Origin of the sequence: Herbidospora mongoliensis, assembly GCF_001570545.1 — a bacterium.
GTDB lineage: Bacteria > Actinomycetota > Actinomycetes > Streptosporangiales > Streptosporangiaceae > Herbidospora > Herbidospora mongoliensis.
In genome coordinates, this window is the sequence record NZ_BBXD01000009.1 from 457,864 (window position 1) to 688,549 (window position 230,686).

General features: G+C 70.0%; 204 protein-coding genes, 2 tRNA genes and 1 pseudogene (2 of these 207 running past the window's edge). 91 read left to right on the top strand and 116 right to left on the bottom strand.

Going from position 1 to position 230,686, the window contains the following annotated elements; all coding sequences use genetic code 11:
• Nucleotides 1-2,338 carry the 3' portion of a GH116 family glycosyl hydrolase gene (locus AW272_RS06430; protein ID WP_083958062.1) on the top strand. The gene continues 158 nt to the left of window position 1, outside the view, so the window shows 2,338 of its 2,496 coding nt (coding positions 159-2,496); its start codon lies off the left edge, out of view; it ends in the stop codon at nucleotides 2,336-2,338.
• Nucleotides 2,339-2,550: 212 nt separating this feature from the next.
• On the opposite strand, the gene AW272_RS06435 is transcribed toward AW272_RS06430, so the two are convergent.
• From AW272_RS06435 to AW272_RS06445, 3 genes are read right to left on the bottom strand one after another with little or no spacing between them, the layout of a single operon-like run.
• Nucleotides 2,551-7,653, bottom strand: a complete 5,103-nt coding sequence (locus AW272_RS06435; RefSeq protein WP_066361777.1) for a non-ribosomal peptide synthetase — start codon at nucleotides 7,651-7,653, stop codon at nucleotides 2,551-2,553.
• A 14-nt stretch (nucleotides 7,654-7,667) separates the two neighbouring features.
• Nucleotides 7,668-8,843 carry a cytochrome P450 gene (locus AW272_RS06440; RefSeq protein WP_066361781.1) on the bottom strand — a complete coding sequence of 392 codons (1,176 nt, stop codon included), beginning with the start codon at nucleotides 8,841-8,843 and terminating at the stop codon, nucleotides 7,668-7,670.
• Nucleotides 8,840-10,423, bottom strand: coding sequence for a non-ribosomal peptide synthetase (locus AW272_RS06445; protein WP_218010804.1), 1,584 nt, complete (start codon nucleotides 10,421-10,423; stop codon nucleotides 8,840-8,842). The genes AW272_RS06440 and AW272_RS06445 overlap by 4 nt, the downstream gene beginning before the upstream one ends.
• A 378-nt stretch (nucleotides 10,424-10,801) precedes the next feature.
• Between AW272_RS06445 and AW272_RS06450 the strand changes: the two genes are divergently transcribed.
• From AW272_RS06450 to AW272_RS06525, 16 genes are read left to right on the top strand one after another with little or no spacing between them, the layout of a single operon-like run.
• Nucleotides 10,802-11,899: a 2-ketoarginine methyltransferase gene (locus AW272_RS06450; RefSeq protein WP_083958066.1), complete on the top strand. Its 1,098-nt coding sequence runs from the start codon at nucleotides 10,802-10,804 to the stop codon at nucleotides 11,897-11,899.
• A gap of 48 nt (nucleotides 11,900-11,947) precedes the next feature.
• A complete protein-coding gene (locus AW272_RS06455; protein ID WP_066361787.1) occupies nucleotides 11,948-13,228 on the top strand; it encodes an MFS transporter in 1,281 nt (426 codons plus the stop codon).
• Entirely contained in the window at nucleotides 13,225-14,682 is a 1,458-nt protein-coding gene (locus AW272_RS06460; protein ID WP_066361788.1) for an argininosuccinate lyase, read from the top strand. The genes AW272_RS06455 and AW272_RS06460 overlap by 4 nt, the downstream gene beginning before the upstream one ends.
• On the top strand, nucleotides 14,679-15,569 hold the full coding sequence (locus AW272_RS06465) for a GHMP family kinase ATP-binding protein (protein ID WP_218010807.1): 891 nt from the start codon (nucleotides 14,679-14,681) through the stop codon (nucleotides 15,567-15,569). Before AW272_RS06460 ends, AW272_RS06465 begins: the two co-directional genes overlap by 4 nt.
• Nucleotides 15,559-17,790: a pyridoxal-phosphate dependent enzyme gene (locus AW272_RS06470; RefSeq protein WP_066361790.1), complete on the top strand. Its 2,232-nt coding sequence runs from the start codon at nucleotides 15,559-15,561 to the stop codon at nucleotides 17,788-17,790. The genes AW272_RS06465 and AW272_RS06470 overlap by 11 nt, the downstream gene beginning before the upstream one ends.
• Nucleotides 17,787-18,821: a GntG family PLP-dependent aldolase gene (locus AW272_RS06475; protein WP_066361791.1), complete on the top strand. Its 1,035-nt coding sequence runs from the start codon at nucleotides 17,787-17,789 to the stop codon at nucleotides 18,819-18,821. Before AW272_RS06470 ends, AW272_RS06475 begins: the two co-directional genes overlap by 4 nt.
• Nucleotides 18,818-19,003 carry an MbtH family protein gene (locus AW272_RS06480; protein WP_066361792.1) on the top strand — a complete coding sequence of 62 codons (186 nt, stop codon included), beginning with the start codon at nucleotides 18,818-18,820 and terminating at the stop codon, nucleotides 19,001-19,003. Before AW272_RS06475 ends, AW272_RS06480 begins: the two co-directional genes overlap by 4 nt.
• Nucleotides 19,000-20,115, top strand: coding sequence for a beta-methylarginine biosynthesis bifunctional aminotransferase (locus tag AW272_RS06485; protein ID WP_066361793.1), 1,116 nt, complete (start codon nucleotides 19,000-19,002; stop codon nucleotides 20,113-20,115). The genes AW272_RS06480 and AW272_RS06485 overlap by 4 nt, the downstream gene beginning before the upstream one ends.
• On the top strand, nucleotides 20,112-21,554 hold the full coding sequence (locus AW272_RS06490; protein ID WP_066361795.1) for an amino acid adenylation domain-containing protein: 1,443 nt from the start codon (nucleotides 20,112-20,114) through the stop codon (nucleotides 21,552-21,554). The genes AW272_RS06485 and AW272_RS06490 overlap by 4 nt, the downstream gene beginning before the upstream one ends.
• Nucleotides 21,555-21,559: 5 nt before the next feature.
• Nucleotides 21,560-21,811 carry a hypothetical protein gene (locus AW272_RS06495; RefSeq protein WP_157518404.1) on the top strand — a complete coding sequence of 84 codons (252 nt, stop codon included), beginning with the start codon at nucleotides 21,560-21,562 and terminating at the stop codon, nucleotides 21,809-21,811.
• A complete protein-coding gene (locus AW272_RS06500) occupies nucleotides 21,808-26,847 on the top strand; it encodes a non-ribosomal peptide synthetase (RefSeq protein WP_066361799.1) in 5,040 nt (1,679 codons plus the stop codon). Before AW272_RS06495 ends, AW272_RS06500 begins: the two co-directional genes overlap by 4 nt.
• Nucleotides 26,844-28,298 carry an AMP-binding protein gene (locus AW272_RS06505; protein WP_066361803.1) on the top strand — a complete coding sequence of 485 codons (1,455 nt, stop codon included), beginning with the start codon at nucleotides 26,844-26,846 and terminating at the stop codon, nucleotides 28,296-28,298. The genes AW272_RS06500 and AW272_RS06505 overlap by 4 nt, the downstream gene beginning before the upstream one ends.
• A gap of 3 nt (nucleotides 28,299-28,301) precedes the next feature.
• On the top strand, nucleotides 28,302-31,634 hold the full coding sequence (locus tag AW272_RS06510) for a non-ribosomal peptide synthetase (RefSeq protein ID WP_066361804.1): 3,333 nt from the start codon (nucleotides 28,302-28,304) through the stop codon (nucleotides 31,632-31,634).
• A complete protein-coding gene (locus AW272_RS06515) occupies nucleotides 31,631-32,125 on the top strand; it encodes an FBP domain-containing protein (RefSeq protein WP_066361806.1) in 495 nt (164 codons plus the stop codon). Before AW272_RS06510 ends, AW272_RS06515 begins: the two co-directional genes overlap by 4 nt.
• An 11-nt stretch (nucleotides 32,126-32,136) precedes the next feature.
• Nucleotides 32,137-32,799, top strand: coding sequence for a DUF6875 domain-containing protein (locus AW272_RS06520; RefSeq protein ID WP_157518406.1), 663 nt, complete (start codon nucleotides 32,137-32,139; stop codon nucleotides 32,797-32,799).
• A 4-nt stretch (nucleotides 32,800-32,803) separates the two neighbouring features.
• Nucleotides 32,804-33,592 carry a thioesterase II family protein gene (locus tag AW272_RS06525; protein ID WP_083958068.1) on the top strand — a complete coding sequence of 263 codons (789 nt, stop codon included), beginning with the start codon at nucleotides 32,804-32,806 and terminating at the stop codon, nucleotides 33,590-33,592.
• Here AW272_RS06525 and AW272_RS06530 read toward each other — a convergent pair.
• The gene (locus tag AW272_RS06530; RefSeq protein WP_083958069.1) at nucleotides 33,567-34,196 is read right to left on the bottom strand and encodes a class I SAM-dependent methyltransferase; all 630 of its coding nucleotides are present in this window, start codon (nucleotides 34,194-34,196) and stop codon (nucleotides 33,567-33,569) included. The genes AW272_RS06525 and AW272_RS06530 overlap by 26 nt on opposite strands.
• On the bottom strand, nucleotides 34,193-35,125 hold the full coding sequence (locus AW272_RS06535; RefSeq protein WP_066361809.1) for an NAD(P)/FAD-dependent oxidoreductase: 933 nt from the start codon (nucleotides 35,123-35,125) through the stop codon (nucleotides 34,193-34,195). The genes AW272_RS06530 and AW272_RS06535 overlap by 4 nt, the downstream gene beginning before the upstream one ends.
• A 69-nt stretch (nucleotides 35,126-35,194) precedes the next feature.
• Here AW272_RS06535 and AW272_RS06540 point away from each other — a divergent pair, with 69 nt between their 5' ends.
• Together AW272_RS06540 and AW272_RS06545 are read left to right on the top strand one after the other, a co-directional pair.
• Nucleotides 35,195-35,785: a helix-turn-helix domain-containing protein gene (locus AW272_RS06540; protein WP_066361811.1), complete on the top strand. Its 591-nt coding sequence runs from the start codon at nucleotides 35,195-35,197 to the stop codon at nucleotides 35,783-35,785.
• Nucleotides 35,782-36,243 (top strand): NUDIX domain-containing protein, encoded by a 462-nt coding sequence (locus AW272_RS06545; protein ID WP_066361812.1) that lies wholly within the window; start codon nucleotides 35,782-35,784, stop codon nucleotides 36,241-36,243. The genes AW272_RS06540 and AW272_RS06545 overlap by 4 nt, the downstream gene beginning before the upstream one ends.
• 138 nt (nucleotides 36,244-36,381) lie before the next feature.
• Here AW272_RS06545 and AW272_RS06550 read toward each other — a convergent pair whose 3' ends face one another.
• Together AW272_RS06550 and AW272_RS06555 are read right to left on the bottom strand one after the other, a co-directional pair.
• Complete coding sequence (locus AW272_RS06550) at nucleotides 36,382-36,921, bottom strand: hypothetical protein (protein WP_066361816.1); 540 nt, start codon at nucleotides 36,919-36,921, stop codon at nucleotides 36,382-36,384.
• A complete protein-coding gene (locus AW272_RS06555) occupies nucleotides 36,918-37,307 on the bottom strand; it encodes a hypothetical protein (protein ID WP_066361820.1) in 390 nt (129 codons plus the stop codon). The genes AW272_RS06550 and AW272_RS06555 overlap by 4 nt, the downstream gene beginning before the upstream one ends.
• Nucleotides 37,308-37,496: 189 nt before the next feature.
• Between AW272_RS06555 and AW272_RS06560 the strand changes: the two genes are divergently transcribed.
• Nucleotides 37,497-38,840, top strand: coding sequence for an AfsR/SARP family transcriptional regulator (locus tag AW272_RS06560; protein ID WP_174551797.1), 1,344 nt, complete (start codon nucleotides 37,497-37,499; stop codon nucleotides 38,838-38,840).
• Between the two features lie 20 nt (nucleotides 38,841-38,860).
• Here the strand turns inward: AW272_RS06560 and AW272_RS06565 are convergent, their stop codons facing one another.
• Nucleotides 38,861-39,289, bottom strand: coding sequence for a hypothetical protein (locus AW272_RS06565; RefSeq protein WP_066361821.1), 429 nt, complete (start codon nucleotides 39,287-39,289; stop codon nucleotides 38,861-38,863).
• Between the two features lie 104 nt (nucleotides 39,290-39,393).
• Between AW272_RS06565 and AW272_RS41830 the strand changes: the two genes are divergently transcribed.
• Genes AW272_RS41830 through AW272_RS06580 form a run of 4 tightly spaced genes read left to right on the top strand, consistent with a single transcriptional unit; the run spans nucleotide 39,394 to nucleotide 41,789 of the window.
• Nucleotides 39,394-39,534 (top strand): hypothetical protein, encoded by a 141-nt coding sequence (locus AW272_RS41830; RefSeq protein ID WP_157518408.1) that lies wholly within the window; start codon nucleotides 39,394-39,396, stop codon nucleotides 39,532-39,534.
• Nucleotides 39,531-39,956, top strand: coding sequence for a type II CBASS E2 protein (locus AW272_RS06570; protein ID WP_066361823.1), 426 nt, complete (start codon nucleotides 39,531-39,533; stop codon nucleotides 39,954-39,956). Before AW272_RS41830 ends, AW272_RS06570 begins: the two co-directional genes overlap by 4 nt.
• Before the next feature lies 1 nt (nucleotide 39,957).
• On the top strand, nucleotides 39,958-40,785 hold the full coding sequence (locus AW272_RS06575) for a ThiF family adenylyltransferase (protein ID WP_066361825.1): 828 nt from the start codon (nucleotides 39,958-39,960) through the stop codon (nucleotides 40,783-40,785).
• Complete coding sequence (locus tag AW272_RS06580; RefSeq protein ID WP_066361826.1) at nucleotides 40,782-41,789, top strand: hypothetical protein; 1,008 nt, start codon at nucleotides 40,782-40,784, stop codon at nucleotides 41,787-41,789. The genes AW272_RS06575 and AW272_RS06580 overlap by 4 nt, the downstream gene beginning before the upstream one ends.
• A gap of 31 nt (nucleotides 41,790-41,820) precedes the next feature.
• On the opposite strand, the gene AW272_RS06585 is transcribed toward AW272_RS06580, so the two are convergent.
• The 7 genes from AW272_RS06585 to AW272_RS44000 all read right to left on the bottom strand — a co-directional run bounded on the left by AW272_RS06585 (nucleotide 41,821) and on the right by AW272_RS44000 (nucleotide 51,831).
• Nucleotides 41,821-43,092 (bottom strand): glycosyltransferase, encoded by a 1,272-nt coding sequence (locus AW272_RS06585; RefSeq protein ID WP_066361827.1) that lies wholly within the window; start codon nucleotides 43,090-43,092, stop codon nucleotides 41,821-41,823.
• Nucleotides 43,089-45,329 (bottom strand): glycoside hydrolase domain-containing protein, encoded by a 2,241-nt coding sequence (locus tag AW272_RS06590; protein WP_066361828.1) that lies wholly within the window; start codon nucleotides 45,327-45,329, stop codon nucleotides 43,089-43,091. The genes AW272_RS06585 and AW272_RS06590 overlap by 4 nt, the downstream gene beginning before the upstream one ends.
• 112 nt (nucleotides 45,330-45,441) lie before the next feature.
• Nucleotides 45,442-46,296: an ABC transporter permease gene (locus AW272_RS06595; protein ID WP_066361831.1), complete on the bottom strand. Its 855-nt coding sequence runs from the start codon at nucleotides 46,294-46,296 to the stop codon at nucleotides 45,442-45,444.
• Nucleotides 46,293-47,192 (bottom strand): ABC transporter ATP-binding protein, encoded by a 900-nt coding sequence (locus AW272_RS06600; protein WP_066361832.1) that lies wholly within the window; start codon nucleotides 47,190-47,192, stop codon nucleotides 46,293-46,295. The genes AW272_RS06595 and AW272_RS06600 overlap by 4 nt, the downstream gene beginning before the upstream one ends.
• Nucleotides 47,189-48,214 (bottom strand): hypothetical protein, encoded by a 1,026-nt coding sequence (locus AW272_RS06605; RefSeq protein ID WP_066361834.1) that lies wholly within the window; start codon nucleotides 48,212-48,214, stop codon nucleotides 47,189-47,191. The genes AW272_RS06600 and AW272_RS06605 overlap by 4 nt, the downstream gene beginning before the upstream one ends.
• Nucleotides 48,198-48,749 carry a sigma-70 family RNA polymerase sigma factor gene (locus AW272_RS06610; RefSeq protein ID WP_066361836.1) on the bottom strand — a complete coding sequence of 184 codons (552 nt, stop codon included), beginning with the start codon at nucleotides 48,747-48,749 and terminating at the stop codon, nucleotides 48,198-48,200. Before AW272_RS06610 ends, AW272_RS06605 begins: the two co-directional genes overlap by 17 nt.
• A gap of 109 nt (nucleotides 48,750-48,858) precedes the next feature.
• On the bottom strand, nucleotides 48,859-51,831 hold the full coding sequence (locus AW272_RS44000; protein ID WP_083958070.1) for a lamin tail domain-containing protein: 2,973 nt from the start codon (nucleotides 51,829-51,831) through the stop codon (nucleotides 48,859-48,861).
• 210 nt (nucleotides 51,832-52,041) lie between these two features.
• Here AW272_RS44000 and AW272_RS06620 point away from each other — a divergent pair, with 210 nt between their 5' ends.
• Nucleotides 52,042-53,493, top strand: coding sequence for an FG-GAP repeat domain-containing protein (locus AW272_RS06620; RefSeq protein ID WP_066361838.1), 1,452 nt, complete (start codon nucleotides 52,042-52,044; stop codon nucleotides 53,491-53,493).
• A 62-nt stretch (nucleotides 53,494-53,555) separates the two neighbouring features.
• Here AW272_RS06620 and AW272_RS06625 read toward each other — a convergent pair whose 3' ends face one another.
• Nucleotides 53,556-55,481 carry a CocE/NonD family hydrolase gene (locus AW272_RS06625; protein ID WP_083958071.1) on the bottom strand — a complete coding sequence of 642 codons (1,926 nt, stop codon included), beginning with the start codon at nucleotides 55,479-55,481 and terminating at the stop codon, nucleotides 53,556-53,558.
• A 122-nt stretch (nucleotides 55,482-55,603) separates the two neighbouring features.
• On the bottom strand, nucleotides 55,604-56,341 hold the full coding sequence (locus AW272_RS06630; protein ID WP_066361839.1) for an SDR family oxidoreductase: 738 nt from the start codon (nucleotides 56,339-56,341) through the stop codon (nucleotides 55,604-55,606).
• Nucleotides 56,342-56,405: 64 nt separating this feature from the next.
• Between AW272_RS06630 and AW272_RS06635 the strand changes: the two genes are divergently transcribed.
• Nucleotides 56,406-56,765: a winged helix-turn-helix transcriptional regulator gene (locus AW272_RS06635; protein ID WP_245657215.1), complete on the top strand. Its 360-nt coding sequence runs from the start codon at nucleotides 56,406-56,408 to the stop codon at nucleotides 56,763-56,765.
• Nucleotides 56,766-56,828: 63 nt separating this feature from the next.
• On the opposite strand, the gene AW272_RS06640 is transcribed toward AW272_RS06635, so the two are convergent.
• From AW272_RS06640 to AW272_RS06695, 12 genes are all read right to left on the bottom strand, one after another.
• Complete coding sequence (locus AW272_RS06640; RefSeq protein ID WP_066361841.1) at nucleotides 56,829-57,323, bottom strand: dihydrodipicolinate synthase family protein; 495 nt, start codon at nucleotides 57,321-57,323, stop codon at nucleotides 56,829-56,831.
• 32 nt (nucleotides 57,324-57,355) lie between these two features.
• Nucleotides 57,356-58,531: an L-rhamnose isomerase gene (gene rhaI / locus AW272_RS06645; RefSeq protein WP_245657216.1), complete on the bottom strand. Its 1,176-nt coding sequence runs from the start codon at nucleotides 58,529-58,531 to the stop codon at nucleotides 57,356-57,358.
• Between the two features lie 64 nt (nucleotides 58,532-58,595).
• On the bottom strand, nucleotides 58,596-59,606 hold the full coding sequence (locus AW272_RS06650) for an endonuclease/exonuclease/phosphatase family protein (protein ID WP_066361845.1): 1,011 nt from the start codon (nucleotides 59,604-59,606) through the stop codon (nucleotides 58,596-58,598).
• On the bottom strand, nucleotides 59,603-60,619 hold the full coding sequence (locus tag AW272_RS06655) for a glycosyltransferase family 2 protein (protein ID WP_066361847.1): 1,017 nt from the start codon (nucleotides 60,617-60,619) through the stop codon (nucleotides 59,603-59,605). Before AW272_RS06655 ends, AW272_RS06650 begins: the two co-directional genes overlap by 4 nt.
• A gap of 5 nt (nucleotides 60,620-60,624) precedes the next feature.
• Nucleotides 60,625-61,812, bottom strand: coding sequence for an endonuclease/exonuclease/phosphatase family protein (locus AW272_RS06660; protein ID WP_083958073.1), 1,188 nt, complete (start codon nucleotides 61,810-61,812; stop codon nucleotides 60,625-60,627).
• The gene (locus AW272_RS06665) at nucleotides 61,809-62,774 is read right to left on the bottom strand and encodes a class I SAM-dependent methyltransferase (protein ID WP_218010808.1); all 966 of its coding nucleotides are present in this window, start codon (nucleotides 62,772-62,774) and stop codon (nucleotides 61,809-61,811) included. The genes AW272_RS06660 and AW272_RS06665 overlap by 4 nt, the downstream gene beginning before the upstream one ends.
• A complete protein-coding gene (locus tag AW272_RS06670) occupies nucleotides 62,771-63,706 on the bottom strand; it encodes a lysylphosphatidylglycerol synthase domain-containing protein (protein ID WP_066361849.1) in 936 nt (311 codons plus the stop codon). Before AW272_RS06670 ends, AW272_RS06665 begins: the two co-directional genes overlap by 4 nt.
• Entirely contained in the window at nucleotides 63,703-64,707 is a 1,005-nt protein-coding gene (locus AW272_RS06675; protein WP_066361852.1) for a glycosyltransferase family 2 protein, read from the bottom strand. The genes AW272_RS06670 and AW272_RS06675 overlap by 4 nt, the downstream gene beginning before the upstream one ends.
• A gap of 3 nt (nucleotides 64,708-64,710) precedes the next feature.
• A complete protein-coding gene (locus AW272_RS06680) occupies nucleotides 64,711-65,649 on the bottom strand; it encodes a glycosyltransferase family 2 protein (protein ID WP_157518412.1) in 939 nt (312 codons plus the stop codon).
• Nucleotides 65,646-66,593 (bottom strand): UbiA prenyltransferase family protein, encoded by a 948-nt coding sequence (locus AW272_RS06685; RefSeq protein WP_083958075.1) that lies wholly within the window; start codon nucleotides 66,591-66,593, stop codon nucleotides 65,646-65,648. The genes AW272_RS06680 and AW272_RS06685 overlap by 4 nt, the downstream gene beginning before the upstream one ends.
• Nucleotides 66,594-66,609: 16 nt before the next feature.
• A complete protein-coding gene (locus AW272_RS06690) occupies nucleotides 66,610-67,602 on the bottom strand; it encodes an NAD-dependent epimerase/dehydratase family protein (protein ID WP_066361854.1) in 993 nt (330 codons plus the stop codon).
• Nucleotides 67,590-68,999 carry an aspartate aminotransferase family protein gene (locus AW272_RS06695; protein WP_066361855.1) on the bottom strand — a complete coding sequence of 470 codons (1,410 nt, stop codon included), beginning with the start codon at nucleotides 68,997-68,999 and terminating at the stop codon, nucleotides 67,590-67,592. The genes AW272_RS06690 and AW272_RS06695 overlap by 13 nt, the downstream gene beginning before the upstream one ends.
• 171 nt (nucleotides 69,000-69,170) lie before the next feature.
• Between AW272_RS06695 and AW272_RS06700 the strand changes: the two genes are divergently transcribed.
• From AW272_RS06700 to AW272_RS06710, 5 genes and pseudogenes are all read left to right on the top strand, one after another.
• Complete coding sequence (locus AW272_RS06700) at nucleotides 69,171-71,291, top strand: AfsR/SARP family transcriptional regulator (protein ID WP_066361856.1); 2,121 nt, start codon at nucleotides 69,171-69,173, stop codon at nucleotides 71,289-71,291.
• Nucleotides 71,292-71,900: 609 nt separating this feature from the next.
• Nucleotides 71,901-72,182 (top strand): hypothetical protein, encoded by a 282-nt coding sequence (locus AW272_RS06705; protein WP_066361857.1) that lies wholly within the window; start codon nucleotides 71,901-71,903, stop codon nucleotides 72,180-72,182.
• A gap of 27 nt (nucleotides 72,183-72,209) precedes the next feature.
• Nucleotides 72,210-72,494: a helix-turn-helix domain-containing protein gene (locus AW272_RS40400; protein ID WP_169807501.1), complete on the top strand. Its 285-nt coding sequence runs from the start codon at nucleotides 72,210-72,212 to the stop codon at nucleotides 72,492-72,494.
• A pseudogene (locus tag AW272_RS45960) lies at nucleotides 72,481-72,687 on the top strand (helix-turn-helix domain-containing protein); the annotation flags it as partial. The gene AW272_RS40400 and the pseudogene AW272_RS45960, both read left to right, overlap by 14 nt.
• A gap of 438 nt (nucleotides 72,688-73,125) precedes the next feature.
• Nucleotides 73,126-75,936, top strand: a complete 2,811-nt coding sequence (locus AW272_RS06710; RefSeq protein WP_066361858.1) for a hypothetical protein — start codon at nucleotides 73,126-73,128, stop codon at nucleotides 75,934-75,936.
• A gap of 287 nt (nucleotides 75,937-76,223) precedes the next feature.
• Here AW272_RS06710 and AW272_RS06720 read toward each other — a convergent pair whose 3' ends face one another.
• Complete coding sequence (locus AW272_RS06720; protein ID WP_218010809.1) at nucleotides 76,224-76,514, bottom strand: hypothetical protein; 291 nt, start codon at nucleotides 76,512-76,514, stop codon at nucleotides 76,224-76,226.
• A 59-nt stretch (nucleotides 76,515-76,573) separates the two neighbouring features.
• Nucleotides 76,574-77,713, bottom strand: a complete 1,140-nt coding sequence (locus AW272_RS06725; RefSeq protein WP_066361865.1) for a hypothetical protein — start codon at nucleotides 77,711-77,713, stop codon at nucleotides 76,574-76,576.
• Between the two features lie 474 nt (nucleotides 77,714-78,187).
• Here AW272_RS06725 and AW272_RS06730 point away from each other — a divergent pair, with 474 nt between their 5' ends.
• Entirely contained in the window at nucleotides 78,188-78,895 is a 708-nt protein-coding gene (locus AW272_RS06730) for a GNAT family N-acetyltransferase (protein WP_066361868.1), read from the top strand.
• Nucleotide 78,896: 1 nt separating this feature from the next.
• Complete coding sequence (locus AW272_RS06735; RefSeq protein WP_157518414.1) at nucleotides 78,897-79,868, top strand: ThiF family adenylyltransferase; 972 nt, start codon at nucleotides 78,897-78,899, stop codon at nucleotides 79,866-79,868.
• On the opposite strand, the gene AW272_RS06740 is transcribed toward AW272_RS06735, so the two are convergent.
• From AW272_RS06740 to AW272_RS06760, 5 genes are all read right to left on the bottom strand, one after another.
• Complete coding sequence (locus AW272_RS06740; RefSeq protein WP_066361869.1) at nucleotides 79,840-81,039, bottom strand: exonuclease domain-containing protein; 1,200 nt, start codon at nucleotides 81,037-81,039, stop codon at nucleotides 79,840-79,842. The two genes, AW272_RS06735 and AW272_RS06740, sit on opposite strands and share 29 nt — an antisense overlap.
• Before the next feature lie 129 nt (nucleotides 81,040-81,168).
• Nucleotides 81,169-81,360, bottom strand: a complete 192-nt coding sequence (locus tag AW272_RS06745; protein WP_066361870.1) for a hypothetical protein — start codon at nucleotides 81,358-81,360, stop codon at nucleotides 81,169-81,171.
• A 5-nt stretch (nucleotides 81,361-81,365) separates the two neighbouring features.
• The gene (locus AW272_RS06750; protein ID WP_066361871.1) at nucleotides 81,366-81,923 is read right to left on the bottom strand and encodes a hypothetical protein; all 558 of its coding nucleotides are present in this window, start codon (nucleotides 81,921-81,923) and stop codon (nucleotides 81,366-81,368) included.
• The gene (locus AW272_RS06755) at nucleotides 81,923-82,489 is read right to left on the bottom strand and encodes a hypothetical protein (protein ID WP_066361872.1); all 567 of its coding nucleotides are present in this window, start codon (nucleotides 82,487-82,489) and stop codon (nucleotides 81,923-81,925) included. The genes AW272_RS06750 and AW272_RS06755 overlap by 1 nt, the downstream gene beginning before the upstream one ends.
• Before the next feature lie 75 nt (nucleotides 82,490-82,564).
• Nucleotides 82,565-82,981 (bottom strand): hypothetical protein, encoded by a 417-nt coding sequence (locus AW272_RS06760; protein ID WP_066362544.1) that lies wholly within the window; start codon nucleotides 82,979-82,981, stop codon nucleotides 82,565-82,567.
• 82 nt (nucleotides 82,982-83,063) lie between these two features.
• On the opposite strand from AW272_RS06760, the gene AW272_RS06765 reads away from it, so the two are divergent.
• Nucleotides 83,064-83,137, top strand: a tRNA-Pro gene (locus AW272_RS06765).
• Between the two features lie 377 nt (nucleotides 83,138-83,514).
• Here the strand turns inward: AW272_RS06765 and AW272_RS06770 are convergent.
• A complete protein-coding gene (locus tag AW272_RS06770; protein ID WP_066361873.1) occupies nucleotides 83,515-83,718 on the bottom strand; it encodes a hypothetical protein in 204 nt (67 codons plus the stop codon).
• A 110-nt stretch (nucleotides 83,719-83,828) separates the two neighbouring features.
• On the opposite strand from AW272_RS06770, the gene AW272_RS43715 reads away from it, so the two are divergent.
• Both AW272_RS43715 and AW272_RS06785 read left to right on the top strand, forming a co-directional pair.
• Complete coding sequence (locus AW272_RS43715; protein WP_174551798.1) at nucleotides 83,829-84,446, top strand: hypothetical protein; 618 nt, start codon at nucleotides 83,829-83,831, stop codon at nucleotides 84,444-84,446.
• A gap of 32 nt (nucleotides 84,447-84,478) precedes the next feature.
• Nucleotides 84,479-85,540: a beta propeller repeat protein gene (locus AW272_RS06785; RefSeq protein WP_157518416.1), complete on the top strand. Its 1,062-nt coding sequence runs from the start codon at nucleotides 84,479-84,481 to the stop codon at nucleotides 85,538-85,540.
• Nucleotides 85,541-85,713: 173 nt separating this feature from the next.
• On the opposite strand, the gene AW272_RS06790 is transcribed toward AW272_RS06785, so the two are convergent.
• A complete protein-coding gene (locus AW272_RS06790) occupies nucleotides 85,714-86,700 on the bottom strand; it encodes a helix-turn-helix transcriptional regulator (protein WP_066361878.1) in 987 nt (328 codons plus the stop codon).
• Nucleotides 86,701-86,790: 90 nt separating this feature from the next.
• Here AW272_RS06790 and AW272_RS06795 point away from each other — a divergent pair, with 90 nt between their 5' ends.
• From AW272_RS06795 to AW272_RS06810, 4 genes are all read left to right on the top strand, one after another.
• Complete coding sequence (locus AW272_RS06795; RefSeq protein WP_066361880.1) at nucleotides 86,791-87,411, top strand: TIGR03086 family metal-binding protein; 621 nt, start codon at nucleotides 86,791-86,793, stop codon at nucleotides 87,409-87,411.
• A 174-nt stretch (nucleotides 87,412-87,585) separates the two neighbouring features.
• Nucleotides 87,586-88,500 carry a hypothetical protein gene (locus AW272_RS06800; protein WP_066361881.1) on the top strand — a complete coding sequence of 305 codons (915 nt, stop codon included), beginning with the start codon at nucleotides 87,586-87,588 and terminating at the stop codon, nucleotides 88,498-88,500.
• A 22-nt stretch (nucleotides 88,501-88,522) separates the two neighbouring features.
• Nucleotides 88,523-88,804, top strand: coding sequence for an ArsR/SmtB family transcription factor (locus AW272_RS06805; RefSeq protein WP_066361882.1), 282 nt, complete (start codon nucleotides 88,523-88,525; stop codon nucleotides 88,802-88,804).
• Nucleotides 88,801-89,187: a VOC family protein gene (locus AW272_RS06810; RefSeq protein WP_066361884.1), complete on the top strand. Its 387-nt coding sequence runs from the start codon at nucleotides 88,801-88,803 to the stop codon at nucleotides 89,185-89,187. The genes AW272_RS06805 and AW272_RS06810 overlap by 4 nt, the downstream gene beginning before the upstream one ends.
• Here AW272_RS06810 and AW272_RS06815 read toward each other — a convergent pair.
• Complete coding sequence (locus AW272_RS06815; RefSeq protein ID WP_245657217.1) at nucleotides 89,162-90,889, bottom strand: ABC transporter ATP-binding protein; 1,728 nt, start codon at nucleotides 90,887-90,889, stop codon at nucleotides 89,162-89,164. The two genes, AW272_RS06810 and AW272_RS06815, sit on opposite strands and share 26 nt — an antisense overlap.
• A 240-nt stretch (nucleotides 90,890-91,129) precedes the next feature.
• Here AW272_RS06815 and AW272_RS06820 point away from each other — a divergent pair, with 240 nt between their 5' ends.
• The 3 genes from AW272_RS06820 (at nucleotide 91,130) to AW272_RS06830 (ending at nucleotide 93,287) form a co-directional block, all read left to right on the top strand.
• Complete coding sequence (locus AW272_RS06820) at nucleotides 91,130-91,471, top strand: hypothetical protein (protein ID WP_066361887.1); 342 nt, start codon at nucleotides 91,130-91,132, stop codon at nucleotides 91,469-91,471.
• Nucleotides 91,472-91,593: 122 nt separating this feature from the next.
• A complete protein-coding gene (gene pnuC / locus AW272_RS06825; protein WP_066361889.1) occupies nucleotides 91,594-92,208 on the top strand; it encodes a nicotinamide riboside transporter PnuC in 615 nt (204 codons plus the stop codon).
• On the top strand, nucleotides 92,205-93,287 hold the full coding sequence (locus tag AW272_RS06830) for an AAA family ATPase (RefSeq protein WP_066361890.1): 1,083 nt from the start codon (nucleotides 92,205-92,207) through the stop codon (nucleotides 93,285-93,287). Before pnuC ends, AW272_RS06830 begins: the two co-directional genes overlap by 4 nt.
• On the opposite strand, the gene AW272_RS41835 is transcribed toward AW272_RS06830, so the two are convergent.
• The 4 genes from AW272_RS41835 to AW272_RS06850 are packed head-to-tail and all read right to left on the bottom strand — an operon-like array spanning nucleotide 93,274 to nucleotide 96,554.
• Nucleotides 93,274-93,951 carry a GNAT family N-acetyltransferase gene (locus tag AW272_RS41835; RefSeq protein WP_066361891.1) on the bottom strand — a complete coding sequence of 226 codons (678 nt, stop codon included), beginning with the start codon at nucleotides 93,949-93,951 and terminating at the stop codon, nucleotides 93,274-93,276. The genes AW272_RS06830 and AW272_RS41835 overlap by 14 nt on opposite strands.
• Entirely contained in the window at nucleotides 93,952-94,935 is a 984-nt protein-coding gene (locus AW272_RS41840; RefSeq protein WP_066361892.1) for an ABC transporter substrate-binding protein, read from the bottom strand. It abuts the gene before it with no gap.
• A gap of 15 nt (nucleotides 94,936-94,950) precedes the next feature.
• Nucleotides 94,951-95,703 (bottom strand): amino acid ABC transporter ATP-binding protein, encoded by a 753-nt coding sequence (locus AW272_RS06845; protein ID WP_066361894.1) that lies wholly within the window; start codon nucleotides 95,701-95,703, stop codon nucleotides 94,951-94,953.
• Complete coding sequence (locus AW272_RS06850) at nucleotides 95,700-96,554, bottom strand: amino acid ABC transporter permease (protein WP_066361895.1); 855 nt, start codon at nucleotides 96,552-96,554, stop codon at nucleotides 95,700-95,702. Before AW272_RS06850 ends, AW272_RS06845 begins: the two co-directional genes overlap by 4 nt.
• A 132-nt stretch (nucleotides 96,555-96,686) precedes the next feature.
• Here AW272_RS06850 and AW272_RS06855 point away from each other — a divergent pair, with 132 nt between their 5' ends.
• Nucleotides 96,687-97,523, top strand: a complete 837-nt coding sequence (locus tag AW272_RS06855; RefSeq protein WP_066361897.1) for an LLM class oxidoreductase — start codon at nucleotides 96,687-96,689, stop codon at nucleotides 97,521-97,523.
• Between the two features lie 32 nt (nucleotides 97,524-97,555).
• On the opposite strand, the gene AW272_RS06860 is transcribed toward AW272_RS06855, so the two are convergent.
• Nucleotides 97,556-97,930 (bottom strand): hypothetical protein, encoded by a 375-nt coding sequence (locus AW272_RS06860; protein ID WP_066361898.1) that lies wholly within the window; start codon nucleotides 97,928-97,930, stop codon nucleotides 97,556-97,558.
• A 1-nt stretch (nucleotide 97,931) separates the two neighbouring features.
• The gene (locus tag AW272_RS06865; RefSeq protein ID WP_066361900.1) at nucleotides 97,932-98,426 is read right to left on the bottom strand and encodes a beta-class carbonic anhydrase; all 495 of its coding nucleotides are present in this window, start codon (nucleotides 98,424-98,426) and stop codon (nucleotides 97,932-97,934) included.
• A 177-nt stretch (nucleotides 98,427-98,603) separates the two neighbouring features.
• Between AW272_RS06865 and AW272_RS06870 the strand changes: the two genes are divergently transcribed.
• Nucleotides 98,604-101,303, top strand: a complete 2,700-nt coding sequence (locus AW272_RS06870; RefSeq protein WP_066361903.1) for an alpha/beta hydrolase — start codon at nucleotides 98,604-98,606, stop codon at nucleotides 101,301-101,303.
• Here the strand turns inward: AW272_RS06870 and AW272_RS06875 are convergent.
• Nucleotides 101,264-101,953 (bottom strand): GNAT family N-acetyltransferase, encoded by a 690-nt coding sequence (locus tag AW272_RS06875; protein WP_066361905.1) that lies wholly within the window; start codon nucleotides 101,951-101,953, stop codon nucleotides 101,264-101,266. The two genes, AW272_RS06870 and AW272_RS06875, sit on opposite strands and share 40 nt — an antisense overlap.
• Nucleotides 101,954-101,970: 17 nt before the next feature.
• Between AW272_RS06875 and mtnC the strand changes: the two genes are divergently transcribed.
• A complete protein-coding gene (gene mtnC / locus AW272_RS06880; RefSeq protein WP_066361906.1) occupies nucleotides 101,971-102,615 on the top strand; it encodes an acireductone synthase in 645 nt (214 codons plus the stop codon).
• 60 nt (nucleotides 102,616-102,675) lie between these two features.
• Here the strand turns inward: mtnC and AW272_RS06885 are convergent, their stop codons facing one another.
• Together AW272_RS06885 and AW272_RS06890 are read right to left on the bottom strand one after the other, a co-directional pair.
• Complete coding sequence (locus tag AW272_RS06885) at nucleotides 102,676-103,212, bottom strand: GNAT family N-acetyltransferase (protein WP_083958080.1); 537 nt, start codon at nucleotides 103,210-103,212, stop codon at nucleotides 102,676-102,678.
• Nucleotides 103,209-103,607 (bottom strand): hypothetical protein, encoded by a 399-nt coding sequence (locus AW272_RS06890; RefSeq protein ID WP_066361909.1) that lies wholly within the window; start codon nucleotides 103,605-103,607, stop codon nucleotides 103,209-103,211. Before AW272_RS06890 ends, AW272_RS06885 begins: the two co-directional genes overlap by 4 nt.
• 138 nt (nucleotides 103,608-103,745) lie before the next feature.
• On the opposite strand from AW272_RS06890, the gene AW272_RS06895 reads away from it, so the two are divergent.
• Entirely contained in the window at nucleotides 103,746-104,297 is a 552-nt protein-coding gene (locus AW272_RS06895; RefSeq protein ID WP_066361911.1) for a 1,2-dihydroxy-3-keto-5-methylthiopentene dioxygenase, read from the top strand.
• Here the strand turns inward: AW272_RS06895 and AW272_RS06900 are convergent.
• The 4 genes from AW272_RS06900 to AW272_RS06915 form a co-directional block, all read right to left on the bottom strand.
• Nucleotides 104,294-108,358 (bottom strand): nSTAND1 domain-containing NTPase, encoded by a 4,065-nt coding sequence (locus AW272_RS06900; protein ID WP_066361913.1) that lies wholly within the window; start codon nucleotides 108,356-108,358, stop codon nucleotides 104,294-104,296. The genes AW272_RS06895 and AW272_RS06900 overlap by 4 nt on opposite strands.
• 6 nt (nucleotides 108,359-108,364) lie before the next feature.
• The gene (locus AW272_RS06905) at nucleotides 108,365-109,711 is read right to left on the bottom strand and encodes an NAD(P)/FAD-dependent oxidoreductase (protein WP_066361917.1); all 1,347 of its coding nucleotides are present in this window, start codon (nucleotides 109,709-109,711) and stop codon (nucleotides 108,365-108,367) included.
• A 21-nt stretch (nucleotides 109,712-109,732) separates the two neighbouring features.
• Entirely contained in the window at nucleotides 109,733-110,149 is a 417-nt protein-coding gene (locus AW272_RS06910; RefSeq protein ID WP_066361919.1) for an ATP-binding protein, read from the bottom strand.
• Between the two features lie 101 nt (nucleotides 110,150-110,250).
• The gene (locus AW272_RS06915; RefSeq protein ID WP_066361920.1) at nucleotides 110,251-111,027 is read right to left on the bottom strand and encodes a SigB/SigF/SigG family RNA polymerase sigma factor; all 777 of its coding nucleotides are present in this window, start codon (nucleotides 111,025-111,027) and stop codon (nucleotides 110,251-110,253) included.
• A 188-nt stretch (nucleotides 111,028-111,215) separates the two neighbouring features.
• Here AW272_RS06915 and AW272_RS06920 point away from each other — a divergent pair, with 188 nt between their 5' ends.
• Complete coding sequence (locus AW272_RS06920; protein ID WP_245657218.1) at nucleotides 111,216-111,563, top strand: STAS domain-containing protein; 348 nt, start codon at nucleotides 111,216-111,218, stop codon at nucleotides 111,561-111,563.
• Here AW272_RS06920 and AW272_RS06925 read toward each other — a convergent pair.
• The gene (locus AW272_RS06925) at nucleotides 111,560-112,255 is read right to left on the bottom strand and encodes a GAF and ANTAR domain-containing protein (RefSeq protein ID WP_245657219.1); all 696 of its coding nucleotides are present in this window, start codon (nucleotides 112,253-112,255) and stop codon (nucleotides 111,560-111,562) included. The two genes, AW272_RS06920 and AW272_RS06925, sit on opposite strands and share 4 nt — an antisense overlap.
• A 68-nt stretch (nucleotides 112,256-112,323) precedes the next feature.
• On the opposite strand from AW272_RS06925, the gene AW272_RS06930 reads away from it, so the two are divergent.
• The 3 genes from AW272_RS06930 (at nucleotide 112,324) to AW272_RS06940 (ending at nucleotide 116,062) form a co-directional block, all read left to right on the top strand.
• Nucleotides 112,324-114,099 carry a SpoIIE family protein phosphatase gene (locus AW272_RS06930; RefSeq protein WP_066361924.1) on the top strand — a complete coding sequence of 592 codons (1,776 nt, stop codon included), beginning with the start codon at nucleotides 112,324-112,326 and terminating at the stop codon, nucleotides 114,097-114,099.
• A gap of 9 nt (nucleotides 114,100-114,108) precedes the next feature.
• Nucleotides 114,109-114,903: an MEDS domain-containing protein gene (locus AW272_RS06935; protein WP_066361925.1), complete on the top strand. Its 795-nt coding sequence runs from the start codon at nucleotides 114,109-114,111 to the stop codon at nucleotides 114,901-114,903.
• 115 nt (nucleotides 114,904-115,018) lie between these two features.
• Nucleotides 115,019-116,062 (top strand): glycosyltransferase, encoded by a 1,044-nt coding sequence (locus AW272_RS06940; protein WP_066361926.1) that lies wholly within the window; start codon nucleotides 115,019-115,021, stop codon nucleotides 116,060-116,062.
• A gap of 158 nt (nucleotides 116,063-116,220) precedes the next feature.
• Here the strand turns inward: AW272_RS06940 and AW272_RS06945 are convergent, their stop codons facing one another.
• Entirely contained in the window at nucleotides 116,221-117,234 is a 1,014-nt protein-coding gene (locus AW272_RS06945) for a PucR family transcriptional regulator (protein ID WP_245657220.1), read from the bottom strand.
• An 83-nt stretch (nucleotides 117,235-117,317) separates the two neighbouring features.
• Here AW272_RS06945 and AW272_RS06950 point away from each other — a divergent pair, with 83 nt between their 5' ends.
• From AW272_RS06950 to AW272_RS06970, 5 genes are read left to right on the top strand one after another with little or no spacing between them, the layout of a single operon-like run.
• Complete coding sequence (locus tag AW272_RS06950; protein WP_066361930.1) at nucleotides 117,318-118,229, top strand: proline dehydrogenase family protein; 912 nt, start codon at nucleotides 117,318-117,320, stop codon at nucleotides 118,227-118,229.
• Nucleotides 118,229-119,881: an L-glutamate gamma-semialdehyde dehydrogenase gene (gene pruA / locus AW272_RS06955; protein ID WP_066361932.1), complete on the top strand. Its 1,653-nt coding sequence runs from the start codon at nucleotides 118,229-118,231 to the stop codon at nucleotides 119,879-119,881. Before AW272_RS06950 ends, pruA begins: the two co-directional genes overlap by 1 nt.
• A gap of 39 nt (nucleotides 119,882-119,920) precedes the next feature.
• On the top strand, nucleotides 119,921-120,508 hold the full coding sequence (locus AW272_RS06960) for a MarR family transcriptional regulator (RefSeq protein WP_066361934.1): 588 nt from the start codon (nucleotides 119,921-119,923) through the stop codon (nucleotides 120,506-120,508).
• Nucleotides 120,505-120,705: a hypothetical protein gene (locus AW272_RS06965; RefSeq protein WP_066361935.1), complete on the top strand. Its 201-nt coding sequence runs from the start codon at nucleotides 120,505-120,507 to the stop codon at nucleotides 120,703-120,705. The genes AW272_RS06960 and AW272_RS06965 overlap by 4 nt, the downstream gene beginning before the upstream one ends.
• Before the next feature lie 41 nt (nucleotides 120,706-120,746).
• Complete coding sequence (locus AW272_RS06970) at nucleotides 120,747-121,592, top strand: ROK family protein (protein WP_218010811.1); 846 nt, start codon at nucleotides 120,747-120,749, stop codon at nucleotides 121,590-121,592.
• A 65-nt stretch (nucleotides 121,593-121,657) separates the two neighbouring features.
• Here AW272_RS06970 and AW272_RS06975 read toward each other — a convergent pair whose 3' ends face one another.
• The 6 genes from AW272_RS06975 to AW272_RS07000 form a co-directional block, all read right to left on the bottom strand.
• Entirely contained in the window at nucleotides 121,658-123,109 is a 1,452-nt protein-coding gene (locus AW272_RS06975) for an AAA family ATPase (RefSeq protein WP_245657222.1), read from the bottom strand.
• A 48-nt stretch (nucleotides 123,110-123,157) separates the two neighbouring features.
• The gene (locus AW272_RS06980) at nucleotides 123,158-124,192 is read right to left on the bottom strand and encodes a YihY/virulence factor BrkB family protein (protein WP_066361937.1); all 1,035 of its coding nucleotides are present in this window, start codon (nucleotides 124,190-124,192) and stop codon (nucleotides 123,158-123,160) included.
• A gap of 20 nt (nucleotides 124,193-124,212) precedes the next feature.
• Complete coding sequence (locus AW272_RS06985) at nucleotides 124,213-125,079, bottom strand: LLM class F420-dependent oxidoreductase (RefSeq protein WP_066361938.1); 867 nt, start codon at nucleotides 125,077-125,079, stop codon at nucleotides 124,213-124,215.
• 19 nt (nucleotides 125,080-125,098) lie between these two features.
• Entirely contained in the window at nucleotides 125,099-125,638 is a 540-nt protein-coding gene (locus AW272_RS06990; protein ID WP_066361940.1) for a DUF305 domain-containing protein, read from the bottom strand.
• The gene (locus AW272_RS06995) at nucleotides 125,635-126,915 is read right to left on the bottom strand and encodes a DUF1996 domain-containing protein (protein WP_245657224.1); all 1,281 of its coding nucleotides are present in this window, start codon (nucleotides 126,913-126,915) and stop codon (nucleotides 125,635-125,637) included. Before AW272_RS06995 ends, AW272_RS06990 begins: the two co-directional genes overlap by 4 nt.
• Nucleotides 126,916-126,984: 69 nt before the next feature.
• Nucleotides 126,985-129,207 (bottom strand): discoidin domain-containing protein, encoded by a 2,223-nt coding sequence (locus tag AW272_RS07000; protein ID WP_245657225.1) that lies wholly within the window; start codon nucleotides 129,205-129,207, stop codon nucleotides 126,985-126,987.
• Nucleotides 129,208-129,637: 430 nt separating this feature from the next.
• Here AW272_RS07000 and AW272_RS07005 point away from each other — a divergent pair, with 430 nt between their 5' ends.
• Complete coding sequence (locus AW272_RS07005) at nucleotides 129,638-130,498, top strand: hypothetical protein (protein ID WP_066361946.1); 861 nt, start codon at nucleotides 129,638-129,640, stop codon at nucleotides 130,496-130,498.
• An 89-nt stretch (nucleotides 130,499-130,587) separates the two neighbouring features.
• Nucleotides 130,588-132,126 carry a trypsin-like serine protease gene (locus AW272_RS07010; RefSeq protein ID WP_066361947.1) on the top strand — a complete coding sequence of 513 codons (1,539 nt, stop codon included), beginning with the start codon at nucleotides 130,588-130,590 and terminating at the stop codon, nucleotides 132,124-132,126.
• A gap of 20 nt (nucleotides 132,127-132,146) precedes the next feature.
• Here the strand turns inward: AW272_RS07010 and rox are convergent, their stop codons facing one another.
• The 4 genes from rox to AW272_RS07030 all read right to left on the bottom strand — a co-directional run bounded on the left by rox (nucleotide 132,147) and on the right by AW272_RS07030 (nucleotide 137,012).
• Nucleotides 132,147-133,550 carry a rifampin monooxygenase gene (gene rox, locus AW272_RS07015; RefSeq protein ID WP_066361949.1) on the bottom strand — a complete coding sequence of 468 codons (1,404 nt, stop codon included), beginning with the start codon at nucleotides 133,548-133,550 and terminating at the stop codon, nucleotides 132,147-132,149.
• 168 nt (nucleotides 133,551-133,718) lie between these two features.
• The gene (locus AW272_RS07020; protein ID WP_066361952.1) at nucleotides 133,719-134,468 is read right to left on the bottom strand and encodes a lysophospholipid acyltransferase family protein; all 750 of its coding nucleotides are present in this window, start codon (nucleotides 134,466-134,468) and stop codon (nucleotides 133,719-133,721) included.
• 28 nt (nucleotides 134,469-134,496) lie between these two features.
• Nucleotides 134,497-136,209, bottom strand: a complete 1,713-nt coding sequence (locus AW272_RS07025) for a thiamine pyrophosphate-binding protein (RefSeq protein WP_245657227.1) — start codon at nucleotides 136,207-136,209, stop codon at nucleotides 134,497-134,499.
• A gap of 29 nt (nucleotides 136,210-136,238) precedes the next feature.
• The gene (locus AW272_RS07030) at nucleotides 136,239-137,012 is read right to left on the bottom strand and encodes a cyclase family protein (RefSeq protein ID WP_066361953.1); all 774 of its coding nucleotides are present in this window, start codon (nucleotides 137,010-137,012) and stop codon (nucleotides 136,239-136,241) included.
• Nucleotides 137,013-137,132: 120 nt separating this feature from the next.
• Between AW272_RS07030 and AW272_RS07035 the strand changes: the two genes are divergently transcribed.
• The 10 genes from AW272_RS07035 to AW272_RS07080 all read left to right on the top strand — a co-directional run bounded on the left by AW272_RS07035 (nucleotide 137,133) and on the right by AW272_RS07080 (nucleotide 143,695).
• Nucleotides 137,133-137,420, top strand: coding sequence for a hypothetical protein (locus AW272_RS07035; RefSeq protein WP_066361954.1), 288 nt, complete (start codon nucleotides 137,133-137,135; stop codon nucleotides 137,418-137,420).
• Nucleotides 137,421-137,432: 12 nt separating this feature from the next.
• Nucleotides 137,433-138,809 (top strand): sensor histidine kinase, encoded by a 1,377-nt coding sequence (locus tag AW272_RS07040; protein WP_066361955.1) that lies wholly within the window; start codon nucleotides 137,433-137,435, stop codon nucleotides 138,807-138,809.
• Nucleotides 138,806-139,468: a response regulator transcription factor gene (locus AW272_RS07045; RefSeq protein WP_066361957.1), complete on the top strand. Its 663-nt coding sequence runs from the start codon at nucleotides 138,806-138,808 to the stop codon at nucleotides 139,466-139,468. Before AW272_RS07040 ends, AW272_RS07045 begins: the two co-directional genes overlap by 4 nt.
• A 101-nt stretch (nucleotides 139,469-139,569) precedes the next feature.
• Nucleotides 139,570-140,235, top strand: coding sequence for a hypothetical protein (locus AW272_RS07050; RefSeq protein ID WP_066361959.1), 666 nt, complete (start codon nucleotides 139,570-139,572; stop codon nucleotides 140,233-140,235).
• Nucleotides 140,232-140,798, top strand: coding sequence for a class F sortase (locus tag AW272_RS07055; protein WP_218010812.1), 567 nt, complete (start codon nucleotides 140,232-140,234; stop codon nucleotides 140,796-140,798). The genes AW272_RS07050 and AW272_RS07055 overlap by 4 nt, the downstream gene beginning before the upstream one ends.
• An 80-nt stretch (nucleotides 140,799-140,878) precedes the next feature.
• Complete coding sequence (gene dhaK, locus AW272_RS07060; RefSeq protein WP_066361961.1) at nucleotides 140,879-141,871, top strand: dihydroxyacetone kinase subunit DhaK; 993 nt, start codon at nucleotides 140,879-140,881, stop codon at nucleotides 141,869-141,871.
• Entirely contained in the window at nucleotides 141,871-142,458 is a 588-nt protein-coding gene (gene dhaL, locus AW272_RS07065) for a dihydroxyacetone kinase subunit DhaL (RefSeq protein WP_218010813.1), read from the top strand. The genes dhaK and dhaL overlap by 1 nt, the downstream gene beginning before the upstream one ends.
• 1 nt (nucleotide 142,459) lies before the next feature.
• A complete protein-coding gene (dhaM, locus tag AW272_RS07070; protein WP_066361962.1) occupies nucleotides 142,460-142,840 on the top strand; it encodes a dihydroxyacetone kinase phosphoryl donor subunit DhaM in 381 nt (126 codons plus the stop codon).
• Between the two features lie 11 nt (nucleotides 142,841-142,851).
• Complete coding sequence (locus AW272_RS07075; protein ID WP_066361965.1) at nucleotides 142,852-143,220, top strand: cupin domain-containing protein; 369 nt, start codon at nucleotides 142,852-142,854, stop codon at nucleotides 143,218-143,220.
• A 112-nt stretch (nucleotides 143,221-143,332) separates the two neighbouring features.
• Complete coding sequence (locus tag AW272_RS07080; RefSeq protein WP_066361967.1) at nucleotides 143,333-143,695, top strand: DUF4190 domain-containing protein; 363 nt, start codon at nucleotides 143,333-143,335, stop codon at nucleotides 143,693-143,695.
• Between the two features lie 12 nt (nucleotides 143,696-143,707).
• On the opposite strand, the gene AW272_RS07085 is transcribed toward AW272_RS07080, so the two are convergent.
• Entirely contained in the window at nucleotides 143,708-144,007 is a 300-nt protein-coding gene (locus tag AW272_RS07085; RefSeq protein ID WP_066361968.1) for a VOC family protein, read from the bottom strand.
• Entirely contained in the window at nucleotides 144,007-144,261 is a 255-nt protein-coding gene (locus tag AW272_RS07090) for a Smr/MutS family protein (RefSeq protein ID WP_066361970.1), read from the bottom strand. The genes AW272_RS07085 and AW272_RS07090 overlap by 1 nt, the downstream gene beginning before the upstream one ends.
• A 269-nt stretch (nucleotides 144,262-144,530) precedes the next feature.
• Here AW272_RS07090 and AW272_RS45535 point away from each other — a divergent pair, with 269 nt between their 5' ends.
• Nucleotides 144,531-147,770 (top strand): S8 family serine peptidase, encoded by a 3,240-nt coding sequence (locus tag AW272_RS45535; RefSeq protein WP_275527280.1) that lies wholly within the window; start codon nucleotides 144,531-144,533, stop codon nucleotides 147,768-147,770.
• Between the two features lie 52 nt (nucleotides 147,771-147,822).
• Here the strand turns inward: AW272_RS45535 and AW272_RS07100 are convergent, their stop codons facing one another.
• Nucleotides 147,823-148,251: a CBS domain-containing protein gene (locus AW272_RS07100; protein ID WP_066361974.1), complete on the bottom strand. Its 429-nt coding sequence runs from the start codon at nucleotides 148,249-148,251 to the stop codon at nucleotides 147,823-147,825.
• A gap of 147 nt (nucleotides 148,252-148,398) precedes the next feature.
• Between AW272_RS07100 and AW272_RS07105 the strand changes: the two genes are divergently transcribed.
• Nucleotides 148,399-149,724 (top strand): aminopeptidase P family protein, encoded by a 1,326-nt coding sequence (locus AW272_RS07105; protein ID WP_066361976.1) that lies wholly within the window; start codon nucleotides 148,399-148,401, stop codon nucleotides 149,722-149,724.
• On the opposite strand, the gene AW272_RS07110 is transcribed toward AW272_RS07105, so the two are convergent.
• On the bottom strand, nucleotides 149,718-150,404 hold the full coding sequence (locus tag AW272_RS07110) for a L,D-transpeptidase family protein (protein WP_169807503.1): 687 nt from the start codon (nucleotides 150,402-150,404) through the stop codon (nucleotides 149,718-149,720). The two genes, AW272_RS07105 and AW272_RS07110, sit on opposite strands and share 7 nt — an antisense overlap.
• A gap of 78 nt (nucleotides 150,405-150,482) precedes the next feature.
• Here AW272_RS07110 and AW272_RS07115 point away from each other — a divergent pair, with 78 nt between their 5' ends.
• On the top strand, nucleotides 150,483-151,121 hold the full coding sequence (locus AW272_RS07115; RefSeq protein WP_066361978.1) for a 4'-phosphopantetheinyl transferase family protein: 639 nt from the start codon (nucleotides 150,483-150,485) through the stop codon (nucleotides 151,119-151,121).
• Here the strand turns inward: AW272_RS07115 and AW272_RS07120 are convergent.
• Nucleotides 151,118-152,056, bottom strand: a complete 939-nt coding sequence (locus AW272_RS07120) for a cation diffusion facilitator family transporter (protein WP_066361980.1) — start codon at nucleotides 152,054-152,056, stop codon at nucleotides 151,118-151,120. The two genes, AW272_RS07115 and AW272_RS07120, sit on opposite strands and share 4 nt — an antisense overlap.
• A gap of 60 nt (nucleotides 152,057-152,116) precedes the next feature.
• On the opposite strand from AW272_RS07120, the gene AW272_RS07125 reads away from it, so the two are divergent.
• The 5 genes from AW272_RS07125 (at nucleotide 152,117) to AW272_RS07145 (ending at nucleotide 157,386) form a co-directional block, all read left to right on the top strand.
• Nucleotides 152,117-152,572 (top strand): MarR family winged helix-turn-helix transcriptional regulator, encoded by a 456-nt coding sequence (locus tag AW272_RS07125; RefSeq protein ID WP_066361981.1) that lies wholly within the window; start codon nucleotides 152,117-152,119, stop codon nucleotides 152,570-152,572.
• A 25-nt stretch (nucleotides 152,573-152,597) separates the two neighbouring features.
• Nucleotides 152,598-153,245: an LppX_LprAFG lipoprotein gene (locus tag AW272_RS07130; protein WP_066361983.1), complete on the top strand. Its 648-nt coding sequence runs from the start codon at nucleotides 152,598-152,600 to the stop codon at nucleotides 153,243-153,245.
• Nucleotides 153,246-153,459: 214 nt separating this feature from the next.
• On the top strand, nucleotides 153,460-154,950 hold the full coding sequence (locus AW272_RS07135) for an MFS transporter (RefSeq protein WP_245657229.1): 1,491 nt from the start codon (nucleotides 153,460-153,462) through the stop codon (nucleotides 154,948-154,950).
• 145 nt (nucleotides 154,951-155,095) lie between these two features.
• On the top strand, nucleotides 155,096-155,545 hold the full coding sequence (locus AW272_RS07140; RefSeq protein ID WP_066361987.1) for a DUF6220 domain-containing protein: 450 nt from the start codon (nucleotides 155,096-155,098) through the stop codon (nucleotides 155,543-155,545).
• The gene (locus AW272_RS07145) at nucleotides 155,542-157,386 is read left to right on the top strand and encodes a multicopper oxidase family protein (protein WP_066361988.1); all 1,845 of its coding nucleotides are present in this window, start codon (nucleotides 155,542-155,544) and stop codon (nucleotides 157,384-157,386) included. The genes AW272_RS07140 and AW272_RS07145 overlap by 4 nt, the downstream gene beginning before the upstream one ends.
• 139 nt (nucleotides 157,387-157,525) lie before the next feature.
• On the opposite strand, the gene AW272_RS07150 is transcribed toward AW272_RS07145, so the two are convergent.
• The 13 genes from AW272_RS07150 to pyrG all read right to left on the bottom strand — a co-directional run bounded on the left by AW272_RS07150 (nucleotide 157,526) and on the right by pyrG (nucleotide 171,172).
• Complete coding sequence (locus AW272_RS07150) at nucleotides 157,526-158,173, bottom strand: response regulator (protein WP_066361989.1); 648 nt, start codon at nucleotides 158,171-158,173, stop codon at nucleotides 157,526-157,528.
• Nucleotides 158,164-159,411 (bottom strand): sensor histidine kinase, encoded by a 1,248-nt coding sequence (locus tag AW272_RS07155; protein ID WP_066361990.1) that lies wholly within the window; start codon nucleotides 159,409-159,411, stop codon nucleotides 158,164-158,166. The genes AW272_RS07150 and AW272_RS07155 overlap by 10 nt, the downstream gene beginning before the upstream one ends.
• Before the next feature lie 391 nt (nucleotides 159,412-159,802).
• Nucleotides 159,803-161,206 carry a ribosome biogenesis GTPase Der gene (gene der / locus AW272_RS07160; protein ID WP_083958084.1) on the bottom strand — a complete coding sequence of 468 codons (1,404 nt, stop codon included), beginning with the start codon at nucleotides 161,204-161,206 and terminating at the stop codon, nucleotides 159,803-159,805.
• A 16-nt stretch (nucleotides 161,207-161,222) separates the two neighbouring features.
• Complete coding sequence (gene cmk / locus AW272_RS07165; protein WP_245657230.1) at nucleotides 161,223-161,900, bottom strand: (d)CMP kinase; 678 nt, start codon at nucleotides 161,898-161,900, stop codon at nucleotides 161,223-161,225.
• Between the two features lie 126 nt (nucleotides 161,901-162,026).
• Complete coding sequence (locus tag AW272_RS07170) at nucleotides 162,027-163,115, bottom strand: prephenate dehydrogenase (protein ID WP_066361992.1); 1,089 nt, start codon at nucleotides 163,113-163,115, stop codon at nucleotides 162,027-162,029.
• Between the two features lie 21 nt (nucleotides 163,116-163,136).
• Complete coding sequence (gene aroH, locus AW272_RS07175; protein ID WP_066361994.1) at nucleotides 163,137-163,496, bottom strand: chorismate mutase; 360 nt, start codon at nucleotides 163,494-163,496, stop codon at nucleotides 163,137-163,139.
• A 30-nt stretch (nucleotides 163,497-163,526) separates the two neighbouring features.
• Nucleotides 163,527-165,593 carry a pseudouridine synthase gene (locus tag AW272_RS40410; RefSeq protein WP_083958085.1) on the bottom strand — a complete coding sequence of 689 codons (2,067 nt, stop codon included), beginning with the start codon at nucleotides 165,591-165,593 and terminating at the stop codon, nucleotides 163,527-163,529.
• The gene (scpB, locus tag AW272_RS07185) at nucleotides 165,590-166,132 is read right to left on the bottom strand and encodes an SMC-Scp complex subunit ScpB (RefSeq protein WP_157518418.1); all 543 of its coding nucleotides are present in this window, start codon (nucleotides 166,130-166,132) and stop codon (nucleotides 165,590-165,592) included. Before scpB ends, AW272_RS40410 begins: the two co-directional genes overlap by 4 nt.
• The gene (locus AW272_RS07190; RefSeq protein ID WP_066361997.1) at nucleotides 166,122-166,955 is read right to left on the bottom strand and encodes a segregation and condensation protein A; all 834 of its coding nucleotides are present in this window, start codon (nucleotides 166,953-166,955) and stop codon (nucleotides 166,122-166,124) included. The genes scpB and AW272_RS07190 overlap by 11 nt, the downstream gene beginning before the upstream one ends.
• 21 nt (nucleotides 166,956-166,976) lie before the next feature.
• Nucleotides 166,977-167,867 (bottom strand): ParA family protein, encoded by an 891-nt coding sequence (locus tag AW272_RS07195; RefSeq protein WP_066361998.1) that lies wholly within the window; start codon nucleotides 167,865-167,867, stop codon nucleotides 166,977-166,979.
• A 103-nt stretch (nucleotides 167,868-167,970) separates the two neighbouring features.
• Complete coding sequence (gene xerD, locus AW272_RS07200; protein WP_066362571.1) at nucleotides 167,971-168,888, bottom strand: site-specific tyrosine recombinase XerD; 918 nt, start codon at nucleotides 168,886-168,888, stop codon at nucleotides 167,971-167,973.
• Nucleotides 168,889-168,902: 14 nt separating this feature from the next.
• Nucleotides 168,903-169,514, bottom strand: a complete 612-nt coding sequence (locus tag AW272_RS07205; protein ID WP_439649136.1) for an NUDIX domain-containing protein — start codon at nucleotides 169,512-169,514, stop codon at nucleotides 168,903-168,905.
• Nucleotides 169,511-171,172 carry a CTP synthase gene (pyrG, locus tag AW272_RS07210; RefSeq protein ID WP_066362000.1) on the bottom strand — a complete coding sequence of 554 codons (1,662 nt, stop codon included), beginning with the start codon at nucleotides 171,170-171,172 and terminating at the stop codon, nucleotides 169,511-169,513. Before pyrG ends, AW272_RS07205 begins: the two co-directional genes overlap by 4 nt.
• A gap of 136 nt (nucleotides 171,173-171,308) precedes the next feature.
• On the opposite strand from pyrG, the gene AW272_RS07215 reads away from it, so the two are divergent.
• Both AW272_RS07215 and AW272_RS07220 read left to right on the top strand, forming a co-directional pair.
• Entirely contained in the window at nucleotides 171,309-171,977 is a 669-nt protein-coding gene (locus AW272_RS07215; RefSeq protein ID WP_066362002.1) for an acyltransferase, read from the top strand.
• A gap of 46 nt (nucleotides 171,978-172,023) precedes the next feature.
• A complete protein-coding gene (locus AW272_RS07220; protein WP_066362003.1) occupies nucleotides 172,024-172,629 on the top strand; it encodes a DUF4126 domain-containing protein in 606 nt (201 codons plus the stop codon).
• Nucleotides 172,630-172,765: 136 nt separating this feature from the next.
• Here the strand turns inward: AW272_RS07220 and AW272_RS07225 are convergent, their stop codons facing one another.
• On the bottom strand, nucleotides 172,766-173,107 hold the full coding sequence (locus AW272_RS07225; RefSeq protein ID WP_066362006.1) for a VOC family protein: 342 nt from the start codon (nucleotides 173,105-173,107) through the stop codon (nucleotides 172,766-172,768).
• Nucleotides 173,104-175,215 (bottom strand): excinuclease ABC subunit UvrB, encoded by a 2,112-nt coding sequence (gene uvrB / locus AW272_RS07230; protein WP_066362008.1) that lies wholly within the window; start codon nucleotides 175,213-175,215, stop codon nucleotides 173,104-173,106. Before uvrB ends, AW272_RS07225 begins: the two co-directional genes overlap by 4 nt.
• A 166-nt stretch (nucleotides 175,216-175,381) precedes the next feature.
• Between uvrB and AW272_RS07235 the strand changes: the two genes are divergently transcribed.
• A complete protein-coding gene (locus tag AW272_RS07235; RefSeq protein WP_066362009.1) occupies nucleotides 175,382-176,155 on the top strand; it encodes a sporulation protein in 774 nt (257 codons plus the stop codon).
• A 51-nt stretch (nucleotides 176,156-176,206) separates the two neighbouring features.
• On the opposite strand, the gene AW272_RS07240 is transcribed toward AW272_RS07235, so the two are convergent.
• The 6 genes from AW272_RS07240 to polA form a co-directional block, all read right to left on the bottom strand.
• Nucleotides 176,207-177,331 carry an ArsB/NhaD family transporter gene (locus AW272_RS07240; RefSeq protein ID WP_245657232.1) on the bottom strand — a complete coding sequence of 375 codons (1,125 nt, stop codon included), beginning with the start codon at nucleotides 177,329-177,331 and terminating at the stop codon, nucleotides 176,207-176,209.
• Nucleotides 177,332-177,724: 393 nt separating this feature from the next.
• A complete protein-coding gene (gene coaE, locus AW272_RS07245) occupies nucleotides 177,725-178,306 on the bottom strand; it encodes a dephospho-CoA kinase (RefSeq protein WP_066362575.1) in 582 nt (193 codons plus the stop codon).
• 2 nt (nucleotides 178,307-178,308) lie between these two features.
• The gene (locus AW272_RS07250) at nucleotides 178,309-178,812 is read right to left on the bottom strand and encodes a GNAT family N-acetyltransferase (protein WP_066362011.1); all 504 of its coding nucleotides are present in this window, start codon (nucleotides 178,810-178,812) and stop codon (nucleotides 178,309-178,311) included.
• A gap of 98 nt (nucleotides 178,813-178,910) precedes the next feature.
• A complete protein-coding gene (gene rpsA, locus AW272_RS07255; protein WP_066362012.1) occupies nucleotides 178,911-180,377 on the bottom strand; it encodes a 30S ribosomal protein S1 in 1,467 nt (488 codons plus the stop codon).
• Between the two features lie 187 nt (nucleotides 180,378-180,564).
• The gene (locus AW272_RS07260) at nucleotides 180,565-181,671 is read right to left on the bottom strand and encodes a polysaccharide deacetylase family protein (RefSeq protein WP_245657235.1); all 1,107 of its coding nucleotides are present in this window, start codon (nucleotides 181,669-181,671) and stop codon (nucleotides 180,565-180,567) included.
• Nucleotides 181,672-181,808: 137 nt separating this feature from the next.
• Nucleotides 181,809-184,484: a DNA polymerase I gene (gene polA, locus AW272_RS07265; protein WP_066362015.1), complete on the bottom strand. Its 2,676-nt coding sequence runs from the start codon at nucleotides 184,482-184,484 to the stop codon at nucleotides 181,809-181,811.
• Nucleotides 184,485-184,559: 75 nt separating this feature from the next.
• Between polA and AW272_RS07270 the strand changes: the two genes are divergently transcribed.
• From AW272_RS07270 to AW272_RS43100, 7 genes are all read left to right on the top strand, one after another.
• Entirely contained in the window at nucleotides 184,560-184,949 is a 390-nt protein-coding gene (locus AW272_RS07270; RefSeq protein WP_066362577.1) for a hotdog fold thioesterase, read from the top strand.
• Between the two features lie 466 nt (nucleotides 184,950-185,415).
• Nucleotides 185,416-186,570, top strand: a complete 1,155-nt coding sequence (locus tag AW272_RS07275) for a branched-chain amino acid ABC transporter permease (RefSeq protein WP_245657237.1) — start codon at nucleotides 185,416-185,418, stop codon at nucleotides 186,568-186,570.
• A gap of 9 nt (nucleotides 186,571-186,579) precedes the next feature.
• The gene (locus AW272_RS07280; RefSeq protein WP_066362016.1) at nucleotides 186,580-187,569 is read left to right on the top strand and encodes a branched-chain amino acid ABC transporter permease; all 990 of its coding nucleotides are present in this window, start codon (nucleotides 186,580-186,582) and stop codon (nucleotides 187,567-187,569) included.
• Nucleotides 187,559-188,494, top strand: a complete 936-nt coding sequence (locus AW272_RS07285) for an ABC transporter ATP-binding protein (protein WP_066362017.1) — start codon at nucleotides 187,559-187,561, stop codon at nucleotides 188,492-188,494. The genes AW272_RS07280 and AW272_RS07285 overlap by 11 nt, the downstream gene beginning before the upstream one ends.
• Nucleotides 188,491-189,270, top strand: a complete 780-nt coding sequence (locus AW272_RS07290; protein ID WP_066362018.1) for an ABC transporter ATP-binding protein — start codon at nucleotides 188,491-188,493, stop codon at nucleotides 189,268-189,270. Before AW272_RS07285 ends, AW272_RS07290 begins: the two co-directional genes overlap by 4 nt.
• Before the next feature lie 76 nt (nucleotides 189,271-189,346).
• Entirely contained in the window at nucleotides 189,347-189,775 is a 429-nt protein-coding gene (locus AW272_RS07295; protein ID WP_066362019.1) for a hypothetical protein, read from the top strand.
• A gap of 537 nt (nucleotides 189,776-190,312) precedes the next feature.
• Nucleotides 190,313-192,817 carry a helix-turn-helix domain-containing protein gene (locus AW272_RS43100; protein WP_066362020.1) on the top strand — a complete coding sequence of 835 codons (2,505 nt, stop codon included), beginning with the start codon at nucleotides 190,313-190,315 and terminating at the stop codon, nucleotides 192,815-192,817.
• 107 nt (nucleotides 192,818-192,924) lie between these two features.
• Here AW272_RS43100 and AW272_RS07305 read toward each other — a convergent pair whose 3' ends face one another.
• Both AW272_RS07305 and AW272_RS07310 read right to left on the bottom strand, forming a co-directional pair.
• Nucleotides 192,925-194,214 carry an ABC transporter substrate-binding protein gene (locus AW272_RS07305; RefSeq protein WP_066362022.1) on the bottom strand — a complete coding sequence of 430 codons (1,290 nt, stop codon included), beginning with the start codon at nucleotides 194,212-194,214 and terminating at the stop codon, nucleotides 192,925-192,927.
• A gap of 208 nt (nucleotides 194,215-194,422) precedes the next feature.
• Nucleotides 194,423-195,028, bottom strand: a complete 606-nt coding sequence (locus tag AW272_RS07310) for an ANTAR domain-containing response regulator (protein WP_083958088.1) — start codon at nucleotides 195,026-195,028, stop codon at nucleotides 194,423-194,425.
• 36 nt (nucleotides 195,029-195,064) lie between these two features.
• On the opposite strand from AW272_RS07310, the gene AW272_RS07315 reads away from it, so the two are divergent.
• Nucleotides 195,065-195,137, top strand: a tRNA-Leu gene (locus AW272_RS07315).
• 8 nt (nucleotides 195,138-195,145) lie between these two features.
• Here AW272_RS07315 and AW272_RS07320 read toward each other — a convergent pair.
• Nucleotides 195,146-195,940, bottom strand: a complete 795-nt coding sequence (locus tag AW272_RS07320) for an SDR family NAD(P)-dependent oxidoreductase (protein ID WP_066362027.1) — start codon at nucleotides 195,938-195,940, stop codon at nucleotides 195,146-195,148.
• A 48-nt stretch (nucleotides 195,941-195,988) separates the two neighbouring features.
• Here AW272_RS07320 and AW272_RS07325 point away from each other — a divergent pair, with 48 nt between their 5' ends.
• The gene (locus tag AW272_RS07325; protein WP_066362028.1) at nucleotides 195,989-196,405 is read left to right on the top strand and encodes a winged helix-turn-helix transcriptional regulator; all 417 of its coding nucleotides are present in this window, start codon (nucleotides 195,989-195,991) and stop codon (nucleotides 196,403-196,405) included.
• Nucleotides 196,406-196,424: 19 nt separating this feature from the next.
• Here the strand turns inward: AW272_RS07325 and pyk are convergent, their stop codons facing one another.
• Nucleotides 196,425-197,861: a pyruvate kinase gene (gene pyk, locus AW272_RS07330; protein ID WP_066362029.1), complete on the bottom strand. Its 1,437-nt coding sequence runs from the start codon at nucleotides 197,859-197,861 to the stop codon at nucleotides 196,425-196,427.
• 127 nt (nucleotides 197,862-197,988) lie between these two features.
• Between pyk and AW272_RS07335 the strand changes: the two genes are divergently transcribed.
• Nucleotides 197,989-198,804 (top strand): hypothetical protein, encoded by an 816-nt coding sequence (locus tag AW272_RS07335; protein WP_157518420.1) that lies wholly within the window; start codon nucleotides 197,989-197,991, stop codon nucleotides 198,802-198,804.
• Here AW272_RS07335 and AW272_RS07340 read toward each other — a convergent pair.
• The 4 genes from AW272_RS07340 to gltB form a co-directional block, all read right to left on the bottom strand.
• Entirely contained in the window at nucleotides 198,768-199,157 is a 390-nt protein-coding gene (locus AW272_RS07340) for a DUF2784 domain-containing protein (protein WP_066362031.1), read from the bottom strand. The two genes, AW272_RS07335 and AW272_RS07340, sit on opposite strands and share 37 nt — an antisense overlap.
• A gap of 58 nt (nucleotides 199,158-199,215) precedes the next feature.
• A complete protein-coding gene (locus AW272_RS07345; protein ID WP_066362033.1) occupies nucleotides 199,216-200,796 on the bottom strand; it encodes a S8 family peptidase in 1,581 nt (526 codons plus the stop codon).
• A 166-nt stretch (nucleotides 200,797-200,962) separates the two neighbouring features.
• The gene (locus AW272_RS07350; RefSeq protein WP_066362034.1) at nucleotides 200,963-202,429 is read right to left on the bottom strand and encodes a glutamate synthase subunit beta; all 1,467 of its coding nucleotides are present in this window, start codon (nucleotides 202,427-202,429) and stop codon (nucleotides 200,963-200,965) included.
• A 12-nt stretch (nucleotides 202,430-202,441) separates the two neighbouring features.
• On the bottom strand, nucleotides 202,442-206,938 hold the full coding sequence (gene gltB / locus AW272_RS07355; RefSeq protein ID WP_083958089.1) for a glutamate synthase large subunit: 4,497 nt from the start codon (nucleotides 206,936-206,938) through the stop codon (nucleotides 202,442-202,444).
• Between the two features lie 390 nt (nucleotides 206,939-207,328).
• On the opposite strand from gltB, the gene AW272_RS07360 reads away from it, so the two are divergent.
• Nucleotides 207,329-208,504, top strand: coding sequence for a bis-aminopropyl spermidine synthase family protein (locus AW272_RS07360; RefSeq protein ID WP_245657239.1), 1,176 nt, complete (start codon nucleotides 207,329-207,331; stop codon nucleotides 208,502-208,504).
• A 30-nt stretch (nucleotides 208,505-208,534) separates the two neighbouring features.
• Here AW272_RS07360 and AW272_RS07365 read toward each other — a convergent pair whose 3' ends face one another.
• The 15 genes from AW272_RS07365 to AW272_RS07435 all read right to left on the bottom strand — a co-directional run bounded on the left by AW272_RS07365 (nucleotide 208,535) and on the right by AW272_RS07435 (nucleotide 222,229).
• Nucleotides 208,535-209,104, bottom strand: coding sequence for a hypothetical protein (locus AW272_RS07365; protein WP_157518422.1), 570 nt, complete (start codon nucleotides 209,102-209,104; stop codon nucleotides 208,535-208,537).
• A gap of 180 nt (nucleotides 209,105-209,284) precedes the next feature.
• Entirely contained in the window at nucleotides 209,285-210,091 is an 807-nt protein-coding gene (locus tag AW272_RS07370; RefSeq protein ID WP_066362040.1) for a hypothetical protein, read from the bottom strand.
• A complete protein-coding gene (locus AW272_RS07375) occupies nucleotides 210,088-210,804 on the bottom strand; it encodes a VIT1/CCC1 transporter family protein (RefSeq protein WP_066362042.1) in 717 nt (238 codons plus the stop codon). Before AW272_RS07375 ends, AW272_RS07370 begins: the two co-directional genes overlap by 4 nt.
• On the bottom strand, nucleotides 210,801-211,775 hold the full coding sequence (gene lgt, locus AW272_RS07380) for a prolipoprotein diacylglyceryl transferase (protein ID WP_066362043.1): 975 nt from the start codon (nucleotides 211,773-211,775) through the stop codon (nucleotides 210,801-210,803). Before lgt ends, AW272_RS07375 begins: the two co-directional genes overlap by 4 nt.
• A 145-nt stretch (nucleotides 211,776-211,920) precedes the next feature.
• Entirely contained in the window at nucleotides 211,921-212,679 is a 759-nt protein-coding gene (locus tag AW272_RS07385; protein WP_066362044.1) for a thioredoxin domain-containing protein, read from the bottom strand.
• A complete protein-coding gene (locus tag AW272_RS07390) occupies nucleotides 212,679-213,218 on the bottom strand; it encodes a MauE/DoxX family redox-associated membrane protein (protein ID WP_066362046.1) in 540 nt (179 codons plus the stop codon). Before AW272_RS07390 ends, AW272_RS07385 begins: the two co-directional genes overlap by 1 nt.
• 463 nt (nucleotides 213,219-213,681) lie before the next feature.
• A complete protein-coding gene (gene trpA / locus AW272_RS07395) occupies nucleotides 213,682-214,476 on the bottom strand; it encodes a tryptophan synthase subunit alpha (protein WP_066362047.1) in 795 nt (264 codons plus the stop codon).
• A 13-nt stretch (nucleotides 214,477-214,489) separates the two neighbouring features.
• Entirely contained in the window at nucleotides 214,490-215,731 is a 1,242-nt protein-coding gene (gene trpB / locus AW272_RS07400) for a tryptophan synthase subunit beta (protein WP_066362580.1), read from the bottom strand.
• Between the two features lie 11 nt (nucleotides 215,732-215,742).
• Nucleotides 215,743-216,555 carry an indole-3-glycerol phosphate synthase TrpC gene (trpC, locus tag AW272_RS07405; protein ID WP_066362048.1) on the bottom strand — a complete coding sequence of 271 codons (813 nt, stop codon included), beginning with the start codon at nucleotides 216,553-216,555 and terminating at the stop codon, nucleotides 215,743-215,745.
• A 115-nt stretch (nucleotides 216,556-216,670) separates the two neighbouring features.
• Nucleotides 216,671-217,075 (bottom strand): DUF2752 domain-containing protein, encoded by a 405-nt coding sequence (locus AW272_RS07410; protein WP_066362049.1) that lies wholly within the window; start codon nucleotides 217,073-217,075, stop codon nucleotides 216,671-216,673.
• 9 nt (nucleotides 217,076-217,084) lie between these two features.
• Entirely contained in the window at nucleotides 217,085-217,675 is a 591-nt protein-coding gene (locus tag AW272_RS45540) for a DUF4190 domain-containing protein (RefSeq protein ID WP_066362050.1), read from the bottom strand.
• A 66-nt stretch (nucleotides 217,676-217,741) separates the two neighbouring features.
• The gene (locus AW272_RS07420) at nucleotides 217,742-218,275 is read right to left on the bottom strand and encodes a Trp biosynthesis-associated membrane protein (protein WP_066362051.1); all 534 of its coding nucleotides are present in this window, start codon (nucleotides 218,273-218,275) and stop codon (nucleotides 217,742-217,744) included.
• A complete protein-coding gene (gene hisI / locus AW272_RS07425; protein ID WP_066362053.1) occupies nucleotides 218,272-218,622 on the bottom strand; it encodes a phosphoribosyl-AMP cyclohydrolase in 351 nt (116 codons plus the stop codon). Before hisI ends, AW272_RS07420 begins: the two co-directional genes overlap by 4 nt.
• A gap of 44 nt (nucleotides 218,623-218,666) precedes the next feature.
• Nucleotides 218,667-220,388 (bottom strand): ABC transporter ATP-binding protein, encoded by a 1,722-nt coding sequence (locus AW272_RS07430; RefSeq protein ID WP_083958143.1) that lies wholly within the window; start codon nucleotides 220,386-220,388, stop codon nucleotides 218,667-218,669.
• A gap of 71 nt (nucleotides 220,389-220,459) precedes the next feature.
• Entirely contained in the window at nucleotides 220,460-222,229 is a 1,770-nt protein-coding gene (locus tag AW272_RS07435; protein WP_066362582.1) for an ABC transporter ATP-binding protein, read from the bottom strand.
• Between the two features lie 214 nt (nucleotides 222,230-222,443).
• On the opposite strand from AW272_RS07435, the gene AW272_RS07440 reads away from it, so the two are divergent.
• The gene (locus AW272_RS07440) at nucleotides 222,444-223,079 is read left to right on the top strand and encodes a TIGR03085 family metal-binding protein (RefSeq protein WP_066362054.1); all 636 of its coding nucleotides are present in this window, start codon (nucleotides 222,444-222,446) and stop codon (nucleotides 223,077-223,079) included.
• A 9-nt stretch (nucleotides 223,080-223,088) separates the two neighbouring features.
• Here AW272_RS07440 and AW272_RS07445 read toward each other — a convergent pair whose 3' ends face one another.
• The 3 genes in view from AW272_RS07445 to AW272_RS07455 are tightly spaced (each overlapping or abutting the next) and all read right to left on the bottom strand, a layout consistent with a single transcriptional unit that may run on beyond the window.
• Complete coding sequence (locus AW272_RS07445) at nucleotides 223,089-224,252, bottom strand: hypothetical protein (protein ID WP_066362059.1); 1,164 nt, start codon at nucleotides 224,250-224,252, stop codon at nucleotides 223,089-223,091.
• The gene (locus tag AW272_RS07450) at nucleotides 224,249-229,162 is read right to left on the bottom strand and encodes an ATP-binding protein (protein WP_066362060.1); all 4,914 of its coding nucleotides are present in this window, start codon (nucleotides 229,160-229,162) and stop codon (nucleotides 224,249-224,251) included. The genes AW272_RS07445 and AW272_RS07450 overlap by 4 nt, the downstream gene beginning before the upstream one ends.
• A protein-coding gene (locus tag AW272_RS07455; RefSeq protein WP_066362062.1) for a CHAT domain-containing protein crosses the window boundary here: on the bottom strand, nucleotides 229,159-230,686 show its 3' portion. 254 nt of this gene lie beyond the right edge of the window; 1,528 of the gene's 1,782 nt are visible here — the last part of the coding sequence; its start codon lies beyond the right edge, outside the window; the stop codon is at nucleotides 229,159-229,161. Before AW272_RS07455 ends, AW272_RS07450 begins: the two co-directional genes overlap by 4 nt.

Sequence of the window (230,686 nt, forward strand, 5' to 3'; positions counted from 1 at the left end):
GTTCCTGCCCGACAGCTTCTTCGCCCTGCGGGTGTCGTCGACCGAGCCACCGGACGACGTGGTGCGGCTGCTGCGGAGTGACCCGGTACCGCCCTCCTCCGATCCAGCGCCCAACGTGTCCGACGCCGAGGTGCCCGACCTGGGGAGACTTCCTTCCTGGCCGACCGTGGAAGCCACCGAGTTCCAGGCTGCCTACCCCTTCGCAGAGGTCACCTACCTGGACTCCGCGCTTCCGGTGGCGGTGTCGTTGTCAGGGTTCACGCCTTTCGTGCCGCTTGACGCCGACGCGAGTTCGCTGCCGCTGGTGCGCTATCGGTTCACGTTGACGAACACGAGTGCCGAGTTCCGGCACGGGTTCCTGCTCGGCACGCTGCAGAACGGGGTGGGATGGGACGGAGTGACCCCCATCGACGGGACCCGGGGCGCCGGTTACGGCGGGAACGTGAACCGCCTGCTCAGGAGGCCCGGGCAGACCGGTGTGCTGATGGACAACCCCTCGCTCCGGGAGACCGACGAGGGTTACGGCGAGATGCTGCTCTGGACAGACGCCCCCGCCCTCGCGTTCCCCCGGGGGGTCAGCGCGGACGCGCTGCTGCGTTTCGCGGAGACCGTGAAACTGGTGACGCCGGTACAGCTTGGGGACTTCTCCGACGCCGCGCTCAGGGCGGCGCTGGCAGACGGGGCTTCGCCGATGAGGGCACCCGCCGGGCCGAGCCCGGCCGGGTTCACCTGGGACGCCGGGCTGGCCGCCGCCTTCGCGCTGGCTCCGGGCGAGACGAAGACGATCGACATCGTGCACGCCTGGTGGTTCCCCAACCGGTTCGCCGACTTCGACCGGTTCGGGCCGACTCCTTCGTATGCCGGGAGCCGATTCTGGGTGGGCAACCACTACGCGACCCGGTTCGGAGGCGCGGTCGACGTGCTCGATGCCTATCTGGCCGACCGTGATCGCCTTGATTCGGCGTCCCGTGACTGGGCTTCGGCGGTGGCGGACAGTGACCTTCCTGAGCAGCTGAAAGACGTGATCTCGGCTCAGGGGACGCTCATCAGGTCGCCCTCGCTGTTCCGGACCGCCGACGGGCGGGCCTACGGGTTCGAGGGTGCGCTCGGGGCCTCGACCCGGAACTGGAACGGGGACGTGGGCGGGTCGTGCCCGTTGAACTGCAACCACGTCTTCAACTACGAGCAGGCGCTGGCGCGGCTGTTTCCGGCGCTCGGGCGGGACATGCGGGAGACCGAGTTCGCCGTCCAGGCTCCCGACGGGTCGATTCCGCATCGGGTCGCGCTGCCGCTCTATCTGCCGCAATATCACGACGTCGCCATCGGAGGTCCTGTCCGGCCGGCGTTGGACGGGATGCTGGGGGCGGTGCTCAAGACGTACAGGACGGTTCTGGACGGATCGGGGCTGGACTGGCTCCGCGACCAGTGGCCTTCGCTGCGGCGGTTGATGGAGCACATCACCCGCACCTGGGATCCGGACGGAACCGGCATTCTGCGCGGCGACCAGCCCTGCACCTACGACATCAGCCTGCACGGACCGAACATGTTCGTCGGCGGGCTGTGGCTGGCGGCGCTGCGGGCGATGGAGGAGATGGCGCGGCTCGTCGAACCGGAGGAGGCCGCGGGGTTCGCGCGGCTGTTCGCGCTGGGGCGCGACGGGTATGACGAGCTGCTCTGGACCGGCGAGTACTACGGCCAGCCCGACACCGGCGAGGAGCACGACTTCGGCCAGGGGTGCCTGTCGGACCAGCTTCTCGGCCAGTGGTGGGCCCACCAGCTCGACCTCGGCCACATCCTGCCCGCCGACCGGGTCAGGACCGCGCTGAAATCGATCGTTCGGTACAACCTGCGCACCGGGTTCGAGCCGCACGGCTTCCGCGAGTTCGCCGACGGGTCCGAGACGGGTCTGGTGGTCTGCACCTGGCCGCACGGCGGGCGGCCCGCCGTTCCGCTGCGTTACTGCGACGAGGTCTGGACGGGCGTGGAATACCAGGTCGCGGCCGGTTGCCTGTACGAAGGCCTGACGGACGAGGCGTTCCGGATCCTCGACGGGCTGCGGGAACGCTACGACGGGACCCGGCGGAACCCGTTCAACGAGATCGAGTGCGGGGATCACTACGTGCGCGCGATGGCCGGATGGTCGCTGCTCGACGCCTACACGGGGTTCCACCGCGATCCCGCGACCGGGGAGATCACCGCCGGCCGGCCGGGAAGGTTCCCGTTCGTCGCGGGGACCGGATGGGGGCTGGTGACCGTGTCCCCCGATGCGGAGACCTCGGTGGAGATTCTGGGCGGAGAGCTCCAAGAGGGCGCTTGGGGTGTAGCCGCACGCGGCTGATCCATAGACCGACAAAGCCATGCGCTCCCTGCCGAGGTGCTGAGCGGGATGGTGGAGAGCGACCTCGTGTCGCTCATCCACTCCTGGTCGATCGCGCGGCCGGTCATCACCACGATGAGCCGGCCGTCGGGGTGGACGAATAGGGCCGCTCCTCCGGGCGCGACGGCGACGATCTCCTTGAAGACGTTCCGCATGGCGTTGGGGACGTCCCGTCAAGAAAACAGGGACGCGACCGCCCCCACGATCGGCGGTCGCATCAGCTCGTAGTGGTCCGCGTCGAACCTCTCTGCCAGGAACGAGCCGCTCACCCGGGCCGCCCAGCCGGTCGCGTCCGCCTCCCGGCTCAGCGCGAAGCGCACCTCACCCGCGTAGGGTCCCGGCCGGTAACGGTGGTGGGCCGTCAGGTTCGCCGTATACAGGGCGGGGTTTCCGGCCGGGTCGTCGGTGGCCATCACCTCGGCCACGTCTCCGTCGAAGTCGCCCTGCGGGTAGCCGGAGTCGATCATGCACAGCAGCGTCACCCGACGGCCCGCCGTGCTCAGCCTGCGGGCCAGCTCGTAGGCGAGCACGCCACCGAACGACCAGCCCGCCAACCGGATGTCGCCCTCGGGAAGATGGTCCAGCAACGCCTTCAGGTAGTCGTCGGCCATCAGTTCGAGGTCGGCGGGGGGCGGTGTCAGCTGGGCGAGGCCGTACACGGGGGTGTCGCCGGGCAGCGCCTCGACCAGCGCGCGGTAGGCGAAGACCGAGCCGCTCACCGGGTGGACGAGCCAGAGCGGGACGCCCGTCCCCTCCCGCAGGGTGACCACGGCGACGCCTCCCGTGTCGGGCGGGGGGCCGTCGAGGTGGACGGCCAGGCGCTCCACCGTGTCATGGGTCAGCAGGTCGGCCACCGTCACCGGGCGGCCGAGGTCGTGGGTGATCAGGCCGGCCAGCCGCAGGGCCGACAGCGAGTGACCGCCGAGCTCGAAGAACGCGCGGTCGGCGCCGACCTCGGCGCCGAGGACCTCGGCCCAGAGGGCGGCCAGCCGGCGTTCCGTGGGGGTGCGTGGCGGGCGTACCGGGCGCTCGTCCCTCGGGGCGGGCAGGCGGCTGCGAGCGATCTTCCCGCTGGAGGTGAGCGGCAGTTCCTCCAGTTCCATGAAGACGGACGGCACCATATGGGCGGGCAGCAGCCGGGCGCAGTGTTCGCGCAGCTCCTCGGGCTGTGCCGGGCCCGCGTGGTAGGCGACCAGGCGGGCGCCGTCCAGCACGACGGCCGCGGAGGTGACGGTGGGATGGCCGGCCAGTACGGCTTCGATCTCGCCCGGTTCGACCCGCATGCCGCGGATCTTGACCTGGTCGTCGAGGCGGCCCAGGTATTCGATCGCGCCGTCCGGGCGGTGTCTGGCCAGGTCTCCCGTGCGGTAGAGGCGGCCGAGGCGATGGGTGACGAAGCGCTCGGCGGTCAGTTCCGGCCGTCCGTGGTAGCCCTCGGCCAGGCCCGCGCCGCTGATGTGCAGCTCACCGGGCACGCCGACGGGCACCTCGCGGCCACGGCGGTCGAGCAGGTGGACACCGATGTTGGCGATGGGCCGCCCGATGGGGACCGGGCCCTCCTCGCCGGGGACGCAGCGCCACGACGTGACGTCCACCGCCGCCTCGGTCGGGCCGTAGAGGTTGGCCAGCACGGCCTGCGACTGGGCATGGAAGTCGCGGGCCAGTGGACGCGTCAGCGCCTCGCCGCTGCACACGACCAGTCGCAGCCCGGGACAGCGCCGGGGGCCCGAGGCGTCGAGGAAGGCGCGCAGCATCGACGGGACGAAGTGGACGACCGTCACCTTCTCCCGGTTGACGACCTCGGCCAGGTAGCCGGGGTCCCGGTGGCCGTCGGGTTCGGCGACGACGAGGGTGGCCCCCTCCATCAGCGGCCAGAAGAACTCCCACACCGATACGTCGAACGTGGCGGGCGTCTTCTGCAGGATCCGGTCGCCGGGCGTGAGGGTGAACTCCTGCTGCATCCAGCGCAGCCGGTTGCAGATCGCGCCGTGCGAGACGACGACGCCCTTGGGCCGCCCGGTCGAGCCGGAGGTGAAGATCAGGTAGGCCGGGTCACCTGGTCCCGGGTCGGCGGCGGGGGGTGTGCTCGGGAGAGCCGGGTCGTCGGCCGCCTCGGTGAGCACGAACCGCAGGCCGGCCTCGGCCGCCAGGCCCGTCACCCGGGCCTCCGGGTCGGCCACGTCGATCGGCACGTACGCGCACCCGGCCTTGAGCACCGCCAGCAGCGCCACCACCAGGTCGGCCGACCGCGGCATCCGCACCCCGACGCGGTCGCCGGGCCGCGCGCCGCGCCCGGCCAGGCGGTGGGCGAGCCGGTTGGCCCGCGCGTCCATTTCCGCGTAGGTCAGCGCGGTGTCCCGGAACCGGACGGCGACCGCGTCGGGCATGGCCGCCGCGCGCTGTTCGATGATCCGGTGGAGGACATGCGGTCCGGGATAGGCGGTGGCGGTCCGGTTCCACTCCTCGATCACCCGGATCTCGGCCGGGCCGCGCAGTTCGGTCTCGGTGTGGCGGGCGTGCGGGTCGGCGACCAGGGCGGCGAGGGCTGCCTCGTAGTAGCCGTGGAAGCGGGTCACGTACGGCTCCGGGATGCGCAGCGCGTCGTAGCGCAGGCCCATGCCGATCCGGCCGGTGACGGCGTCGGTGTTGAACTCCACGCCCATCAGGAAGTTGGTCGGCTCGGCGCTCTGGCTGTCGAGGATCTCGATGTCGCCGGCCGGGGCGTCCTTCTCGTTGTGGAAGTGGGTGTAGTTGAAGTACACGTCGAAGACCGGCGCGGTCACCGGGAAGCGCCGGTTCGGCTGGATCGCCAGGTCCTTGCGGGCCACCTCGGCGACCAGGCCGGACCAGCTCTCCTCGCCCAGGGTCAGCCGGAACGGCAGCGTGTTCAGGAACAGGCCGATCACCCGGTCGCCGTCGGGTTCGGGCACCCTGCCGTTGTAGACGACCCCCGTGACGACGTCGTCGCCGCCGCTCAGCGCGGCCAGCACGCGCAGGTGGGCGGCGAGGAGCAGGAGGCGTACGGAGACCTGGAGCTTCTCCGCCAGCACGGTCAGGCCGTCGGACAGTTCACCCGGCAGGTCCCAGATCCGCATCGACGGCCGGGTGTCGGTCTGTGCCGGGAGGGCCGGCACGGTGGTGACCGTCAGCCCGTCGAGTTCCGCCGCCCAGAACGCCGCCTGCTCCTCGTCGCGCGCGGCGGCCAGTTCGAGGGCGACGTAGGCGTCGTAGCGGGCGCGCGGCGGCGGGGGCGGCGGCGGGCCGCCGAGTTCGGCCAGGTAGAGGGTGAACAGGTCGGTGAGCAGGACCTGCTGGCTCCAGCCGTCGACGATCGCGTGGTGGACGACGGTCGACAGCCGCACCTCGGTGTCGCTCAGGCGCTGGAGGTGGAACCCGGCCAGCGGGGCGCGTTCGCGGTCGAGGGTGGTGTCCGGCACGTCCCCGAACGTCACCGGCGGTTCGGCCAGCCGGTCGTGGACGATCTGGAGCGGCGCGCCGAACCCGGCGATGGCGAACGAGGTCCGCAGCGCGTCGTGGCGGTCGGTCAGCGCGGCGACGGCGTCGCGCCAGGCCGCCTCGGAGTGGGCGGGCACGCGCAGGCGCATCGACACCTGCTCGCGGTAGACGGCCGTCGGCCCGGCCAGCTCGGAGTGGTAGAGCATGCCGGTCTGGAGCGCGGTCACCGGGTAGGCGTTGACCGCCGACGGCGGCAGCGCCGCCCGGTCGGCGGGGTCGATGAGGGCGAACGGTTCCAGGACATGCCGCCGCCCGGTGTCCCGGGTGGTCTTCAGAGCCAGTTCCCTGACGGTCTGGTTGCGCAGGACGTCGCGGACGCGGAAGCGCAGCCCGTCTTCCGCGGCCCTGGCCACGAGCTGGACGATGCGCATCGAGTCGCCGCCCAGGGCGAAGAAGTTGTCGTCGATCCCGATCTCCTCGCGGCCGACGACCTCGCTCCACAACCGGACGAGCGCCTGCTCGACCTCGTCGCGGGGACCGGTGTACCCACGCTTCTCGGTCTCGGGCTCTTTCGCCGGGGCCGCCCCGACGCCCGTGAACAGCTCGGCCGAGGGGTCGGCTGCGGCCCGGGACAGCACGTCGTCGTAGCGGCGGGCGAACTCCTCGGCCCAGGACGGGTCGCCCGCCAGGCACTCGATCGTCACGGCGGGCGCGTCCACGTCGACGTGGAGCTGGAGCCGGTATTTGGTGGCGTCGACCTCGGCCTCGATCGGGACCAGAGCCGTGCCCGCCTCGGCCCTGGGCTCCTCGGTGGAGAATCCGGCCTGGAAGATCGGGTTGAGGCCGGGCAGTCTCGGCGGGTTCACCGCTCCGACCACGACCTCGAAGGGCACCTCCTGGTGGTCCTGCGCGCCGAGGGCGGCGGTGCGGACCACGCGGAGCGCCTCGTCGAACGTTCCCACACCGCTGAGGTCGGCCCGGACCGCGATCATGTTGGCGAAGCAGCCGACCGTGCGCTCGAACTCGGCCCGCCCCCGGTTGGCGGCCGGGACGCCGACGACGACGTCGCGGGTCCCGGCGTAGTCGGCCAGCACGATCATGTACGCGGTCAGCAGGGCCATCGGCGTGGTGGCGCGGTGGGCCGTGGCCAGCGCCCGGATCCGGTCGACCGCCGCCTCGGAGAGAGGCCGCCGCAGCACGACGCCCTCACCGGTCTCGCCCGGCAGCCTCAGGACGGGGAGGTCGCCCGCGAGGGTCTGAGTCCAATAGCCGATCTTCGCCTGACCGGCCGGCCCGGCGAGCCACTCGTTGTGCCAGAGGGCGTAGTCGGCGTACTGGTAGGGGTCGGGATCGAGGTCGGTTCCTTCCAGGAGGGCGGCCAGCTCCTCCACCAGGACCCGCAGCGACCAGCCGTCGCAGATGATGTGGTGGAAGCAGAGCATCAGCACCGGATCGGCATCCGGCGCCCGCAGCAGACCGGCCCGGAACAGCGGGCCCGATTCCAGGTCGAACGGCCGGGCGGCCTCCTCGGCCATCGCCCGCCGGCGGGCCGCCGCGTCGTCGTGGTCGTGGCTGACCCACTCGACCGCCGGTTGGTCGTCGATGATCTGGAGCAGCCCGGCCGGGCCGGCTCGGAACCGCGTCCGCAGAGCTTCGTGCCGGTCGGCCAGGGCGAACACGGCACTTCTGAGCGCCTGCTCGTCGCAGGGCGACCGGACCTCCAGGAAGAGGGGGGCGTGGTAGGCCGACGAGTCGCCGACCGCCTGCTGCGCCACGTAGAACTGTTCCTGGACCTTCGATGCGGGGAACCTCTCGCCCACGAATCCTCCCGTGCTCAGGTCAGCCGCAGCGGCAACCGGCGTGGGCCGCCGACGACGAGTGAGTCCAGCCGTTCGACGGGGCCGTCGAGGGTGACGTCCCGGACCTGGGCGAGGACCTCGCGCAGGACGGCGCGGATCTCCAGCTTCGCGAGCTGGGTGCCGACGCAGTAATGGGGCCCGATGCCCAGGGCCAGGTGGCGGTTGGGGCCGCGGGTCACGTCGAAGACCTGGGGGTCGGTGAACTGGGCGGCGTCGCGGTTGGCCGACGGCAGCCAGCAGACCAGCAGGTCGCCTTCGGCGACGGCCCGGCCGCCGAGGTCGACCGGGCGGGTGGCCCGGCGCATGGTGTGGATGCCGGACGACGTGAAGCGCAGAATCTCGTCGACGGCGGTGGCCCAGACCCCGTCGAAGTCGGCGCGGAGCCGCTCCCACTGCGCCGGGTGCTCCAGGAGCGCGAGCATACCGGCGGCCAGGGTCTGCCGGACGTTCTCCGTGCCACCCACGAACAGGCTGTCGCAGTTGAGCACGACGTCGTCGACGGGGAGCGGCTCGCCGTCGACGGTGACCTGGGTGAGCACGCTCACCAGGTCGTCGCCGGGGTTCTCGCGGCGGTCGAGGGCCAGATCGGTGAAGTATTCGAGGATCTGCAGGTGGGCCAGGCTGCGTTCGGTGGCGGTGCCGGCGCAGAACGCGTCCCAGGCCCACTCGACGAGGTCGGGCCGGTCTCCGGCCGGGATGCCGAGGAAGGAGCAGACGACCTCGACCGGCAGCCGGGCGGCCACATCCGCGACGAAGTCGACGCGCCCGGCGGCGAGGCCCTCCTTCACGGCCGTCTGGGCGACGGCGTTCATCGATTCGGTGAGCCGCCGCAGGTTGCGCGGGGCGAACCACCCGGCGACCGCCTCGCGCAGCACCTGGTGGCGGGCCGGGGCGGCCAGTGCGAGCGTCCGCCCGCCGCCGGGGTCGGCGCCCTGCGCCAGGGGGCGCAGCAGGATGCCGGAGGCGGAGCTGAAGACCACTGGGTCGCGCAGCACCTCCCTGACCTCGTCGTGCCGGGTCAGCGACCAGAACCCGGGGAAGTCGCCGGGTTCGTGCCAGTGGACGGGGGCGTGGTCGCGCATCCACGCCCAGACCTCGTGGGCGCGGTCGTCGCGGTGGGTCGCGCCGTCGAGCAGGACGTCGGGGTTCACCGTTCACCCTCCAGGAGTGCGAGCTGCTCGTCGAGGGTGGCGTGGAGGTAGAGCTCCTTCGCGGTGATCCGGCGTCCGGCCAGGGCGCTGAGCGTGCGGGCCAGTTTGAGCACGGACAGGGAGTTGCCCCCCAGCGCGAAGAAGTTGGCGCCCGCCACCGCCTGCCCGGCGCTGACCCCGAGCGCCTCGGCCCAGGCCAGCGCGATCCGCTCGGCCGGCCCGGCGTCTTCTGGGACGCGTAACCGGTCCTTGTCGATCTTGTCGTGGGCGGTGCGCGGCAGCGTCTCGACGACCACGACCTGGTCGGGCACCAGAGCGGGACCCAGCAGCGCGGTCACCGTCGGCCGGACGGACGCGGCGTCGCCGGTCACGAACGCGCGGCAGATCGAGGTCGCCTCGTCGTAGGTCACGGCCGCGGCCAGGACGCCCGGGGCCGAGGCGACCGCGGCCTCGATGGTCTCCAGGTTGACCCGGACGCCACGCATCTTGACCTCGTTGTCGAGCCGCCCGACGAACTCCAGCTCGCCGTCCGGCGTGCGGCGGCCGAGGTCACCGGTCAGGTAGCGGCCGTCGACGAACACGGCCGCCGTCTGGGCGGGGTCGCCGACGTAGCCGGCGGTCACCCCCGGTCCGGAGATCGCGATCTGCCCGACCTCCCCGTCGGGGACGGGCCGCCGCGCGGCGTCCAGCAGGTCGATGGTCGTGCCCGGGATCGGCTTGCCGATGAGGGGAGCCTGCGGCCGGTCGTAGAAGCGGTAGGTGGCCCAGATCGTGCACTCCGTCGGGCCGTACTCGTTGCACAGCGCCACCCCCGGCAGGGACGCGAAGTGCTGGTCGATGACGCCCCGGGTGAGGGCCTCCCCCGCGCAGATCGCGACCTTCAGGGTGTACGGCAGGGTGTGCGGCCGGTCGGCCAGCACGCGGACCAGCTCGCCGTGGAAGCTCGGCACGGTGAGCGTGTGCGTGACGGAGTGGCGCACGACGAGCCCGGCGATGGCGTCGGGGTCGCGGCGCTCGGTGTCGTCGGCGATCACCAGGTGGCCGCCGGTGGTCAGGGCTCCCCAGACGGGCGTCATCGCGCCGTCGAAGTGGAGCGGGAACAGCAGCAGGAAGACCGGCTCACCGTGGGCCGCGTGGACGGTCAGGCGCGCGGCGTTGGCGTAGGCCAGATTGGCCCGCGACACCGAGACGCCCTTGGGCCGGCCGGTGCTGCCGGAGGTGTGCAGGACATAGGCCTCGCCCTCGGCCGGGGCCGGGGCGTACCGGTCGTCGCGGGTCAGCTCACCCGACAGGGGGTCGGCCACCAGGGCGATCCCGGCCGACTCCCTGATGTAGTCGGTCGTGCTCTCCGGATTGTCCGGGTTGAGCAGCACGAACGAGTGGCCTGCCAGGGCGACGCCCAGCAGCTGGACGATGGTCGTGACGGTCCGGTGGGCGGTCACGCCGATCCGCTGCGGCGGCAGGCCCGTCAGATCGGCCGCGAAGGCGCGGGCGAGCCGGACGAGTTCGGCGTAGGCGAGGGTCTGGCCGCCGAGGGTGACGGCCGGGTCTCCCGGACGCCGGCGGGCGGTCTCCACCACCGCTTGATCCACTAATGATTCAGTCGAATAAGAGATGCGTCTGTCCCCCATGGCGGCCGACTGTAACACGCCGGGTAATTGATTCTTCAAATGACTGGTAGCCCCCACACTTCCACCTTGGCGCTTCTCCGTATATCCCGCGTATATTCTCCGTATATGGCACCCCTATCTTCGCGAAGTGTTTCAGCATTCAACTATCCAGGAGCCCACAGAATGTCTCGACTCTGTGACACAACCGGCTCTTAAGCTGGGCTTTTGATCAGGTAGGGCGGCTTTTCCATGATCCGAGCACCCCTATTTCCCGACCCGTCCGGTTGCTTGCCGAATTCTCCGACCGTTTGCTAGCGTGCCGGGCGACGGGGTTCGAGTTTCTTTACGATGTTCACTTCCACGCGGGGGATCCAATTCGTGGGTGCTGATCTCTGCGTGCATTCTCGAAGGAGAGCCGTGACGCACGATTTCGAGTTGCGTCTCATTTCCGCCATTCAACCGGTGCGCCATTTCTTTCTGGCGCAGGTCCTCGAGTTCGCCATGACCAGCGGCCTCATGGACGCCCTCGACGACACCGTGGAGTCCAAGCCCGGCGACCTGGCCGCGCGGTTACGCATGGACGCCGGCCGGCTGACCGGTCTGCTCCGCTACCTGGCGGCCGAGGGGGTGGTCACGGGCCCGGAGGACCGGCCGGCGCTGACCGCGAAGGGCCGCGAGTTCCTGGCGTTCCGCCCCTGGTACGAACTGCTGATCGGCGGTTACGGGGCCACCCTGCTCGAACTGCCGCAGGTGATGGCCGACCGGGGCGTCTTCGCCTCCAGGAACGGCACGATGGTCGGGCGCGGCAGCTGCGGTATCAGCCGATACGACGCGATCCCGCTGGTCCGGCGGCTGCTCGCGACCCTGCCCGCCCCACCCGACGCCGTCGTCGACCTCGGCTGCGGCGACGGCACGTTCCTGCTCGACCTGTGCGCCGACGGCATCCGCGGGGTGGGGGCCGACCCCGACCCGGGCAACATCGAGGGGGCCCGGCTCGCCGCCGCCGGACGCGGCCTCGACCGTACCGTCGAGTTCGTCGTCGCCACCGCCGAGGACTACATGGCCGGGATCTCCGGACAGGACGGCGCGCCCTGCTTCATCACCGCCTTCTCACTCCAGGAGGTGCTGGAGCAGCAGGGGCGAGAGGCCACCGCGGAGGTCGTGCGCAAGGCCATCACCTGCGCGCCCGGCGCGCGCCTGGCGATCGTCGAGGTCGACCACCGGCCGCTCGACCCGGGCGTCACCCGCCACGGGCTGGGCCTGGCCTACTACAACCCGTACTACCTCCTGCACCAGATCACCGAGCAGCGCCTGGAGCGCCGCGCGTTCTGGGAGGGCCTCATCGACGAGGCAGGGGGCGTGGTCGACGAATGCCTCACCACCGACGTCAGCGTCGACTCCACCGGCCTGGAACTGGGGTTCCTCGTCCGTGCCGCGAGCGCCTGAAAGCCGACCGACCATCACCGCATCCTCACGGAGAGAGCCACCGTGTCCATGACATCGACCGGGCTGTGGCGGCAGCCGGACTTCCGCAACCTCTGGCTGGGGCAGACCTCGTCCATGTTCGCCGCGAACATGATCGCGGTGATGCTCCCGCTCCTGGCCACCCAGTTGCTCGACGCCTCGGTGTTCGAGGTCGGCGTGCTGGCGGCCGCGGGGCACTTACCCTATTTGCTGATCAGCCTGTTCGCCGGGGTGTGGCTCGATCGCCGGCCCAAGCGGCCGACCGTGGCCCTCGCCGACGCGCTGCGGGCCGTCCTGCTGGTCGCCATCCCGGTCGGATGGTGGCAGGAGTGGCTGAGCGTGCCGCTGCTGGCGGCGCTGGCGTTCCTCATCGGCGTGTGCAGCGTGGTGTCCGACATCGGCAGCGCCTCCCTGCTCCCGTTCCTGGTCGACCGCGACGACCTGATCGAGGGCAACAGCAAGCTGGAGCTGAGCGCGTCGGCCTCCAGCATCGGCGGGCACGCCATCGCCGGCGCGGCCTTCCAGTTCCTCACCGGGCCGGTCGCCATGGTGGTCAACTCGGTGCTGTTCGCGCTCTCCGCGCTGTTCACCGGGCTGATCAGGAAGAAGGAGGAGCCGGCCGAGGTCGAGGAGGGCCAGTCGATCTGGACGGACATGGCCGAGGGCATCCGGTTCGTGATCGGGCACGTGACGGTCCGCACGCTGATCCTCGCCACCCTGATCGTCAACTTCTTCACCGCGCTGGCCGAGCCCGCGTCCCTCACCTTCGTCACCAAGACGCTCGGCATCGCCCCCGTCTGGGTCGGCGTGATCTTCGCGTCCTCCGGGGCGGGCGCCCTGCTGGGCGCGATGCTGGCCGGGCCGATCAGCGCGCGCCTGCCGCTGGGCCGGCTGCTGATCCTCACCTCGGCGGTCGCCGCCCTCGCCTCGCTGCTCACGCCGCTGGCCACGTTCATGCCGGTGCCGGTCGCGGTCGCCCTGCTGGTCGTCATGTACACGGTCGACGCGGCCGTGATCGTCGTCTACAACATCAACGTCCGCGCCTACCGCGCGGCCATCACCCCCGACGCCTACCAGGGCCGCATGAACGCCGCCGCCCGGATGGCGGTGCTGAGCCTGGTGCCGGTCGGCGTCCTGCTCGGCGGCGGGCTGGGCATGCTCGTCGGGGTTCCGTGGGCGCTGGCCCTGGCCTCCCTCGGCATGTTCCTGTCCACCGTGGTGCTGGCCGCCTCCCACATCCGCCGGGTGGAGCGCATCCCCGACCTGGAGCCCCGGGAGCCCGTGGCCGACGTCGTCAGGGAGGAAGGGTGACCCCGCTGAGCGGCCGGGTCGTCGACGACCCGCACCAGCTCATCCGCGCCGAGGTGCTGGATCCCCAGTTCCGCTACGAGGCCGAGCACCTCCTGCCCTGGTACGTCGCCATCGAGAAGGCCCTGGCCGCCGAGTACGTCCGGATGGGCGTCATCAGTTCAGGCGACGCGAAGGAGATCGCCGCGGCACTCGACGCGATCACGCCCGCGGAGATCGAGTCGTGGCGGCAGCGCAGCCTCTCGGACATCGCCCTGGCCATGGAGCGTTTCGTGGCCGACAGGGTGCCCCGGCCCATTCCGGCCTGGCACGTCGACCGCAGCCGCAACGACCTCCAGGCCTGCGCGCAGCTCCTGGCGGGCAAGCGGTGGCTGTGCGACTTCGCCGCCGAACTGGAGTCGCTGACGGCGGCGATCCGCGCCTCGGCGACGGCCTCGGCGGAGCTGCCCATGCCGGGTTACACCCACTACCAGGCGGCCCAGATCATCACCCCGGGCTTCTACCTGGCGGCGCTGGCCGGCCGCCTGCAGCGCAGGTCCGCCCGGCTGCTGGCGCTGCTCGACGACATCGACGCCTGCCCGCTCGGCGCCGGCGCGATGTCGGGCCAGGAACTGGCCTGGGACCGTGACCGGCTGGCCGCCCTGCTCGGCTTCTCCCGGACCGAACCGGTCGCGCTCGACGCGGTCGCCTCACGCGAGTGGGCGGCCGAGGTCACGGCCGAGCTGAGCCTGGTCGGCGCCCTGCTCAGCCGGCTGTGCACCGACCTGCTGGTGTGGGGCGGCAGCGAACACGGCTTCTTCGACCTGCCGGACGCGCTGTCGGGCATCTCCGCGGCGATGCCGCAGAAGAAGAACCACCCGGTGCTGGAACGGATCCGCGGCCGGACCGCCCACCTGACCGCCTTCCACTTCGACGTGCTGCTCGGCCAGCGCAACACGCCCTACACGAACCTGGTCGAGGTCTCCAAGGAGAGCGGGGCCCATCTGCGCGCCGCGTTCGAGACCGGCTCTTCGGCCCTGCGGCTGCTGACGGTGGTGTTCGACGGGCTGACCTGGCGCGCCGACCGGTTGCGGCGGGCCTGCGAGGCGGAGTTCTTCGGCGGGTTCAGCCTGGCCAACCGGCTGACGCTGACCGCGGGGGTGCCGTGGCGCTCCGCCCAGGTGATCGCCGGAGCCTACGTGAAGCGGATGGTGGAGAAGGGGACCGCCCCCGGCGACGTCGACCCGGCGGCGCTGGCGGAGATCGCCGCCCGCCACGGTCACCCGCCGGCCGATCCCGACGGGCTGCTCGACGGGGTGTTCGACGTCGACGGGGCGCTGGCCCGGCTGAGCTCGGCCGGGTCGGCGCGTCCCGACCGGGTGGCGGAGGTCCTGGCCGTACAGGAGAAGGAGGCGCGGCGGCTCGGCGACGCCTGGCGGTCGCGGGCCCGGACGCTCGCCGGGGTGAGGGCGCGGTGACGCCCCCAGGACGCGGGCACGCGCGCGGCACCTTCGGCGAACTGCTGCAGGGGGTGCTCCCCGACGGCGGCCACTTCCTCGTGACGCTGCCCATCACGGCCGGGGTCACCGCGCACTTCCACCACGTCCCCGATGCCGACGACCTCACCGTCACCCCGGAGCACAAGCGCAAGTCGCTGGTCGTGGCCCGGCGGGCGCTGACCGCACTCGGCCGGCGCGGCGGCGGGCACCTGCGCCTCACCGGCGACCTGCCCGAGGGCAAGGGCATGGCCAGCTCGTCGGCCGACCTGGTGGCCACCGCGCGGGCGGTCGCCGCCTCGGTGAGCGGGGCCTTCGCGCCGGCCGAGGTCGAGGCGCTGCTGCGCGGCATCGAGCCGTCCGACGGCGTGATGTACGACGACGTCGTCGTCTTCCACCACCGGGAGGTGCGGCTGCACAGCAGGCTCGGCCACCTGCCCGACCTGGTGGTCGTCGGCTACGACGAGGGCGGCCAGGTCGACACGGTCGAGTACAACCGCAGGCTGCCGGCCGTCGGCCGGGCCGAACGCGTCGAATACGGGCACCTGCTCGACCGGCTGACCACGGCGGTGCGGGCCGCCGACGGGGCCGAGATCGGCCGGGTCGCGACCCGGAGCGCCGAACTGCACGCCGCGCACCGCGAACGGCGCGCCTTCGCGGCGGTCCGGCGGGCGGCCGACCTGGCCGGCGGCCTCGGCGTCGTCGCCGCGCACAGCGGGACCCTGCTGGGCGTGCTGCTCTCGGGGGACGACCCCGACCTCGACCAGAAGATCGCCGAGATCCGGCGGCAGTGCGCCGCGCTGGGCGGACCGCTCAGCGTGCACCGGGCCGTCACCCATCCCCGAGCGGAGGTCAACGGTGCTGCGTGAGCACATCCACGAGGTCATCGGCGACACCCCGCTGGTCCGGCTCCGCCTCGGCGGGCAGCCGGGACCGGCGGTGTACGCCAAGCTCGAACTGGCCAACCCGTACGGGATGAAGGACCGGGTGGCCAGGAACATCATCCGCTCCGCGCGGCGGGTCGGCGCGCTGGCCGAGGGCGCCCCGATCGTCGAGAGCTCCTCCGGGACCATGGCCCTGGGCGTGGCCCTGGTCGGCCGGTCGATGGGGCATCCGGTGCACATCGTCACCGATCCCCGGGTCGACCGGCTGACCCTGACCAAGCTGCGGTCGCTCGGCTGCGAGGTCCACGTCGTCGACCGGATGACCAGTCACGGCTGGCAGAGCGCCCGGCTGGAGCGGCTGGAGGAGCTGATGGCCGGCCTGCCGGGGGCGTTCTGGCCGCGCCAGTACAGCAACCCCGACAACCCGGGCGCCTACCGCGACCTGGCCGAGGAGATCCTCGCGGACCTCGGGCCGATCGACGTCCTGGTCGGCTCGACCGGGAGCGGGGGCTCCCTGTGCGGCACGGCCCGCCCATTGCGCACGGCGTGCCCGGGGCTGCGGGTGGTGGGCGTCGACTGCGTCGGCAGCGCGCTGTTCGGCCAGACCGACCGGGCCGGACGCCTGCAGAGCGGGCTGGGCAACAGCCTGCGCCCGCAGAACCTCGACCACACGCTGATCGACGAGGTGCACTGGCTCAACGACCACGAGGCGTTCGCCGCCACCCGGGAGCTCGCCGCCGAACAGCAGATCTTCGCGGGCAACACGTCCGGCTCGGTCTACCAGGTGCTCAAGGACGTGGCCGCCCGCGCCGAACCGGGCACCCGCATCGTCGGCATCTTCCCCGACCGGGGCGACCGGTACGTCGAGACCGTCTTCGACGACGACCACTGGGGCGAACACGACGTGGCCGCGCTCCCCCGGGCGGGGCGGGCGGCAGAGGTGGCGTACGGGACCGAGGTCCTCACCTGGTCGCGGGCCGACGCGAGCGCGATCCCGCGCGACCGGCGGCATCTGGTGTTCGTCGAGTCGAACACCACCGGGACCGGTATGCGGGCCCTGGACCTGGCCCGCGAGCTCGACGTCGAACCGGTGCTGCTCACCTCCCGTCCGGAGCGCTACCGGGGGCTGGCGGCCACCGGCGCCGAGGTGATCGTCTGCGACACCACCTCGCTGCCCGCGCTGCGCGAGGTGCTGCAGCGCCGTTTCCACCGCGCCGAGCTGGCGGGGGTGACCACCACCAGCGACTACTCCGTCCCGTTCGCCGCCGACCTGGCCGCCTGGCTGCACCTGCCCGGCAACTGCCCCGACGCCGTGGCGACCTGCCGGGACAAGGGGCGGCTGCGCGCGGCCCTCACCGAACTGGCGCACCCCCGCTGGACCCGCGTCACCGACCCGGGGCAGGTGGCCGCGGCGGTCGCGCACGCCGGGCTGCCGTGCGTGGTCAAGCCCGCCGACGAGTCGGGCTCCCAGGACGTCGTGCTGTGCTCCGGCGTCGAGGAGGCGATCGCGCACGCGGCGACCGTGCTGGCCAGGACCGAGAACGCCCGGGGGCTGCCGACGGCGGGGGCGGTCCTCGTGGAGGAGTACCTCGGCGGTCCCGAATACAGCGTCGAGATGTTCAGTCACGGCGGGCGGCACCACCTGGTCGGCGTCACCGCCAAGACCGTGGCCGGTCTGCCCTGGTTCGTCGAGACGCAGCACCTGTTCCCGGCGGCCGTCCCCGCGTCGGTGGAGCAGGTCGTCCGGGCGGCGCTGGAGGCCACCGGGTTCCGGCTCGGCGCCTCGCACACCGAGGTCAAGCTCACCGCGGGCGGGCCGGTGATCGTCGAGCTCAACGCCCGGCTGGCCGGCGGCATGATCCCCGAGCTGATCCGCCGCGTCACAGGTGTCGACCTGCTGCGCCAGCAGCTGCGCGCGGCCCTCGGCCTCGACCCCGAGCTGACGCCCGAGCGGCAGGAGCGCGGCGGCATCCGGTTCCTGCGGTCGGAGCAGGCGGGCCGACTGGTCCGCGTCGAGGGGGTGGAGCGGGCCGAGGCCGTGCCCGGCGTCGTGCTGGTCACCGTGACGGCCGAGCCCGGTTCCCTGATCGGGCCGCCGAAAGACGCGTACGGACGACTGGGCTACGTCGTCGCCACCGGCGACGAGACGGAGAAGGCCCTGGTCGCGGCTGAGAACGAGATCCGCTTCGTGGTGGAGGCCGAATGATCGAGATGCGAAGTGACACGTTCACCCAGCCGACCCCCGCCATGCGCCGGGCGATGGCGGACGCCGAGGTGGGCGACGACGTCTACGGGGAGGACCCGACCGTCAACGCCCTGGAGGAGCGCACCGCCGCCCTGCTCGGCAAGCAGCGGGCCTGCCTGATGCCCAGCGGGACGATGGCCAATCTGGCGTGCATCCTGGCCCACTGCCCGCGCGGCACGAAGGTCCTCGTGGGCGCGGAGACCGACATCTATCTGTACGAGGCCCACGGCGCCGCCGTCGTGGGAGGCGTCTCCTACGAGCCTCTCCCCAACGGGCCCGACGGCCGGATCGCCCTCGGCGCGCTGGCCGCCGCGTTCCCCGAGGAGGAGGGCGACCCCCAGTTCGCCGAGGTCGGCCTGATCTGCCTGGAGAACACCCACAACCGGTGCGGCGGCGTGGTCCTGCCGCCCGGCTACGCCCGGGAGGTGCGGGCGTTCGCCGACGAGCGGGGGGTGCCCGTGCACCTCGACGGCGCCCGGCTGTTCAACGCCGCCACGGCCATGGGGGTGTCCCCGGCGGCGGTGGCCGAGCACGCCGACTCGGTGCAGTTCTGCCTCTCCAAGGGGCTGGGCGCGCCGATCGGCTCCATGGTCGCCGGGGACGAGGCGTTCGTCGGCCGGGTCCGGCGGCTGCGCAAGATGCTCGGCGGCGGCATGCGGCAGGCGGGGATCGTCGCGGCGGCCGGGCTGGTCGCCCTCGACACGGCGGGGCGGCTGGCCGAAGACCACGAGCACGCCCGGCTGCTGGCCAAGGGCCTGGCCGACGTGCCCGGCGTGGAGATCGACCCGTCGGGCGTCCAGACCAACATCGTGCTGTTCCGGGTGGCCGGGCCCGCGCCGCCGGAGTTCGTCCGGCGCTGCCGGGACGGCGGCCTGGCCATCGGGGAGTTCGGCCACGGCCGGTTACGCGCGGTCACCCATCTGGGGGTCACCCGCCCGGACGTCGACACCGCGCTCGACATCATCCGCACGGCGATCGGGAGAGACAGATGACATACGAGGTCGTGGTGAACGACGAGGAGCAGTATTCGATCTGGCCGCACGAACGCGAGATGCCCGCCGGATGGCGGGCCGCCGGGTTCAGCGGCCCGCGCGAGGAGTGCCTGGACCACATCTCCCGGGTGTGGACCGACATGCGCCCGCTGAGCCTGCGGCGGAAACTGGGCCGGCCGTGATCGCCGAGATCTCCGCGCTGCAGCGACGGCTCGGCCACGCGGACGCCAACCCCGGACACGACTGGCTCAACCTGGTCGAGAACGTGCCCCAGTGGCCCGACCCGCCGGGCCTGCCCGCCGCCCCGGCCGGAACGCCGTTCGGGTACGCCCCCTCGCAGGGCCACCCCGCGCTCATCGAGGCCCTGGTCAAGCGGGAACGCACCGTCAGCGCCGCCGCGCACGTCGACGAGGCGAACGTGCTGGTCACCGCAGGCGGCATCCACGCGATCGGGCTGGTGCTGCGCGAACTGGCCGCCCTCGGCCACCACCGCGCCCTGCACGCCACGCCCGTCTTCATCGGCGTGCACGACCTCATGCGGGCCGCCGGGATGACCCCTCGGGCGCTCCCCCTCACCGGCACACCCGACGACCTGCCGCTGCTGCTCGCGCACGTCGACGGCCCGACCGTCGTCTACCTCAACCTTCCGCACAACCCGACCGGGGCCGTGCTCTCGCCCGGCCTGCTGCCGGTGCTGCGCGAACTGGCCGCCCACCCGGACGTCTTCGTCCTCTACGACGCGGTCTACGACTCCTTCGACTTCCGGTCCGCGCCCTGCCCGGCACCCGTCGACCTCGCCGTGTCCGGCCCGCGCATGGCGGTGGTGAACTCCGCGTCCAAGAGCCTGGGGCGTCCCGGTGAGCGGGTGGGCTGGGTGGTGGCCGCCGAGGGCGTGATCGCCGGGCTGGTGCCCCGGCTGGAGTGGGAGATCGTCTCGGTGAACGGCGCCGCCCAGCACGCGGTCGCCGCCGCGCTGACCGCCGGGAACGCTCCTCTGGTGGACGCGGTGCGCCGGGGGCGCGCGGCGTTCGCGCGGGCCGTGGCGGGCACCCGGCTCGACACGCCCCTGCCGCCCGGCGGCAGCCAGTTGTGGATGGACCTCGGCGTCGGCGACGTGGAGGCGTTCGCCGACTTCGCCCTGCACCGCCACCATCTGGTGCTCACCACCTCCGCCAACTACGCCCCGGCGCTGCCCGGCCACATCCGCTTCCCCACCGGCATGCCGGAGGAGCTGATCCGGCGCTCCCTGGCCGTGCTGGCCGACGCGCTCGACGACTGGGAGCGCCGATCATGAGGGAGTTCACGCCCGCCCACCGGCTGTTCGACGAGGTGGCGCGCCGGCACGCGGACGCCGTCGCGGTCGAGGCCCCGGACGGGGACCTGACCTTCGCCGAACTCGACGCCCGGTCCCGCGATCTGGCCACCCGGCTGCTCCGGCGCGGCGCGGGCGCCGAGACGGTGGTCGCGGTCGGCTGCGGCCGCACCACCGAACTGATCGTCGCGATGCTCGGCGTGCTGCGGGCGGGGGCCGCGTTCCTGCTGCTGGACACCGGCGAACCGGCCGCGCGGACCAAGGAGAAGCTGGCCCTCGCCGACGCCGCGTTCATGGTGGGCGGCGACGACGGCCACGGGCTGCCGTTGATCCCCGTCCAGGCGGCGGCCTCGGATCCCGGTGTGCTGCCCGAGGTGCATCCCCGTCAGCTCGCCTACGTCGTGTTCACCTCCGGCACCACGGGCGTGCCCAAGGGCGTGCTGATCGAACATCTCGGCCTGGCCGAGCACGTGCTGACCCAGCTCGCGCCCGTCTACCGGCGGGTCGGGCCCGACGGCACGCTCAGCGTCGGCGGCGGCGCGCCCGTGACCTTCGACTCCTTCATCGACCAGGTGCTGCCGACGCTGACGCTCGGGCACCGGCTCGTGCTGCTCGGCGAGATGGAGCGGCGCGACCCCGGCAGCTTCCTGTCCAGGAGGACCGACGTGGTCGACTGCTCCCCCTCCCAGCTCTCGCTCCTGGTGGAGTTCGGCCTGCTCGACGGGCCGCTCAGGCTGGCCGTCTTCGGCGGCGAGAAGCCGGGCCCGGAGATGTGGCGGGCCCTGCGCGCGGCTGCCGCCCAGGCGGTCAGCGTGTACGGAGCCACCGAGTGCTCCATCGGCTCGGTCGAGGCCAGCCCGCACGACAGCGACCGCGTCTGCCTGGGGGAAGCGGCCGGTTCGGCCACCCTCCACCTGCTCGGCGACGACCTGCGCCCGGCCGACGAGGGCGAGATCTACTTGGGCGGCCCGGGGGTCGGCCGGGGCTATCTCGGCGATCCACGGCAGACGGCGGAACGGTTCGTTCCCGACCCGTTCGGCGAGCCGGGATCGCGCATGTACCGCACCGGTGACCTGGGCCGCCGAGCCCCCGACGGGCTGCTGGAGTTCCAGGGCCGGGCCGACGACCAGGTCAAGATCAGCGGCTACCGCATCGAGCCAGGTGAGGTCGAGGCCGTGCTCGACACCCTGCCGGGGGTGCGGCGCTCGGCCGTGGTCCCGGCGGCCGTCCAAGGCCGGGTGGCCCATCTGGTCGCCTACGTCGAGACCTCGCCCGACTACGACGAGGCGGCCGTGCGGGCGGAGCTCGGCGCGCGGCTGCCGGGCTATCTGGTGCCCAAGCGGGTGGTGCCGATCGCGGCGCTGCCGCTGACGCCCAACGGAAAAGTCGACAGGAATCGTCTGCGGGGGATGCAGCAGTGAAGCGGATGACGCGACCCGTCCCGGTGATGGTCGGCGGCGACCTGCTCTACCGGGTCGAACGGCTCCACCACGTCCTGGTGACCTTCCCCGGGACCCGGGGCGGCACCACGCTCAGCGTCGCCCTCGACCCCGACCGGACCGTGGTCGCCGGGGGCACGCTCCACCTGGAGGGCTCGCTGACCCTCGACCGCCGGCCGGTCCGGTGCGTGGCCGACGTCGATCTGACCACCGGCACGGGTCTGGGGATGGTCGCATGAGCTCCCGGCAGGACCGGCTGCGGGAGATCATGGCCCGCCGCCGCGCCGAGGCCGCCGCGCCGGACCTCCGGCGGGTGGGGCCAGGCGAGACGGTGCCCGCCTCGTTCGCCCAGCGCCGGTTGATCTTCCTGGACACCCTCGGCGGCCCGTCCGCCGCCTACAACGTGCCACTCGTCTTCCGGCTGACCGGCCCGCTGCGGCCCGATCGGCTGCGCGCCGCGCTGCGCGCCGTCCACGACCGGCACGAGGCGCTGCGCACCCGCTTCACCCAGGCCGGCGACGGCGTGGTCGCCCAGACGCCGGGCCCACCCGGCGACCTGATCGAGGAGTCGGCGCGGTCCTGGGAACAGGCGGAAGAGCGGGCCGCGGAGCTGGCCGCGATCCCGTTCGACCTGGGCGGCGGCGAGCTGACGCGGCAGACCCTGATCAGGGTCGACGCCACGTCGCACCTGCTGGTGCTGGTCCTGCACCACGCCCTGTCCGACGGATGGTCCGAGCGCGTCCTGCTCGGCGAACTGGCCGCCGCCTACGCCGGGGAGTCGCTGCCGGAACCGGGCCCGCAGTACCGCGACCACACGGCGTGGGAGTACGAGACGTCCGCACGTGGCGGGTTCGAAGACGGCCTGGCCTACTGGTCGCGGACCCTCGCGGGGGCGCCCGCCGACCTCAGGCCGCCCGGCGACCGGCCCCGGCCCGCCCGGCCGTCCGGGCGCGGCGGCACCCTGGCGATGGAGCTGCCGGAGGTCGCCGTCGGGAACGCGACGTCGTTCATGGTCGCGCTCGCCGCGCTGGCGGTCCTCCTCCAGCGCTACACGGGCAGCCGTGACCAGGTCATCGGCGTCCCGGTCGCCAACAGGGAGCGGCCGGAGTTCGAGCGGACCGTCGGGCTGTTCGTCAACTCGGTCGCGCTGCGGGTGACGGTGGCCGGGACCGCGCGCTCCCTCACCGGCGAGGTCCGCGACGCGCTCCTGGCCGCCCAGGACCACCAGGCCGTGCCCTTCGACGCGGTGGTCGACCGGGTGAGCGCGGGCCGGGATCCCTCGGTCACGCCGCTGTTCCAGGTGATGGGCAACCTGGAGGCGCACCTGGAGCCGTTCGCGCTGGGCGACGTCGAGGCGGTGCCCGTGCCGGTCGAGACGCCCACCGCCAAGTTCGACCTGTCGCTGCACGTGGGCCCAGGGCGGGCGACCTTCGAATACGCCACCGACCTCTACGACCGGGCCACCGTCACCCGCCTCGCCGGCCACTACGTGTCGATCCTGCGGGCCTTCGCCGCCGGCCCCGACCTGCCGCTGGCCGAGCTGGCCCTCTGTCCGGGCGAGGAGCGGGTGGACCTCGCCGCCGCCCGCTCCTTCGTCCCCGGCGCGACCGGGGAGGAGTGCTTCCTGCTGGACGAGGACGGGCACGCCGTCCCGCCCGGCGTCGCCGGCGAGCTGTGCTTCGACGGCGTCGGCAGCGGTCATCTGGCCAGGCGGCTGACCGGCGGCGGCCTGGAGTACGCCGGGGCACGCGACCGGGCCGTAGTCCTGGACGGAGTCAGAATCGCCCCCGACCTCATCGAACGGGCCCTCACGGAACGGGTGCGCGAGGCCGCCGTCGTCGTCAGGGACGGCCGGTTGATCGCGTTCGTGGTCGGCGACGCCGATGTGGCCGGCTTCCTGGCCGGACGGTTCCCGCGCTCCTGGCTGCCTGCCGCGATCCATGTCGTGCCCGACCTCACCGATCTCACCGAGCCCCGGGCGCCGGAGGAGCCGTGGACGGACGCCGAACGGCGCGTCGCCGCCGTGTTCGCCGACGTCCTCGGCCGTCCCGTCGGGCGGCTCGACGATTTCTTCTCCGTCGGCGGCCACTCCCTGCTGGCCATCAAGGCGGTGGCGCGGCTGGGCGAGGGCGTCCCGCTGCGGCTGCTGTTCGAGGAGCCGACCGTCGCCGGGCTGACCCGGCGGCTGGAGACCCATACGGCGGGGCCCGCCCGGCGGATCGTCCCGTCCGGCCCCGGCGGGCCCGCGCCGCTGTCCATGAACCAGGAGCACATGTGGTTCATGGAGCAGTTACGCCCCGGCGACCCGCTCTACACGATCACCCAGGAGTTCGACCTCGACGGCCCGGTCGACGTGCCCGCCCTGCGCGCCGCGCTCGCCGAGGTCGTGGCCGTCCACGACGTGCTGCGCGGCCGGATCGAGGTGGTCGACGGGGTGCCGGTGCAAGTGCCGGTCGAGGTCACCGAGGCCGACCTGTGGGACTCCGGCCGCCCGATCGACCTGGCCACCGGGCCGATGGTGAAGGCCGAGCTGGCAGGCACGCGGCTGCGCCTGCACGTCCACCACATCGCCTTCGACGAGTGGTCGGCGCCGGTGCTCTACCGCGACCTGGCCCTGGCCTACGAGGGCAAGCGACTGGCCCGGCCCGCCGTGCAGTACGCCGACTTCGCCCGCTGGCAGCGCGAGACCTACACCCCCGAACGGCGGGACGCAGACCTCGGTTACTGGCGTGACCGGCTGGCCGGTGCGCCGACCCTGCTGCACCTGCCCCAGGACCGGGCGCGCCCGGCCGTGCGCTCCTACCGGGGCGGGACGTGGCGGCACGTGATCGGCCCCGGCCTGGCCACGCGGCTGGCCGGGCTCGCGGCGGCCGAGGGCGCGACGCTCTACATGACCCTGCTGGCGGCGTTCTCCGCCGTGCTGCACCGCTACTCGCGCGAACACGACCTGCTCGTGGGCACCGGCGTCACCAACCGCGACTCCACCGAGGTCGAGCAGCAGATCGGCTACTTCCTGAACGTGCTGGTCGCCCGCTCGACGGTCACCGGCTCGACGACGTTCCGCGACCACCTGCGCGCGACCCGCCGCCACGTCCTCGACGGCTACGCCCACCGCGACCTGCCGTTCGCCAAACTGGTCGAGCATCTGGTGCCCGAGCGGTCGGCCACCCACAGCCCGCTCGTCCAGGTCGTCTTCACCATGCAGGACGAGGCCGCCCCCGAGCTGACCCTGCCCGGCACGGTCGTCCGCCCGGTGCCCCCGGGTGACGCGCCGCTCGACATGGACCTGCTGCTGTCGGTGCGCAAGGTCGCCGCCGGGCTGGAGGTGCGGGTCGACTTCAACCACGACGTCTTCGACGCGGAGACGGCCCGGCGGCTGGCCGCCCACCTGGAGACCCTGCTGGCGTCGGCGGCCGACGACCCCGACGGCCTCCTGCTGCGGCTGCCCATGGTCGGCCCGGCCGAGCGGGCCGAGCTGATCGCACTGGCCGAGGGCACCGACCGGGCGCCCCACGACGTCGCGCTCGTCCACCAGTTGTTCGAGCGGCAGGCGGCGCGCACCCCCGACGCCATCGCACTCGTGCACCGCGACGAGCAGCTCACCTACGCGCGGCTGGACGGCGAGGCCAACGCGCTCGCCCACCGCCTGCGCGAACTGGGCGTCGGCGCGGAGCGCGTCGTCGGGATCGTCGCCGAGCGGTCGCCCGAGACCTTCGTCTCGGTGCTCGCCGTGCTCAAGGCGGGCGGCGCGTTCCTGCCGCTCGACCCGGTCCAGCCGCCGCTGCGGCTGCGGCACATGCTGACCGGGAGCGGCGCGGTCGCCGTGCTCTCGGCGACCGAGCTGGACGGCGTCGCCGTCGTCGATCCGCGCGGCCTGGAACCCCGCGCCGACGCGCCGCCGTGCGACGCCCACCCCGAGAGCCTGGCCTACGTCCACTACACCTCGGGCTCCACCGGCCTACCCAAGGGCGTGGCGCACAGCCACGCAGCGATGGCGGCCCTCATGGGGTGGGACGGCGAGGACATCCCGGTCAGGCCGGGCGGGTCGGTCCTCCAGTACAACGCGCTCACGTTCGACCCCTCGTTCCTGGAGATGTTCTCCGCCTGGCAGGCCGGGGCCCGGCTGATCGTGCTGGACTCCGACGAGGCCCGCAAGGACGCGGGGGCCGTGCTCGACCTGCTCGAACGCGAGCAGGTCGAACGGTGGGGCGCCGCCTACTCGGGGGTGCTCAACGTGGTGACCTGGGCGCGGGAGCAGGGGCGGCCCCGGCGGCTCGCGCTGCGGTCGCTGATCTCGGGCGGCGAGACCCTGCGCGTCACCTCCGACCTGGCGACGTGGTTCGCCGGCCTGCCCGGCTGCCGCCTGATCAACCACTACGGCCCGACCGAGGTGAACACCGCGAGCAGCCACGTCATGGACGAGATCAGCGAGGGCCAGGCCCCACCGATCGGCCGGCCCGGCTACCGCACCCGCTTCTACCTCCTCGACGAGCACGGCGACCTCGCGCCCTCGGGCGTGCCCGGCGAGCTGTACATCGGGGGCGCGCACCTCGGCCGGGGGTACGTCGCCCGGCCCGACCTGACCGCCGACCGGTTCCTGCCCGACCCGTTCAGCGACGAGGCGGGGACCCGGCTCTACCGGACCGGCGACGTGGCCCGGCTGCGTACCGACGGGGAGCTGGAGTTCCTCGGCCGGGCCGACGCCCAGCTCAAGCTGCGCGGCTACCGGATCGAGCCGGAGGAGGTGGAGGCGTGCCTGGCCGAGGGGCCGGGCGTGGCCGAGGCCGCCGTCACCGTGGCGGGCCAGGCGCTGGTCGCCTGCCTGGTGGTCGACGACGGCTACGACCTCGACACGCTGCGCGACGCGCTCGCCCGGCACCTGCCCGACTACATGATCCCCGGCCGCTTCACGGTCGTGTCGGCGCTGCCTACGACGTCCAGCGGGAAGCTCGACCGGTCGGCGCTGGCCGAGCTCGCCGGGCCGGGCGACGCCGAGGCGTTCACCGCCCCGAAGGGTGAGCTGGAGCAGCGGATGGCCGGGCTGTGGGAGGGCGTGCTCGGCGCCGGGGCGGTCGGCCGCGACGACGACTTCTTCGCGCTCGGCGGGCACTCGCTGCTGGCCACCCGGCTGGTCGCCCAGGCGCGGTCCGAGTTCGGCCGGGAGGTCTCGGTCGGCGACCTGTTCGACGCGCCCACCGTGGCCCGCTTCGCCGCCGCCGTCGCCGCGGCTCCGGCGGAAGGTCCCGCCGTGGTGCGCAGGAGGGCACGCTCATGACGGTCACGACGATGTACGACTGGTTCGCCCGCTCGGCCGCCCGGTTCCCCGGGGAGACCGCGCTGGAGGTCGCGGACGACCGGCTCACCTACGCCGAGCTGGCCACTCTGTCCGACCGGTGCGCCGCCCGCATCCTGGAAGCGTGCGGCGGCGTGCCGCCCCGCCGGGTAGGGCTGCTGTGCGGCCGGTCGGTGCCCGCCTACGCGGGCTACCTGGCGATTCTTCGGCTGGGGGCGACCCCCGTACCGCTGAACCCGGCTTTCCCCGAGGAGCGCAACCGGACCATCGCCGCGCAGGCGGAACTCGACCTGATCGTGGACGACGACCTGACCAGCGGCCTGGGCGCGGCCGACCTGCCCGACGGGCTGCGGGCCGCCCCCGACGACGTGGCCTACCTGCTGTTCACCTCCGGGTCCACCGGCACGCCGAAGGGGGTGCCGCTGCTGCACCGCAACGTCGTGCCGTTCGTCCACTACCTGATCGGCCGCTACCCGGCCGGGCCGGGGGCCCGGCTCTCCCAGGCGGCGGAGCTGACCTTCGACCCGTCGGTGCACGACATGTTCCTGGCCTGGGGCACGGGCGCGGCGCTGGTCGTGCCGACCCGCGGCGAGCTGCTCGAACCGGTGGAGTTCGTCCGGCGGACGCGGCTCACGCACTGGTATTCGGTGCCCTCGGTCATCTCCTCCGCCGACCGGCTGGGCACGCTCCGGCCCGGGGCCATGCCGACGCTGCGGTTCAGCATGTTCGCCGGGGAGCCGCTGATGCTGGCCCAGGCCCGCGCGTGGCGGAGGGCCGCGCCGGACAGCGAGATCGACAACATCTACGGGCCGACCGAGCTGGCCGCCTGCTGCGACTTCCGGCTCGACCGGGATCCGGAGAAGTGGCCGGTCACGGGCAACGGCACGGTGCCGATCGGGCTGCCGTACACGGGGATGGAGTATCTGCTGCGCGACGGCGAGCTGTGCATGCGCGGGACCCAGCGCTTCCCCGGATACCTCGATCCGGCCGCCAACACCGACCGGTTCGTCGCCGGCGGCCGGATCTGGCGGGAGGCGGCCCCGCCGCCCGCCGACGCCTGGTACCGGACCGGTGACCTGGTGTCCGAGCACGACGGGGCGCTGGTCCATCTGGGGCGGCTGGACCACCAGGTCAAGGTGCGCGGGCAGCGGGTCGAGATCGGCGAGATCGAGGCCGCGCTGCGGCGGGTGCCGGGGGTCCGCGACGCCGTCGTGGGGGCCCACGACGACGGCGAGTCGGGCCTGGAACTGCGGGCGGCCTACACCGGGCTGCCGCACCGGCCCGACGACCTGGCCGCGACGCTGGCGCGCACGCTGCCCGCCTTCATGGTCCCCGCGCTGGTGGAGCACTTCGACGAACTGCCCCTGACCTTCAACGGCAAGATCGACCGCTCGATCGTCACCGCCGTGTTGTTCGACCGAGCAGAGAGCTGACCCATGTCCCAGATGTCCAAGACCGTGACGGACCGGCTGGTCACGTTGTTCCGTGAGGTGACCGGCGAGGACGCCCTCGGCGCCGACGACGACTTCTTCTCGTACGGAGACTCGATCCTGGCCGCCCGGCTCATCATGCGCGTCCGGGCCGAGTTCGACCGGGACGCGCCGCTGAGCTCGATCTTCGAGGGGCGCACGCCGGCCGGGCTGGCCCGGCTGCTCACCGGGGGCGCCGAACGGCTCGCGCCCATCCCTCCGGCCCGGCGGCCGGCCCGCCTGTCGTTCGCCCAGGAACGCCTGTGGTTCCTGCACCAGCTCGACCCCGGCGACCCGGCGTACAACGAACCGCTGGTCTACCGGGTGCGGGGCGAGCTCGACCTGTGGGCGCTGCGCTGGGCGCTGCGCCGCGTGGTCACCCGGCACGAGGCGCTGCGCACCGACCTGGTGCTGGAGGGCGACGTCCCCGTGCAGCGGGTGCGGGCCGAGTTCGAGGTGGAGTTCGAGGAGGAACCCGGTTTCTCCCTGGAACGGCTGGTCGCCGAGATCCGCCGCCCGTTCGATCTGGGCGACTCTCCCCTGGTGCGCGGCCGCGCCTTCCGGGTGGCCGAACGGGAGTGGGTGCTCCTGTTCACCCTCCACCACGCCGTCACCGACGGCTGGGCCAACATGGTGTTCCTGCGCGAGCTGAGCACCGGCTACCGCCTGGCGGTCACCGGCGCGGCCGACGCGGAGCCGCCGCTCGCCGCCCAGTTCTCCGACGTCGCCGCCTGGGAGCGGCAGGCCGTCGGCGAGACGGGCGGCGACCGGCTGGAGCAGTGGGCCGAGATCCTGCGCGGCGTGCCGGGCACCCCCGCGCTGCGGCCCGACCGGCCGCGCCGCCCCGAACCCACCTACGCGGGCGACGAGGTGCTGTTCGACCTGGAGCCGCGGCTGGCCGAGGCCGCCCGCGCGCTGGGCGTCTCGACCTTCACCTTCACCCTCGCCGTCTTCACCGCCGTGCTGCACCGCTGGACCGCCGAGAACGACCTGGTCGTGGGCATCCCGTCGGCCAACCGCCCGCACCCCGACGCCGAGTCCATGATCGGCTTCTTCGTCAACACCCTGCCGATCCGGTCCCGGTACGACCCCGCCGAGCCGTTCACCGTCTTCCTGAACCGGGTCGACGCCGCCGTCCGGCGGGCGACGGCCCTGGAGGACGTGCCGTTCGAGCAGATCATCCGCACGCTCGGCAGCGGCGGCTTCCTGCCGCTCGTCCAGGTGATGTTCGCCTTCCAGAACACCTTCGACCGGCGCTTCGCCCTGGAGGGCCTGGACGTCGAGCTCGAGCACACCCACAACCGCGCCGCCCGCTTCGACCTGACGGTGTTCGTCACGCAGGCCCCCACCGGGGTGCTCGAATGCGAACTGGAGTACAACACCGACCTGTTCGACCGGCGGACCGCCGAAAGGTTCGTCGCCGCCCACCGGACCGTCCTCGACGGCGTGCTCGCCGACCCGGGCCGGCCCGTCGGCGACTACGACCTGCTCCCGGCCGGTGAACGCGACCGCCTGCGCGGCTGGAACCAGACGCGGACCGCCTTCCCCGACGTCCCGCTGCACACCCTGATCGAGGCGCGCGCCGACGAGCGGCCGGGCGCGGTCGCGGTCGCCTGCGACGACGGCGAGATCACCTACGCCGAGCTCGACCAGCGGGCCAACCACCTCGCGCACCGCCTGCGCGCCCTCGGCGTCGGCCCCGACGCGGTCGTCGCCGTCTGCCTGGACCGCTCGATCGATCTGGTCGCCGGACTGCTGGCGGTGCTCAAGGCGGGCGGCGCCTACCTGCCGCTCGACCCCGCCACCCCACGCCTGCGCCTGGACGCCATCGCCGAGGGCGCGGGCGCCCGGTGGTGCCTGACCTCCTCGGCGCAGCGTGCGGCCGCGCCGCAGGTCGAGCACGTGCTGTGCCTGGACACGCTCAGGGGCCTGGCCACCGCCCGCCCGGAGGTCCCCGTCGAACCCGGGCACCTGGTCTCGCTCTACTCCACCTCCGGCTCGACCGGGACGCCCAAGGCCGTGGCCAGCACCCACCGGGGCTGGGCCAACCGCATGGCGTTCATGCAGCGCCACCACGGCCTGCGGCCGGGCGAGACGGTGCTGCACAAGACGACGCTGACGTTCGACGACTCGGCGCTGGAACTCTTCTGGCCGCTGATCGAAGGCGGGCGGATCTGGCTGATCGCCCCCGACCTGCACCGCGACCCGCGCGCCGTCCTCGACGCGGCCGCGCGCAGCCGCACCGTCCACCTCCAGGTCGTGCCGAGCATGCTCGCGATGATCGTCGACGCCCTCGACGAGGAGAGCGCCGCCGGGCTGGACGCGCTGCGCACCGTGGTCTCCAGCGGCGAGGCGCTCTCGGGCGACCTCGCCCGCCGCTTCCACGAGGCGCTGCCGGGCGTCCGGCTGGACAACACCTGGGGCGCCACCGAGGTGTCGATCGACTCCACCACCCACACCGCCGTCCCGGCCGACTTCGAGGAGACGGGCGCGGTCAGCCTGGGCCACCCCTTCGACAACAACGAGATCCACGTGCTCGACGAGACGCTGGCCGAGGTCCCCGTCGGCGTCACCGGCGACCTGTACATCGCGGGCACGGGCCTGGCCCGGGGGTACGCCGGAGATCCCGCCAAGACGGCCGCCGCCTTCCTGCCGCACCCGTTCCGGCCCGGCGAGCGGATCTATCGCACGGGCGACCGGGGCCACCGCCGCGAGGACGGCTCGCTGATGTTCGCCGGCCGGACCGACCACCAGGTGAAGATCCGCGGCATGCGGGTGGAGCTGGGCGAGATCGAGGCCGTGCTGTCCGGGCACCCGGGCGTCGGCGAGGCCGTGGCGGTGGTGTCATCGGGCCGGGTGATCGGCTACGTGACCGGCGACGCCGACCCGGACCTGATACGGCAGCGGTGCGCCGACTGGCTGCCGTCCCACATGCGCCCGGTGGCCGTGCTGGTGCTCGACCGGCTCCCGCTCACGCCGAACGGGAAGGTCGACCGCTCGGCGCTGCCCTCCCCCGACATGGCCGCCGAGGCCGACGCCGAACCGCCCCGCGGACCCGTGGAGGAGCTGCTCGCCGGGGTCTGGGCCGAGGTGCTCGGCGTCGACCGGGTCGGCGCCGGCAGCCAGTTCTTCGAGCTGGGCGGCCACTCGCTGGCCGCCGCCCAGATGGTCAACCGGCTGCGACGGGAGTTGGGCCTGCAGGTGCCCGTCCGGTCCGTCTTCCTGCGCCCGGTCCTGCGTGACCTGGCGGCCGAGGTGGAGGACCTGCTGCTGGAGACCGGCGACGAGGTCCCCGCATGATCCCGCTCACGCCCGGCCAGATCCGCGGCTCGTTCGTCAACCTCTCGCGGCGGCAGGCCAAGGAACTGTCCGTCCCCCAGCTCGAGGAGGTCGCGTGGGACACCCTCGACTTCTTCGCCTGGCGGCACGGGCGCGCCGCCGACCGCTCCTATCTCGTGACCGAACACGGCGACCGGCTCGTCAGCCTGGCCCTGCGCACCAGCGAGAAGAAGGGCCTCACGCCGCGCAGCGGGATGTGCGGCGTCTGCTGCACGGTCCAGGAGGGCGGCAACTTCGGCCTGTTCGTCGCCAGCCGCGCCGGTTCCTCCGGCCGCGCGGGCAACTCCGTCGGCATCTACCTGTGCGGAGACCTCGACTGCTCCCTGTACGTCCGCGGGATCAAACCCCGCCTCACCCGCAAGCAGATGGGCGAGACGCTGCCGCAACGCGACCGGGTCGCCCGCCTGCAGCTCAACCTCGCCGAATTCATCGACAAGGTCCTCGAAGAGTGAAGGGGGATCCCGTGCCACTGATCGCGGATTCGCTGATCGACGCCGGCCGGGCCCATACCCTGTTCGACCGTTTCCCCGGCTACGCCGCCGCCCTCGACTGGGTGCGCGACTTCGTCGGCCGGCGCGATCCCCGCATCATGCGCCCCGGAGCGGTGTGCCCCAGGGTGGGCAACGCCTTACGCACCAACATGGTCCGGCTGGTCAGCGCGCACACACCGGCGTCGTCGCTGGAGGAGGCGAAGGAGACCGGCCTGGCGCTGATCGACCTGTTCCACCACCAGTTCCGCACGCCCCAGGAGCACCGCGCCGGCGCGCTGCTCTGCCTGTTCCCCGAACTCGACCCCGAGCGGGCCGGCGGGTTCATCGACGAGGGCCACCGGCTGCTGCGGATGGACTTCGTCCGCCGTGGCCTCATGCTGGGCGAGTTCCATCCGGAGAGCCGGGTCGCCAGCGTCCACAACCCCGATTTCGTCGTCATGCGCTCGCCCGTGCCCATGTTCGCCGTGCGCGCGCTCAGCCTGCACGACCTGCTCTTCCTCGACACGCCGGCCCACCCGGCCGCGGTCAGGGCCGAATACCTCACGTGGTACCTGCACTACCTCGACAACCAGCTCGGCGAGGAGTCCCGGCGCCGGGTCGCCGCCCGCCTCGACGCGCTCTCCCCGGAAAGGTGATCACGTGCTGGACACCGTCGTCGTCCGCAGGCGCGTCGACCCCGGCGCCCGCCTGCGCCTGATCTGCCTGGGCTTCTGCGGCGGCGGGGCCGCGTCCTACCTGCACTGGGACCCGGTCATGCCGCCCGGGGTGGAGCTGGCCTCGGTCTGCTACCCGGGCCGCGAGGGCCGCTTCACCGCCGACTACGCACGGGACTGGACCGAACTGTCGGACGACGCCCTGGCCGCCGTCCGATCCGCCGCCGACCTGCCCTTCGTCCTGTACGGCCACAGCATGGGCGGCTGGATGGCCTTCGAGGTCGCCGCCCGCCTGGAACGGGAGGGCGGCCCGCTCCCCGAGGCGGTGGCCGTGTCGTCGGTCAACGCCCCCAGCCGGGGCCTCACCGAACGCGACAAGTACCCCTCGCAACACGACAGCGACGAGCGGCTCATCGCCTGGATCAGAACCCACGGCGTGGCCGCCGAACACATCCTGGGCGACCCCGACCTGCGGGAACTGGCTCTGGAGCTGATGCGCGCCGACCTGATCGTCCGCGACACCTTCTTCCACCGGCCCGGCACCCGTCTCGGCGTGCCGCTGCAGGTCTTCACGGGGGTGGCGGACAAGGTGGTGGTCCCGGAGGCCAGAGCCCAGTGGAGCGAGCTGACGACCGGGGCCTTCCGCTACGACGAACTGCCCGGGGGCCACTTCTTCACGCCGGAGGTCTGGCGGGATCTGCCCGGCCACATCGCGGCACTGTCGGATCTCACCGGCGCGCCCGCCGACCTCATGGCGCGCCGGTCGCGATCCTGACCGCCGCCATCACGCGGTCGTCCAGGACCGTCTCGCTCCCGTCGAACGTCGCCATGACCACACGCTGCTCGGCCTTGAGCGGGATCGGCCGCCATTCCGCCGGGTCGAGCACGGCCAGGATGTCGAAGTGGTCGACGACCAGCAGGGTGCCGCCGGGGCGGACGGCCGCCGCGAGGGCGGGGATGATGTCGTCCAGGGCGTGGACGTAATTGGTGCAGACCAGGTCGTAGCTGCCGGCGGGGGCGGCCCAGGTGGTGAGGTCGGCCTGCTGCCAGGTGATCCGCCCGGCGACCTCGGCGGTTTCCTTCGCCGCGAAGGCGCGGGCGTGGTCGAGCGCGACCGAGGAGATGTCGACGGCCGTCACGTCCCAGCCGTTCTGGGCCAGCCAGACGGCCTCGGCTCCGGCGCCGCAGCCGGCGTCCAGCACCCGCCCCGGCGTCAGGCCCGCCGCGATGGTCATCAGGTAGGGGTTGGGGTCGTGGTGCAGGGCGGCGTGGTGGGCGTTCTCGTACTTGTTCTCCCAGAAGTCCCGGTCGAAGACCTCGTCGTGGTCGGGGTGCTGCGTGCCGTGGTGCGCGCCGTGGCCATGGGTGTGCTCGGTCATGCTGCTGCCTCCAGTACTGCCTGACGGGTCTCTTCCGCGATCAGATCGGCGTTGATACGTGCTCCGGCCATCGCCCCGGCCGCCGCCGAGGAGCCCACCTGGGCCATCAGGTCGGTGGCGTTGCCGGCCACCCACACGCCCGGCACCTCGGTCTGGCCGTCGGGCTGGGCGGGGATGTGCTCGCCCACCCCCATGGGGTGCTCCACGGCCTTGAGGCCGAGCGGTTCCAGGAACGACGTCCGGGCCACCAGCCGGGTCGCGATGGCCACCGCGTCGCGGGGCACCACGGTGCCGTCCTTCAGACGGACGCCGGTGATCCGATCGTCGGCGATCTCCAGGGCCTCGACCTCGCCGGGGACGACCCGGACCCCGAGGGCCCTCAGCTCAAGCGCCTGCTCCTCGGAGGGAAGGCCGGTGGTGTGGGTGAACAGAACCACGTCATCGCTGAGCTGGCGGAACAGCATCACCTGGTGGATCGCCATCGGGCTCGTCGCCAGGACGCCGATCGCCCGGTCCCGGACCTCCCACCCGTGGCAGTAGGGGCAGTGCACGGCGTCCCGGCCCCAGCGTTCCCGCAGGCCCGCGATCTCGGGGAGGACGTCCACCAGGCCGGTCGTCACCAGCAGACGGCGGGCGCCGACGCGCCGTCCGTCGGCCAGGGTGACGGTGAATCCCGGTTCCACGCCGACGACCGAGCCGGTGGCGATGTGGCCGCCGTACGACTCGACCTCGGCTCGTCCTCTGGCCAGGAGTTGCGCGGGGGAGGCGCCGTCGTGGGCGAACAGGCCGTGGACCTGCGCCGCGGGCGCGTTGCGGGGCTCGCCCGCGTCGATGACCAGGACCGATCGGCGGGACCGGGCCAGCATGAGAGCTCCGTTGAGCCCGGCCGGGCCACCGCCGATCACCACTACGTCGTAGGTGTCGTTCATGGGTCCAATGTGCGGCGGAGCGCGGCGTAAGTGCAAACCTTGTTGCCGATCTGGCAAACTCTAAGGGTGATGGACGACATCGACCAAGCCCTCGACGCGGTCGGGCCCCGGTTGCGGGCGCTGCGCCGGGACCGCGAGACGACCCTGTCGGCGCTGTCCGAGGCGACCGGGATCTCGGTCAGCACGCTGTCCCGGCTGGAGTCGGGCGCGCGGCGGCCCACGCTCGAACAACTGCTGCCGCTGGCCCGCGCCCACGGCGTCACCCTCGACGAACTCGTCGACGCCCCGGCGACCGGCGACCCGCGGATTCATCTCCGCCCGACGATCCGCAACGGGATGACCATGCTGCCGCTGACCAGGCGGGCGGGCGGGCTGCAAGCGTACAAACTGGTTCTGGCCCCCGGAGCCCGGGGCGACGTACCCGAATTGAAGACGCACGAGGGGTACGAGTGGCTGTACATCCTCAACGGACGACTGCGCGTCATCCTCGGCGAACATGACGTGATCATGGAACCGGGGGAAGCCGCGGAGTTCGACACCCGGGTCCCCCACTGGTTCGGGGTGGTCGGCGACCAACCGGTCGAGTTCCTGAGCCTGTTCGGCAGCCAGGGCGAGCGCATGCATCTGCGGGCCCGCCCGAAACGGAAGGAGACGTCATGAGAGCACTGGCCGCGAAACTCTGGAAGTCGCTACGGGGACCTCTCCAGTGGCGGCTGCTGTGGTTCTCCCAGGCGAAGTTCATGGTCGGCGTCGTGGGCGTGATCCGCGACGACGACGGCCGGGTCCTCCTCCTCAAGCACCGGTTCTGGCCCGAAGGCCGCCAGTGGGGGCTGCCGACCGGCTACGCCAAACGCGGCGAGACCTTCGAGGACACCGTCGTGCGCGAGGTCATGGAGGAGACCGGGCTGAAGGCGCAGGTCAACCGGCTGGTACAAGTGGAGAGCGGCTTCCGGCTGCGGGCGGAGGTGGCCTACGAGGGCGAGTTGCTCGGCGGCATGCTGGCCCTCGACCCGACCGAGATCCTGGAAGCGGGCTGGTTCCCGGCGGGTAACCTCCCGGCCGAGACCATGCCGGGCCACTGCCAGTTGGTGGCGGCGACTACCCGCAAACGCGACTGAACAGTGATGCTCGCAGTGGACAGGGCACCCTGCCCGTCTTGACGGTCGGCACGCCGCGGATCGATTCTCCGGCGGCGTGGTTCCTAGGGTGCCTGATCCTGTGGGCGGTCTTCTTCCCGCTCTACCCGACGGAGACGGCTAGGAGTTCCTGACCATCCGCTCGCCGCCCAGCGAGAGCAGCAGGAACATGTCGAATGCGTGGACGTCAGACTCGTCCATGCGGCGGATCGCCTCGATGGCCACCTTCGCTCTGGTCACATGCTGGAGAGTCTCCACACGGACCGCCTCATATTCGGGGTCGTAGTCCGCGGCGTGCCGGAGTTGCTGGAGCTTAGTGAAGGACGCGGAGAGTAAGGCCAGGTCAGGGCCGTTGACGCTGAGCAGTCGCGTCACCGCCTCGGGCGCGCTTTTCCTCTTCGCGATCGCCTCCACCCACAGGGCGGTCTGACGGAAGTTGCCGTGCGCGTACCACCGGCTGATGGTGTGCCGGTGATCGTCTCGGCCGTTCCCCACCACGCGCCGCGCGCCCTGGCCGACGAGTTCGTGGAAGACCGCGTAGTACGCGGTCGAGGTCGCCCGGCGCAGATGTGCGGCCCGTGGGCCCCCGGGACCGCCGGCCCGGCCCGCGATCTGGCGGGCGAGGTGCAGGTATTCCTCGGCCTTGAAGATGCGCTTCACGCGTCCTCCGTCCCGGACAGCAGCCGACCGAGGTGTTCGGTGAAGGCGATGCCCTCTTCATCGTCGTCGTAGTCGGGTTCGACGCGGTCCCTGTCCGCCCAATCCCGGGGAGAGTAGTACCTGGCGTAGACGGAGTGGTCCAGGCCGTGTTCGAACGCCAGCCTGTCGCAGTTCATGTCCAGGGCGTGACACATCATGGGGTCCCAGCCGTCCTCGCCCTCGGCCTCGCCGTCCATGACGATGTAGGCCCACAGCGCGTCCTCGCCCTCGGAGTCCACCATGGGCTCCAATGTGACCTGGCGGATCCCCAGGTCACCGGGGATCTCGGACGTGCGGATGGCCTCGGCCAGTTCGGTCAGGGTCTCCGACCACTTGTCTGCGCTCATGACGCGCATTGTTCTCGATGGCATACGTCTAGTAGACCATCGGCAGGGTCTTCTTGTCATTCATATGCATTTATTTGATCACCATCGCGGCCGCGCTTCCATTGAAGTGATCGGAATTTCCGATATGTATGGCTATTATGGATTTCCCCGAACCGGGGCCACTGGGACCGTTTTGCGCTGGAGAGGTAATTGGCGCGTATCCAGGTCGGGGTCTTGGGACCCACGATCTTTCGGCGTGACGAGGACGACGTCCACCTGAAGCCGTACACGATCAAGCTGCTGCTGCGGCTGGTCGCGGCGGAGGGGGAATCCGTATCGGCCGAGGATTTATATCGGGACATTTGGGGCGAGCCCGTAAATGGACGAATAACTCGCGCTAATCGGACAGAGGTCCAAAAACGCATCGTCGAGCTTCGCAAGGTCCTGCCCGGCGACCACGCGCTCCGCACCGAGCAATTGCTCGCGAGGCACGGTTCGGAATCGGCCTATCGGCTCATATTGGACGTCGAGCAGCTCGACTGGCTGGAATTCGCCGATCTTGTCAATCGGGCCGCGTACGCGGCTCCGGCGATGGCCGCCGCGCTGCTCACCAAGGCGCTGGGCCTTTGGCGTGGCCGGCCGCTCTCGGACATCCCGGACGCGACGTTCGCCCGGCGGCTGTCCCGGCGGCTCACCGAGCAGTACACCTTCGCGCAGCGGGAGCTGATCCGGGCCCATCTGGAGCTCGGGCACCCCGACCTCGCGCTCCCGATCGCCGAGCACCTGTCCGCCGAGCGTCCGGACGACCCGGCGGCGGCCAAGAGCCTGGCGGCGGTCCGGGCCGCCCTGCGGGAGCGCAGCGGGCACGTCCTGCTGCGGCGCGAGTTCAGCGGGCTGCGGGTCACGCTGCTGATCCAGCACGGCGACCTGTTCGACCAGAACGACGCCAACCTCGTGGTGGGCTTCAGCGACACCTTCGACACCTCCACCGAGAACGACGTGGTCATCGCCAACCACAGCGTGCAGGGGCAACTGCTGCACCGGATCTACGCGGGTGATCGCGGGGAGCTCGACCGGCAGCTGAAGAACGCGCTGCGCGGCGTCGAGCGCCTCGCCCGGGAGGAGCGTCAGGACAAGCTGCGCGGCAAGCTGATCCGCTATCCGATCGGCACCGTCGTGCCGCTCCCGCTGCCCGGCCGCCGGATCTTCGCCCTCGCCTACAGCAGGCAGAGCAATGACCTCGTCGCCCGGTCGACCCCCGCGGACCTACGGCGCGGGCTCGACTCGCTGTGGGCCTCGGCCGCCGTGCACGGGCTGCACCGGCCGGTGGCGATCCCGATCATCGGCTCCGGCCTGGCCCGGGTGACGGAACTGTCCAGGGAACAGCTGATCATCATGATCGTGGACACCTTCCTCGCCGCCTGCCGCAAACGCCCCACCAGCCCGGAACTGCGGATCGTCGTGCGTACCGAGGAGCAGTCGAAACTTCGGATGGACGATGTGGAACGTTTCATCGAGACACTCGGCAACGACGGCCGAGGACCGCATGCCTGACGACATCATCCGGGCGGAGGTCAGGGGACCAGCAGGCGGTCGCGAGGGCTGAGCAGCTCCACTCTGACCCGGTGGAAGGTCACCGGGAGGTCGAGCCGGTATTCGGCGGCCACCTCGACGACCGAGCCGGTGTACCAGGGCCGGAGCCAGACGACGACCCGGACCGTCAGCCACTCGGGCCCCGCCGTCAGGAACGCGACGGCGTCGGCGAGCAGGGCCCGGCGCAGCCGGGTCCACGACGCGCGGACCAGCAGGTGCAGCTCCGCCGAGACGTCCCTCAGGTCGAGGAAGGCGATGCGGGCCGCGTTCGCGAGCTCGGGCAGGTGCGCGTCGACCCAGGGCACCAGCGTCTCGCGGGCGCAGCGCATCAGCACCGGCCACAGGTCCAGCGCGACCTCGGCGGGAGGCCATCCCGCCAGGTCGGGCAGGATCTCGGTGAGGTCCGTCATGAGGGCACGACACCAAAGGCGGGGCGTTGTGGGCAACGTACCGGCCCACATCGGAAGCACCCGGGAAGCACCCCCGAAGGGGACGCCGTCGCACGATGGACGGCATGCCGGACAACGCCGAACAGATCCTCGACAACCAGTCGGACGACATCCCCATCGTGATCGCGTCCGACGGGACCATCCACGCCGCGTCGAGCGGCGAACGGGGCGTCTCGATGCACGACGCCAAGGGCGACTACCGATGACCGATTACGACTTCGTGATCCCGCAGGGGCTGCTCATCCTGGGGAGCGACACCAGGAATCGGCTGTACGTCGAGCAGGAGAAGCTCCAGGCCTACTTCCCCCAGTTCACGCTCACGCAGAAGTCGGGCAGCGGCAAGGTCAGGGCCAAGGGCGTGCTGACCACCAATACGGGCCGGCGCTACCCGGTGAAGATCAAGCTGCCGGACCGCTACCCGCACGACATCCCCAAGGTCTTCCCGGTCGACTGGGACTCGCGCAGCCCGCACTCCTACGTCGACGGGCACATCTGCATCATGCGCGACGACCAGTGGCGCACCTACTTCTCCGTCGCCTTCGCGGTGGCGAAGTCGGCCCTGTGGCTCAACAAGTTCGACGTCTGGAAGAGCGAGGGCTACTGGCCCGGCAACGAACAGGAGCACTGAGGTGACCCTGAACACCGAACGCATCGACCATCTTCTGGACGGCTTCGACGCCGGCCAGGTCCAGATCACCCTCGTCGGGCTGGGCAGCGGCGGGGCCTCCCTGCTCCAGCCGCTCGTCATGTCCGGCCTGCGCAGATGGCACCTCTTCGACCCTGACGTGCTGGAGCCGGTGAACCTCGTCAAGCACCCGGCGACGCGGTCGTCGCTGGGCCGTCCCAAGGTCGAGGTCATGCGCGACTGGATCCTCGACCGCAACCCCGGCGCCGAGGTGAACGCGCACCAGGCCGACGTCATGTCGGCGGCGGCGTTCGACGAGGCGGCGCTCTCCTCCAAGCTGGTGATCTGCGCCGTCGACGACGCCGTCGCCCGGGGCTGGCTCAACGCCCGCTGCGTGGAGCTGCGGCTGCCCTGCCTCACCGGCTCGGTCATCAGGACGGGTCTCGGCGGTCAGGTCTATCTGTACGTCCCCGGCCAGACCGGCTGCTTCAGCTGCGTGCAACTCGTCGCCGACCGCAACCAGGCCAACCTGGAGGACGTCCTCGACCTCACCGAGGAGGAGCGCCACCACCGCTACGGCCTGGGCGACAGCCACTTCACCACCTCCGGCCTGGCCGTCGACATCGCGATCGTGGCCGCGCTGCAGGCCCACATGGCGTGGAGCGTGGTCGCCGGGGGGCGGTCGCGGTACGTCCCGAGGCTCAACTTCAACTGGATGACGATGGGGATCCGGCCGGAGAAGGGCGTCTTCACCTCCCACTACCAGACCAAGCGGCTCCTGGTTCAGGCGCAGCACGACTGCCTGCTCAAATGCGGGGGCGAGCAGGCATGACCGGGTTCAGGGTCACCCGGAGACCGCGGCCGGAGACGAGCACGGTGCGGCTGCGGCTGGAGCTGCACGGGGACGTGGTCGCCCAGGCGCTGAACGAGATCCGGGCCAATCCCCACATCGAGGTCGGCGGCAAGTTCGTCGGTTTCGTGGAGGGCGGCTTCGCCGCCGATTCGGCGCAGTGGCGGGAGGACCTGGCGGAACTGCGTGTCACCGTGGTCGCCTACCTCGACGCAGGCCCCGGCAAGGACCGGACGGCCGTCCACCACCTCTCGGACACCGACTACCAGTTCCGGCTGTTCCAGGAGGTCGCCGGGGACTTCCCGGACCTGCACTTCCTCGGCATCTGGCACAGCCACCACCCGAACGGCCTCGACACCCTGAGCCAGGGCGACGAACAGACCGGCACCGTCACCGTGAACAACCCCGGCCATGACCACGACTTCCTCCTGTCGTCGCTGGCGGTCGACCTCGACGGGCTCATGGGCGGGCGGCACTTCGTCTTCCTGCGCGGACGCGCGGGGTTCCTGGAGATCGACCGCTCCGACGTGGTGGTCGTCCAGGGCGCCAACCCGGTCGCGGAGAGGATCGCCCAGGCCACCCGCCGCCTCGATCGCGCGGGGGGAGAACCCGGCCCCGCTTCCGGCGATGCGGCGACCTGGACGCGGACCTCCGCAGGGAAGGCGATCCTGCTGGAGGACCGTGTCTGGCTGGCCCGCTATCCCGACCTGCGGCCGTTCCTGCGGCAGGGGTCGATGGTCTGGCGCGGCCGCGTCGAACTGTCCGGCACCACCGCCGAGTGCGAGTACATCTATCCCGAGGGGTTCCCCTCGGCGCCGCCGATCGTCGACGTGCGCACGAGCGACGGGGCCCACGCCGTCCGCTACACGCTGCCGTCCGCCGGGCAGCGGGAGAGCGGCTTCCACTTCGCGCTGTCCCGGCTCACCGACCTCATCACGAGTGGCCGGGTCACCTGGGACGACGACGAGAACGGCCCGGAGGAATGACCCCCGGGCCGGACTCTCGGTGAAAAACGCGTCAGGCGCTCGCGCGCAGCGCCGTGTCGGGGAACAGGTCGTCGAAGACGGCCTCGCGGTCGAACTGCATCGCCCACTCGCGGGCCCGCACTTCCAGGTCCCGGCGTTCGGTGCCGTTCATGTCGAGCACCACCCGGTCGATGGCGGCCGCGATCCCGGCCACATCGCCCTGTTCGACGATGATCGCCGTGTCGCCGACCGCCTCCAGCGTGCCGCCGGTGTCGGTGGTGATGATCGGTCCGCCGCCGGCCAGCATCTTCTCGGCCAGGGCGATGCCGAACGTCTCGACGAAGTCGGGCTCGGGCTTGGTCGGCAGCACGTAGGCCACGCTGCCTCGCATCAGCAGGGGCTTCTCGTTGTCGTCGACGTCGGTGAGAACGACGACGTGTTCGTCGGCGGCGGCGATCGCCTGCACCTGCGCCAGCGCGGTGCCGGTGCCGGTGACCACCAGTTTCACCTTCTCCCTGCTGCGGGCCTGCCGGAAGGCGGCCAGCAGGTCGAGGATGCCCTTCGCGGGCGTGACCCGGGACAGGAACAGCAGGTAGCCGTCCCGTTCCAGGCCCCGGCGCGCGAGGGCGGCGTCGACCACCCCGAGGTCGGGATCGAGGAACGCCGAGGAGTCGATCGGCGGGTAGCTGACCGTCACCCGGCGGCGGCACTGCTCGGCGAACGAGGTGCCGACCTGGGCGTCGACCAGCTCGGCCGACTCGATGATCTCGTCGCGGGTGTAGTCGGAGACCGCCACGACCTCGTCGTTGGACAGGAACGTGGTGAACAGCGCGGTCGCGGCGCCGAACCGGTTGTCGCGCAGGCAGTTGCGGATGACGTTGGTGACGTCGGAGCCGACGGCCTTGGCGATGGTGCGGACGTCGGGGTTGAAGCCCGCCGCCTTGGCCGCGTTGACGGCGTCGAGCACGACGTTGGCGTGGGGCACGGTGTACATCGACAGGACGGTCGTCGGCACCGGCTCGGCCAGCAGTTCGACCAGGCGCCCGGTGAGGCCGGCCAGATGGCGGCCGTCGGGCACCCGGTAGTCGCCGACCGGTTCGGGGCGTTCGACGGTGATGCCGGGACTGTAGGGCAGCAGCCGGTCGAGGGGCTTGAGCGGCAGACCTGCCGCCTGGAGAGCCGAAATGGGCCAGGTCAGAAGCCTGACGTCATCGTAACCTCGGGTCAGCGCCACCTCGGCGAGGTTGCGGGCCTCGCCGGAGTGGCCGCAGATGACCGGGTCGGCCCTGACCACGATCACAAGGCGGCGACGGGGGTGGGTCATCGATACTCCTCCGATGTCGCGGGGGGATCGGACAGAGACGGCGGGCGGACACCCCGTCCCCATCCCGATGGCTCGGGGCCGAGTCGCAGGTGCAGTCTGCCACCCCGGTGAACGGTGGCAGCGGTCAGGTGTGCAGCGTGCAAGGGGCGGCCGTCGAGGGTGGCCGACTGAACATATTGGGCCGGGGGCTCACGGTCGGCGCCGTCGGAACTGATCGGCGCCTCGCTGAGGCCGCTGGCCTCGATGACGAACTCGCCTTCTCTTACCCTCAGGACCGACCGTTCGAACGCGGGCGTGTTGATCAGGAACAGGTTCTGCCCCGCGACGGGGAACAGCCCGAGCGACGCCCAGACATACCAGGAGCTCAGGCCGCCGGAGTCGTCGTTTCCCGGCAGACCGCCGGAGCCCGTGCCGAACTGCCACGTGAGGGCGGAATTGATGATTTCAGCGGTACGGTCAGGACGCCCCGCGTAGTGATAAGCCCATGGGGCCTCCATGTCTGGCTCGTTGTTGAGGCCCTCGAACCGGTTGAGGGCGTAGCCGGCCGCCATCTCGGCGGCCTGCGGGCGCTGACCGGCCTGCTTCACCGGGGCGGCGCCGTAGCCGAAGAACTGGTCGAGCTTGCCGATGAACGCCGCGTCTCCCCCGGCCAGCGCGATGCGCGCGGCCATGTCGTGGAGCAGCCGGAACGAGTAGTTCCACTTGCCGCCCTCGTAGAACTCGGAGTCGCGGAGCAGCCCGGTGCCGGGGTCGAAGGCGTTGACCCAGCCGTTGGCGCGACGGGCCAGCTCGTCGGCCAGCTTGGTGTCGTTGAGCGCGCGGGCCAGCTGGGCGGTCAGGTGGTGACCGTAGGCCAGGTCGAGGGTGTGCGTGATCGGGTGGACGACGCCGTGCTCGAAGAAGTCCTCGCCGTACATGCGCCGCAGGTCGTCGGCCATGTGGACGAGCGCCCAGCTCCAGTCGAGGTCGGGCAGGCCCAGCGCGTGGGCGTCGGCCAGCGCGGTGTGGGCCAGCGCGCTGCCCTGGCGGAAGAACCGGTCGGCGCCGCGGGCCATGCGGTAGCCGATCGGGAAGTTGCCCTCTTCCTCACAGACCCGGATCAGCGATTCGAGCAGGCCCACGGCCCGGTCGGGCGCGATGGCCATCAGCAGCGGGAGCTGGGTCTTGTAGATGTCCCACATCGTGCAGATGTCGAAGGCGTAGGGGCCCTCGGTCGGCCAGAAGGGGCTCTCGTCGTCGACGATGCACGGCTTGATCAGCGAGTGGTAGAGCGCGGTCGAGTAGACCGTCTGGCGGGCCGTCGTGCCGCCCTCGACCTTGACCCGGTCGAGGTGATCGCCCCACCGGGCGCGGGTGCGCAGCTTCACGATGTCGAACGCCGACTGGCCGAGGCCGCACTCCTGCTCCAGGTTCTCCCTGGCCTGGTCGCAGCCGCGCAGCGAGAAGCCCATGCGGACCTCGATCGTCTGCCCGGCCGTGGTGGGGCCCATGTAGAGCATGCCGAAGGGGCGCAGCGTGGTGTGCCGGATGCTGTCGAAGTCGAGGCGGGTGCCGCCGTCGATCAGCCGCCGGTCGTACCAGAGCATCTGGCGCCAGCCGGGGGCCTCGACGTCGACGTACACCGAGAGCGGCACGCCCTCCATGACGACGGTGCCCTGCACCCGGCCGTGGCCGATGTTCTCCACCTGCGCGCGCAGCGGCACGGTGCGGCCGAGCTCGATGGCCAGACCGCCGCACGACAGGTCGACGACCACGCGGGCGCTGCTGTGCTGCGGGAAGGTGTAGCGGTGCACGGCCGTCTTCTGGCCGACCGTGACCTCGCAGCGGATGCCGGTGTCGAGGGTGGCGGCGTAGTAGCCGGGCGAGGCCTCCTCGTCGGACAGCGGCCACGACTGACCGAGGTCGTCGAGGGGCTGCACCATCGGGGTGACCCGCACGTAGTTGTAGTACTTCCGGATCGCGCCGGTGCCCGACTGCTGGAAGTGGGTGAACCCGCTGGCCTGGAGGCGGTCGAACATCGTCTCGGGCACGCCTTCGGTGTTCTTGGCGTAACGACCGTAACCGGTCGGATAGGCACCGGAGTAGGCACAGGCCGAGACCATGCCGAGGGGTGAGGTGGCCCCGGGGTGGGTGTTGCCCACCTGCGGTTTCGGCCACCACCACGTGGCGGCCAGACCGCCCGCGGAGGGCAGGTCGGTGGCCGCGGTGCCGATGAAGGGATCAACGTTGTCGAGAATGCAGAGACAATATCCGGCGCCGGACCGGCCTTAGGTTTCGGCGAGGTGAAATCCTTCGTTCACCTCCGCAAAAAGTCCCCGTGACCTGCGGTCCGGGCCGAACCGCGCCGCTCTACAGGTCGCGGCGCCGAAACACCAGCCCCGCCAGCCCCAGCACCAGCAGGGTCCACACGACCGTCCAGGCCAGATAGGTGGACGTCGGCGGCGCGTCGCTCAGGAACGGGAAGCCGCCCCGGACGGCGGCCCCGCCGAACTGGAGCAGCGCGGTGGAGTCCTGGAAGGCGTACATCGCGCCGCGCCAGAGCCCGTCGGTCGGCAGGATCACCTGGGAGACGGTCCCGACGGCGGCCACGCTGTCGTTGCCGAGGCCCCGGCCCACTCCCCCGACCACACCGGCGATCCACGTCGCGCCGAACAGGCCGACGGCGACCACGCCCGACGCCATCGGGGAGATCAGCGTGGAGAACAGCAGGCCGAGCGTCAGCAGGACGGCCGTCTGGAAGGCCAGCAGCGCCAGGCCGGTCACCGGGCTGGGCGGCCAGTAGCCCGTGGTGGCGTACACGATCACGAACTGGGCGAGCCCGGCCATGGCCACGAAGCCGCCGCCGAAGGCGATCAGGCCGAGCCACTTGCCGACCAGGACCGTCGAGCGCCGGATCGGGCGGGCCATGATCGCCAGAGCGGTGCCCGACTCGATCTCGCCCGCGAGGGTGGGCCCGGCCAGGAACGCGGTGCCGAGGGCGGCGATCAGGCTCAGGCCGAACATGACCAGGTTGAGGAGCTGCGAGGCGATCAGCCGCAGTTCGCCGCTGGTCAGCAGGGCGCCGTCGAACTCCTTGGTCACCAGGGTGTGGAACCCCCACGCCGACAGGCCGAGCAGCACGACCGTCAGCCCGGCCAGCGCCCGCAGCACCTTGCGCCGGGACGCCTCCCGGAGCGTGAGGGCCGCGAAGGTCAGTACGTTCATCGCACACTCCCCAGGATGTCGAGCAGCCGGTCTTCCAGGCTGATGCGGCCGGGTTCGACCGAATGGACCCGCACCCCGAGCCCGACCAGGTCGGCGACCAGATCGGGGACCAGGTCCCCGCCCGGTTCGGTCAGGGCGACGACGACCACGTCGCCGTCGTGACTCACCGGACCGGCCTGGGCGAGGCGTGCCTCCGCCTCCGGAGTGACCTTCTCCAGCCGGAGCCGCACCTCCGAGCTCCCGAGCAGCTCTTCCAGGGTGCCCGACGCGGCGACGCGCCCCCGGTCGAGGATGACCACGCGGTCGCAGACCCGCTCGACCTCGCCGATCAGGTGGGAGTTGAGCAGGACCGCCACGCCGCGCTCCTTCAGCGAGAGCACGATGTCGCGGACGTCGGCCCTGCCGACCGGGTCGAGCGCGCTGGTCGGCTCGTCGAGCACCACGAACTCCGGGCGCGCGACCAGCGCGACGGCCAGGCCGAGGCGCTGCTGCATGCCCTTGGAGAAGCCGCCGACGCGGTCACCGGTCCGCTCGCCGAGCCCGACCAGGCCGAGGGCCTCACGGCGGTCCTTCTCCGGTACGTCGGCCGACGCGAGCCTGACGTGCAGGTCGACGACCTCTCTCGCGGTGAGCCAGGGCTGGTAGCGGAAGAGTTCCGGCAGGTAGCCGACCTTGGCACGGGCCTTCGGGTCGGTGACCGGGCGGCCCAGGAGCATCACCTCACCGGCGTCCGGGCGGACCAGGCCGAGCATCATCTTGATGACCGTGGTCTTCCCCGCGCCGTTCGGGCCGAGCAGGCCCAGCACCTCGCCCCGGGTGACGGAGAAGGAGACGTCGTCGACGGCGACCCGCTTCTTGTAGCGTTTGCGCAGGCCGGAGGCCCAGACGGCGTTCATCGCAGCTCCCGGGCGACGGTGAGGACCTCATCGGCGGTCAGCGAGCCGCCGACGGCGTTGACCACGCCGTCCTCGACCCAGACGACACTGTTCATCCCGCCCGTGGTGGCGAGGGTGGCGGGGTGCCCGCCGACGTCGGTGACGGTGGTCTGCTTCTCCTCGATCGCGGAGAACAGCGGGAGGGTGCCGCCGCCGGAGAAGGCGCGCAACTGGGCCGCGACGTCGTCCGGGATGAAGGTCAGCGACGTGAGGTAGTCGCGGACGGTCGCGAACGGGACCCCAGAGGAGAAGACGGTGGGCGCCTTCACCTGGGCCACGACCAGGGCGGGGATCTCCTGTTCCGAGGCCCAGACGGCGGCGAACCCCGGCCCGGCCGACAGCTTGAACTGACTTCCTTCGAGTCCCGGCGGCGCGGGCGGGGCGGTCGCCCCCGCCTTCTGAGCGGTCTGGGCGGTCTTGGCGGCGGAGAAGGTGAACGTGCCGCCCGCCTTGTCGATGACGAAGTACTTGGGGTCTCCCGCCACGCCGCGCGGCAGCTCCCGGGGAAGCCTGAGCTCGGCGGTTTCGATGGGACGTACCGAAATGACGTCGGTGATCCGGAGATCGCCGAACTCCTCGAGTTCCGGGAGCTTGGCCAGTTCGGCCTGCGGCGCGGTGACGGGGGCGATCCGCTCGGCCTGGAAGATCTGGAGCCAGTCGGCGGCGGCCGCCGCCCCGGCGCCCGTCAGCAGGACGGCCGCTCCGGCGATGGCCACGACCGGGCTGCGCAGGCGGGACCGCCAGCGGCTCACCACGCGGATCCGGGGCCGGGGCGCCGCGGTGGAGAAGCGGGTCCAGGCCGTGTCGACGTCCACGGGGAACTCGGTCTCCAGCGCGGTGGCGGCGAAAGCGGCGTCGTCCCGGGCCATGTCGAGCCCTTCCTGGCAGGTGGGGCAGTGGGCGATGTGGTCGCGGTCGGCGTCGGGGACCCCGTCCGGCTCGTCGAGGAGCCGGCGCAGCGTGCCGTCAGTCGGATGACGCATGACGGTTCAACTCCTTGCGCAGAGCGGACTCGGCCCGTCGCACGATCGTGCCGACGCTGCCGGGAGAAAGATCGAGGGCGGCGGCGACCTCGGCGTAGCTGAGGCCGCTGTGCCGCAGGACCAGCGCGACCGCCTGGCGGCGCGGCAACCTGGCCAGCGCGGCGCGGACGCGGCGGCGTTCGTCCCCGGTGACCACGGCGTCGGCGATGTCGGGGGCGACGGTCTCGCCTTTCGCGTGCTCCTCCCGGACGGCTCTCCTGCGGCCCGAACGCAGATGGTTCAGCGCGGTGTGCGCGGCGGCCACCGACAGCCAGCCGATCGCCTCACCGGCGGGGACCTCGGTGCGGCCGAACGCGAGGAAGACCTCCTGGGCGACGTCCTCCGCCTCGTCCCGCGACCCGAGCACACGGGCCGCGACCGCGACGACGCGCGGATAGGCGGCCCGGAACACCTGCTCCAAGTCGGCCCGGACCGGCGGATCGGACCCCACTGCGACGCCCCTCCCGACCAGCACGCTCTCCTGTACGACGTTCACATTGATAGAGCACCGCCGGGAACCCACTTGTGACACGCGACCGGTGGACAACGAGAAAGCCCGTGACCTGCCGGCAGGTCACGGGCTTCTCGGTGAATCAGATGATCGGTCAGAAGGTCTCGCAGCGACCCTCGACGTTGACGTTCGCACCGCGGAGCGGGCGCGTCACGTCGGTACCCGAGCCGCAGTCGAACGTGTCGGCGTCGTTGCCGCCCTGGATCCAGTCGTCGCCGCCGCCCGAGGTGACCACGTTGACGCCGTTGCCCGCGTCGATGTGGTCGGCCCCGTCGGCGGTGGTGACGGTGTCGTCGCCACCCTGGCCGTAGACGCAGTCGTCGCCGCCGTTGCCGGCGATGACGTCGGCGGCCGAGCGGCCGATGATCAGGTCGTCGGCGCTGGTGCCCGACACCGACGCCGCGCCCGCGGTGGCCACGATGACGTTGCGGACCACGATGTCGCCGCAGGTCCCGACGCCGTTCGCCTTGAGGGTGACGTCACCGGTGTGCTCGATGCCGATGACCCCGGCGACGGTGCCGTTGCCGGGGACCTCGGTCAGGGTGACCGAGCCGCCCGCGCCGACGGTCAGCGTGACGGGGGTGCCGTTCACGGTCACCTTCAGCACGGCCTGGCCGCTGAGGGCGGCGACCGTGGAGGTCTTGCCGTCACCGGTGATCCGGTAGGAGCCGGTGCCGTACTCGATCGAGCCGAAGACGCCGTCGAACTGGGTCTTCGCCGGCAGGGTGCCCTCGCCGACGGCGACCAGGACGCCTGCCGGGTTCGCGGTCTCGGAGACGGTCACGGTACGGCCGCCGCGAGCCTGGATCTTGCCCGACGTGGTGCCCTTGGGCTTGTCGGAGAAGGTCTCGTTGGTCGCGTCCGAAGGCTTGACGTCGACGTTGTCGCCGATGCCGTCGTCGTCGGCGTCCTGGTCGACGACGGTGCAGTTCACCGTGCCGATGCGCAGGGCGTGGCCGCCGGTGTTGCTGTCGTCGGTCCAGAAGGCGGGCTTCCGGCCGGCGACGCACTCGTTCTGCGGGGCGACGGCGAAGCCCTCGTTGTTGAGGTTCGGCAGGCCGGCCGGACGCTCGTAGAGCTCGGTCGAGGCGAACGCGCCCGAGGCGTTCACGTCGAAGGTGGCGACGCGGCCCTGGCAGGTGTCGTCACAGGCCACCCAGAGCTTCTTGATCTCCGGGTCGTAGGTGAGCTCCATGACGCCGGGGAAGCCGCTGACGATCGTGGCGACCTTGGTGAAGTTCGTGCCGTTCTGGTCGAGGGCGTAGGCGTACACGCTGCCGTTGCCCTCGACGCCGACGAAGAAGAGGCCCTCGCCGTGGTTGGGGTAGTCGGCGGGCTTGTAGGCGGCGCCGGTCTTCTCGTCGACGAAGCCCTTCGAGGTGAGGTAGGAGTCCGGAACCCAGGTGATGGCCTCGAGGCCCAGGTTCGCGCCGACGACGGGCAGGTCGGCGGTGAGGACCCACTCCTTGGTGGCGTTGAGCGTGGTGTTCACGCCGGTCGGGTCGAAGCGGAGGATGGCGGGGCGGCTGACGCCGCTGTTGCCGTTGTCGCGCTCGGTCGAGACGAACACACCGCCCGCGACGCCGGCCGGGGTCATCGTGACGCCCTCGGCGTCGGGGTCGCCGAGGCCGGTCGGGAACTTCAGGGGGTGAGTGGTGACGGGCGCCCACTTGGTGCCGTCGTACTCCAGGCGGTAGAGGGTGCCGGGGCCGTTCTTGACCGCCCACAGCGCGCCGGACTCCGCGTTGTACAGACCGCTCATGTTGCCGCCGAGCACGTTCGCGCCGTCGGCCGTCGCGACGCCGGCGCCGCCGGGCCACGGGGTGGCGCTCGGGCCGGAGCCGCCGCACGCGTTCGCGGCGCCCTTGGTGGCGGCGGTGTTCTCCTTGAACTCGCCGGTGCCGTCGGGGCAGCGGCCCCAGGTGATCGCGGCGTGCGCGGCCCAGGTGTGGGAGTCGAGGAGGGTCAGGCCGTCGGCCGAGTAGAGGCGGGCCGAGTCGGCGCCGCCCAGGCCGTAGGAGGTCTCGACGTCGACGGGCAGGAACCCGCCGGCGGCGATCGTGGTGCCCGCCGGGATCGTGTGGATGTGGGTGTCGTCGTTGTCCTTGACGATCCAGCCCGACACGTCGACCGGGGTCGCGCCGGTGTTGGTCAGTTCGACCCAGTCACCAGGGGTGCCGCCGTTCGACTCGATCTCGTTGAGCTTCACCGTGGACGCGGGGGTGCCGCAGTCGTTCGCCGCGCCCTTGGTCGAGGCGGCGGTGTCGGCGAACGCGCCGGTGCCGTTCGGGCAGCGGCCGTAGGTGACGGCCGCGTGGGTGGCCCAGGTGTGGGAGTCGACGAGGGTGACGCCGTCGGCCAGGAAGACGCGGACCGAGTCGGCGCCGCCGAGGCCGTACGCCACCTCGGTGTCGAGCGCCAGGAAGGCGCCCGGCGCGATCGTGGTGCCGGCCGGGACGGTGAAGACGTGGGTGTCGTCGTTGTCCTTGACGATCCAGCCGCCGATGTTCACCGGGATCGGGCCGACGTTGACGAGCTCGACCCAGTCACCCGGGGTGCCGCCGTTGGACTCGATCTCGTTGATCTTCACGAACGCCGAGGGGGTGCCGCAGTCGTTCGCGGCGCCCTTGGTGGACGCGACGGTGGCGGCGAACTCACCGGTGCCGTCGGGGCAGCGGCCCCAGGTGATCGGCGCGTGGGCGGCCCAGGTGTAGGTGTCGACCAGGGTGGTGCCGTCGGCCAGGAAGACCCGGACCGAGTCTGCGCCGCCGAGGCCGTAGGACGTCTCGACGTCGACCGGCAGGAACGCGCCCGGGGCGACCGTGGTGCCCGCGGCGATCGTGAAGACGTGGGTGTCGTCGTTGTCCTTGACGATCCAGCCGGAGACGTCGACGGGGGTGGTGCCCGTGTTGGTCAGCTCGGCCCAGTCACCGGGGGTGCCGCCGTTGGACTCGACCTCGTTCACCTTGATCGAGGGAACCGGGTCCGCCGCCCAGGCCTGTGTCACGAGAAGGGGGACACCGACCAGGAGTGGGATGACCAACGCGACGGTACGACGCCAATTCATGCGCAATTTAAGCCCTACTTCACGGGCCGCCGCAGCGGACCCACCAGCCAGTATCGTTCCAAGATCCTGCTGCACCCCGGCGACGGCAAGGGAAATCCAGGGCGAACAACGAGTCCCTCCTTTCCGGGTTCCCGCGAAGTTCCAGCGAAATTCCAGCGCCCGGCCCCACCCTCTCGGTGCACCACGCACGCCACGCACCGAAAGGACCTGATGTTGAGAATCCCCCGCCTCGTCTCCGCCGGTCTGGTGATCGTCGCCATGGTGGTGACCGGCACCCCGGCCCTGGCCGACTCCTCTCCGGGAGGCCAGATCACCCGCTCGGAAGTGCTCTCCCGGGCCCAGAACTGGGTCGACCGGGGCGTCAAGTACAACCAGTCCCGTGCACCGAGCACGCTCTACACCGATGTGGAGGGCGACAACGAATACGGCCCCGACTGCTCCGGCCTGGTCTCCATGGCCTGGCACATCACCGCGAACTCCGGCAAGGGCGGCCACAGCACCGACAACTTCGAGAGCTGGTCGGGCAAGATCTTCCTGGCGAGCCTGCACGACCTGAAGCCGGGCGACGCGATCCTCAAGAACGGGCACATGGAGCTGTTCGCCCGCTGGAAGAACGCCGGCGACCACAGTCAGGGTGCCTGGACCTACTCCCTGAACGGGACCGGCGACCCCGACGGGAACGGCTGGGAGATGGACTGGGCCAAGGGCCCGGCCGTCAACTCCCACGGGCGGCGCGGCGACGAGTCGTGGTCGAGCCTGCAGGACTACCGCCCGATCCGCTACAAGAACATCGTCGACGACCCGCCGCCGGCCACGCCGCGCGCCCGGCCGGGTGACTTCGACGGCGACGGCAGGTCCGATCGGGCGCTGTGGGATCCGTCCACCGGCAAGTGGTTCGTCGAGTTCAGCGCCACCGGCGTCCACCACGAGACCGCCCCGTGGGGCCAGGCGGGCGACGTCCCCGTGCCGGGCGACTACAACGGCGACGGCCAGGCCGACCGCGCGCTCTGGAGGCCCTCGACCGGGGTCTGGTATGTCACCTATTCCACCACCGGGCAGCAGGTCCAGCTGCCCAGCTGGGGCGTGAGCGGTCACGTCCCGGTCCCGGGCGACTACGACGGTGACGGCAGAGCTGATCGGGCGCTGTGGGATCAGTCCAACGGGAAGTGGTTCGTGGAGTTCAGCAACACCGGGACCCAGCACGAGACCGCACCCTGGGGCCAGACGGGCGACATCCCCGTGCCCGGCGACTACAACGGCGACGGCCAGGCCGACCGCGCGCTCTGGAGGCCCTCCACCGGGGTCTGGTACATCACCTACAGCGGCAGCGGGCAGCAGGCGCAGCTCCCGAGCTGGGGAGTGAGCGGTCACGTCCCGGTCCCAGGGGATTTCGACGGTGACGGCAGGTCCGACCGGACGTTGTGGGATCCGTCCAACGGGAAGTGGTTCGTGGAGTTCAGCGCCACCGGGACCCAGCACGAGACCGCGCCCTGGGGCCAGGCGGGCGACGTCCCCGTGCCCGGCGACTACAACGGCGACGGTCAGGCCGACCGCGTCGTCTGGAGGCCCTCGACCGGTGTCTGGTACGCGACCTACTCCTCCACCGGCCAGCAGGTCCAGCTCCCGAGCTGGGGGGTGAGCGGGCAGATCCCCGTGACCTGAGACATGGCAGGCCCGGCGGGATGTTTCCCGCCGGGCCAGTTCATGGGTGGTGTCTCAGGTGTTTACCAGAAACGGTTGTCCGCCTCGGGCCACGCGGGCTCGTCGGGGGCGACCCAAGGAGCGGCGCGGCGGGCGCGGACGTCGGCCTCGGTGATGGTCTCACCGGGGGCCAGGACGAGCGGGATGCGGACCCGGCTGCGCTGCAGGTCGACGGTCACCTTGGTACCGGTGGCCGGCTCGCCGCTGTAGGTCGAGTCGGTGCCGGCGATGACCAGGCCGATGCGGTGCCCGGCCTTGAAGGTGTAGTCCTGCGGCAGGGTCAGCCACTTGACCTCGCCGTACGAACCCACGGCGAGCGGGTCGGTCGTGCTGATCGAGTTGCGGTTGCTGGTGTCGATCCAACCGCGGGCGACGACCTCGACGGCCGCGGTGGCCATGTTGGTCTCGACGTCGAAGTAGCAGCCGTCGTCGGCCGCGGTGGACTCGCCGTAGCAGCTCTGCGTGGTCAGGTTGCGGATGCCCTGGTTGCTGCGCCAGGCGATCCGCTCGGCGGAGCCGAAGTCCACGAGCAGCGCGGTCAGGTTGGAGGCCGGCTTGTCGAGCTTCACCTGGAGGCTGACCTCGGGGGTGCCGGACAGCCGGATGTCCTTGGACAGCTCGCTGGTGGTGAAGGCGACGCGACCGGCGGCCGGGGTGGTGATGTTGGCGACCATCGCGTTCTCCGACTGACGGACGTCGGTGAAGGTCGCGGTCTCCCCGTTCTGGGCCTGGACGAGACCGAGGGTGCCGTCGGCGGCCGGGCGGAACAGGTGCGGCTGGGCGGCGGGCTCGGGCCAGTCGCGCAGCTGGATCCAGTCGGTGCGGCCGGTCTGCACGTCGGCGCGCGGCTGCTTCATGACGTCGTTCTTCACGCCGACCAGCCAGTAGTCGAACCAGGCGTGCAGGGTGTCGACCCAGCGGTCACGCTGGCCCTCGAAGTCGAACGGGTCGACGTGCTGGGTCTGGCCGACCCAGATCTTGCGCGGCACGCCGTTCTTGGCCAGGCCGTCCCACCAGACGGAGAAGTTGTCCGGCTTGACGTTCAGGTCGTTGACGGTGTGCACGACGAAGACCGAGGCCTTGACCTTGGAGACGTCGCCGAGGGTGCCGGCGTTGTAGTCGCGCTCGGCCCAGTAGGCGTTGTAGTTGCCCGTGTCGTCGCCGTCGTTCGCGTCGGCGTACGCGCGCACCGCGGCGCACTTCGCGTCCGGGTCCGTGTCGACGGCGTTGCCGAGGTACGACTGGTAGTTGAAGTTGTAGATCACGCCGTTCTGGCGCTGGTACTTGTACCAGGAGCTGATCGCCGAGATCGGGACGATGGTCTCCAGACCCTCGACACCGGTCGCCGCGACGCCGTTGGCCAGCGTGCCGTCGTACGACTTGCCGATCATGCCGGCCTTGCCGGTGCTCCAGTCGGCGAACGCCGGGGTGACGCCGTCGAGCTTGGTGGCGGTGGCGCGGCCGTTCAGCCAGTCGATGACGGCCTTGCCGCCCAGGATGTCGGCCTTGCCGCCGACGTCGGGGCAGCCGGTCGACTTGGTGGTGCCGATCATGTCGACGGCGAGGAAGGCGTAGCCGCGCGGCACGAAGTAGTTGTCGTACCAGAGCGGGAACTTGGCGAGGGTCCCGTCCGCGGCGTAGACCTTGCGCTCGGCCTCGTTGCCGCGGCCGGAGTTGTCGTAGTACGGGCTCTCGTCGATGATCGACGCGACCTTGAGGTTGGCGCCCGACTCCTTGGGACGGATGATGTCGACCCGCACGCGGTCGAGGATTCCGTCGGAGTCACTGTCGACGGTCGACTCGACGAGAACGGACTCGCGGATCGCGTCGGCGTACGAGAAAACGGGCTGGGTGCGCCCGTTCTCGACGGAAATGGCGGGGGCGGCACTCGCCTGAACCGGGGCGGCGAACGCCACCACCAGGCCCACGGCGACGAGAGCTGCTCGCATCGGTGGCACTAAGAGCCTCCAGAGACTCGGGAATTATCCCAAATCTCTATGAAAACTCCCATAACAGACAAGATCCGGTTACGCCTTTGACACCACCTCGTTCCTGATGTGTGACATGGCACTTAGCGCACGAACGGCCGGTCATAAGGCGCCGCGTCCCGGGCCGCCAGGACGTGCTCGGCCGCCGCCCCGACCGGCACCCGCAGCGGGATCTCGGACCGTTCCACCAGGTCAGCGAGGGCGCGGGCAACCTCTTCCGAGGTGATGAACGCGCTCTCCGGAAGGGCCTCCGGCGGGCCGTAAACGGGCGATCCATAGGTGAGGACGTCGTCCAGAGCCCCGGAACTGACCGGCCCCGGCTGCGCGAGGCTCACGTCGATGCCGAAACCGGCCACCTCGATCGCGAGGGTCTCGGCGAAGGCCTCCAGCGCCCACTTCGAGGCGTTGTAGGCGGCGCTCCCGGGCCGCACGGTCCGCCCGGCGACGCTGGAGACGTACAGCAGCCGGCCCTTGCCCCGCTCGCGCATCTGCGGGAGCACGGCCTGGGTGACGCGGACGGCCCCGACGGTGTTCAACCGATAGAGGCGCTCGATCTCGTCGGCCGGGCTGGCCTCGACCGGCGCGTAGAAGATCCCGCCGGCATTGGAGATCAGGACGTCGATCTCCCCGGCCTCCTTGACCGCCGCGTCGACGCTGGACTGATCGGTGACGTCGAGCCGGAGCCGCTGGTCGACGCCGAGACCGTCGAGCGTGCGCGGGTCACGTGCGGTGGCGACGACCCGGTGGCCGCGCCGGACGAGCTCGGCGGCGGTGGCCCGGCCGATCCCCGTGGACGTGCCGGTGATCAGGATCGAGGACATGGCTGTACTCCCTTCATTTGTCGGTTCGATTTTCGAACCCACTCATGCGAGTTACGATAGCAGAGTGAGTCAGAAAATCGAATCGACCAACCTCGGCGCTCCCCGCGTCTGCCCCATCGCCGACGCCCTCGACGTGGTCGGCGAACGGTGGAGCCTGCTGGTCCTGAGGGAGCTGGGGTTCGGCGTCCACCGCTTCAAGGACATCCAGATCAACACCGGCGCGCCCCGCGAGACCCTGGCGCTGCGGCTGCGCAAGCTGGAGGAGTGCGGCGTGATCGAACGCCGCCGCTACCACGACCACCCGCCGCGCGACGAATACGTGCTCACCGCCCGGGGGCGGGAGCTCGGACCGGTGCTCACCGCGCTGCGGGAGTGGGGCGAGCGGATCAGTGGTGGCGCGGCAGAGCGCGGGCCAGCCGCCTGAGCACGGCCTCGTCCGGCGGCAGCCGGGCGCGGAACGCGGCCAGCCGCTCGGGTGACTCCCCGCTCACCTTCGCCCCACCACGTTGGGCAGCCCGGCGAGCCGCGCGAGCAGTTCCTCGTCGACGGCCACGCCGGTGCGGGCCTCGAAGAGGTAGACGAACACGTCCAGCCCGCCGGCCTCGGCGGTGACCTCACGGAAGAACGCGAACACCTCCTCGGGCGGGGCCGGCAGATAGTAGGGCGTGAGCACGGCGATCTCGCGGGCGCCGGCGGCGCGGGCCCCGGCGATGAGCTGGGAGACCTCGAACCGGCTGCTGGCCCCCACGTGGACGATCACCCGCAGGTCGCGCAGCACCTCCACCGCGAGCGCCGCGACCGCGTTCCGCTCGGGGATCGAGAGGGCGGGAAACTCCCCCGTCGTGCCGAGGACGAACGCGCCCTGGACCCCGGAGTCCGCGACGTACCGGAAGATCTCCGCGGTCCCGGCGAGGTCGAGCGCGCCGTCGTCGGCGAACGACACGGGAACGGCGGTGATGATGTCATGCGGTTGTCTGTGCACCGGCCCGTTCTACCAGGCGGAAGGCGCGTATTTCAGGCGCCCCACCCGGCCTGGTGGCCGCCGACGCGCTCGGCCACGATCCGCTCGGCGTAGCCGGAGGCCGCGTAGGCGGCCATGGGGTTCGGGGCCAGCCCCGACTCCTCGCGGAACCCGGCCAGGAGGGGGCGGACATCGGTGTTGTACGCGTCCATGAACACCCCGTTCGCTCCCAGCACGTCACCCGCGCGCTGCGCGGCGGCCAGGGCCTCGCGGTCGACGAGCAGCGCCTTCGCGGTCGCCTCCTGGACGTTCATGACCGAGCGGATCTGGCCGGGGATCTTCGGCTCGATGTTGTGACACTGGTCGAGCATGAAGGCCACGTCCTGGTCGAGGCCGTCGGCCCTGATGACCTCGTACATGATCCTGAAGAGCTGGAACGGATCGGCCGCGCCGACCATCAGGTCGTCGTCGGCGTAGAAGCGGGAGTTGAAGTCGAACCCGCCGAGCTTCCCCTCGCGCAGCAGGAACGCCACGATGAACTCGATGTTCGTGCCCGGCGCGTGGTGGCCGGTGTCGACCACCACTTGGGCCTTGCGCCCGAGCCGCAGGCAGTGGGCGTAGGCGGTGCCCCAGTCGGGCACGTCGGTGACGTAGAAGGCCGGCTCGAACAGCTTGTACTCCAGCACCAGCCGCTGCCCCTCCCCCAGCCGCGCGTAGACGGCGTCGAGGGCCTCGGCCAGCCGGTCCTGCCGGTCGCGGATGTCGTCTTGGCCCGGGTAGTTGGTGCCGTCGGAGAACCAGAGTTTCAGCACGTCGGAGCCGGTGGCGTCCATGATGTCGACGCACTCGAGCAGGTGCCGGAGCGCCTTGCGGCGGACCGCGGGGTCGGGGTTGGTGACGCTGCCGAGCATGTAGTCGTCGTCCTGGAAGACGTTGCTGTTGATCGCCCCGATCGCGACGCCGTGTTCACGGGCGTGGTGCGAAAGGTCTCCGTACGAGTCCACCCGGTCCCACGGGATGTGCAGCGCGACCGTCGGGGCCGCGCCGGTGAACCGGTGCACCTGGGCGGCGTCGGCGATCTTCTCGTAAGGATCGCGGGGCACCCCCTTCTGGGCGAACACCTTGAATCGGGTGCCGGAGTTGCCGAAGGCCCAAGAAGGCGTCTCAATGCGCAGCGCTCGGAGCCCAGCCTTCACCACGTCGACCACCTCGTCATAAAAACGTTTCAATCTTCGGAGAGCGTAAGACAGCCCCGCAAGGCCGTCAACGTTGCCGAGGGCAGGTTGCCACGTTTTAATCCGCCTGGACCAGGCTGACCACCGCCGACTGGGCGCGGTGGTCGGACTGCCCGCGAGGGTCGCGCAGGTCGTAGGCGTGGATCTCCAGCCCGTCGGTGAACGTCCAGTCGAGTTGCCAGAGCGGGAGCACACCGGCGTACCAGGACGTTGGATAGAGCGAGTCGTCGGCCGCGTTCGCACTGGCCATGCGGTCGAACAGGGGGCGCATCTCCCCCATCGCGCCGGTGCTGTTGAAGTCGCCGCTGACCAGGGCGGCGTGGGGGTTCGCGTCGAGGTCGGCGTGCAGGCCGCGGAACTGGGCGTCCCGGTGTGAACTGCGGCTGCGCAGTCCGGCGAAGGGGTTCACGTTCAGCACCGCCTGCACGGGGATGTGGACGTTGTAGACCGACAGGGTCGAGGCGCCGATCAGCAGGTCGGTACGGAGGATCTTGGCCAGGTCGAAGGCCTCCTGCCACGACGGCCGGGGGCCCAGGGCGGTCGCCGGGCCGACCCGCCGGGTGGCCGTGATCGGGAATCGGGACAGCGTGAGGAGTTCGCCCTCGGCGGCGACGTGGTAGCCGGGGAACTCGCGCCGCAGCCGGGGCAGGTCGTCGACCGGCTCGGGCCGGCCGGCCACCCAGCCCATGTACTCCTGCAGCACGTAGACGTCGGCGCGCTGATCTTTGAGGAAGCGGTAGAACGCGCCGGGGTCGTCGTCCTGGTGCCAGTATTCGGTGTTCCAGGAGAACACCCGCACCGCCCCGGCCGAAGGCGGCTGGTCGGCGGCCCCCACGTTGAGGCCGCCGTGACCGGCTCCCAGAAGGAGCGACCCGGCGGCCAGGATCGTGGTGGTCCGGCGGAACCGGCCGGCCACGACGAGCAGCACCGGCGCGGCGAGGTAGATCACCGGCGGCACCATGTCGGGGATCAGCCAGAGCCAGAAGCGGCCCGACAGCAGGCGCTGCAGGATCACGAATCCCAGCCAGGCCGCCGCCGCGATCGGAACCAGACGGCCCGCGAGGGTCAACGGGTCAGCTCGGGGGTGCTCGATTCGTACAGTCTGCGGAATCTCGGGGAGATCAGCCACTGGGCCGCGCCGGTCGCGACGCCCGCGATGATGACCAGGCTGACCACGAAGTGCACCGCGACGAAGTACGCGCCGAACAGCGGGCACTTGCGGGCGAACACGAACCGGAACATGCCGAGGTCGCCGAGCGCCCACGCGGCCAGCAGCAGCGCGGGCAGCACCGCCGCGACCGGGCCCAGCAGGAACGGCGCGGGGAGGGCGAGCACCGTCAGCAGCGCGGCCAGCGACGCCCAGGCCCGGGAGGCGGTCTCGTAGCCCTGCGCGAAGCGGCGTTTGCGCGCGTAGAGGGGAACGCGCAGGCGGCCGCGCTGGAACAGCTTGCGCAGCAGCGTCGGCAGTTCGCGGTCGTGTCCCATCCGGCCGTGGATCGCGCGGGTGATCCGCACCCGGTGACGCTCGCTGAGCCGCTGACCGTAGTCGACCTCCTCGGTGTAGCGCAGGCCGGGGTTGAACGGGCCGGTCTCGCGGAACACCGAGGCGCGGATGGCGAACATCGCCGACCACAGGAAGGACACCTCCCCCTCGGACGCGACCGACCAGTAGTGGTGCTGGTGGGCGCGGTAGTCCTCGGTGCGGGTGGAGCGGATCAGCGGGTCGGGGTCCTCGATGCCGCAGACCGCGCCGAGCGACGGGTCGGCGTCGAGCAGGGCGACGCCGGTGGCGACCGCGTCGGGGGCCAGGGCGACGTCGGAGTCCACGAAGAACAGGATCTCACCGCTCGCCCATGCCGCGCCCAGGTTGCGGGCGACGGCGGGGCCGCTGTTGCCGGGGGTGCTGATCACCTCCACGCCCAGCGACGCCGCGACGGCGGCCGAGTCGTCGGTGCTGCAGTCGTCCACGACGACGATCTCCAGCGGGGTGTGGGTCTGGGCCTGGATCGCCGCCAGGCACAGCGGCAGGAACCGGGCGTGGTTGTAGGTCGGGACGATGACGGTGACCAAAGGGGGTCGCATCGCGGTCAAGCCTCCGAGATGAGCAGTTCTTGCAGGTGGTGGGTGGACAGGCCGTCCGGTGAGCGCAGGTCGTAGCGGTGCACGGTCAGGCCCGGCGAGGTGAAGGTCCAGTCCATCCGCCACAGGCGGAGCCCGGCGAAGGACAGGGTCGCCGGGTAGTGCGGACCTTCGGCCGCCGCAAGGTGGTCCAGGCGGCGCAGGTGGCCCATGCCGGGCAGCGCGTTGAAGTTGCCGGAGGCCAGGATCGGGTTCGGGTTGGCGTCGACGTCGTCGGCGAGCGCGTCGATCTGGACCTGCCGGGCGGCGTCGAGTGTCTGGATCGCCTGGTAGAAGCGCGGGGACAGCGGGCTCGCGCTCAGGTAGAGCATGTCGAACAGGTGCACGTTGTAGACCGAGACGGTCCGCCCGCCGATGTCGAGGTCGGTGCGCAGCGCCGCGTGCCGCCAGTTCGGCGCGTACGGGTTGTGGGCCGCGCCCACCGGTTTCTGGCCGACCACCGGGAAGCGGGAGACGGTGAGGAGCCCGTCGAGTGCGGTGATCTCGTGGCCGGGGAACTCGCGCCGCAGCAGGTCGGCGTCGTCGATGGGGGTGGGCGCGCCCGGCCCGCAGCCCGAGTGCTCCTGGAGGAGGTAGAGGTCGGCCCGCCGGTCCTTGAGATACCGGAAGAAACGGGCGGCGTCGTCGTCGGTGTTCCAGCAGTAGGTGTCCCAGGAGACGACCCGCACCGCGCCGGCCGGCGCCGGACCGCCGCCCCCGCCGAGGTGCACGCCCGCCTGGGTCGCGCCCAGCGCCAGGGCCGCCGTGGCGAGCCCCGCCGTCCACCACCGTGTCCTGGCGACGAACGGCACGGCGGCCAGCAGGGCCAGCGGCGTCACCAGGAACAGCAGGGGCGGGATCACCAGGTCAGGCAGGACCCACAGCCAGGTCCGCCCGCTGAACACCCGCCGCGCCGCGATGAGCGCGAACGCCGCCGCCGCCAGGCTGACCGCCGCCCGGTCGAGCCGCGCGGGCACCCTGCGGCGCAGCGCCAGCATCGGCACGGACGCGACCACCAGCAGCGGGACGGCGAAGAAGGCCACCAGCGGCGCCCCGCCGCCCCACCACCAGAAGTCCCCGCTCAGCCAGTTGACGACGGTGACCGTCAGCCAGACCGCCGCCGCGCCGACCAGCGCCCACCGGAGGATCCGGATCATGCCGGCCGGAACCAGAACGACGCGGGCAGGTAGTGCTCGGTGACGGAGAGCCGCTCCCACAGAGGCCGCAGCGGATCCCGCAACGCCGGGTCGGCGTGGATGAACGCGCTGGGGAGCTCGATGTCATACCTGGCCGGATCGCCCAGCAGGAAGGCGGCCAGCAGGTACTGCTCGGAGTAGTGCCGCCAGCGCCACTCCGGCGGGTAGTCGAAGGGCAGCATGATGTCGTGCAGGTGCACCAGGACGCCGGGCGGCAGCAGCGGCAGCACCTCGAAGAAGAACACGGTGACGTCGGAGCCCATCAGGACCCGGTGCGAACCGTCCAGGAACACGATGTCGCCGGGCTCCAGATCGGCGAAGATCCCCAGGTCGGCGCGTTCGAGCGGGCTGCGGACGGTGACGTCGCAGAGCGCGTCGACGTGCGCGCGGGGCGCCGGGTCGATCGAGGTGACGGTGGTGCGCAGGCCATGGTCCCGGATGGCCCGCCGGGCGAACTTGGTGGAGTTGCCGGAGCCGATCTCGACGTACCGGCGGGGGTTGTTCTCGACGAGCAGGCCGTAGAGCCCGAGCGCGTCCAGCGGCGGCAGCCACCCGTTGTCCCAGTAGGGCGTGGTGCCCTTCGGGCTGTCGCGCAGGGGGATCTCGGCCAGGCTGTCCGCGAGCTTCGCGAAACGGCCGAGCCGGTCGGCGTAGCGGGACCGGTTCCGCTCCACCAGGGCGGTCATCTCCGGGTGCGCCGGTTTGCCGTGGCCGAAGCGCGGCTCCGGGTCGATCGGGTGGTCGATGAAGATGGGGCGGCGCAGCCCGAACGCCGACAGGACCGCGCCGTGCACGGACGGATGCCGTTCCAGCCACGCGAACGGCCGATCGGCGAACGGCACGGCGCTGAGCGCGCGCATCAGCGCCCCGGACACCGGTCCGGCGGGGACCTGGCGGGTCAGGTGCCGAAGCTGTGACGTCATGAGGCCACTCCTTGCGTGAGGGGGGCGATACGGGTCAGTACCGCGAGCACGACGGCGGTCGACACGACGTCGACGACGGTGATCAGGACGCGGCTCAGCGCGACCAGGGTGATCAGGGCGGGCCCGGTCAGCAGGGTGGCGAGGGTGAGCCCGAGCACGACCTCGCGCGGGCCGAGCCCGGAGGGCATCACCAGCGTGAAGATCCCGGCCACGGTGGAGAGCGCGAACCCGCCGATCCCCACCGACAGCGCCCCGGCGGGCGAGGCGCCGAGCGCGACGGCGAGCACGCTGACGTGCAGCCCGCTGATCAGCCAGCCGGTGGTCAGCAATCCGGTGACGGCGAGCAGCGTCCGCCGCCCCGGCAGCGTGATAGGGCCGTCCCCGCCCCGGCGCAGGATCCGCTGGGCCGCCCCGAGCAGCCGTCCCAGCGATCGGGGCGCCACCACGGGGAGGAACGCCGCGACCAGGAGCGGCAGCAGCGCCCACCAGATCGCGTCGGCGGCCACCAGCCAGGGCAGCGCGATCAGGCCGACCGCCAGCCCGGCCACCACGCCGAGACCCTGGGTGGCCACGAACGCCCCGGCCAGCCTGGCGGCGGGTTCGCCGAGCGGGCGCGCCATCGCGGCGTGCGCGACGGCGGGCCAGATACCGCCGGGGAGATAGCGGGTGATGCCGGCCAGGAAGAAGACGCGGGCCGCGACCGGCAGGGTCAGCCGGGTGCCCAGGCCCGCGAGCAGCAGACGCCAGCCGAAGAACCCGGGGATCCCGCCGATGGACGCCAGGGCGCCCGCCAGGATCGCGTTGCCCCAGCCGACCTGACGCAGGCTGTCGCCGACGCCGTGCCTCACCCGCCAGAGCTGGTAACCCAGGAAGGCGAGCACGAGCACGATCGCGGCCGTCCGCAGCACCGTGAAGACGCGCCGCCGGGTCACGCGGGCACCCGGTCGTACAGGCGGCGGAAGGAGCGGGAGGTCAGCCACTGGAGGATGCCGGTGCCCGCGCCGGCAGCGATGGTCAGGTTGATCACGAAGTGCAGCGCGACGAAGACCAGGGTGAAGGCGACGCCCCGGCTGGCCAGCACGTACCGGTACATCCGGCGGTCGACGCCGAGGAACGACAGGAACAGCAGCACAGGGAGCACGGCCGTCCAGGACAGGCCGGTGAGCAGCGGCACCGGCAGGGTGGCGGCGGTCAGTGCGGCGGCCAGGCTGGCGCCCGACTCCGGCGACCCGATCACCCCGGCCGCGTAGCGGCGTTGCAGGAAGAACGGCACGTGCACCCGGGTGCGGGTGAAGACCTTCCCCATCGCGATCCGCAACGTGGCGTCGTCGTCGTGCCGCCCGCGCACGGCCGAGGTGAGGATCACCTTGTACCGGGCGGCGAGGCGTTCGCCCACGTCCGCGCCCTCCGACTGGGTCAGCGCGGCGGTCCACGGCCCGACCTCGGCCCACACGGCGGCGGGCACGGCGATGATCGCGACCGGCAGGAACCCGGTGATCGGGCCCTCTGCGACCAGATACCAGTAGTGCCGGTAGAGGGTGCGGTACTCGCGGATCAGGTTGCCCCGGTGCAGCGGGACGGCCTCGTAGTTGCCGCAGACCGCCCCCACCTCGGGGTCGGCGGCGAGCAGGGCGACCGCCTCGGCGACCGCGTCCGGGGCCAGCGCCACGTCGGAGTCGAGGAAGAACAGCACCTCGCCCCGGGCGTGCTCGACGCCGAGGTTGCGGGCGACCGACACTCCCCCGTTCCTGGACGTGCTGAGCGGCTCCACCCCCATCGATCGGGCGACGGCCACGGAGTCGTCGGTGCTGCAGTCGTCCACCAGGACGATCTCCACGTTCGGATACGTCTGCGCCCTGACCGACTCCAGGCACTGCCCGAGCACGTAGCCGTAGTTGTAGTTGGGGATGATCACGGAGACCAGCGGTCTCATCGTTCACCAGCCTTTCGCGAGCGAGCGGGCCCATCCGGTGACGGCCCCGGTGAGCAGGGCCGTGTGGGTGAGGAAGTGCACCGCGAGGAAGAAGAGCAGGAAGGCGGGCCCGCGCTCGCGCAGCACGAACCGGGCCAGCGGCGGATCGGCGAGCGCGAACATCAGGAAGAAGCAGGCGGCCACCGGCGGGACCGGGAGCGTGGCCAGGGTGAGCGCGGCGGCCACCACCCCGCCTGCCCGGTTGACCACGAGCGCGTCCCTGCGCATCCGGTTGCGGGCGGAGAACCGGAGGAACCGCGCCCGCCGATACTGCTCGCCGAGCAGCGGCAGCAGCCGGTCGGCCTCGTCGTGCCGGCCGGAGATCTCACCGGAGAGCCGGATGCGATGGTGCACCAGCAGGCGTTCGCTGTACTCGTCGTCCTCGGCGGCGCGCAGGTTGACGTCGAACGGCCCGACCTGCTCGAACACCCGCCGTGGCAGCGCGGCCAGGGCGAAGACCGCCGTCGAGGTGAGCCCCGCGCCCCGGCTGAGGGCATGGTGCAGGTGGAGGGTGCGGTAGACCTCGACGGGGCCGTCGTCGATGAGGGGCTCGCTGTCGTACACGCCGTAGACGCAGCCGCAGCCCGGGTCGGCGGCGAGCAGGCGCACGGCGGCAGCCACCGCGTCGGGCGACAGACCCACGTCGGAGTCGAGGAAGAACAGGACCTCGCCGCCGCTCACCGCGGCACCGGCGTTGCGGGCCGACGACACCCCTTGGTTGTACGGCTGTGCGACCACCCTGACCGGGAACTCGGCGGCGATGGCCCGGGTGTCGTCGGTGCTGGCGTCGTCCACGACGATCACTTCGATGGGACGGTGAGTCTGCGCCAGCGCCCCCGCCAAGCAGAGGCGGAGGGTCTTGGCCGCGTTGTACGCCGGGATGACGATCGACACGAGGGTCATCGCGCCTCCCGCAGGAGGGCTGCGGCCAGCGCGGGGTTCCGGGCGAGCACCAGCGCCGTCCCGACCAGGAGCGCCAGCCCCAGCCCGGTGACGGCGAGCCCCCGGTCCCTGAGCAGGCCCCTGACGGGATCACCGCCGCCGCCCTCGACCAGCACCACCTGCAGGTAGCGGAAGAGCGCGAACAGGGCGAACGGCGTGGCGAGCATCATCACCACCGGCGCGTACGGCCCGAGCGGCGCCTCCGTGCGCAGGTAGAGCAGCCCGGCGACGGCCGACAGCACCGCCGCGAGCTGGAGCAGATGGCCGGTCAGCTCCACCGAGTACCCGCGCAGCGCGGGCCGGTGCTCCGGACCGCTCTCCAGCAGCTCCCGGCGGCGTTTCCCGACGATCAGCAGCAGCGACAGCGAGAACACCGTCACCACCAGCCAGCCGGAGACCGGCTCCCCGATCGCGGCGTACCCCTGCACGACCCGCAGCGCGAACCCGAGCGCGACCGCGCCCACGTCGATCAGCGGCACGTGTTTCAGCCGCCGGCTGTAGGCCACGTTGAGCACCACATAGGCCAGCAGTGGCCAGTACGGACGGCCGGGCCCCGCCGCGATCAGCAGCCCGAGCAGCACCAGCAGCCCGGTGCGGAGCAGAAGGGCGGTCCGCACCGAGATCCGCCCGGCGGCGATCGGCCGGTCGCGCTTGCCGGGATGCAGCCGGTCCCGGTGCCGGTCGGCGAGGTCGTTGCCGATGTAGACGCAGGCCCCGGCCAGGATGAACCCCGCGACCGCCCAGCCGATCTGGCCGAGGGCGCCGAGCGTCCAGCGGCCGGTGTCCAGCAGGGGCAGCGGCACGAGCAGCAGGGCCTTGGCGCTGTGGTGCGGCCGGATCAGCGCCAGCAGGTCTCTGAACTGGCCCGGCCGGGCCGGCGCCACGGTGGGTTCGATGACGCGCATACGCACCTCCCGTCCGTCAGAAGAGGAATTTGGCGAGGGACAGCGCGCCCTGACGCCAGGCGTCGCGGCTGGTGCGCCCGCCGGTCTTCTCCTGGGCGTGCTCCTTCCACCAGGTGAAGGTGCCGAGGATGGCGTCGCGGTTGGAGAAGCGCGGGGCGAAGCCCAGCCGGTCGCGCGCCTTGGCGATGCTGACGTGGGAGTCGTCGAGCAGCTTGTAGAGCAGCCGGTCGTACACCGGGGACAGGCCGGTGCGGCCGAGCAGACGGAGGACGGCGAGCGCCGGGGCGGCCGGGAGCGGCACCACCTTCTTGCCGTGGCCGGCGGCGTCGAGCACGGCCTGGAAGTCCTCCCGCAGGGTGGCGAACTCGGCGGCGGCGATGTTGTAGGTGTCGTTGGCGATGTCGTCGGGCGCGTTCAGGACCAGCACGATCGCGTCCACCAGGTCCTCGATGGCGAGCATCTGGATGCGGGCCGTGCCCTTGCCGAGCATGGGGAAGCCGTGGCCCTCGTCGGCCCACTCGAAGAGCATCGCGAACAGGCCCATGCGGCCGGGACCGAGGAAGGTCTTCGGTCGCACGACGGGGACGCACAGGCCGTCGGCGCGGAACTTCTCGGCGATCTCCTCGGCCGCCGTCTTGGCCCTGCTGTAGGGGTCGACGGGCTCGCGGGGGTGGTCTTCGGGGGTGGGGACGAGCTTGGGGAGGCCGTACACGGCGGTGGACGAGATGTGCACCACGCGCGGGACGCCCGCGTTCCGTGCGGCGGTCAGCACACTGCGGGTGCCGTCGACGATCACGCTGTGGATCTCGGCGTCCGGATAGCTCGGCAGCGCCGAGGCGCAGTGCACGACGGCGTCGGCGCCGGCCAGCAACTCGGTCATCCGGGCGGTGTCGCGGATGTCGGCGGCGACCCCGCCGGAGCCGGGGTTCAGGTCGACGCCCGTCGCCTCGATGCGGCGGAGCAGGGTCGAGCCCAGCATGCCGGCGCTGCCCGTGACTACGATCCCCATCGCGGCGCCACCTTCTCCTTGACGAATCGGGTCACCAGGCGGAGCAGGCCCTGGGCGAGGGTCTGGTCCAGGCTGTCGAGGAAGTACTCCACGTCGGCCGGCTCGACCACCAGCGGAGGTGCGGCCACCAGCGGGTTCCGGCCGTTGAGGGTGTAGTAGGCGTAGACGCCGTGGTCGCGGTAGAGGGCGTCGATGACCGCGCAGGTGATCAGCTTGATGCGGAAGTTGGGATCGCGGGCCAGGCCGACGGGAGCCAGCTTGGCCACCAGGTCGAGGATCTTCGGGCCGCCGTCCAGGAAGATCCCGTAGAGCGCGCCGGCTCCCCTGACCTCGGCCACCGTGTCCGGGTAGGTCTTTCTTATGCGCTCCAGGCCGGGCCCGAGGACGCGTTCGATGGCGCGGGCCCTGGCCGGGTAGTCGTCCTCGACGGCGACGTTCACCGCCTCGATCGCGGTGGCCGTCTCCTCGCCGAACCCGTAGTAGGTGGTGCTGGTGCTGTTCAGCAGGGAGTCGCTCAGGTTGTCGTAGGCCTTGCGGAACACCCGGTCCCGGGCGATGTAGGCCGAGATGGAGGACTTGCCGCCGCCGAACGACTTGGACGTGGTGACGACGTCCGGGACGAGACCCGGGTAGCGCATGAAGTAGAACAGGCTGCCGGTCTTGCCCCAGCCGGTGTAGATCTCGTCGAAGATCAGCACGATGTCGTGGGCGTCGCAGAGGTCGCGCAGGCCGCGCAGGAACTCCTCGGAGCAGGCGGTCATGGTGGACGCGCTGAAGGGCTCGATCAGGATCGCGTACACATCCTTCCCGGCCATTTTCCGGACGGCGTCGAGGTCCCCGTACGGAAAGACCTCCACGCCCGAGATGCCGGGGAAGGTGAAGTTCTGGTGCGCGCCGGTGAGGCTGCCGGAGCCGAGCAGCTTGCCGTGGAAGGCGATGTCCGCGCGCAGGATCCGATCGCGGCGCCCCCGGTGGTATTTGTAGGCCAGCTTCACCGCCCCCTCCACCGCCTCGGCGCCCGAGTTGGGGAAGAACGACATGTTCAGGTCGCCGGGCAGAAGCTGGGCGAGATTGTGGCCGAGCGCCGCGACATAGGGCGAGAAGTAGGTCTTGTGCACCTCCATGCGCTGCCGGTCCTGGAACCTTTTACGGGCCGCCAGGATGCGCGGATGATTATGGCCGTGGTTGAGCACGCCGACCCCGCCGGTGAAGTCGAGGATCCGCCGGCCTGATCGGGTCCAGAGCCAGGCGCCCTCGGCGCGTTCGACCAGTTCCCGGCCGAACCCGAAGGTCGTCATGAGCGAGACCTGGCTGCGGTTGACGTGCTTCCGATACAGGTCGTGGACGTCTTCCGCGGTGAGCCGCTCGCATTCGTCGATGCCGATCAAATCTGACATGCGCCCACCTTGCGGGCGGCCCATCAAGGACCGGTAAAGGCGCGGCTTGACACGAAGATCGGGCCGAAACTCGGATTGTGTTACCGCAAAAAGCCAGGGGGCCTAAGTGGCTCATCTGACAAATGGAACATGGAATCCCAATATGCGAACAATATGTGGTATTGCCGGTCTATGCAGTTTCGTGTCCTCGGCACGCTTGAAGTCCGCTCCGACAGCCACGGGGTGGTCCGGCTCGGTGCGGCCAAGCAGCGCGTTCTGCTGGCGGTGCTGCTGCTGAACGTCAACCGGCCGGTCCACGCCGACCGGCTCGTCGACGCGCTGTGGCCGCAACGCCCCCCGCGCACCGCCGCCGTCGCCCTGAGGACCTACGTGTCGGCGTTGCGCCAGGTCCTCGGCCTGGCCGGCCGGGTGGAGACCCCGCTGCTGTCCACCGTGCCCGGCGGCTACGAGATCCGCCTGACCCCCGCCGACCTCGACCTGCTGACCTTCGAGGAGCTGGCCTCCCAGGGCCAGCGCGCCCTCACCGCCGGCCGCCCCGGCCTGGCCTCCGAACGCCTGCGCGGCGCCCTGGGCCTGTGGCGAGGCCGCCCTTTCGAGGACGTCTCACTGGACCCCCGGCTGGCCCCCGAGTTGATCCGCCTGGAGGAACGCAAACTGGCCGTCCAGGAGACCTGGATCGAGTCCCAGCTGGCTTTGGGCCACCACGGCGACCTGCTCCCCGAACTAGGAGCATTGGTAGCCGAACAACCGTTGCGGGAACGCCTCCACGCGCACTGGATGCTCGCCCTCTACCGCTCCGGCCGCCAGGCCGAGGCCCTGCGCGCCTACCGCGACCTGCGCCGCAGGCTGATCATGGAACTGGGCATCGAACCGAGCCCCCCGTTGCAGCGGCTGCACCACCAGATCCTCGACGGCCACGCCGACCTGGCCGCTCCCTCGGGCTCCCGCCCGGCCGTCCCCCGCGCCCTCCCCCGCGACATCGCCAGCTTCACCGGCCGCGCGGCCGAGATGGCCTTCCTCCACCGCATCGTCGCCGAGCCCGTCGGCACCCCCGTGATCGGCGCCATCGACGGCATGGCCGGAGTCGGCAAGACCACCCTGGCCGTCCACGCCGCCCACCGCCTGGCCGACCGATACCCCGACGGCCAGCTCTTCGTCGACCTGCGCGGCTTCACCCGGGGCGGCTCCCCCATGGACCCCGCCGACGCCCTCGACCAGCTGCTCCGCGCCCTGGGCGTCCCCGGCGACCGCATCCCCCACGACCAGGACGCCCGCGCCGCCCTCTACCGGACCTGGCTGGCCGGCCGACGCGTACTGGTACTGCTGGACAACGTGGCGGAGGAGGGCCAGGTCCGCCCCTTGCTCCCCGGCTCCCCCACCTGCCTGGTCCTGATCACCAGCCGCCGCGGACTGGCCGGCCTGGAGGACATCCGCCCCCTGTCCCTGGACGTCCTCCCCCACGCCGACGCGGTCACCCTGTTCGCCCGCACGGCGGGCGAGCTAGGCATCAGCGGCGAACTGGACGAGATCGTGGAACTGTGCGGCAGACTGCCCCTGGCGATCAGAATCGCCGCCGCCCGCCTGCGCATGCGCCCCGGCTGGACCCCCGCCCACCTGGCCGACCGCATGCGCGACCACCAGCACCGGCTGGGCGAACTGGAAGTGGGCCCCCTCAGCATCGCCGCCGCCCTGGACCTGTCCTACCACCACCTCACCCCCGGCCAGCAGGACATGTACCGCCTGCTCGGCCTGCACCCCGGCCCCGACCTCGACCAGTACGCAGCCGCCGCCCTGGTGGGCACCACCGTCGAACACGCCGGCCGGCTCCTGGACGACCTGGTCGACGCCCACCTGCTCCAGGAGCCGGTCCCCGGGCGCTACCGTTTCCACGACCTGCCCCGCGCCCACGCGACCGCCACCTTGGCCGACGAGGACACCGACCTCGACCGGCGGGCGGCGCTGACCCGGCTGTTCGACCACTACACCCGGACCGCGTCGACAGCCGTGACCCAGCCGTGGCTGGACGCCGAACTCATCAACCTGCTCGCCATCGCCATGCACGCGGCCCGGCACGGCTGGCCCGCCCACGCCCTGAACCTGTCCGCCACCATCCACCGGCACCTCCACGAACGCGCCCGCCCCCACCACCGGACCGCCGTACACGCCGTCGAACTCGCCACTCTGTGCGATCTGGGCGACGACCATTTGACGAAGGGGCGCTTCGGGCCGGCGGCGGAGTATTTCGAACGAGCCTTGAAGATCGCCCATCCGGTCGCGGGGCACGATGGTTGAGCGCGACGTGACCCTCGGCCCCCGGACCTCCACCGGCTTTAGCGGTGTTCGGGGCAAAAATGGAGAAGGCCCCCCGCGCCAACAGGAGACCTTCGGCTCCGACCGTGTCCGGGCTAGCAGACTCGTCAGATGAGACAGATGGCTTGCGCCCCATGCTCGTGACCCGACTTTCCGCCGGGCCGTCCAGCGTTCGGGTGAGTTCCGGAACAAATCCGAACAACGCCTCTGCCTTGCGGGTCCGACCTGCTCACCGTCCGAGTTGTTCGGCGAACGAGCCGACATTGTTCGGCTGGGTTCGAAATCAACCCCTCAGCTGGCGCGAGGGCTGATGGCGCCGGGGTTTTTGGGACTTTTTGGCGCGACTGGACGCCGATGTGCGAGCAGGGAATCATGCGCTGAAGAAGATGCCCAGCGCGCCAACTGGACGGTCACGCTTGACCTGACAGGCTGCGGCCCTTCTGAAATTCCCTCGGGCTAAAACAGAGAACTCAGATATACAGAGAAAGGGCCCTTATGGCCGCGTCAGCAGTTCCCCTCTCGGCGTCGTCGATCGTGCGCGCCGCGCACCGCTTCGCCGTCTTCCTCATCGCCTTGGCAATGGGGGGCATTATGCTCGCGCTCGGTTTCACCGAGCCCACAACGGCGGCGATCACCGCGGTCACCATGGCGGGCGGCGTCGAAATCGCCGGCCGTCTCACCCTCCCCCAGCTCGCACCCCTGGTCCGCATTCTCGTGATCGTGCTGATCTGCGTCATCGTCGTGGTCCTGCTCCACCGCGGATACGGCCCGGTTCTCGCGGTGCTGATCGCCGTGGGGACGGCGGGAGTCGCAGGCGAGATCGCCCGGCGGTTCGCCGGCATCAACTACCGCCTGCCCCGGCTCGTCTTCTGACCCGGCGCTTTGAGGCAAGCACACGTCGTGCCACGCCCCGAAAAACCCATCGATCCCCGCTCGCCGATCGCGGACTTCGCGATCGACCTTCGGGCGTCGCGCCGTAAGGCTGGTCTGACTTACCAGCAGATGGTCGGCACCGCGCACTTCTCCATCTCGGTCCTGTCCATCGCGGCCAGCGGCAAGAATTTTCCGACCTGGGCAGTCACCGAAGCCTACGTCGGCGCTTGTGGTGAAAAACCGCAAGAATGGCGCAAGCGATGGGAGATAGCGCGCGAATCCTGGAGAGCGGCTAAGGGTGCCACGGCCTGAGACGCCGATTTCCGCTACAGGGCCGATCGCTGACTTCGCGATCGGCCTGCGGACGTTGCGCGCCAGAGCCGGCCTCACCTACCGGCAACTGTCCGAAGCGACGGCATACAGCATCTCCGTCTTGGCCGTCGCCGCCAACGGGAAGGTGCTTCCGACCTGGGCTGTCGCCGCCGCCTATATCCGGGCATGCGGCGAACAGCCTGAACGATGGCACAAGCGGTGGGAACTGGCGGCGCACAGCGTCTCTGCCGGCACTCCAGCCTCTGCCCCAGTTCCAGACCCGGCTTCGGTGGCTTCCACGCATCCGGCAGGGGTCTCTACTCCTGCCGGGTTGAGCGCGGCATTGAGAAAATTGATGTCAGGCCGCTCATATACCGAAATGGACCGGGCGAGTTGGCCGGACCGACTGCCCCGATCGACGCTGTCGGACATGCTCAATCGCGGGCGAACCAGTACGGAGACCCTGGAGGTGTTCCTTCGGGCCTGTGGTCTGCCACGGGACCAGTGGGCGGCATGGCATGCCGCCCGCGAACGAACCCTTCGTTCACCGCAATCCACCCGCAGGGAAGAGGTTGCGCAAAGTGGCACCGCGCACCTGGGAACGCACCCGCGCAGATCCGATCCGGAACAGGTGCACACAGCAAGCGAGCTGGCTGCCGCTCTGCGGCAGCTCCGCGCCGGCCGCGCCTACAAGGAGTTGGCCGTGGCGGCCGAGCCCGGCAAACTGCCCATGTCCACCATCAGCGACTTGCTGACCAAAGGCCGATGCACCGAGGAAACGCTGGAGCTGTACTTGCGGGCCTGCCAGGTCCCCCGCACCGAAGAAGCGGCTTGGCTGGCCGCCCGCCAACGCGCCCTGACCACGGTGTTCGACGGTTTGGATGGATTGATCCGCGTCCGCCAGTCGGTGCCTCGCCGCCTGGGTGTCCACTCATCCATCGATGTTCCCGGCGCGACCGGCGACCTGCCCGCCTATATCGAACGTGACATAGACACCGACGTCCGTGCCCTGATCCGGACCGCCGCCCGGCAGGGTGGAATGATCCTGCTGGTCGGCAGCTCTTCGGCCGGCAAGACCCGTTCCGCTTATGAGGCCGTCCAGGCTGAGCTGCCGGACTGGTGGCTGCTCTCCCCACATGACGCCGGGCACATCGCCCAAGCCGCCGCTGCGAGCCCTGCTCGGCTGGTGATGTGGCTGGATGAACTCCCGCAGCACCACATGCCCGCCCTGACCGCCACCGTCCACCACCTGATAGCCGTCGGAACAGTTCTGGTGGCCACCTTGCGGCCTGAACGCTATATCGCCTACACCACCCCACCCCCCACAGGTCAGGACGATCCCTACGCCAGGGAACGCGAACTTCTCGCCCTGGCCGAGGTGATCTACGTTGGCGACCACTTCAGCCCTGCCGAACAGGCCCGAGCCCGCCGAACCGCCGATGCGGGCGACGCCCGCATCGCGGCTGCCCTGGAGTCGGCAGACTTCGGACTGACCCAGGTCATCGCCGCCGCACCACAACTGATTCGCCGATGGAACAGCGCCGATCCGTACGCCGCCGCGGTGCTCAACGCCGCCATCGATGCCATCCGGCTGGGCGTGCGATCTCCTCTGTCCGCCGAACTGCTGCGCGCGGCCGCGCCCGGCTACTGCGATCGGCGCCAACGCGCGGCCGCCCCGCCGAACTGGTTCGAGGCAGCGCTGGCGTACGCCACCGCCAGGATCAACGGCGCCGCCGCTGCCCTGGCCCCGGTCGCACCGTCCGCCCACACCGATCAGATGGGGCAGTTCCACGGATATACGGTTGCCGACTACCTGCAGCAGCACGCCGGCTCCCGCCGCCGCTGGAGCGTCGTCCCCGAGTCACTGTGGCAGACACTCATCACCCACGTGACCGACCCTGACGACCGGCGAGGCATCGCGGAACAGGCGAGTCATCGCCTGTTGTACTGCTTCGCCGAACCACTCTGGGCCACACTCGCCGACGGCGGCGACCCCCGTGCCGCCCGGCTGCTGGCCGTGTTGCTGCGGGAACGAGGAGACGGCGCCGGACTCCAAGCCCGCGCCGACGCCGGAGACGTTCACGCCGCCCGGCTGCTGGCCGAGTTGCTGCGGGAACGAGGAGACGCCGCCGGACTCCAAGCCCGCGCCGACACCGGCGAAATCCACGCCGCCCGGCTGCTGACCATGGTGCTGCGGGAACGCGGAGACGCCGACCAACTCCAAGCCCGCGCCAACGACGTCTACGCCGCCCAGCACCTGGCCGAACTCCTGCGGGAACGCGGAGACGCCGCCGGACTTGAAGCCCGCGCCGACACCGGCGACACCGACGCCGCCCAGCACCTGGCCGAACTTCTACAGGAACGCGGAGACGCCGCCGGACTTGAAGCCCGCGCCGACACCGGCGACACCGACGCCGCCCAGCACCTGGCCGAACTTCTACAGGAACGCGGAGACGCCGACCAACTCCAAGCCCGCGCCGACACCGGCGACACCGACGCCGCCCAGCACCTGGCCGAACTTCTACAGGAACGCGGAGACGCCGACCAACTCCAAGCCCGCGCCGACACCGGCGAAATCCACGCCGCCCGGCTGCTGGTCAAGTTGCTACGGGAACGCGGAGACGCCGACCAACTCCAAGCCCGCGCCAACGCCGGCGAAATCCACGCCGCCCGGCTGCTGGTCGAGCTGCTGCGGGAACGCGGAGACGCCGACCAACTCCAAGCCCGCGCCGACACCGGCGACGTCTACGCCACCTGGCACCTGGCCGAACTGCTACGGGAACGCCGAGACGCCGCCGGACTTCAAGCCCGCGCCGACGCCGAGAACGTCTACGCCGGCTGGCACCTGGCCGAGCTGCTGCGGGAACGCGGAGACGCCGACCAACTCCAAGCCCGCGCCGACACCGGCGACAGTCACGCCGCACGGCTGCTGGCCGAACTCCTCCGAGAACGCGCAGACGCCGCCGGACTCCAAGCCCGCGCCGACACCGGCGACACCGACGCCGCACGGCTGCTGGCCGAACTCCTCCGGGAACGCGGAGACGCCGATGAGCTTCAGGGCCGCGCTGACACCGGCGACGTCTACGCCGTCCAGCACTTGGCCAAACTGCTACGGGAACGCGCAGACGCCGCCGGACTCCAAGCCCGCGCCGACACCGGCGACACCGACGCCGCCCAGCACCTGGCCGAACTCCTCCGGGAACGCGGAGACGCCGACCAGCTTCTGGCCCGCACTGTCATGGGTGATTTCTACGCGGCCAGAAGCTTGGTCGATGCCCTCAAGGTGTCTGGCCGGGCGGAGGAGGCGGAACGGGTTCGGGTTTTCGGGTTGCCGGTGCCGGAGCATCAGATCCGTTCACCGTTCGCATCCGATTCGCTGAGCCGCCTGGGTTCTAACCCGGCAGTACAGGGCCGGCCCCAAGATGCACCCGAGAGTGTTTAGTGAATCCGAATTCTGATGAGGGTCAGCTGTTCGTCGGCCTCGTCCCGCACCACGCGCCAATCCTGAAGGTGCTGAGAGCTGCACCGAGCTCGGGCGAGATCAGGAAGACCGGACCCCGAGTCGACCATCGCCCACGACCAGTCCGTCGCGCAGGTCGACGCCAAGACGCCCGTCAAAAAGGTTGCCGGCCGGGCTCCAACGGGATTACCGAGACGCGCACTCTCGTCGAGGCGGTGTCGGACAGCCCGTCGGTGTCGATCACGCTGACGCTCGTCGTGGGCCGCTGATCAGGACGTTGGGCTGCGTCCTTGTGGCCTGAACGTGCCCCTGGTCAGGATTCCGTCCTGGTCGACGGTCAGGTCTGTCCAGCTGAGCGCGAACTTGCCCGGCAGAAATGGCGGCTTGATCTTGGTCAGGATTTCTGAAGGCCATGGCGACGCCAGCGAAGAGCCGAGGCTTGAGACCTCGGGCGCCTTCGACTCGGCGTAGGGTTCCGCGCCGAAGAAAATGATGGCGCCGAAGATGGAGCTGACCAGGCCGACGAGCAGCGCCGCAGCCGACGAACCAGAAACGCCCACGTCGACATCGGTGTCCGTGCGGGTTCTGGCCGGCTGCGAGCGAGAAGCCACAAGCCTTTCTAGCTCGCGGGCTTCTCGCGGCGTTCACCGAAGCCGATGATGGGGAGGAGCATATTCCACCAGAAGGAAGTGCCGAACATGAGAGCCAGCAAGGTGATCAGATAGCCCGGCAAGTGCGCGAGAGTGAATAGCCGGCTCAACCAAAGGCCACCGCCCCACGACATGGCCGGCTCTCCTGATTCGAATTTCATATTTATGGGAGAATGGCTGAACAGCTTAACAATAGCGGGCGAGCGGAGGACATCACTCAGACATTCAGCCCGATTCACACCCTTAGGACATTTTGTTGCAACGAGCACTCCGAGCGCCGGAATGGCAACGGCCTCCTCGGCGGCAATCTCCGTACGGATAGCGTTGTCGCCGACGATATCTTGCACGTACTCCAGAGAGTCCACCGCGAAGAACATCGTTACGAGCAGAGCTACTATGAACAGAACTTTCCTAATATGATGCCGGTAGAGAGCACTTACTCTCTGCATTTCTCCGGTGAACCAATCCTCGACCCCCTTGTGGAAGTTCCCCTCGTCCTCTTTCGTCCGTGCCCACAGAGCTTTGAGGGGCCGGTATGCCGGACTGTCGTTCAGCTCCAGGATCGCAAGGAGTTGCGGGACACCGCCATGATCGATCGCAACTTCTATCAATGCGTCGGAAAATCTGGCGGGAGGAATATGCGACATCCCCGTCCTGCCTTTCCGGGAAGAGTCGACTTCCTGGAGCCGCTCATATAATAGGTCAACGAGCGTCACACCCTCGCGCAGTTCCAGATCCGGCGGGGTAGTCCCGGTGAGAGACGTCCGTGGCACCAAACGTGGGCTCCTGACCGGAGCCGGGCTGGCGGCAAACCTGGGCCGGGGGTCCCAGTTTTCTTCAGTGGTAACCCCAATGGACACGTTCGAAGAGCTCTTCGAGTGCATTCGGAACCGGCTCATCCGGACGAATGCATTGATCACGCGCAACCAGACTGGCGCTTGCCTGACGCTCACACCACCTTCGAAGGTGTCACGCAGATATGCCCAGAGATACTTCGCGCGGCGCGCTTGCCATGAACTGATCCCTTCAATGGTCAGACTGATGATGAGGGACAGAGTCACGAATACCGCTACGATGCCAACAGCCAAATCTGCGACGATCGAACCCATGCGAGCCACTCACCGATCTGCGATTTGATAACCACGACCTTCTACTTCGGTGTTCGCGGGTCATCCGTTACGACGAGTTGACACGCGTGTCACATACACGCCTTCAGCCACACGGGTTGCAGTAAGAAGGTAAAGCCGGCCATCACCGATCGTGCAAGCGACTAGTTCGGCGAGCGGGGTCTTTCCGTCCGACGGGAGTTTCGGGAGATCATTGAGCATGCGGGCCCCGGAGAGGATTGGACGCCGCGAGATTCGCCGGCACGTGCGCCGCCTCCCCATGTTCATCGCATGGTCAGCTTCCGGACTGTCCTGGATTCGCGGCAAAGCAAGGGGGTCCGGTTCCGCTGGGAGAAACGCCAAGGGTTCGACAGGGGTCCAGTGCCACGCTGGACCGTGCCACTGAAATGTCGCGCCCGCGGCTATCGCCCGCATGTGGTGAGACAGGCGAGCCTTCTGACCATGAGGGGGACGAATGTGGACTTACCCGTTATCTTCCGCCAACCCGAGGTCCGCGAACTGGCGGCGGCGTGCGCCGAATGGACCGGCCGCCGCGGACTCCACCTGCACCTCGACGACGACCTGCGAACCTGGGCCGACACAGTCTTCACGGCCATGGGACCGGACGGCGTCAACCCGACCTTCGACCCCGTCCGCAACCGGATCGCCCCCGACGCAGCCTTCCACCTCCAGGTCCGCGACGCGACCGGTGACGTCATCGCCTGTGGCGCGGGCCGTCTCTTCCATACCGATGACTTCACCACGCTGATCACGTCACTCGGCCTGTGGTTCGACCCGGTTCCTCCAGAGATGAGCGCGATCGCCGTCCCCTCGTCCGTTCCCACGTTGTCCGGCCGGGTCGGTCATGTCGGAGGTCTGTGGGTGCATCCCCGGCTCCGGGGCTCCGGGCTCTCGCTGATGCTGGCACGGCTGATCCGGGCGGCCGCGCTCGATCTGTTCGACGCCGACTGGGACACCTGGGTCGCCTTCCAGGACGTCGCCCTGCGGCCCCGCACCGGGTCGGCCTACGGCACGGCCACGACGGTCCTGTGCATTGACGGCTACTTCCCGCCCCGCGACCGCCACGAACGGGTCTTCCTCAGCTACGCGACCGGCGCCCAGGTGCTCGACGTGGTGCGGGAGACCGTCGGGATCCTCCGCGACGACCTCTACACGGTGGTGTGACGTGAACGACTGGCGCCCCCTCCTCATCGACGACCGTCGGGCCGTGAAGGAACTCCTCGAATCCGGTGCCGTCCGCCGTGTGAACGACACCCTCGGCGACCCGGCCGACTACGGGACCTACGTCTGGTATCCGTGGTCGGGGGTGCTGGTCCGGACCCTGCCCGCCGAGGAGTTCCGGCGGCTGCGCACCGACCGGAACCGTAACAAGATCACTGTGGACGAGCAGCGCAGGCTCGGCGGCACGCGCGTCGGCGTGGTCGGACTGTCCGTCGGGAACGGCACCGCCGTCACTCTGGCGATGGAGGGCGTCGGAGGGGCGTACAAGATCGCTGATTTCGACCGGCTCGACCTGACCAACCTCAACCGGATCCGGGCCGGGCTGCCCGATCTCGGGCTGGAGAAGACGGTCCTGTCCGCCCGGCAGATGTTCGAGCTCGATCCCTACCTGGACATCGAGTTCTTCTCCGACGGCATCCACGCGGACAACATCGACGAGTTCCTCCTCGGCGGCGGGCGGCTCGACCTGGTCGTCGAGGAGTGCGACGACCTCTACGCCAAGGTCGCCGTCCGGGAACGGGCCCGTGCCCACCGGATCCCCGTTCTGATGAGCACGAGCGACCGGGGGATGCTGGACGTCGAGCGGTTCGACCTCGAACCCGACCGGCCGATCTTCCATGGGCTGCTCGGTCCGGTGCGGGCCGAGGAGCTGATCGGGCTGGAGCCGAAGGACAAGATCCGGTTCGTGCTGGCGATGTTCGACGAGCAGTCCCTGAGCCCGCGGATGCGCGCCTCCCTTCCCGAGGTCGGCCGGACGCTGAACAGCTGGCCTCAGCTGGCCTCGGATGTGGCGATGGGCGCGGGCGTCGTCGTCGACACCGCTCGGCGTCTCCTCCTGGGCGAACCGGTGGCCTCGGGCAGATACCACCTCGATCCGGCCACCCTCGTCACGGAGGAGACCCGGCTGCACGGATGATCATTCGGGCGAAGGCCTCCGGGGTCACGATCGGGATGCCGTAGGCGCGGGCCTTGCGGGCCTTTCCCGACAGGCTGTCCGGGTCGGCGGCGACCAGCAGGCGGACCTTCTTGGTGATGTTCCCGTGGGGCACGATCGAGGCCCTCCGGGCGCGGTCCTCCCAGTACTCCCTGCCCTCGTCCATCTCGCCGGTGAAGACCACCAGGTCACCCGGCCGGAGCCGGAACCGCTCCCGGGCCTCGGCCGGGGCGGCGGCGCCGGCGAGCAGCAGGTCGACGCGGGCGCGGGGCAGGTGCAGGAGGTCGGCGACCAGGTCGAGTTCGTGGCGTTCGTCCGGGGTCACCACGCCGTCGGCGCGGGCCGCGCTCGCCAGGGCCGACAGGTAGTCGTTGTGGAGGCGGTCGAGGTCGCCTCTCGACAGGTCCAGGTGGGTGGCCAGGCCGACCAGGGAGTCGGCTTCGGCGGCCGAGATGCGGTGGTCGAGGAGCGCTCGGTCGAGGAGGGCGAGGTAGGTGTCGGCCTCCTCGCGGGCGATCGCACGGGGCAGGCGGTCGACCAGGCGGCCCAGGAAATGGACGTTCCGTTCCGCCGCGACCCCTCTTCTCGCCAACGGGGTTTCGTTGAGCGGGAGGTCGGGCCAGGTCAGGGTGGGGTCGGTGGACCAGGGGCCGCCGCCCGACTTCAGGAAGTGGCGCAGGAGGCCGGCGGCGGCGCGGGCGTCCGCGAGGGCCTCGTGGTGATTGCCGAGCGCGATTCCCGCCATTTCGCAGCAGCCGGCCAGCGTGCGGGGTGGGCCGGGGAGATGATAGGCCGATTCGCGCATGGTGCAGACCCCTTCCGCGTACGGAAGAAGCGCGCCCGATCGCTCGAATTCCGACCGGAGGAAGTCCCAGTCGAAGCGCAGGTTGTGGGCCACCGGGACTCGATCCCTCAGTAACGCCATGAGGGTGCCGGCGACGGCGGCGAAGGTGGGGGCGTGCCGGATGTCGGCCGAGGTGATGCCGTGGATGTGCTGGGGCCCCAGGTCGCGCTGGGGGTTGACTAACGTCGTCCATTCGTCGGTTATGTCGCCATTTGTGGTGAGGTGGACGACGCCTATCTCCACCACCCGGTCCTGCCACGACGGGCGCAGGCCCGTGGTCTCCACATCGATGACGGCATAGCCACGCATACGCCGAAGCGTTCCATTACTGGGACGCCTGCCCCGGCGGAGTAATGGTCTTGTTATTCGCGAAGCCGTAAAGGAAAAAAGAAAGCCGCGCGGCCCTGAGCGGCCGCGCGGCGATGTTCTTGTACGGGTTTACCTGCGGACCCGACCACGACGCCAGGAGCCGCCGTTGCCGACGCTCGCGGTGCCGATGCCGGCCTGGTGGAGTGCCAGCAGGCACAGGCCGAGCGCGATGAGCGCGGTCAGGCCGATGCCGATGTCGGCGTTGAGCAGGTCCAGGAGGAAGGCGATCCCAAAGATGACCGCCGCTGCGATGGCCAGCATTTGACTTATCCCTTCAGCCGGTCGAACAGGTCGCGGTACTCGCGCAGGGCGAGGCGAAGCTGCTCGGTGTCGTTGGATCCGGAGTTCTTCCACTGGTCGACCAGCGACTGACGCTTGCTGGTCAGGGCGCTGAGAGCCTCGTCGATCAGCACGTCGGCCTTCTCGACCGACTCGCGCGGGTCGTCGACGAACGCGGCCTTGATGTCCCGCCACCGCTCGTCGAAGTCGATGTCGTCGACCTTCGAGGTCCCGGCGTCGGAGTAGGCGCCGACCTCGGTCTCGTCGGCGAGGTCGCCGGTCGTGTCGCGGTGCGCCTCGTCGGCGGCTTCCTGCGAGGTGACGGCGGCGCTGCCGGCCACGCCCACCGGGGCGCTCTCGGCGTTGAGGTCGGCGTCCCTGTCGTCCCTGTCGTCCCTGTCGTCCCACGTGCCGTCGGCGTTGCGGGGCTCGGGAACGATCTCGGAGGCGACCAGCTTGTCGTCGTGACGCCGCTCGTCGTCGAGCGTGTCGTCTCTATCGAGTTCGGCCGCGTTCTTCCGGTCGAAAGGATTGTTCGTGATCATCAGTGATCGGCCTCCTTGCGGGGACTGTTGGCGTGCACGTCGTCGAGAAGTTCGTCGAAGAGGGCGCGGTAGTGGACCATGGCCTGACGGAGATCCTCCGTCGTGGCCTCCTGGCGGGCGGCCCGGCCGCTGATCTCATGGGCCTGGCGATAGCGGTCGAGGGTCCCGGAGTGCCCGACCGAAAGGACGTTCACCCGCTCCTCGAACTGCTCCGCCGGGTAACCTCGGTCGGCCATGACGGCGGTGACCAGGGCGTCCGCTTCGGTGACGGCGAAACTCGGCGCGTCGACGAACCGCTCCTGCACCTCCCGCCACTTCTTCGCGTACATGTCCCGGGCCTCGGTGTCGAGAGGACGGATGTCCAGGTCGGCGAACCGGGCCTCACGGTCCAGTAGCTGCTGCTCGGCGTCCTTGCGGCTGTCGGTCTCTTGGACGACGCGGTCGTATTCGGGGCCGAATCGGTCCTGCAGGTGGCGCCGCCGGCTCTGGCCCGCCACGACGTACCCGATGGCTCCCAGCGCCACGACGACGGCTACGACCACGACCACCCATGCGATGGCGCTCATATCTGCCTCCGGCTGTCTGTTTGTGTTCGACAGTCCGGACTGCCCCTGAAATGGGGGTGTAACCACAAATCGCCGCTAGTCGAGTTTTTCCTGGGCTGACCTGAGGACCTTCGCGATGTGCGAGACGCGGGGGGCTTCGACCTCGTGGAAGCCCTGATCGGGGTCGTAGGCGATGTCGAGGCCGCTCTCCACGAGCCTGGAGGCCCACCTGAGGGCCGTGTTGATCTTGTCCTTATGGACGGCCTTGCCCTGCGCCGCCGCGGAGAGATTGCGCAGGTTGGTGGCGGGGCCGGACTGGGAGTGGGAGCGGTTGAGCTTCCAGGGGATCGCCGCGGAGTGGTCGGTCATGGGCTTGGACAGGCCGGCCGACCGCTTGGCCTGGAGGATGCCCGACTCGGTGACACCGAAGTGGGCCGCGAGGTCGGCGGTGGACCAGCCTCGGGCGGCCAGTCTCGCCAGCTCCTCATGATCGACCTGCGGGCGCCTTCCCATGATCGCCACACTACGTGTCGGTGCACGCGGGGCGCGAATCTGCGCTAAGGTTGTTCCGTGCCTGAGGGCATGAAGCAGGGAACGGGACGTAGCGCAGCTTGGTAGCGCACTTGACTGGGGGTCAAGGGGTCGCAGGTTCAAATCCTGTCGTCCCGACGTAAGTCGGCAGTTCAGGGCCTTGATTCACTTCGGTGAATCGGGGCCTTTTCTGTTTCCGTCTCATCAATCCTTCACGAACGGGATTCGGTCTTTCCGAGGAACCCGTCGAGGTGGCTCATGTCCGGCTGGATGTAGACCCGCTTGGCCAGGGCCCGCCGTCGGCGTGACCGGCCCAGGCCGCCAGGATCACGACAGGCACCCCGGACACGCCATGGGTCAGGCAGTCGTACAGCCGGACCTGTCTTTTGCCTCGGACGCCGACCCAGGCCGCATTCGGCGGGCCGCAGGCCTATCAGCGACAGCAGCATGACGGCGTGCAGCCGCGCGCCCGCGATCCCGGCCAGGAAGGTCCTCACCTCATCGGCCCGGAGGGCTCAGCGCTGTTCGAACAACCTCAAGAATTCCAGTAGCTCGTCGTTGCCGACGGAGTTCTTGCCCTTCCTGGACGTCGTCTCCCGATAGGTGGCTTCGGCGAACTGGTATGCCTGGTCGAGCGGCACGCCCTGGGCACATTGCAGAGCCACCAGCGCCGTGAGGAAGGCGGAGGTCTCGCCGCCGTAAAGCCGTTCATTGGCCATTGCAGGATGCTATTGCCCCTGCCGAACCCCGATCTATGAGGTAGCGCAGCTAATCCGAGGCCCTTTCCGGTCTTCGGCCGCCAAAAGAGGAGATTGCTACCCTGACCCGGATGAACCGCCCTGCGGGACCACGGGCAGGTGCGATGCGGGCGGCCATGATCTGCCTGACGCTCCTCGCGACCCTGACGGCCTGTGCCCGGGACCAACCTGTCGCGCGACCGGAGGTCACCCCGACCCCGTCCGCGCAGATCACCGAGCAGCCACGCGAAAGCGACGCCGAAGGGACCTCGTCCGAGGAGGAACTGACGCTCGCGGACGGCCGCCGGGTGGCGATGAGCTACAAGAGGGGCCAGGGACTCTTCGAGCGGCACTACGCCCCGGACACCGGGACATGGACGCGCCCGCGCCTGATCTACGGCACCAAGACCGACCCCTGCCAGAGCATCAAGCTCCAGGCCGAAAGTGGCACGGTCACGGCGATCGCGAACTTCGGCCGCTACTGCGCGGACGGCGAGCCCCCGACGGAGTCCATCGCCGCGGTGGCCGTGGGTGATCTCGACCGGTGGGATCACCATCTCACCAGGAAGTTCGACGGCTGGGCGCGGGCCACCATCACCGACGGCGGGCGGAAGGTCACCTTCGTCCGCAACGCCACCCACGTCCGGGTCAGGCTCGTCTGGACCGCGACCGACGGCTTCTCCGACGCCGTATTCACTTACTCCCGCTGATCTCGGCGGGCGAAGCCGTACAATTCGCCGCTATGAGGTCGCGGGTTACGGCGCTGGCCGCCTGCTTGATCACGCTGGGCTGTGCCGCCCAGCCCTCCCCCACGACGAGCACGCCCACCGTGTCGTCGCCTTCCCCGTCGTCCACGCCGGCCGCGGCGGTCTCCGGGACATGGGTTCGCATCCCCGGTCTGCCCACCGACGAGGCCTGGGAGCGGGGGCTGGACGACGTGAGCGCCGCCGGCCCCGACCTGGCGTGGGCGGTCGGATACACCGGCTGGGAGGACAGCGTGGCCACGTCGCTGCGCACCTGGGACGGGTCGCGGTGGCAGGCGGTGCCGCTGGAGGACAACACGGGCAGCCTCGCGAGCGTCGACTCCGACGGCCCGCGCAACGCCTGGATGCTCGGCGGCGGCTTCGACGCGTCGTTCGCCCAGCACTGGAACGGGAGCGCCTGGCAGCGGCATCCGCTTCCCACCTACGCGCGGGACGTGGCCGTGCACGGTGACCGGGTGGCCGTGGTCACCGACATCGCGGTGCTGACCTGGAACGGCACCGCCTTCGTCACGGAAGCGGAGCTCGGAGGCGGGCAGACCCGGCTGGAGTCGGTGGACACCGGCGCCGGTCACACCTGGGTCGTCGGCCGGCGAGACCCGGACCAGCCCGTCGTCTGGCACGGGCACGACGGCAGGTACGAGGAGACCGGCGCCCTGCCGAAGGGCTTCCTCAAGAGGATCCTGCAACTCGCCCCCGACGACGTCTGGGCGGTCGGCGGCACCGGCGAGAAGCCCCTGCTGCTGCACTGGGACGGCCGGTCGTGGCAGCAGCCGGCCATCCCGCAGAAGAGCGGCGAGCTGGACAGTGTGACCGCGTTCGGCCCCGACGACGTCTGGTTCGCGGGCCACGATCCCGACCCGCCCGGCGGCGTCTGGGTCCTGCACTGGGACGGCCGGACCTGGACGCGGGAGGAGCCCCCGGAGGCCGGGATCGGCCACCATGGGGAGATCGAGCGCATCCCCGGCACGTCGCAGCTGTGGCTCATGGTCGACGTGGCCAACGGCGACTCCGAGTCGATCGTCACCTTCCGCCGGGACTGACCCCACGAAAGCCGATCGCCGCGGATCGGCTGATCGGAGAGTCACCGTCAACTCCGGTCTGCTCCGTTCAAGGCATTGCCCATACAGAGATCGGCCGATCGGAGAGACACCGTCAACCCCGGCCGCGCCTCCCCGAGCTCTTAAAGGCTCTGGATCGGGAAGCTCGGGCCCTGTCAGAGGGGCTGGCCCTCCCCTTGCGACCCTTCGAGGGCCTCGGTGTAGCGGCGGGCGATGGTGCGGATGTGGGCGACCAGTTCGGGTGGGCCGTCGACGCGGAAGTCCATCATCAGCATGCTCAGGTAGATGGCGATGGTCTCCAGGGCGTCGGCGCCGGTGACCAGGACGCTGGTCTGGGAGTCGACGGCTTCGACGAAGCCTACGGCGGGGTTGATGCGGGCGATCACGGTCTCCGCCGGAGCCAGGACGGTGACCCGCACCTGGACCTTCCAGCCGGTCTGCGCGACCTCGCGCAGGACGAACGCGACCAGGTCGTCGTCGGGCAGGGAGCGGGCGGCGAAGCGGCGGGACGCCGACCGGACCTGAGCCAGGCCGGCGAGGGGCAGCGCCCGCCAGGTGTGCGTGCCGAGGTCGTAGGCGACCAGGAACCAGCGGCGGCGCCAGCTGATCAGGCGGTAGGGCTCCACCTCGGTCTCGGCGCCCGCGTAGGTCGTCAACAGGGTCGCGCCGTCGCGGATCGCGCTCGCGACGACGGTGAGGGTGGCGGCGGGCACGGGGGCGTCCGGCTCGCGAGAGCCGACCGTGGCGGGGCCGACCGCGGTGGCCGAACGCAGCGCGGACACCTTGCGCTGCAGGTGCTTCGGGAGGATCTGCTGGAGCTTGGCCAGCGCCCGGGTGAGGCTGACGTGGATGTCGGCGATCCCGGTGGAGCCGTCTTCGGCCAGGCCGACGGCCACCGCGACGGCCACCGCCTCCTCGTCGTCGAGCAGCAGCGGCGGCATCTTCGCGCCCTGGCCGAGCCGGTATCCGCCCACCGCGCCACGGGTGGCGTGCACGGGATAGCCGAGTTCGCGCAGGCGCTGGATGTCGTGCCGCAACGTGCGTTCGGTGACGCCGAGACGTTCGGCGAGTTCACGGCCGGTGTGCGACCGGTCCTGCAGCAGAGACAGCAGGCGCAGCACGCGGGTCGTCGTCGGAGCCATCTCACCCTCAGGGATTATCAGGAAGAAAAGTAGCCTAATGGACTCATAGCCTGAGGTCACAAGCGAGGACGCGATCGAAAGGCACCTTTCATGTACATCACCGACAGCGCCACGGTCACCTCCCTGCAGCCGGTGTGGCGGGGAGTGCTGGCCACCTCGTACCGGGCATTGGAGAACAGCGTCGCGGGGGTCGGCGACGGGCAGTGGGACGCTGCCACCCCGTGCTCAGAATGGACGGTCACCCAGGTGATCCAGCACGCCGCGGCCGACCAGCTCGCCTACGCGAAGATGCTCGGCATCGGGGACGGCCCGAAGTATGACCCCTTCTCCCCGTCCGGGGCCCTCGACGGCACCGCGGCGGATCTGGTGAGGGACGCCGTCGAGCAGACCGCCGCGGCGTGGGCGACGGTGCCCGACGACGCCGCGACCGTGCCGGTGCCGCTGCCGCACGGCGAGCTGCCCACCCCGGTCGCCGCGGTGATGTGCGCGCTCGACGCCGCCGTGCACGCGTGGGACATCGCGATCGCGACGGGCCGGCCGTCCCCGCTCGACGACGAACTCGCCGGGCACCTCCTCGCCGCCGCGCGCGGAGTCGTCGAACCGCTGCGCCAGTGGGGCGCCTACGCCGCCGTGGTCGAGGCCACCGGCGCTCCCTCCGCCACCCCGGTCGCCGACGAGCTGCTCCGCCACCTCGGCCGCACCCCGCGCTGAAGCCGAAAATCCATCGCTCCCGGCGGCGGGGCTGTGGCACCATCCTCGGCATGTTCACGACGTTCTTCCGAGTCGGCTAGCGCTCCGCCAGCCACTCCGAGGCCATGCCCGCGGCTGGCGATGCGGGAACCGGTCATCTGACCGGTTCCCGAGCGCCGACCCGGAGGATCCGTCATGCCCTCGGACTTTCTCGTCCGTACCGTCACCGGCCTGGAAGACCTGACCGCCGCCGAGCTCACCGAAGCCGGGCACCGCGTCGCCGACATCACCAAACGCCAGCTCATCGTCGAGGCCGCCGGGCCCCTCGACACCCGGCTGGCCGACGACGTGTTCACGATCAGGGCGTCCGCGGCCGACCCCGGCCACACCAGAGCAGGGCTCCTACGGGCCGTCGCCGAGCTCACCGCGCACCTCGCCCCGGAGCCTGGGATCAGCGTCACCGCCTCGTTCACCGGCACCAGGAACTTCAGCCGGTACGACATCGAGGACGCCATCGGCGGGCGGCTCGGCGTGCCCTATTTCTCCCGCCGCCACGGAACTCCCCCGCCGCCGGGGACCACCGATCTGAGGGTGACCCTGGATGGGAAGGTCATGTGGCTGGGTGTACGCCCCCACCAGGCCCCCCTGCACCGCCGCGCCTGGCGGAAGGCGACCGTCGTCGGCAGCCTGCACCCGCCCGTCGCCGCCGCGATGGCCCGCCTGGCCGACATCCGCCCAGGTCACGTGGTCCTCGACCCGTGCTGCGGGGCCGGCACGCTGCTCATCGAAGCGCGTATCCAAGAACCGGGAGCGAGTTACCACGGCCGTGACCTCGACCCGAAGGCCATTCAGGCCGCGCGGGAGAACGATCCGGCGATCGCATGGCGTACAGAGGAGAGGAACCCCGACCGGATCCTGGCCAATCCTCCCTGGGGTGTGCGTCTCCCCGCCGTCGAGAGTTTCTCGCGGACGTGGCCGGAGGCGGCGCGGCTGGTCGCCATCCTGGCCGAGGGCCAGCGGCTCGACGCGAGGTGGCGGGTGGTCCAGACACATCCGCTGACGGTGGCCGGGAGGCATCCGCGTATCGTCGTCGCCTTGATAGGCAAGTAATGACTTGCCTATACTCGGCCGGGTGGGTGACATCTACAAAGCCCTCGCCGACTCGACCCGCAGGAAGATCCTCGACGAGCTGACCGACCGGAACGGTCAGACCCTGTTCGAGATCTGCGCCCGCCTGGCCACGAAACACCAGCTCGCCTCGTCGAGGCAGGCCGTCTCGCAGCACCTCGACGTGCTGGAGGCGGCCGGTCTCGTCGAGTCCCGGCGAGAGGGCCGGTACAAGTTTCATTTCATCGATCCCGAGCCGCTGCGGCAGATCGCCGCGCGGTGGATACCACCGGAGGAACCGGCATGAAGATCCACCTGACGAGCGTCATGGTCGACGACCAGGCGAAGGCCCTGGCCTTCTACACCGACGTGCTCGGCTTCGTGAAGAAGCACGAGATCCCGATGGGCGAACACTCGTGGATCACGGTCGTCTCGGCCGAGCAGCCCGAAGGGGTCGAGCTCGTGCTGGAGCCCGACTCCCACCCGGCCGCGGGGCCGTTCAAGGCCGCCCTGGTCGCCGACGGCATCCCGTTCACCTCGTTCGCCGTCGACGACGTGCACAAGGAGTTCGAGCGGCTGACCGCCCTCGGCGTGCGGTTCACCCAGGAGCCGGTGAACATGGGGCCGGTTTCGACCGCCGTGTTCGACGACACCTGCGGCAACCTCATCCAGATCGCGTCGCAGAACTGACGGTCTCCACCTCTTCCTCGACGAGGAACCCGCCCGACTGGTGGTGCCAGAGCCGCGAGTAGGGCCCCTGGGCCTCCAGCAGTTCGGCGTGGGAGCCCTGCTCCACGATCTCCCCCCGGTCGAGCACGACCAGACGGTCCATCCGCACGACCGTACTCAGCCGGTGGGCGACCACCAGCGCGGTCCGGTCACGCATGAGCCGCCACAGCGCTTCTTGGACGAGGATCTCGCTCTCGGAGTCGAGGGCGCTGGTGGCCTCGTCGAGGAGCAGGATCGGCGCGTCCCGCAGGATCGCCCGCGCCAGCGCCACCCGCTGGCGCTGACCGCCCGACAGTTTCACGCCGCGCTCGCCGACCAGCGTGTCGAAGCCCATCGGCAGGCCTTGGACGAACTCGGTCACGTGGGCGGCGTGGGCCGCCTCCATGATCTCGGCCTCGGTGGCGCCGGGCCGGGCGAAGGCGATGTTCTCCCGCAGCGTGCGGTGGAACATGGCCGGTTCCTGCGGCACGTAGGCGATCAGGCTCCGCAGGTCGGCCTGTTTCATCCGGCTGATGTCCTGGCCGCCGACCAGGACGCGGCCGCACTGGATGTCCATCAGCCGCAGCAGCAACCGGGTCAGCGTGGTCTTGCCTCCACCCGACCTGCCCACCAGACCGATCTTGGTTCCGGCCGGTACGTCAAGGTCGAGGCCGTCGAACAGCGGCGGGTTGCCCGCATGGGCGAACACGACCCGCTCGAACCGCACTCCGGCGTCGGCCGCGCCGAGGGCCTGCGCCTGCGGATGGTCGACGACCTTCGGCGGGTCGAGCAGCAACTCGGTGAACTGGGCCGCCTCGGTGAGGTTGCTCTCCAGCCGGCGGTAGACCTGGTTGAACTCGAACATGATGCCGGTCGCCTGCGTGTAGTAGGTGAACGTCACCATCAGCGCCTCGACGCCGAGCCCGCCGTGCAGGACCACCGCGAGCAACACCCCGATCGTGCTGGTGAGCACCGACATCGGCGCGACGACCATGTCGACGCGCAGGTTGCCGTAGTCCCACGACCGCAACTGCGCGGCGCGCTGCTCGGCCAGCCGAACGCGGGTCTCGGCCGCCTCCCGGTCTTCGGCCGCGAACGCCCGGACCGTGTCCATGTTCGACAGCACGTCGGCGACGTGCCCCGACACCCGGACGGCGGCGGCCTCGCGCAGGTTGACCAGCCGCTGGCGGCGCACGATGAACGGCGTGGCCAGGAAGCCGGTGACCGTGATCAGGCCGACCAGCACGAGCACCAGCAGCGGGTCGTACTGCCAGAGCACGACCGAGGCGAACACCAGCGGCAGGATCTTGGAGACGACCCCGAAGATGAGGGTGTCGACGAACCCCTCGAAGGAGCGGGCGAAGCCGATGACCCGTTTGGTGAGAGATCCGGCGAAGTTGTCGTGGAAGAACGCCGAGTCCTTGGCGAGCAGTTCGTCCATGCCGACGATGCCGAGGTGCTCCATGCCGCGCGCGTCGAGGCGGTTGATGAAGTGGAGCCCGATCCGCCAGATGATCTCGCCGAGCAGCAGCAGTCCGCCGAACCCGAGAACGTAGGGCAGCAGCGCGTCGATGCCGCTCTCCCCGGCGGCAAGGCGGCCGACCAGGGTGGCCACCAGGAGCGGGGCCAGGTAGAAGAGGCAGATGTTGCCCACCGCGGGAAGCAGCAGGGCGGGTGTGGCCACGGGCCACTGGGTGCGGAGCTCGGTTAAGTAGTAGCGGAGTGCCAGGGAAACTGCTGATTTCTGCGGTCCCGGTATGTCACCTGATTCCGACATTGAGTGGATCCCCCAATTCGCTGTCCGCATCCATCGTGTCGCAGCACGTGAAGGTGAGGCGAACGGTTTTCGCCGTGTCGATCTTGGACACGGCGAGTCATCGGATGAATACTCATGGCGCTCCCCCCATAGCGAACAGGAGAAGCAATGCGCTTTCTGAGCATCCCCCTCACCGTCCTCGCGGCGGGAGCGTGCCTCACGATGACCACTCCGGCGGGCGCCACGTCCACGCCGGTCGCGGCGGCGGCCGTCGACGGCTACCAGCTCGTCGTGCTGCCCAACGCCAACGTGCAGAACTTCCAGCGCCGCACAGCGGTCTGCCCGGCCGGCAAGCGCGTGATCGGCGGCGGCGCCGAGGCCCAGGGCGCCAACGCGATCCTGGTGGGCTCGTTCCCCACCGAGGGCGGCAACGGCTGGATCGGCATCGGCCGCCAGACCACCGGCTCCACCGTCGGCATCAGCGTGTTCGCCATCTGCGCGAACGCCTGACCTGCGGAATCCGCCGCGGTCCCGTCTCGGGGCCGCGGCGCCTCATTGCGGCGCAGATCACACTCCGATTCGGGGAACCGAAATGTTATCGTCAACGCGACGATTAGGAGTGTTTGGGCGCTATGACCGATCTGCTCGGACCATTACTCGAACCCGCGTTCACCATAGGCGGGGTGCCCACCAGCTGGGCGGAACTGCTGGGGTTCGCCACCGGCCTGTTGACCGTCTGGATGGTGGCCAGGCAGAACATCTGGAACTGGCCGATCGGCGTGGCCAACGTGATCCTGCTCGGCCTGGTCTTCCTGACCGTCGGGCTCTACGCGGACGCGGCCCTCCAGATCGTCTACGTCGTGCTCGGCCTCTACGGCTGGTGGCAGTGGACGTACGGCGGAGCCGGGCGCACCGCCCTCACGGTCACCCGGACCGGCGGAGCCGAATGGGTCTGGCTGGCGAGCGCAGGGGTGGCGGCCACCGCGCTGCTGACCGTGGTGCTGTCGGCGTACACCGACTCGGCGGTGCCGTTCTGGGACGCCCTCACCACGGCGTTGTCGCTGATGGCGACCTATGGGCAGACGCGCAAGCGGGTGGAGTCGTGGTGGCTGTGGATCGCGGCCGATGTGGTGTACATCCCGCTGTACGCGTACAAGAACCTGTATCTGACCAGTGTCCTGTACGTGGTCTTCCTGGCCCTGTGCGTCATGGGCCTGCGTGCCTGGCGGCCGGCGGTGGTCCGGTGACCTTCGCGCACGGGCTCGTCATCGGGAAGTTCTATCCCCCGCACGCCGGCCACCATCACCTCATCGACACCGCGGCGGAGCGGTGCGCGCTGGTCACGGTGGTCGTGGCGGCCAACGCGGTGGAGACGATCCCGCTCGCGGACCGCGCGGCGTGGCTGCGCGAGGCCCACCCGCAGCCGAACGTGGTGATCGCGCCGGTCGTGGACGACATCGAGATCGACTACGACGACCCGGAGATCTGGACCGCCCACGTCGACGTCTTCCGCTTCGCCCTCACGCTGGCGCACGGCCCCGGCGTGGTCATCGACGCGGTGTTCAGCTCCGAGGGGTACGGCGGCGAGCTGGCCCGCCGGTTCGACGCCGCGCACGTCCCGGTGGACCCGGGCCGGGAGCGCTACCCGGTCAGCGGCACCCTCGCGCGGGAGGACCCGGTCGCGGCATGGCCGTTCCTGAGCCCGGCGGTCAGGGCCCACCTGGCCAGGCGCGTGGTCGTCGTCGGCGCGGAGTCCACCGGCACGACCACGCTGACCCGCGCGCTGACCGCCCACTACGCGGCGCGCGGCGGCGTGTGGGCGGCGACCCGCTGGGTGCCCGAGTACGGCCGCACCTACTGCGAGGAGAAACTGGCCCTGGCCAGGCGGAAGGCGAAACTCGCCGGGGAACCCGAGCCGTGGCTCGACGACCTGCGCTGGAACCCCGTCGAGTTCACCGCGATCGCCGAACGCCAGCTGGCCTGGGAGCACGCGGCTGCGCGCGTGGGCTCGCCGGTGCTGTTCTGCGACACCGACCCCTTCGCGACCGCCCTCTGGCAGGAGCGTTACGCCGGGACCACCAGCGACGAGGTGTGGCGGATCGGCGACCGCGCCCGGCACGACCTGTGGATCCACACCAGCGTCGACGGCGTCCCCTTCGAGCAGGACGGCTGGCGGGACGGCGAGCACGTCCGGCACGCCATGGACGCGCGCTTCCGCGAACTGCTGGCCGCGCGCGGGATGCCGCACCTGATCGTGTCCGGCTCTCCGGCCGAACGGCTGGAGAGCGCGGTACGAGCGGTGGACCTGCTGTTCACGGCACCTTGAGCTGGTTGAACGTGGTGCGCAGCCGGAGGGTGAAGCCGAGGGACTCGTAGAGGCGGATCGCGTTCACGTTGGAGGCCGCCGCGTGCATGAACGGCGTCTCGCCACGGGCCCGGATCCCGGCCGCCACGGCCAGCACCAGGCGGGTGGCGAGACCCTGGCCCCGGTAGGACGGGTCGGTGCAGACCGCGCTGATCTCGGTCCAGCCGGGCGGGTGCAGCCGCTCCCCCGCCATCGCGATGAGCTTGCCCTCGTGGCGGAGGCCCAGGTAGGTGCCCATCTCGATGGTCCTGGGCAGGAACGGGCCCGGTTCGGTGCGGGCGACCAGGTCGAGCATGTCGGGCACGTCGGCCGGGCCGAGGCGGACGGCTTCGGGGTCGGCGGCGCCGTACACGGCGGATCCGTCGAGCTGCACGCCGGCGATCGAGAACTGCACCTCCCAGCCCTCGGGCGGCCGGGCGTTGCCGCCGGTCACCGAGACGGTGCCGTCGGGTTTGGCGAACGCGGCGATGTCCGCCCAGTCCTCCGGGGCCGGGTCGCCTTGGAGGGCGACGAAGACCGAGACGTCCACGGGGTAGCGGCGGACCCCGCCGCGCACCTCGGCGAGGTGCGCGTGCGGGCCGGTCAGGGATGCCCAGGCGGGGTTGTCGAGGATGTGCTGTGCCATCTAGCTCTCCTGGCGGGGCAGACCGGGCGGGTTGATCTGTGACTCGGGGATGGCCTCGTTGCCCAGGCCCCAGCGGTCGAGCACCTTCTGGTAGCTGCCGTCCTTGATGACGCTGTTCAGCGCCTCGTTGAGCGGCTTGACCAGGCCGTTGTCCTTCAGGGTCATCGCGGCGATGAGGCCCTGGAGGTCGGGTCCGGCGCCGGAGGCGGTGCCGACGATCTTGGTGTCCTTACTGACGGCCACGTTGTAGGCGACGCTCGGGTTGGGGCCGAAGTAGGCCTGGATGCGGCCCGACTTGAGGGCGAGCAGGGCGTCGCCGTAGAGGTTGTAGTAGGAGATCTCGGCGGGCTTCAGGCCGGCGTCCTTGTTGGCCTTGTCCCAGTCGAGCAGGATCTTCTCCTGGTTGGTGCCGGAGCCGACCGAGACCTTCAGGCCGGCGATGTCGGCCGGCTTGGCGATGGCCGTGATGGGACTGCTCGCCGCCGTCTGCCAGGCGAGCTGGTCGACGCGGTAGGTGGCGAAGTCGTAGATGTCCTTGCGTTCCTCGGTCACCGTGACGTTGTTGAAGACCGCTTCCAGCTTGCTCGACTTGGCGCCGACGAAGAGGTTCTCCCACGAGCTGATCTCGCTGGCGTACTCGAGGCCGAGCACGTCGGCGACGAGCTGGGCCAGGTCGGTCTCGACGCCGATGTAGGTGGTGTCGTCGTCGGCCAGGAACCCGAGCGGTGGCGCGCCCTCACCGCTGTGCCCGACGAGGAGTTTGCCGTCGGCCGCGACGGCGGGCGGGACCTGGGCGGCGATGGCGTCGATCTTCTGGGCGCGGATGCGCTGCTGGTCGGGGCTGGTGTTGACCCCACTGTTGTTGGACGGGGCGGCCGAGGCGGCCCCCGAGGCGGGTGGCGCGGCCGCGCTCTCGGATCCCGGCTCGCCACCGCAGGCGGCCAGGGTGAGCAGGAGGGCTGCGGGCACGACGAAACGACGCATGAGGGGGGTTTCTCCTTACAGGACGCGGCTGATGAAGGCGCGGGTGCGCTCGTGCTGGGGATGGTCGATGACCTGGCCGGGCGGGCCCTGTTCGACGACGAGACCCTCGTCGAGGAAGACCACGGTGTCGGCGGCCTCGCGGGCGAAGCCGATCTCGTGGGTGACGACGACCATGGTCGTGCCCGATCGGGCCAGGTCGCGCATGACGTCGAGGACCTCCCCGACCAGTTCGGGGTCGAGGGCGGAGGTGGGTTCGTCGAACAACACGACCTTCGGGTCGAGGGCCAGCGCGCGGGCGATGGCGACGCGTTGACGCTGCCCGCCGGACAGCGTGCCCGGGTAGGCGTCGGCCTTGTCCGACAGGCCCACCCGCAGCAGCAGGCGGTTCACGGTCTCGGCGACCTCGGCCTTCGGGCGGCGCTGCGCCGAGATCGGGGCCTCGGCGACGTTCTCCCGCACGGTCAGGTGGGGGAACAGGTTGAAGTTCTGGAAGACGAACCCGATCTTGGTGCGCTGCTTGAGGATCTCCCGTTCCGGTAGTTCGTGCAGCAGGTCGCCTGCCCGCCGGTAGCCGACGAGTTCGCCGTCGACGGCGACCGTGCCGGCGTCGACCTTCTCCAGGTGGTTGATCGTGCGCAGCAGGGTCGACTTGCCCGACCCCGACGGGCCGAGGATGACGGCGACCTCGCCCTTCTCGACCGTCAGGCTGACGCCGCGCAGCACGTGCAGGGAGCCGAAGCTCTTGTGCACCCCCTCGATCTCGATCATGCCCGGCCCCGTCCGTAGTGGCGCTCGATGTAGTACTGGACCACCGACAGCACCGTGGTCAGCGCGAGGTACCAGATCGCGGCGACCAGCAGCAGCGCGACCACCCGGCCGTTGCGCATGTAGATGACCTGGACCTGGTAGAAGAGCTCGGGCAGGGCCATGATGTAGACCACCGACGTGCCCTTGACCAGGCCGATGATCTCGTTGCCCGCGTTCGGCACGATGCTCCGCATGGCCTGCGGCAGGATGATCCGGAAGAACCGCCGGGCGCGGGGGATGCCCAGTGCGGCAGCCGCCTCCCGTTGACCCGGTTCGACCGCGAGCAGCCCGCCGCGCACGATCTCGGCGGCGTAGGCCGCCTGGTGCAGCGCCAGCCCGAGCGCGGCCGCCGTGATCGGCCCGATCAGGTCCATCGTGCCGACGGAGAAGAACCCCGGGCCGAACGGCACCCCGAACGACAACCGGGGATACAGCAGCGCGAGGTTGTACCAGAACAGCAGCTGCAGGATCAGCGGCACGGCCCGGAACACCCAGACGTACCCCCAGGCGACCGACGACAGCAGCGGGTTGGGCGACAACCGCATCACCGCGAGCACGCCGCCGAGCGCGAACCCGAACACGCTGCCGAGGGCGGTCAGCTCCAGCGTGAGCAGCACCGCGCGGAGCACCGAGGGTGCGAACAAGTACTCCCCGACGACCTCCCACTCCCACGCCGGGTTGGTGACCAGGGAGTTGGCCGCCATGGCGATCAGCACCACCACCCCACCGGCGGCGAGCCACCGGAACGGGTGCCGGGTGGGCGCCACCTTGGGAACGGTGCCGGGCCGGACGGCCGGCGCGGTCGTGGTCATCGCGGACCTGCCTCCTCGTGCTGGGGGATGCCCCAACCCAACATGAGAACCAGATTTCCGTCAAGTCCTACTTGTTTAGTAGGGAATAATTACCTACCATCTCAGTAGGTAATGACCGTTCGAGGAGACCACATGACTCTGCATCTGGCCGCCGCCCTCGACGGGGCCGGCTGGCACCCCGCCGCCTGGCGCGCCGAGGGCGCGAGCCCCGACGCCCTGTTCACCGCCGCATACTGGACCTATTTGGTCCAGGAGGCCGAACGCGGGCAGCTCGACTTCGTCACGTTCGAAGACTCGATCCGCATGCGCACCTCACCCGGCGACGAGGTCACCGGCCCCCTCGACGCCATGCTGGTGGCCACCGCGGTCGCGCCGCTGACGTCCAGGATCGGCCTGGTGCCGGCCTCCGGCCGGGCCGACCTCGCGGCCGGGATCGCCGCCCTCGACCGGGCCAGCGGCGGGCGGGCCGGCTGGCAGGCCACCGGCGAACTGCGCCCCCGGCTGCCCGGCCGCCCCCTGGTCACCACCCTGGCCTCCGACCTGCCCGTCGAGGTGGCAGCACGCGGCGCCGACATCGTGTTCGTCACCCCGCACGGACGCGGCGAGGCCGCCGTCCTGGCCGAACAGGCCCGGCGGGCGGCGCCCCGCGTGAGCGTGTTCGCCGACATCGTCGTGTTCCTGGGCGGCCCCGACCAGAAGGACCGCCTCGACGACCTCGACGGCGAGGTGTACGGCGGCGACGCCCACGTCTACTCGGGCTCGGCGGCCGGGCTGGCCCATCTGCTGCTCGACTGGCAGGCGGCCGGCGTCGACGGCTTCCGGCTGCGCCCCGCCGTGCTCCCGCACGACCTGCGGGCGATCACCCGCCACCTGGTGCCGGCGCTCCGCGCACGGGGGGCCTTCCGGCCCGGCTACCCGGCGGGCGACCTGCGCGACCGCTTCAGCAGGCGGTTCGCGCGGGTCTCCTGACCGGTTCTACGTACTCCCGCCGGGGCATCGGCTTATACGTACTCCTGCCGGGGCAGGGGCGCCGGCAGGCGGCCCACCTCGGCGGCCACTCTCGTGATCCGGGTGCGGGCCTCGGCCACGGCGGTGGCCGGGACCTCGCCGTCGACCGCCCCCGCGGCGTCCGACAGCGCCAGCACCGCCTCCCGCAGCCGGGCCCGCACCTCGTGACAGGCCGGGTCGCACGCCTGCCCCGACTCCGCCAGCCGGCCCTCGGCCGCGCCGAGTTCGATGGCGGCCGACAGCACGTCGGCGAGCAGCCCGGCCGACGCCCCGCCGCGCTCCGCCAGCAGGCGCGACCTGCGCCTGCGCGCCTCCGCGAGGTCGACGGCGGCCAGCAGGCGCAGGTCTCTCGTCAGGGTCCGGGTCATCTCAGGCCTTGACCTCGCGGAGGAGGCCGGTCTCGACCTCGTACACGAAACCCCGGACCGATTCCTTCCTGGGGATGAACGGGTCGGCGAGGATGCGGCCGATCGACTGGCGCACGTCCTCCTCCGCGTCGGCGAACGCCTCGGCCGACCAGTCGGGCTTCAGGCCGGTCTCTGCGCGGATCGACTCCTTGAAGCCGTCGTCGGTGAAGGTGACCATGCCGCAGTCGGTGTGGTGGATCAGGATGATCTCGGTGGTGCCGAGGAGGCGCTGCGAGATGGCCAGCGAGCGGCGTTCGTCGGCGGTCACCACTCCCCCGGCGTTGCGGATGACGTGGGCGTCGCCCTCCTTCAGGCCGAGCAGGCCGTAGACGTTCAGCCGGGCGTCCATGCAGGCCAGGACGGCGACGCCGAGCGCAGGAGGCAGCGGGAGCGCGCCCTGATCGAAGGTCGCGGCGTAGGTCTCGGCGTTGGCGAGTAACCGGTCGGTGACACTCATGCCAGCCAGATTTACCCACATTCCCTACATAGTCAATGGGAAATGGCTCCGGAACATCCGGGAAACATGATCAGGAGCTCGCGGTAACAAACCGCACATAACGTGCGAATCGCTCCACCCGGCACGTAAGAGTAAGGCTCCCCCTTGCGTAACACCCTTCGCGGCACGGCCGCATTAATGTCCCTCGCCTGTCTGGCCACATTCACCGCGGCCCCCGCATCGGCCGCCGCCGAGGACGAGTGGTCGGTGACCCGAGTGGCGGGTGGCTACAAAGTCACCCTGAACCTCGACGAAAAAGTCCCGATGGACTCGAGCGCCCCCTCGCTGCTCGCCGACGGGAAGGTGCTCGGCCCGGCCACCGAGTCGGCCGACGGGAAGTCCCTCTTCCTCGTCACCGCCGACCCCACGGTCGTCGCCGCCGACGAGATCACCACCGATGTGCAGGCGGAGACGGCCCCGGCCCGTGTGACGGCCGCCGCCGAGGTGCCCGCCCTCGTCAAGGCGGCGCTCCAGGACGATCCGTCGACGGCGGGAACGTTCCAGGTCAAGGAGGGCGTGTACGACTTCGGCGACCAGGCCATTCCCCTGCTCAACATCGGCGGCATCCGCGGCGAGCTCACCGGCAAGATCTACCTGCCGGTCAGCCGGGACCGTAAGCCGCTGGTCGTCTTCCTGCACGGCCGGCACGGCTCCTGCTACGGCACCGGCGCGACCAACCCGAACCGCTGGCCCTGCAAGCCGTCGCCCGACAGCACCTCGCAGCGCGCCACGATCCCCAGCTACATCGGCTACGACCTGCCGGCCCGCGCCCTGGCGAGCAACGGTTACGCCGTGGTCTCCATCTCGGCCAACGCGATCAACTCCAACGACAACCAGCTCGCCGCCGACTACGGCGCGCAGGCCCGCGGTCAGCTCATCCTCGACACGCTGACCATGCTGGAGAACGCCGACGACGGCGACCCGGTCGAGTATCACGACGCCTTCACCAACCGCGACGTCACGCTGGCCCAGGCGCTGACGGGCGCGGTCACCCCGGCCGACCTCAAGCGGGCGTTCGACTTCCAGAACGTCGGCATCATGGGGCACTCGCGCGGTGGTGAGGGTGTGACGGCCGCCGCCACGCTCAACGACGCGCTGCCGCTCTACAAGCAGTTCGGCATCAAGGCCGTGCTGCCGCTGGCGCCGGTCGACTACGACCGCATCTCGGTGCCCAACACGGTGATGGCCACGATTCTCCCGTACTGCGACGGAGACGTGGAGAACCTCATGGGCCAGCACATCGTGGACGACTCCCGGCACAGCTTCGACGACGACGTGCTCCGTTCGGCCGTGCTGGTCCAGGGCGCCAACCACAACTTCTTCAACACCATCTGGACGCCGGGCCTCTTCCCGGCCAGCACCGGCGACGACTGGTCGGTGGGCGGCAACGGCGCCAACGACCCGGTCTGCAACCCGGCCGCGCCCGACACCCTGCGGCTGACCGCGCCCGAGCAGGAGAAGGTCGGCGCCGTCTACATGCCGGGCTTCTTCCGGCTCGTCCTCGGCGGCGAGAAGCAGTTCCTGCCGCTGTTCGACGGCTCCCCCGTGTCCGTCCCGTCGATCGACTTCTCCGACGTGACCAGCGCGGCGACGCAGCCCGCCGGTTCGCGCCAGGACCTGGCGACCTTCGAGACCGCCGACCCGAACGTCACCATCGCCGGTGACGCCGGGATCTGCGCCAGCATGGGCGGCACCGGCGGGCTCCAGATCCCGCAGGACACGCCGTTCTGCGCGACCGCGACCAACCAGGCCGCGCTGCCGCACTGGTCGCCGGCGACGTGGGCGTTCAACATCCCGTCGTCCCCGATGCTGCGCCTGAAGTCGGGCACGGTCACGGTCAACGTGCCGCAGGGTGATCTGTCCGCCTACGAGCAGCTCTCGGTGAAGATCGCCGCCGACGAGACCGTCGCCACCTCGACCGACGTCACGGTCACCGTCACCGACGGCGCCGGCAAGACCGCGACCTCGAAGGTCTCCGACCTCAACGCCCGCGCCGTGACCCGCCTTCCGGGTGTCACCTCGGCGTGGCTGAAGAAGATCATCCTCCAGCAGGTGAACATCCCCCTCACCGGTCTGAACACCGCCGACATCCGCACGGTGTCGTTCACCGGAACCGGCGTCTACCTGTCCGACCTGTCAGCCGAGAACCGGGCGGTCGGCGCCCGGGTCTCCCGTCAGGAGATCGCGGTGGACGTCGCGCCGGCCCGGGTCGACGAAGGCTCCGGCCCGGGTACGGCGTCGATCGCGGTGGCACTGTCCGCCCCGGCCGCGCACGAGGTCACCGGCTACGTCAGCGTCTTCGGCTCGGCCACCGGCCGCGCCGGGATCTCGATGAAGAAGGTCACCTTCGCCCCCGGCCAGACCTGCGTCACGGTCCCGGCGGGCCTGCTCGGCGACACGGTCGCCACCAGCAGCGTGTCCACCTCGTTCAAGGTCTCGGTCACCAACACGGCCGGGGCGGTCATGGGCGACGGGGGCTTCGGCACCCTCACCGTCCGCGAGGACGACGGCAACGTCACCTCACCGGCGTTCGGCAAGCCCGGCGACGCGTGCGCCGAGTACGCCGCCTCGCTCAAGCCGGGCAACCTCATCGTGACCAACTCGGTGGTCGCGGGCGGGTCGAACCCGGTCAAGGCGAGCGGCTACCGCGCCGGGGAGAGCGTGGAGTTCAAGCTGGACGCCACCGTTCTCGGCCGCGCCGTCGCCGACGCCACCGGCACGGTCACCTTCACCGCCGCCGTCCCGGCGGGCACCCCCGTCGGGAAGGTCACCATCAGCGGGGTCGGCGCCGGTTCGGGCTACACCACTTCGGCGGTGTCCCGGGTCAGGGCCTCCTGAGGCCGCAGCACCCGGAACGTCACGTTCCGGGTGATGGTGAACCCGAGTGACTCGTACAGCCGGAGGGCATTGACGTTGGCGGTGGCGGCGTGCAGGAACGGCCGCTCGCCCCGGGCGCGAATACCCGCCACCACCGCCAGCACCAGCTGAGACGCCAGACCCCGCCCGCGATGGGCGGGGTCGGTGCACACCGCACTGATCTCCGTCCACCCGGGCACCTTCAGCCGCTCCCCGGCCATCGCGATCAGCCTGCCCTCCGCACGGAGACCCAGGTAGGCGCCCATCTCGATGGTGCGGGGGGCGAACGGCCCCGGCTGGGTGCGGGCCACCAGATCGAGCATCTCCGGTACGTCCGCCGGTCCCAGAGTGACGACATCGGAGTCGACTCCGGCCACGGCCGAGCCCTCCATCTGCACACCGGGGATCGCGAAGATCGTCTCCCATCCCTCGGCCGCCGGGCCCTCGCACGTCGTCAGCACCTGGCCGTCGAGGTCGGCCCAGTCGTCCGGGCCGAAAACGTCGGGGACCGCCGCGAACGGCGACACGTCCAGGAGGTAGCGCCTGGTCCGGCCCTTCGGAACGGCCAGGTGGGCGTGGGGGCCGGTCAGTGCGGCCCAAACGGGGTTGGCGAGGATCTCATAGGTTTCCACCGCTCCATAATGGCCCCATGACCTGCTGGATCGTGCTGGACATCGAGGGGACGACAAGTTCCACCGAATCCGTCCATGTCGGGCTCTACGCCTATGCCCGTCCGAGGCTCGGCCCGTTCATCGACGCCCACCGGGACGATCCGGAGATCGCCCAGGCCGTCGCCGCGACCGGGGGCGCCACCACCGAGGAGACGACCGGAATCCTCACCGGCTGGATGGACTCCGACGTCAAGGCCACCCCGCTCAAGACCATCCAGGGCCGGATCTGGGCCGAGGGCTTCGCGAACGGCGATCTGCATGCGCACTTCTTCCCCGACGTCCCGCCGAAACTGCGGGAATGGCGTGATGCGGGGCAGCGGCTCGCCGTCTATTCGTCCGGGTCCGTCGTGGTGCAGCACGCCTGGTTCGCCCGGTACGCCCCTCTCATCGAGGCCTACTTCGACACGGTCACCGCGGGGCCGAAAAGGACCGTGGAGTCGTACACGAGAATCGCCGAGACCCTCGACGGCGACCTGCTGTTCCTCTCGGACATGCCGGCCGAGCTCGACGCCGCGAAAGCGGCGGGCTGGCGGGCGATCGGGGTGCGGCGCGCGGGCGAGCCGAGCGAACACGCCGACTTCGGCGGGCACCCGGTCGTGGCGTCGTTCGCAGAGATCCCGTGAGCCCTTGCGGGCGGCTGAGGAGGGGGCGTGGCAGCTGGAGGGGCTGCCGCGGCGGTTTTTCTACAGTGCGTGAACCAGGCCCCACTCGTGGGACAGCGCGGCGTAGGTGGTCACATCGTGCCACTGGCCCTGCGTCTGGAACAGCTGACGCAGGGTGGCCTCCGGGCGGAGCCCGGCGTCGAGCATGAGGCGTTCCATCAACGCGTGGTCGCGGCGGTGCCCGGCCCAGACCCGGTGGATGCCGAGGCTGGTGAAGGCGTAGTCGATCAGCAGGCGGCCCGCCTCGGCGGCACGCCCCTGGATCGGCGAGCCGGGCAGCAGCACCAGGCCGGTGATCATGGCATTGCTGCCGTAGTCCTCCAGCAGCAGGCCGATCAGGCCGTGGACGGCGTCGTCGTCCGGTTCGGTGATGGCCAGAGTGATGCGCCGGTTGGAGCGCAACCCGGCCAGGAAGGTCGCCCGCGCCCGGTCCTCGTCCATGCGGTCGACGCCCAGATAGCGGGTGAGCATGGCGCTCGTGTAGACCTGCGTGTAGACCTTCAGATCGGACGGCCGCAGGCTGCGGAGGCGCACATGGGTCCCACGAAGATCGATCATCCGACGAGCCTTTCCAGATCGGTGTAATAGCGCCCCGACCTGATCTCACGGCCGGTCAGGATCCGCCGGGCGGTGTCGGTGACGAGCGCGCCGCCGAGCATGGTGCCGGAGGCGAGCTGCGGCCAGCTCGACAGATCCTTCCCAAGGCGGCCGATCGCGTCCCTGAGCGGGGCGCTGACCTGGCTCTCGTCGACCATGAGCAGCAGGAACTCCACCAGCTCGTCGCGGTTGAACTCCCGCAGATCGGTCGACCTGATCTCGCCGATGCGGCCGTGCAGCAGCGACCTGTCGGGCTCCTGGTCGAAGCGCTCGACGTCGAGCATGCCCCGGTCGTTGCAGTCCATCAGCACGGGGACGCCCCGGTGGCGGGCGTGCTCGCGGGCGGCCACCTTCACCCACGGGGTTTCGCCAGTTCGGGGCCGTCGCCGCGGAGCAGCTCGGGCCGCCATGAGAGTGTTGTCACGATCACGGAGCGTAGCAGCGGGCTCGATCCCGCCCTGGCGATCACTTGCCCGCAGTGGTTCGCTGGTGCCATGACATACCTCACCGTCTACGCCGAAGACGCCTCCCTCCTCCAGCGGACCGAAGACCCCGCCAAGATCGCCGACACCCTCTCCGAGATCGGCGTCCGGCTGCGCCACTGGGACGTCGTCACGACCGGGGCCTCCGCCGAGGAGGTGCTGGCGGCGTACGCCGAGCAGATCTCCAAGGTCAACGCCGAGGAGAACTACACGTTCGTGGACGTGGTCCAGCTCGGACCCGACGCCGACCCCGCCGTGGCCGCCGGGGCACGGGCGAAGTTCCTCAACGAGCACACCCACGACGACGACGAGGTGCGGTTCTTCGCCCGGGGCGCCGGGATCTTCTACCTGCACCTCGGCGGGAGGATCCACGCCGTGCTGTGCGAGGCGGGCGACCTGCTGAGCGTCCCGGCGAAGACGACGCACTGGTTCGACATGGGCACGAACCCGGAGTTCTGCGCGATCCGCTTCTTCCACGACGACGACGGCTGGGTCGGCGACTTCACCGGCGACTCGATCTCCTCGCGGATCCCCGACTTCGACACGATCGTGGCCGGGCGCTAGGGACAGCTCTTCTCGTAAGGCAGAGCGACATAGCGGGCCCAGTCGGACCGGCTCAGCCCGTCCCGGGCGATGGCGCATGCCCGGGTGACCGGGTCCCGGTGGATGGCCAACAAAGCGGAGAAGTCCCACAGCCGCACGCCCTGGTCTCGGTAGGCGAGGGCGAGGGTGCTCCCGTCGGGAGAGAAGACCGCTGAGAAGGGCTCGCCGGTGAGCGCGACCGGCCCGGCCAGCACATGGGACAGCACCGGATTGGTCAGGTCTCGGACCACGAGCCGATGGTCGCCGTCGACGGAGACCAACATCAGGTTGTTGGGACTGATGGCCAGGACCTCGACGGACTTCCGGGCACCAGTCTGGGGTTCGCCGAGGAGCCGGGGACCGGCGGGATTTGTGATGTCCCATATCGAGATGAGAACTTCCTGGTGACCGACAGCCATCAGCCGGCCGTCCAACGAGAAGGTCACCTTCGTCCTGGCTCCGAAGACCGGCTCCGCGCTCCCCTGCGCCCGGAGAAGGGAAAATGAGTTGAGCAGGACGCTCCCGCGGAGCCAGCCGTCAGGGCCGAACAGCGACGACCCCCCGAGATCCCGCGGTGGAGAAATCTCGCGCGGCACCGCGCCGTTGACGTTCCAGGCCATCACCGTATCGGTCCCCGCCCCGGCGACCAGCCCGATCTGTGGCATGAAGGCAACGAATGTGAAGTCGAGATCGCTGGTGAGCGGCTCCCCCTTCCGGACAGGCTTCGCCGGGACCGTGAGGTCCCAGACCACGAGCCGATCTGTACTGCCGGTCACCAGAACCCGCCCGTCCGGCGAGAAGTGGACTTCTCTGACGAGGGAGCCATGGTCTCCGTCCAGCGCCTCTCCTACGGGGAGGCGAGTGATCGCGTCCAGGAGCATGACATGGTCGCCTTGACTCACGGCGATGAAGCGGCCCTCGGGAGAGAACGCGACATTGGCCGGAAGGCCGTTCACACCCTCCCGGATGGTGCCGATCGTCGAGCTCAGCGGCCCGCCGAGCACCCGGGGGCCGGGCGCACCGGTCGGGTCCCAGAAGTGGATCGTTCCACCCGGGGTGGCCGTGACCAGGAGCGCGCCGTCACCCCGGAAGAGCATGGCTCCGAGAGACTGACCGGCGGGCAGGCCGGGGGTGCGAGCGACCGGCCGGGCCGGATTCGTGATGTCCCACAGGGTGACCATGCCGTCGGCACCGTCGACCGCCAGCAGGTCGGCCGACGGTGAGAAGGCCACCGACGTGGTCAGGCCGCCCCGGCTGGCAAGCGGCTCCCCCAGTTGACGCGGTCGGGCGGTGTCGGTGACGTCCCACAACGTCACCCACGAGTCCTCTCGGTTGACGGCGATCATGCGACCGTCGTCGGAGTAGTCGATCGAAGACACCGCGCTGCCCTTCCCCGTGACCGTGTGGCCGCGCCTTGACGACAGATCCCAGACGATGACCGTCCCGTCGTCGTAACCGGCGGCGAACCGGGCGCCGTCGGGGCTGTGGACCCCCGAGATCACGTCTGGATCTCCACGCGGGATGAAGCTGCCCTTCCTCAGCCGGGGGTCGCCCGGCTCCCTGACGTCGTAGAAGACCAACTGGTCACCGCCGACCGCGAGCGTCGTGCCATCGGGTGAGAAGGCGACCACCTCGGGCAGCGAAGGGCTGGTGATCACGGTCGGATACCTCCTCGGCTGCCGCGGATCGCGGATGTCCCAGAGGAGAACCCTGCCGTCGCGCGCGCCCGTGGCCACCACGCCGCCGGTCGGATCGATGGCCACGCCGAGGACTCCCGCCGTGTAGCCCTCATGCTGCTGCGTGAGCAGACGCGGGTGGAACGGGTCGACGATGTCCCAGATCTGGAAGCCACCGGAATCGATGCCGTGAGACTCGACGGCGGTGATCAGCAGTTGGCCACCGGATGAGACGGCGGCTCCGCTGAGTGCGGCGCCGGTGTCGAGCTCACCCAGGAACGGGCCCGACAACACGGCGGTGAGCTCCGCGCGGCTTTCTGAGCCGGGGTTCAGCTGGTAAGCAGCCAAGGCGAGACCCAGCGAGGCCATCGGGTCGGTCAGCCGGACCGACGAAGCCTGGGTGTTCAGCAACCGGGCGCTGGCCACGCGTTCACCGGTGATCGCCAGTCTCGACTGGTGGTCGGCCTCCCCGGCCGCCGAGATCGCCATCCCCGCCGCCGCCACGGCCACGATCAGCAGCAGAACCAGGCCCGCCGCGACACCGCGACGTATCCGTCCGCCGCGCGCCGCCGCTCGGTTGGCGGCGCGGAGGTAGTCGATGGCCGGGGGCATCAGCGTCCACGAGCCGGCCGCACGACGCACCACCGCCAGGCGGGCGCCCCGGTAGAGGAACGAGGGATCGCGGCCCTGGTCGTGCCAGTCGCGGGCGTCGTCGAGGAACTGGCTGCGTAATCGGTGCCCGGTGAGATCCTCCTTCAGCCAGCCGTGCAACCGGGGCCATGTCGTCAGCAGCACGTCGTGGGAGATCTGGATGACGTCCCCGACGACGAGGAGCCTTCGCTGGGCGAACGCCTCGGCCACCGCGTCGGCGGGACCGTCGATGGCCCGTCTGACCAGGCGGCTGTCGTCGGCGACGCCGGTGAGCGCGGTGAACAGCTTCCGGGCGTTGACCTGCTGCTCAAGGGTGAGCGCTGTGTAGACGCCCTCCGCCGAGGTCTCGACCGCTTTCGCGACCCCGCCGGACAGGGCGTATCCCCGAGCGGTCAGCCGGTTGCCCTCACGGTGCCCCCACGTCGTCAGCATGGCCTGGGACAGCAGCGGCAGCGCCCCCGGGCCGGATAGTTCGGCCAGAATCGTGTCGGTCAGGCCGGGTTCGATCTCCAGACCGGCCGCGTCGGCCGGGCCGGTGATCGCGCGGCGCAACTCATCCGGCCGCATCGGCCCGACGATGAACTGGCGCTCCCGCAGGGCCTCGATGAGGCAGGCATGGGCCGCACAACGGTCGATGAAGTCGGCCCGGACGGTGACGATCACGGTCGCGTTCATCGCGGCCAGCGCCGTCACGAACGCCTCGGCCTCACCGGTCTGGAAGATCTGCTCGAACTGGTCGACGACCAGGACCAGCCGGCCGCCCGCCGCCTGATCGCACAGGACGCCCGCCGTCTCCGGCCGCTCCGAGAGCCGGTCGAGCACGGTGACGGCGTCGACCGCCATCATCGTGGCCAGCGTCACGGCGAGCCGGGTCAGACCCGGCATGATCACTCGGCGCGGCCGATCCGGCCACTCCTGGGCCAGCGCGGGCAACAGACCGGCCTGGACCAGCGATGACTTCCCCACGCCCGACGGCCCGGTCACGACGAACAGGCCGCAGTCGTATCGCGACAGCAGGCCGGTCAGGTCGGCGACCATGCGCTCGCGGCCGTGGAAGACCTCCGCCTGATCCTCGGTGAAATGCTGGAGCCCCCGGTAGGGCGGGCCGGGCCACCGCGAGAGCTCGCCCGTCTCGGCCACGCGGCGGTCGAGGACCGACCTGACCAGCCGTACCTCCGTCGACTGCCGGTGCAGCAGGTCGATGATGACCTGCTGGGCGGCGCCCTGCCGGTCGAGGCCCACCTGGAGATCGTCGAGGGCCTCCCGAAGTTCGGTGCGCAGGAACGCGAACTCGGTGAACCGGCCGCCCAGGTCGGCGAATCCGGTCGCGAGGTCCTCCCTGATGTCGTCGCCGGCCGCGTCGAGAGCGACGGTAACCGCGCCGACCTCACGCAGCACGCCCGCGATCTCCGACCGCAAAGCGGCGGAGTCTGCGCTGGTCAGCGCCTCCTGAAGGGCCGCTTCGATGGCCGGTTCGACGTCCTCGCCCGGACGCAGGCGGCCGACGGCCGCCTTGACGATGTCGGTGAGCACGTTCCCGCCCACAGCCGCCACCGCCCCGATCGCGGCGACGCCCAGACCTTGGTTGACCAGCGGGGCGAGCGTCCCCGCCGCGAGGGCGGCGAGCAGCACGGGCGGGGCGTAACCGCCCGCACGCCGGGCCAGCCGGGCGACGCGGGACCGCAGTCCCGCCCGCATCGCCTCGGTCTGATCCACACTCCCCTATCGGTTCGCAGGGGGTCGAGAGTTACGGTCGGCGTCCTCGGTCTTGATGGCGTACTCGAACTCCTCGCGCGGGCGGGCCAGCGCGCCCAGCGCCACGACCTCGCGCCTGAAGAACAGCGCCAGCGTCCAGTCCATCAGGATGCGGGCCTTGCGGTTGAAGGTCGGCATCCGGGTGAGGTGGTAGGTCCGGTGCATGAACCACGCCGGGAACCCGCGCACCTGGAGCCCGTAGATGTTCGCGACCCCCTTGTGCAGCCCCAAGGAGGCGACGGAGCCGGCGTTCTTGTGCCGATAGGGCGTGAGCTTCCTGCCCCGGATCGTCGCGATCAGGTTGTCGGCCAGGCGGGCGGCCTGCCTGACCGCGTGCTGGGCGTTCGGCGGGCAGAACTGGCCGGGCTGGGTCAGGTCGGGGACCGCCGCGCAGTCTCCGGCCGTGAAGGCGTAGTCGGTGCCGTCGATCAGCAGCTCGGCCGAGGCGGACACGCGGCCCCGATCGCCCTGGGGCAGGTGCTGGACCAGGGGGTTGGCCTTGACGCCGGCCGTCCACACGAGCGTCTCGCAGGGGAAGGACTCGCCGTCGTCGAGGACCACGACGTCGTGTTCAACCGACTTTATCCGGGTGTTGAGCCGCACGTCGACGCCGCGTTTGCGCAGCTCGTCGGCGGCCCACTCGCCCATCGACATGCCCACCTCGGGCAGGATGCGGTCGGAGGCCTCGATCAGCATCCAGCGCATCGAGTCGCGGTTGACGCCGTGGAAATAGCGGCAGGCGTCGGCCGTCATGTCCTCCAGCTCGGCCAGCGCCTCCACCCCGGCGAATCCGGCCCCGACGAAGACGAAGGTCAGCGCGCGGGCGCGTACCTCGGGGTCGTCGGTCGACGCGGCCGCGTCGAGCTTGCCGAGGATGTGGTTGCGCAGGTGGATGGCCTCTTCGACGGTCTTGAAGCCGATGCCGTGCTCGGCCAGGCCCGGGATCGGCATCGTCTTGGTGATCGAGCCGGGGCAGAAGACCAGATAGTCGTAGTCGAGGACCTGCTGAGGGCCCTCGGGCGGCTCGAACCTGGCTGATCTCCCGGCCAGGTCGATGTCGCAGATCCGGCCGCTGAGGATCTTGCAGCGAGTCAGGACCTTCCGGAGCGAGACCACCACATGCCGGGGCTCCAGGTTTCCCGCCCCGGCTTCCGGGAGGAACGACTGGTAGGTCATGTATGAGTCGAGATCGGCCACGGTGATGCCGACCTTGCCCTGTTTGAGCTCCTTGCGCAGCCTGCGCTGAAGCCGGAGGGCGACGAACATGCCGACGTTGCCCCCGCCGACCACCAGAATTCTGGATGTTGGGGTCATTTCATCCCCGTCCCCCCTGGCTCAGAGGGGGAAACGCATCATCACGTTCGAGCCGGAGGCGCCGGTCACGACGCGCATGTCACTGCTGAGCCGCCGGGCCACCCACAGGCCCATCCCGCTCGTCGCGTTCTCGCGCGGCGGGGTGAAGCCGGGGGGCGACTCCGGCGACCAGTGCCGGCCTTCGTCGTGGACGTCGGCCACGAGGAAACCGGGTTCGTATGAGATCTTCAGGCGTGCCTTGGTGGCGCCGTGGGTGACGGCGTTGGTGGTGACCTCGTTGAGGGCGACCAGGAAGTCGTTCACACGATCTTCCGGCATGCCCCCACGGCGGGCCAGCGCAGCCGCGAACTCCCGCACGTCGGGCAGGTCGGCGAGGGAGAAGGTGATCTCCTTCGCGCCACCCGGTGCGGGCGGCGGCGCGACGCCGTCCTCGTTCACCCGCTAACGCCTTCCAGTAGTGGCGGCACTCCGAAGAAAGATACCCCGGGTCATCACGGCAGGTTGCCCGATATCCCAGAGAATCGGGTGGAAAGCCGCCATTAGGCGACAAGCTCCGCGCGGAGCTGGTCGAGAACCTTCCGCAGAATTCGCGACACATGCATCTGGGAGATGTCGAACTCGGCGGCGATCTCCGCCTGCGTCATGTTGCCATAGAACCGTAGCAGCAGGATGTTCTTCTCCCGCTCCGGCAGTCCGTCGATCAGCGGCTTGACCGCCTCGCGGTCGACCAGAGTGGCCAGGCTGTCGTCGTTGTCGGGGATCACGTCACCCAGGGCCGCGGCGTCGTCGTCGGCGCCCATCGGCGCGTCGAGGGACAGCGTGCTGTAGGCGGCGGAGGCGTCCAGCGTGAGGATCATGTCCTCTTCGGAGATGCCCATCCGCACGGCCAGCTCGGCGACCGTGGGGAAGCGGCCGTTCTCCTGGGTCATGTCGGCGACCAGGCGGTTGAGCTCCGACCGGCGCTCCTGGTAGAGGCGGGGGACGCGGACGGCCCAGGTGCGGTCCCGGAAGTGCCGCTTGACCTCGCCGGTCATGGTGACCATGGCGTAGCCGCGGAAGCTGTGGCCCAGAGTGGGGTCGAAGCCGTTGATCGCCTTCATCAGCCCGACGTAGGCGGCCTGGAGGAGGTCTTCCATCGGCTCGCCCCGGTGCAGGTACCGGCGGGCGATGTCACGGGCCATCGGGCGGTGCATCTCGACGATGAGCTCACGCAGCCGGGTGGCGCGGTCTTCGGTGGTGCTCTCGTCCTGCAGCTCGATGAGCAGGTCTTCGGCGGTGACTTCGGTGGTCGGGTCGGCCATGAGGTAGGCAGGCATGTCGCCGTCTCCTAGGGGGTTTCGCGAGACGCTGCCCCAGAGACGCGAAAAAGGTCCGCAGGGCACGTCTCGCTCAAGAAAACCGAGACGAAGCCCTCTGCTGGACCTCTGCCCCACATAATGCACCGAATCGGGGCGTTACACAACTCCCGCGAGAACAGTAAGGTTGCGTCGAAGGAGGCGAGGCGGTGACAACCCTGACGATGCGATCGAGTGCCGTGGCGGAATACGTAGTGGTCCACATTGACGGGATCCTCGACGCCACCACCCGTGAGCAGTTCTCCGACCACCTCGACGCGGTCGTCGACGACCACGGGTCAGACATGATCCTCGACCTGGGTGGCGTGACGTTCATGGATTCGCGGGCGCTCGGGCTGATCGTTCACCACTGGCAGCGGGCGACCGCCGCCGGCGGGTTCTTCGCGCTGGTGAACGTGCAATATCCGGCGTCGAAGGTGATGTGGGTGACCGGCCTCGCGCAGCGGCTGCCCATGTTCGACACCGTCGACGAGGCCGTGGCCGCCGCTGCCGCCTAGCTTTTGGCGTTCTTCTGCTGATGCTCGGTGACCAGCAGTTTCGCCAGGTCGGCGACCTTGACCTGGTGATGTTGGGAGATGCGGCGCAGCTCGTCGAAGGCCTCTTCCGGGGTGACGCCGCTGGCCTGCATGATGATGCCCTTGGCCTGGTCGATCAGCGCGCGCCCGGCCATCGCCTCCTGCATCTGGGCGGCGCCGGTCATCACGTCGTCGAACTCCCAGATGTTCGCGAGCGCCACGGTGACCTGTTCGCGAAGGAGCTCGGTCAGCGGAACGTGGTCGGCGAACACCCCCGGCCGCACCCCGTAGAGCCCTATGACGACGATCGCGCCCTCGACCTCGACGGGCAGCACCAAGATCGAGCGCACCCCGTGACGGACGGCGGCGGCGGCGTAGCGCGGCCAGCGCTGGTCGCGCATCACGTCGGCCACCACGACCGGCCGGCCACTGCGCAGGGCCTCTCGCGAGGGGCCTTCGCGCAGGTCACGCTCTCGATCGCTGACGGAGATGAGTTCGCTGTGGGACGACGCGAGCAGCACCCGGTCGTCCATCCAGAGTTCGGCGGTGCCACCCGCACAGCCGGGTACGCCCCTGGCGATGGCCTCGGTCACCCCGCGCAGCACGCTCTCGGCGGAGGTTCCCTCGGTCACCCGTCCGAGGGCGGCGAGATCACGGGCCAGAATGGGAATCACAGGGAAGACCATGCCCCTAGTTTGGGGTCTAATCCTCCGATGACGGATCTGAGAGGGAGCACACACCGGTGACCGACCTGGAGCAGCGGCTGGGCGAGTTCGCGGCCCGCGTCGCCGAGCTGCCCGGCAGCCCCGAGCTCGCGACCGCCCAAGAGCTGGTCCGTGACACCCTGGCCGAGCTGGCCAAGGCGAAGCGGCGGCGCGACGGCGGTCCGCAGCGTGAGCAGAAACTGCTCCGGCAGATCTTCCGGACCCTGCCGATCCCGGTGATCGTGATGGACACCGGCGGCACCGTCCGCCGGATCAACAACGAGACCACGCGGCTGCTGGGCAGCCCGGCCGGATACCTGATCGGCAGAGCGTTCCCGCTGCTCATCGAGTCGTCGAACCGGGCCGTGTTCCGGGCGAGGTTCGCCGAGGCGCTGCGCAGCGAAGAGAGCACGACCTTCGAGACGCGGCTGGCCCACCAGGGCCGGGCCCACACGGTCCGGCTGGTGCTGAGCCGCCTGCGGATGCCGGGCGAGCCGCAGGAGATGGTCGCGGCCGTCGCCCTGCCGACCGACGTGCAGCTCACCGGGCCCGGCAGCGGGAAGGACACGCCCGACGAGGCGCTGTTCCTGGAGGCGGCCCGCCGCCACGAGCTGTCGTCCCAGCTCACCCGGCTGCTGCTCGACGACGAGAGCCTGCGCGAGCCGGTCGCGCTGATCCGCGCGGCCCGGCTGCTGGCGGCCGAGACGTCCGACTGGGTGATCGCCGACATGGTCCGCGACGGTGTCCTCCACCGGGCCGCCGTGATCGCGCCGTCGACCCAGCCGGCGGCCAAGCTCCAGCGCGCGATCGAGTCCCGCGACCCGGCCCAGGCGCCGCTGATCGAGCGGGTGCTGGCCACCCGCACCGGGGTCGTCCACGAGATGCTCAGCGACGACACCCTGCTCGGGGCCGACGTGCTGACGCAGATGAAGGCGGGTTCCCTGCTCTCGGTGCCCATCCAGTCGGACGACGAGATCGCGGGGGTGCTGACTCTCGTACGGCTGAGAGACCGCCCCCCGTTCGGACTGGCCGACCTGGGGCTCCTGGAGGAGATCGGCGGTCACCTGGGGCTGGCCCTGCGGGCCCAGCGGAGTTTCCAGCGCAGCTCCAACGCCGCCGACGCCCTGCGCAGCGGGGTGCTCCCCCGGTCGCTGCCCGAGGTGGCCGGGTTCGAGACCGCCGCGATCTACCACCCCGGCTCGGCCATGCGGGCGATCGGCGGCGAGTTCTACGACGTCTTCCCGATGAAGGGCGGCTGGGGCTTCGTCATCGGCGGCGCCGCCGGTCGTGGCGACGAGGCCGCCTCGGTGACCTCGCTGGTCCGCAACGGGATCAGGGTGCTCAGCGCCTTCGAGCGCGACCCCGGCGAGGCCCTCCGCAAGGTCAACGACGCCCTGCTGGCCCAGCACACCGGCCTGTTCGTGATGGCCGCCGCCGGTTTCGTGCGCGGCCGGAAGGTCCGTCTCGCGTCCGCCGGGCACCATCCGGCGGCGCTGCTCCAGCCCGACGGCGGGGTGCGCTTCACCGAGGGCGGCGGGGTCCCGCTCGGCTTCGAGGAGGGCGCTGAATCGGCCACCGAGGAGCTGACCCTGGCGTCCGGCGAGACGCTGGTGCTCTACTCCGACGGCCTGGTCGGCACCCGCAGCGCCGCCGGGGAGAACTACGGAGAGGCCCGGCTGACCGAGGTGCTGGCCCGGTGCGTCAACCAGCCGCCCGCGGCGGTCGTGAAGGCCATCGAGGAGGACCACCGCGCCTTCTGCAACGACGACGTCGTCGACGAGGTTACGGTCCTGACGCTGCGTCGTTCCCGCTAGCCTTGACGGGTGCAGCCCGGTGACCACAGGTCCGTCGCCTACTCCGACGAGGCCGAGTTGGAGCCCGTGCTGGCCCCCTTCATCGCCGAAGGGCTGGCCGGCGCGGACAAGGTGCTGTATCTGACCGACGTGACCCACCCGTCCGTCGTCACGGGCCTGCTGCGCGGCTGGGGCGTCGACACCGCCGACGCGGCCCGCTCGGGGCAGCTGGAGATCCGCCGGCTGGAGGCGTTCACCCCTGCCGATGTCGCCGTCCAGGCCGATCAGGCCAGGTCAGAGGGCTATCGGGCGTTGCGGGTGACCGGCGAGATGAGCTGGGCCGTCCGGGCCGGCCACGATCGGCTGGCCGAGTTCGAGTCCGGCCTCCAGAAGGTCTTCGACACCGGCACCGCGCTCGGGGTGTGCCAGTTCGACAAGCGGCTGTTCGGGGCCGAGGCGCTGGCCGACCTGCTCCGGCTGCACCGCCCCGACGACCACGATCTGCTGCTCGAAACCGGGCTGCTGCGCATCCGGCGCACCTTCGGGCCCGACGGGATCCGGGTCGAGGGAGAGATCGACGCGACCTCCTCGGCCGACCTGGCCCACCGGCTGTCCGAGTCGGCCGAGGCGGTTCCCGGCGATCTTCACGTCGATCTCCACGGGGTGACGTTCATCGATCTGGCCGGGTTGCGGGCCTTGGTCGACACCGCCAAAAACCTCGGTGACCAGCGGGAACTCGTGCTCGGCCCGGTGCCCGACCACGTCAGCCAGCTGATGCGGCTGATCGGCTGGCACACCTCGCCCGGGCTGCGGATCGACGCGTGATTCTCCCAAAAGCTTGCGTTTAGAGCGCTTAGGTGTACGGTAAAGACCACAACATAGTTCGTGCCTAAGACGCAGGCACACCCCTTTCATCGCGCTTTTCGCCATGAGGTGTGTCATGCATATCGCCATCGTCGCCACGAACAACCTCTCCTCCACCGCCCCCGCTGTCACCCGTGAACTGGGCCGGGGCCACGAAGTCACCGTCTACACCCGGGACGACGCGCAGATCAAGGGTGTCAGGGTCGAGCGGGTGCCCGCCGGGCCCGACAGGGACCTCGCGGAGAACGAGCTTCTTCCCTACATCTCCGACTTCAGCGACGGCCTCAAGCAGCGCTGGAACGTGGAGCGCCCCGACGTCATCCACGCCCACTCCTGGAGCGGCGGCCTGGCCGCCATCGCCGGATCCGACGGCCTCGACGTACCGGTCACCCAGACCTTCCACCACGACGACCGCCCCTCGGCCCAGGTCCTGCGGCTGGAGCGGGCCATCGGCCGCCGGGCCCATGCGGTGATCGCGGCCTGTGCCGGCGAGGAGTCGCAGCTCATCCAGATGGGCGTGCCGCGCCGCAACATCTCGATCGTGCCGGGCGGCGTCGACATCGAGCGCTTCCGCCGCCAGGGTCCCGCCTTCCCCCGTGAGGGCCACCCGCGCCTGCTGCACGTCGGCGCGACCGGCGCCGGCGCCGTGATCAACGCGCTGACCTCGGTCCCCGACGCGGAACTCGTCGTGGCCGGCGGCGACGACCCGGCCCTGGAGCGCCTGCGCATGCTGGCCCGCGCCCGTGGCGTCGAAGAGCGGCTGACCCTGCTCGGCCACGTCCCCCACAACGCGATGCCGAAGCTGATCCGCAGCGTCGACGTGGCCCTGTCCCTCCAGCCGAACGTCCCGACCGGGACCGCCGCCCTGGAGATCATGGCCTGCGGCGTGCCGGTCATCGCCTCGGCCTCCGGCGCCCACCTCGACTCGGTGGTCGACGGTGTGACCGGCTTCCTGGTCCGCCGCCCCGTCGAAGTGACGGCCCGCATCCGCGACCTCCTCGGCGACCGCACCCTCCGCTCGGCCGTCGGCTTCGCCGGCGCCGACCGCGCCCGCTCCCGCTACTCGCTGGAGCGCGTCAGCCAGGAGCTCCTGCGCGTCTACGAGAGCGCCTGCGCCTGAACCTCTCCCCTGAGGGAACAACCGAGCGTCCGCGAAGCTCCGGCCTTCGCGGGCGCTCGGCCCGTTTCCGGCCCTCTTAGAGCTTCGTTTTCTTTACGGCTCCGCCCACCCTCAGGCCATCCCAAGAAATTTCGGGCATGAGCAGAATCTGAAGGCACTCAGAGCCGCCGCGCTTTGAGCGACAGATGCAGCAGCAGCCGATCCTGGCCCTCCGACAGATCCTTGCCGGTGAGCTGGGCGGCCTTGCCGAGGCGGTAATAGAGCGTCTGGCGGTGGATGCCCAGCGCCGCCGCCGTCTGCTGGACGTGACCCGCCCTGTCCAGATAGGTCTCCAGCGTGAGCGCCAGGTCTTCGGGAAGGGCGGCCGACTCCCCCGCCAGCTCGGCCAGCTCGTGATGGGGCAGCCTGATCAGGTAGCGGTAGACGCCCAGCTCCGACCAGTGGGCGACGGGTTCCCCGGTCTTCTCGGCCACGCGCAGCGCGTTCAGCGCCTCCCGCCAGCTCTCCCACGCGTCTTCCGGGTCCTGGCGGGGATCGCCGGTGCCGACCGGGACGCCGTACATGGCATGCAGGCGGGTGGCCGCCTCACGGGCGCGGACCGGTGGGGCCAGAAACGCGGGATGCGTGCCCGCCTGGCCGGTCAGGACATCGCGCGGGAGCGACCAGGAGATCGGCAGCTCGGCCGGGCCCGCCGCGACGGCCAGGGCGACCAGCGGCCCCTCGATTCCCCTCGCCGCCTCTGCGCGGGCCTGCGGGTTCGGGGAGAACAGGTCGTCAAGAGGTGCCCGGCGGATCTGGGCTTCGTGGGCCAGCGCGGCGGCGAGCCTGGCGAACGACGGCCGGGCCTCGTCGAGCAGCGCGTCGGGCAGTGCGCCGCTGTCCAGGAGCCACAGGTAGCCGTAGGTGACGCCTTTGTGTCGCAGGGGAACGCAGACGCGGGCGAGGAAGCCGGGGGCCTGCGGAATTCGTACCGGATGATCTGCGGTGGCGATCCCGTAGGCCTCGAAGTGGGCCTTGGTCGCGGGGGTCGCGCGGCGGCGCAGGATGGATTCCTGGCGGACCTCGTCCACCACACCGCTCTGGACACCGTAGGCGACCAGCTCGAACGCGCGGTCTTCCACGGTCACGGAGGCGTCGAGCAGGCGGGCGATCTCGTCGACCAGGTCTTGCATGGGAACATTATTGTGCATTTGTCTGAAGAGACTTGGCCGGATGTCCGTGGAAGGGTACTTTCCGGGCGAATTACGCTGTGTGCATGCTCGGTTCCACGCTCCTCGCCGTGTCGAGGAATCCGCTCGCGCGCAAAGCCGTCACGGCCCTGCCGCCCACCCGGCGCGTCGTCGACCGGTTCGTCGCCGGGGAGGACACCGCCGCCGCGGTGGCCGTCACCCGGCAGCTCGCCCGATCGGGGCTCATGGTCACGATCGACCATCTGGGCGAGGAGGTCCGCGACACCTCCGCGGCCGTCACGACCGCGAAGGCCTATGTGGAGCTGCTCGACGCGCTCGCCCCCCTGGGCATGGGCCACCGGGCGGAGGTGTCGGTCAAGCTGTCGGCCGTCGGGCAGGCGCTCGACGACTCGATGGCCCTGGAACACGCCCGCGAGATCTGCGAGGCCGCACGGGCCGCCGGGGCCACGGTCACCCTCGACATGGAAGACCACACGACGGTCGACTCGACGCTGGGCATCCTGCGCGACCTGCGGGCCGACTTCCCCGACGTCGGGGTGGCGATCCAGGCCTACCTGTTCCGGAGCGAGGCCGACTGCCACGACCTGCGCGATTCGCGGGTCAGGCTGGTGAAGGGGGCCTACCGGGAGCCGGGGTCGGTGGCGTACCAGAAGAAGACCGACGTCGACCTGGCCTATGTGCGCTGCCTGAAGGTCCTGATGGCAGGCACGGGACACCCCATGGTGGCCACCCACGACGACCGGCTGATCTCCATCGCCGAGTTGCTCGCCGACCGGCACGACCGGCCCCGCGACACCTACGAGTACCAGATGTTGTACGGCATCCGTACCGACAAGCAGCAGGCGCTCGCCAACTCGGGCGCCCTCGTCCGCGTGTACGTGCCCTACGGCGACGACTGGTACGGCTACTTCATGCGCCGCCTGGCCGAACGACCGGCCAACGTGGCCTTCTTCCTGCGTTCCCTTGGGGGTAAGTGATGGACGCCGTCTCCACGGTCCCGGCTCCGGTCAACGAGCCTGTCCGGTCCTTCGGACCCGGCAGCGCCGATCGCGCCATGCTGGAGGGGCGGCTGAAGGAACTGGCCGCCACGAGCATCGACCTTCCCATGACGATCGGCGGCGAACGCCGCATGGGCGGCGGTTCGCCGATCCCGGTGGTCCAGCCGCACAACCACGCCTCGGTTCTCGGTACGACCCACGACGCCACCCCCGCCGACGTCCAGTCGGCCATCTCGGCCGCCCTGGGCGCGGCCCACGCGTGGCGATCGCTTTCGTTCGACGAGCGCGCCGCCATCTTCCTGCGCGCGGCCGAGCTGCTGGCCGGTCCGTGGCGGGCCACCCTGAACGCGGCCACCATCCTCGGCCAGTCGAAGTCGGCGCAGCAGGCCGAGATCGACGCCGCCTGCGAGCTGATCGACTTCCTGCGGTTCAACGTGTCGTTCGCCCGGCAGCTCCTCACCGAGCAGCCGATCTCCTCGCCCGGCGTGTGGAACCGGATGGAGTATCGGCCGCTTGAGGGCTTCGTCCTGGCCATCACGCCGTTCAACTTCACCGCCATCGCCGCGAACCTGCCCGCCTCGGTGGCGCTGATGGGCAACGTGGTGGTCTGGAAGCCGTCCCCCACCCAGCAGTTCTCCGCGCACTTCACCATGGCGCTGCTGGAGGAGGCCGGCCTGCCGCCGGGCGTGATCAACCTGGTGACCGGCAACGGCTCGGCCGTCTCCGAGGTCGCGATGACCCACCCGGCCCTGGCCGGGATCCACTTCACCGGCTCGACCCCGACCTTCCAGCACCTGTGGTCGACCGTGGGCGCCAACATCGCGCGCTACCACGCCTACCCCCGGCTGGTCGGCGAGACCGGCGGCAAGGACTTCGTCCTGGCCCATCCCTCGGCCGACCCGGCGGCGCTGACGACCGCGCTGATCAGGGGCGCCTTCGAATACCAGGGCCAGAAGTGCTCGGCGGCGTCGCGCGCCTACGTCCCGCGCGCGATGTGGAACCTGATGAAGGACGACTTCATCTCCCTGGCCGAGTCGCTGACCGTGGGCGACGTGGCGGGCGACCTGTCGACGTTCATGGGCGCCGTCATCGACGACCGCGCCTTCGCCAAGCACAAGGCGGCCATCGACCGGGCGCGGAGCGCGAACAACGTCTCGGTCCTGACGGGCTCCTACGACGACTCCGTCGGCTACTTCGTGAAGCCGACCGTGCTGGAGTGCGCCGACCCGACCGACGAGATCTTCACGACCGAATACTTCGGCCCGATCCTCTCGGTCCACGTCTACGACGACTTCGACGCGACCCTGACCCAGCTGGAGTCCGCGACCCCCTACGCCCTGACCGGCGCGCTCATCGCCCGCGACCGCTACGCCATCGCGTCGGCGTCGGAGAAGCTGCGCTACGCCGCCGGCAACTTCTACGTCAACGACAAGCCGACCGGCGCCGTGGTCGGCCAGCAGCCGTTCGGCGGCGCCAGGGCGTCGGGCACCAACGACAAGGCGGGCTCGATCCTCAACCTGATCCGCTGGGTCAACGCCCGCACCATCAAGGAGACCTTCGTGCCCCCGGTCGTCCTACCGCCGTACCGCGGCGACATCCCGCAGAGCGGCTGGCAGCAGCCGGAGTTCTGACCTTGGCATTTGCGTAAGGCGCAAGTTATCTTGCGTCTTATGCAACAACCACCGCCCATGCTGCTCCCCCTGCTGCGTTCCCCGCTGCAAGGGGAGTTGCTGGCGTGGCTCTTCCTCCATCCGGAAGACGAATATCCCCAGATGGACCTGGCTCACCTGTTCGGGGTGTCGGCCGCGGGGGTGAGCAGAGAGGTCGACCGGCTGTCCGAGGCCGGGCTGGTCCATCACCGGCGAGTGGGCAACCTCCGACTGGTCCGCGCCGCCACGGACACGGCGCTGTCCCGACCCCTCACGGAACTCCTCGCCCTTACCTACGGCCCCATCGCGGTCCTGCCCGAAATGCTGAGCGGCCTGTCCGGCGTGGAAGAGGCCTATGTCTACGGCTCCTGGGCGGCCCGCTACCGGGGCGAACCGGGCCCGGTCCCCCACGACATCGACGTCCTGGTGATCGGCGACGCCGACATCGACGACCTCGACGACGTCGCCCAGAACGCCAGGCGACGCCTCGGACGAGAGGTTAGTATTCGCCGAGTCACGCGCCGTGACTGGGAATCCCCCGATGGGCACCCATTGCTGGAATCCGTCCGGTCACGACCCCTCGTGAAGTTGAAGATCGGAGCAGTATGAGGTGGGAGCAGGGCCGCCAGGCGATCGAGGGCATGATCGGCCGTGGCGAACTCGGCAAAGTTCCGGCGAGCCGCTCCCAGGCCGAGGAAATGATCGATCAGGCCCGGAAGCACGTGGCCGCCGCTCAGCTCACTGCCCAAGGTGAATCGATCATTGACCTCTCGGTCAAGGTGATCGATCAGATGCAACCCTTCTAGCGCCATTTTGCTCAGGCCCCGGTTCGCGGTTGACTACGGGGGTGATCAGGTACGGAGCCGTCGAAGCCGGCGGAACGAAATGGGTGTGCGCGCTCGCCGACACCGACGGGAAGATCGTGGCCACCGAGGTGGTCCCGACGACGACCCCCGACGAGACCATCCCGGCCGCCGTCGACTTCTTCCGGCGGCATCCCGCCCCGGTGGCGGTCGGGGTCGCCACGTTCGGGCCGGTCGATCTGGCGACCGGGCACATCATGGCGACGCCCAAGCCGGGCTGGTCGGGGACCGATGTGGTGACGCCCTTCCGCGAGGGGCTCGGGGTGCCGGTCGGGCTCGACACCGACGTCAACGGGGCGGCGATCGGCGAACTGCGCTACGGGGCGGGGCGGGGGCTGCACACCCTCGCCTACATGACGGTCGGGACCGGCATCGGGGTCGGGGTCATCGTCGACGGGCGGCCCCTCCATGGGCGGACCCATCCCGAGGCGGGGCACATGCTGGTCCCCCACGACACCGAGCGTGACCCGTTCGCAGGGATGTGTCCCTTCCACGGCGACTGTCTCGAAGGGCTGGCCTCGGGGTCGTCGATGCGGCAGCGCTGGGGGCGGCCGGCGCAGGATCTCGAGGACGGCGAGCCGTGGGAGCTGGAGGCCGACTATCTGGCGAAGGCCGTACACAACCTGGCTTCGACCCTCTCCCCCCAGGCCGTGATCATCGGCGGCGGGGTCGGCGGGCGGCCGGGGCTGCTCGACCTGGTCCGGGCCCGCGCGGCCGGGCTGGCCGGGGGCTACGCGCTCGACACGCTCATCTTCGCGCCGGGGCTGGGCAACCTGTCGGGCGTGACGGGGGCGGCCGAGCTGGCCCGCATGGCGCTCGACGCTACCTGAGGATCGGATTGCCGCCGGAAAGGACCTTCGACAGGGCCGATCGGCCGTAACCACCGGCTGGAACCCTAGGCGTACAGGTCCCCGGGTCCGATCAACTCGACCTCGCCCAGCCTTTCTGCGGCCCGCAGTCCTTCGGTGAACCCCTCGCCGGAGAAGCAGACCAGGCGGGTGGCCGAGGTGTCGTACCGGTCTCCTGCCTGGACGAGCCCGAGAATGCGCCGCAGCCGCGCCAGGTGGCCCTCCCCCATCACCTCGCCCCACTTGGCCTCGCCGATCGCCAGCAGCTCCCGGCCGGGGCCGACGGCCACGACGTCGAGCTCATGGGTGGTGCGGCCGGAGGTGTCGTTGACGGTGCCTGCGGTCACCTGAACGGGCCAGGTCCCGAAGCGGTCTTCGGCGAAGTGCAGGGTCCACTCCCGGCAGACCCGTTCGAAGTGGGGGCCCATCACCTGGGCGGCGAACCGCTCGCGGCTGGCCGCCCAGATGCGCTCCGTGGCCGCTCCCCGCATCAACTGGGGCCAGTAGGGCCGCATGATCGCGTGGTAGAAGACGAGCAGCGGTTCGTTGATCCGGAAGTCGGTGCGGTTGCCGCGGAACGCGTCGGCCTCGCGGGTGATCAGCCCGGCGTCCTCCAGCACGGTCAGCGGGTGGGACAGCTCGTTCGACTTCCGTCCGACGTGGCTCGCGATGCCGCCCCGGCCGCTGTTGCCCTCGGCGATGGCCCGCAGCACCGAGTGGTAGAGCGCGCCGTCGCGCAGGTCGGGCTCCTCGGCCAGCAGATATCTGGCTTCCAGGAACATCGGGCTGCCCGGGGACAGGATCGCCCGGATCACCCAGTCGTCGAAGTCGGCCCGGTCGCGCGGGGTGTCATACCGGATCATCTCGGTACGGTAGGCGGGCGTCCCTCCCACGACCGCGTGCACCAGAAGCGCCAGCCGGGGGTCGTCGATCCCCCAGAAGCGGGCGGCCAGCCGGAAGTCGAGCGTGGCCACCGGCAGATCGAGCGAGGCCCGGCCGCGCAGCGGCGCGTTCCCCGACAGCAGGCCGCCCATGAACGACATGGCCGACCCGCACAGCAGCAATCGGGTCCGCGACTCGACCCGTTCGGCCCGGCGGGGGGCGTACGCCGCCTGGATCATCGACGGCAGCGCCGCGTTGGCCCTGGCCAGGTAGGGGAACTCGTCGATCACGACCGGGATCGGCCGACCGCGCCCGGCCCGCAGCAGCACGTCGAACACGGCCGGCCAGCTCTGCGGGGTGAACGGCACGATGGGGTCGAGGAACTCCGTCAGCGCTGCGCCGATCACGGCCAGCGACTCGGTGTCGGTGGCCTCCTGGGCGGAGAAGTAGAACCCGCCGAGTTCCTGACAGAGCGATTCGAGCAGGAAGCTCTTGCCCTGGCGGCGCCGCCCGGACACGACGCCGAGCGTCGCCGACGGCTGGTCGTCGGTGGCGAACCGGGTGAGGGCGGCCCACTCACGATCCCGGTCGAACATGCCCTCCGGCTTGGGCACCACGACGACCTCCGAGGCGGGAGAAGTACAGTTCTGATAACTGTACTTCTCTCAGCGTCTTCTGACTCGTGCGATCAGTGCTTGGGCCGCCGCCAGGGCGGCCATACCGACCGCGCCGACCAGCGGTTCGCGTTCCTCTTCCTTCGTCGGGCCGGGGTCGGGCATGGCAGGGTCGGTGTGGTGGGTGCGGGAGGCTTCGAGCTGGGCGGCCACGGCCAGGCCGACGAACAGGGCGATCGAGGTCAGGAACGACCAGAGCAGCAGCGCTATCGCGGCCGTCAGCGGGCCGTAGGTCTCGCCGAAGCTGCCGTTGAGGCCCGTGTAGACCGACAGGCCCAGGGTGAAGATCGTCCACAGCACCAGCGTCACCAGGGCGCCGAAGGCCAGCCACGTGTGTCCGGGCTGGCGACGTCTGGGGGACGCGCGGAAGATGACCGAGGTCGCCACCAGGGCCAGCAGGAAGCCCAGCGGCCAGCGCACCAGGTCGAAGGAGAAGCGCAGGCCGGGGCCCCAGTCGTACACCTCCGCGAGGGCGTGTTTCAGCGCCCCGCCGCCGACCATCGTGACGAATCCGGCCACCATGAACGTTCCGGCGGTCGTCGCCAGGATCAGGCCGCGCAGGTATTTGCGGTGGAAGGGGCGGTCGCGTTCGATGCCGTAGATGCGGTTGGCGCCGCGTTCCACCTGGGCCATCGTGCTGACCAGGGAGAAAACGGCTGTGATCAGGCCCAGCCACAGGGCGACCGCGTCGGAGCGTGAGCCGCCGTCGAGGATGTCGCGGACGGCCGCGACGCCCTCGCCCGGGGTCAGCGAGCTCAGCGTGAGGGCGAGGACCTGGCCGAGCTTCTCGGTGTGGACCACCGAGCTGAGCCCGACCAGGGCGATCGCGCCGGGGATGACCGACAGGCACATCTGGAACGCCAGGGCCCGCGAGTGGCTCATGCCGTCGCCGTAGCGGAAGCGGATGAACGAGTCGCGGGCGAGCCGCCACGCGCCGTAGGCGCGCAGGGCGGCCCAGGCGTCGTCGGCGGACAGATCGTCGCCGGTCATCGACTGGGTCTGGGGGACGAGGGTCGCTGAGCCCACGCCGCCAAGTTAGCCCAAAGTCAGATCAACTGGACGACCGGGATCACGTCATGACCGATCTGCTCCAGCGGAGTGATCTCGTGCACCCCCTTGACCTGGCCGATCGCGAGGCTGAAGCCCAGCTCCGCGTAGCCGCCCAGGTCGTCGACGATCTTCTGGGCGCCCTGCGAGGTGTCGTAGATGTAGTAGATCGTCTTCTGGATGTCGTCGTAGTTGCGGCCGACCGCCTCGCAGTGGCCGCGCAGCACGTCGAGCTTGTGCCGGAGCTGGTCGGGCGCCGCCGGGAACAGGTTGCAGGCGTCGCCGTACTGGGCGACCAGGCGCAGCGTCTTCTTCTCGCCGCCGCCGCCGATCATGATCGGCGGGTGCGGGCGGGTGATCGCCTGCGGGGAGTTCAGCGGTCGTTCCAGGGTGAAGTGCCGTCCTGTGTACGGCTTCTCGTCGCCCGCCCACATCTGGTGGCAGATCTGGAGCGCCTCTTCGAGCTGTTCGAAGCGTTCGGCCAGCGGCGGGAACGGGAAGCCGAGACCCTTCGACTCCTCCTCGTTCCAGGCGGCGCCGATGCCCAGCCAGGCACGGCCGCCCGACAGCACGTCGAGGGTCGTGATGATCTTGGCGAGCAGGCCGGGCTGCCGGTAGATCACACCGGTGACCAGCGTGAGCAGCCGGGCCCGCGCGGTGTGGGCGGCGATCCAGCCGAGCGTGGTGTAGGCCTCCAGCATGGGCTCTTCGACCGGGCCGACGTTGCCGATCTGCCAGAAGTGGTCCATCACCGCGATGGTGTCGAAACCGCTCTCGTCGGCGGTCTTGACGATCCGGGCGAGCTGATCGCTCAGCGGCGCGTCGCCGGGGTAGGTGAAGCTAGGGATTTGGAGTCCAACCTTCATGGTTACATTCTTACCGCCATTACCTGGCAAGTCCCGCGAGGGTGGCGAGCTGCGCGGTGCGCGCCGCGGTCATGTCCGCCGCCAGGGCGAGCGCCTCCGGCGAGGCGCCGGCCTTCTGCTCGCTCGCGGTCACCATCGCCGACTGGTCGAGGTGGCCCTTCAGGGCGCTGACCAGCAGCTTGTCGAACGCCTTGCCCTTCGCCCTGGTCGCCGCCTCGATCGCTATCGGGGTCGGCATGCCCGGCATGTCGTGTCCTTCGTGCGGGTTGGGGCCCGCCTTCGCGCTGGTCAGGATCGCACGAAGACGGGCCAGTTCGGCCCGGTGGCCCTGGGCGACGGACCCCGCCAGGTCGGCGAGTGCGGGGTCCGCGGCCCGGGTGGGGGCGAGATCGGTCAGTTTCAGCAAGCGCTCGTTCATCGCTGCCATGAGCTGCGCCCACGCCAGATCCGTCGGGTTGTAAGCCGTCGTGACGGCCACTACCGGCTTCACCGGCGGCGGTGCTTCAGACGTACAGGAGACCGAAAGAAGGACCACGGCGGCGAGAACGAGTTTTCTCATGGGCGGCCGTTGGCCCCGCACTTGATGACCGGACGGATGCAGTCACGCACCCGCTGCAGCATCTCCGCTTCGGGCCAGGCGTTGAAGAAGTCACCGTGCATCGTGAATCCCCGGCCCGACGCCAGGCGGATCCGCGACGGATCGCCGCTGACCGGGTAGCGGAGCACCTGACGCAGCTTCGGCACCGGGACCGGGTGGGTGGACGGACAGGCCTGGTTGACCGGGTAGGCCATGTGGCTCTTGTGGTCGGGCGAGTCGAGGTTCACCCCGTCCCAGCACTGCGGGAAGTCCAGGTACGACTCCAGCATCGTGCCGGCTGGGCAGTTCACGAAGTCCTTCGACGCGCCCGCCTCGTTGGCGTGCAGGCACGACCATCGCGAGTTGGTGGAGGCGTCGGGGGCGGTGGCCTTGGCGTTGCCTGCGACGATGCGCAGGCCCAGCGGCAGCGGCTGGATCTGCGCGGTGATCTCGGGCCGGACACCCTCACCGAGGTAGTAGAACGTCGTGATGACCGGTTCGACGGGCTGGTCGTTGACGTAGAGCGTCGGCACCCAGTACGACGACAGGTCGATGCGCGGGTTGCAGTTGGAGTCGCCCGCGAGGAGCGTCTCCACGGTCGAGTGGGCGTTCGTCGTCAGGTTGCCGAAGAACGAGTGCATGTGCGAGGCGCCGGGCAGGCCCGGGTAGATGATCGGGTCGTCGGGCAGCCGGTGGGTGAACGGGCAGTCGGCCAGGAACTCCGACACCCTCACGATCGGGCCCTGCGGCTGCGACGGCGTGGGAGTCGGGGTGGGGCCGGTGCCGCCGGGGCCGTACACCTCGAACTCCCAGAGGGACACGCCGTAGGCCGTGGCGCGCGCGGTCGTGTAGACGCGGATGTAGCGGGCGGACGTCTGGGTGAAGTTGATCGTCTGCACGCCGCCCGTCTGGGCGGTGCGGGTGGCGACCGTCGCCCACGTCGTGCCGTTGGACGAGGTCTGGAGCTGGTAGGCGGTGGCGTAGGCCGCCTCCCACCGCAGCACGACCTGGTTCATCGAGGTGGCGGCGCCGAAGTCGACGCGGAGCCACTGCGGGTCGGAGAACAGGCTGGACCAGCGGCTGCCGGCGTTGCCGTCGACCGCGTTGGCGGCCACGTGGCCCCCCTCGACAGAGGAGGCGGTGGCGGTCTTGCCTTGAGAGATGGGCGCGGCTTCGGCCCTCTGGGTGACGATTGTGAGCATCGCCAGGATCAACACGCCGATGGCGGCGATCCTGGCCCACGTGATGGTCAGGGACATCGCGTACTCCATGGATCTAGTGGGGGGTGCCCCCCGGGGCCTCTGTCAGGGAGGCCCCGGGAGGGTCGATCACTGGTACACGCGCACGTAGTCGACGAGCATCTGCTTCGGGAAACCGGTGGAGGCGTCCGGCGGACCCGGCCAGTCACCACCGACGGCGAGGTTGAGGATGATGTAGAACGGGTGGTCGTAGACCCACGGCCCGCGGGTCGCCTCGACCTGGGCCTTGCTGAGCGTGAAGACGGTGCGGCCGTCGACGCTCCACGTCATGCCCGAGCTGTTCCAGTCCAGGGCCCATACGTGGTAGTCGTCGGAGAAGTCGGCTCCGCTCGGCAGGGTGTTCGGCGCCCCGATGCCCGCGCCGCCGTTGTAGGCCGGTGCGTGGATCGTGGTGTACGACGTCTTCACGTCCTTGCCGAGCACCTCGACGATGTCGATCTCTCCGTTGTACGGCCACGGACGGCCGGTCAGGAAGTCGGCGCCCATCATCCAGAACGCCGGCCACAGGCCGTTGCCCTTGGGCACCTTGATCCGGGCCTCGACCCGTCCGTAGGTGAAGTGGTACTTCGTGCCGGTGTTCATCCGGTGCGAGGTGTACTGGCAGGTGCCGCCCGGACAGGCCGAACCCGGCGTGACCTCCTGGCGGGCCTCCATGACCAGCTGACCCGCGCCGTTCATGTTCGCGTTGTTGTTGTTCGTGTAGTACTCCAGCTCGTTGTTCGGGCCGGTGCCGACGTCGGGCCGCCACTTGGCGGCGTCGGGCTTGGTGCCCGCCGCGCCGTTGAACTCGTCGCTCCAGACCAGCTGCGGGGGTACGCGCGGGTCGGGGGCGGGAGCGGGCGGGGTGTTGGGGGCGCCGCCGGTGCCGTACACCTGGAACTCCCAGAGGCTGTAGCCGTAGGCGGTGGCGCGCTGGGTGCCGTACATCCGGACATAGCGCCCGCTACCCGTCACGTTGATCGACTGCTTGAAGCCGGTCCCCGTCGTGGTGGAGTAGATGCTGGTCCAGTTGGTGGCGTCGTTGGAGGTCTGGATCTGGAAGGCCCTGGCGTAGGCGGGGTCCCACTGCAGGACGACCCTGCTGATCTGGGCCACCGCGCCGAGGTCGACGTAGATCCAGCCCGGGTCGACCCAGCCCGTGGTCGAGCTCGTCGCCCAGCGGCTGGCGGCGTCGAGGTCGAAGGCGCGGGCCGGCGTGCACTCGTAGCAGTTCACGTCGCTCTGCGACGTGGAGGCGACGGCGGGCTTGTTGTACGAGAGGAGCCGCGTCCCACCCGGGTCAGGTGACGGGGAGGGCGACGGACTCGGGCTCGGACTCGGAGACGGGCTGGGACTCGGAGACGGGGACGGGGACGGCGACGGCGACGGCGACGGAGACGGCGACGGCGACGGGCTGGTCGGCGTTCCGGTCCGGACCTGGATCTCGAAGAGGCTGATGCCGAACGGCAGCGCCCGGTTGCTCAGCACCAGCCGCAGGTAGCGGCCGGACCCGGTGGCCGTGATGTTCTCCGTGCCACCCGCTCCGGTGGTCGTCGAGTAGATCTGGGTGAACGTGGTGTTGTTCGGCGATGTCTGGATCTGGTACGTCCGCGCGAACGCGGCCTCCCAGACCAGCGTCAGGCCACAGATCGACGTGGTGGCACCGAGGTCGATCGTCACCGACTGGGGCTCGCCGTAGGCGCTGGCCCACCGGGTGCCGGCGACGCCGTCGACGGCGTTGGCCGCGACGAAGGTCCCCTCGGTGGAGGTCGCGGTGATCGGCTTGCCGAGAGCGGCGTTGCCGCTGCACGTGCCGGTCGGGCCGGTGGACCCGTACACCTGGAACTCCCACAGGGAGTAGCCCCAGGCGGTGCCCCTCGCGGTGCCGTACATGCGGACGTAGCGCCCGGTGCCGGTCACGTTGAGGGTCTGGACGCCGCCCGTACCGGCGGTGGTGGTGTGGATCGTCGTCCAGGTGGTGCCGTTGGCGGAGGTCTGGATCTGGAACGCCCGCCCGTAGGCGGCCTCCCAGTTCAGGACGACTTGGCTGATGGTGGCCGAGGCGCCCAGGTCGACCTGGATCCACTGGGGATCGGCGAAGGCGCTGGCCCACCGGGTTCCGGTGCTGCCGTCGACGGCGGCGGACGCCGCGAAGGCCCCCTCGACCGAGGAGGCGGTGGCCGTCTTGCCCTGCGAGAGCAGGGTGTCGGCGGCCATGGCCGGCTGGATGGCGACGTAGGAGGCGAGCAGCGCCAGCGCTGCCGCGATGAGCACGCCCAGGCGTAACCGGCCCGGACTGCGCGATGAACTCAACGTGTCTCCTCGGGAGGGCGGGGGGTGAAGTTCGGGGAGCGCTCCCTGGGCCCTGAGGTTCCCCTTTTGTTCCGATATCTGTCAAGTATCAAATTAACTCCCGCGTAACGAAAAGGGGAGGGCACTCGTCATGGGAGAGCGCTCTCCTCGACCGATCATGCACGTCACGCGGAGCGTTTGAGCTTTGAATATCCGATGGAACGGTTTCTGAGGACGTCGCGGGCGAAAAGCCTGACTGGTAGCGGTACGAGCCATTGACGAGGGCGGGCAGCCCGGGCGACCCTGGTGAGGGAACGTTCTCTTCATGATCGCCAAGCCGGTCGGTGCGGCGGTTCACATAGATCTCTGAACCAGCTTGTACGTCCAGTAGACCTATAACGCTTTGATAACCCACTGAGATTTTCCGGTCGCGGAACGTAATGTCGTCGACGTGCCCCCGACCACCGAACACGAACTCTGGCTCGACCTGTTCACCAACAACCCCCGCCTGGCCCCCGACCTCCTGGAGGAAACCTTCGGCGTGCACGTCCCCTACTACGAGGAGGCCCGGGTCGAATCACCGGTGATGAACGAGTCCAGGCCCGTCGAACTCCGGGCCGACCACGTGATCGTCCTCCGCAACAGGGGCCGGCCGGTCCTCGCCTGCGTCGTCGAGGTGCAACGCAACCACGATGCCCGCAAGGAGTGGTCGTGGCCGAAGTACGTCACGGCCGTTCGTGCCCGCCACAAGTGCCCGACGATCCTGCTGGTGATGTGGCCGCACGCCGATGGTGCGGAACGCGTGTCCACGCCCATCGCGCTGGGTCCCGCCTCGATGGTGACCCCTCACGTGATCGGGCTCTCCGCTCTCCCCTTGGTAACGGACGAAGCGCTGGCCATCGCCAAACCCGAACTGGCGACCCTCTCGGCCCTGGCCCACGCCGACGGCCCTCACCGCAAAGAGGTGTTGACCGCGGCCCGAGCAGGCATCCGAGCTTTCAGGAAAAAGATGGGCAAAGAAGCTCAGAACTACACTGACTATCTCTCAGTGGCGTTGAGCAAGGACGCTTCGGAGCTGTGGAGGAAACTGATGGGTGTGGGAACCTACGAATACCAAAGCGAATGGGCCCGCGGAGCCGTCGCGCACGGTAAGGCTCAAGCCGTGCTGGCGATCCTCGCGCACCGGAACCTGACGGTGACCGACGAGGTCCGCGACCGCATCCTCGATTGCGTCGACCCCGAACTGACTGCGATGTGGCTCGACCGCGCCTTCCAGGTCAGCAGCGCCGAGGAACTCCTGTCGCCCGTGTGAGCTCAGGCGCGCTGATTGATACACGCTAGGGCGGCGCTCGAGACAGTCCTGCGGCGGACCGGATACTCCCCGTGTCCAGGGTGGGGCGTATGCGAAAACGATCCCTCCTGGTCGGCGCCGTCCTCGCGCTGGCCCCGTTCCTGATGGCCGTCTCCCCCGCGCAGGCCATCGTGGGCGGCACCGAATCGACCCAGGGCTACACGTTCATGGGCTCCTTCCAGCCGTCCTATCCCGCGCCGCCGCGTCCTGACAACCACGGCTGCGGGGTGGAGGTCCTCGCCCCGCAGTGGGTGCTCACCGCCAGTCACTGCGCCGGCAAGAACCCGACCACCGCGAAGGTCGGTGTCCCGCGCGGCTGGAAGGTCCGGGTCGGGTCGCTGGACACCACCTCCGGAGGCGAGGTGGCCGAGGTCGACCACTACTACCGGCTGTCGAACTTCCAGGAAGAGGGAGGTATCTGGGGCCGCGACCTCGCCCTGATGCACCTGCGGACCCCTGTCCGGGCCAAGCCGGTGCGCATCGCCTCGGCCACGCCCCGGGCCAACACGCCCGTCCGCATCATCGGCTGGGGCATGACCTGCGACGACATCAACGATCACCGATGCTTCCCGAGCAAGCTGCGGGAGGCCGACACCCTGGTGCAGCCGCTCTCGGCGTGTCCGTCCGCCGCGAAGACCGGGGAACTGTGCGTCGGCAGCCGTGACGGCGGCGTCGCCGCGAGCAACATGGACTCCGGTGGGCCCGTGCTGGTCCGCGAGCGCGGCCAATGGGCGGTGGCCGGTGTGGTCAGCGGCCCCGGCGGCGACAAGGCGCCGACCCTTTACACCGACGCCACCAGGCATGCCGCCTGGATCAACGGCATCATCTCCGGCGCCGAGGTGCCTCCGGATGACCGGATTCCCAACGTGGAAGGCGCGGTGAGCCTGGGTGACTGCGTGGGTTCCGTCGTCCGCACCTCCACTTCCCGCCCGCAGGACCCGGCACTGCTGCTGACCAACGGTCACTGCGTGGAGGGGAAGCGGCCCGCGCCCGGAACCGCGCTGGTCGACCGGCCCGCCGACCGCGTGGTGCCCATCGCCGACCGTCAGGGCTACCCCAAGGTCACCGCCCACGCCAACCGGCTGGTGTACGCGACGATGACCGGCACCGACATCGCCCTCTATCGCCTGGACAAGACCTACGCGCAGTTGAAGGCCAGGGGCGCGAAAGTCTTCCGGCTCACCTCCGCCCCCGTGCGCGCGGGCGACCGGCTGACCCTCGCCTACAGCGCCCGGCGCCTGAAGTGCTCCGCCCAGGCCGTGGTCGAGCACCTGCGGGAGGGCGGCTACCAGCAGAACGACGCGATTCGCTACGCCGCCGCCGACGACTGCGCGCCCGGCCACGGCATGTCCGGTTCCGCGCTGCTGGCCCCCGACGGCATCACGATCGTGGGCATCCACAACACCCACAACGAGGCCGGTGGGCGGTGCACCGACGACAACCCCTGCGAGGTGAGCCCGCGCGGGGCGGTGACCTCCGTGAAGGGCCGCTCCTACGGCCAGCAGGTCTTCACGATCGGAGCGTGCCTGACCAAGGGGTCGCGGCTGGACCTGTCCCGCAAGGGCTGCACCCTGACCCGCAGGAAATAGCCGCCCGGGGCCGAGATCTTCTAGGCGGGCTTGCCGAACCATCTGGTCAGCCGGCCGACCAGCTCGTCCTGGTCTTCTCCGACCCAGGCCACGTGGCCGTCCGGCCGGAGCAGCGCCGCGGGGACGCCCACTTCCTCGTTCACGTGATCGACCCGATCGGCCCAGCCCTCGACGGAGAGCCGGCCGGTCGGGTCGACGAGCAGGCCCCGCCCGGTGCGCATCAGCTCGTAGAGCCGTCCGTGGGCGCGCATCCGGCGGCCGACCGCGTCGTGGTCGTCGCCGAAGTCGTAGCGGACGCTGATGGCGGTGATCTTCTCCAGCAGGAATCGGGTCACGTTCTCGAAGTCCATCAGTTCCGACAGCAGATTGCGGACCGCCTGGGGACCGGGTTCCGTCGACAGCAGGAGCATCTGCGCGGCCGTGTTGTTCAGGACGTCGGCCGCCACGGGGTGGCGTTCGGCGTGGTAGGTGTCGAGCAGGTCGTCCGGGGCCCAGCCGTTGACCTGGGCGGCCAGTTTCCAGCCGAGGTTGAAGGCGTCCTGGATCCCCAGGTTGAGCCCCTGTCCACCGGTCGGCGGGTGGATGTGCGCCGCGTCCCCGGCGAGAAAGACCCGACCCACCCGGTAGCGCTCCGCCTGCCGGGTCGCATCGCCGAAGCGCGACAGCCAGCGCGGGGAGTGCGCGCCGAAGTCGGTCCCTGCGGTCGCCACCATCTGCCGTCTGAAGTCGTCGATCGACGGCGGAACCGCCCGGTCGTCGGCCACGCCGGCCGCCGGCACGATCACCCGGTAGAAACCGTCGCCCAGCGGACCCGCCCCGAACCGCAACTCGGTCTTGCGTACCTCGGCCATCACGGCGGCCACCGTCTCAGGCGGCGCGGTGAGCTCCATCTCCCCCAGCAGCGTGTCGACGCGGCTGGCCTCACCGGGGAAGCCGACGCCGAGCAGCTTGCGGACCAGGCTCCGCCCGCCGTCGCACCCCACCAGGTAACGCGCGGTCAGCCGGGTCCCGTCGGCCAGGTCGGCCGTCACTGCGTGGTCGTCCTGCGTCAGCCCGACGACCGCGTTACCGCGCCGGATCTCCGCGCCGAGCCCGACGGCGTGCTCGGTCAGCAGGCGCTCTGTGGTGGGCTGCGGGATGCCGAGAATGTAGGGGTGGGCGGTGTCCAGGGTCACCGGCCACGGCTTGATGATGCCGGCGAAGTGGCTGCTCAGCGGGTGCTGCCGCCCCTCCGCGAGGAACCCTCCGAGCAGTCCCCGTTGGTCCATGATCTCGATGCTTCGCACGTGCAGGCCGAGCGCCTTGGCGATTCTGGTCGGTTCGGCCGCCGCCTCCAGGACGACCACCCCGACGCCGTGCAGCCGCAGTTCGGCGGCGAGCATCACACCGGTCGGACCGGCGCCGACGACGATGACGTCAATCATGAAGAATCCCCCATCCGACACGGTTGTTTCCATGTCGGTGGGTGATTTTGCAGCACAACCGGGGTCTTGCCGCAAGCCCCGGGGTCCGCTATAGCTTGGTAGTGGAGGGGAGAACGCATCTCCTTCGATGCGTCGCCTGCGGCGATTCTCCGCGCGGCGCCAGAACCCTCACTCGCCTCGGTTCGCGCGTTCCTTGCGCTCCGCCTCGTCCAGAGCCGCCGCCTCTTCGGGCGTCGGGGCCGTGCCGCCGAGATGGGCGGGCTGCCACCAGGCGCCGGTGCCGTCGTCGGGGTAGGACCGCTGCGCCTTGTCGACCAGTTCGGACAGACGGCGGTGGAGTTCGGCGGTGGCGGCGTCCATGTCCTCGCGGCGCTTGGGGTGCATCGGCTCGCCGATCGAGATCGTGATCGGGATGTTCCGCTGCATGATGTTGCGGGGCCGGCCCTTGGTCCACAGCCGCTGCGTGCCCCACAGCGAGATCGGGATCAGCGGCACATTGGTGGCGGCCGCCATGCGTACCGCACCGTTCTTGATGTCCTTGATGGTGAACGACTGGCTGATCGTCGCCTCCGCGAACACGCCCACCACCTCGCCCGCCTTCAGCGCCTTCAGCGCGGCGATGTAGGCGCCGGCCCCTTCGGCCCGGTCGACCGGGATGTGGTGCATTCCGCGCATCAGCGGCCCGGAGATCCCGTGGTCGAAAACCTCCTTCTTCGCCATGAAGCGCACCAGCCGCTTGGCCGGCCGCGCGCCGAACCCGGCGAAGAGGAAGTCGAGATAGCTGATGTGGTTGCTGACGAGAACAGCCCCGCCGGTGGCCGGGATGTTCTCCGCGCCCTCAATGTTGATCTTCATCCCGAGGATCTTGAACATCGTCACAGCGGCCCCGATCACCGGGGGATACACGATCTCAGCCATGCGAGAACCGTAACCTACGAAGCTCCGATCAGTGCCCTCTGAACGCCTCCTCCAGCCACCACGAGCCGCGTTCGCGCGTCACCTTCGCGTGAATGAGAAGGGGCAGGTCACGGGGGCCGCCGACCCACTCACGCACCGCATCCAGATCGGCCGCGGAGCACACCGTGACGGCCGCGCAGCCGAACCCCCGCCCGATGGCCGCGATGTCGACCGGCGGGAAGGTGACGGTGTCGTGCGGAGCCCCGTGGAAGTGGTGGACCTCGGCGCCGTAGGCCTCGTCGTCGTACACGACGATCACCATCGGGAGCCCCAGCCGCACGACGGTTTCGAGCTCCGCCACGCCCATCAGCGCGCCGCCGTCCCCGAGCGCCGCGACGGGCAGCCGGTCGGGCCGCGCGAGAGCCGCCCCGACGGCGGTGGCCAGGCCGAGCCCGATGGACTGGAACGACTGGGTGAAACAGAACCCGTATTCGTCTGGGACATCCATGAACATCGCCGGATATCCCATGAAGTTTCCCGAGTCGACGGACACGATCCGTTCGGCGGGGAGCAACTCGTCCAGCCGGATGGTCAGCGTTCGGGGGTCGATGCGCCCATCGCCGCTTTCGTCCTCGTAGGCGACATCCTGCCAGCGCCGCCCGTTCTCAAGGCGCACGGCCAGCTCATCGCTCCGGTATCCGCTGTGCTGATCTGGGATTCTTTCCGTTACGGCTGTCGCACACCCCCCGACCTCCCCGACGACGCCGAAGTTCACCGACCGGTGAGCCCCGATCGCCGAGGCGTCGAGGTCGACCTGCACCACGGTGGCCGCCGGGGCGATGAGCGCGCCGTGCCGCATCGTCCACATGTTCAGAGCGCACCCCCACCCGACGATGAGATCGGCGCCCCGGATGAGCTCGGCCGCGAGCGGCGTCGCGAAGCCGCCGGAGACGTCGAGGTCCCAGGGGCTGCCCTTGAAGAGTCCCCGCGCGACGGCCGACGTGGCCAGCAACGCCCCGGTCTTCTCCCCCAGCGCCTCCAGCTCGCGCCGGGCATGACGCGCGCCGCGCCCCGCGACGAAGACCGGCCGCTCGGCGGCGGAGAGCACTTCGGCCAGCCGTTCAAGCGATCCCAGGTCGACCGGCTGCGCCACAGGCGTGGCCGCTCTGTTCACCAGCGCGCGCGGGAAGGGCCGGTCCTCCTCCAGACCGGGCGTCGGCGACCCACCGGCGGAACCGGGCAGCTCCTCGCCCGCCTTCTGCCCCTGCACGTCGAGCGGCAGGTTGAGCAGCACCGCCCGCCGCTCCCCCAGCGCCAGCCGATAGGCCGCGCGGGCGTCGTCGACAGCCGACTCCGCCGAGGTGATCCGCATCGACACGGCTCCGACGGCCGCCGCCAGCGCCGCCTGGTCGACCCAGAAGTTCGACAGCGGCGACGTCACCTCACCGGCCAGCACGAGCAGCGGCGTGCGGCTCTTGGCCGCCTCGGCCAGCCCGGTCAGCAGGTTCGTCAGCCCGGGGCCCTGGTGGACGGTCACCACACCGACCTCGCCCGACATCCGGGCGTAGGCGTCGGCCATGGTCGCCGCGCCGCCCTCGTGCCGGGCCGCGACGAAGCGCGCTCCCCCGGCCACGAGGGCGTTGGTCACGTGGAAGTTCCCGGAGCCGACGACACCGAAGACCGTCCGGACCCCCAGAGAAGCGAGTGCGCGGCCGACGGCCTCGTCGACGTTGACTTCAGGCAGATTCGCAGCGCGAGCCACGACCGGCCTTCGGCCGTCCGCGTCTCGCTTCACCGCTCGACCAGGGCCAGCACGCGGACCGGCGACCCCGATCCGCCGATGATGGGAAGCGGCGGCGCGACCACGACAGCACCGGTGGCCGGGAGTCTGTCGAGGTTGCGGAGCTGGGTCAGGCCGTACTTACCGGCGCCGAGCAGGAACGAGTGACACGGGAACGCCGGATCGAACGAGTGCGCCGTGCCCGCGTCCGTGCCCACCGTCTCCACGCCGAGCCCGACGATGGACGTCTCTTCAGCCAGGTAGCGGGCGCATTCGACCGAGATTCCTGGCGTGTGCGGCCCGGTCTCGTTGGCGTTGAGGAACTCCGCCTGGTCGTGGGCGCGGACGTCCCAGCCCGTTCGGTAGAGCAGCCAGCCACCTTCGGGCAGGGGACCGTGCTCCTGCTCCCACGCCGTCACGTGGGAGATCTCCAGCAGGAAGTCGGGGTCGGCGGCGGCCTGGGCGGCGAAGTCGAGGACGACGGCGGGCGCGAGCAGCTTGGCCGGGGCGACCTGCGAGACGTCCTCGCCGTCGCGGGCGGTGACCCAGTGGACGGGCGCGTCGAAGTGGGTGCCGGTGTGCTCGCCGGTCGAGATGTTGTTCCAGTACCAACCGGGGCCGCGGTCGTCGTACCGGCTGATCTCCTCCAGCTTGAACGGCACGGTGTTCCCGAACGGCTCGGGCAGCATCAAGATCGGGGTCGACTCGTCCAGCGGCGCGGTGAGGTCGACCACCTCGATCGACCCGCCCTTGATGCCCTCGACCAGATCACGCAGCACCGACATTGGAGAACCCCTTCCATGAGCCTTCGGTGATCTTCCTACAGGTTCGGCGGCGTGGGGAAGATGAGAGTCTTCTCATCGGCCTCCCATGATGTTCTCCTGAAGCGGTCCGAGACTGGGGCCATGCGTCGCAGGGTGTCCGTGTTGTTGCTGATCGCCGGGGCGGTGGTGGCCGCCTTCGCGGTGTCCGGCATCTTCACCGCGTTCGGGGACGACGGGCCGCAACTGGGCGGCCCGGTGGTCGTCACCGCCGAGCCGTCCGAGCCGGCCGTGGCGAAGCCGACGAAGACACCCAAGCCGTCGACGTCCCCGAAGAAGGAGCGTGGCGAGCCGGTCAAGCCACCGCCTCCGAAGCAGGGCGGGGACGACGACGACGGAGATGACGACGACGATGACGGTGACGACGACTGATCGCGGGGACCGATGAGCGCCCGTGCCCGGATCGTGGGCTGGATGCTCTTCCTGGTGGCACTCGCGCTGTCGGTGTCGTTGTCGGCGACGTGGAGCATCCTGCTCAACCGGCTCGACGCCCGCGTCAGCGCCGAACTGGAGAACGAAACCGAGAAACTGCGCCGGTTCGTCGACAACGAGACCAGGAACTCCCGCCCGGCGAGCGCGGCGGCGCTGCTCGACCTGTTCCTGTCGGTGAACGCCCCCGACCGGTGGGAGACCTATTTCCGGGTCGTCGGTGACGAGGTCAAGATCAGCGGCGTCGACCGGCTCGCCGCCGTCGAGGACGACGAGGCCCTCGTCCAGAAGATCGCCGCCGTCACCGACCGGCCCATGGCCGGCTGGACCGACAGCGCGGCGGGACGGGTGCGCTACGCCGCCATCCCCGTCCAGGTCGGCGACGAGGTCGGCCAGTTCGTGGTGGCCGTCTTCTACGACGCCCATCGCGAGGAGGTCGTGGCATCGGTGCAGGTCCTGGCCATCACCGGCCTGGCGGCGCTGGGGCTGGCGGGTGGGGCGGGCTGGTTCGTGGCCGGACGGGCGCTGGCCCCGATCAGGCTGGTGCGCCAGACCGCCGAGGCCATCACCGACAGCTCCGACCTGACGCGACGGTTAGAGGTGACCGGCAACGACGACGTGGCGGCGCTGGCGGCGACCTTCAACCACATGCTCGACCGCCTCGACCGCGCCTTCGCCGCGCAGCGCACCTTCGCCGACGACGCCGGCCACGAACTGCGCACCCCGATCACCGTCATCCGGGGCCACCTGGAACTGATGGGCGACGACCCCGACGACCAGAGAGACACGCTCGCCCTCGTCAACGACGAGCTGATCCGGATGAACCGCCTGGTCGACGACCTGCTGACCCTCGCCAAAGCGGGCCAGCCCAACTTCGTCACCCTCGAACCCGTCGAACTCGCCGAGCTCACTGTGGGCGCCGTCGCCCGCGCGCGGGCCCTGGCCGACCGGAAGTGGCGCGTCGACGAGGTCGCCGAAGACTACGTGCTCGCCGACCAGCAACGCCTCACCCAGGCGTTGATGCAGCTCATGGCCAACGCGGTCCGCCACACGAACGACGGCGACCTGGTCGCGGTCGGCTCGGCGGTCCGCGACGGCCAGGTCGTGCTGTGGGTGCGCGACAGCGGCCCCGGGGTGCCCCCGGAGGACCGCGAACGCATCTTCCAGCGGTTCGAACGCTCCCGCATCGCCGGAGAGGGCTCCGGCCTTGGCCTGTCGATCGTCCGGTCGATCGCCGAGGCGCACGAGGGCCGCGCGTTCGTGATGGACGCCCCGGGCGGTGGCGCCCAGTTCGTCTTGACCTTCCCCTTCGTGTTCGAGGAGCCCGCGTGAACCGCATTCTGATCGCCGAGGACGAGGACCGCATCGCCGCGTTCCTCGAAAAGGGCCTGCGGGCCAGCGGTTTCGTGACGACCGTGGTGACCGACGGCCTGGCGGCGTACGAACACGCCAGAGCAGGCGACCACGACCTGCTGATCCTCGACATCGGCCTGCCCCTGAGCGACGGCTTCACCGTGTTACGCCGCCTGCGCGCGGCCCGCACCGAGATCCCCGTCATCATCCTGACCGCCCGCGACAGCGTCGGCGACACGGTCGCGGGCCTGGAGGGCGGCGCCGACGACTACATCGCCAAGCCCTTCGCCTTCGAGGAACTCCTGGCCCGGGTCCGCCTGCGCCTGCGCAGCGAACGCGCCCCGGAGGCGACGGTGCTGCGCGTCGGCGACCTGGCCCTGGACCTGCGCACCCGCCGCGCCCACGCGGGCGAACGCTCGATCGACCTGTCGACACGGGAGTTCGCCCTGGCCGAGGCGTTCTTCCGGCACCCCGAACAGGTCCTGTCGCGAGAACAGCTGCTGAGCCAGGTCTGGGGCTTCGACTTCGACCCGGGCTCGAACGTCGTGGACGTCTACGTCCGCTACCTCCGCCGCAAGATCGGCGCCGACCGCATCGAGACCGTGCGCGGAACGGGATATCGGCTCAAGGCCCTATGAGACCGGCCCGATGAGACCGCTCTAACCCGGCTCTCAGAGAAGCCCAACCCCCGCTCACGACTCTGATCTCAGCAACCGGAACACGAACACAGGGAGCTGAGATGAACCTCGAAACCCGCCGAGCCCTCCTGGCCATCGCCGCCTTCGCCACCGTCGGAGGCGCGTCCGTCGCCCTCCCGGCCGCCGCCCACACGGCCCCGATGTGGTCGGCCACGGTGGCCGACGACGATGACGACCGCGGCGGCGACGACGACGACGACCGCCGTGGCGGAGACGATAACGATGACGACCGCCCGCGCGGCGGGGTCGAGACCGGTAAGGGCGGGACCCAGGACGACGATGACGACGACAAGCCGCGCGGCAGTGTGGACACCGGTGCCGGTGGCGCGTCCGACGACGATGACGACGACCGGCCCAGCGGCGGGGTCGACACGGGTGCCGGTGGGACCCAGGACGACGACGATGACGATCGCCCCAGCGGCGGCGTCGAGACCGGCAAGGGCGGCACGTCCGACGACGATGACGACGACTTGCCCAATGGTGGCGTCGACACCGGCATGGGCGGCACGCAGGACGACGACGATGACGACCGGCCGAGCGGTGGCGTGGACACCGGCATGGGCGGCGCCGCCGACCTGCAGTTCGTCTCCGCCGAAGAAGGCGGTATGAATCCGTGGGTGCCGCTCGGCATCGCCGGGGTGGCCGGCGTCGGGACCGTAGCCGGGCTGGGGATGCTGGCGCGGCGTCGTCAGGGTGACGCCTCGTGAAGACGTACACGATGAGAGCGGGTGCACTTCTCGCCACGGCACTGCTGCTGGCCGCGTGTGCGGGTGAGGGCGCGCCGCCGGCGCAGGCGGCCACTGTCGGGGCTCAGGTCGCGCCGGTCGCCAAGGATGTCGCGAACCCGACGAGGGTCCGCATTCCGGCCATCAAGGTCAACTCACAGATCATCCCGCTCAAGCTCGACAAGAAGGGCAAGCTCATCGCCCCGAAGAGGTTCGACGTCGCCGGATGGCACAAGTCGGGCCCGGAACCGGGCGAGAAGGGCGTCGCGGTCATCGCCGCGCACGTCGACTCGAAGTCGGGCCCGGCGGTCTTCTACCGGCTCCGCGAGCTGAAGACCGGCCACAAGATCACCGTCAACCGGGCCGACGGATCGTCGGTGACCTTCACGGTCTACCGGATCGCCCGCTATCCCAAGAACGAAGTCCCGAACAAGCTCGTGTACGCCTCCGGCGGCGGCGCCCAGCTCAGGCTGATCACCTGCGGCGGCACGTTCGACCGCGACCGGCGCTCCTACCGCGACAACATCGTGGTGTTCGCCCGCTGATCACCCGGAAGGGGAGGCCGGGAGAACGGCTTCCCCTTTCGCCGCGCTTGTACCACCCCCTTACCGGGCAGAGAAGCGGCGTGAAGAAGCTCATCAACGCCGTCGGCGACGTCGTCCCCGACACGCTCAGAGGCATGGCGGCCGCCCATCCGTCGCTGCGCGTCGACGTCGGCAACCGGATCGTGCTGCGCGCCTCGGGCCCCACCCCGGGCAAGGTGGGCCTGGTCTCCGGCGGCGGCTCGGGCCACGAACCCCTTCATGCGGGTTTCGTCGGGTACGGCATGCTCGACGCCGCCTGCCCCGGAGAGGTGTTCACCTCCCCCGTCCCCGACCAGATGATCGAGGCGACCAAGGCCGTCGACGGCGGCGCGGGCGTCCTCCACATCGTCAAGAACTACACGGGCGACGTGCTCAACTTCGAGATGGCCGCCGAGCTGTGCGCGGAAGAGGGCGCCGAGGTGGTCAGCGTCCTGGTCAACGACGACGTGGCGGTGCAGGACTCGACCTTCACCGCGGGCCGCAGAGGCACCGGCGCGACGTTGTTCGTCGAGAAGATGGCCGGCGCCCTGGCCGAACAGGGCGCTCCACTGGAGGCGGTCGCCTCGATGGCTCGCACGGTCAACGAACGCAGCCGCTCGTTCGGCGTGGCGTTCTCCGCCGGTACGGTGCCAGCGGCCGGAAAGCCGACCTTCGACCTGGGCCCGGCGGAGATCGAACTCGGCATCGGCATCCACGGCGAACCGGGCCGGTCGAGGGAACCGTTCCGGGAGGCCAGGGAGATCGTCCGGGTGGCCCTGGACGCCCTGAACGCCGACCTCCCGTTCTCCGGCGACGTGCTCGTGCTGGTGAACGGCATGGGCGCGACCCCGCTGATGGAGCTCTACATCGCCTATGGCGAGGTGGACGCGTACCTGCGGGAGAAAGGCGCGACCGCCACCAGGTGCCTGGTCGGGAACTACGTGACCAGCCTGGACATGACCGGATTCTCCATCACGACCTGCCTGCTCGACGCGGAGCTGACGTCGCTGTGGGACCATCCGGTCGAGACGCCCGGCCTGCGGTGGGGACGCTGATGGACACCGAGTTCTTCCTGCGCTGGATCGCGGCTGTCACCGACCGCGTCCGCGCCGAACGCGACCACCTGACCGACCTCGACCGGGCCATCGGCGACGCCGACCACGGCTCGAACCTCGACCGGGGCTTCACCGCCGTCGAAGAGGCCCTGGCGGCCACCCCGCCCGCGACCCCGGCGGACGTGCTGGTCACGACGGGAACGACACTGATCCGCAAGGTGGGCGGCGCCTCCGGCCCTCTCTACGGGACGATGTTCCGCACCCTCGGCCGCTCGATCGGAGACGCGCCCGACGTCACCGCCGACGCCCTGGCCGACGCGTTCTCCGACGCCCTGGCCGCCATCGCCAAACTGGGCTCCGCCGCCGAAGGTGACAAGACGATGATCGACGCGCTGGCTCCGGCCGTACCCGCGATGAGAACGTCTTTCGACGCCGCGGCGCAGGCGGCTCTCGACGGCGCCGAGGCGACGACGAACCTGCGCGCCCGCAAGGGCCGCGCCAGCTACCTGGGCGAACGCAGCGTCGGCCACCAGGACCCGGGCGCGACCTCGATGGCCCTCATGATCGACGCGTTGCGGGCGGTGTGACATGGTCGGCCTGGTCCTCATCTCCCACAGCGCCCGCCTCGCCGAGGAAGCCGTGGCACTGGCCGTCGGCATCGCGGGTGACGACGCCCCGATCCACCCGGCGGGCGGCACCGACGACGGCGGCCTGGGAACCAGCATCGCGAAACTGGAGACCGCCGTGGCGGCGGTCGACCAGGGCGACGGCGTGGTCATCCTGATGGACCTCGGCAGCGCCGTCCTCACCGCCCGCACCTTCATCGAAGATCGCACGGACGTGGTCCTGGCCGACGCCCCCTTCATAGAAGGCGCGATATCGGCCCTGGTCACCGCCGGAACCGGCGCCGATCTGGCGGCCGTGGTCGCCGCCGCAGAGGAGGCCAGGACGATCGGCAAACTCTGCTAACCTCGCCGCTCGTGACAGAACGGGTGTACGTGGGCAACGCCAACGCCGACGCGCTGTTGGACCGCGGCTGGCTACTCGGCCACTTCCAGCCGTCGGGCGATCCCCGGCACAGCGACGAGGTCGAGATCAAGTGGGGCCTCCACCCGGCCGGCGAAAAGCGCACCGAGTGGGTCACCGGCGAGTCCCGGACCGCGATGATCGTACTGATCAGCGGCCGTTTCCGGATGGAACTGAGAGACCAGAGCGTCGTACTGGAGAAGCAGGGCGACTACCTGGTGTGGGGACACGGCGTCGACCACTCGTGGCACGCCGAGGAGGAGTCGGTCGTCCTGACGGTGCGATGGCCGTCGGTCCCGGGCTACCAGGCTCCGAACAGCTGATCATCACTCAAGGTAATCGGAAACTTCAGGTTTCCCGATATTCCCCGCTGCCAACCGGTGTCACTCTCGGTGCGTCATTAGTCATGTTTCGCTACCAACCCCGGAGCCTCACATGACGACCCCCTCCCCCGACGAGCCCTACCGGCAGCATCTCCCCGCCTGGCAGGGCCCACCGCCGCCGCCGGTCCACCCGCCGCAGATCAACTTCCACATGCCCCCGACCTCGGGCAGCGCCACCGCTTCGCTGGTCTTCGGAATCCTCGGCATTCTGGGCGGCTGGTGTGTTTTCGGGATTCCCTGCCTCCTCGCAGTGATCTTCGGCCACATCGGGCTGGCCCAGACGTCGGGCGGGCAGAGAGGAGGCCGCGGCCTGGCGGTCGCCGGGCTGATCCTCGGCTACCTCTTCGTCATCCCGGCCGTGGTGATCACATTTATCTTCTTCGGCATCGGAATCGCCAACACTCCCGAACAGTGACGAGGCTCCCGGCTATCGGCTTGGCGGTCGTCCCGTGACGGTGAGGGCGACCGTTCGGCCGTCGGGGTCGGTCAGGGTGTGCCGTCCGGGCTCAACACCGGAGCCAGGAGGGAGGGTAAGCCCTATGCGGAGTCGCCCCGTCGGGGGTTTTTCACCCGCCGGGTAGAGCTCGAAAACGACGGACCCGAGCGTGGTGGAGAAGTGCTCGGGCCCGGAGCCGTGCTGTTCCTTCTGGAAGGTCAGGCCGAGGCCGGAGTAGAAGGCGTGACAGGCGTCGAGCCGGTCGGTGTAGAGGACGATCAGGTCGAGCACTACTTGTGCCGGAAGTACACGAACAGCCGCCCGTGGTTCTTCGCGTCCTTGTCGATCCGGTGATAGAGCGCCTTGATCTCCTTCTGGTCCAGGAACCTCAGCACCTTCTTCTTCAGCTGTCCCGACCCCTTGCCCGGGATGATCTCGACCTCGGTCGCCTTCTTGTCGATGGCTTCCTGGATGATCTCCCGCAACGCCCGGTCGATCTGGCCGCCCTTGTTGAAGATGTCATGCAGGTCAAGCTTCAGCTTCATGGTCAGGAGTCTAAGTGAGCGGCCACATCTGGACACTGGGCGGCGCAAACCCCTCTGTTTAGACCCCGGGGCAGGTTCGACCGTTCCAAAATAGTCACGGTACGAATCGATTCCGTCGCTCGGAGACACCACGTCAAGGTCGGCCGCCGCATGTCCCGACGCCGGCCGGCCTCCGGCGCGGGCGGAATCACGCAGCCCCTATGGGAGGTTACGTGTCAAAGAAGTCACGGTCAGCCGCCGCAGCCGCCGGGTTATGCCTGGTGGTCTCGGTGTCACCCCCAGCGAGCGCGAGCCCGGCGCCCCCGGAGAAGTTCACTGCCACGCCGCTGACCAACCCCGAGAGGGTCACCGGCGCGAAATCGGTGACGGGTCAGCTCGCGAGGAGCGACCAGGCGCTCATCAAGTCGAGGTCGGCCGCTCCGGTCAACGTCGTGGTCAAGCTCGACTACGACGCGCTCGCCGCCTACGAGGGCGGGGTCGACGGGCTCGCGGGCACGTCGCCGTCGGTCACCGGCAAGGCCCTCGACCTGCGCAGCACGGCGGCCAGGAACTATGTCAGGCACATCGAGGGCATCGAGAACACCTTCCTCACCGAGCTGCCCAAGCGGGTGGGCGGGGCGAAGGTCGGCCAGCGGCTGCGGACCGTCTACGGCGGGCTCGCGCTGACCGTCCCGGCCAACAAGGCCGCCGAGCTGTTGAAGATCAAGGGGGTGGCGGCCGTCCAGGAGGACAAGGTGGCGCAGCCGCTGTCCGACTCCAGCCCGGCCTTCATCGGGGCGCCGACGGTCTACTCGAAGCTGGGCGGGGCGCCGAGCTCCGGGAAGGGTGTCATCGTCGGCATCCTCGACTCGGGCGCGTGGCCGGAGCATCCGCAGTTCGGCGGCGCGAGCCTGCCCGAGCCCCCGGCCAAGGCCGACGGCACGGCGCGGACCTGTGACTTCGGGGACAACCCGCTCACTCCGGCCGCCGACGTGTTCGCGTGCAACAACAAGCTGATCTCGGGGCAGCCGTTCCTCGACACCTACAACGCCGTCGTGGGCGGCGAGGTCTACCCCGACAGCGCGCGTGACTCCAACGGGCACGGCACGCACACCTCGACTACCTCGGCCGGTGGGCCGGTGGCGGACGCGAACCCGCTGGGCATCTCGCGGGGGCCCATCCACGGCGTCGCACCGGCCGCGCACGTGGCGGTCTACAAGGTGTGCGGCAACGGAGGGTGCTACCAGTCCGACTCGGCTCAGGCGGTCGCGCAGGCCATCCTCGACGGGGTCCGGGTGATCAACTTCTCGATCGGGGGTGGCGCCGATCCGTACAGCGACCCGGTCGAACTGGCCTTTCTCGACGCCTATGCCGCGGGGGTGTTCGTGGCGGCCTCGGCCGGCAACTCCGGGCCCGGGGCGGCGACCGCCGAGCACCTGAGCCCGTGGGTGACCACGGTGGCCGCCTCGACGCAGTCGCGGACGTTCCAGTCGACGATCTCGCTGTCGGGCGGGGCCACCGTCAAGGGGGCCACGGTGACCGACGGGGTCAGCCCGGCGCGCGCGGTGGTGCCTGCGTCGGCGCCACCGTACAGTGACGCGCTCTGTCTGAGCACGCCGCCCGCGGGGCTGTTCGCCGGGAAGATCGTGGCCTGCCAGCGCGGGCCGAACCGGGTGTTGAAGGGATTCCAGGTCAAGCAGGGCGGCGCGGCCGGGATGATCCTCTACAACGCCGAGTCGCTCGACGTGATGACCGACAACCACTGGTTGCCGACCGTGCACATCGACAAGCCCGCCACCGACCAGTTCCTCGCGTGGAAGACGGCCAACCCGGCCGGCACGGCCTCGTTCACCCGGGGCGCGAAGACCACGTGGCAGGGTGACGTGATCACCACGTTCTCCTCGCGCGGGCCGGGCGGCGACTTCCTCAAGCCCGATGTGACCGCGCCGGGGTTGCACATCCTCGCCGGTACGACCCCGACTCCCGAGTCCCCCCTCGAAGGGCCTCCCGGGAACCTCTACATGTCCATCGCGGGCACCTCGATGTCGTCGCCCCACGTCGCGGGCGCAGCGGCGCTGCTGTTCGCGCTGCACCCGACGTGGACGCCCGGCCAGGTCAAGACCGCGCTCGAGACGACGGCCAAGACCAGCGTCAGCAAGCAGAACGGCACCACCCCGGCCGACGCGTTCGACATGGGCGGCGGCCGCATCGACCTGACCAAGGCGGGCGACACCGCCCTCACGCTGGAGGAGTCGGCGGAGAACTTCGCCGCCTCGTCGGCCGATCCGCTGAACCGCATCGACCTGAACCTGCCGTCGGTGAACGCCCCCACGATGCCGGGCGTGATCACCGCCAAGCGGACGTTCAAGAACGCGACCGACAAGAACCTCACCTACACGGCGACCGGCAAGACCGTGGCCGGCGCGACCATCGTCGTCGTCCCGCCGCTGTTCACCGTCAAGCCGGGCAAGACGCAGAGCGTGCAGATCGTGATCGCGGCGCCCGACCTGCCCGACGGGCAGTACTTCGGCCAGGTCGACCTGAAGCAGGTCGGCGGCACCAGGCAGCAGCACCTGCCGGTGGCGTTCGTGCGGGGCGAGGGCGCGGTTCCGGTCGAGCAGGCCTGCGCACCGGCCTCGATCCCCCGCGACACCGGGGAGTCGACCTGCACGGTGACCGTGCGGAACGACACCCTGCAGGACACCGAGGTCACCGCGCTGAGCACGCTCAACGCGCGACTGCGGCTCAACTCGGTCACCGGCGCCACCAAGGTCGGCAGCCAGATCGCGACCACCAAGAAGACGCTGGCGGGCCGCGAGCCCGACGCCCCGGCCATCGCCCCCGGGGAACTGTTCGGCTACATCCCGCTCGACACGTTCGGCGTCGCCCCGGCCCCGATCGGCGACGAGGAGGCGCTGAACTTCAACGTGCCGGACTACCGCTTCGCCGGCCAGACGTTCGACCGCCTGGGCATCACGTCCAACGGCTACCTGGTCGCGGGCGGCACCGACGGGTCGCAGGACATCAACTTCCTGCCCCAGGACGTGCCCGACGCCGACCGGCCGAACGCGGTGCTGGCGCCGTTCTGGACCGACCTCGACGGCACCGGCGCGCCGGGCGTCTTCGCGACGACGCTGACCGACGGCGTGGCCACGTGGATCGTCGTCGAGTGGCGGGTCAACCTCTTCGGCACCAGTGACCTGAAGACGTTCCAGGCCTGGATCGGGGTCAACGGCAGCGAGGACATCACGTTCACCTACCCCTCGCCGATCGCCTACCCGGGCGACGCCTACGGGCTGACGATCGGCGCGGAGAACACCGACGGCACCCGGGGCGGCCGGATCGCGGCCGGTTCCGGTGCCACCTCCGACTACCGGGTCACCAGCACGCCGGGCGCGCCCGGTGAGTCGCTGAGCTACACCCTGAAGGTCAAGGGCGTGTCGGCGGGTGAGGGCACGGTCACGACGGCGACCTCCTCCGAGCAGGTGAAGGGCATCACCGTCGAGGTCGACAAGATCACCGTCCAGTAGCAATGAGAGCCCGGCGGTTCCCACCGCCGGGCTCTCATCCCAAAGAAAACGGTCAGCCGTGTAGATAGCCGACGAGGTGGGCGCGTTCGGTCTCCAGTTCCTCGATCGCGCTCTTGACGACGTCGCCGATGCTGACGATGCCGACGAGGCGACCGTCCTGGACGACCGGGACGTGCCGGAATCGGTGGACGGTCATGGTCTTGCGTAGATCTTCCACGTTCTCGTCAGGTCCACAGGTGCGGACCTCGGCCGTCATGATGCTGGAAACGGGCTCGCCGAGCACCGCTCCACCGCGTTGCTGCAGGTGTCGCACGATGTCCCGCTCCGACACGATGCCGGAGATCGTGTGGCCGTCGGCCGACACCACCACGGCGCCGATGTTGTGCTCGGCCAGCAGGCTGAGCAGCTCGGTCACTGTGGCATCCGGCGGAACGGTCACCACGCGGGCGCCCTTTCCCTGCACGATCGTCCCGATGAGCAATCGACACCACCCTTCTGGCTTGTCTCCCCAGGCAACCGCCCGTGACGACGCTGCGTCAAGGGGAGGGAGGGGTTCCGGCCAAGGAATTTCACATTCGCCGAAATTCCTCTTAATGTGCCGGTGACATGTGAAATACCATGCGACCTCATGACGACCGAGAACACCGGTTCCCATGACCTCCCGATCACGCCGGAGCTGGCCGCGTTCATGACGACGGGCTGGGCCGACACACATCGCGATGATCTGCCCCAGTTGCCCGTGGCGGCGTACACACGGAAGAGAAGGGCCCGGCTGGCCCAGCGGTTCCCCGGTGAGCGGCTGGTGATCCCGGCCGGCGACCTGAAGGTCCGCAGCAACGACAGCGACTACCGGTTCCGGGCGCACAGCGCGTACACCTATCTGACCGGCGCGCAGGAGCCCGGCGACGTGCTCGTGATCGAGCCGTCCGGCGAGGCGGTCCTCTACCTGCGGCCCCGCTCGCCGAGGTCGGCGGGCGAGGAGTTCTACCGCGACCGGCGGTTCGGCGAGTTCTGGGTGGGCCGCCGTCCTGATCTGGGAGAGGCCGGTTCTCTGTACGACCTGGACACCGCCCACATCGACGACTTCCGGCCGGGCGGGCGGACCCTGGAGCAGGACACCGAACTGACCACGTTCCTGTCCGAAATGCGGTTGATCAAGGACGACCACGAGATCGCCGAACTCCAGCACGCCGTCGACGCGACCGCGCGCGGCTTCGAGGACGTCGTCCGCGCCCTCCCCCAGGCGCTCGAACACCCCAGGGGTGAACGCTACGTCGAGGGGATCTTCGGCCTGCGGTCCCGCCTGGAGGGCAACGCGACCGGATACGACTCGATCGTGGCCTCCGGCGCGCACGCCTGCGTGCTCCACTGGATCCGCAACGACGGCCCGCTGAACCCCGCCGACCTGCTGCTTCTCGACGCGGGCGTGGAGAGCGACGGCCTCTACACCGCCGACGTCACCCGCACCTTCCCGCTCTCGGGCGGGTTCTCACCGATCCAGCGCCAGGTCTACGACCTCGTGTACGAGGCCCAGAACGCCGCCATCGCGACACTGCGGCCGGGGGCCCGCTTCCGCGACTTCCACCAGGCCGCGATGCGCGTCATCGCCGACGGCCTGGCCGGCTGGGGCCTCAAGTCCGACTTCGACACCGGCCTCTACCGCCGTTACACGTTGTGCAGCAGCGGCCACATGCTCGGCCTCGACGTCCACGACTGCGCCAAGGCCCGCGCCGGGTCCTACCTCGACGGCGTGCTCGAAGAGGGCATGGTGCTGACCGTCGAACCCGGTCTCTACCTGCAGCCCGACGACCTCACGCTGCCCCCGGAGCTGCGCGGCATCGGCGTGCGGATCGAAGACGACCTGGTGATCACCGCCGACGGCGCCCGCCTGATGTCCGGCGCGCTCCCCCGTTCGTCGGTGGAGATCGAGGCGTGGCTGGCGCGGCTTCAGTAGACCCAGACCCTCCCGCCCACCGGCAGGCTGTTGCTCTTCCACAGCCAGTTCATGGCCTCGTACGACACCCGCACGCACCCGTGCGAGGCCGGCCGCGGCGGGACGTACACCGACCCGTGGATGGCGTAGCCGCCATGGAAGTACTTGGGCCGGTAGAGCTCGCCCAGCGGCGACTTGTCCAGCTTGTTCACCTGGCGCTGGACGGTGAACACCCCCCGGGGCGTGGTGGCGATCTTGCCTCCGCCGTACGGCTTGCCGTTGCCGCTGGAGGTGTTGAAGACCTTGACCACCTTGCCGCCCTTGACGACCATCAGCAGCTGCCGCCGGATGTCGACCTCGACGAGGTTCCCGCTCGTGCTGCGGGCGGCGGGCGCCCAGCCCCTGCGGATCTTCCGGGCCACCTCCTCGTTCCAGCGGGCGTTCGTCTTGAGCCCGTTGACCTTCTGGACGGCGAAGATCGCCTGCGCCATGTCGGGCCCGTAGTAGCCGTTCCACGGCCCGGTGAAGTACCCCAGAGCGGACAGATCCTTCTGGAGCCGCCGGTTCGCGGAGCTCGTCGTCCCCGGCTTGGGGATCTCCTCGCGGTAACGCTGCGTGATGTCCGGCGATGCCGCGTCGGCGTGCGCCTCGATGGTGAACGCCGCCCCCGCCGAGGTTCCCACCAGTGCTCCGACCAGCACACTCAGACATTTCGACCGGCTCATTGCTTACCCCCCGTAGTTCACTTGATCGACATATACCTCCAATACGCTGAGGTGATGCGCGCCCCTCTGGCCGTCGCCGGTTACACCGACGAAGTCCTGGACGCCGTCGGCGGGACGCTCACCGAAACCGAGCAGGCCCGCGCCGACCGGTTCACTCGGGAGCAGGACCGGCTCGACTTCGTGGCGGCCCATCTGCTGGTCCGTTACTGCGCGGCGAAGATCCTCGACGTCCGCGCGTGCGTGCTCACCCTCGAACAGCGCTGCGACCGCTGCGGCCGGCCCCACGGCCGCCCCTTCATCACCGAGGCCCCGGAACTGTCGGTCAGCCTCGCCCACACCGCCGGGTACGTCACCGCCGCCGCCGGTCCGGGGAAGGTCGGCGTGGACGCCGAGCACGCGACCGGCGGGCAGGCCGACGAGAACCTGGTCGCGCTGGCCCTCACCCCGGCCGAGGCCGGGCTGGTCGGGCTGGACAACCGGCGCCTGATCCGCCAGTGGGTGCGCAAGGAGGCGCTGGTCAAGCGGGGCGAGCTGGCCCTCGACCGATTACGGGAGGTCGACCTGTCGAAGGTGCCCTTCGAGGGTCGTACACACGAATGGGAAGGCCGTCACCTGGTCGAGTGGACCAGCGGGACGGTGATCGCCACGGCGATCTTCGACGAGCCGGGGGAACTCCAGCTCATCGGCGGCTAGATCCGGTCTTCCGCCGACGAGGTGGGATCGAGGAACACCTCGCGGATCTCCGGGAACTCCCCTCGCAGCGTGCGCTCCACCCTGGCCGACGCCGCTTCGAGCGCGGCCCCGGTCGCCTCGTCGACGAAGTCGATGCGCGCCGCGACCAATATCCGGTTGGGCCCGATGAGCACGGTCAGCAGCTCGACGATCCGCTCGACCTCGGGCAGCACCTCAAGATGCTCGCGGATGCGCCGCTCCACCACGGGCGACGCCGACCGGTTCAGCAGCAGACTGGCGTTCGCCCGGATCAGCGTGATCGCCACGAAGAGCAGCAGCAGCCCGATGAGGACCGACCCGACGCCGTCCCACACGGTGTTCCCGGTGAGCTGTGTCATCCCGAGCCCGAGGCCCGCGATCACGATCCCGGCCAGCGCCGCGCTGTCTTCCAGGACGACGGCCTTCAGCATCGTGTCGGAGGTCCGTTTGAGCAGCGCGAACGGCCGCGTCTCCCACCGCGTGGCCGACTTCCGGAGCTGCCGCAGCCCCTGGAACATCGAGACGCCTTCGAGCACGAAGGAGACCCCGAGCACGATGTAGGAGAGGGTGAAGTCGCTGAGCTCCTCACCGTCGAAGACCGTGTGGAACCCGTGGGTGATCGAGAACCCGGCGCCCACGACGAGCGTGAAACAGGCCGCGATCAGCGCCCAGAGGAAGGCGGCGTTCCCGTATCCGAGGGGGTGCCCCCGGTCGGCGGGCTTCTCGCCCCGCTTGATCGCCGTGAAGAGCAGAACCTCGGTGACCGTGTCGGCGGCGCTGTGCGCGGCCTCGGAGAGCATCGACGCCGAACCGCCCAGCAGGCCCGCCACCAACTTGGCGACGGCGATGGCGAGATTGGCTCCACCTGCGACGACGACTGTGAGGAGGGAGTCACCGCCGTCGGCTTTGTCGTTCATGCTCGACATGTTGTCATGCTCCCGTGTACGACTGTGACTGACGATCTTTAGACTGGTGGGATGGCAGACCCCCGCTGGCTGACGGCCGACGAGCAGCGTGCCTGGAGGGCCCACCTGACGGCCCACCGGCTCCTCACCCATCGCCTCGACCGTGAGTTGCAAGAGCACGGCCTGTCGTTCAACGACTACGAGATCCTGGTGAACCTTTCCGAACACCCCGACCACCGTATGCGGATGAGCGACCTGGCCGACGCCACCGTCCAGTCGCGCAGCCGCCTGTCCCACCAGATCTCCCGCATGGAGACGGCGGGCCTGGTGACCAGGGAGCTCTGCGTCGACGACCGACGTGGAACGTTCGCCGTCCTCACCCCCCTCGGTTACCAGACGATCGAACAGGTCGCCCCCGACCACGTGGCCGGGGTCCGCGCCCACTTCATCGACCTGCTCACCCCCGGGCAGATCCGGGCGGTGGAGGAGATCTACACACCGGTCGTGACACATCTCCAGAGCAAGTAGCGCGCCGGGGGCTAGCATCCCTGGCGTGAGAAGAATCCTGCGCTTGGCGGCCTTGGTGGCCTTTGTCACTGTCTGCGTCACCGGCTGCTCCTCCTCGACGACCGAGGGCGGCCTCCCGGCGGCGCCCGACGTCCTGAAGAAGGCGGCGACGGCCATGAGCGCCGTCAAGACGGTGGCCTTCTCGTTGACCACCGAGGGCAACCCGCCCATCCCTGTGAAGACGGCCGAAGGCGACCTGACCCGGGAGGGCGACGCCAAGGGCAAGATCCAGATCATGATCGGGGCGCTCCAGGAGCTGGAGTTCGTCCTGGCCGGCGACTCGGTCTACATCAAGGGCCCGACCGGCGGCTTCCAGAAGTCGATGAGCCGCGAGCAACTGGCGGCCCTCTACGACCCGAGCGCGGTCGTGACGGCGGTGCCGGTCCTGCTGTCGTCGGCGACGGGGGGCAAGATCGAGGAGGTGGGCGGGGCCTACAAGGTCTCGGTGACCCTGCCCGGCGAGCCGCTGAAGAAGATCGTGCCCGGCGTGACCGGCGACCTGCCCGGAACCCTGATGATCGACAAGGCGACCAGCCGGGTCACCTCCATCGACCTGCCCCTGAACGGCGGGACCGTCAAGGTGGCCCTGACCGACTACGACGCCCCGGTGACGATCGAGGCCCCGGCGGTCTGAACTCGGCGATGGAGCGCCGGACTGCCCCGGGTCCAGGCCTATGCGCTGTTTCGTCGGCGCGCCGGTCGGACTTCGACAACACGGCCGAGGCGGTCCGGTTGTGCATCCGCCACCTGGGGAGACGGCACGGCGGCATTTTCCAACATTGTCCGGAGCTCAACCTCGGACAATTGCGCGTGCGTCTCCGTCGGCCGCAGCGGTTAACCTCTGCCTCGTGGAGTCTGTGGAGGAGGAGCCCCGGGTCGTCGCCGGGCCGTCTAATAGGCGGGTGGTCCTGGGTGTCACCGGGGCGGCGGTGTTGCTGGCCGCGCTCGACGCCTATGTCGTCGTCACCGTTCTGGTCGACATCGCGGCGTCGGCGGGGGTGGCGGTCAACCGGCTGGAGCGGGTCACGCCGGTCGTCACCGGGTTCCTGCTCGGTTACGTCGCCGCGATGCCCCTTCTCGGGCAGCTCTCCGACAGGTTCGGGCGGCGGGCGGTCATCCAGGTCTGCCTGGCGGGGTTCGCCCTCGGGTCGCTGATCACGGCGCTGGCCACCACGATTCCGCTGATCACCGCCGGACGGGCGATTCAGGGCATCGCGGGCGGCGCGCTGCTGCCGATCACGATGGCGCTCATCGGCGACCTGTGGGACGCCCGGAGACGGCCGACGGCCCTCGGCGCGGTGGGGGCGGCGCAGGAGCTCGGGGCCGTGCTGGGGCCCCTCTACGGAGCCGGGCTCGCGGTGGTCCACGTGGGGTTCCTCGACGGCTGGCGCACGATCTTCTGGATCAACCTGCCGCTGACCGCGCTGGCGGCGGTGGCGGTGCACCGATACGTACCGGCGGGCACCAGAACCACCACCAAGGTCGACGTCCCGGGCGGGGTCCTGCTGGCCCTGGGGCTCGGGCTGCTCGTGGCGGGGCTCTACAACCCGGAGCCCGACAAACAGGTCCTGCCCTCGTGGGGCATCCCGGCCGTCGTCGCGGGGGCGGTGGTCCTCGTGGTGTTCGTGCTCTGGGAGCTGCGGACCCGCACGCGCATCCTCGATCTCGCGGGCATCAGGAAGCGGCCGGTGTTCGCGACGCTGACCGTGAGCCTGCTGGCGGGGGCCGCGCTGCTGGTCACGCTCGTCGACGTGCAGCTCGTGGCGCAGACGCTCCTCGGCACCGACGCGACCGGCGGGGCACTGGTGCTGACGCGGTTCCTGGTCGCGCTCGCCGTCGCCGCCCTCGCGGGGGGCGCGCTGGCGCGCCGGTTCTCGGAGCGGCTGGTCACCGTGGCCGGGATGGTGATCGCCACCGCCGGCTATGTGCGGATCAGCCAGTGGCCGGTCACGCCGGGCGGGCTGTCGATGGACATCGATCTCGTCGTCGCCGGGCTCGGATTGGGGCTGGTCATCGCGCCGGTCAGCTCGGCGATCCTCAAGACCATTCCGGCCGTCCAGCACGGCGTCGCCTCGGCGGCGGTCGTGGTGGCGCGGATGATGGGCATGCTGCTCGGCGTGGCCGCGCTGTCGGCCTACGGGTTCCACCGGTTCCAGACGCTGACCGCCGATCTCGACACACCCCTGCCGTTCGGGGTGGCGCCCGAGGCGTACCAGAAGCAGCTCGAGGTCTACACGCAGGCGGTGCAGGCGGCCCTGCACACGGAATACTCGGAGATCTTCCTCATCACCGCGGTGCTCTGCGGCATCGGGGCCGTGGTCGCGCTCGCGATGGAGTAGGGGGATACTCAAGCCACCTGGACAGAACCGGGCGAGGATCGAAATGTCGCGATCCCGGTCGGTCAGGACGCTCGTCCCATGTGCTCGGGACACCCCTTGGCCCACAGTTGGCGCCAGCGACACCACTCTGTCTGGGGGCTCCCATATGCGTAAGGTCTTCTTCGGCTTCGCGGTGATCATGTTCATCGCCGTGCTCGCCCAGTTCTACTTCGCCACGTTCGGCGCGTTCGAGCGGCCGGCACCCGCGGTCGGCGCCGAAGACGCCGCGATCATGCCGCACATCCTCAACGGCACGATGGTCATCCCGCTGCTGTCGATCCTGACCACCGTCGTGGCCGCCATCGCCAAGGCCGGCACCCGCCTCATCCTGCTGTCGATCACGCCGTTCCTGCTCGTCGCGGTGCAGCTCTTCGTGATCTTCACGATCGCCGAGCTGGCCGGCGCGAAGGACGACAGCACCACCACCGCGAGCCTGGTCGTGCTCGGCTTCCACGCCCTCGACGGCGTCGCGATCCTGTGGGCGTCGTTCGTGCTGATGCAGCGGGCCCGGGCCCTGACGAAGACCGCGCCCGCGCCTCAGGCCGCCGTCGCGTGACCACCGCGCTCACCGGCGGCCTCGACCAGATCGTGCTGGTCGTCGCCGCCGTGTTGTGGCCCGCCGCGGCCGGATTCGCCTACGCCGCGTTCCGGCCGCCCCACGATCCCCGCTTCTACCTGGCCGCCCTGGCGCTGAGCGCCGGGGCGGTCGTCGTGACCGGGGTGCGGGTGGCGTTGACGCTGCTGCTCATGCGGGCAGGGTGGTGGTTCGTCGCCGAGAAGATCCTGCTGGCCCTGCCCCTGCTGCTGCTCCCGATGGTGCACGCCCTCACGACGTCCGTCCCCGCCCTTCTCCGACGTGACCGCGACCCGCGCAGGGCCTACCCCCTGATGCTGACCGCCATCGGCGCGGCCGCCGGGCTGGCCTGCGACGTCGTCATCTCCTACCCGGTGACCCCGCCGGCGGTCCTGGTGGTGATGCTGATCGGCGGCGGCGCCGCGACCCTGGCCTGGCGACTGGTCGCAGGCGGCGGCGACCGGTGGCGTATCGCCGGGTCGGCGTTCGCGCTGACCGGCCTCGTCTGGGCGATCACGGGCAGCGTCTCCGGCCCGGCGATGCACGCGGGCCACGACACCGCCGTCCAGGGCGTCTCAGTGGCCTCCCTGCGCGGGCAGACCGACCCGAATGCCCGGAAGTTCACCCTGACGGCACAGGTCTCGAACGTGACCGTGGGCGGCCGGACCGTGGAGACCTGGTCGTTCAACGGCCAGAACCCCGGCCCGACGCTACGGGTGAAGCAGGGCGAGACGCTCGAGGTGACGCTGCGCAACGAGCTTCCCGACGGCCAGGGGGTGACGATCCACTGGCACGGCTACGACGTGCCCGCCGCCGAGGACGGGGTACCCGGCGTGACCCAGGACGCCGTCAGACCCGGCGGCGAACACGTCTACCGGTTCAAAGCCGATGATCCCGGTACGTACTGGTATCACTCCCACCAGAACTCCAGCGTCGCCGTGGCCAAAGGGCTGTTCGGCCTGCTCATCGTGGAGCCCGCCGAAGGCGATCACACGGTGGCGCTGCATTCTTACGGGAACGTCCAGACGATGGCCTTCGACGACGAACCCCCCACCGACCAGCAGGTCAAGGCCACCATTCCCCCCGGGACCCCGGTCCGGCTGCGGATCGCCGACACCAACAGCCTGCCGGTGAACCTGGGCCTGTCAGGCGTGGCGTTCCAGCTGAAATCGGTCGACGCCCGGGACATCGCGGGCGCCACTCCCCTTCGGGACCAGCGCGTCAAGCTCGCCGCCGGAGGCCGCTACGACCTGGCCTTCACCATGCCCGACGGCCCGGTCCTGCTGAGCCTCGAAGGTCATCCGGGTCTGGCGATCAACGGCCAGGCCACCCCCGCGACCGGGGACCTCCTCGACGTCACCGGCTACGGCGCCCGCCCCGACCTCGCGGAGAGGTTCGACCAGGAGATCGTCTGGGTGCTGGACAAGACGTTCGCCATGGTCGACGGGCTGCCGAGACTGGCCCACACGGTCAACGGGAAGGGCTACCCGAACATCCCCACGCCGATCGTCCGCGAGGGCGAACGAGTCAAGATCACCATCGTGAACCGCTCGGGCGACCTGCACCCGATGCACCCCCACGGGCATCACGTCGAGGTGCTGTCCCGCAACGGCCGCAGCGCCAACGGGATACTGGTCGACACCTTCGACGTCGAACCGGGCGAGGTCTGGGTGGTCGCCCTGACCGCCGACAACCCGGGCCTGTGGATGTCCCACTGCCACGACCTGGCCCACGCGGTGCAGGGCATGGAATTCCACCTCGCGTACGAGGGAATCACCACCCCCTACGACATCGGCGGCCCAGCGGAGAACCACCCGGCGTAGCTCTCGCCGACCAACTGCGGCAACGCTTTCGCGGGCCATCTGGACCGCCGGGGAACGCCGCCACGGCGCTCTCCAGGCGATGCGGCCACTCCGCGAAACGCCACGGCGGCAGAGTCGGCGTAGAGATGGTGAAGAGGCGCTACGACCGCAGGAAGGCCAGTACCGCGAGCACGCGGCGGTGCTGGTCGGCGTCGTCGGCGTAGAGACCGAGTTTGGCGAAGATCGAGCGGATGTGCTTCTCCACCGCGCCGTCGCTGACCACCAGGTGGCGGCCGATCGCCGGGTTGGAGCGGCCCTCGGCCATCAGCTCCAGGACCTCGCGTTCCCGGGGGGTCAGCATCGCCACCGGGTCGTCGCGGCGGCGGCGGACCATCAGCTGGGAGATGACCTGGGGGTCGAAGACGGTTCCGCCTGAGGCGACGCGGCGCAGCCCGGCCAGGAACTCCTCGACGTCGATCACGCGGTCTTTCAGCAGGTAGCCCACCCCGCCACGGGCGTCGGCGAGCAGGTCGTCAGCGTAGGAGACCTCGACGTACTGGGACAGGATGAGGATCGGCGCCCCGGGCACCTTCTGGCGGACCGTCACGGCGGCGCGCAGGCCTTCGTCGGTGAAGGTCGGCGGCATGCGCACGTCGACCACGGACACATCCGGCTGATGCGCCACGACGGCGGCCACGAGCTCCTCGCCCGTGCCCACCGTCGCGACCACCTCACAGCCGAACTCCTCGAGAAGGCGGACGAGCCCTTCCCGGATGAGCACGGCGTCATCGGCCACCACTACCCGCACGGAACCTCCGCCACGATCAGGGTCGGTCCCCCGGTCGGGGACTGAACGGACAGCTCACCGTCGACCGCGCGCAGCCGGTCGGCCAGACCGGACAGCCCGTGGCCCTTGGCGACATGCGCGCCGCCCACCCCGTCGTCGCCGATGGTCAGCAGCAGCGAGTCGCCCATGCGCTCGAGCATGACCCGGCACAGAGTGGCCCGGCTGTGCTTGGCGACGTTGGTGAGCGCCTCGGCGGTGACGAAGTAGACGGTGTTCTCCACGAGTGCGGCGAACCGCTCCTCGATCCGGATGTCGAGCTCGACCGGCACGGTGCACCGGGCCGCCAGCGCGGACATCGCCGGGTTCAGCCCCCGGTCGGCCAGGATCGGCGGCGCGATCCCCCGCGACAGGGCCCGCAGCTCGTCGAGCGTCTCCCGGGTGGCGGTGATCGCCTGCCCGATCGTCGTCGACGCGGCCTCGGCGTCGCGCTCCAGCAGCCGCTGGGCCCGCGACAACTCCATCGCCAGGTGGACGAGCCGCTGCTGCGGCCCGTCGTGGATGTCCCGTTCGAGCCGCCGCAGCGCGTCGGCCTCGGCGTGGGCGGCGGCGTGCCGGCCCTCGGTGAGGTGGTCGATGCGGCCCTGCAGCTCGGCCATGCCGCTGAGCATGGTCCGGCTCAGGTTGGCCTGCAACGTGGCCATGAACCGGATCACCGGGTAGATCGCCAGCGCCGCGATCAGGCCCAGCACCAGGTAGAACATCGTGTTGACGAGGTAACCCCCGCCGAGGCCCAGCAACTCCGGCAGCTCCTGGTTGCCCGGAATCTGACTGGTGAACAGACCCCAGATCGGGTACGTCACCCCGCTCAGCACCAGAGCCCACATCACGACCGTGACGACGAACGTCGCGATCGCGACCGGGAACATGATGAACAGGAGCAGCGCGTCCAGCCACGACTGAGGGGTGATGATCGGGTTGACCAACCGGCGCACCCATCCCGCGCCGACCGGCGGCGCCGGGTAACGCGGCCGGGACACCGGCCGGTCGAGGACCAGCGCGATACGACCCCGTTCGAGGTCGCCGAACAGGCGGGCGATGAGCAGGGTGATCGAGAGGAGGGCCACCCCCACACCGACGACGACGGTCCCTGCTCCGGCGGAGAGCCCGGCGACCATCAGGCAGAACGCGACCGTCGCCAGGGGGAAGCCCAGCAGCAGGTAGCCGGTGTCGGCGGCCAGGCGGCGCAGATGTGTTCTCATGCCCCTCAACCTAGGAATTGGCGGCACTCCTCACGATCCCGCGTACACCCGAGCGATGGTAGGGCCTGCACCACCATCTCAGGCGCCTCTGAACGTCAACGCACCTCAAGCCCGCACAGACCACTCGCCGTCGAGCCGAGCCCAAAGCGTCTGCCTCGGCCTCCCCGCAACGCTGCACAGGCACGAAGCCGCGCCCGGTCGAGCCGAGACCCAAGCATCTGACTCGGCCTCCCCCGCAATGCCACCCAGGCATAACCGCGCCCGGTCGGGTTGAGACCGTGAGCATCTGCCTCAGGCACTCACGCGACGACTACAGGCGAAAGCCGCACCGGAGCGGGCCGGGACCCGACGTGTGGCCGAGACCCAGCACCCCTACCTCCAGTGCGGCTCGCTACTTCTTGCGCTTCTCTCTGATCTTCATGGTGACGTTGATCGGGGAGCCCTCGAAGCCGAACTCCTCACGCAGCCGGCGCTCGATGAAGCGGCGGTAGGTCTCCTCGAGGAACCCCGAGGTGAAGAGCACGAACTTCGGCGGCTCGGTGGCGGCCTGGGTGGCGAACAGGATCTTCGGCTGCTTGCCGCTCCGGACCGGCGGCGGCGTCGCCTGCACCAGCTCCGTGAGGAACTGGTTGAGCCGCGCGGTCGGCACCCGGGTCGTCCACGAGTCGATCGCCCGTTCCAGTGCGGGAACCAGCTTCTCGACGTGGCGGCCGGTCTTGGCGGAGATGTTCACGCGCAGCGCCCACGGGGTGCGGACGAGCTGGCGCTCGATCTCCTTCTCCAGGTAGTAGCGGCGGTCTTCGTCGACCAGGTCCCACTTGTTGAACGCCACGACCATGGCCCGGCCCGACTCGATGACCAGCGAGATGATCCGCAGGTCCTGTTCGGTCAGGACGTCGGAGGCGTCGATCAGCACGATCGCGACCTCGGCCCGCTCCAGAGCGGCACGGGTGCGCATGGCGGCGTAGAAGTCGGCGCCCTTGAGCTCGCGGTCGCGCCGCCGGATGCCGGCGGTGTCGATGAAGCGCCAGGGCTGCCCGCCGAGCTCGATCAGCTCGTCGACCGGGTCACGAGTGGTGCCGGCCATCGGGTCGACCAGCACCCGCTCCTCGCCGGCGACCCGGTTCAGCAGCGACGACTTGCCCACGTTGGGCTTGCCGAGCAGCGCCACCCGGCGCGGGCCGCGCTCCTCGCCGAACTTCATCATCGGCGTCTCGGGCAGCGCGTCGAGCACCACGTCGAGCAGGTCGCCGCTGGACCGGCCGTGCAGGGCCGAGACCGAGTAGGGCTGGCCGAGGCCCAGCGACCACAGCTCGTTGGCCTCCAGCTCGACAAGATGGTTGTCGACCTTGTTGGCGGCCAGCACGACGGGTTTGCCCGCCTTGCGCAGCACCGAGCCGACCGCCTCGTCGGCGTCGGTGACCCCGACCGTGGCGTCGACCACGAACAGGATCACGTCGGCCAGTTCGGCCGCGATCTGCGCCTGTTCAGCGATCTTCAACGCCATGCCGGTGGCCTCGTGGTCCCAGCCGCCGGTGTCGACCAGCGTGAACCGGCGGCCCCGCCAGTTGGCGTCATAGGTGACCCGGTCACGGGTCACTCCGGGCACGTCTTCGACGACCGCCTCCCGGCGGCCGATGATGCGGTTGACCAGGGTCGATTTGCCCACGTTGGGGCGACCCACCACCGCCACGACGGGCAGCGGACCCGAATCGGGCTCTTCGTCGTGGCCTCCCTCGTCGAGGGTGGCCAGTTCGGCCTCGATCCAGCCGTTCTCGTCGTATTCCGCGCTCATCGCGGCATTCCTCCTGTCAGCGCGCCTCGATCGGGGCGCGCTCCTTCACAAGCCGAAGAATCTCGGCGATCACCTCGTTGAGCCCCAGCTCAGTGGTGTCTACCTCGACCGCGTCGGCGGCCATGGTCAGCGGGTCGGCCTTCCGGGTGGAGTCGAGCGTGTCGCGGCGGGCCATGTCGGCCACCTGCGCCTCGACGGTCGACCCGGTCAGCTCGGCATTGCGCCGGCGCGCGCGGGCCTCGGCGCTGGCGGTCAGGTAGATCTTGACGGGGGCCTGGGGGGCGACGACGGTGCCGATGTCCCTGCCTTCGACGACCATGCCCTCGGGGGTGGCGGCGATCAGCTCACGCTGGAGGGCGACCAGCCGAGCGCGGATCTCGGGAACCGCCGCGACCGCCGACACGGCACCGGTCACGACCGACTCCCGGATCGGCCCGTTGACATCGATCCCGTCGACGGTGACGCCGGACTTCTCCGGGTCGGTGGACATCTCCAGCACGGGCTCGGTGGCGCGGGCCGCGATGGTCGCGGCGTCGGCCAGATCGATCCCCTGCTCCAGCACCCACCAGGTGACCGCCCGGTACATCGCCCCCGTGTCGAGGTAACGCAGGCCCAGCGCGCGAGCCACCCCTCGAGACGCGCTCGACTTGCCCGACCCCGAAGGACCGTCCATGGCGACGACCAGACCAGGCACGGTCCACTCCCCTGTTCTCGTATGTGGTGCGACTCCAGAAGGCTACCGGCGCTCAGGCCCGGCCCCGACAGCCTTCATGGCCACCTGTGGACGACGACCCGGAGATCGCCGCCCTGTGGAAAACGTTCAGCCCTGCAGTTGCCAGCCCTGCGCCCGCAGAGCCGAGGCGAAGATCCCGGCCGACTCCGGCTGGACCGACAGCTCCACGGCGCCCAGAGGCAGCCCCGGCACGTGCTCGAGCCGCACGTCCTCGATGCTGACCCCCGCTTGTTCGGCCACCTGGAACAGCCGGGCCAGCTCGCCCGGACGGTCGCCGATGACCACTTGGACCACCGCGTAGGTGCGCGCGGGCCCGCCGTGCTTGCCGGGGATGCGACCGGTCCCGGTCACGCCCCGCCGGAGCAGGTCGGTGACCTCGTCCATGGATGTGCCGTCGATCGCGAACTCCCGCAGCGACTGGGCCGCCGTGTTGAGATCGGCCGCGACCGCCTCCAGGACCTCCGCCACGGGGGTGGCGTTCCCGGACAGGATGTTCGTCCACAGAGAAGGATCGCTGGCCGCGATGCGGGTGACGTCGCGGACCCCCTGCCCGCTGAGGCCGAGCGCCGTGTCGGTGGCGTCGGCCAGCCGGGCGGCCACCGCCGCCGACGTCACGTGAGGTGCGTGGGAGATCACCGCCACCGCCCGGTCGTGCTCGTCGGCCCCGATGGTGACGGGGTTGGCCCCACAGAGCGCGACGAGCTCGTACACGGCGTCCCGGGCGTCCTTGCCCGACTCCACGGTCGGGCAGAGCGCCCACGGACGCCCGAGGAACAGATCACCCCGGGCCGCCCCAGGACCGGACCGCTCGCGCCCGGCCAGGGGATGTCCCGCCACGAACGTGGACAGGTCACACCCCAGCACCGCGGCCTGCGCGATCGGCAGCGCCTTCACGCTCGCGACGTCGGTGTAGAAGCGGGCCGCCTCGGATTTCTGCAGTTCGAGCAGTTGGTCCGCGACGAACTGCGGCGGCACCGCGATGACCGCGATGTCGACCCGTTCGCCGCCGTCCCAGGGTTCGCCGGCCCCCAGCTCGCTGGCCAGCCGCGCGGCCCCCGGGTCACGGTCGGCCAGCAGCACCCTGATGTCACGGCGGCGCAGCGCCAACGCCAGCGACGTGCCGATGAGGCCCGTGCCGACTACCAGGGCACTGGTGAGTGAGCCACCCTCGGTCATGGAATTACCTCGGTGATCTGTCTATTGAGCGATGTCGACCCGCAGCGCGATCGCGCCGCGCAGGTAGACGTGGTGGATCTCCTGGCGCGGCCGGTCGACGGAGATGTGGGCCATCAGCCGCACGACGCGGGGCAGCGCGCCCGGCACGTCGATCTCGGTGGCGCAGATCAGCGGCACGTCGTGGAAGCCCAGCTTACGGGCGGCCAGTGCCGGGAACTCGGCGGTCAGGTCGGGCGTGGCGGTAAAGATCACGCTGATCACATCGTCTGTGGTGAGCCGGTTTCGCTCCATCACTTCGGTGACCAGCTCGGTCGCTCCCGAGATGATCGACTCGCGATCGTTCCCGTCGACCTGAATCGCGCCGCGGACCGCCCTGACCATGCCTGACTCCTATCTGATCGTCCGCAAAGGCTACAGCTTGACCGATGCGTAGAGTTCGCCCACTTCGTGCAGGCTGAGCGAGCGGATCGTGCCCGGCTTGAGCCGACCGAGCTTGACCGGCCCGAACTCGATGCGAGCCAGGTCGATCACGCGGTGCCCGGTCTCCTCCAGCAGGCGGCGCACGATGTGCTTGCGCCCCTCGTGCAGCACGATCTCGACGAGCGCCTGCTGCCCGTGCTCCTGGACGACGTTGAAGGAGTCGACCTTGGCCAGGCCGTCTTCCAACTCGATCCCGGTGCGCAGCGTGCGGTGCAGGTCGCGCTGGATGGGCCCGGGGACCTTGGCCCAATACTTCTTCGACACGCCGTAGCTCGGGTGCGTCAGCCGGTGCGCCAGCTCACCGTCGTTGGTGAGCAGCAGCAGCCCCTCGGTCTCGGTGTCGAGCCGCCCGACGTGGAACAGCCGGGGGGCCAGTTCCTGGACGAAGTCGGCCAGGCACGGCCGCCCCTCCGGGTCCTCCATCGTGGAGACGACGCCGATGGGCTTGTTCAGCGCGTAGTACACCAGGTCGGGCGCGGTCGGAATCCGCTTCCCGTCGACGTGGATGATCTGCTTGGCCGGGTCGACCCGGGCGCCGAACCGGCGCACGACCTGCCCGTCGACCTGGACACGGCCCTCGCCGATCAGATCCTCACAGGCCCGCCGCGACGCGACGCCCGCCTGCGCGAGCACCTTCTGCAGCCGCTCGCCACCGGGAACCTCGGTGGTGTCGCGCTCGTCGGTGTAGCCGGGCTCCCAGAACTCGGGGTCCCGCTTCGGCTGAGCCGAGGTCTTGAAAGGCTGCGCCGCCACCTTGGGCTTTACCGGCTTACCGATCGTCTGTACGCCATCACGACGCGCCGGCCGGTCAGCCCGCGCAGGCCGGTCGGACTTGCCGAAACGCGCCCTGGAGCCCTTGGCGGCCGGGTTGCCCCGCTCGTCCCGCGACTCGAAGGACCGCTGAGGACGGTCGGCGCCGTCAGAACGCTCGTCCCGGTAGGGACGCTGCGGCCGGTCACCAGTGGAGGGACGGTCCTCACGGAAGGACCGCTGCTGCCGGTCGCTCGTCGGCGGCCGGTCGTTGCTGAAGGACCGCTGCGGCCGGTCCCCATAGGGACGCGCGGGCCGGTCGTCGTTGGACCGCTGCGGCCGATCGCCGTAAGGGCGAGCAGGCCGGTCGTCGTTGGACCGCTGCGGCCGGTCGTTGCCGAAAGTCCGCTGCGGACGGTCACCGTAAGGACGGTCGGAACGCGACCGGTCATCACGAGCTGGCCGGTCACTGTTGAACGACCGCTGAGGACGGTCGCCGGTAGCGGGCCGGTCGTTGTTGAAGGACCGCTGCGGCCGATCGCCATAAGGACGGGCGTCACGAGCCGGGCGGTCATTGAAGGACCGCTGCGGCCGGTCCCCATAGGGACGCGCGGGCCGGTCGTCGTTGGACCGCTGGGGCCGATCGCCGTAAGGACGGGCCGGACGGTCATCGTTGTAGGACCGCTGAGGCCGATCGCCGTAGGGACGGTCGGAACGCGGCCGGTCATCACGAGCCGGACGGTCGTTGAAGGACCGCTGCGGCCGGTCCCCATAAGGACGCGCGGGCCGGTCGTCGTTGGACCGCTGGGGCCGGTCACCGTAAGGGCGAGCGGGACGGTCGTCGTTGTAGGACCGCTGAGGCCGGTCACCATAGGGACGGGCGGGACGGTCGCCATAAGGACGGTCGGAACGCGGACGGTCGTCACGCGCGGGCCGATCACCGTAAGAACGGGCAGGGCGGTCGTCGTTGGACCGCTGCGGCCGGTCGCCGTAAGGACGGTCGGAGCGGGGGTTGTCGTCGCGGGAGGGGCGCTGGGCCCGGTCGTCCCGGGAGCCGTAACTCCTGTCGCCGCCGCGGGTGTCGCGGGAGCCGGAGCCGCCGCCCGCGGAGGCGCCGCGGTCGTCGCGGGAGCCGAAGCCACCCCGCTTGGCGGGGCCGCCGGAACCGGCGCCGCGGGCGCCTGAGCGGCCCGCGCGGAAGGCGTTGTCTCGACCGCGTCCATCACCGGACGGGGTTCGCTTGTTCACTTGGAATGCTCCTCAAGAGTGTCGTCGTCTGGGAGGAAGGGCGCGAGTTCGGGGAGCTCGGAGAGATCCCGCAGGCCCAGCCTCTCCATGAAGTAGCTGGTGGTCCGGTAGAGCAAAGCCTGGCTCTCCGGGTCGGTCCCGGCCTCCTCGACGAGGCCGCGGGCGGCGAGCGTGCGCATGACGCCGTCGCTGTTGACGCCGCGGATGGCCGCCACCCTGGCCCGGCTGACGGGCTGACGGTAGGCGACCACGGCGAGGGTCTCCAGGGCGGCCTGGGTCAGCCGCGCCTGCTGGCCGTCGCGCACGAACCGCTCCACCAGCGGAGCGCATTCGGCACGCGTGTAGAGGCGCCATCCTCCGGCGACCTCTCTCAGATCAAAACCCCTCCCGGCGGAGGTGTATTCCGCCGACAGTCCGCGCAGGGCGGCCGCGACCTCGATGGTCGGCCGTTCGAGCACCTGCGCGAGGGTGATCTCCTCGACGGGTTCTTCGACGACGAGAAGGATGGCCTCGAGCCCCATCGTGAGGTCAGACATCATCGCCCTCTTCTCGTCGCGTCTCGTCGTAGTCGTCGCCGACGAGCACACTGCCGTCGGCTGTTCCGGTCCAGGTCACGTACAGATCCCCCAGAGGCTCGGCCTGTTCGAAGGTGACCGCGGCCTCGCGGAACAGCTCCAGAACGGCGAGGAACCTCGCCACCACTTCGAATGGGCCGGCGCAGTCGGAGGTCAGCGCCCGGAATGTCGCGGTGCCCGCCCGGCGCAACCGCTCAACCAGGATAGCGGCCTGTTCGCGTACCGAGGCGAGCGGTTGGTACATGTGGGTGATCGAGACGGTCGGCGGGAGCTTCGGCGTGAACGCCCTGCGGGCGATCTCGGCCAGCCGTTCGGGCCCGATCCCGAGGATCAGCTCGGGCAGCAGGTTGGCGAACGCCGGCTCCAGCGGCACCACCCGCGCGAACCGCAGCGACTCCTCGGCCATCCTCCCCGAGAAGATCTTCGCCACTTCCTTGTACGCCCGATACTGCAGCAACCGCGCGAACAGCAGGTCACGGGCCTCCAGCAGGGCGAGGTCCTCTTCGTCCTCGACCTCGCCCGAGGGCAGCAGCCGGGCCGCCTTGAGGTCGAGCAGGGTGGCCGCGACCAGCAGGAAGTGGCTCGTCTGGTCGAGATCCCATTCGGGGCCCCGACCGCGGATGTAGGAGATGAACTCGTCGGTGACCTTGCTGAGCGACACCTCGGTGATGTCGAGCTTGTGCTTGGCGATCAGCCCGAGCAGCAGATCGAAGGGCCCCTCGAACACCTCAAGGTGGACGTGGAACCCCACCTCTTCTGGGGGCGCGCTGATCTCCGGCTCGGTCACCGGGCCATTGTCCCCCAGAAATCAGAGGCGCGCGGGCCAGCGGGCGAGCACCTCACGGGCCAGGTCACGGTAGGCGGTGGCACCCATCGAACCCGGGTCGAACTGGGTGATCGGCTCCCCGGCCAGGGTGGCGTCGGGGAAGCGGACGGTGCGGTTGATGACGGTGTGGAAGACCTTCTCGCCGAACCCCTGCATGATCGTCGCGAGCACCTCGCGGGCGTGGAGGGTGCGAGGGTCGTACATGGTGGCGAGGATGCCGTCGATCTCCAGGTGCTTGTTGAGGCGCTCCTGGACCTTGGAGACCGATTCCATCAGCAGGGCCACGCCGCGCAGCGCGAAGAACTCGCACTCCAGGGGGATCATGACGCTGTGGGCGCAGGTCAGCGCGTTGACCGTGAGCAGACCGAGCGAGGGCTGGCAGTCGATCAGGCAGATGTCGTAGTAGGGGAGCAGGGGCTCCAGGCTGCGCTGGAGGGCGTATTCGCGGGCGACCTCGTTGACCAGCCGGATCTCCGCGCCGGACAGGAAGATGTTGCTGGGCAGCAGGTCCATGCCCTCGACGCTGGTGGCGAGCAGCGCGTCTTCCGCGGTGACGTCGGACTCCTCCATCAGGAGGTCGTAGATCGTCGTCTCCAGCGGGCGTGGGTCTATTCCCAGACCCACGGACAGGGCGCCCTGCGGGTCGAAGTCGACCAGCAGCACCTTCTGCCCGACCTCGGCTAACGCGGCGCCGAGGTTGATGGTGGTGGTCGTCTTACCGACGCCACCCTTCTGGTTCACCATGGCCACGACCCGCGCCGGACCGTGGTTCGAGGGCACGGAGGGCTCGGGGAAGACCGGGCGCGGGCGCCCCGTCGGACCCAGGGCACCCTGGTTCGCCGCGGTCCACGTGTCGTCTGTGGTCGCAGTCACCTGTTGAACCTCCCTGATGGACCCGAATCGGACCGAATCTAGAGGGTAGTCACGTATGCGGCAAGGCGCCGCGCGCAAGCAAAGCCAGGGTAATGGAAGTGCATCACCTGCGGGCGCGGGGATGCGCCGCCGCGTACACCTCTCTGAGCCGGTCGACCGTCACCAGTGTGTAGACCTGAGTGGTGGTCACCGATGCGTGGCCGAGCAGCTCCTGCACCACCCTAACGTCGGCGCCGCCGTCGAGAAGGTGGGTTGCGAACGAATGGCGCAACATGTGCGGGGACACACCGGACAGGCCGGCCCGGTCGGCGGCCGACTGGAGGACCTCCCAGGCGCCCTGCCGGGTCAGCCGGCCGCCCCGGGCGTTGAGGAACAGAGCGGGCGTGCCGCGCCCGTGAGAGGCGATGAGGGGCCGCGCGCGCACCAGGTAGGAGTCCAGTGCCGACCGGGCGTAGCGGCCCAGAGGAACGATCCTGGTCGTGCCGCCCTTGCCGCGCAGCACCACCTGTGAGGCCGCCGCGATGTCGTCGACTGCCAGGCCCACCGCTTCGGAGATGCGGGCGCCGGTTCCGTACAGGACCTCGAGAAGAGCCCGGTTCCGGAACGTCAGAGGCGACTCGTCGGGACCCGAGGCGGCGATGAGGCGCTCCACGTCGTCGACGGTGATCGCCTTCGGCAGCCGCCGCAGCGTGCGCGGCGGCCGGACCTGGTTGGCCGGGTCGTGGCCCGAGACGCCCTCGCGCAGCGCGAACCGGTGGAGCCCCCGGACAGCCGAAACGGCCCGGGCCGCCGAGCTGGCGACCAGGGCCGGATGTTCGTCGTCGCCCTCACGCAGGGCCGCCAGGAAGCTGACCACATCGGCCTCGGCGACCTGGCTGATCGAAGCCAGGCCGCGCGAGGACAGATGGTCGACGTAACGTCGCAGGTCACGGCGGTATGAGGCCAGCGTGTTCGCCGAAAGGCCCCGCTCCACCGCCAGATGGGCGAGGTAGCTGGTAAGTACGGCTTCCGGCGAGCTCAGCGTAGGTCCCCTGTTCAGGCCTCCGGCGCGCTGGCGGCCCGCAGGCCCTTGTAGTCGTCGGAGGATGCGGCGTAGGCGGCGAGAATACCGGCGATGGCGGGGGAATTGTGGATCATTCCGGCCAGCGCCTTCTCTACCGCTTCGTCCAGAGGTACCCATTCCACGGGCATGTCGATCTCTTCGTGATGCCGGACGTAGGTGTTCTCTTCGTCAGGAATCCTTTCCAGACCTCTGGCCAGGAAGACCCGGATGCGCTCGTCGCTCATGCCGGGCGAGGTGTAGAGATCGACCAGCGTGTGCCAGTGCGCGGCCCGGTATCCGGCCTCCTCGGCCAGCTCACGGGCCGCGCACTCGACCAGCGGCTCGCCGGGGACATCGCGGATGCCCGCCGGGAGCTCCCACAGAAGTTTCTGTACGGGATGGCGGTACTGCCGCAGCAGCAGCACCCGCCCCCGGTCGTCGATCGCGGCCACCGCCACCGAACCGGGATGCCGCACGTAGTCGCGATCGGCGGTCACTCCCCCGGGCATCACGACCGTGTCGGTCACGGCCGTGATGATCCGGGCGGAGAAGCGCTCACGCGACCCGGTGACCTCCCACTTCTCACCGACGTCGGCGACGATCACTTGGACTTCACCGCCTTGGCGCGGCCTTCGCCGTGCGCGATCGAGGCCGCGATCAGGCCCCGGAACAGCGGATGCGCCCTGGTCGGACGCGAGCGGAACTCGGGGTGCGCCTGCGTACCGATGAAGAAGGGATGCTGGTCTGCGGCCAGCTCGGCGTACTCGACCAGCCGGCCGTCGGGCGAGACGCCCGAGAAGGTCACGCCGACCTTCTCCAGCCGCTCGCGGTAGGCGTTGTTGACCTCGTAGCGGTGGCGGTGCCGCTCGTCGGCCTTGGCCTTGCCGTAGAGCTGGCGGGCCAGCGAGCCCTCGGTGAGCTTGGCGGTGTAGATGCCCAGCCGCATGGTGCCGCCCATGTCGCGCTCACCGGCCACGACGTCTTCCTGATCGGCCATCGTCGAGATGACCGGATGCTTGACGTCGGGGTCGAACTCGGCGCTGTTGGCCCCTTCGATGCCGGCCAGGTTGCGGGCCGCCTCGATGACCATGCCCTGCATGCCCAGGCAGATGCCGAGCAGGGGGATCTTGTTCTCCCGGGCGTGCCGGATCGCGCCGATCTTGCCTTCGATCCCCCGCACACCGAAGCCACCGGGGATGAGCACCCCGTCGACGCCGTCGAGCTCCCGGGCCGCTCCCTCCTGGGTCTGGCAGTCGTCGCTGGTCACCCAGCGGATGTTGACGCGGGCGTCGTTGGCGAACCCGCCGGCGCGCAGGGCCTCGGTGACCGACAGGTAGGCGTCGGGCAGGTCGACGTACTTGCCGACCAGCGCGATGGTGGCCTCCTTGGACGGCTTGTGGACCCGCTTGAGAAGTTCATCCCATTCGGTCCACTCGACGTCGCGGAACGGCAGCCCCAGGCGGCGCACGACGTAGGCGTCGAGGCCCTCGGAGTGCAGCACCTTCGGGATGTCGTAGATCGACGGCGCGTCGATGGCGGAGACGACGGCGTCCTCGTCGACGTCGCACATCAGGCTGATCTTGCGCTTGAGGGAGTTGGTGATCGGCCGGTCCGACCGGCAGACGATCGCATCGGGCTGGATGCCGATGCTGCGCAGCGCGGCGACGGAGTGCTGGGTCGGCTTCGTCTTCAGCTCGCCGCTGGGCCCGATGTAGGGCAGCAGCGAGACGTGCAGGAAGAAGACGTTGTCGCGGCCCACCTCGTGACGGACCTGGCGGACCGCCTCCAGGAAGGGCAGCGACTCGATGTCGCCGACGGTGCCGCCGACCTCGGTGATGACGACGTCGACGTCGGGGGCCGCCATGCCCCGGATGCGATCTTTGATCTCGTTGGTGATGTGCGGGATGACCTGCACGGTGTCACCGAGATACTCGCCGCGCCGCTCTTTGGCGATGACGTTGGAGTAGATCTGGCCGGTTGTGACGTTCGCCGAACCGTGCAACTCGGTGTCGAGGAAACGTTCATAATGACCGACGTCGAGGTCGGTCTCAGCGCCGTCATCGGTGACGAAGACCTCACCGTGCTGGAACGGATTCATCGTTCCGGGGTCGACGTTGAGGTAGGGATCGAGTTTCTGCATTGTCACACGGAGCCCGCGGAGCTTGAGCAGCCGGCCGAGACTAGAGGCCGTGAGGCCCTTGCCGAGGCTGGAGGCGACGCCGCCGGTGACGAACAGGTGTTTGGTGCTAACGGCGTTTCGCAAGGAGTCTCCCGTGGTCCGAAAAAGTGTCGGCCATGTCCACGGGCTTCGAGCTTATCAAAGCCTGGTGTCCCCAAGGCACCCACGTGCGGTAACCCGCCATAGATGGCGGTTTCACAAGAAGGTAACTTGATCCGTTATGTCGATGCGGCAACGGTTGCTGGGCCGTCTGATCCACCGGGTGTGGGCCTACATCCGCGAGGCCGGGGCCATCAGCCCCCACTCCCCAGCTGGCTATCGGTTCCGCAGACTGGGCGACGGCGTGTGCATCGCGTTCCCGGTGGGAGCCATCTTCGGCGAGCAGTGGATCGAGATCGGCGACCACACCCTGATCGGCGAACGGGTGTCGATCTCGGCCGGAATGTGGCCCGGCTTGGACCTGGGTCCCTCCTCGCTCGTACGGATCGGCGGATCCTGCTCGATCGGCCGCGGCAGCCACATCGTCGGCCACCAGTCGATCGACATCGGTGACCACGTCTTCACCGGCCCGTACGTCTACATCACCGACCAGAACCACGTCTACGACGACCCCGCGACCCCGGTCGGCCGCCAGTGGCCGCGTAACAATCCGGTCAGCATCGGCGAGGGCTCGTGGCTCGGCACCGGGGCGATCATCCTGCCCGGGACGCGCATCGGCCGGCAGTGCGTCGTCGCAGGTGGGGCGGTGGTCCGCGGCGAGTTCCCCGATCACTGCGTGATCGCCGGAGTGCCCGCGAAGATCGTGCGGCGGTACTCCCCCGAGGAGGGCTGGGTGGCGCCGGAAGTCCGGTTGATGCGGATCGCAGGAAGTTCCGGGGATATTTCGTAATAGTGGGTCGTTGTCCCCTCGAACCTCGAAGGGAGGGTGATCCGCTGTGTTCGCGACACTGACCGGGTTAGGGCTGTCGACGGCGGCCGGTCTGAACGCGTACATCCCGCTGATGGTCGTCGGCGTCCTCGCCAACGTGACCGACGCCGTGAAGCTGCCCGCCGAATACGCGTGGCTGTCGAACGGCTGGGTGCTCGGCATCATCGGGGTGCTGCTGCTGGCCGAGTTCGTCCTCGACAAGGTGCCCGTCGTCGACCACGTCAACGACATCATCCAGACGGCGATCCGCCCGGCGGCGGGCGGCGTGGTCTTCAGCGCGACCTCGGCCGCCTCACACCTCGACAACTCGACGTGGATGACGGAACACCCGGCCGTGGGCTGGGTCCTGGGGATCGTGACGGCGCTGATCGTCCACCTGGTGAAGTCGAGCGCCCGCCCCGTGGTGAACGCCACGACGGCCGGAGTCGGCGCCCCGGTGGTGAGCACGGTGGAGGACGCCGGGTCGCTCAGCCTCAGCCTGGTGGCCGTGTTCCTGCCCGTGCTGGTGCTGGTCTTCCTGGCGGGGATGATCGCCATCGGCTGGGTGGCGATACGCAGGGTCAGACGACTAAGACACACCAGACGTGCCACGAGGGCCGCAGGAGCGCGCTGAGGACGCCTCACAGCCCTCCGGGGGTATCGGGGGGCAGCGGAGTGGCGGCGAGATGGGCGAGCGGCGCCATGAAGCTCTCGTGGTCGACGCCCTTCAACCACCCGCACGACGAAGGCAGGCCTGCTCATCACGGCGCTCAGAGGGGAGCGCCGCCGAAGCCGATCTCGTTGCCGTCCGGGTCGCGGTAGGTGATCTTGCGCACGCCGTTCGAGTAGGTCTCCCGTTGCGCCGGCTCCAGCCCCCGTTCGGTGATTCCCGTCACCACCGTGTCGAGATCGCTCACGAAGATCGTGTGAATGGCGTGCCCGGCGCGCTCGGGCAGCAGCTCGATGTACACGTGCCGATGCTCCGCGAGCTCCCACACTGCCTCCACGTCGTTCGGGAAGAACGCGGGCGCGGATCCCAGCAGCCGCTCGTACCAATCCAGCGCCGCGGCGAGGTCGGTCACCGGGATCCCCGCGAACAGGTCGACGGTCACCCGACGCCGGCCGTCTTCATGTCGCGCACCTCGCGCTTCAGCTCCCTGATCTCGTCGCGCAGCCGGGCCGCGACCTCGAACTGCAGGTCGGCCGCCGCCGCGTGCATCTGCTCGGTGAGCGTCTCGACCAGCGACTCCAGCTGCGCACGGGGCATGTCGCCCACGATCGCCTTGGCGTGCTGGCCCGCCCCACGCGACTTCAGGCCCGGCACGGGGGCCTTGCCGCGCGACTGCTGACGCCCGCCGCCGCCCAGGAGCTCGGCCGTGTCGGCGTCTTCACGGTTGAGCGAGTCGAGGATGTCGGCGATCTTCTTGCGGAGCGGCTGCGGGTCGATGCCGGCCGCCTCGTTGTAGGCGATCTGCTTGGCCCGGCGCCGGTTCGTCTCGTCGATCGCCCGCTCCATGCTGGGGGTGATCTTGTCGGCATACATGTGGACCTGGCCAGAGACGTTACGGGCCGCACGCCCGATGGTCTGGATCAGCGACGTCTCCGACCGCAGGAAGCCCTCCTTGTCGGCGTCGAGGATGGCCACCAGGGACACCTCGGGCAGGTCGAGACCCTCACGGAGGAGGTTGATGCCGACCAGGACGTCGTATTCGCCCACGCGCAGCTCGCGCAGCAGCTCGATGCGCCGCAGCGTGTCGACCTCGCTGTGCAGGTAGCGGACCCGGATGCCGTTCTCCAGCAGGTAGTCGGTCAGGTCTTCGGACATCTTCTTGGTCAGCGTGGTGACCAGGACCCGCTCATCGCGGTCGGCGCGGGCGCGGATCTCCTCCATCAGGTCGTCGATCTGGCCCTTCGTCGGCTTGATCACGACCTCGGGGTCGATCAGGCCGGTCGGGCGGATGACCAGCTCGACGAACTCGCCCTTGGCCCGGCCCATCTCGTAGGGGCCCGGGGTGGCCGACAGGTAGACCGTCTGGTCGATGCGGCCGAGGAACTCCTCCCACTTCAGCGGGCGGTTGTCCATCGCCGACGGCAGGCGGAAGCCGTGGTCGACCAGGGTGCGCTTGCGGGAGGCGTCGCCTTCGTACATCGCGCCGATCTGCGGGACGGTCTGGTGGGACTCGTCGAGGACCAGCAGGAAGTCTTCGGGGAAGTAGTCGAGCAGGGTGAAGGGGGCGGTGCCGGCCTCGCGGCCGTCGATGTGGCGGGAGTAGTTCTCGATGCCGGAGCACGAGCCGATCTGGCGCATCATCTCGATGTCGTAGGTCGTGCGCATGCGCAGGCGCTGGGCCTCCAGCAGCTTGTTCTGGCCCTCCAGCTCGGCCAGCCGCCCGGACAGCTCGGCCTCGATGCCGTTGATCGCGCGCTCCATGCGCTCCGGACCGGCCACGTAGTGGGAGGCCGGGAAGATGTAGAGCTCCTGGTCTTCGGTGATGACCTCGCCCGTGAGCGGGTGGAGCGTGGCGAGCTTCTCGACCTCGTCGCCGAACATCTCGATGCGGACGGCGAGCTCCTCGTACTGAGGAATGATCTCGATCGTGTCGCCGCGCACCCGGAACGTGCCCCGGGTGAAGGCAAGATCGTTGCGCGCGTATTGCATGTCGACCAGGCGTCGGAGCAGGCGGTCGCGCTCGATCTCCTGGCCGACCTTCAGGCGGAGCATGCGATCGACGTATTCCTGCGGGGTGCCCAGGCCGTAGATGCACGACACCGAGGCGACCACGATCGTGTCGCGGCGGGTCAGCAGCGAGTTGGTCGCCGAGTGGCGCAGCCGCTCGACCTCCTCGTTGATCGAGGAGTCCTTCTCGATGTAGGTGTCGCTCTGCGGGACGTAGGCCTCGGGCTGGTAGTAGTCGTAGTAGCTGACGAAGTATTCGACCGCGTTGTTGGGCAGCATCTCGCGCAGCTCGTTGGCGAACTGGGCCGCGAGCGTCTTGTTGGGCTGCATCACCAGGGCGGGTCGCTGGAGCTTCTCCACCAGCCAGGCCACGGTCGCCGTCTTACCGGTTCCGGTCGCGCCCAGGACGACGGTGTCCTTCTCCCCCGCGCCCACCCGCCGCTCCAACTCGGCGATCGCCGACGGTTGGTCACCGGACGGCGACATCTCTGTGACGACCTGGAAGGGCGCCACCTTGCGCTGCAAATCTGTTAGCGGCCTCACGCCTCCATAACCTACGCGCCCCCACCGACAATTCCGGGGTCACCCGTTTGCAAGTACACGGCAAGTCAGCCCCGTTAGGTTACAAACGCACCAGGTTGGGGAACCCGGCGGCCTGCACCGGCCGTTGAAGCGATCAACCGTCACACATCAGTAGGAGCCTCCTAAAATGGTCTTCCGCAAGCTCATGGCCGCCTTCGGGGCCGGCGTCGAGGTCGACACCGTCCTCGCCACCTCCACCGTCCGCCCTGGCGAAACCCTCTCCGGCCAGGTCAACTTCGTGGGTGGCGGCAGCGACTACAACGTCGAGGGCATCTTCATCGACTTCACCGCCGTCGTCGAGGTCGAGAGCGGCGACAACGAGTACAACGCCAACTACAGCTTCCTGCGCCAGCAGGTCGCCGGCCCGTTCCACCTGACCGCCGGCGCCCGCCACTCCGCGCCGTTCCAGATCCCGGTCCCGTTCGAGACCCCGATCAGCGCCATCGGCGGCCACCCGCTGCGCGGTATGAAGCTCGGCGTGAAGACCGAACTGTCCCTGGCCGGCGCCCTCGACAAGGGTGACCTCGACCCGCTGTTCGTCACCCCGCTGCCGATCCAGGAACACCTGATCATGGCGCTCGACCGCCAGGGCTTCCGGTTCAGCAAGGCCGACCTGGAGCGCGGCACCCTCCAGGGCTCGCGCATGCCGTTCTACCAGGAGATCGAGTACTACGCCGGTCCCCAGTGGAGCCGCCACTTCAACGCCCTCGAGCTGACCTTCATCACCAACCCCCACGCGATCGACGTCATCCTGGAGGCCGACAAGCGCGGCGGCTTCATGAGCTCGGGCCACGACACCTACAACCGCTTCACGGTCCCCCTCAACGGCGACTTGGGCGCGGCCGAGCAGGCCCTCAACGCCGGCCTCCACCAGATGGCCCAGCGTCGCGGCTGGTTCTAACCTCTGAGATTTCTTCGGTACGGCTTCCGCCCACGCGGAAGCCGTTTCGTTTTACCGCCCCAGGACGAGCACCCCGAACCCCACGCAGCAGACCGCCAGCCCGAACCCGGTCGCCACGAACCTGCCCACCGGCACCCGCAGCCCGAACCGGCGGCACTGCTCGAACCACAGCAGGGTGGCCAGCGACCCCCAGGGCGTCACGATCGTCCCGGCGTTGGTGCCGATGAGCAGCGCGAGAATGACCGAGGTGTCCCCCGGCGGCAGCCCCTGCTCGACCGCGACATACGCGGGCAGGTTGTTGACCACGTTCCCCAGCCCGCCCCCGACGGCCGCCACGACGAACGGATCGCCGCCCTCGAGCCCGTCGAGCACTCCTTGCGCCTCCAGCGCCCCCACGACCAGGAACAGCCCGGTCACGAACACCAGCAGCCCCCACGGAATGAGCGCGAACGACAGCCGCGCCCGATCCCGCCACCCGAACACCCCGACCGCGACCACCGCCGCCACCACGGCGGCCACCTCGATCGGCACCCCGGCCAGCACCGCGAGCGCGAACGCCAGACAGGCGGCAGAAAGCACCCGGAACACGACGGGATCCCCGATCTCCACCTTCTCCGGCAGCGTGTACGTCTCCGGATGCCGCCGCCAGTAGAAGATCCACAGGAACGCCGCCGTGAACGCCAGAATCACGAGCTGCGGCAGCCACATCCGGGCCGCGAACTCCAGCGGCGGCAGGTCCAGCCGGTCGGCGGCCAGCAGGTTGGTGAGGTTGGAGACCGGGAGCAGCAGGCTGGCGGTGTTGGCGAGCCAGACGGTGGTCATCGCGAGCGGCAGCCCGGGGATGCCGGCCCGCGCCGCCATGGCCAGCAGGACCGGGGTGAGCAGGACGGCGGTCGTGTCGAGGTTCAGGAAGATCGTGGAAACCGCCGCGAACGCGAAGCAGACCGCGAAGAGAGCCGGGTAGCGCCCCTTGCCGGCACGGGCCAGCGCGGCCGCCACGACATCGAAGACCCGGGCCTCCTTGGCCAGCTCGGCCAGCACGATGACAGCGCACAGGAACACCAGCAGCGGCGCGATCCGCCGAAGGCTGCCCTCGCCGGCCTCCCAGGGAAGCACCCCGGTGGCCAGACAGCCGAGCCCGGCCAGCAGCAGCCCACCCCGAACCCAGTCAAGCACCCGCAACCGCTTCAGCACCGAACCCCAACCCGATCGCCCCGACCCCTGAGCCCCACCGATCGTGACCGCCCCGGCCCAAGATTGTGCCCGACCAGGAAACGGCGCCGGGTCCGGGGGCCATATCCACCTGGCACCATCTCTCGGAGCCCGAACCAACACGGTCGGCTGCGTGGTCGGTCAACTCTCGAACGTGCTCCGAGTCGGATCCCCATTGGTTGTGCTGCCGCTTGCCCACGGCAGCATCCGTGAATCCCAGCTGTGGCGGCCGGCCGGAGTCGCGGGACGGGCACATGCTCAGGGCGGCCGATGCCAGACCGAGAGAGGCTCACCACGTCCTCAGGGCGCGCTGATGCCGGACCGCACGGCTCACTACGTCGGACCACACAGGCCGCGTCAGCTGGACGTCAGCCGCGCCCACACCTCGTCGATCTGGCGATCGAGGTCTTCGACCGTGCCGTTGTTGTCGATCACGGTGTCCGCGATCGACAGCCGCTCCTCACGCGTCGCCTGTGCGGCGATGCGGGCCCGTGCGTCGGCCTCGGACATGCCCCGGCTCTCGGCCAGCCGCCGGATCCGGATCTCGTCATCCGTGTCGACGACGATCACCTGGTCGAAGGTCGGCGCCAGCTTGTTCTCGGCCAGCAGCGGCACGTCGTAGACGACCACCCCGCCAGGCGGGACGTCGTCCAGAAGCTCCTGGACGCGCACTCCCACCTTCGGATGGACGATCCCGTTGAGGACCGTGAGTTTCGCCGCGTCGGAGAAGACGATCGAGCCGAGTTTCTCCCGGTCGAGGGAGCCGTCAGGGCGCAGGACCTCCGCCCCGAACGCCGCCACGATCTCGGCCAGGCCCTCGGTGCCCGGTTCCACGACCTCGCGGGCGATCTTGTCGGCGTCGATGACGACCGCGCCGCGTTCGCCCAGGCGCCTGCTGACTTCGCTCTTGCCCGACCCGATGCCGCCGGTGAGCCCGATTTTCACGACCCGATCGTACTGACCCGTCGCATGTGCACCATCGTCAGGTGGTCTTGGACGCGCTCGCGACGGGTCTCGCCGTAGCCGAGGCGCTTGTAGAGGCGCAGGTTGGCGTTCGAGAGATGGCCGGTGAACAGGTCGAAGGCGCGGACGTCCGGGTATTCCTGGGCCACCTGCTCGTGGAGGGCCTCCAGGAGGGCGGTGCCGATGCCCTCGCCCTGGCGGTCGGGGGCCACGACGAGGCGGCCGACGACGCAGGTGCGTCCGTTGGTCGTGCCCGGCGTCAGGTCGGCGACCAGGCCGCGGACGGCGCCGACGATACGGCGGTCGTCGACGGCCTTCAGCAGGACGGCGCTCTCGATGGCCTTGCGGAGTTGCTCCAGAGACTCGATCAGCGGGGCGATGAAGGGGTCACCGTAGAGCTGGGCCTCGCTGACGTAGGCACCGCGCTGCAGGGTGAGGATCTCCCCGGCGTCGGAGCGTTCGGCGCGCTCGATCGTGACCATCGCGCCACACTACCGGTCCCGACGCCTTTACAAAGTAGATCACTAACTCGGAACAAAAAGCCCCGCCCACCGGAGTGGACGGGGCGATTTATGAGCTGTTAGCTCTGGCCACCCGCGAGCTTCTCGCGGAGCGCGGCCAGCGCCTCGTCGGAGGCGAGAGCGCCGCCCGTCGACTGGGTGGTGGTCTGCGTCTCACCGGTGTACGAAGACGGCGCGGCCTCGTTGGCCTCGGCGTCTTCGGCGCGGGCCTGCTCGACCTGCTTCTTGTGAGCCTCGAAGCGGGTCTGAGCCTCGGCGTACTGCCGCTCCCACTCCTCGCGCTGCTTGTCGAAGCCGTCGAGCCACTCGCCGGTCTCGGCGTCGAAGCCCTCGGGGTAGATGTAGTTCCCCTGGTCGTCGTACGTCGCGGCCATGCCGTAGAGCGTGGGGTCGAACTCGACGTCGACGCCGGCGTTCTCGTTCGCCTGCTTCAGCGAGAGAGAGATGCGGCGACGGTCGAGGTCGATGTCGATGATCTTCACGAAGATCTCGTCGCCGACCTGAACGACCTGCTCGGGGATCTCCACGTGACGCTCGGCCAGTTCGGAGATGTGGACCAGGCCCTCGATGCCTTCCTCGACCCGGACGAACGCACCGAACGGCACCAGCTTGGTGACCCGGCCGGGAACGACCTGGCCGATCTGGTGGGTGCGGGCGAACTGCTGCCACGGGTCTTCCTGAGTCGCCTTCAGCGACAGGGAGACGCGCTCGCGCTCCATGTCGACGTCGAGCACCTCGACCGTGACCTCCTGGCCGACCTCGACGACCTCAGAGGGGTGGTCGATGTGCTTCCAGGAAAGCTCCGAGACGTGGACCAGACCGTCGACGCCGCCAAGGTCGACGAAGGCGCCGAAGTTGACGATCGAGGACACGACGCCCTTGCGGACCTGGCCCTTCTGGAGGGTGTTGAGGAAGGTCTGGCGGACCTCAGACTGGGTCTGCTCCAGCCAGGCACGGCGCGAAAGAACCACGTTGTTGCGGTTCTTGTCGAGCTCTATGATCTTGGCTTCGAGTTCACGGCCGACGTAGGGCTGCAAGTCTCGCACGCGGCGCATTTCGACCAAGGACGCCGGGAGGAAGCCACGCAGGCCGATGTCGAGGATGAGTCCACCCTTGACAACTTCGATGACCGTACCCGTGACAATGCCGTCTTCGTCCTTGATCTTCTCGATCGTGCCCCAGGCGCGCTCGTACTGCGCGCGCTTCTTGGAGAGGATCAGACGGCCTTCCTTGTCCTCCTTCTGGAGAACCAGGGCCTCGACGTGCTCGCCGACTTGAACGACCTCAGCGGGGTCGACGTCGTGCTTGATCGAAAGCTCTCGCGAGGGGATGACACCCTCGGTTTTGTAGCCGATGTCGAGCAAGACCTCGTCTCGATCGACCTTGACGACGGTGCCTTCGACGATGTCACCATCGTTGAAGTACTTGATGGTCTCGTCGATCGCGGCGAGGAAGGCCTCCTCGGAACCGATGTCGTTGACCGCTACCTGCGGGGTGTTCGAGGTGGCCTCAGTGCTGCTCGTCATGTGTGGAATTGCTCCGAACCGGACAGATGTCGTTGTGTCGAGGCGCAGCAGGCCTGCTTCGTTCAACCGGGGATCAGGATTGAGCGAGCGCGAGCCCGCTCCCTTCGAGGCGCGCGCGAGCCCACAGCGCAGCGATCAGCATATGAGACCAGGCGAGCGGGGTCAATCCGAAGGCTCGGTGCGCAGCTTAATAGTAGATAACCTTTTTGCCACGCTTTGACGCAACATTGGCTCGAAGTTGACGAGGGGCGGAGAGACTCTCTGGATCTCCGTCGGCCGTGTAGCGCTCGCCCGGGTGGTCGTCGAGCCATTTGAGCCAGTAGGTCGAGCACCACCTGCGGCAGTCGCCGGCCAGCCCGTTGGCCTGGATCCGCTGGATTTCACGGGGGTCGTACCCCTTCGCGAACGGCGACTTCGACGGCTCGGCCCCGGCCAGGAACACGCCCTCGTACTTGTATTTGGTCCCGTCCCAGGACCCGCCGCGCCCCAAGGAGCCCTTCCTCGGACGTGACCCGAATGGGAGGGCGAAAGTGGAGAAATCCGCGACACCGAGTTTCTTCAGCAGCCGCTCGCCCCGGACGATCTGCTCGCTGACCTTCTTGTTGGACAGGCGCCGCAGATCAGGATGCGCCCACGTGTGGTTCGCCACCTCGAACCCATGTTCCAATAACCACCGGACCCCTGCCTTCTGCGCGTCTTCACCCTTCAGCCCGAAGGGCTCGCGGTTGACATAGAAGGTGGCGACCGGCCGGAAGGACGGGAACTTCTTCGCGACGTCGAAGATCACCGCCACGGCGGTGTCCTTCATCGGGTGCCCGTCGGCGTCCAGCGCGAAGTGGCTGGGGTTGCCGTCGTCGAAGGTGAGCACGACCGGATGGGCCCCGGCGGCGACGTCCATCTTCCCTTCGACGAACTCGGCGGCGGTCACCGGCACGTATCCGGCCCGCGCCAGCCGCTCCAGCTCCACCCGTAACTGCTTGGGCGTGCGGTCGATCGACGCGCTGCGATCCCACCGGATGCGGTGATACATGAGCACCGGCACGAGCCCGAGCTCGTTGGCGCCGGCCGCACGGGCCGACTCTTCGGTCGCCTGTACGGGGGCCGGCAGCGCGAACCCGGGTAACGCGGGCTTGGCCGGGGGCGGCGGCGCCTGCTCCACCTTCTTCTGTGCCTCGGCGTGGGGCGCCGGGGTGCGAGGAGAGGACGCCGGGCCGTGCATGAGCGAGAGCACGATCAACCCAAGGGTGACCACCACGACATTGGCCACACCGGTGATCGACACAACCTTCCGCACAGTCACCCGACCTTAGTCGTGATCACGTTCCAAATCGATGCGAAAGCTTCCCAAAACCAGCACCTATAACGGGGGATTCCCCCGAAGACCGCATCTCGCACCAGGCTCACAGGAGAGGATCCGCTTGCCCGACGGGCTCAGTGGCCCGCGTCCTCCCAGTTCGGCCCCACGCCCACGGAGACGTCGAGGGGAACCGTCAGCTCGTAGGCCGCCGACATCTCCTTCACGACCACCTGGCGCAGGTCGTCGAGCTCTCCGGGGTGGACCTCGAAGACGAGTTCGTCGTGGACCTGGAGCAGCATCCGGGAGCGCATCCCCGAGATCGCCCGCTGGACGTTGAGCATCGCGACCTTGATGATGTCGGCCGCGCTGCCCTGGATCGGGGCGTTGAGGGCCATGCGCTCGGCCATCTCGCGGCGCTGCCGGTTGTCGCTGGTCAGGTCGGGCAGGTAGCGGCGGCGGCCGAGGATGGTCGAGGTGTAGCCGTCGGTGCGGGCCTGGGCGACGATCGCGTTGAGGAAGTCGCGGATGCCGCCGAACTCCTCGAAGTATTCGTCTTTCAGCGCGCGGGCCTCGGCCACCGGGATGTTGAGCTGACCCGACAGGCCGAAGTCGCTCAGGCCGTAGGCCAGGCCGTAGTTCATCGCCTTGATCTTGGCGCGCATCTCGCCCGTGACCGTCTCGGGGGCGGTGTCGAAGACCTTCGCGGCGGTGGCGGCGTGGAAGTCGTGGCCCGACTCGAAGGCCTCGATGAGCGAGCGGTCGCCGCTCAGGTGGGCCATGATCCGCAGCTCGATCTGGCTGTAGTCGGCCGTGAGCAAGGTCTCATAGCCGGGACCGACGACGAAGCCCTTGCGGATGCGGCGGCCCTCGGCGGTGCGGATCGGGATGTTCTGCAGGTTGGGCTTCTCGGAGGACAGACGCCCTGTCGCGGCGACGATCTGGTTGAACGTCGTGTGGATCCGGCCGTCGCCTGCGATCTCCTTGATCAGGCCCTCGACCGTGGTGCGCAGCTTCTGCTGGTCGCGGTGGCGGAGCATGATCGTGGGGAGCTCGTGCTCGGTCTGGGTGGCGAGCCAGGCGAGCTGGTCGGCATCGGTGCTGTAGCCGGTCTTGATCTTCTTGGTCTTCGGCAGGTTGAGCCGCTCGAAGAAGATCTCCTGAAGCTGCTTGGGCGAGCCCAGGTTGAACTGCTCCCCCACCGCCGCGTGGGCGGCGTCGACGGCGAACTTCACCTCGGCGGCGAACTCGGCCTCCAGGGCGGCGAAGTAGTCGCCGTCGGCGGCGATGCCGGCCTTCTCGACCTCAGCCAGCACCCGGACCAGCGGGAGCTCGACGTCGATCACCAGGCGGGTGCCGCCGCGCTCGGACAGGTGGGTCTCCAGCGCCTCGGCCAGGTCGAGGACGGCCACGGCCTTCATCGCCAGGTCGCGGGCGGCCACGTCGTCGGCGTCGTCGAACAGGCTGGTCTGGCCGTTGGTCTCGGCGGTGTTCTCCAGCGTGCGGTGAAGGTAGCGCAGCACCAGGTCGTCGAGCGGGAACGTGCGCTGGCCCGGCATCGCCAGATAGGCGGCCAGGGCGGTGTCGCAGGTGAGGCCGCGCAGGTCGTAGCCCTGGGCCCACAGGCCGAGCAGCGGGCCCTTGCTGTCGTGGACGGCCTTCTCGATCGACTCGTCGGCCAGCCACGCGGCCAGGTCGGCCTCGTCGTCGGGGGTCAGCCGGGTCAGGTCGAGGTAGGCGGCGGTGCCGCCGGCGACCGCGAAGCCGATCGCGTCGATGCGGCCGGTACCGCTGCCCCAGCTGCCCGCGAAGGACAGGGCGGTGCGGCCCGCCGCGAGGGTGCCGAGCCAGGCGGCCAGGCCGCCGGGTTCAAGGGTGACGATGTCGGCCTCGAAGCCGCCCTCGACCTCGGGCTCGGCGGTGCCGAGCACCTTGAACAGGCGCTCGCGCAGCTCGCCCCTGATCTGGAGGCTGTCGAGGATCTTGTTGAGCTCCTCGCGGTCCCACTGGCCCATCACGAGCGCCGACGGCTCGGCGTCGAGGGCGACGTCGCGGCGCAGCTCGGTGAGCATGCGGTTGTGGATCACCTGGCCGAGGTGCTCGCGGAGCTTGTCTCCGACCTTCCCCTTGACCTCGTCGGCCCGGCGGACCAGTTCGTCGAGCGAGCCGAACTCACTGATCCACTTGGTCGCGGTCTTCTCCCCGACGCTCGGGACCGACGGCAGGTTGTCGCTGGGGTCGCCCCGCAGCGCGGCGAAGTCTGGATATTGGTTTGGGGTCAGGCCGTATTTCTCCAAGACCGCTTCAGGGGTGAAGCGCGTCATGTCGCTGATCCCCCGGCGGGTCATCAGAACGGTGACCTTCGGGTCGACCAGCTGGAGGGCGTCGCGGTCGCCGGTGACGATCAGGACGTCCATGCCCTCGCCGGAGGCGCGGGTGGCCAGGGTGGCGATCAGGTCGTCTGCCTCGAAGCCGGCCAGAGACAGGTGGGGCACCTTCATGACGTCGAGCAGCTCGTAGATGAGCTGCATCTGACCGCGGAAGTCTTCGGGGGTCTCGGAGCGGTTGGCCTTGTAGGCGGCGTAGGCCTCGTGGCGGAAGGTCGGCTCGCTCCGGTCGAAGCAGACCACCAGGTGGGACGGCGTCTCGTCGCGCATGATGTTGATCAGCATCGACAGGAAACCGTAGACCGCTTCGGTGTGCTGGCCGTCGGTCGTCATGAGGTTGGCGTCCTTCAGCGCGTAGAACGCCCGGTAGGCCAGTGAATGGCCGTCCAGCAGCAGCAAGCGGGGGGTCTCTTCGGTCTTCGCCACCCTCAGAGCCTAGTCTCCCCCTACGACAGAACCACCCGGAAAGGAAGAGCCTTGACCCAAGAGCTCGTCGCTCTGATGAACGCCTCAGGAACCGGCCATCTGCCTGATCGGATGGGCATCGAATTCCTCGAGGTGACCGCCGAGAAAGTGGTCGCGCGGATGCCGGTCGAGGGCAACACCCAGCCGTTCGGGCTGCTGCACGGCGGGGCCTCGGTGGTGCTGGCCGAGACGGTCGGTTCGATCGCGGCGATGTTCGCGGCGGGCGAGGGCCGGGCCGCGGTCGGCATCGAGATCAGCGCGACCCATCACCGGTCGGCCAGGTCGGGGTATGTCACCGGCACCGCCACCCCTCTTCACCTGGGGCGCACGCTGGCGACGTACCAGATCGAGGTGGTCGACGACGAGGGCCGCAGGGTGTGCACGTCGCGGCTGACCTGCATGCTGCGCGACCAGCGGAATTCCTGACCCGAAAGCTGACACAACAGCCCCAACGGTCGCTACCGTTGGGTGCCGAGGGCCCGTGGTGAGCTGAGTAGATAACGTGCGGCGCCGGGGAAGTGCCGCACGGTCCCAAAGGCAGCCGCGGGCCCTTTACATCTTCCTGACATTTCGGCCCCTCACCTGCGCCGACTTTGCAAACGCCGATGACACAGGCAGGTCACCGATTGGTGACGAACTGTCCGTAACCGGGCGTTCGGCTCTATGCTCCGGCCATTACACCGTGGACCTAATCACGGTGTCCCGTGTTCGGGATGACGAGGCACAACCCCGTCATGACCTACGAGGAGCACCATTGCGCAGAGCCGTGATCGCGTTCACGGCCTTCATGGGTGGACTCATTCTCGTCTTCTTGGTCGGAGCGTCCACAGCGTGGGCCGAAGGCGAAGAGGTCAGAGGCACACTCAGACTCCAAGGCCAGCCTGTACAAGGCGTGAAAATCACCGTGACCTCCGACGCTGACGCGCCCGTCGGAGACGCCACGACCGGAGCGGATGGGACCTGGAGTGTTCCCATCGAGAAGTCCGGCTCGTACAAGGTGACGCTGGACCAGGCCACCCTTCCTGCGGGGAAGGCGCTCCGGGACCCTAACCGGGGGACGCTGACCGTCCAGGTTTTCGAGGGCAACGCCCGCAACGTGCTGTTCGGATTGGTCGACGCGAACGCCCCGCCCGCAGGGCAGGGTGACGACGGTGGTGGGAGCTCGTATTGGACGCGGGTCGCCCAGCTCGTCTTCGAAGGCTTGAACCTCGGTTTGATCATCGCGCTCGGCGCGGTCGGGCTGTCACTGATCTTCGGTACGACCGGACTGACCAACTTCGCCCATGGTGAGCTGCTCACCATCGGCGCTTTTCTCGCGTTCTTCTTCAACACCGTCCTCGGCCTTCACCTGCTGATCGCGGCGCCCATCGCGCTGGTGATCGCGGCGGCCTTCGGCTGGGGGCAGGACCGGTTCTTCTGGGGCCAGCTGCGGCGCCGCAAGACCGGCCTGATCTCCATGATGATCATCTCGATCGGCCTCGCCCTGTTCCTGCGGGCGCTGCTGCTCTTCCTGTTCGGCGGCGGCGGCGAGTCCTACGACCAGTACGTCGCCCAGGCCGGCATCCAGATCGGCCCGATTTCGGCCACGCCCAAGAGCCTCGTCGCCATGGGCATCGAGATCGTGGTGCTGATCGCGGTGGGCCTGGCGCTGACGTACACCCGGCTCGGGAAGGCGACCCGCGCGGTCGCCGACAACCCCGCGCTGGCCTCGTCGTCGGGCATCAACGTCGACCGGGTCATCCGCATCGTCTGGGCGGCCGGCACCTGCATCGCCGCACTGGCGGGCATCCTGCTCGGCACCACCCAGAACCTGAACTTCCAGATGGGTCAGCAGGTCCTCCTGCTGATGTTCGCCGGCGTCACGCTCGGCGGCCTGGGCACCGCGTACGGCGCCCTCGTCGGCTCGCTGGTCGTCGGCATGTTCGTCCAGGTCTCCACGCTGTGGATCCCGCCGGAGATGAAGACCATCGGCGCGCTGGTCGTGTTGATCATCGTGCTCATGGTCCGGCCGCAGGGCATTCTCGGCCGTCGCGAGCGGATCGGTTAGGAGGCACACATGGACTGGACACTCATCATCAGCCGTGCCGTCGAAGCCGGCATCGGCTCCGAGGCCATCATCTACGCCCTCGCGGCGATCGGCCTCAACGTGCAGTTCGGCTACACCGGCCTGCTCAACTTCGGCCAGGCGGGCTTCCTGGCCATCGGCGCGTACGCCATCGCGGTGACCGTCGCCACCTTCGGCCTGCCCTTCTTCCTGGGCGTGGGAATCGGCCTGCTGCTGGCCGCCGTGATGGCCCTCTTGCTGGGCATCCCGACCCTGCGACTACGGGCCGACTACCTCGCCATCGTCACCATCGCGGCAGCGGAGATCGTCCGCCTCGTCGTGCGGTCGGTCGCGCTGTCGGACACCTTCGGCGGCACCGACGGCCTCCAGGCCTTCTCGGGCTCCTTCTACGACATGAACCCCTACCCCCCGGGTGAATACGGCATCCCGCCGATCATCGGGTTCGACAACCGGTCGATGTGGGTGCTGACGGTCGGCTGGGTCCTGGTGGCCGTCGCCTCGTTCATCCTGTTCATGGCGATGAAGAGCCCGTGGGGCCGCGTGCTCAAGGCGATCCGCGAGGACGAGGACGCCGTGCGCAGCCTCGGCAAGAACGTGTTCTCGTACAAGATGCAGGCGCTGGTCATCGGTGGCGTCATCGGTTCGCTGGGCGGGTTCATCTTCGCCCTGAGCCGGTCGGCCGTACAGCCCGACCTGTTCTCGACCGACCTGACGTTCTACGCGTACACCGTGCTGATCCTCGGTGGCGCGGCCCGGATCCTCGGCCCGATCGTCGGCTCGATGCTGTTCTGGCTGCTGCTCATCTTCATCGGCACCGGGATGGAAGAGGCCGTCAACAGCGGCGCGATCACCTTCATCACGGTCAACCAGGTCGGCGCGATCCGCCTGATGCTCGTCGGTCTCGGTCTCGTGCTGCTGCTGATCTACCGGCCGCAGGGCATCTTCGGGGACAAGAGGGAGATCTCACTCGATGCACGCTGAATCGGTCCCGGCCGGCAAGACGGCGGCGCTGAAGGCCTTCGAAGGCATGGCCGCCGAACCCGGCGTCAAGAAGCCCGACCCCATCCTCGTCGTCGACAACGTGGTGCGCCGCTTCGGCGGCCTCACCGCCGTCAACGTCAACCACGTCGAGATCCAGCGGGGCAGCATCACCGCCCTGATCGGCCCCAACGGCGCCGGCAAGACGACGTTCTTCAACCAGCTCACCGGCTTCGACACCGCCGACGAGGGCCAGTGGACGTTCAACGGCCAGAACATGAACGGGGTGTCGGCCTACAAGGTCGCCCGCCAGGGCATGGTCCGCACCTTCCAGCTCACCAAGGCGCTGTCCAAGCTCACCGTCATCGAGAACATGCGCCTGGGCGCGCAGGCCCAGAGGGGTGAGAACTTCTTCCGCGGCCTGATCCCGAGCCTGTGGCGCGGCCAGGAGGACGAGATCACCCTCCAGGCCGAGGAGCTGCTCGAACAGTTCAAGCTCGACGCCAAGCGCGACGACTTCGCCGGCAGCCTCTCGGGCGGCCAGCGCAAGCTGCTGGAGATGGCCCGCGCCCTCATGGGCAAGCCCGAGCTGGTCATGCTCGACGAGCCGATGGCCGGTGTGAACCCGGCTCTGACGCAGTCGCTGCTCGGCCACGTGAAGAACCTGCGTGAGCTCGGTATGACGGTCCTGTTCGTCGAGCACGACATGGACATGGTCCGCGACATCTCCGACTGGGTCATCGTGATGGCCCAGGGCGAGGTCATCGCCGAGGGCCCCCCGGACGGCGTCATGTCCGACCAGCGGGTCGTGGACGCCTACCTGGGCGCCCACCACGACGCGCCGCTCTCGGCCGAAGAGGAGGAGCGTCAGCTCCACGAGGCCGAGGCCGAACTCGACGCCACCCTCGAGAAGGAGGTCAAGGAATGAGCGCCGCCGACTCGAACGTGATCGTCGACCGCTCGGCCCACGTGGCCGCCGCCGGAGACGCGCTGCTGCGCTGCGACGAGCTGCTCGCGGGCTACCTGCCGGGCGTGAACATCCTCAACGGCGCCGACCTCTACGTGAACGACGGCGAGCTGATCGGCATCATCGGCCCCAACGGCGCCGGTAAGTCGACCCTGCTCAAGGCCATGTTCGGCCTCGTGGAGGTCCGGTCGGGCTCGATCGTCCTCAAGGGCGAGAACATCACCGGTCTGAAGGCCCACGCGCTCGTGGAGCGCGGGGTCGGCTTCGTGCCGCAGACCAACAACGTGTTCCCGTCGCTGAGCGTCGAGGAGAACCTGGAGATGGGCGCCTTCCAGACGCCCAAGAAGTTCAAGGAACGCTTCGAGTTCGTCTGCGAGATCTTCCCCGCCCTCAAGGAGCGCCGCAAGCAGCGGGCCGGCTCCCTGTCGGGCGGTGAGCGGCAGATGGTCGCCATGGGCCGCGCCCTGATGACCGAGCCGTCCGTCCTCCTCCTGGACGAGCCGTCGGCGGGCCTGTCGCCCAAGCTGCAGGACCTGGTGTTCATCCAGGCCCAGCAGATCAACCGGGCCGGGGTCACCGTGGTCATGGTCGAGCAGAACGCCCGCCGCTGCCTGCAGATCTGCGACCGGGGCTACGTGCTGGACCAGGGCCGGAACGCCTACACGGCCTCCGGCAAGGACCTGATGAAGGACCCGAAGGTCATCGAGCTCTACCTGGGGACGCTGGCCAAGGCCTGATGTCTCCTGCTCGAAAAGGCCACCGGGTCGTCCCGGTGGCCTTTTCCGGTTTCCGTACGGGAAAGGGGTTCCGCCCATGCCACTCGGCCGCCTGCTCGCCGCTCTCTCCCTCGCCGCGCTGACCGCCTGCGCCACCGCCCCGCCCCCGCCGACGGCGGCCTCCACCGATCTGTACGTCACCGGCGCCGACCCCGACGACGACCCGTGCGAGCGGGTGGTGTCGGCACTGGGGTTCGCCGAGCTCATCCTGAAGCCCGCGGGGCAGGAGGAGAGCCAGGAGTTCGGCGAGGGCGTGCGGGGGCGGATCGCCTATGGGGAGGGCGTCATCCTGACGTACGGGCCGAAGCTCCCGAAGGAGCTGGCCGGTCATGCCGCGACGCTGAAGCGGACGATCCGCGAGCTGGTGCCGGCCGCGACACCTCACGAGAAGGCGGTCGCGTCACTGAAGGAATGGCGGGCGGCGGCCACCGCGATCGAGCGGGGCTGCGAGGCGAGCTCGGAATAGATTCCGACAAGCCACACAAATTGCTATTCGATGACTATTGCGGCATTAAGGGCCGTTCAATTCACCCCCGCCAATGACGTGATTGTCGTGATAAAACGGCATCCTGCTGCGCTAGGGTCGGATGTGTTCACGAGTGCGCGGCCGGCCGACTAGTACTACTCCGGAGCGGCCTGTTGGCACTCGTGGAAAGGTTCGGAGTGGATGAGTTCGCCCACATCTGACGATGATGCGTCTGACGACGAAGACGGGATACCCCCGGAGTCCAGGGCGGATTCGCGTCAATCGGGCAGCAGGTTCCAGCGCCACCTTGCGACGGCGGTGAAGATCAGCGCGCTACTTACTGTGCTGATCGAGCTTTTTGTCGCCATTCGCGGTGGCTGACCCGAGTTAGGGCTCGGGCCAGGCCGCTGCATCCCGGGCGGAGGTTTCGCGACAAGGCAAGTGGAGTCCGGAACCTTCGCCCTTTTCGTCGCTCCTATTACATCGCGACGGGTGAACAACTGAGGCTATCTCTACATAGATAGATGGTGTCTCTCGATGCGAAGCTCCATTCGTCTTACATCGGCCACTCTCGACGTGCTGCGCGTGTTCCAGGACGCAGGATCGGCCGATGTCTACGGTCTGCAGCTCGTGGCCGACACCGGCCGACCGTCCGGGACGGTATACCCCCTGCTCTCCCGTCTGGAGGAGGCCGGCTGGATCGAGGGCCACTGGGAAGGCGACGGCAGCCGGGGTAGAGGTCCCCGGCGCCGGTACTACCGCGTCACCCAGGAAGGCGCGGACCGAATCACCCAGGCGGTCCGCATCCACTCCCCCACCCCCTCCTCCGCCCCTCAGCCGCCCTCTGCGCCCGGCCTGGCGACCGGGGCCCCCGTGACACCCCAGCAGGTGATCGCGGGGTTCCTGGCCCCTCTGCAGCGGTTGCGTGAGCGGGCCGGAAACCCTTCACTGCGCCGCCTGGCGGCTCTGACCTTCTACAGTCCCGCGGCGTTGTCGGAGGCCCTGTCGGGCCGTTCCCTGCCGTCCGAACGCCTCGTCCGCGCCTACGTGTCGGCCTGCGGCGGCGACCCCGACGAATGGACGCTGCGCCGGTCCCTGGCCGAACAGAGCATCGAGTCGCAGGTGTGGTTGCCCTTCTCGTTCGAAGACTTCTATCCACTCGGCGTGCGCTGGGCGCGTGCCGCGCTCGCACCGCTGTCGACGTCGTTATCGGAGGCCGACGTAGAGGACATCTCCCACGAGACGTTGCTGACCGTCTTCGAGATCTGGCGGCGGGGACCGGAACTACGACGGGTCGTGTCGGCGACTGCCCTTCGGCACGGCCGCCGTAGAGCCCGCACGCTGCTCAACACGGCCCCCCTGGGCGAGGCCGATACCGGCCCCGTACTCCCGGACATCGCCGAAGAGGTGGCCGGGGAGGCCGCCGCACGCGACTTGCTCAGAGACCTGAGCCGGTCGAGCGCGACCATCATCAGGCTCTCCGCCGATGGCCACGGCATCCACGAGATCGCCCGGCTGATCGGACTGCCGGTGCGGGCCGTCAAGAACCGCCGCAACCAAGCCGTGAGATCGATCCGCGGTTCCGGCCTCTCGGGCGGAGGGGAGGAGTCCCAGTTGCGGGCTTACCTCGGCGAACTGCGCCGCCGCGCGGGAATGCCCTCGCTGCGCTGGATCGCCGTTCGAATCGGTTACAGCCACACGCACGTGGCGGCCGTGCTCGGCGGAACCATGAGCCACCCCTCATGGCGTTTCACCGAACGCTATGTGCACGCCCTCAACGGAGCGACCGGGCACGCTCGTTTCCTATGGGAGCAGTTGCACGCTCAGCGGGACGTCCGGCAGCCCGCGAGCTATTCGGACGTGGCCGCCAAGAGTGGCGACACATTCGCCCTGTGGAACATGGCCGACCGCCTCGAACAGGCGGGCCGGACCGACGACGCGGCCTCGGTCTGGCAGGTCGCGGCCGAGAGCGGCAACACCTACGCAATGACCGTCATGGCCGACCTGCTGGACCGAGCGAACCGGATCAGCGAGGCGGAGCGCTGGCTACGGGCCGCCGCCGAAGCGGGCGACACCGACGCGCTGCACTCCCTTTCCGGGATCCTGGAAAGGGAGGGCCGCGTGGAGGAGGCGAAGGCCTTGTGGAAGGACCGGGCCGAGGCCGACCCGCGGGCCCGGACCGAACTCGCACGGCTCCTGGAGCGCGCCGGACTAGTCGAGGAGGCAATAGCGGTCTGGCGTGCCGCCGCCGCGAGCGGAGGCACGTATCCAACCAGAGAACTCGTACGCATCCTGTTGGACTCCGCGCGTGTCTCCGAGGTCGTCGACGCCTGGAGACATGCCGCCGGGCAGGGCAACCCCTTCGCCGATCAGGAACTGCTCGACCACCTGATGACCGTCGACGACCTGCAGGCCGCCTTCGAGCAGCTACACGTGCTCGGCGGGGCAGCCACCCCCGCTTCCGTCCTGCGACTGTCCGCCAAATTGGAGAAAGCCCTGCGGGTGAGGGACGCGGAGTCGATCCTTCGCGAAGCATCCGCCTCGGGAGGAGGCTGGGCGATCCACGCGCTGGCCGGGCTGCTGCGCCGGAGCGGCCGCCTTACCGAAGCGGTCGATGTGCTGTTGCCACTCGCCCACGATCGTGTTCCCGAGGCGATGGGACCACTGGCCACGATGCTGGAGGACATGGGTCTCGCGGCCGACGCTGCGGCGATCTGGCGAACGCTCGCCCAGGCTTCTGGGGACGCCGACCTGCAGCGTGAGGCCACGGAACAGGCCGACCGCATCGCCGCCGCCCTAACCGAACGGACCGTGCCGCCGCCACCCGCCGGCTTGTGGAGGCCCGCCACCCGGCATGTTGAGGACCTGCTGCGTCGGCAGACCTCAGAGGAAGGGGGCGTCGCCCTCCTCGCCCTAAGCCAAATGCTCGACGGAGAGGGGCGCGCGGAGGAGGCCGACCGGCTCCTCTCAGGGGCGGCATTGAAAGGGGACGCACTGGCCGCAGAGGCACTGGCCCGCCGCCGTAAGCGCCGACGCCCCTGAGCATCGGAAGTGTTCACACGGGGTGGTGGCGTCCGGGAAAAGGGAAGGCCCCCGCCGTCCTCTCGGACGACGGGGGCCTCAGTCAAAGCTGAGCGGGAAGATCAGCCTCAGACCTTACCGGCGAGGTAGGTCTCGTTGGTGTACTTGTTGTCCTTGCCGTACTTGTAGATGCCGATCGTCGCCTCGGACGGGTCGCCCGCGTCGGAGAACTCGACCGGGCCGCTGACGCCGTCGTAGTCGATGTCAGTGCCGGCCTTCACCAGGTCAAGGCAGGCCTTGAACTCGGTGCACTTCGTGCCGCCCTTGCTGACCGCGACCAGGTTCTTCGAGATGCCGGTGCCCGAGTCGTCCTTGCCCGCCTCGGCGGCCAGGGCGATCAGGATGGTGGCGTCGTAGGACTCCGGCGCGTAGCTGAAGTCACGCAGGTCGGGGTTGATCTTGAGCAGGTTCTCCTTGAACTTGCCCTCGGAGGCCGCGCCGGGCAGGGTGCCCTTGACGCCCTCGAGCAGGCCCTCGGGGAAGTCCGGCGAGTAGTCGGCCAGGTTGCCGTCGACGAAGTAGATCTTGACCTTGTCCGGGCCCAGACCCTGCTTCTCGAGCTCGGGGATGAGCTTCTTCGTCTCGTCGAAGGAGATCAGCGCGATCGAGTCGGGGTTGGCTTCCTTGATCTTCGCGACGTCGGCCGAGAAGTCAGGGGCGGCCGGGTCGTAGGCGACCTCGGACGCGATGGTGCCGCCACCGGTCTCCACCGACTTCTTGACCTCGGCCGCGAGGCCGGTGCCGTAGGAGTCCTGGCGGTTCAGGATGGCGATGTTCTCGCCGCCGTCCTGGATCATCAGGTCACCGAGGACGCGACCCTGCAGGACGTCCGACGGGGCGGTCCGGAAGTAGAAGCCCTTGTCGTTGTACGCCGTGAACTCCGGCGAGGTGTTCGCCGGCGAGAACTGGACCACACCGGCGTTGACGATCTTGTCGATCACGGTGAGGGACACACCCGAGGATGCGGCACCGATGATCGCGTCGGCCTTCTGCTGCAGCAGCTTGTCGACGGACTGCGAGGCGATGTCCGTCTTAGCGTCACCGGAGTCGGCGTGGATCTTGGTCACCGGCTTCCCGAGGACACCGCCGGCAGCGTTGATCTCTTCCACGGCGAGGTCGACGCCGGCGAACTCCGGCGGGCCGAGGAAGGCCAGGTCACCAGTCTGCGGCAGGATCGAGCCGATGGTGAGGGTGCCGTCGCCCGCGGTCGCCGCCGTCGTGGCGGGAGCCGCGCTGGTCGCGGCCGGCGCCGAGGTGGCCGGCGCGGCAGTCTCCTCGCCACCACCACAGGCGGTCAGGGCAAGGCTGGCGGCCGCGGCGACTGCGAGCACCCGCCCCATGGGGGCAATACGGATCATGAAGTGTCTCCTTCATCCACACAACGAGGCGCCAGGTTCAACCAGGACACCGCCTCGTTCGAATGCTGGAAACGTACATAACTCCCGGGGGTGTGAACAGGAAAGCGTCTGAACTGTGGACACTTGGATGCGGAGTCGTAATAACTCCTCAACACAAACCCTCCGGCTCTGACCTGCGTGGTCGCGAGCCGGAGGGATCTTGGTCCGGTCAGGCGGGCGAATCAGGCGTCCCAGCCGCCTCCGTCACCACGATCTGGGCGACCTGGCGCATGCTCAGCCGCCGGTCCATCGAGGCCTTCTGGATCCACCGGAAAGCCTGCGGCTCGGACCAGCCGTGCTGGGCCATGAGCAGGCCTTTCGCCCGTTCTACCAGCTTTCGGGTCTCCAGCCGCTCGGTGAGGGTGGTGACCTCCTTCTCCAGGGCGGCCATCTCCTCGTGACGGCTGACCGCCATCTCGATGGCCGGCACCAGATCACCCTTGGTGAACGGTTTGACCAGGTAGGCCATCGCGCCGGCCTCTCGCGCCCGCTCGACCAGGTCTCGCTGCGAGAACGCCGTCAGGATCAGGCACGGGGCGATGCGCTCCGACACGATCCGCTCGGCGGCCGAGATGCCGTCGAGGACGGGCATCTTCACATCGAGGATCACCAGGTCCGGCCGGAGCTCGGTGGCGAGCTTCACGGCGCTCTCCCCGTCGCCGGCCTCGCCGACGACGGCGTAGCCGTCTTCCTCCAGCATCTCCTTCAGGTCGAGGCGAATCAGGGCCTCGTCTTCCGCAATCACCACTCGCCGCTGCGTTCCACTCACGCACAAGAGGTTACCGACGTCCGCTAGATTGGGACCACGCACGCCCCGATAGACCAACGGCAGAGTCAATGGCCTCAAAATCCATCAAGTGTGGGTTCGAATCCCACTCGGGGCACACTTCCCTCATGCCCTGATCTCTGCCGTGAGCTCGGCGAGGCGCGCGGCGTCGGCCGGGTCCAGCGTACGCAGCGTGAGCGGCAGCGGCCTGCCACGGTCCACAGCGGTGAGCGGCGCCTTCGGCGGGTCGTCGATGAAGTCGTGTACGGGCGCCACCGACGCCTCCACGGTACGCGCCGCCAGTCGTGCGGCCACCCGGAGCGCCAGGCGCAGCGGCGGGGGCAGCATCGACGCGTCGCCGCTGCGGGTAAACCCGGGGTGGTAGAGGACGTACGGCACCCTCTCCCCGTGCTCGGCGGCGTAGGCGACGCCGAGCAGGTCGTTGGCGCGGCCGGCCTGCAACTGCGCGCGCACCATGCCGTAGCCCCGGGTGAGCTGCGGGTCGTCCCAGGCGATCGCGCCCTTCGTGGTCCCCACCCCGGCGACGTTGACGATGACGGGCCGGGCACTGGCCGACAGCAGCGGCGTCAGCCCGTGGCTCAGCAGGTGGCGGCTCAGGTAGTACAGCGCGAACGTCGTCTCCAGCCCGTCGGCGGTCACCGTCCGCCTGGGCGCCTGCCGGTTGGCGAACAGCGCCAGGGCGTCCACCACCGGCGTCGCGGCGGTGATCGCCGCGATGGCGGCCCTGTTCCCGGCCAGGGTGCTCAGATCGGCGTGGACGAATTCGACCGCTCCCCCGAGCCGTTCGCCCTTCGCCCGGTTGCTGCCGATCGCGAACACCCGGTCGCCGCGGGCGGCCCTGGCCAGCGCGAGCGCGCGCCCCATGCCGTCGGTGCCGCCGCTGATCACTGTGACTGCCATAGCCTCACTATCGGGAAGCGGCCGATTCAGCGACAAGAAGGCAGTTTCATGTCCGATACGCACACGCAGGTGCCCTCCGTGCTCGCCGCTGAGCTGCCGTCTCCGGTCCCGGCCCAGGAGTACGAGGACTGCCCCGTCACCGACGTCCTGCGCCGCGTCGGCGACAAGTGGACCGTGCTGGTCATCGTCCTGCTCGGCCGACGGCCCCACCGGTTCAACGAGCTGCACCGGGCCGTTGAGGGCATCAGCCAGCGCATGCTCACCCGCACCCTGCGGGCCCTGGAGGACGACGGGCTGGTCAGGCGGGAGGTCTTCCCCACTCTTCCGCCCTCGGTCGAATACAGCCTCACCGGCCTCGGCGTCTCGCTGCTCGCGCCGCTGTCGGCGCTGGCCGACTGGGCGGTGAGTCACCAGGCCGAGATCGCCGCCGCCAGAAAAGCCGAAAGGCCGCCACGTGTGACGTGACGGCCGTTTCGTCGGAAGGTCAGCCGATGCTCGGGTTGGCCACGGCCGAACCGAGGATGTGCACGCGCAGCGCGTTGGTCGACCCGTGGTTTCCGGGAGGCGAGCCCGCCACGATGACGATCTTGTCGCCCTTCTCGAACGTGCCGAGGGCGAGCAGGGACGCCTCCACCTGACGCACCATGTCGTCGGTGTGGTGCACGAACGGCACCTCGAAGGTCTCCACGCCCCACGTCAGCGCGAGCTGGCCGCGGACCACGGGGTTCGAGGTGAACGCGATCAGCGGGATCGGGCTGCGGTAGCGGGCCAGGCGGCGGGCGGTCTCACCGGACATGGTGAAGGCCACCAGGGCCTTGGCCCCCACGATGGCACCTACCTCGGCGGCGGCGCGGGCGATGGCGCCACCGGTCGACTCGGGACGCCGGTCGAAGTGGTGGGTGGAGCGCAGGGTCGCGCCCTCGGCGGCGGAGGCGATGCGGGCCATCGTCGAGACGGACTCGATCGGGTAGTTGCCGACCGACGTCTCACCCGACAGCATGACCGCGTCGGCGCCGTCCATGACCGCGTAGGCCACGTCGGAGGTCTCGGCCCGGGTCGGCCGGGGTGCGGCCATCATCGAGTCGAGCATCTGGGTCGCCACGATGACCGGGTGGGCCTTCTCGCGGCAGAGTTCGATGATCCGGCGCTGGACGATCGGGACCTGCTCCAGCGGGAGTTCGACGCCCAGGTCGCCACGGGCGACCATGACGCCGTCGAAACGGTCGACGATCGCCTCGAGGGCGTCGACGGCCTGCGGCTTCTCGATCTTGGCGATGATGGGCAGGTGAACGCCCTCTTCCTCCATGATGCGGTGGACGATGTCGGCGTCCTCCGGCGCGCGCACGAACGACAGCGCGATCATGTCGAAGCCGGTCCGCAGGGCCCAGCGAAGGTCGATCTCGTCCTTCTCGGTCAGGGCCGGGGCGCTGACGGCCACGCCCGGCAGGTTCAGGCCCTTGTTGTCGGAGATCATGCCGCCGACGATGACCCGGGTGGTCACCCGGGGACCCTCGACCTTGACGACCTCGAGGTGGAGACGGCCGTCGTCGACGAGGACGGTGTCGCCCGGCTTCACGTCGCCGGGGAGGCCCTCGTAGGTGGTGGAGACCATGTCGCGGTCTCCGGGGACGTCTTCGGTGGTGATCGTGATGATGTCACCGACGCCGAGACGGACCGGTCCGGAGGCGAACTTGCCCACCCGGATCTTGGGTCCCTGGAGGTCGGCCAGCACGCCTACCGCGCGGCCAAGCTCCTCGGCTGCCTCCCGCACCCGGTCGAAGACCTCTTGGTGCAGCTCATGGCTGCCGTGGGAGAGGTTGAAGCGGGCGACGTCCATGCCCGCGCTGATCAGCTCCCGCAGCCGTTCCGGAGATGAGGTGGCGGGACCTAGGGTACAGACGATCTTTGCTCGACGGCTCACGAGTCCTAGCCTAATTGGTCCAGACCACTTGAATGTGACGGCATCCATAGCTGTGGCCAAATTGTCAATGACTTCACGCGATAGCCGACGTGTCCTAACGTTGCCCGTTATGGGGTGTTTCAGGAGGTTGGCTGCCGTCTCGGCGCTGATGAGCGTCCTCGCGTGCGGGGGACAGGCTACCGAATCGACCGCGCCCCCCACCGGCGTTTCGGTCGCGTTGCAGCAATGGCGTTCGGATGTCGCGGTCCATCGGATCCAGGTGTCGGTCACCAACACCTCCACCACTCCCCTGCGCATCACCGACCTGCGGCTCGACTCCGGATCGTTCGAACCGTCGGCCCCGGTGAAGGTCGACACCACGCTCGGGATGACACCGAGAACCGACTTCCCGATCACGTACGGCAGGGCCCGCTGCGACGCCACGGCCATCCCGCCGGTCAAGCCGACGGACGTCGTCGCCACGATGGCCGTGGGCGACGCCCCGGCGAAGGAGGTCCGGTTCCCGATCCCGGTGACCGACGGCCTGCTGACCCAGCTCGTGAAGTACGAGTGCGGGGAGTACATCCTGAAGCAGTCGGCCACGATCGCCTTCGGCCCCGGCTTCACCCGCAAGGGCGACGACCTCAAGGGGACCCTCGTGGTCACCGGCACCCGCCACGTGACGATCGACGACATCGACGGCACGACGCATTACGTACTGAAACCGGAGAAGAGGCGACCCGTCGCCGTGGTCGACCCGGGGACGTCGGACATTCCCGTCACGATCCGGCCCACCCGCTGCGACCCGCACGCCTTCGCCGAGGCCAAGCAGGCCTACCTGTTCCAGGTCTGGGGACACACCGAGGGCGGGGAGACCTATCGGATGATCGTCACCCCGCCCAGGGACATTCAGGAGGAACTGCTCGCCTACGCCATCGAGGTCTGCGACTTCCCCGCCACGTGACGCCGATATCGGATCACCGCGTAACCGGTCCAGGAGATCGCGATCACCAGGATGATCCCGATGCGGACCTCCCAGAGATACTCGGTCGGATAGACGACGCCGGTGATGTAGGTGTCGATGAAGCCACTGGGCTTGAGCTGATGGGCGCCCGCCTGGGCGCGGGCCCAATTCTCCAACGCCGTCAGCGGGCACTCGACCAGGCCGGTGAGCTGGATCGCGCCCCACAGGGAGAACCCCAGGGCGGGCCAGATCAAGCGGGGCCACCGCCAGGCCAGGAACCCGCCCAGGGCGATATACGCGATGACGATGAAATGCACGACCATCACGGTTTGCCACAAAACGTGATAAATCATTTCTCGAACCTAGAAAGAGAACGGACCGCCGGGATCCGTCCGGCTACTCATCTCCTCTCTAGGTACCCGAAATCGTGACCGCTTTCTGCGCGCTGACGATGCCGTTTCCGTAGAACCCGTTCTGGGAGACCGAGCCCTCGCAGGTGTGGGTCGTCCGGGCCGAGTAGCGGTAGTTGCCCGACGCCGGGCAGCCCCGGTCGTAGGTCGAGGCGTAGAGCAGGCTCTCCAGCCGGGCCGGGTCGAGTTGCAGTCCGCCCTTGCCCGGCTTGCCGAACCGGGCCACCAGCAGCGCCGCGACGCCGGTGACGTGCGGGGCGGCCATCGAGGTGCCCTCGAGGTACTGGTAGTAGGAGCACGTGCCGTTCTTGCACTCCCGGATGACCGAGGAGTCGTACGGCCGGCCCTGGGCGTCGATCATGTCCGAGGCCTTGAGCGCGTTCTGGGGTGCGGCGGCCAGGATCTCCCGGGCCGCGCCCTTCAGCGAGGTTCCTCCGTCGTCGGAGTCGCCGCCGGGGGCGGCCACGTCGGCCTGCTCGGCGCCGTAGTCGGAGTAGAGCGCCTTGCGCTTGCTCGGGCCGACCGAGGTCACCGTGATCACGCCGGGCAGTTCGGCCGGGATGTTCAGGCAGGTGTTGTCGATCGTGCGCGACTTGGCGGAGCCGGCCGGGTAGTCGGGGCTGCCGGTGTCCTTGGTCGGGTTGCCCAGGTCGATGGAGCCGTTGCCGATGGCGCTGACCAGGGTCACCCCACGGGAGCGGGCGTAGGCGACCGCGCGGGTCATGCCCGCGATGATCGCCTTCTGCTCCGACTGCTGGGCCGCGGTGTCGGCCGGGTTGGCCGGGCAGTTGAAGTTCCACGGGTCGACGTAGAACGACATGTTGACCACGTCGATGCCCTGGTCGCCGGCGTATTTGAGGGCGTCCATGGTCGGCTTCAGGAAGAAGTAGCCGGAGTCGGTGCCCGCCCGCAGGTTGACCAGCGAGACACCCGGGGCGACGCCGCCGATGCCGATGCCGTTCAGCGGCGAGGCGATCGTGCTGGCCACGTGGGTGCCGTGCCCGTCGTCGTCGACGTCGGCCGGGTCCTTGCAGCCCCTCCACTCACACGGGCCGTCGAGGTTCTTGCCCTTGGGGTCCTTCGGCCGGTCGGTGACGAAGTTGCGGGACAGCGCCCGGTTGAAGTTGGGCGCGATGTCCGGGTGCTTCCCATCGATCCCGGTGTCGATGACCCCGACCAGCACCTTGTGAGAACCGATCTCCGTCTTGTACGACCCCGACGTCGTCGCCCCGATCATCTTCATGTCCCACTGACGGGAGGCGAGCGGCTCGTTCTTCACCGCGGCCCTGCGCGGCCCGGCGGCCGGCTGGACCCGGGCGATCTCACCGATGGGCTTGTCCTGGAGCACGCCGACGATCGCCGGGCTCGACGGAATCCTCGCCGCCCTCGCGACCAGGTAGCCGAGTTCCACGTCGTCGGACAGGACGTCGCCACCGGTCGCGGTGACCGCGTCGGTCGCGGCTTCTCCCTGTCCCGGCGTGTAGAACACCAGGTAGTCCTGGGCCTGCGCCGACGGAGATTGGGCCGCGCAGGCCGTGGCCAGCAGGGTCAACGCCAGACCCGCGAATACTGCCTTGCCCACACGTCCTCCTTCGCTCGGAACACCAGATCCTCGCGAACCCGTCCGGGCATCCGCAACTCACTACGCCATTCCACATAAGTCGATATTTCGGAATTGCCCTTAAGGGTAGGCCGAAAAACGCAAAACGATGCCCCCGGGAATATCCAGGGGGCATCGTTTTGACGTACTAGACCAAAGGACGCGCGGTCGGCGGGATCGCCACCGGGAGCGCGGTCGCCCCGGTCAGGTAGTCGTCGACCGCGGCGGCGGCCGAGCGGCCCTCGGCGATGGCCCACACGATCAGCGACTGGCCGCGGCCCATGTCACCGGCCACGAAGACCCCGTCGACACCGGACTCGTAGGTCCGGTTGCGGGACACGTTGCCGCGCGGGTCGTAGAACTCCCCGGCCGACAGCTCGGCCAGTTCGTCGAGGAGCCCCGCGTGCTGCGGCCCGACGAAGCCCATCGCGAGGGTGACGAGCTGGGCGGGCAGTTCGCGCTCGGTGCCGGGGATCGCCCTGAAGCCGGCGCCCGGCCCCTCGACGTCCACGACCCTGATGGCCTGGAGGTTGCCCTCGTCGTCCTTGACGAACTCGGTCGTGGAGACCGCGTAGACCCGCGCTCCCCCGCCTTCGGCGAGCTCCTCGTGGGCCGACTCCATCTTGAACAGCATGGGGAACGTCGGCCACGGCTGCCCGGCCGGGCGCAGCTCCGGCGGCATGGGCATGATCTCCAGCTGGGTCACCGAGAGGGCGCCCTGCCGGATCGCGGTGCCGATGCAGTCGGCGCCGGTGTCGCCGCCGCCGATGACCACGACGTGCTTGCCCTTGGCGTTGATCTCCGAGTCGGCCAGCGCCTTGTTGGCCGGAGGCAGATACTCCATCGCCTGGTAGACGCCCACCGCGTCACGCCCGGTTGCGGGCAGGTCGCGCCAGGCGGTGGCGCCGCCGGCCAGCACGATCGCGTCGAACTGCTCGCGCAGCTCGGCGGCCGTGATGTCGACGCCGACGTTGACGCCGGTGCGGAACTCGGTGCCCTCGGCCCTCATCTGGTCGAGGCGGCGGTCGATGTGCCGCTTCTCCATCTTGAACTCGGGGATGCCGTACCGGAGCAGACCGCCGATGGCGTCGGCCCGCTCGAACACGACGACGTCGTGCCCGGCGCGGGTGAGCTGCTGGGCGGCGGCCAGGCCCGCCGGGCCCGAGCCGACGACCGCGACCTTCTTCCCGGTCCTGGCCACCGGAGGCTGGGGGGTGACCCAGCCCTCGGCGAAGGCGCGGTCGATGATCTCGACCTCGACCCGCTTGATCGCCACCGGGTCGGAGTTGATGCCGAGCACGCAGGCCGCCTCGCACGGAGCCGGGCACAGGCGGCCGGTGAACTCGGGGAAGTTGTTGGTCGCGTGCAGCCGCTCGACGGCCTCACGCCAGTCGTCGCGGTAGACCAGGTCGTTCCACTCGGGGATGAGGTTCCCGAGCGGACAGCCGTTGTGGCAGAACGGGATGCCGCAGTCCATGCAGCGCGAGGCCTGCTTGGACAGCTTCTCCGGGGCGAAGTCGACGTAGACCTCGCGCCAGTCGCGGATCCGCACGTCCACCGGACGGCGGGTGGGCAGCTCACGTGGTTGGGTGAGGAACCCCTTCGGGTCGGCCATGTCGTTGCCCCCTTATCCGTGAACCGCGGCCATGATGGCCTCGTCGATGTCGCGGCCCTCTGCCTCGGCCGTGGCCCTGGCGGTGAGCACCCGCTTGTAGTCGATCGGCATGATCTTGCCGAACCGTTCGGCGGCGGCCGTCCAGTCGGCGAGCAGGCCCTTGGCCACCGGCGAACCGGTCTCGGCCAGGTGCTTCTCGACCAGCTCGCGCAGGATCTCGGAGTCCTCGTCGCCGATGGGCTCCAGCTCGACCATGTCGCGGTTGATCCGCTCGGGCTTGAGGTCCAGCACGTAGGCCACGCCGCCGGACATGCCGGCCGCGAAGTTGCGCCCGGTCGCCCCGAGGACGACGGCCTTGCCGCCGGTCATGTATTCGCACCCGTGGTCGCCGACGCCTTCGACGACGGCCGTGGCGCCGGAGTTGCGGACGCAGAACCGCTCGCCCACCACACCCCGGATGAACGCCTCACCGGAGGTCGCGCCGTAGAGGCCGACGTTTCCGGCGATGATCTGGCCGTCGAGCAGATCGCTGGGCGGGGTGACCGTGATCCGGCCGCCCGACAGGCCCTTGCCGACGTAGTCGTTGGCGTCGCCGGTCAGCCGCAGCGTGATGCCCTTGGGCACGAACGCGCCGAACGAGTTGCCGGCCGACCCGGTGAAGCTCACGTCGATCGTGTTCTCCGGCAGGCCCGCCCCGCCCCACTTCTTGGTGACGTGGTGGCCGAGCATGGTGCCGACGGTCCGGTTGACGTTGCGGATCGGCAGTTCCAGCGTGACCTGCTGGCCGAACTCGATCGCGCCCTCGGCGAGCTGGATCAGCGTGTTGTCGAGCGCGTGCGCCAGACCGTGGTCCTGCTCGACGACCTGCTGACGCGGGGTGCCCGCGGGCAGGTCGGGCTGATAGAGGATCGGCGACAGGTTCAGGCCCTGGGCCTTCCAGTGGGTCACGGCGGCCTCGGTGTCGAGCAGGTCGCTGCGGCCGATGACCTCCTCCAGCGAGCGGTAGCCCAGCTCGGCCAGGTATTCCCTGACCTCCTGCGCGATGAACTCGAAGAAGTTGACCACGAACTCCGGCTTGCCGGTGAAGCGCTTGCGCAGCTCGGGGTTCTGGGTGGCCACACCCACCGGGCAGGTGTCGAGGTGGCAGACGCGCATCATGACGCAGCCGCTCACGACGAGGGGCGCGGTGGCGAAGCCGTACTCCTCGGCGCCGAGCAGGGCGGCGATGATGACGTCGCGGCCGGTCTTGAGCTGGCCGTCGGCCTGCACCACGATCCGGTCGCGCAGACCGTTGAGCAGCAGGGTCTGCTGGGTCTCGGCCAGGCCGAGCTCCCAGGGCGTGCCGGCGTGCTTCAGGCTCGTGAGAGGCGAGGCGCCGGTGCCGCCGTCGTGACCGGAGATCAGCACGACGTCGGCGTGGGCCTTGGAGACGCCCGCCGCGACCGTGCCGACGCCGACCTCGGAGACCAGCTTCACGTGGATGCGGGCCTGCGGGTTGGCGTTCTTCAGGTCGTGGATGAGCTGGGCCAGGTCTTCGATCGAGTAGATGTCGTGGTGCGGCGGCGGCGAGATGAGGCCGACGCCCGGCGTGGAGTGCCGGGTCTTGGCGATCCACGGGTAGACCTTGTGGCCGGGCAGCTGGCCGCCCTCGCCGGGCTTGGCGCCCTGGGCCATCTTGATCTGCACGTCGTCGGCGTTGACCAGGTATTCGGAGGTCACGCCGAAGCGGCCGGAGGCCACCTGCTTGATGGCCGAGCGGCGGTTGGGGTCATAGAGGCGCTCGGGGTCCTCGCCGCCCTCACCGGTGTTCGACTTGGCGCCGATCCGGTTCATCGCGATCGCGAGGGTCTCGTGGGCCTCCATCGAGATGGAGCCGTAGGACATCGCGCCGGTGGAGAACCTGCGCACGATGTCGGAGACCGACTCGACCTCGTCGACCGAGATCGGGCCGCCGGGCGCCGGGCGCAGCTTGAACAGGCCGCGCAGCGTCATCAAGGTCTCCGCCTGATCGTCGATCAGGCCGGTGTACTCCTTGAAGATCTCGTAACGCCGGGTGCGGGTGGCGTGCTGGAGCTTGAAGACGGTCGTCGGGTTGAACAGGTGGGGCTCGCCTTCGCGCCGCCACTGGTATTCGCCGCCGACCTCCAGGCTCCGGTGGGCGTTCTCGGCCCGCGGGTACGCCTTAGTGTGCCGCTGCTGCGCCTCCTTGGCCAGGACGTCGAACCCGACGCCGCCCAGCCGCGAGGTGGTGCCGGTGAAGCACTCGGCGATGACCTCGGCCCCCAGGCCCAGCGCCTCGAAGATCTGCGCGCCGGTGTAGGAGGCCACCGTGGACACGCCCATCTTGGACATGACCTTCAGGACGCCCTTGCCGTACGCCTTGATCAGGTTCCGCACGGCCTTGGGGTTGTCGGGGAACCGCTCCTCGACCGTCTCGATCGCGAGGTAGGGGTTGATGGCGCTGGCGCCGTAGCCGACGAGCAGGGCCATGTGGTGGCACTCGCGCGCCTCGCCGGTCTCGATGACCAGGCCCACCTTGGTGCGGGACTTCTCCCGGATCAGGTGGTGGTGCACCGCGCCGGTCAGCAGCAGCGACGGGATCGGCGCCTTCTCGGCGTTCGAGCCCCGGTCGGACAGCACGATGATCCGGGCGCCGTCGGCGATGGCCTGGGAGACCTCTTCACGGATCTCCTGCAGCCGCCGGGTCAGCGCGTCGCCGCCCCCGCCGACGTGGAACAGACCGGAGACGACGTGGGGCTGGAAGCCGGGCAGCGCGCCCTCGTCGTTGATGTGGACGATCTTCGCGAGCTCGTCGTTGTCGATCACCGGGTAGGGCAGCACCAGACGGCGGCACGACACCGCGGTCGGGTCGAGCAGGTTGCCCTCGGGGCCGATGGTCGACTGCAGCGAGGTGACGAGCTCCTCGCGGATGGCGTCGAGCGGCGGGTTGGTGACCTGCGCGAACAGCTGGCTGAAGTAGTCGAACAGCAGCCGGGGCTTGTCGCTCAGGGCGGCCACCGGGCTGTCGGTGCCCATCGACCCGATCGGCTCGGCGCCGGTCATGGCCATCGGGGTGAGGATGATCCGCAGCTCTTCCTCGGTGTAGCCGAAGGTCTGCTGGCGCTTGACGAGGGCCTCGTGGGTGGGGTGCTCGTGCTCGCGCTCGGGCAGCTCCTCGAACCGCACCAGACCGGCGTGCAGCCACTCGCCGTAGGGCTCGGCCGCGGCCAGGTCGGCCTTGATCTCGTCGTCTTCGATGATCCGGCCCTGGGCGGTGTCGACCAGGAACATCTTGCCGGGCTGGAGACGGCCCTTGCGGACGATCTTCTCCTGCGGGATGTCGGACAGCACGCCCGCCTCGGAGCCCAGGATGACCAGGCCGTCGTCGGTGACGTAGAAGCGCCCGGGACGCAGGCCGTTGCGGTCGAGCACGGCGCCGACGACGGTGCCGTCGGAGAACGAGATCGACGCGGGGCCGTCCCAGGCCTCCATCAGCGTGGAGTGGAACTCGTAGAAGGCCCGGCGGGCCGGGTCCATCTCCGTGTGGTTCTCCCACGCCTCGGGGATCATCATCAGCACGGCGTGCGGCAGCGACCGGCCGCCGAGGTGCAGCAGCTCCAGCGTCTCGTCGAACGAGGCGGTGTCGGAGCCGTCGGGGTCGCAGATGGGGAACAGCCGCTCCAGGTCACCGGGGATCAGGTCGGTGTCGAGCATCGTCTCGCGGGCGCGCATCCAGTTGCGGTTGCCCTTGACGGTGTTGATCTCACCGTTGTGGGCCACGTAGCGGTAGGGGTGCGACAGCGGCCACGACGGGAAGGTGTTGGTGGAGAAGCGCGAGTGCACCAGCGCGATGGCCGAGACGTAGCGCTCGTCCGACAGGTCGGGGAAGAACGGCTCGACCTGCTGCGGGGTCAGCATGCCCTTGTAGACGGTGGTCCGCGAAGACAGCGACGCGAAGTAGACGTCGGCCTCGTGCTCGGCCCGCTTACGGAAGGCGAAGGCGGCCCGGTCGAGCTCGATGCCCGACAGGTCGCCGGAGCTGACGAACAGCTGGGTGAAGTGGGGCATCACGGCGCGGGCGGTCGGACCGGCGTGCCGCGTGTCGACGGGCAGGTCGCGCCAGCCGAGCACGGTGACGTTCTCCTCGGCCGCGATCTCGTCGATCATCCGCAGGGCGATCGCCCTGGCCTGCGAGTCGATCGGCAGGAACGCGATGCCGGCGGCGTACTTCCCGGCCTCGGGGAGGCCGAAGGGGACGACCGCGCGGAAGAACGCGTCGGGGATCTGCGTCAGGATGCCGGCGCCGTCACCCGTATCCGGTTCGCTTCCCCGAGCACCTCGGTGATCGAGGTTGATGAGCGCGGTGAGAGCCTTCGCGACGATGTCGTAGCTACGGCGGCCGTGGACGTCGGCCACCATGGCGACACCACAGGCGTCATGCTCGAATGCGGGGTCGTAAAGGCCCTGAGGCTCGGGAAGCCCAGGACGGCCATGGCGGGCAGCAGGCATGAAATCACTCCCGTCGTCTTCTTCTGCGTGGTGACAGAGGGACGACGCTGGCCCTGCTGCAGTTGTAGTGAGTAGAGGTTACCCCACCGTTTCCGGATGGCACCTTCCGGGCCCACTAAGGTTTCGCGTATGTCGATCGACGAGCTCTACGCGCGTGCCGGTGTGGACGGATGGCGGTTGCGCAAGGCTGTCTCTCTGCTGTCGGACGGACGCTGGTGGACTCTCGCCGATGTGGTCAGGGAGACGGCGACGTCCCGGAGGACGATCGAGGCGCTGATGCGGGCACTCCCCCTTGAGCACCGTGACCAGCACGTCCGAATCCCAACTGAACAGGTCAAACACTACAACATTTCGATATCGTCCTCTATTTCGGACCCAGTGTCTCATCTGGTGGACACTTCGGTCGTCTCACGACTGGCCGAGTTGATCGCGAAAGCTCCGCGTGGCCGGTCGGCTCTCGACCATGTGTCCGCGACGCCCGAGACCGTGGTCCGGCGGGCCCTGCTGCTGGGCGCGCGGTTCTGGCTGCCCGGTTCGCGCCTGCTGTGCGTCGGCGACCACGACCTCACGTCGCTGGCGGTCCGGCTGATCCACCCGGAGGTCGAGGTGATGGTCGTCGACATCGACGACCGCATCCTGGCCTATATCGACGAGCAGGATCTCGGGGTGACCACCCGCTGGGCCGACCTGCGGCTCGGCCTGCCCGCGTCGGCCCGGGGCTTCGCCGACCTGGCGATCACCGACCCGCCCTATACCCCCGACGGCGTCGGCCTCTTCGTCGCCCGGGGCCTGGAAGGCCTGCGCGACCGCGACGAGGGCCGGGTGCTGCTGGCCTACGGCGCGTCCGAGCGCACCCCGATGCTGGCCCTGAAAGTCCAGCATGCCCTGGCCGACCTGCAGCTTCTCAACGAGGCGATCTACCCCGACTTCAACCGCTACGACGGCGCCGAGGCGATCGGCAGCGCCGCCGACCTCTATGTCCTGCGCCCGACCACCAAGACCTGGCCCGCCGTGGCCTCCCGCGTCGACCGCCTGGCCACCGCGATCTACACCCAGGGCCCGCAGTCAGTCGAATCGTCGGAGGCGGCCCCACCCGACCTGGGCGATTACGCCCCCGACCTGCTGGTCGGCGACTGGCCCCGCGACCTGCTGCCGGGCGTCCCCCGGGTCCGCCTGTCGACCTGGCTCGCCAAGCCCTACGCCGCGCACGTCTCCCGCGTGGCCATCCACGCCCCGGCCGGCCTGGAGGCCGCCCTCCCGCGCCTGGTCCTCGCCGCCCGCGACGCCGAGGTCCGCGTCTTCGGAACCGCTTCTTCCGTACGGCTCCCGCCCACCCCCGACGCCATCACGAAGCGGATCCTGTCCAACAGTCACGGCAAGGTCGCCAACACCTGGCGCGAGGGGCTGGTCGCGGAGCTGGGCCTGACGAAGAACCAGGCCAGAGCCCGCATCCCGGCCTGGGCCGGGGCGACCGCGCTCGAACTGCCGATGCACCGCCTGACCGAACTCGCCACCGAGGTCGCGCGCAGCCGGGAAGACGAGGATCCGGGCGCGCACGAGGTGTGACCCGGCCCGTCTGGGCAGGTCGGCCCGACGTCAGAGCGCGAGGATGCGGGCCTGCACGAATCGTGAGGCGAGATCGAGCGCGGCCAGCGGTTCGGCCAGGTCGGGCCTGGTGTCGCCCTCGGCAGACACCCAGCTCACCGAGACGAAGTGGCCCATCCCCCGGACCATCGCGGTGCCGCCGTTCTCCGACCCCATCGGGGTCGGGAACAGCTCTTCTTTGAACCGGTTGACGAGGGCGTCGGCCTGCGCGACGTCGGCCAGGTTGAACACCGCGACCTGCCCGACCACCTCAGGCCCCCGGAACAGGCCCCGCACGACCTGGGAGCACCCGTCGACGTCGGCGCCCACGGCCGCGGCGCAGTCGGCGGTCACGGAGACCGACTCCTTCTTCATGGCGCCGAGGGTGGCCGCCGGGAAGACCTCCTGCTCGGTCAGCGGCGCCGCGTCGACCTGCTGCCGCGCGATCGGCGCGTAGATGGGTGCGCTGACCTCCGCCCGGACGGTCCTGGGCCGGTGGCCGTCGTCGCCGGTGCCCCCGCACCCCGCCAGCAACACCGTCAGCAGCACCGCCGGCACCGGTAAGACCACCACGCGCATCATCTGTCCCACCCTCACCTCGGATTCGGCCCCCATCATGACGGGGATCGAGGCCCGAGAGGGCGCACATCTCACTCTCCGAACACCGAGCGTGGCAGAAACAGCTCACGTAGCGGGCCAAATACGGCCTTGTCCGGCGCACGGGAGATTCCTCGTGGGCTGTCTCCGGGTTGTCGCGGTCCGTCAGTTCGCCGGGACGCCCGTCACCGCGACCACCCGGCGGTAGACGACCTTCTCCGCCTCGCGGACCGCCAGGCTCAGGGTCACCATGTCGTCGGTGTCCTCCGCCCCGGCGCCGTCGGCGCGGCCGATCCAGACCAGGCCCGCGTAGTGGCCCATCGCGTGGCCGCTCGCCTCGGTGAAACCCGTCAGCGCCGGCTGCGCGCTCTGCAGCGGCAGCACCCAGCCGCCTCGATAGAGGCTGGAGAGCCGCTTGACCAGTTCGTCGGCGGCGGTCGCCGACTCCAGGTTGAGCAGGGTGTACTGGGCGACGTAACGGCCGTCGGAGCTGGCGAACAGGCCGCGGACCGCCTGGGTGCAGCCGGCGGTCTCCAGCGCCTCGGTCAGGGCCTCGCCCCAGACGGTGATGCCGCAGGCGGCGTCGAGCTGGCGCTCGCCCAGCTTCAGGGTGATCTTGCCGGCCTTCAGGGTCTTGGTGTCGAAGACCTCTTCGACGGTCAGCGGCTTCGCGTCTGCGGCACGGTCGGCGATCGGCGCGAACTGCTTCAGCGACGGCCATGCCCGGTAGTCGGACGGCTTGGCCTGCCCCAGCGGCGAGCTCGACAGCGGTTCGGCGACGGGATCTTCGTCGAACGCCTCGACCACGAAGACCAGCACGAACGCCATCACCAGGATGCCGACGACCGTGGCCAGCACGGCGAGGATCTTCTGCTGGAACCCGGTGAGGCCCATCTCGGCGAGCCTGACGCTGCCCCAGGTCTCGTCGGGGGACGGACGACGTTTGGTGCGGGTCGATTTGGCGGGGGTCACAGGCCGCTCGCTCCGATCAGCGTGCCCAGCCCCCAGGTCAGTCCGGCGGCGATCGCGCCGACCAGGAGCTGGCGCAGGCCGGTGAACCACCAGCTCCGCGCGGTCACCCGGGAGACCACGACGCCCGCGCCGAACAGCGCGGCCAGGGACAGCCCGGCCGACAGCCACAGGTGGGTGACCCCGGCCAGGTAGGGGACGAGCGGGATCAGGGCGCCGACGGCGAACGACAGGAACGACGACAGGGCGGCGGTCACCGGCGACGGCAGGTCGCCGGGCTTCACGCCGAACTCGTTGAGGGTGTGCACTTCGAGAGCCTGTTCGGGGTTGCGGGAGATCTGCCGGGCGACCTCGGCGGCCAGCTCGGGGTCGAGGCCGCGCCGTTCGTAGAGGGCGGCCAGCTCGGCCTCCTCCTCTTCCGGGTGGACGGCCATCTCGCGGCGTTCGACCGCGATCTCGGCCTCGGCCAGCTCGCGCTGGCTGGCCACCGAGACGTATTCGCCACCGGCCATCGAGAACGCCCCGGCGGCCAGGCCCGCGACGCCCGCCAGACCGATCACGCGGGTGTTCGCGGTGCCGCCCGCCACGCCGGCGATGAGCGCGAAGTTCGACACCAGGCCGTCCATCGCGCCGAACACCGCCGGGCGCAGCCAGCCGCCCGTGACGTCACGGTGGCTGTGGTGGGTGGAGAGTTCCGGGCCGGTGGCACCGGTCATCTCTGACCGGCCTCCTCGGCCTTCTCTGTCTTGTTGTCGTCGTCGCCTGGCTCTTCTTCAGCCTCGCGGGGCGCGTTCTCATGGTCGTCGGCCGCGTCGTGGAGGTGGGCCGGGTCGGCCTCTTCTCCTTCGGCCACCGGCGGGAGCTCCCCTGCCGGGACGATGACCTCTTCGGTGGTCCTGTTCCTCATCAGCCAGAAGTAGGCCAGCGCGCCGAGGAACACCACGACCGACGTCCACTGGTTGAGGCGCAGGCCCAGGATCTCGTGGGCCGGGTCGACCCGCAGTCCCTCGATGAAGAAGCGGCCGAGGGTGTAGCCCATGATGTAGAGCGCGAAGAGGCGGCCGTGGCGGAGGTTGAACCGCCTGCCGGCCAGGATGAGCAGGACGCCCACCAAGAGGGTCCAGACGAACTCGTAGAAGAACGCCGGATGATAGGTCAGCTCGCCGGGCACGGTGCCGGGGCGGCCGGGCTCGATCTCCAGGCACCACGAATAGTCGCAGGGGCCGCCGAACAGCTCCTGGTTGAAGTAGTTGCCCCACCGGCCGATGCCCTGCGCGATCACGATGCCGGGCGCGACGGTGTCGGCGATGGCGGTCACCGAGATGCCGCGGCGGCGGCAGGCGATCGCGACCCCGACGCCTCCGAGCACGACCGCGCCCCAGATGCCGAGGCCGCCCTTCCAGATGAAGAACACGTGATACCACGGGTTCTGCGCGTCGGCTCCGAAGTAGAGCTGGTAGTCGGTGATGACGTGGTAGAGCCGGCCACCGATCAGACCGAACGGGACCGCCCAGACGGCCAGGTCGGTGATCGTGCCGGGCAGACCGCCACGGGCACGCCAGCGCCGCTCGCCGAGCCAGACGGCGAAGACGACGCCCAGCACGATGCAGAGCGCATAGGCCCGGATGGGGAGGGGTCCGAGATTCCAGACCCCCTGCGACGGGCTCGGGATCGAGGCGAGGGGCATGTCACAGGACGTTACCGCCTCCGAGGCGCACTCGCGCACGCTCGTCACCAATGAGCCCGTCTCAGGTTGATCACCCCATCCTCAAGCGAGACGCGGACGGCCGAGGGCCGGTCGTGGCTCGCGCGGAATCTGCCTCAGACGCTCGTCACTTGCCCGCGGCGAGCACGGCCTGACGCAGCTTGGCCGGGACGAACGCGACGTCCGAGTCGACGTCCTTGCCGTTCAGTTTGAGCGCCGGGGTGCCGTCGATCTTCTCGGTACGGATGATCTTGTCGGATTGGGTGAGCTGGGTCTGCGCGAACTTCTGGGAGGTCACGCACTTCTCCCAGTCGGGCGCCGTCACGCCCGCTTCCTTGCCCCAGGCGACCAGGTCGGTCAGCGGGAAGCCCTCGACGGTCTCCGACGGCTGCTCGGCGAAGAGCTTGTCGTGGAAGGGCGGCCACTGGGCCCCGTCGGTGATGCAGCGGGCCGCCGCCCCGGCGCGGACCGAGTTGGACTTGGTCGGCTCCATCGAGAAGATCGTGATCGGATGGAACACGACCTTGGCCTTGCCCTCGGCCGCCAGGTTCTTGATCGTCGGGCCCGACGACTCCTCCAGCGCCTTGCAGGCCGGGCACTGGAAGTCTTCGTAGACGTCGAGCACCGGCTTGGTCACGCCCGCCTGGGCCATGGTGACCGACCCGTCGGCGTTGACCGTGGTCGGCGCGAGCTGCGCCGCCGCCGTCTGCTTCTCGGCGGTGTCGCGGGCGGCGGCGTACCAGGCGCCGCCGCCGATGGCCAGGACGGCGATCGTCCCGATGGTGACCATCGTGGCGAGGCGGCGGTTGCGGTCCTTCTTCCGGTCGGCATGCCGCAGCTGCGCGATCCGCTCGCGTGCCGTCGCCTCGCGCGCACCTTTGCCCATCAGTGGTTCTCCTTCACTTCTTCCTGGTGATCACTAGCGCCGGGCTCGTGATCGCCGGCCTCCTCGTCGGCGTAGGGGCGGGGGGTGAGCCCCAGGGGCGTGTCGAGCGCGAACCGGCCGGGCGTGAACCAGGCGATCCAGCCCGCCAGCACCACCAGCCCGAAGTCACGCAGCAGCTCCCAGAAGTACGAGGGCTCCTGTCCTTCGGCGAGCGGTCCGCCGCCGCCGAAGCAGCCGCAGTCGATGCGCAACCCCCGCGCCCACGCCGAGGCGATGCCGATGACGAAGGCGACCATGAGCAGCCCCGCGCCGACCGCCGACAGGCGGGTGAGCAGGCCAAGGACAAGGAGCACTCCGACGACGATCTCCAGCACGGGCAGGCCGTATCCGACGGCCGTGGCGATCCGGTCCGGCAACAGCTCGTAGGCGCGCACGGCCTGCACCGACAGAGCGGGGGCGCCGACCTTCAGCCACCCCGCGACGATGAGCACGCCTGCGAGCACGAGCCGGGCGACGGTCGTCACCCAGGGTACAGCCATGGATGCACTGAGTGACGAACTCGGGCCGCGACGATGCGATGACACGGAGACTCCTCCCAGGTCCCGGGGCCGCTTCAGACGGCCACCGGTCCCGAACCTATTGGAGTCCACCTCACCATGACCTCGATAAACACCTGGTAAGCCGAAACGTGGCGCCGGGTATGCGTAGGCCTGACCGGGTAAACAACAACACTTTCTTTCCGTTACGGCTCCGCCTACCCGGGCACCGACCCCTGCCCCGCCAACCGCCGTTTCCGGCGCCAACCGGCCGCGCCCACACTGCGGATCAACGGGTGATCTCGCCGTCGTCGCGGCGCGCACCGGGCGGGGCCGCTGGCGCCGGATACGGCGGGATCCGGGGGCGGCGGGCGGTGCCGGGGTAGGCGGAGCCGTAACGGAAGAGGATTTTGGACGCGAAAACGGCCGATCACCATTCGGTGATCGGCCGTTTCGGACGGGGTGTCTAGCGGCGGACTCCGGCCGCCAGTTCCGAGGCGAGTTCGCGGACCTGCTGGAGGCCCTCGCGCTCATTCGGCGCGTCGAGCATCCTACGGATGAAGGCCGAGCCGACGATCACGCCGTCGGCGTAGGCGGCGACCTCGGCGGCCTGCTTGCCGTTGCCGACACCCAGGCCCACGCAGATCGGGACCTTCGCGTGGGGGCGGGTGCGCTTGACCAGGCCCTCGGCCGCCGAACCCACCGATTCGCGCGCGCCGGTCACGCCCATCAGCGAGGCGGCGTAGACGAAGCCGGTGCAGCACTCCGCCACGATGCCGATGCGCTCTTCCGTCGAGCTGGGCGCGACCAGGAAGACCGTGTCGATGCCCGCCGAGGCGCTGGACTCGCGCCAGGGACCGGCTTCCTCCGGGGTGAGGTCGGGCGTGATGGTGCCCACTCCCCCGGCGTTGGCCAGGTCACGCGCGAAGCGGTCGGCGCCGTAGCGGTCGATGGGGTTCCAGTAGGTCATGACGAGCGTCGCCGCGCCCGACTTGGCCACGCCCTCGACCGTGCGCATCACGTCGGCGATGCGGGTGCCGTTCTCCAGCGCTCGGTGTACGGCGTCCTGGATGGTCGGGCCGTCCATCAGCGGGTCGGAGTAGGGCAGGCCGATCTCGATCACGTCGCAGCCGGCCTCGACCATGGCGGTCGCGGCGGCGATGGCGCCGTCGATCGTGGGGAAGCCGGCGGGCAGGTAGCCCACCAGCGCTGCGCGGTTCTCCGCGCGGGCCTTCTCGAAGACCGTGGCAAGTGTCGTCATGGCTGGCTTCCGGCTACAGGTTGAAGTATTTCATCGCGGTCCCCATGTCCTTGTCACCGCGACCGGACAGGTTGACCAGGATGTTGGCGTCGGGGCCGAGCTCACGGCCCAACTTGAGCGCACCGGCCAGCGCGTGGGAGGACTCGATCGCCGGGATGATGCCCTCGGTGCGGGCGAGCAGGGCGAACGCCTCCATCGCCTCGGCGTCGGTGATGCCGTGGTAGGTGGCCCGGCCGGTGTCCTTGAGCCAGGCGTGTTCCGGGCCGACGCCCGGATAGTCGAGACCCGCCGAGATCGAGTGGGACTCGATGGTCTGGCCCTCGTCGTCTTGCAGGACATAGGTACGCGAGCCGTGCAGGACGCCGATCGAACCCGCCGTCAGGGTGAGGGCGTGTTCGCCTGACTCCAGGCCCCGGCCGCCGGCCTCGTAGCCGTGGAGCTGGACGCCCGCGTCGCCGATGAAGGCGTGCATGATGCCGATGGCGTTGGACCCGCCGCCGACCGCCGCGCAGATCGCGTCGGGGAGCCTGCCGGTCAGTTCGAGGATCTGGCGGCGCGCCTCGACCCCGATGATGCGGGCGAAGTCGCGGACGATGCCCGGGAACGGGTAGGGGCCGGCGACCGTGCCGAACAGGTAGTGGGTGCTGTCGACGTTGGTGACCCAGTCGCGGAACGCCTCGTTGATGGCGTCTTTCAGGGTCTGGCTGCCGTTCGTGACGGGCACGACCGTGGCGCCGAGCAGCTTCATGCGCGCCACGTTGAGCGCCTGGCGCTCGCAGTCGACGGCGCCCATGTAGATGACGCACTCGAGACCCATCAGGGCGGCGGCGGTCGCGGTGGCGACGCCGTGCTGGCCCGCGCCGGTCTCGGCGATGACGCGCTTCTTGCCGAGCCGCTTGGTCAGCAGGGCCTGGCCGAGCACGTTGTTGATCTTGTGGGCGCCCGTGTGGGTCAGGTCCTCGCGCTTGAGGATGACGCGGGCGCCGCCCGCCTGCTCGGCGAACCTGGGCACGTCGGTGAGCGTCGTGGGACGACCGGCGTAGGTGCGCAGCAGGTGGTCGAACTCGCGGATGAAGGCCAGGTCGTTGCGGGCCTTCTCGTATTCGGCGGCCACCTCGTCGAGGGCCGGGATCAGCGCCTCGGGCACGTAGCGCCCGCCGAACACGCCGAACTTGCCCCGTTCGCTCACCTCGCCGGACGAACCGGCGCCGGCGAAGTCTGCGGGGGTGATGAGGGTGCCCTCAGAGGTGGACATGGACTCTCCGGTCACGACTGCCGTTCTTGGCGGGACGAAGGGTGGGCGCCCGCGGTCACCAGGTCGTTCACCGCCGAACGCGGGTCTTTTCCGGTTACCAGGCTCTCGCCGACCAGCACCGCGTCGGCGCCGGCGCGAGCGTAGGCGAGCAGGTCGTGAGGGCCTCGAACACCCGACTCGGCGATCCTGATGATGCCCTCGGGCACCTTCGGGGCGAGCCTGGCGAAGACCTCACGGTCGACCTCGAGCGTGCGCAGGTCACGGGCGTTGATGCCGATGAGTTTGGCGCCCGCGTCGACCGCGCGCGTCAGCTCTTCTTCGGTGTGGACCTCGACCAGCGGGACCAGCCCGATCGACTCGGCCCGCTCGATCAGCGAGACCAGCGCGTTCTGGTCGAGCGACACGACCATCAGCAGGGCCAGGTCGGCGCCGTAGGCACGGGCCTCCCACAGCTGGTAGGCGGTGACGATGAAGTCTTTGCGCAGGATCGGGATGTCCACGGCGGCACGCACGGCCGCGAGGTCTTCCAGACTGCCGCCGAAGCGCCGGCGCTCGGTCAGCACGCTGATGACGTGGGCGCCGCCGGCCTCGTAGTCGACCGCCAGCGCGGCCGGGTCGGCGATGGCCGCCAGCGCGCCCTTGGACGGACTCGACCGCTTGACCTCGGCGATGACCGAGACGCGGTCGGCCTTCAGTGCTCCGTAGACGTCACGCGGAGTGGGTGCGCGCCGGGCGCGTTCCTTGAGCTCATCGATCGACACGGCCTTCTGCCGCTCGGCCAGGTCTTCGCGGACGCCCTCGAGAATGTCGTCGAGAACCGTCATCGGACCTCACCGCCCTTGCTGGCTCGTTCGCTCACGTGCTCCGGATCCCTCCAGGTCGACTGCGTCCTGCCGATGGTATCGGCCTTGCCGACATCGGCCCGCCATCGGGTGCCGGTCACGGCGCCAGAAAAGCACCGTACGGCGTATTGCGTACAACCCCGAACAACAAGGCCAGCGCGGCGAACGACCAGACGACCGCGGGCGCCGTCAGGCGGGTCCGCAGAGGCCTCCCCCGCCATGCGGACGCGATCCACTTCGCCCACAGGTACACCAGGAACGGGGCCACCGCAACGAACAACGGGTTGAACGCCAGCGCGCCGCCGACGTCGAGCCGCGTCAGCGCGTGGACCGCGCGCAGTCCGCCGCACCCTGGGCAGTAGAACCCGCTGACCAGCAGGAACGGACACGTCGGATAATGACCGGGCCTCGACGGGTCGACGACCGCGACGAAAGCCGTCGCCGCCGCGAGCAGACCGCCGACGGCGGCCGGGACCGCGACGGCCCCGGTTCTGGAGCTCATCGCCCCAAGTTAGTACGAGGGGATCTCGGTGTAGAGATCATTGGGGAGCTGCTCGACGCTTCCGGCGAAGCCGATCAGGGCCAGCATGGCGGCGCCGAAGACCAGCCAGAGGATGACCCAGAGGCCGATGGTGATGTAGGAGGTCACCAGGCCCGCGACCGCGAGGCCGTGGCCGTCCTCGCCGCTGGTCTTGATGCGGCTCAGCGCCATGTGGCCGAAGATCACGCCCAGGACCGCGGTGAGACCGCAGAGCACGAGGCCGACCAGGCCCATCACGAGCGAGGCGACCGCCAGGCCGTTGGTGGGCCGGGGGGCGGCGTAGCCGTAGCCGGGCTGGGCGTAGGCGGCGTCGTAGCCGGGCTGCTGGTAACCCTGCTGATATTGCTGGCCGTAGCCGTAGTCCTGGCCGTAGCCGGCGGGCTGGGTGTCCTTCGTCCCATAACCGGGCTGACCATAACCAGGCTGACCGTAGCCAGGCTGCTGACCGTAACCGGGCTGCTGCTGCTGGCCGCCGCCCTGGCCGTAGTCCGGCTGCTGACCGTAACCCGGGTAGTTGTTACCCGGGTCCCCCGTGTCGCCGGGCTGGTTCCCGTAAGTCATGCGAAGACTGTAGCGACGGGCGCCGACATCCCCATCAAATCCGGCAAACCTGAGGACAAGTTGTAATCAGGTGGGATCGTCTCCGCGATCGATGGAATCCCACATCGATCGGTCCGTCGGTTGCTTACCGTGGTCAGGGCGGTCATACCGGGACGACATGCCAGGCCAGCGCCCGGCCGCCACCGCCGCCCACACCCCGCCGCCGAGCAGCAGCACCCCGCCCAGGCCGGTGAGCCACGGCCACACCGTGACCTGGACGGCGGCCCCGGTCAGGTCGGCGCTCTCCAGCAGCAGGACGTCGTCGAACACCCGGTTCATCGCGATGACGACGGCGGCCCCGCAGATCGCGACCAGCGCGCCGATCACCTGCCGCCAGACACCCTTCACGGCCAGCACGGCCACACACCCCGCCAGGGCCGCCAGCACGACCGGCGTGATCACCGGCGCGACGTCGGAGCCGAGCACGTCGTGGACGGCCTCGGGATTGGCCGGCCCCGTGGGCGCGAGCAGCTGCGCCCACGCCTGGGAGCCGGCGAACAGCGCGAGCCCCCCGCCGGCCGCGCAGACGAGCAGCCAGGCGTAGACCGCGCGGCGGTTCATGAACCCTCGATCACCGGAAGCACATCGTCATCGAAGCAGGTGCGGGTGCCGGTGTGACAGGCGGGGCCACGCTGGTCGACCTTGAGCAGGATGGTGTCGCCGTCGCAGTCGAGCGCGGCGTGCTTGACGAACTGCACGTTCCCCGAGCTCTCGCCCTTGACCCAGTATTGGCCCCGGCTGCGCGACCAGTAGGTGGCCCTGCCGGTGGTCAGCGACCGGTGCAGCGCCTCGTCGTCCATCCAGGCGAGCATCAGCACCTCCCCCGTGTCATGTTGCTGAACGACGGCGGGCACCAGCCCGTCACCGGTCCGCTTGAGCCGGTCTGCGATCTTCGGGTCCAGGGGCATGGGCCCATTCTGCCGCAGCGACCAGGCGCGACGTCGAAACGGGGCTAGCTTCGCGTGGCGGTGGACCAGGAGGCGTAGAGGTCGGCGTAGACGCCCGGCTCCCGGACCAGCTCGGCGTGGGGGCCGCGCTGGACGATCTCGCCCCGGTCGAAGACGATCACCTCGTCGGCGGCCTCCGCCGTGGACAGGCGGTGGGCGATCGAGACGGCGGTGCGGCCCCGGGTGACGCCGTCGAGGGCGCGGGCGATGCGGACCTCCGTGGCGGGGTCGACCGCCGAGGTCGCCTCGTCGAGGAGGAGCAGGTCGGGGTCGGCCAGGTAGGCCCGCGCCAGCGCGACCAGCTGGCGTTCGCCCGCCGACAGGGACTCACCGCGCTGGCCGACCGCCGTCGCCAGGCCGTTGGGCAGGCCGTCGAGCCAGTCGGCCAGGCCGAGCTCGGTCAGTGCCTCCGCGATCTCCTCGTCGGTGGCGCTCGGGCGGCCGAAGCGGATGTTCTCGGCCAGGGTCGAGTCGAAGAGGAACCCGTCCTGCGGGACCATCACGATGCGTTCGCGCAGCGAGGCGAAGCGGATGTCGCGCAGGTCGACGCCGTCGATCGAGACGCGGCCCTCGACCGGGTCCATCAGGCGGGTGAGCAGTTTGGCGAAGGTGGTCTTGCCCGAGCCGGTCTCGCCCACCACGGCCACCCGGAGGCGGGGCGGGATGACCACGTTGACCTCGCGCAGCACGGGCGGGCCGTCGGGGTAGGCGTAGCCCACGTCTTCGAACGCCACGGTGATCGGGCCGCGCGGCTGGCTGACGCCCTGGTCGCCCGGGTCTGCGACGTCGGCGGGGGTGTCGAGCACGCCCAGCACGCGGCGCCAGCCTGCGATGGCGTTCTGGGCCTCGTTGAGCATCTCGGTCGCCATCTGCAGCGGTGAGACGAACAGGGTGATCAGGAACAGGAACGCCACCAGGCGCCCCTGGGTGATCGAGTCGTCGACCCCGAGCAGGACGCCCACCACGACCACGGAGGCGATCGTGATCGAGGCGATCAGTTCGGTGGTCGGGAACGTGAGGCCGATGATCTTCTGGGCCTTGGTCTGCGCGGCCCGCTGGGCGTCGACCGCCGCGTCGATGCGGGCGCCGGTGCGCTCCTCGGAGCCGTGGGCGCGGATGACCGCGCTGCCGACGACCGATTCGCTGATCGCGCCGAGGGTGTCGCCGGTGCGCTCGCGGACCGTGAGGTAGTTGCGGGCGACGATCCGCTGGAACCTCGGCAGCACGAAGGTCAGCGGCAGGAACAGGGCCACGACGAGGACGGTGAGCTGCCAGGAGTAGAAGGCCATCACCACGGTCGCCACCCCGAGCTGGCCGACCGCGACGATGATCCAGACGCCGCCCGACTGCATGAAGGTGCTGATCTGGTCGACGTCGCCGGTCACCCGCGACACCAGCGAGCCCCGGCGCTCGGTGTTCTGGGTCAGCACCGACAGGTCGTGGACGTGGCGGAACGCCTTGCCGCGCAGCGTCGCCAGCCCCGACTCGGTGGCCCGGATGAGCCGCACGTTCATCAGGTAGCTCGACACCGCGGTCAGCAGGATCGCCGCCGCGCAGAGCAGCACCACGTTTCTGATGAACGCCAGGTCGGGCGTGCCCGCCTTGATGCCGCCGTTGTCGAGCACCTGCTGGATGGCGACCGGGACGATCACCTTGCCGACGGTGGCCACGACCGCGAGCAGCAGGGTGACGGTCAGGCCGACGCGGAACTCCGGCGACAGCCGCATGCCGTCGCGGAGGGTCTGGACCGCGCCGCGTTCGACGTTCTGCAGGTTCTGTGTGGTCAGGGTGTTGGTCGTCACGGTGCGACGGTCTCCTCTTCGAGGGCCGTGTGTTCGGCCTCCTGGCGTTCGTAGGCCGTCACGAGATCGCGGTAGCCGGCGCAGCGGGCCAGCAGGGTCTCGTGGGGGCCGTGGTCGGCGACGGTGCCGTTCTCGATGTAGACGACGTCGTCGGCCAGGGAGATCGTGGCCATGCGGTAGGCGATCACCATGACGGTGGCGTGCTGGTCGCGCAGGCCGAACAGGATGCGCTTCTCGACCTGCGGGTCGACGCTGGAGGTGGCGTCGTCGAGGATCAGCAGCCTCGGCTCGCGGGCCAGCGCCCGAGCCAGCGCGAGCCGCTGGCGCTGGCCGCCCGACAGGGTGGTGCCGCGTTCGCCGACCTTGGTGTCGAGGGCGTCGGGCAGCGCGCTGACGAACCCGTCGGCCTGGGCCAGCCGCAGCGCCGCCCAGACCTTCTCGTCGGGGACATCGGCGCCGAGCGTGATGTTGCCCCGGACGGTGTCGTCGAACAGGAACGTCTGCTGGGGAACCAGCGAGACCGCGCCGCTCACGCCGTCGCGCTCGACCTCGCGCAGGTCGACGCCGTCGATCGCGACCACGCCCTCGTCGGGGTCGACCAGGCGGGCCAGCAGCTGGGTCAGGGTCGACTTGCCGGAGCCGGTGGGCCCGACCACGGCGACCGTGCGGCCCGGTTCGACGGTGAAGGAAACCTCGCGCAGCACCGGCACGCCGGGCTCGTAGGCGAAGGAGACGTCTGTGATGCCCAGCTCCGCGGGTCGATCGGCCGGCAGGGAGGCGGAGCCGTAAACCATCGACCCCTTCGCCTGCAGCACCTCCTGCACCCGCGTCCAGCCCACGACGGAGCGGGGCAGTTCACCCAGCACCCAGCCGAGCGCCCGCACGGGGAAGGCGAGCAGCGTGAACAGGTAGGACACCTGGATCAGCTCACCGGCGCTGACGGCGCCCGAGGCGAGCCGGTAGGACCCGAACATCAGCACGGCGAGCACCCCGAGCGTCGGCAGCGCCTCCAGCAGCGGGTCGAACAGACCGCGCACCCGCCCGGCCGCGATGTTGGCGTCGCGCAGCGCGTCGGCCCGGGCCCGGAAGCGGACCGCCTCGGCGTCTTCGCGCCCGAGGGTCTTGATGACGAGCGCGCCGTCGAAGCTCTCGTGGGCGACCTCGGACACCGAGGCCCGCAGTTCCTGCGCCCGCGTGGCCAGCGGCGTGAGCCGGCGCTGGTAGACGAGGTTGAGCAGGGCGATCGCCGGAAAGATCAGGAAGCCGACCAGCGCGAGCACCGGATCGGTCAGCACGATCGCCACCGCCGCCGCGACCAGCATGACCACCACGCCGACCGCCATCGGCAGCGGCGCGAGCGGCCCCCACGCGGCCTCGGCGTCGGAGCTGGCGTTGGACAGCAGCTGCCCGGTCGGATGCCGGTGATGCCAGGCCAGTGGCAGCCGCAGGAACTGCCGCCCCAGCGACCGCCGGACATGGGCCTGCATGCGGTATTGGTGGATGCCCGCCATGATGCGCCGGCCCATGATCCCGAGCGCCTTGAACACCGCGACCCCGACGATCAGCGCCGCCGCCAGCCACAACGTGCCCGCGACCGCCTGCTTGTCGCGGAAGGCCGGCAGGATCGCGTTCGTCGTCGCCCAGCCGAGCGCCCACGAGGACAGCACGGTCGTGACGCCGTAGACGGCGCTGGCGAGAACCGCACCCGTGAAGATCTTCGGCTCGGTCTTGATGGCGTGGCCGATGACGCGGAACCCCTGGCGCATGACCGCGGATGAGACCTTGTCGGGCACTCGGGGTGTCCTTCCGTTTGGAGCGACGTACAAGCCCTGACCTTACAAACTTCGACCGACAGTTCGGATCGGGCATAGGGCTGACCATGAGGCGGGCCCAAAGGCTTAGGGCGGGGAAAGCCCAGAGGGGGAAATCACGACGATCACCGCTCTTATTCCCGAGGTCGCAGGTGCTTAGGGTTGACCCATGAGCTACGCCCGCGCGGAACGTGCCGCCATCACCGACCTGCTCGACGATCTGGGCCCGTTCGCGCCCACCCTGTGCGCGGGCTGGGAGACCGCCGACCTCGCCGCCCACCTGGTGGTCCGGGAGCGCCGCATCGACGCCGCCGCCGGGATCGCGGTGAAGTTCCTCGCGCCGTACACGCAGAACGTGCAGGCGCAGGTCCGGGCCCGGCCCTATGCGGAAGTGGTCAACGAGATCCGGCAGGGGCCGCCCCGATGGACGCCCTACGGGCTGGTTCCCGGGCTCGACTCGGCGGTGAACACGATCGAGTTCTTCGTGCACCATGAGGACGTGCGGCGGGCTCAGGCGGGGTGGGAGCCTCGGGAGCTGCCCGCTGACCTGGATGATCTGCTGTGGAAGCGGGTTTCGGCCGGCGGGCGGCTGTTCTTCCGCAAGTCGCCGGTCGGGGTGGTGCTGCGGCGGGCGGGGACGGGTCAGAAGGCGGGGGCCAAGATGTCCGAGCCCGCTGTGGTCGTGACGGGGCCTTCGCAGGAGCTGCTGCTGTTCGCCTTCGGGCGGCAGGACCATGCCCGGGTGGCGCTGGACGGGGACGCGGCGGCGGTGGAGAAGCTGATGGGAGCCGGGCTGGGGATGTGACGTCCCAGGTTACAGGAGCAGGGCGAGGATGGCCTCGCCTGCTTCGCGGTCGCGTTCGGTGGCGGTCTCCGGGGTGGTGGCGGCGCGGATGCCTGCTGTGATCTTCTGTTTCGCGGCGTGGATGACGCGGTCGGTGACTTCTATGCGCTGGTACGTCTGGGGGTCGCGGGCGAAGGCCAGGGCCGCCGACGAGAGCAGGGTGCGGACGTTCGATCTGGCGTCGGGGGCCATGCGGAGCAGCAGGGCCCTGGCTTGGCGGTCCGCGAGATCGCGGTCGAAGGTGAGGATCTCGTCCAGGCGGTGACCGCCCAATTCTGGATAGGGGCCTGCCACCACGGCTGTTGCCACCTCGCCTTCCTCTGTCGTGGCGTCTCCTTCCAGGACCGCCCTCACCACGTTGAGGCGTTTTTCTGAGGGTGGGTACGCCCCCGCGCCCGTTCCGCCGGATCCGGTGTCGAGGAAGTCGGACAGGGCGCTCAGGTAGCCGGGGCCGGTGGCGAGGGCGGCGTAGACATCGGCGAAGACCTCCCCCAGCCACCTCTGCCAGTCCGGGCCCGATCCGGCGGTCAACGTGCGCAGCGTCGGGGTGAGGTTCAGGTCGGTTTCGGCCAGGTGACCCACCTCGTGGGCGATGACCAGGGCGTCGGGGAGGTGGCGGAGGTGGAACCACGGGACGCCGATGACCGGGACCGGGAGACGTTCGACGACCTGGCGGAGAGAACCCTTCGGTTTCGCGGTCAGTTCGGTGGCGTAGTCGGCGCCTCTGGCGATGGAGAAGGGTTCGGCCGAGGGGCCCAAGAACACGAACGGGGGTTCTTTCAGCTTCGGGGCGTAGGCCCGGACGGGTTCGTAGCACTCCCAGGCCAGTTCGTCGGCGACCGTGAGGTAGTCGGCGAAGACGTCGGCCAGGCGGAGGGCGAACTTGGCGCGGAAGTAGTCGAGGACGTCGTGGGTGCGGATCAGGAGGTGTTCGGTCGCCGTCCACGGGTCTGGGGAGTCCGCGCCCGCGGTGAGGTGGTCGACGGCCACCTGGAGAGCGGCGGTCACGGCGGCGATCTGGGTGTGGTGTTTCTCCAGGCGCGCGCCGGGGGCGGACAGGGATCGCCAGGCGGCGAGCTCGGCTTCCAGGCCGGCGATCTTGGCGTGGAGTTCGATACGGCGGCGGACGGTCATCGCGGGCCGAACCGAGGCATGTCGGGTGGGCGCACGTTGGAGAACAGCGCCGTGGCGGCGAACGCGAACGCATCGTCCTCCGAGTCGATCACGTGGCTCTGGATCCGCTGCCACATTCCCGGCGTGGTCGACCCGGCTGACACGGAGAGGGCCACGTCGGTGACGGCCACCGTTCGGGTCAGGCCGGGCGCGGGCCCGAGGGCGAGGACGGTGACGGGAAAGGCGGCGCGGACGACTTCCTGGGCGAAACGGTTGCGCAGCTCGAGCTGCCGGTGGAACTCCGCTCGATTCGCCGGAGCGAGGATGTCCAGCACGACGAGGGGCGGGGTGCGCCGGAGCCGCCGGAGTGCCTGGTGCAGGCCCGACGGCTCGATCGCGTCGTCGTCGCTGAGGAAGGAGATCGCGGGAACCGTCCGGGAGGCGTCCATCACTCCGACGATGTGCAGGACGGCGGGCGCGTTCGAGCCCGCCGCATTCAGCGGCATCCCGGTCCCGACAGCGATGTCCCGATTCCGATAGACGTCAGCGACCTTCAACGAGCCGGGAACCCCGCGTAGCCGGGAGGCCCGCGTGGGATCAGGCTGGATGAGGTCTACGTGGCGGTTCTGGAGCTCGGATCTGTCGTCAGCCGCCACGAGAGCGCGCGGTGTGCGGTAGACGCACCGGACCCGTGGATGCCGGCCCAGCGCCCTGCCGTCCCAGCCGAGAAGTTCCCATGGGGTGGCACCGGGGCCGACTTCGCCCGTCAGCCGAACGTCGACGGCTTCCCGAATCTCCGCCAAGCGCGTCGCCAGCCCAGGGAGCAGCAGCAGCCCCACAGTGTTTCTGGCACGAGCGCCCGCCCAGTCGGTACTGGCAGGTGGCGGGCCGTCCAGGACGACCACGATCTCGTTCCCGGGGACGGGCTCGGCGGACAAGGGAGGTCCCAGTCGACCGGCCTTCGCGATCTGGCCCAGCTCCCGCCAGACCACTGCGGCCTCTTCGCGATAGTCCCGGTCGGGCCGCCCCGCCTCGGCGGCCAGGTCGGCCCGGGCCTGCCAGAGCGACCCGTGCCAATACATGGGACGGTCGCCGATCAGCTCTTGGGCGCGGTCGAGCCGTGACGACGTCGCCTCGGCCAGGTCAATGGGCATCCGCCGCCGGGCGAGCTCGACGAGGAAGGTCCCTCTCAGGTTAGGGCCTCCGTGGATCTCCAGTGGCTCCCGCTCATCCGGGATCGCGGGCCCCAGGCGGTTGCGCGCCCGGATCCAGTCCAGCCACGCGACGCCCTCGTGCCTCACGAGCCAGGACACCGCGTCGTCGAGCAACCCTCGCGCTTCCTCGGTACGCCCAGCCAGCCGGGCCACCTCCACGGCGAGGAGGTCGAGGTGGGCCCGGTCCCCCGGATCCCGCTCCGACCGCTCGGCCAGCCAGGGATCGAGTACCGCAGCCGACAGATCCACGGGCAGCACGCATTTCCGCAGCCCGCCCAGCGATGTCAGACGCAGTCCGAGACCTGCGATCTGCTCGGTCAGCTCCCGCAGGCGCTCCCGGGTGGGCAGGCCGACCTGAAGCCCGACGACGGCTGCTTTCACCCGAGCCACCACATCTGAGGACCCGAGCACCATTCGCCGGGCGAGGTCGACCGCACCTTCGTGCCGGTCCTGGGCGAGCCGGATGTCCACCCAGAGCGGGTCCGGGTGCAGAACGTCGTCCGGATAGTCGCCGAGCACCCGTTCCGCCGCGTCGGCGTCCCCCGCCACGTCGAGATGGATCCGGGCCGCTTCGCAGGTGAGAGCGGCCCGGACCGAACCCCGTGTGGCGGTCCGGCGAGCGTGGGCGAGGGCGTCGAGAGCGTCGTCGTACTCCATCAGGTCGCCCAAGGCCCGCGCCATCATGATCGCCGACGGTGCGTGATCGGTCGGGATCCGGCCGGTCAGCAGGCGGATGGCCGCTGCCGGGCGGCGCAGCGCGATCAGGGCTTCCGCCGTGACCAGCAGCCTGTTCAGCTCGTCGCCCGTGAGCTGTTCCACGGGACCCTGACTCTGGCCGCCTGGGGGCAGGAGTTCGATCGCACTCTCTGGAAGGCCGTGCTGGAGCAGCAGCAGCCCCATTGCCGGTACGTCTCCTGCCTCGGCCAGATATCCGACCGCCTCGTCGAGAGGACCGCCCTTGGCTGTGGCGATGAAACCCATGCGCGCGGCGGCGAACCCGATCACGCGTCGATCGTCGCGCTCGGTGGCGCTCCGGTAAGCCCGCTCGACGGTGTCCAGATCACCCGAGGCGCTGTGGACGAGGTCCACCTCAGCGGCGACGTCGCCGTGCAGTTCGTGGTCGGCGATGGCTTCCAGTTCTCGCCGGGCCTGGTCGTCGAGGTCGCGGGCCTGGAGCACGGCCGCAGTCAGGGCGTGGTGCATGGCGGACGGCTCACCGAGCCGGGCGCCCGCGGCGAGGGCGCTCTCCGCCGTGTTCCAGTGCGCGCCCGACGCACCCGGCTCGGGGTCGCGCCGAGCGGCCTCGATCGCGGCGCGGGCCTGCTCGATGTAGGCCGCGTAGCGCACCTCGTCGTCGGTCGCGTAGATCAGCAGATCGTCGGCCAGTTCTCCGGCCTGATCAGGGCGATCGGCGCGCCACGCCTCGGTGATCAGCGCTCGCCACATCGGCAGCGCGGCCTTCCCGCGGTGCTGGAAGGCGTGGTACGCCGCCTCCGCCGACCATCTCGCCCAGTTCTCGCGGGCGGCTCTGCGCGTGTAGTGGGCCTCGGCCGATTCGTGCAGGACAGCGCAAATCGGGTGGACACGGAGCAGGTCGCGCACCGGGTCCCGGAGGTTCTCGTGAAAGACCAGCCGGTCGTCACCGGTGGCCTGGACCCAGGAGGTCGCCCCGGCGTAGGTGGTGAGGTCGTCCCAGAGGGCGGTGGCGTCCGCGGGCGGCGGGCCGGGAAGGAAGATCTTGGTCTTTCGGTCGGGACGGTGGTCCTCGGCCGGGTCGTCGAGCACCTTCTCGTCACGCAGACCCGCCTCCAGATGGGACCACAACACCTCCGCGACGAACTCGGCGTCGAGGTGACGGGGCAGCACCGCGTAGCGGAGCAACCAGCGCAGCCGGTCGTCGGGAATGCGTTCCAGGATGCGTTCGAGGCAGTAGAGCAGAGCGGGTTCGCGGGCCTCCTCGACTTCCCGGGCGGTCAGTGCCGGGTTCGCCTCGGCGAGGTCGCCGTACATGGCGAGCGCGAAGGGCAGGCCGCCGGCCCGGCGCACCATCGCGTCGACCAGGTCAGGACGGGTGACACCGCGTCGTTCGATCAGATACCGGGCGGCCAGCGCATCGTCGAACGCGGGGACCTCGACGGTGACCGTCTCGGGTACGGCGTCGAGGAACCCGGGGAGACGATCGCGAAGGTCGTACCGGCCGGAAAGGACGACCCGCCCGGTCAGGCGCGCGAGCATCTCGACGAAGGGATGCGGGTCGGCGGCGGGCCTCAGCACGATCTCTTCGAGGGTGTCGAAGACGATCACATGATCGGGGAGGGCGGTCTCGAAGAAGCGCCGGGTGACGTCGTCGCCGTCGGCCGTCGCGGCGGCGACCTCGGACAGCAACGCGGTGTCGGGTACGGCGGTCCGGCTCAGCACCCGCCGCCACCGCTCGTGGTCGCGCAGCAGGTCGTAGAAGGGCGCTCCGGGAAGCTGCGGGGAGAGCTGGGCGGCGATCTCCAGGAGCACCAGCCAGGGATGACGGACGGCATTGACCGGATCGACGGCGTCGAGGTCGATCCGCGCGCACGGCACGTGAGGCCAACGGGTGAGGCACCACCTGGCCGCGAACCAGCGCAACAGCATCGTCTTGCCCATGCCACCGGGCGCGTGCAGGTGCACCACCCTCGGACCGCCTGTCAGCACGTGCTCCAAGGCGTCGCGCCGCAGATACCGTCCGGTCTGCCGATATTCGGTCGCCCATGCGGTGCGGGCCGCGAGCCGGGCCTGATGGGCGGCGTACGTCTCCGGGATGAGCGGACTGATGCCGACGAGGTCGGCGGAGCCGAGGACGTCGAGCGCGTCCTGGCAACCGACCAGATCGAAACGGTCGTCGGCCCGCTGATAGAGCGATCGGAACTCGGCAACGGCCTTACCCGGCGAGACGAGCGTCAATTGGCGGAGTCGCTCCAGCTCGTCGCCGACCACCCCGCTGATCCGCAGGGCCGTGTGACGCATCGCCGCGGGGACGCCGGAGCCTGGGATCAGCGCCTCGTCGATCCACCACCGCGCCCAAGCGGTCTCCCTCAGCGCGGGATCGAGCCGGTAGTGAGACGAACCGGGCAGCCGCGCGAGCCGCCCGCTCGCCACCATCTCGGTCAGTTCAGGGCCGTCGCCTCGTAACACCGCGTCGTAGAGGGCCTCGTCGAACCTCTCGGGAAGGGCGCACCGCATCAGCACACCCCGAATCTCCAAGGGCAGCGCGGCGAACATCAGAGTCACGAGGTCGGTCAACCGCCCGACGACCGTGTTCTCCTGCCGCACGAGCTCGGACACGCCACCGGGCCGGTGGAGTGGCAGCGACCGGGCCGTCTGGAACGCGTAGGTGCAGCACTCGCGACGGAGCTGGAAGTAGAAGCCCACCACCGAGGAGGGCAGATCCGAGGAGAGGTCGGGCAGCCCGCGATCGAGGCCGTCGGCGTCGTCGGCCGCACGGGCCGCGCGTAGCGACTCCCCCACTTTGTCGATCGCCGCGATGTGGTCGGGGCCGAGCTCTCCGGGCAGGAAGGACTCAAGCCGGCGAGTCACCGGCTGGGCCATCCGATCGGCCATCCGCCGGGCGTAGCTCGCCATGAGCACGCCCCCCTCCCGCCGGGCCTGCGCCTCGACGTCCTCTCCCGCCCACAGCCTCAGCGCCCCCTCGACCACCGTCCTGGCGAGCCTCTCGACCTCGCTCATGGCCGACCCATCGCGATCATGGTGTGGAACATGTGCAGGTGAGACGGCATGAAGACCGCGGCGTTGGTCTTGGCCCATTCCGAGGCGTCCTTCCAGCCGCCCTGGTAGGGCCGGTTGGTCCGGGCCCCGAACTCACGGAAGATCTCCTCCGTCTGGGCCCGGTCCCACGGCTCCACCCGTAACCGTTGCGCCCGGTCGGCGAACCCGCCGAGCACGCGGTCGTCGTCCTCAGCGACGATCACCGACACGTCGCCGGTCAGCCCGTCTGCGACCGGCAGCAGCAGACCGCGCACCAGCGTGTCGGCGAGCTCCGGTACGAGCACCAAATGGTCGAACGCGATCGTCATCGGCCCGGCCTCGGCCAGCAACGACCGGAGCGCCTCGAAGAGCGCCTCCCGCAGGTGTGGCTCCGACTCGTTGGCGGCGTCCCACAGCCCTCCGTCGTCGGGATCGAGAGGTCCGGCGGGGGGCCGCAGACCTCGCCTGAGGTGAACCAGCTGGTGCCGGAACCGCGCGGCTCCGGCGAGCGGCGGCAAGGAGTCGGCCAGGGCCCGGACCACCTCCAGCCATGGGACGTTGCGCCCATCGCGGAGAGCGCCTGCGTCGACGTACACGGCCGTGCACCCCCGCAGCCGCCACGTGAACAGGCACGAGCGCACCAGTGACGACTTGCCCACGCCGGACCCGCCGTCGACCAGCAGCGCCCGATAGGGCGGCGCGTCGGAGTCGACGCCGCCCCACAACCGCCACCGTTCAGCGGTCCGGTCGACTGTCATGGCCACCTCGGCATGAAGCTCGGCGAGGCGAATCGCCGTGGCGTCTTCGACGCCGAACCGCCACGGGAGCACGTCCTCGGCGGCACGTCGCACCATCAGGGACGGTGATTCCCACTCAGGCAGGCTCTCGCGGAACATCACCGCGCGGGCGGCCCGCACGGCCTCGCCGACCCCGGCTCCCGACGCGAGTGAGTCGTAGAAGTTCTCGGCGAACACCACTGCCGGGCGGGATGGGAGGTCTCCGCGCATCGTGAGCGAGGCCCCGGCGTGGAAGGCGTCGGCCAGATCCCATATCGAGGCGGCCGGGCCGTAAGCGGTCCGGCAGGCGTTGAGCACGACCAGCCGGGGCGGCTCGGAGATCGAATTGAGGATCATGTCGGCGGTGACGCCCGAACTCCCGCCTGGGCCGTTGAACTCAAGCATCGGCAGGCCCTCCAGCGGGTGGATCCCACTGTGGCCGACGAAGTGCAGAATGTGCGGCCGCACGTCGTCCATGCGGTCGAAGAACTGCCGGGGGGTCGGCTGATCGAGCACCTCGACATACCAGGCGCCGTGATGGGCGCGCAGCGATCGTCTGATCGCGTCGGCCTCTTCGCGGGCCAGCAGAGCCTGATCGTCGGTGTTGCCGAGGACGACCAGCAACCGGATCGGCACCAGCACCTCCGCACGTGGGGAGGGTTGCGGCGCTCCTCGCACCCAGCAGGTGCCCTCCGTGAGGAACGGGCGCCTGCCGTCAGGCCCGATCATC

Bases quoted from the DNA above. Each gene is read 5' to 3' on its own strand.
- AW272_RS07340 (WP_066362031.1), bottom strand. From the start codon at position 199,157: ATGATTTATCACGTTTTGTGGCAAACCGTGATGGTCGTGCATTTCATC.
- AW272_RS06585 (WP_066361827.1), bottom strand. From the start codon at position 43,092: ATGACCCACCCCCGTCGCCGCCTTGTGATCGTGGTCAGGGCCGACCCG.
- AW272_RS43100 (WP_066362020.1), top strand. From the start codon at position 190,313: ATGCGAAGCTCCATTCGTCTTACATCGGCCACTCTCGACGTGCTGCGC.
- AW272_RS07115 (WP_066361978.1), top strand. From the start codon at position 150,483: ATGCGCGCCCCTCTGGCCGTCGCCGGTTACACCGACGAAGTCCTGGAC.
- AW272_RS06865 (WP_066361900.1), bottom strand. From the start codon at position 98,426: ATGAGTGTCACCGACCGGTTACTCGCCAACGCCGAGACCTACGCCGCG.
- AW272_RS06760 (WP_066362544.1), bottom strand. From the start codon at position 82,981: ATGGGAAGGCGCCCGCAGGTCGATCATGAGGAGCTGGCGAGACTGGCC.
- AW272_RS07435 (WP_066362582.1), bottom strand. From the start codon at position 222,229: ATGCGCCAGGGGTTCCGCGTCATCGGCCACGCCATCAAGACCGAGCCG.
- AW272_RS07170 (WP_066361992.1), bottom strand. From the start codon at position 163,115: ATGACCGAGGGTGGCTCACTCACCAGTGCCCTGGTAGTCGGCACGGGC.
- AW272_RS06680 (WP_157518412.1), bottom strand. From the start codon at position 65,649: ATGACCCTCGTGTCGATCGTCATCCCGGCGTACAACGCGGCCAAGACC.
- AW272_RS41830 (WP_157518408.1), top strand. From the start codon at position 39,394: ATGCCGGACAACGCCGAACAGATCCTCGACAACCAGTCGGACGACATC.
- AW272_RS07105 (WP_066361976.1), top strand. From the start codon at position 148,399: ATGACGACCGAGAACACCGGTTCCCATGACCTCCCGATCACGCCGGAG.
- AW272_RS07020 (WP_066361952.1), bottom strand. From the start codon at position 134,468: ATGGCTGAGATCGTGTATCCCCCGGTGATCGGGGCCGCTGTGACGATG.
- AW272_RS06965 (WP_066361935.1), top strand. From the start codon at position 120,505: ATGAGGTGGGAGCAGGGCCGCCAGGCGATCGAGGGCATGATCGGCCGT.
- AW272_RS06740 (WP_066361869.1), bottom strand. From the start codon at position 81,039: ATGCGTGGCTATGCCGTCATCGATGTGGAGACCACGGGCCTGCGCCCG.
- AW272_RS06845 (WP_066361894.1), bottom strand. From the start codon at position 95,703: ATGATCGAGATCGAGGGGGTGCACAAGAGCTTCGGCTCCCTGCACGTG.
- AW272_RS06790 (WP_066361878.1), bottom strand. From the start codon at position 86,700: ATGGCTCCGACGACGACCCGCGTGCTGCGCCTGCTGTCTCTGCTGCAG.
- AW272_RS07365 (WP_157518422.1), bottom strand. From the start codon at position 209,104: ATGATGCGCGTGGTGGTCTTACCGGTGCCGGCGGTGCTGCTGACGGTG.
- AW272_RS07305 (WP_066362022.1), bottom strand. From the start codon at position 194,214: ATGATCCGTATTGCCCCCATGGGGCGGGTGCTCGCAGTCGCCGCGGCC.
- dhaM (WP_066361962.1), top strand. From the start codon at position 142,460: ATGGTCGGCCTGGTCCTCATCTCCCACAGCGCCCGCCTCGCCGAGGAA.
- AW272_RS07290 (WP_066362018.1), top strand. From the start codon at position 188,491: ATGAGCGCCGCCGACTCGAACGTGATCGTCGACCGCTCGGCCCACGTG.
- AW272_RS07235 (WP_066362009.1), top strand. From the start codon at position 175,382: ATGGTCTTCCGCAAGCTCATGGCCGCCTTCGGGGCCGGCGTCGAGGTC.
- AW272_RS06685 (WP_083958075.1), bottom strand. From the start codon at position 66,593: ATGCGCGTCATCGAACCCACCGTGGCGCCGGCCCGGCCGGGCCAGTTC.
- AW272_RS06600 (WP_066361832.1), bottom strand. From the start codon at position 47,192: ATGAACGCCGTCTGGGCCTCCGGCCTGCGCAAACGCTACAAGAAGCGG.
- AW272_RS06800 (WP_066361881.1), top strand. From the start codon at position 87,586: ATGCCCTCGGACTTTCTCGTCCGTACCGTCACCGGCCTGGAAGACCTG.
- AW272_RS06500 (WP_066361799.1), top strand. From the start codon at position 21,808: ATGAGCTCCCGGCAGGACCGGCTGCGGGAGATCATGGCCCGCCGCCGC.
- AW272_RS07375 (WP_066362042.1), bottom strand. From the start codon at position 210,804: ATGACCGGTGCCACCGGCCCGGAACTCTCCACCCACCACAGCCACCGT.
- AW272_RS07080 (WP_066361967.1), top strand. From the start codon at position 143,333: ATGACGACCCCCTCCCCCGACGAGCCCTACCGGCAGCATCTCCCCGCC.
- AW272_RS07155 (WP_066361990.1), bottom strand. From the start codon at position 159,411: ATGAGAACACATCTGCGCCGCCTGGCCGCCGACACCGGCTACCTGCTG.
- trpA (WP_066362047.1), bottom strand. From the start codon at position 214,476: ATGACGACACTTGCCACGGTCTTCGAGAAGGCCCGCGCGGAGAACCGC.
- AW272_RS06475 (WP_066361791.1), top strand. From the start codon at position 17,787: ATGATCGAGATGCGAAGTGACACGTTCACCCAGCCGACCCCCGCCATG.
- AW272_RS07325 (WP_066362028.1), top strand. From the start codon at position 195,989: ATGTCCGATACGCACACGCAGGTGCCCTCCGTGCTCGCCGCTGAGCTG.
- AW272_RS07270 (WP_066362577.1), top strand. From the start codon at position 184,560: ATGAACGCCTCAGGAACCGGCCATCTGCCTGATCGGATGGGCATCGAA.
- AW272_RS06450 (WP_083958066.1), top strand. From the start codon at position 10,802: ATGTTCACTTCCACGCGGGGGATCCAATTCGTGGGTGCTGATCTCTGC.
- AW272_RS06570 (WP_066361823.1), top strand. From the start codon at position 39,531: ATGACCGATTACGACTTCGTGATCCCGCAGGGGCTGCTCATCCTGGGG.
- AW272_RS06665 (WP_218010808.1), bottom strand. From the start codon at position 62,774: ATGACGTCACAGCTTCGGCACCTGACCCGCCAGGTCCCCGCCGGACCG.
- AW272_RS06770 (WP_066361873.1), bottom strand. From the start codon at position 83,718: ATGGCCAATGAACGGCTTTACGGCGGCGAGACCTCCGCCTTCCTCACG.
- rpsA (WP_066362012.1), bottom strand. From the start codon at position 180,377: ATGACGAGCAGCACTGAGGCCACCTCGAACACCCCGCAGGTAGCGGTC.
- AW272_RS07090 (WP_066361970.1), bottom strand. From the start codon at position 144,261: ATGAAGCTGAAGCTTGACCTGCATGACATCTTCAACAAGGGCGGCCAG.
- AW272_RS07350 (WP_066362034.1), bottom strand. From the start codon at position 202,429: ATGGCCGACCCGAAGGGGTTCCTCACCCAACCACGTGAGCTGCCCACC.
- dhaL (WP_218010813.1), top strand. From the start codon at position 141,871: ATGGACACCGAGTTCTTCCTGCGCTGGATCGCGGCTGTCACCGACCGC.
- AW272_RS06725 (WP_066361865.1), bottom strand. From the start codon at position 77,713: ATGGGTTCGATCGTCGCAGATTTGGCTGTTGGCATCGTAGCGGTATTC.
- AW272_RS07040 (WP_066361955.1), top strand. From the start codon at position 137,433: ATGAGCGCCCGTGCCCGGATCGTGGGCTGGATGCTCTTCCTGGTGGCA.
- AW272_RS06530 (WP_083958069.1), bottom strand. From the start codon at position 34,196: ATGACCGAGCACACCCATGGCCACGGCGCGCACCACGGCACGCAGCAC.
- AW272_RS06510 (WP_066361804.1), top strand. From the start codon at position 28,302: ATGTCCCAGATGTCCAAGACCGTGACGGACCGGCTGGTCACGTTGTTC.
- der (WP_083958084.1), bottom strand. From the start codon at position 161,206: ATGAGCGCGGAATACGACGAGAACGGCTGGATCGAGGCCGAACTGGCC.
- AW272_RS06690 (WP_066361854.1), bottom strand. From the start codon at position 67,602: ATGGGGATCGTAGTCACGGGCAGCGCCGGCATGCTGGGCTCGACCCTG.
- AW272_RS44000 (WP_083958070.1), bottom strand. From the start codon at position 51,831: ATGAATTGGCGTCGTACCGTCGCGTTGGTCATCCCACTCCTGGTCGGT.
- AW272_RS06565 (WP_066361821.1), bottom strand. From the start codon at position 39,289: ATGACGGACCTCACCGAGATCCTGCCCGACCTGGCGGGATGGCCTCCC.
- scpB (WP_157518418.1), bottom strand. From the start codon at position 166,132: ATGATGTCTGACCTCACGATGGGGCTCGAGGCCATCCTTCTCGTCGTC.
- AW272_RS06515 (WP_066361806.1), top strand. From the start codon at position 31,631: ATGATCCCGCTCACGCCCGGCCAGATCCGCGGCTCGTTCGTCAACCTC.
- AW272_RS06940 (WP_066361926.1), top strand. From the start codon at position 115,019: ATGCATATCGCCATCGTCGCCACGAACAACCTCTCCTCCACCGCCCCC.
- AW272_RS07035 (WP_066361954.1), top strand. From the start codon at position 137,133: ATGCGTCGCAGGGTGTCCGTGTTGTTGCTGATCGCCGGGGCGGTGGTG.
- AW272_RS07445 (WP_066362059.1), bottom strand. From the start codon at position 224,252: ATGACCGTCCGCCGCCGTATCGAACTCCACGCCAAGATCGCCGGCCTG.
- AW272_RS06750 (WP_066361871.1), bottom strand. From the start codon at position 81,923: ATGATCACGAACAATCCTTTCGACCGGAAGAACGCGGCCGAACTCGAT.
- AW272_RS06545 (WP_066361812.1), top strand. From the start codon at position 35,782: ATGAGAGCACTGGCCGCGAAACTCTGGAAGTCGCTACGGGGACCTCTC.
- aroH (WP_066361994.1), bottom strand. From the start codon at position 163,496: ATGGTCAGGGCGGTCCGCGGCGCGATTCAGGTCGACGGGAACGATCGC.
- AW272_RS06695 (WP_066361855.1), bottom strand. From the start codon at position 68,999: ATGTCAGATTTGATCGGCATCGACGAATGCGAGCGGCTCACCGCGGAA.
- AW272_RS06810 (WP_066361884.1), top strand. From the start codon at position 88,801: ATGAAGATCCACCTGACGAGCGTCATGGTCGACGACCAGGCGAAGGCC.
- AW272_RS06620 (WP_066361838.1), top strand. From the start codon at position 52,042: ATGTTGAGAATCCCCCGCCTCGTCTCCGCCGGTCTGGTGATCGTCGCC.
- AW272_RS07430 (WP_083958143.1), bottom strand. From the start codon at position 220,388: ATGCGGCTGTCGCCGGAGTTCCGCGTCGGCCTGACCGTCACCCTGCTG.
- AW272_RS06945 (WP_245657220.1), bottom strand. From the start codon at position 117,234: ATGCAAGACCTGGTCGACGAGATCGCCCGCCTGCTCGACGCCTCCGTG.
- AW272_RS06785 (WP_157518416.1), top strand. From the start codon at position 84,479: ATGAGGTCGCGGGTTACGGCGCTGGCCGCCTGCTTGATCACGCTGGGC.
- AW272_RS06630 (WP_066361839.1), bottom strand. From the start codon at position 56,341: ATGTCCTCGATCCTGATCACCGGCACGTCCACGGGGATCGGCCGGGCC.
- AW272_RS07050 (WP_066361959.1), top strand. From the start codon at position 139,570: ATGAACCTCGAAACCCGCCGAGCCCTCCTGGCCATCGCCGCCTTCGCC.
- AW272_RS06745 (WP_066361870.1), bottom strand. From the start codon at position 81,360: ATGCTGGCCATCGCAGCGGCGGTCATCTTTGGGATCGCCTTCCTCCTG.
- AW272_RS07450 (WP_066362060.1), bottom strand. From the start codon at position 229,162: ATGAGCGAGGTCGAGAGGCTCGCCAGGACGGTGGTCGAGGGGGCGCTG.
- AW272_RS06675 (WP_066361852.1), bottom strand. From the start codon at position 64,707: ATGAGACCGCTGGTCTCCGTGATCATCCCCAACTACAACTACGGCTAC.
- AW272_RS06985 (WP_066361938.1), bottom strand. From the start codon at position 125,079: ATGAAGGTTGGACTCCAAATCCCTAGCTTCACCTACCCCGGCGACGCG.
- AW272_RS06795 (WP_066361880.1), top strand. From the start codon at position 86,791: ATGTACATCACCGACAGCGCCACGGTCACCTCCCTGCAGCCGGTGTGG.
- AW272_RS07410 (WP_066362049.1), bottom strand. From the start codon at position 217,075: ATGAGCTCCAGAACCGGGGCCGTCGCGGTCCCGGCCGCCGTCGGCGGT.
- AW272_RS06480 (WP_066361792.1), top strand. From the start codon at position 18,818: ATGACATACGAGGTCGTGGTGAACGACGAGGAGCAGTATTCGATCTGG.
- AW272_RS06535 (WP_066361809.1), bottom strand. From the start codon at position 35,125: ATGAACGACACCTACGACGTAGTGGTGATCGGCGGTGGCCCGGCCGGG.
- AW272_RS06995 (WP_245657224.1), bottom strand. From the start codon at position 126,915: ATGTCCCTGACCATCACGTGGGCCAGGATCGCCGCCATCGGCGTGTTG.
- AW272_RS06705 (WP_066361857.1), top strand. From the start codon at position 71,901: ATGCTCGCGCTCGGTTTCACCGAGCCCACAACGGCGGCGATCACCGCG.
- AW272_RS06595 (WP_066361831.1), bottom strand. From the start codon at position 46,296: ATGAACGTACTGACCTTCGCGGCCCTCACGCTCCGGGAGGCGTCCCGG.
- AW272_RS07125 (WP_066361981.1), top strand. From the start codon at position 152,117: ATGGCAGACCCCCGCTGGCTGACGGCCGACGAGCAGCGTGCCTGGAGG.
- AW272_RS06540 (WP_066361811.1), top strand. From the start codon at position 35,195: ATGGACGACATCGACCAAGCCCTCGACGCGGTCGGGCCCCGGTTGCGG.
- AW272_RS06915 (WP_066361920.1), bottom strand. From the start codon at position 111,027: ATGCCTGCCTACCTCATGGCCGACCCGACCACCGAAGTCACCGCCGAA.
- AW272_RS06555 (WP_066361820.1), bottom strand. From the start codon at position 37,307: ATGAGCGCAGACAAGTGGTCGGAGACCCTGACCGAACTGGCCGAGGCC.
- AW272_RS06895 (WP_066361911.1), top strand. From the start codon at position 103,746: ATGACATACCTCACCGTCTACGCCGAAGACGCCTCCCTCCTCCAGCGG.
- AW272_RS07010 (WP_066361947.1), top strand. From the start codon at position 130,588: ATGCGAAAACGATCCCTCCTGGTCGGCGCCGTCCTCGCGCTGGCCCCG.
- AW272_RS06655 (WP_066361847.1), bottom strand. From the start codon at position 60,619: ATGCGACCCCCTTTGGTCACCGTCATCGTCCCGACCTACAACCACGCC.
- pnuC (WP_066361889.1), top strand. From the start codon at position 91,594: ATGACCGATCTGCTCGGACCATTACTCGAACCCGCGTTCACCATAGGC.
- AW272_RS07390 (WP_066362046.1), bottom strand. From the start codon at position 213,218: ATGGCTGTACCCTGGGTGACGACCGTCGCCCGGCTCGTGCTCGCAGGC.
- AW272_RS06455 (WP_066361787.1), top strand. From the start codon at position 11,948: ATGACATCGACCGGGCTGTGGCGGCAGCCGGACTTCCGCAACCTCTGG.
- mtnC (WP_066361906.1), top strand. From the start codon at position 101,971: ATGACCTGCTGGATCGTGCTGGACATCGAGGGGACGACAAGTTCCACC.
- hisI (WP_066362053.1), bottom strand. From the start codon at position 218,622: ATGCCCCTGGACCCGAAGATCGCAGACCGGCTCAAGCGGACCGGTGAC.
- AW272_RS07215 (WP_066362002.1), top strand. From the start codon at position 171,309: ATGTCGATGCGGCAACGGTTGCTGGGCCGTCTGATCCACCGGGTGTGG.
- AW272_RS07285 (WP_066362017.1), top strand. From the start codon at position 187,559: ATGCACGCTGAATCGGTCCCGGCCGGCAAGACGGCGGCGCTGAAGGCC.
- AW272_RS07280 (WP_066362016.1), top strand. From the start codon at position 186,580: ATGGACTGGACACTCATCATCAGCCGTGCCGTCGAAGCCGGCATCGGC.
- AW272_RS07320 (WP_066362027.1), bottom strand. From the start codon at position 195,940: ATGGCAGTCACAGTGATCAGCGGCGGCACCGACGGCATGGGGCGCGCG.
- gltB (WP_083958089.1), bottom strand. From the start codon at position 206,938: ATGCCTGCTGCCCGCCATGGCCGTCCTGGGCTTCCCGAGCCTCAGGGC.
- AW272_RS41840 (WP_066361892.1), bottom strand. From the start codon at position 94,935: ATGCGTCGTTTCGTCGTGCCCGCAGCCCTCCTGCTCACCCTGGCCGCC.
- AW272_RS07120 (WP_066361980.1), bottom strand. From the start codon at position 152,056: ATGAACGACAAAGCCGACGGCGGTGACTCCCTCCTCACAGTCGTCGTC.
- pruA (WP_066361932.1), top strand. From the start codon at position 118,229: ATGGACGCCGTCTCCACGGTCCCGGCTCCGGTCAACGAGCCTGTCCGG.
- AW272_RS06495 (WP_157518404.1), top strand. From the start codon at position 21,560: ATGACGCGACCCGTCCCGGTGATGGTCGGCGGCGACCTGCTCTACCGG.
- AW272_RS06625 (WP_083958071.1), bottom strand. From the start codon at position 55,481: ATGCGAGCAGCTCTCGTCGCCGTGGGCCTGGTGGTGGCGTTCGCCGCC.
- AW272_RS06490 (WP_066361795.1), top strand. From the start codon at position 20,112: ATGAGGGAGTTCACGCCCGCCCACCGGCTGTTCGACGAGGTGGCGCGC.
- rox (WP_066361949.1), bottom strand. From the start codon at position 133,550: ATGATTGACGTCATCGTCGTCGGCGCCGGTCCGACCGGTGTGATGCTC.
- AW272_RS06860 (WP_066361898.1), bottom strand. From the start codon at position 97,930: ATGACCCGGACCCTGACGAGAGACCTGCGCCTGCTGGCCGCCGTCGAC.
- AW272_RS07420 (WP_066362051.1), bottom strand. From the start codon at position 218,275: ATGAACCGCCGCGCGGTCTACGCCTGGCTGCTCGTCTGCGCGGCCGGC.
- AW272_RS06950 (WP_066361930.1), top strand. From the start codon at position 117,318: ATGCTCGGTTCCACGCTCCTCGCCGTGTCGAGGAATCCGCTCGCGCGC.
- trpB (WP_066362580.1), bottom strand. From the start codon at position 215,731: ATGTCCACCTCTGAGGGCACCCTCATCACCCCCGCAGACTTCGCCGGC.
- AW272_RS06820 (WP_066361887.1), top strand. From the start codon at position 91,130: ATGCGCTTTCTGAGCATCCCCCTCACCGTCCTCGCGGCGGGAGCGTGC.
- AW272_RS07250 (WP_066362011.1), bottom strand. From the start codon at position 178,812: ATGGTCACGATCGAGCGCGCCGAACGCTCCGACGCCGGGGAGATCCTC.
- AW272_RS06505 (WP_066361803.1), top strand. From the start codon at position 26,844: ATGACGGTCACGACGATGTACGACTGGTTCGCCCGCTCGGCCGCCCGG.
- AW272_RS06990 (WP_066361940.1), bottom strand. From the start codon at position 125,638: ATGAGAAAACTCGTTCTCGCCGCCGTGGTCCTTCTTTCGGTCTCCTGT.
- AW272_RS06870 (WP_066361903.1), top strand. From the start codon at position 98,604: ATGTCCCTCGCCTGTCTGGCCACATTCACCGCGGCCCCCGCATCGGCC.
- AW272_RS06580 (WP_066361826.1), top strand. From the start codon at position 40,782: ATGACCGGGTTCAGGGTCACCCGGAGACCGCGGCCGGAGACGAGCACG.
- AW272_RS41835 (WP_066361891.1), bottom strand. From the start codon at position 93,951: ATGGCACAGCACATCCTCGACAACCCCGCCTGGGCATCCCTGACCGGC.
- AW272_RS06755 (WP_066361872.1), bottom strand. From the start codon at position 82,489: ATGAGCGCCATCGCATGGGTGGTCGTGGTCGTAGCCGTCGTCGTGGCG.
- AW272_RS06700 (WP_066361856.1), top strand. From the start codon at position 69,171: ATGCAGTTTCGTGTCCTCGGCACGCTTGAAGTCCGCTCCGACAGCCAC.
- AW272_RS06850 (WP_066361895.1), bottom strand. From the start codon at position 96,554: ATGACCACGACCGCGCCGGCCGTCCGGCCCGGCACCGTTCCCAAGGTG.
- AW272_RS07440 (WP_066362054.1), top strand. From the start codon at position 222,444: ATGAGCTACGCCCGCGCGGAACGTGCCGCCATCACCGACCTGCTCGAC.
- AW272_RS06905 (WP_066361917.1), bottom strand. From the start codon at position 109,711: ATGACCCCAACATCCAGAATTCTGGTGGTCGGCGGGGGCAACGTCGGC.
- AW272_RS07140 (WP_066361987.1), top strand. From the start codon at position 155,096: ATGCGTAAGGTCTTCTTCGGCTTCGCGGTGATCATGTTCATCGCCGTG.
- AW272_RS07385 (WP_066362044.1), bottom strand. From the start codon at position 212,679: ATGGGCAAAGGTGCGCGCGAGGCGACGGCACGCGAGCGGATCGCGCAG.
- AW272_RS43715 (WP_174551798.1), top strand. From the start codon at position 83,829: ATGAACCGCCCTGCGGGACCACGGGCAGGTGCGATGCGGGCGGCCATG.
- AW272_RS06605 (WP_066361834.1), bottom strand. From the start codon at position 48,214: ATGCGTCATCCGACTGACGGCACGCTGCGCCGGCTCCTCGACGAGCCG.
- AW272_RS07295 (WP_066362019.1), top strand. From the start codon at position 189,347: ATGCCACTCGGCCGCCTGCTCGCCGCTCTCTCCCTCGCCGCGCTGACC.
- AW272_RS06660 (WP_083958073.1), bottom strand. From the start codon at position 61,812: ATGATCCGGATCCTCCGGTGGGCGCTGGTCGGCGCGGCGGCGGTCTGG.
- trpC (WP_066362048.1), bottom strand. From the start codon at position 216,555: ATGACGGTTCTCGACGACATTCTCGAGGGCGTCCGCGAAGACCTGGCC.
- AW272_RS06960 (WP_066361934.1), top strand. From the start codon at position 119,921: ATGCAACAACCACCGCCCATGCTGCTCCCCCTGCTGCGTTCCCCGCTG.
- AW272_RS06855 (WP_066361897.1), top strand. From the start codon at position 96,687: ATGACTCTGCATCTGGCCGCCGCCCTCGACGGGGCCGGCTGGCACCCC.
- AW272_RS45540 (WP_066362050.1), bottom strand. From the start codon at position 217,675: ATGACTTACGGGAACCAGCCCGGCGACACGGGGGACCCGGGTAACAAC.
- AW272_RS07030 (WP_066361953.1), bottom strand. From the start codon at position 137,012: ATGTCGGTGCTGCGTGATCTGGTCGAGGGCATCAAGGGCGGGTCGATC.
- AW272_RS06885 (WP_083958080.1), bottom strand. From the start codon at position 103,212: ATGATCGATCTTCGTGGGACCCATGTGCGCCTCCGCAGCCTGCGGCCG.
- lgt (WP_066362043.1), bottom strand. From the start codon at position 211,775: ATGCCCCTCGCCTCGATCCCGAGCCCGTCGCAGGGGGTCTGGAATCTC.